The sequence below is a fragment of the Myxococcales bacterium genome, assembly GCA_016712525.1.
In the GTDB taxonomy this organism is placed as follows: Bacteria; Myxococcota_A; Polyangia; order Polyangiales; family Polyangiaceae; genus JAAFHV01.
Genome location: JADJQX010000007.1, coordinates 1,374,358 through 1,605,043, shown reverse-complemented (window position 1 = coordinate 1,605,043; position 230,686 = coordinate 1,374,358). Strand labels below are relative to the sequence as shown.

At 69.7% G+C, this 230,686-nt stretch carries 180 protein-coding genes, 4 tRNA genes, 1 other RNA gene and 3 pseudogenes (1 of these 188 cut by a window edge); 83 read left to right on the top strand and 105 right to left on the bottom strand.

The window, feature by feature from the left end:
- The first annotated feature begins 79 nt into the window (after nucleotides 1–79).
- The 14 genes and pseudogenes from gspD (at nucleotide 80) to IPK71_23805 (ending at nucleotide 14,437) form a co-directional block, all read left to right on the top strand.
- Nucleotides 80–2,659, top strand: coding sequence for a type II secretion system secretin GspD (gene gspD / locus IPK71_23870; protein MBK8216776.1), 2,580 nt, complete (start codon nucleotides 80–82; stop codon nucleotides 2,657–2,659).
- A 1-nt stretch (nucleotide 2,660) separates the two neighbouring features.
- Nucleotides 2,661–4,481 (top strand): type II secretion system ATPase GspE, encoded by a 1,821-nt coding sequence (gene gspE, locus IPK71_23865; GenBank protein MBK8216775.1) that lies wholly within the window; start codon nucleotides 2,661–2,663, stop codon nucleotides 4,479–4,481.
- A 4-nt stretch (nucleotides 4,482–4,485) separates the two neighbouring features.
- Nucleotides 4,486–5,199, top strand: a pseudogene (locus IPK71_23860) (type II secretion system F family protein).
- Between the two features lie 258 nt (nucleotides 5,200–5,457).
- Nucleotides 5,458–5,874 carry a type II secretion system F family protein gene (locus IPK71_23855; protein ID MBK8216774.1) on the top strand — a complete coding sequence of 139 codons (417 nt, stop codon included), beginning with the start codon at nucleotides 5,458–5,460 and terminating at the stop codon, nucleotides 5,872–5,874.
- Between the two features lie 10 nt (nucleotides 5,875–5,884).
- Nucleotides 5,885–6,298, top strand: coding sequence for a type II secretion system protein GspG (locus IPK71_23850; protein ID MBK8216773.1), 414 nt, complete (start codon nucleotides 5,885–5,887; stop codon nucleotides 6,296–6,298).
- Between the two features lie 55 nt (nucleotides 6,299–6,353).
- Nucleotides 6,354–6,797: a type II secretion system protein gene (locus IPK71_23845; protein ID MBK8216772.1), complete on the top strand. Its 444-nt coding sequence runs from the start codon at nucleotides 6,354–6,356 to the stop codon at nucleotides 6,795–6,797.
- Between the two features lie 2 nt (nucleotides 6,798–6,799).
- Nucleotides 6,800–7,612 (top strand): prepilin-type N-terminal cleavage/methylation domain-containing protein, encoded by an 813-nt coding sequence (locus IPK71_23840; GenBank protein ID MBK8216771.1) that lies wholly within the window; start codon nucleotides 6,800–6,802, stop codon nucleotides 7,610–7,612.
- Nucleotides 7,613–7,656: 44 nt separating this feature from the next.
- Nucleotides 7,657–8,349: a general secretion pathway protein GspI gene (locus IPK71_23835; protein ID MBK8216770.1), complete on the top strand. Its 693-nt coding sequence runs from the start codon at nucleotides 7,657–7,659 to the stop codon at nucleotides 8,347–8,349.
- A gap of 23 nt (nucleotides 8,350–8,372) precedes the next feature.
- Nucleotides 8,373–9,038 carry a general secretion pathway protein GspJ gene (locus tag IPK71_23830; GenBank protein MBK8216769.1) on the top strand — a complete coding sequence of 222 codons (666 nt, stop codon included), beginning with the start codon at nucleotides 8,373–8,375 and terminating at the stop codon, nucleotides 9,036–9,038.
- Complete coding sequence (locus tag IPK71_23825) at nucleotides 9,035–10,498, top strand: general secretion pathway protein GspK (GenBank protein ID MBK8216768.1); 1,464 nt, start codon at nucleotides 9,035–9,037, stop codon at nucleotides 10,496–10,498. Before IPK71_23830 ends, IPK71_23825 begins: the two co-directional genes overlap by 4 nt.
- A gap of 12 nt (nucleotides 10,499–10,510) precedes the next feature.
- Nucleotides 10,511–12,052: a pilus assembly protein PilM gene (pilM, locus tag IPK71_23820; protein ID MBK8216767.1), complete on the top strand. Its 1,542-nt coding sequence runs from the start codon at nucleotides 10,511–10,513 to the stop codon at nucleotides 12,050–12,052.
- Nucleotides 12,049–12,618: a type II secretion system protein M gene (locus IPK71_23815; GenBank protein MBK8216766.1), complete on the top strand. Its 570-nt coding sequence runs from the start codon at nucleotides 12,049–12,051 to the stop codon at nucleotides 12,616–12,618. Before pilM ends, IPK71_23815 begins: the two co-directional genes overlap by 4 nt.
- Entirely contained in the window at nucleotides 12,615–13,625 is a 1,011-nt protein-coding gene (gspN, locus tag IPK71_23810; GenBank protein MBK8216765.1) for a type II secretion system protein GspN, read from the top strand. The genes IPK71_23815 and gspN overlap by 4 nt, the downstream gene beginning before the upstream one ends.
- Nucleotides 13,622–14,437: a BtpA/SgcQ family protein gene (locus IPK71_23805; protein MBK8216764.1), complete on the top strand. Its 816-nt coding sequence runs from the start codon at nucleotides 13,622–13,624 to the stop codon at nucleotides 14,435–14,437. Before gspN ends, IPK71_23805 begins: the two co-directional genes overlap by 4 nt.
- A gap of 84 nt (nucleotides 14,438–14,521) precedes the next feature.
- On the opposite strand, the gene IPK71_23800 is transcribed toward IPK71_23805, so the two are convergent.
- The gene (locus tag IPK71_23800) at nucleotides 14,522–16,099 is read right to left on the bottom strand and encodes a serine/threonine protein kinase (protein MBK8216763.1); all 1,578 of its coding nucleotides are present in this window, start codon (nucleotides 16,097–16,099) and stop codon (nucleotides 14,522–14,524) included.
- 202 nt (nucleotides 16,100–16,301) lie between these two features.
- On the opposite strand from IPK71_23800, the gene IPK71_23795 reads away from it, so the two are divergent.
- Nucleotides 16,302–16,964: a hypothetical protein gene (locus IPK71_23795; GenBank protein MBK8216762.1), complete on the top strand. Its 663-nt coding sequence runs from the start codon at nucleotides 16,302–16,304 to the stop codon at nucleotides 16,962–16,964.
- A gap of 21 nt (nucleotides 16,965–16,985) precedes the next feature.
- Here the strand turns inward: IPK71_23795 and IPK71_23790 are convergent, their stop codons facing one another.
- From IPK71_23790 to IPK71_23765, 6 genes are all read right to left on the bottom strand, one after another.
- A complete protein-coding gene (locus IPK71_23790; protein MBK8216761.1) occupies nucleotides 16,986–17,735 on the bottom strand; it encodes an NUDIX hydrolase in 750 nt (249 codons plus the stop codon).
- 71 nt (nucleotides 17,736–17,806) lie between these two features.
- A complete protein-coding gene (locus tag IPK71_23785) occupies nucleotides 17,807–18,550 on the bottom strand; it encodes a VWA domain-containing protein (protein MBK8216760.1) in 744 nt (247 codons plus the stop codon).
- A 16-nt stretch (nucleotides 18,551–18,566) separates the two neighbouring features.
- On the bottom strand, nucleotides 18,567–19,535 hold the full coding sequence (locus tag IPK71_23780) for a nicotinamidase (protein ID MBK8216759.1): 969 nt from the start codon (nucleotides 19,533–19,535) through the stop codon (nucleotides 18,567–18,569).
- An 18-nt stretch (nucleotides 19,536–19,553) separates the two neighbouring features.
- Nucleotides 19,554–21,371, bottom strand: a complete 1,818-nt coding sequence (locus tag IPK71_23775; protein MBK8216758.1) for a hypothetical protein — start codon at nucleotides 21,369–21,371, stop codon at nucleotides 19,554–19,556.
- Nucleotides 21,368–22,129 (bottom strand): protein phosphatase 2C domain-containing protein, encoded by a 762-nt coding sequence (locus IPK71_23770; protein MBK8216757.1) that lies wholly within the window; start codon nucleotides 22,127–22,129, stop codon nucleotides 21,368–21,370. Before IPK71_23770 ends, IPK71_23775 begins: the two co-directional genes overlap by 4 nt.
- 109 nt (nucleotides 22,130–22,238) lie before the next feature.
- Entirely contained in the window at nucleotides 22,239–22,508 is a 270-nt protein-coding gene (locus IPK71_23765; protein ID MBK8216756.1) for a hypothetical protein, read from the bottom strand.
- A gap of 87 nt (nucleotides 22,509–22,595) precedes the next feature.
- Here IPK71_23765 and IPK71_23760 point away from each other — a divergent pair, with 87 nt between their 5' ends.
- Both IPK71_23760 and IPK71_23755 read left to right on the top strand, forming a co-directional pair.
- Nucleotides 22,596–23,336, top strand: coding sequence for an SDR family oxidoreductase (locus tag IPK71_23760; GenBank protein MBK8216755.1), 741 nt, complete (start codon nucleotides 22,596–22,598; stop codon nucleotides 23,334–23,336).
- Between the two features lie 54 nt (nucleotides 23,337–23,390).
- On the top strand, nucleotides 23,391–23,942 hold the full coding sequence (locus tag IPK71_23755; protein ID MBK8216754.1) for a hypothetical protein: 552 nt from the start codon (nucleotides 23,391–23,393) through the stop codon (nucleotides 23,940–23,942).
- Nucleotides 23,943–23,990: 48 nt separating this feature from the next.
- Here IPK71_23755 and IPK71_23750 read toward each other — a convergent pair whose 3' ends face one another.
- The 4 genes from IPK71_23750 to IPK71_23735 form a co-directional block, all read right to left on the bottom strand.
- On the bottom strand, nucleotides 23,991–25,517 hold the full coding sequence (locus IPK71_23750; protein ID MBK8216753.1) for a hypothetical protein: 1,527 nt from the start codon (nucleotides 25,515–25,517) through the stop codon (nucleotides 23,991–23,993).
- The gene (locus tag IPK71_23745) at nucleotides 25,514–27,124 is read right to left on the bottom strand and encodes a hypothetical protein (protein MBK8216752.1); all 1,611 of its coding nucleotides are present in this window, start codon (nucleotides 27,122–27,124) and stop codon (nucleotides 25,514–25,516) included. Before IPK71_23745 ends, IPK71_23750 begins: the two co-directional genes overlap by 4 nt.
- A gap of 64 nt (nucleotides 27,125–27,188) precedes the next feature.
- Nucleotides 27,189–29,072 carry a glycosyltransferase family 39 protein gene (locus IPK71_23740; GenBank protein ID MBK8216751.1) on the bottom strand — a complete coding sequence of 628 codons (1,884 nt, stop codon included), beginning with the start codon at nucleotides 29,070–29,072 and terminating at the stop codon, nucleotides 27,189–27,191.
- 235 nt (nucleotides 29,073–29,307) lie between these two features.
- Nucleotides 29,308–30,477 (bottom strand): hypothetical protein, encoded by a 1,170-nt coding sequence (locus IPK71_23735; GenBank protein MBK8216750.1) that lies wholly within the window; start codon nucleotides 30,475–30,477, stop codon nucleotides 29,308–29,310.
- A gap of 210 nt (nucleotides 30,478–30,687) precedes the next feature.
- On the opposite strand from IPK71_23735, the gene IPK71_23730 reads away from it, so the two are divergent.
- Entirely contained in the window at nucleotides 30,688–31,932 is a 1,245-nt protein-coding gene (locus IPK71_23730) for an SPFH domain-containing protein (GenBank protein MBK8216749.1), read from the top strand.
- Between the two features lie 194 nt (nucleotides 31,933–32,126).
- On the top strand, nucleotides 32,127–34,430 hold the full coding sequence (locus IPK71_23725) for a response regulator (protein MBK8216748.1): 2,304 nt from the start codon (nucleotides 32,127–32,129) through the stop codon (nucleotides 34,428–34,430).
- Between the two features lie 17 nt (nucleotides 34,431–34,447).
- Here the strand turns inward: IPK71_23725 and IPK71_23720 are convergent, their stop codons facing one another.
- From IPK71_23720 to IPK71_23705, 4 genes are read right to left on the bottom strand one after another with little or no spacing between them, the layout of a single operon-like run.
- Complete coding sequence (locus tag IPK71_23720; GenBank protein ID MBK8216747.1) at nucleotides 34,448–35,449, bottom strand: ABC transporter permease; 1,002 nt, start codon at nucleotides 35,447–35,449, stop codon at nucleotides 34,448–34,450.
- A complete protein-coding gene (locus tag IPK71_23715) occupies nucleotides 35,446–37,209 on the bottom strand; it encodes an ABC transporter substrate-binding protein (protein MBK8216746.1) in 1,764 nt (587 codons plus the stop codon). Before IPK71_23715 ends, IPK71_23720 begins: the two co-directional genes overlap by 4 nt.
- Entirely contained in the window at nucleotides 37,206–38,243 is a 1,038-nt protein-coding gene (locus IPK71_23710) for an ABC transporter permease (protein MBK8216745.1), read from the bottom strand. The genes IPK71_23715 and IPK71_23710 overlap by 4 nt, the downstream gene beginning before the upstream one ends.
- Entirely contained in the window at nucleotides 38,240–39,169 is a 930-nt protein-coding gene (locus tag IPK71_23705) for an alpha/beta hydrolase (protein ID MBK8216744.1), read from the bottom strand. The genes IPK71_23710 and IPK71_23705 overlap by 4 nt, the downstream gene beginning before the upstream one ends.
- Nucleotides 39,170–40,001: 832 nt before the next feature.
- Here IPK71_23705 and IPK71_23700 point away from each other — a divergent pair.
- The 3 genes from IPK71_23700 to IPK71_23690 all read left to right on the top strand — a co-directional run bounded on the left by IPK71_23700 (nucleotide 40,002) and on the right by IPK71_23690 (nucleotide 43,220).
- On the top strand, nucleotides 40,002–40,691 hold the full coding sequence (locus IPK71_23700; protein MBK8216743.1) for a hypothetical protein: 690 nt from the start codon (nucleotides 40,002–40,004) through the stop codon (nucleotides 40,689–40,691).
- Nucleotides 40,692–41,818: 1,127 nt separating this feature from the next.
- Nucleotides 41,819–42,865 carry a ParA family protein gene (locus IPK71_23695; GenBank protein ID MBK8216742.1) on the top strand — a complete coding sequence of 349 codons (1,047 nt, stop codon included), beginning with the start codon at nucleotides 41,819–41,821 and terminating at the stop codon, nucleotides 42,863–42,865.
- Nucleotides 42,866–42,902: 37 nt separating this feature from the next.
- Nucleotides 42,903–43,220 carry a hypothetical protein gene (locus IPK71_23690; protein MBK8216741.1) on the top strand — a complete coding sequence of 106 codons (318 nt, stop codon included), beginning with the start codon at nucleotides 42,903–42,905 and terminating at the stop codon, nucleotides 43,218–43,220.
- Between the two features lie 3 nt (nucleotides 43,221–43,223).
- Here IPK71_23690 and IPK71_23685 read toward each other — a convergent pair whose 3' ends face one another.
- A complete protein-coding gene (locus IPK71_23685; protein ID MBK8216740.1) occupies nucleotides 43,224–44,273 on the bottom strand; it encodes an RluA family pseudouridine synthase in 1,050 nt (349 codons plus the stop codon).
- Nucleotides 44,274–44,329: 56 nt separating this feature from the next.
- On the opposite strand from IPK71_23685, the gene IPK71_23680 reads away from it, so the two are divergent.
- Entirely contained in the window at nucleotides 44,330–45,784 is a 1,455-nt protein-coding gene (locus IPK71_23680; protein ID MBK8216739.1) for a glycogen synthase, read from the top strand.
- An 80-nt stretch (nucleotides 45,785–45,864) separates the two neighbouring features.
- On the opposite strand, the gene IPK71_23675 is transcribed toward IPK71_23680, so the two are convergent.
- The 5 genes from IPK71_23675 to IPK71_23655 all read right to left on the bottom strand — a co-directional run bounded on the left by IPK71_23675 (nucleotide 45,865) and on the right by IPK71_23655 (nucleotide 52,639).
- Entirely contained in the window at nucleotides 45,865–46,836 is a 972-nt protein-coding gene (locus IPK71_23675) for a hypothetical protein (protein ID MBK8216738.1), read from the bottom strand.
- Nucleotides 46,833–48,782 (bottom strand): M1 family metallopeptidase, encoded by a 1,950-nt coding sequence (locus tag IPK71_23670; protein MBK8216737.1) that lies wholly within the window; start codon nucleotides 48,780–48,782, stop codon nucleotides 46,833–46,835. The genes IPK71_23675 and IPK71_23670 overlap by 4 nt, the downstream gene beginning before the upstream one ends.
- Nucleotides 48,783–48,879: 97 nt before the next feature.
- Nucleotides 48,880–49,950 (bottom strand): PA0069 family radical SAM protein, encoded by a 1,071-nt coding sequence (locus IPK71_23665; GenBank protein MBK8216736.1) that lies wholly within the window; start codon nucleotides 49,948–49,950, stop codon nucleotides 48,880–48,882.
- Between the two features lie 87 nt (nucleotides 49,951–50,037).
- Nucleotides 50,038–52,305, bottom strand: coding sequence for an ATP-dependent Clp protease ATP-binding subunit ClpA (gene clpA, locus IPK71_23660; protein MBK8216735.1), 2,268 nt, complete (start codon nucleotides 52,303–52,305; stop codon nucleotides 50,038–50,040).
- Between the two features lie 4 nt (nucleotides 52,306–52,309).
- Nucleotides 52,310–52,639, bottom strand: coding sequence for an ATP-dependent Clp protease adaptor ClpS (locus IPK71_23655; protein MBK8216734.1), 330 nt, complete (start codon nucleotides 52,637–52,639; stop codon nucleotides 52,310–52,312).
- A gap of 108 nt (nucleotides 52,640–52,747) precedes the next feature.
- Between IPK71_23655 and IPK71_23650 the strand changes: the two genes are divergently transcribed.
- Nucleotides 52,748–53,563, top strand: a complete 816-nt coding sequence (locus IPK71_23650; protein ID MBK8216733.1) for a hypothetical protein — start codon at nucleotides 52,748–52,750, stop codon at nucleotides 53,561–53,563.
- Nucleotides 53,564–53,598: 35 nt separating this feature from the next.
- Here the strand turns inward: IPK71_23650 and IPK71_23645 are convergent, their stop codons facing one another.
- The 4 genes from IPK71_23645 to IPK71_23630 all read right to left on the bottom strand — a co-directional run bounded on the left by IPK71_23645 (nucleotide 53,599) and on the right by IPK71_23630 (nucleotide 56,839).
- On the bottom strand, nucleotides 53,599–53,850 hold the full coding sequence (locus IPK71_23645; GenBank protein MBK8216732.1) for a hypothetical protein: 252 nt from the start codon (nucleotides 53,848–53,850) through the stop codon (nucleotides 53,599–53,601).
- 70 nt (nucleotides 53,851–53,920) lie between these two features.
- Complete coding sequence (locus IPK71_23640; GenBank protein MBK8216731.1) at nucleotides 53,921–54,385, bottom strand: hypothetical protein; 465 nt, start codon at nucleotides 54,383–54,385, stop codon at nucleotides 53,921–53,923.
- 24 nt (nucleotides 54,386–54,409) lie between these two features.
- Nucleotides 54,410–55,120 carry a serine/threonine-protein phosphatase gene (locus IPK71_23635; GenBank protein ID MBK8216730.1) on the bottom strand — a complete coding sequence of 237 codons (711 nt, stop codon included), beginning with the start codon at nucleotides 55,118–55,120 and terminating at the stop codon, nucleotides 54,410–54,412.
- A gap of 60 nt (nucleotides 55,121–55,180) precedes the next feature.
- Entirely contained in the window at nucleotides 55,181–56,839 is a 1,659-nt protein-coding gene (locus IPK71_23630; protein ID MBK8216729.1) for an FHA domain-containing protein, read from the bottom strand.
- Nucleotides 56,840–57,067: 228 nt separating this feature from the next.
- Between IPK71_23630 and IPK71_23625 the strand changes: the two genes are divergently transcribed.
- Nucleotides 57,068–57,481, top strand: a complete 414-nt coding sequence (locus IPK71_23625) for a hypothetical protein (GenBank protein MBK8216728.1) — start codon at nucleotides 57,068–57,070, stop codon at nucleotides 57,479–57,481.
- An 86-nt stretch (nucleotides 57,482–57,567) separates the two neighbouring features.
- On the opposite strand, the gene IPK71_23620 is transcribed toward IPK71_23625, so the two are convergent.
- Both IPK71_23620 and IPK71_23615 read right to left on the bottom strand, forming a co-directional pair.
- Nucleotides 57,568–58,683 (bottom strand): tetratricopeptide repeat protein, encoded by a 1,116-nt coding sequence (locus IPK71_23620; GenBank protein ID MBK8216727.1) that lies wholly within the window; start codon nucleotides 58,681–58,683, stop codon nucleotides 57,568–57,570.
- Nucleotides 58,680–59,720 (bottom strand): DegT/DnrJ/EryC1/StrS family aminotransferase, encoded by a 1,041-nt coding sequence (locus IPK71_23615; protein MBK8216726.1) that lies wholly within the window; start codon nucleotides 59,718–59,720, stop codon nucleotides 58,680–58,682. Before IPK71_23615 ends, IPK71_23620 begins: the two co-directional genes overlap by 4 nt.
- A 174-nt stretch (nucleotides 59,721–59,894) precedes the next feature.
- On the opposite strand from IPK71_23615, the gene IPK71_23610 reads away from it, so the two are divergent.
- The 6 genes from IPK71_23610 (at nucleotide 59,895) to IPK71_23585 (ending at nucleotide 65,987) form a co-directional block, all read left to right on the top strand.
- On the top strand, nucleotides 59,895–60,788 hold the full coding sequence (locus tag IPK71_23610) for a FadR family transcriptional regulator (protein MBK8216725.1): 894 nt from the start codon (nucleotides 59,895–59,897) through the stop codon (nucleotides 60,786–60,788).
- On the top strand, nucleotides 60,785–61,279 hold the full coding sequence (locus IPK71_23605; GenBank protein ID MBK8216724.1) for a hypothetical protein: 495 nt from the start codon (nucleotides 60,785–60,787) through the stop codon (nucleotides 61,277–61,279). Before IPK71_23610 ends, IPK71_23605 begins: the two co-directional genes overlap by 4 nt.
- Nucleotides 61,263–62,822, top strand: coding sequence for a GMC family oxidoreductase (locus IPK71_23600; protein MBK8216723.1), 1,560 nt, complete (start codon nucleotides 61,263–61,265; stop codon nucleotides 62,820–62,822). The genes IPK71_23605 and IPK71_23600 overlap by 17 nt, the downstream gene beginning before the upstream one ends.
- A gap of 86 nt (nucleotides 62,823–62,908) precedes the next feature.
- Nucleotides 62,909–62,983: transfer RNA gene (locus IPK71_23595), tRNA-Thr, on the top strand.
- Nucleotides 62,984–63,172: 189 nt separating this feature from the next.
- Nucleotides 63,173–64,765 (top strand): protein kinase, encoded by a 1,593-nt coding sequence (locus IPK71_23590; protein ID MBK8216722.1) that lies wholly within the window; start codon nucleotides 63,173–63,175, stop codon nucleotides 64,763–64,765.
- Between the two features lie 154 nt (nucleotides 64,766–64,919).
- Nucleotides 64,920–65,987: a hypothetical protein gene (locus tag IPK71_23585; GenBank protein ID MBK8216721.1), complete on the top strand. Its 1,068-nt coding sequence runs from the start codon at nucleotides 64,920–64,922 to the stop codon at nucleotides 65,985–65,987.
- Between the two features lie 133 nt (nucleotides 65,988–66,120).
- Here the strand turns inward: IPK71_23585 and IPK71_23580 are convergent, their stop codons facing one another.
- On the bottom strand, nucleotides 66,121–67,365 hold the full coding sequence (locus IPK71_23580) for an aminotransferase class I/II-fold pyridoxal phosphate-dependent enzyme (GenBank protein MBK8216720.1): 1,245 nt from the start codon (nucleotides 67,363–67,365) through the stop codon (nucleotides 66,121–66,123).
- 208 nt (nucleotides 67,366–67,573) lie between these two features.
- Here IPK71_23580 and IPK71_23575 point away from each other — a divergent pair, with 208 nt between their 5' ends.
- The 5 genes from IPK71_23575 (at nucleotide 67,574) to IPK71_23555 (ending at nucleotide 72,766) form a co-directional block, all read left to right on the top strand.
- The gene (locus IPK71_23575) at nucleotides 67,574–68,083 is read left to right on the top strand and encodes a hypothetical protein (protein ID MBK8216719.1); all 510 of its coding nucleotides are present in this window, start codon (nucleotides 67,574–67,576) and stop codon (nucleotides 68,081–68,083) included.
- Nucleotides 68,084–68,110: 27 nt separating this feature from the next.
- Nucleotides 68,111–69,001: a hypothetical protein gene (locus IPK71_23570; GenBank protein MBK8216718.1), complete on the top strand. Its 891-nt coding sequence runs from the start codon at nucleotides 68,111–68,113 to the stop codon at nucleotides 68,999–69,001.
- Nucleotides 68,998–70,101, top strand: coding sequence for an isopenicillin N synthase family oxygenase (locus tag IPK71_23565; GenBank protein MBK8216717.1), 1,104 nt, complete (start codon nucleotides 68,998–69,000; stop codon nucleotides 70,099–70,101). The genes IPK71_23570 and IPK71_23565 overlap by 4 nt, the downstream gene beginning before the upstream one ends.
- Nucleotides 70,102–70,170: 69 nt before the next feature.
- The gene (locus IPK71_23560) at nucleotides 70,171–70,947 is read left to right on the top strand and encodes a hypothetical protein (protein ID MBK8216716.1); all 777 of its coding nucleotides are present in this window, start codon (nucleotides 70,171–70,173) and stop codon (nucleotides 70,945–70,947) included.
- A 76-nt stretch (nucleotides 70,948–71,023) separates the two neighbouring features.
- Nucleotides 71,024–72,766, top strand: a complete 1,743-nt coding sequence (locus tag IPK71_23555; GenBank protein MBK8216715.1) for a rhomboid family intramembrane serine protease — start codon at nucleotides 71,024–71,026, stop codon at nucleotides 72,764–72,766.
- Nucleotides 72,767–72,778: 12 nt separating this feature from the next.
- Here IPK71_23555 and IPK71_23550 read toward each other — a convergent pair whose 3' ends face one another.
- From IPK71_23550 to rpsO, 3 genes and pseudogenes are all read right to left on the bottom strand, one after another.
- A complete protein-coding gene (locus IPK71_23550) occupies nucleotides 72,779–73,843 on the bottom strand; it encodes a hypothetical protein (GenBank protein MBK8216714.1) in 1,065 nt (354 codons plus the stop codon).
- A 183-nt stretch (nucleotides 73,844–74,026) separates the two neighbouring features.
- A pseudogene (pnp, locus tag IPK71_23545) lies at nucleotides 74,027–76,260 on the bottom strand (polyribonucleotide nucleotidyltransferase).
- Nucleotides 76,261–76,458: 198 nt separating this feature from the next.
- A complete protein-coding gene (rpsO, locus tag IPK71_23540; GenBank protein MBK8216713.1) occupies nucleotides 76,459–76,728 on the bottom strand; it encodes a 30S ribosomal protein S15 in 270 nt (89 codons plus the stop codon).
- A gap of 687 nt (nucleotides 76,729–77,415) precedes the next feature.
- On the opposite strand from rpsO, the gene IPK71_23535 reads away from it, so the two are divergent.
- A complete protein-coding gene (locus IPK71_23535; GenBank protein ID MBK8216712.1) occupies nucleotides 77,416–78,960 on the top strand; it encodes a serine/threonine protein kinase in 1,545 nt (514 codons plus the stop codon).
- A 6-nt stretch (nucleotides 78,961–78,966) separates the two neighbouring features.
- On the opposite strand, the gene IPK71_23530 is transcribed toward IPK71_23535, so the two are convergent.
- From IPK71_23530 to IPK71_23460, 15 genes are all read right to left on the bottom strand, one after another.
- On the bottom strand, nucleotides 78,967–79,500 hold the full coding sequence (locus IPK71_23530) for a hypothetical protein (GenBank protein ID MBK8216711.1): 534 nt from the start codon (nucleotides 79,498–79,500) through the stop codon (nucleotides 78,967–78,969).
- 280 nt (nucleotides 79,501–79,780) lie between these two features.
- On the bottom strand, nucleotides 79,781–81,595 hold the full coding sequence (locus IPK71_23525; GenBank protein MBK8216710.1) for a hypothetical protein: 1,815 nt from the start codon (nucleotides 81,593–81,595) through the stop codon (nucleotides 79,781–79,783).
- A gap of 56 nt (nucleotides 81,596–81,651) precedes the next feature.
- Entirely contained in the window at nucleotides 81,652–83,223 is a 1,572-nt protein-coding gene (locus IPK71_23520) for a hypothetical protein (GenBank protein ID MBK8216709.1), read from the bottom strand.
- Complete coding sequence (locus IPK71_23515) at nucleotides 83,220–85,619, bottom strand: bifunctional metallophosphatase/5'-nucleotidase (GenBank protein ID MBK8216708.1); 2,400 nt, start codon at nucleotides 85,617–85,619, stop codon at nucleotides 83,220–83,222. The genes IPK71_23520 and IPK71_23515 overlap by 4 nt, the downstream gene beginning before the upstream one ends.
- Before the next feature lie 158 nt (nucleotides 85,620–85,777).
- On the bottom strand, nucleotides 85,778–87,631 hold the full coding sequence (gene ptsP / locus IPK71_23510) for a phosphoenolpyruvate--protein phosphotransferase (GenBank protein MBK8216707.1): 1,854 nt from the start codon (nucleotides 87,629–87,631) through the stop codon (nucleotides 85,778–85,780).
- 1 nt (nucleotide 87,632) lies between these two features.
- On the bottom strand, nucleotides 87,633–87,914 hold the full coding sequence (locus IPK71_23505) for an HPr family phosphocarrier protein (GenBank protein ID MBK8216706.1): 282 nt from the start codon (nucleotides 87,912–87,914) through the stop codon (nucleotides 87,633–87,635).
- A 7-nt stretch (nucleotides 87,915–87,921) separates the two neighbouring features.
- Nucleotides 87,922–88,875, bottom strand: coding sequence for an RNase adapter RapZ (rapZ, locus tag IPK71_23500; GenBank protein MBK8216705.1), 954 nt, complete (start codon nucleotides 88,873–88,875; stop codon nucleotides 87,922–87,924).
- Entirely contained in the window at nucleotides 88,872–89,987 is a 1,116-nt protein-coding gene (gene hprK / locus IPK71_23495; GenBank protein ID MBK8216704.1) for an HPr(Ser) kinase/phosphatase, read from the bottom strand. The genes rapZ and hprK overlap by 4 nt, the downstream gene beginning before the upstream one ends.
- Before the next feature lie 61 nt (nucleotides 89,988–90,048).
- The gene (locus IPK71_23490; protein MBK8216703.1) at nucleotides 90,049–90,513 is read right to left on the bottom strand and encodes a PTS sugar transporter subunit IIA; all 465 of its coding nucleotides are present in this window, start codon (nucleotides 90,511–90,513) and stop codon (nucleotides 90,049–90,051) included.
- 158 nt (nucleotides 90,514–90,671) lie between these two features.
- Nucleotides 90,672–91,013: a ribosome-associated translation inhibitor RaiA gene (gene raiA, locus IPK71_23485; protein ID MBK8216702.1), complete on the bottom strand. Its 342-nt coding sequence runs from the start codon at nucleotides 91,011–91,013 to the stop codon at nucleotides 90,672–90,674.
- Nucleotides 91,014–91,241: 228 nt separating this feature from the next.
- Entirely contained in the window at nucleotides 91,242–92,750 is a 1,509-nt protein-coding gene (gene rpoN, locus IPK71_23480; GenBank protein MBK8216701.1) for an RNA polymerase factor sigma-54, read from the bottom strand.
- A 115-nt stretch (nucleotides 92,751–92,865) separates the two neighbouring features.
- The gene (locus tag IPK71_23475; GenBank protein MBK8216700.1) at nucleotides 92,866–93,636 is read right to left on the bottom strand and encodes an ATP-binding cassette domain-containing protein; all 771 of its coding nucleotides are present in this window, start codon (nucleotides 93,634–93,636) and stop codon (nucleotides 92,866–92,868) included.
- Nucleotides 93,633–94,124, bottom strand: a complete 492-nt coding sequence (locus IPK71_23470) for a hypothetical protein (protein ID MBK8216699.1) — start codon at nucleotides 94,122–94,124, stop codon at nucleotides 93,633–93,635. Before IPK71_23470 ends, IPK71_23475 begins: the two co-directional genes overlap by 4 nt.
- Nucleotides 94,125–94,192: 68 nt before the next feature.
- Nucleotides 94,193–96,739: a dynamin family protein gene (locus tag IPK71_23465; protein MBK8216698.1), complete on the bottom strand. Its 2,547-nt coding sequence runs from the start codon at nucleotides 96,737–96,739 to the stop codon at nucleotides 94,193–94,195.
- Nucleotides 96,740–96,818: 79 nt separating this feature from the next.
- Nucleotides 96,819–98,132 (bottom strand): DUF814 domain-containing protein, encoded by a 1,314-nt coding sequence (locus IPK71_23460; protein ID MBK8216697.1) that lies wholly within the window; start codon nucleotides 98,130–98,132, stop codon nucleotides 96,819–96,821.
- A gap of 141 nt (nucleotides 98,133–98,273) precedes the next feature.
- On the opposite strand from IPK71_23460, the gene IPK71_23455 reads away from it, so the two are divergent.
- Entirely contained in the window at nucleotides 98,274–100,049 is a 1,776-nt protein-coding gene (locus IPK71_23455) for a serine/threonine protein kinase (GenBank protein ID MBK8216696.1), read from the top strand.
- Nucleotides 100,050–100,143: 94 nt separating this feature from the next.
- Nucleotides 100,144–101,142 carry a hypothetical protein gene (locus tag IPK71_23450; protein MBK8216695.1) on the top strand — a complete coding sequence of 333 codons (999 nt, stop codon included), beginning with the start codon at nucleotides 100,144–100,146 and terminating at the stop codon, nucleotides 101,140–101,142.
- Nucleotides 101,143–101,247: 105 nt separating this feature from the next.
- On the opposite strand, the gene IPK71_23445 is transcribed toward IPK71_23450, so the two are convergent.
- The 4 genes from IPK71_23445 to IPK71_23430 all read right to left on the bottom strand — a co-directional run bounded on the left by IPK71_23445 (nucleotide 101,248) and on the right by IPK71_23430 (nucleotide 111,798).
- Nucleotides 101,248–103,440 carry a hypothetical protein gene (locus IPK71_23445; protein ID MBK8216694.1) on the bottom strand — a complete coding sequence of 731 codons (2,193 nt, stop codon included), beginning with the start codon at nucleotides 103,438–103,440 and terminating at the stop codon, nucleotides 101,248–101,250.
- 190 nt (nucleotides 103,441–103,630) lie between these two features.
- A complete protein-coding gene (locus IPK71_23440) occupies nucleotides 103,631–109,168 on the bottom strand; it encodes a hypothetical protein (protein MBK8216693.1) in 5,538 nt (1,845 codons plus the stop codon).
- A gap of 138 nt (nucleotides 109,169–109,306) precedes the next feature.
- Nucleotides 109,307–110,737: a protein kinase gene (locus IPK71_23435; protein ID MBK8216692.1), complete on the bottom strand. Its 1,431-nt coding sequence runs from the start codon at nucleotides 110,735–110,737 to the stop codon at nucleotides 109,307–109,309.
- A gap of 203 nt (nucleotides 110,738–110,940) precedes the next feature.
- A complete protein-coding gene (locus tag IPK71_23430; GenBank protein ID MBK8216691.1) occupies nucleotides 110,941–111,798 on the bottom strand; it encodes a M23 family metallopeptidase in 858 nt (285 codons plus the stop codon).
- 34 nt (nucleotides 111,799–111,832) lie between these two features.
- Between IPK71_23430 and IPK71_23425 the strand changes: the two genes are divergently transcribed.
- Nucleotides 111,833–112,492: a HEAT repeat domain-containing protein gene (locus IPK71_23425; GenBank protein ID MBK8216690.1), complete on the top strand. Its 660-nt coding sequence runs from the start codon at nucleotides 111,833–111,835 to the stop codon at nucleotides 112,490–112,492.
- Nucleotides 112,493–112,587: 95 nt separating this feature from the next.
- On the opposite strand, the gene IPK71_23420 is transcribed toward IPK71_23425, so the two are convergent.
- Complete coding sequence (locus tag IPK71_23420; protein ID MBK8216689.1) at nucleotides 112,588–113,643, bottom strand: hypothetical protein; 1,056 nt, start codon at nucleotides 113,641–113,643, stop codon at nucleotides 112,588–112,590.
- 308 nt (nucleotides 113,644–113,951) lie between these two features.
- Here IPK71_23420 and IPK71_23415 point away from each other — a divergent pair, with 308 nt between their 5' ends.
- From IPK71_23415 to IPK71_23390, 6 genes are read left to right on the top strand one after another with little or no spacing between them, the layout of a single operon-like run.
- On the top strand, nucleotides 113,952–116,216 hold the full coding sequence (locus tag IPK71_23415) for a zinc-ribbon domain-containing protein (GenBank protein ID MBK8216688.1): 2,265 nt from the start codon (nucleotides 113,952–113,954) through the stop codon (nucleotides 116,214–116,216).
- Nucleotides 116,217–116,233: 17 nt separating this feature from the next.
- On the top strand, nucleotides 116,234–118,045 hold the full coding sequence (locus IPK71_23410) for a S49 family peptidase (protein MBK8216687.1): 1,812 nt from the start codon (nucleotides 116,234–116,236) through the stop codon (nucleotides 118,043–118,045).
- Between the two features lie 9 nt (nucleotides 118,046–118,054).
- Nucleotides 118,055–125,056, top strand: a complete 7,002-nt coding sequence (locus tag IPK71_23405) for a hypothetical protein (protein ID MBK8216686.1) — start codon at nucleotides 118,055–118,057, stop codon at nucleotides 125,054–125,056.
- A gap of 35 nt (nucleotides 125,057–125,091) precedes the next feature.
- Nucleotides 125,092–125,637 carry a hypothetical protein gene (locus IPK71_23400; protein MBK8216685.1) on the top strand — a complete coding sequence of 182 codons (546 nt, stop codon included), beginning with the start codon at nucleotides 125,092–125,094 and terminating at the stop codon, nucleotides 125,635–125,637.
- Entirely contained in the window at nucleotides 125,634–127,406 is a 1,773-nt protein-coding gene (locus IPK71_23395) for a carboxypeptidase regulatory-like domain-containing protein (GenBank protein MBK8216684.1), read from the top strand. Before IPK71_23400 ends, IPK71_23395 begins: the two co-directional genes overlap by 4 nt.
- Nucleotides 127,407–127,420: 14 nt before the next feature.
- Nucleotides 127,421–127,996 carry a tellurite resistance TerB family protein gene (locus tag IPK71_23390; GenBank protein ID MBK8216683.1) on the top strand — a complete coding sequence of 192 codons (576 nt, stop codon included), beginning with the start codon at nucleotides 127,421–127,423 and terminating at the stop codon, nucleotides 127,994–127,996.
- Between the two features lie 33 nt (nucleotides 127,997–128,029).
- On the opposite strand, the gene IPK71_23385 is transcribed toward IPK71_23390, so the two are convergent.
- The gene (locus tag IPK71_23385; GenBank protein MBK8216682.1) at nucleotides 128,030–130,339 is read right to left on the bottom strand and encodes a hypothetical protein; all 2,310 of its coding nucleotides are present in this window, start codon (nucleotides 130,337–130,339) and stop codon (nucleotides 128,030–128,032) included.
- A gap of 115 nt (nucleotides 130,340–130,454) precedes the next feature.
- On the opposite strand from IPK71_23385, the gene IPK71_23380 reads away from it, so the two are divergent.
- A complete protein-coding gene (locus IPK71_23380; GenBank protein MBK8216681.1) occupies nucleotides 130,455–132,500 on the top strand; it encodes an ATP-dependent DNA helicase in 2,046 nt (681 codons plus the stop codon).
- A gap of 167 nt (nucleotides 132,501–132,667) precedes the next feature.
- Nucleotides 132,668–133,945, top strand: a complete 1,278-nt coding sequence (gene eno, locus IPK71_23375) for a phosphopyruvate hydratase (GenBank protein ID MBK8216680.1) — start codon at nucleotides 132,668–132,670, stop codon at nucleotides 133,943–133,945.
- A gap of 58 nt (nucleotides 133,946–134,003) precedes the next feature.
- On the opposite strand, the gene IPK71_23370 is transcribed toward eno, so the two are convergent.
- From IPK71_23370 to IPK71_23355, 4 genes are read right to left on the bottom strand one after another with little or no spacing between them, the layout of a single operon-like run.
- A complete protein-coding gene (locus tag IPK71_23370; protein ID MBK8216679.1) occupies nucleotides 134,004–134,741 on the bottom strand; it encodes a DUF3025 domain-containing protein in 738 nt (245 codons plus the stop codon).
- Nucleotides 134,742–134,791: 50 nt separating this feature from the next.
- A complete protein-coding gene (locus tag IPK71_23365; GenBank protein ID MBK8216678.1) occupies nucleotides 134,792–135,406 on the bottom strand; it encodes a hypothetical protein in 615 nt (204 codons plus the stop codon).
- Nucleotides 135,403–135,630 (bottom strand): hypothetical protein, encoded by a 228-nt coding sequence (locus tag IPK71_23360; protein ID MBK8216677.1) that lies wholly within the window; start codon nucleotides 135,628–135,630, stop codon nucleotides 135,403–135,405. The genes IPK71_23365 and IPK71_23360 overlap by 4 nt, the downstream gene beginning before the upstream one ends.
- 40 nt (nucleotides 135,631–135,670) lie before the next feature.
- Nucleotides 135,671–136,978, bottom strand: coding sequence for a hypothetical protein (locus IPK71_23355; protein MBK8216676.1), 1,308 nt, complete (start codon nucleotides 136,976–136,978; stop codon nucleotides 135,671–135,673).
- A gap of 159 nt (nucleotides 136,979–137,137) precedes the next feature.
- Here IPK71_23355 and IPK71_23350 point away from each other — a divergent pair, with 159 nt between their 5' ends.
- Entirely contained in the window at nucleotides 137,138–138,094 is a 957-nt protein-coding gene (locus tag IPK71_23350) for a serine acetyltransferase (GenBank protein ID MBK8216675.1), read from the top strand.
- 36 nt (nucleotides 138,095–138,130) lie between these two features.
- Here the strand turns inward: IPK71_23350 and IPK71_23345 are convergent, their stop codons facing one another.
- Both IPK71_23345 and IPK71_23340 read right to left on the bottom strand, forming a co-directional pair.
- Nucleotides 138,131–139,012, bottom strand: coding sequence for a ParB/RepB/Spo0J family partition protein (locus tag IPK71_23345; protein MBK8216674.1), 882 nt, complete (start codon nucleotides 139,010–139,012; stop codon nucleotides 138,131–138,133).
- Nucleotides 139,009–139,842: a ParA family protein gene (locus IPK71_23340; protein MBK8216673.1), complete on the bottom strand. Its 834-nt coding sequence runs from the start codon at nucleotides 139,840–139,842 to the stop codon at nucleotides 139,009–139,011. The genes IPK71_23345 and IPK71_23340 overlap by 4 nt, the downstream gene beginning before the upstream one ends.
- A gap of 227 nt (nucleotides 139,843–140,069) precedes the next feature.
- Between IPK71_23340 and IPK71_23335 the strand changes: the two genes are divergently transcribed.
- The 6 genes from IPK71_23335 to IPK71_23310 all read left to right on the top strand — a co-directional run bounded on the left by IPK71_23335 (nucleotide 140,070) and on the right by IPK71_23310 (nucleotide 143,746).
- Complete coding sequence (locus IPK71_23335) at nucleotides 140,070–140,234, top strand: hypothetical protein (protein ID MBK8216672.1); 165 nt, start codon at nucleotides 140,070–140,072, stop codon at nucleotides 140,232–140,234.
- Between the two features lie 84 nt (nucleotides 140,235–140,318).
- Nucleotides 140,319–140,504, top strand: a complete 186-nt coding sequence (locus tag IPK71_23330) for a transcriptional regulator (protein ID MBK8216671.1) — start codon at nucleotides 140,319–140,321, stop codon at nucleotides 140,502–140,504.
- Between the two features lie 128 nt (nucleotides 140,505–140,632).
- Nucleotides 140,633–140,860 (top strand): hypothetical protein, encoded by a 228-nt coding sequence (locus IPK71_23325; protein MBK8216670.1) that lies wholly within the window; start codon nucleotides 140,633–140,635, stop codon nucleotides 140,858–140,860.
- A gap of 9 nt (nucleotides 140,861–140,869) precedes the next feature.
- A complete protein-coding gene (locus tag IPK71_23320; GenBank protein MBK8216669.1) occupies nucleotides 140,870–141,559 on the top strand; it encodes a hypothetical protein in 690 nt (229 codons plus the stop codon).
- Between the two features lie 60 nt (nucleotides 141,560–141,619).
- Nucleotides 141,620–142,951: a trigger factor gene (tig, locus tag IPK71_23315; protein ID MBK8216668.1), complete on the top strand. Its 1,332-nt coding sequence runs from the start codon at nucleotides 141,620–141,622 to the stop codon at nucleotides 142,949–142,951.
- Nucleotides 142,952–143,059: 108 nt separating this feature from the next.
- Nucleotides 143,060–143,746 (top strand): ATP-dependent Clp protease proteolytic subunit, encoded by a 687-nt coding sequence (locus tag IPK71_23310; protein ID MBK8216667.1) that lies wholly within the window; start codon nucleotides 143,060–143,062, stop codon nucleotides 143,744–143,746.
- A 91-nt stretch (nucleotides 143,747–143,837) separates the two neighbouring features.
- Here the strand turns inward: IPK71_23310 and IPK71_23305 are convergent, their stop codons facing one another.
- Nucleotides 143,838–144,821 (bottom strand): GNAT family N-acetyltransferase, encoded by a 984-nt coding sequence (locus tag IPK71_23305; protein ID MBK8216666.1) that lies wholly within the window; start codon nucleotides 144,819–144,821, stop codon nucleotides 143,838–143,840.
- Between the two features lie 115 nt (nucleotides 144,822–144,936).
- Between IPK71_23305 and IPK71_23300 the strand changes: the two genes are divergently transcribed.
- Nucleotides 144,937–146,175 (top strand): glycosyltransferase, encoded by a 1,239-nt coding sequence (locus IPK71_23300; protein ID MBK8216665.1) that lies wholly within the window; start codon nucleotides 144,937–144,939, stop codon nucleotides 146,173–146,175.
- A 21-nt stretch (nucleotides 146,176–146,196) separates the two neighbouring features.
- Here the strand turns inward: IPK71_23300 and IPK71_23295 are convergent, their stop codons facing one another.
- A complete protein-coding gene (locus tag IPK71_23295; protein MBK8216664.1) occupies nucleotides 146,197–148,119 on the bottom strand; it encodes an acyltransferase in 1,923 nt (640 codons plus the stop codon).
- A 197-nt stretch (nucleotides 148,120–148,316) separates the two neighbouring features.
- Here IPK71_23295 and IPK71_23290 point away from each other — a divergent pair, with 197 nt between their 5' ends.
- Entirely contained in the window at nucleotides 148,317–151,250 is a 2,934-nt protein-coding gene (locus IPK71_23290; GenBank protein MBK8216663.1) for an alpha/beta fold hydrolase, read from the top strand.
- A gap of 3 nt (nucleotides 151,251–151,253) precedes the next feature.
- Here the strand turns inward: IPK71_23290 and IPK71_23285 are convergent, their stop codons facing one another.
- The 3 genes from IPK71_23285 to IPK71_23275 are packed head-to-tail and all read right to left on the bottom strand — an operon-like array spanning nucleotide 151,254 to nucleotide 154,366.
- The gene (locus tag IPK71_23285) at nucleotides 151,254–152,003 is read right to left on the bottom strand and encodes a DUF2334 domain-containing protein (GenBank protein MBK8216662.1); all 750 of its coding nucleotides are present in this window, start codon (nucleotides 152,001–152,003) and stop codon (nucleotides 151,254–151,256) included.
- Between the two features lie 5 nt (nucleotides 152,004–152,008).
- Complete coding sequence (locus tag IPK71_23280) at nucleotides 152,009–153,112, bottom strand: hypothetical protein (GenBank protein MBK8216661.1); 1,104 nt, start codon at nucleotides 153,110–153,112, stop codon at nucleotides 152,009–152,011.
- A 30-nt stretch (nucleotides 153,113–153,142) separates the two neighbouring features.
- Nucleotides 153,143–154,366: a glycosyltransferase gene (locus IPK71_23275; GenBank protein MBK8216660.1), complete on the bottom strand. Its 1,224-nt coding sequence runs from the start codon at nucleotides 154,364–154,366 to the stop codon at nucleotides 153,143–153,145.
- Between the two features lie 132 nt (nucleotides 154,367–154,498).
- Here IPK71_23275 and IPK71_23270 point away from each other — a divergent pair, with 132 nt between their 5' ends.
- A complete protein-coding gene (locus IPK71_23270) occupies nucleotides 154,499–155,956 on the top strand; it encodes a glycosyltransferase (GenBank protein ID MBK8216659.1) in 1,458 nt (485 codons plus the stop codon).
- A 36-nt stretch (nucleotides 155,957–155,992) separates the two neighbouring features.
- On the opposite strand, the gene IPK71_23265 is transcribed toward IPK71_23270, so the two are convergent.
- The gene (locus IPK71_23265) at nucleotides 155,993–157,435 is read right to left on the bottom strand and encodes a hypothetical protein (GenBank protein ID MBK8216658.1); all 1,443 of its coding nucleotides are present in this window, start codon (nucleotides 157,433–157,435) and stop codon (nucleotides 155,993–155,995) included.
- Nucleotides 157,436–157,591: 156 nt separating this feature from the next.
- Between IPK71_23265 and clpX the strand changes: the two are divergent.
- From clpX to IPK71_23240, 5 genes and pseudogenes are all read left to right on the top strand, one after another.
- Nucleotides 157,592–158,850, top strand: a pseudogene (gene clpX, locus IPK71_23260) (ATP-dependent Clp protease ATP-binding subunit ClpX).
- A 113-nt stretch (nucleotides 158,851–158,963) separates the two neighbouring features.
- Nucleotides 158,964–159,416, top strand: coding sequence for a winged helix-turn-helix transcriptional regulator (locus tag IPK71_23255; protein ID MBK8216657.1), 453 nt, complete (start codon nucleotides 158,964–158,966; stop codon nucleotides 159,414–159,416).
- An 89-nt stretch (nucleotides 159,417–159,505) separates the two neighbouring features.
- Complete coding sequence (locus tag IPK71_23250) at nucleotides 159,506–160,735, top strand: hypothetical protein (protein MBK8216656.1); 1,230 nt, start codon at nucleotides 159,506–159,508, stop codon at nucleotides 160,733–160,735.
- A 167-nt stretch (nucleotides 160,736–160,902) separates the two neighbouring features.
- Complete coding sequence (lon, locus tag IPK71_23245; protein MBK8216655.1) at nucleotides 160,903–163,389, top strand: endopeptidase La; 2,487 nt, start codon at nucleotides 160,903–160,905, stop codon at nucleotides 163,387–163,389.
- Between the two features lie 155 nt (nucleotides 163,390–163,544).
- Nucleotides 163,545–163,760, top strand: coding sequence for a (2Fe-2S)-binding protein (locus tag IPK71_23240; GenBank protein ID MBK8216654.1), 216 nt, complete (start codon nucleotides 163,545–163,547; stop codon nucleotides 163,758–163,760).
- 75 nt (nucleotides 163,761–163,835) lie between these two features.
- On the opposite strand, the gene IPK71_23235 is transcribed toward IPK71_23240, so the two are convergent.
- From IPK71_23235 to IPK71_23210, 6 genes are all read right to left on the bottom strand, one after another.
- Nucleotides 163,836–164,600 (bottom strand): cobalamin-dependent protein, encoded by a 765-nt coding sequence (locus tag IPK71_23235; protein MBK8216653.1) that lies wholly within the window; start codon nucleotides 164,598–164,600, stop codon nucleotides 163,836–163,838.
- A 2-nt stretch (nucleotides 164,601–164,602) separates the two neighbouring features.
- Entirely contained in the window at nucleotides 164,603–166,153 is a 1,551-nt protein-coding gene (locus IPK71_23230; protein ID MBK8216652.1) for a D-lysine 5,6-aminomutase subunit alpha, read from the bottom strand.
- 75 nt (nucleotides 166,154–166,228) lie between these two features.
- Nucleotides 166,229–166,891, bottom strand: coding sequence for a hypothetical protein (locus tag IPK71_23225; GenBank protein ID MBK8216651.1), 663 nt, complete (start codon nucleotides 166,889–166,891; stop codon nucleotides 166,229–166,231).
- Nucleotides 166,888–167,820, bottom strand: coding sequence for a hypothetical protein (locus tag IPK71_23220; protein MBK8216650.1), 933 nt, complete (start codon nucleotides 167,818–167,820; stop codon nucleotides 166,888–166,890). Before IPK71_23220 ends, IPK71_23225 begins: the two co-directional genes overlap by 4 nt.
- Nucleotides 167,821–167,823: 3 nt before the next feature.
- The gene (locus tag IPK71_23215; protein MBK8216649.1) at nucleotides 167,824–168,483 is read right to left on the bottom strand and encodes a hypothetical protein; all 660 of its coding nucleotides are present in this window, start codon (nucleotides 168,481–168,483) and stop codon (nucleotides 167,824–167,826) included.
- A 63-nt stretch (nucleotides 168,484–168,546) separates the two neighbouring features.
- The gene (locus tag IPK71_23210; protein ID MBK8216648.1) at nucleotides 168,547–169,494 is read right to left on the bottom strand and encodes a sphingosine kinase; all 948 of its coding nucleotides are present in this window, start codon (nucleotides 169,492–169,494) and stop codon (nucleotides 168,547–168,549) included.
- Between the two features lie 93 nt (nucleotides 169,495–169,587).
- Between IPK71_23210 and IPK71_23205 the strand changes: the two genes are divergently transcribed.
- The gene (locus IPK71_23205) at nucleotides 169,588–170,493 is read left to right on the top strand and encodes a hypothetical protein (GenBank protein ID MBK8216647.1); all 906 of its coding nucleotides are present in this window, start codon (nucleotides 169,588–169,590) and stop codon (nucleotides 170,491–170,493) included.
- Between the two features lie 30 nt (nucleotides 170,494–170,523).
- Here the strand turns inward: IPK71_23205 and IPK71_23200 are convergent, their stop codons facing one another.
- Both IPK71_23200 and IPK71_23195 read right to left on the bottom strand, forming a co-directional pair.
- Nucleotides 170,524–171,246, bottom strand: coding sequence for a hypothetical protein (locus IPK71_23200; GenBank protein MBK8216646.1), 723 nt, complete (start codon nucleotides 171,244–171,246; stop codon nucleotides 170,524–170,526).
- On the bottom strand, nucleotides 171,243–172,418 hold the full coding sequence (locus IPK71_23195) for a hypothetical protein (GenBank protein ID MBK8216645.1): 1,176 nt from the start codon (nucleotides 172,416–172,418) through the stop codon (nucleotides 171,243–171,245). The genes IPK71_23200 and IPK71_23195 overlap by 4 nt, the downstream gene beginning before the upstream one ends.
- A gap of 131 nt (nucleotides 172,419–172,549) precedes the next feature.
- Between IPK71_23195 and maf the strand changes: the two genes are divergently transcribed.
- Both maf and IPK71_23185 read left to right on the top strand, forming a co-directional pair.
- Nucleotides 172,550–173,173 carry a septum formation protein Maf gene (gene maf, locus IPK71_23190; protein MBK8216644.1) on the top strand — a complete coding sequence of 208 codons (624 nt, stop codon included), beginning with the start codon at nucleotides 172,550–172,552 and terminating at the stop codon, nucleotides 173,171–173,173.
- Between the two features lie 101 nt (nucleotides 173,174–173,274).
- Nucleotides 173,275–174,588 (top strand): glycosyltransferase family 39 protein, encoded by a 1,314-nt coding sequence (locus IPK71_23185; GenBank protein ID MBK8216643.1) that lies wholly within the window; start codon nucleotides 173,275–173,277, stop codon nucleotides 174,586–174,588.
- Nucleotides 174,589–174,801: 213 nt separating this feature from the next.
- On the opposite strand, the gene rnpB is transcribed toward IPK71_23185, so the two are convergent.
- An RNA gene (rnpB, locus tag IPK71_23180) (RNase P RNA component class A) lies at nucleotides 174,802–175,237 on the bottom strand.
- Nucleotides 175,238–175,291: 54 nt separating this feature from the next.
- Nucleotides 175,292–175,831, bottom strand: coding sequence for a hypothetical protein (locus tag IPK71_23175; GenBank protein ID MBK8216642.1), 540 nt, complete (start codon nucleotides 175,829–175,831; stop codon nucleotides 175,292–175,294).
- A gap of 131 nt (nucleotides 175,832–175,962) precedes the next feature.
- Between IPK71_23175 and IPK71_23170 the strand changes: the two genes are divergently transcribed.
- Together IPK71_23170 and IPK71_23165 are read left to right on the top strand one after the other, a co-directional pair.
- Nucleotides 175,963–176,688, top strand: coding sequence for a lysophospholipid acyltransferase family protein (locus IPK71_23170; protein MBK8216641.1), 726 nt, complete (start codon nucleotides 175,963–175,965; stop codon nucleotides 176,686–176,688).
- 37 nt (nucleotides 176,689–176,725) lie between these two features.
- Nucleotides 176,726–177,700 (top strand): hypothetical protein, encoded by a 975-nt coding sequence (locus IPK71_23165; protein MBK8216640.1) that lies wholly within the window; start codon nucleotides 176,726–176,728, stop codon nucleotides 177,698–177,700.
- A 96-nt stretch (nucleotides 177,701–177,796) separates the two neighbouring features.
- On the opposite strand, the gene IPK71_23160 is transcribed toward IPK71_23165, so the two are convergent.
- From IPK71_23160 to IPK71_23145, 4 genes are all read right to left on the bottom strand, one after another.
- The gene (locus tag IPK71_23160; GenBank protein ID MBK8216639.1) at nucleotides 177,797–178,120 is read right to left on the bottom strand and encodes an iron-sulfur cluster assembly accessory protein; all 324 of its coding nucleotides are present in this window, start codon (nucleotides 178,118–178,120) and stop codon (nucleotides 177,797–177,799) included.
- 101 nt (nucleotides 178,121–178,221) lie between these two features.
- On the bottom strand, nucleotides 178,222–179,469 hold the full coding sequence (locus IPK71_23155) for a hypothetical protein (protein ID MBK8216638.1): 1,248 nt from the start codon (nucleotides 179,467–179,469) through the stop codon (nucleotides 178,222–178,224).
- Complete coding sequence (locus IPK71_23150) at nucleotides 179,466–181,334, bottom strand: zinc-ribbon domain-containing protein (GenBank protein MBK8216637.1); 1,869 nt, start codon at nucleotides 181,332–181,334, stop codon at nucleotides 179,466–179,468. The genes IPK71_23155 and IPK71_23150 overlap by 4 nt, the downstream gene beginning before the upstream one ends.
- Nucleotides 181,335–181,449: 115 nt before the next feature.
- Complete coding sequence (locus IPK71_23145; protein MBK8216636.1) at nucleotides 181,450–182,937, bottom strand: outer membrane protein transport protein; 1,488 nt, start codon at nucleotides 182,935–182,937, stop codon at nucleotides 181,450–181,452.
- 45 nt (nucleotides 182,938–182,982) lie between these two features.
- Here IPK71_23145 and IPK71_23140 point away from each other — a divergent pair, with 45 nt between their 5' ends.
- Nucleotides 182,983–183,813, top strand: coding sequence for a hypothetical protein (locus IPK71_23140; GenBank protein ID MBK8216635.1), 831 nt, complete (start codon nucleotides 182,983–182,985; stop codon nucleotides 183,811–183,813).
- A gap of 507 nt (nucleotides 183,814–184,320) precedes the next feature.
- On the opposite strand, the gene IPK71_23135 is transcribed toward IPK71_23140, so the two are convergent.
- Nucleotides 184,321–185,580 carry a hypothetical protein gene (locus IPK71_23135; GenBank protein MBK8216634.1) on the bottom strand — a complete coding sequence of 420 codons (1,260 nt, stop codon included), beginning with the start codon at nucleotides 185,578–185,580 and terminating at the stop codon, nucleotides 184,321–184,323.
- A gap of 191 nt (nucleotides 185,581–185,771) precedes the next feature.
- Between IPK71_23135 and IPK71_23130 the strand changes: the two genes are divergently transcribed.
- On the top strand, nucleotides 185,772–187,121 hold the full coding sequence (locus IPK71_23130; GenBank protein MBK8216633.1) for a sulfatase: 1,350 nt from the start codon (nucleotides 185,772–185,774) through the stop codon (nucleotides 187,119–187,121).
- A gap of 12 nt (nucleotides 187,122–187,133) precedes the next feature.
- Here the strand turns inward: IPK71_23130 and gloB are convergent, their stop codons facing one another.
- Genes gloB through IPK71_23110 form a run of 4 tightly spaced genes read right to left on the bottom strand, consistent with a single transcriptional unit; the run spans nucleotide 187,134 to nucleotide 190,924 of the window.
- On the bottom strand, nucleotides 187,134–187,922 hold the full coding sequence (gloB, locus tag IPK71_23125) for a hydroxyacylglutathione hydrolase (protein ID MBK8216632.1): 789 nt from the start codon (nucleotides 187,920–187,922) through the stop codon (nucleotides 187,134–187,136).
- A gap of 42 nt (nucleotides 187,923–187,964) precedes the next feature.
- Nucleotides 187,965–189,128, bottom strand: a complete 1,164-nt coding sequence (locus tag IPK71_23120; GenBank protein ID MBK8216631.1) for a GNAT family N-acetyltransferase — start codon at nucleotides 189,126–189,128, stop codon at nucleotides 187,965–187,967.
- Nucleotides 189,129–189,143: 15 nt separating this feature from the next.
- A complete protein-coding gene (locus tag IPK71_23115; GenBank protein ID MBK8216630.1) occupies nucleotides 189,144–190,340 on the bottom strand; it encodes a hypothetical protein in 1,197 nt (398 codons plus the stop codon).
- Nucleotides 190,340–190,924, bottom strand: a complete 585-nt coding sequence (locus IPK71_23110; GenBank protein MBK8216629.1) for a hypothetical protein — start codon at nucleotides 190,922–190,924, stop codon at nucleotides 190,340–190,342. Before IPK71_23110 ends, IPK71_23115 begins: the two co-directional genes overlap by 1 nt.
- A gap of 86 nt (nucleotides 190,925–191,010) precedes the next feature.
- Here IPK71_23110 and IPK71_23105 point away from each other — a divergent pair, with 86 nt between their 5' ends.
- On the top strand, nucleotides 191,011–191,586 hold the full coding sequence (locus tag IPK71_23105; GenBank protein MBK8216628.1) for a DNA-3-methyladenine glycosylase: 576 nt from the start codon (nucleotides 191,011–191,013) through the stop codon (nucleotides 191,584–191,586).
- Nucleotides 191,587–191,658: 72 nt separating this feature from the next.
- Nucleotides 191,659–192,423, top strand: a complete 765-nt coding sequence (locus IPK71_23100) for a lytic polysaccharide monooxygenase (protein ID MBK8216627.1) — start codon at nucleotides 191,659–191,661, stop codon at nucleotides 192,421–192,423.
- 12 nt (nucleotides 192,424–192,435) lie between these two features.
- Here the strand turns inward: IPK71_23100 and IPK71_23095 are convergent, their stop codons facing one another.
- The 7 genes from IPK71_23095 to IPK71_23065 form a co-directional block, all read right to left on the bottom strand.
- The gene (locus IPK71_23095; GenBank protein MBK8216626.1) at nucleotides 192,436–193,242 is read right to left on the bottom strand and encodes a 1-acyl-sn-glycerol-3-phosphate acyltransferase; all 807 of its coding nucleotides are present in this window, start codon (nucleotides 193,240–193,242) and stop codon (nucleotides 192,436–192,438) included.
- Nucleotides 193,239–193,610: a hypothetical protein gene (locus IPK71_23090; protein ID MBK8216625.1), complete on the bottom strand. Its 372-nt coding sequence runs from the start codon at nucleotides 193,608–193,610 to the stop codon at nucleotides 193,239–193,241. The genes IPK71_23095 and IPK71_23090 overlap by 4 nt, the downstream gene beginning before the upstream one ends.
- Nucleotides 193,586–194,398, bottom strand: coding sequence for a hypothetical protein (locus tag IPK71_23085; protein MBK8216624.1), 813 nt, complete (start codon nucleotides 194,396–194,398; stop codon nucleotides 193,586–193,588). The genes IPK71_23090 and IPK71_23085 overlap by 25 nt, the downstream gene beginning before the upstream one ends.
- On the bottom strand, nucleotides 194,395–196,653 hold the full coding sequence (locus tag IPK71_23080) for a hypothetical protein (GenBank protein MBK8216623.1): 2,259 nt from the start codon (nucleotides 196,651–196,653) through the stop codon (nucleotides 194,395–194,397). Before IPK71_23080 ends, IPK71_23085 begins: the two co-directional genes overlap by 4 nt.
- A 15-nt stretch (nucleotides 196,654–196,668) precedes the next feature.
- Nucleotides 196,669–197,454, bottom strand: a complete 786-nt coding sequence (locus tag IPK71_23075) for a hypothetical protein (protein MBK8216622.1) — start codon at nucleotides 197,452–197,454, stop codon at nucleotides 196,669–196,671.
- A gap of 89 nt (nucleotides 197,455–197,543) precedes the next feature.
- Nucleotides 197,544–198,542, bottom strand: coding sequence for an NAD-dependent epimerase/dehydratase family protein (locus tag IPK71_23070; protein MBK8216621.1), 999 nt, complete (start codon nucleotides 198,540–198,542; stop codon nucleotides 197,544–197,546).
- Nucleotides 198,539–199,360 (bottom strand): acyltransferase family protein, encoded by an 822-nt coding sequence (locus IPK71_23065; GenBank protein ID MBK8216620.1) that lies wholly within the window; start codon nucleotides 199,358–199,360, stop codon nucleotides 198,539–198,541. Before IPK71_23065 ends, IPK71_23070 begins: the two co-directional genes overlap by 4 nt.
- Nucleotides 199,361–199,551: 191 nt before the next feature.
- Between IPK71_23065 and IPK71_23060 the strand changes: the two genes are divergently transcribed.
- Nucleotides 199,552–200,445: an LD-carboxypeptidase gene (locus IPK71_23060; protein MBK8216619.1), complete on the top strand. Its 894-nt coding sequence runs from the start codon at nucleotides 199,552–199,554 to the stop codon at nucleotides 200,443–200,445.
- A gap of 12 nt (nucleotides 200,446–200,457) precedes the next feature.
- Here the strand turns inward: IPK71_23060 and IPK71_23055 are convergent, their stop codons facing one another.
- The 6 genes from IPK71_23055 to IPK71_23030 all read right to left on the bottom strand — a co-directional run bounded on the left by IPK71_23055 (nucleotide 200,458) and on the right by IPK71_23030 (nucleotide 206,390).
- The gene (locus IPK71_23055) at nucleotides 200,458–201,150 is read right to left on the bottom strand and encodes a metallophosphoesterase family protein (GenBank protein MBK8216618.1); all 693 of its coding nucleotides are present in this window, start codon (nucleotides 201,148–201,150) and stop codon (nucleotides 200,458–200,460) included.
- A gap of 17 nt (nucleotides 201,151–201,167) precedes the next feature.
- Entirely contained in the window at nucleotides 201,168–202,031 is an 864-nt protein-coding gene (locus tag IPK71_23050) for a tryptophan synthase subunit alpha (GenBank protein MBK8216617.1), read from the bottom strand.
- Nucleotides 202,028–203,245, bottom strand: coding sequence for a tryptophan synthase subunit beta (trpB, locus tag IPK71_23045; protein MBK8216616.1), 1,218 nt, complete (start codon nucleotides 203,243–203,245; stop codon nucleotides 202,028–202,030). Before trpB ends, IPK71_23050 begins: the two co-directional genes overlap by 4 nt.
- 8 nt (nucleotides 203,246–203,253) lie before the next feature.
- Entirely contained in the window at nucleotides 203,254–204,555 is a 1,302-nt protein-coding gene (locus tag IPK71_23040) for a hypothetical protein (GenBank protein ID MBK8216615.1), read from the bottom strand.
- A 78-nt stretch (nucleotides 204,556–204,633) separates the two neighbouring features.
- Complete coding sequence (locus tag IPK71_23035; GenBank protein MBK8216614.1) at nucleotides 204,634–205,398, bottom strand: enoyl-CoA hydratase/isomerase family protein; 765 nt, start codon at nucleotides 205,396–205,398, stop codon at nucleotides 204,634–204,636.
- Complete coding sequence (locus IPK71_23030) at nucleotides 205,395–206,390, bottom strand: RimK family alpha-L-glutamate ligase (protein MBK8216613.1); 996 nt, start codon at nucleotides 206,388–206,390, stop codon at nucleotides 205,395–205,397. Before IPK71_23030 ends, IPK71_23035 begins: the two co-directional genes overlap by 4 nt.
- A gap of 143 nt (nucleotides 206,391–206,533) precedes the next feature.
- Here IPK71_23030 and IPK71_23025 point away from each other — a divergent pair, with 143 nt between their 5' ends.
- From IPK71_23025 to bfr, 5 genes are all read left to right on the top strand, one after another.
- Nucleotides 206,534–207,955 (top strand): hypothetical protein, encoded by a 1,422-nt coding sequence (locus IPK71_23025; protein ID MBK8216612.1) that lies wholly within the window; start codon nucleotides 206,534–206,536, stop codon nucleotides 207,953–207,955.
- An 89-nt stretch (nucleotides 207,956–208,044) separates the two neighbouring features.
- Nucleotides 208,045–209,247: an aspartate kinase gene (locus IPK71_23020; GenBank protein ID MBK8216611.1), complete on the top strand. Its 1,203-nt coding sequence runs from the start codon at nucleotides 208,045–208,047 to the stop codon at nucleotides 209,245–209,247.
- A gap of 148 nt (nucleotides 209,248–209,395) precedes the next feature.
- Nucleotides 209,396–211,171 carry a hypothetical protein gene (locus tag IPK71_23015; GenBank protein MBK8216610.1) on the top strand — a complete coding sequence of 592 codons (1,776 nt, stop codon included), beginning with the start codon at nucleotides 209,396–209,398 and terminating at the stop codon, nucleotides 211,169–211,171.
- Between the two features lie 259 nt (nucleotides 211,172–211,430).
- Nucleotides 211,431–213,164: a hypothetical protein gene (locus IPK71_23010; GenBank protein MBK8216609.1), complete on the top strand. Its 1,734-nt coding sequence runs from the start codon at nucleotides 211,431–211,433 to the stop codon at nucleotides 213,162–213,164.
- Nucleotides 213,165–213,350: 186 nt separating this feature from the next.
- Nucleotides 213,351–213,821, top strand: a complete 471-nt coding sequence (bfr, locus tag IPK71_23005) for a bacterioferritin (GenBank protein ID MBK8216608.1) — start codon at nucleotides 213,351–213,353, stop codon at nucleotides 213,819–213,821.
- A 48-nt stretch (nucleotides 213,822–213,869) separates the two neighbouring features.
- Here bfr and IPK71_23000 read toward each other — a convergent pair whose 3' ends face one another.
- Both IPK71_23000 and IPK71_22995 read right to left on the bottom strand, forming a co-directional pair.
- Nucleotides 213,870–215,267, bottom strand: a complete 1,398-nt coding sequence (locus tag IPK71_23000) for an amidase (GenBank protein MBK8216607.1) — start codon at nucleotides 215,265–215,267, stop codon at nucleotides 213,870–213,872.
- A 45-nt stretch (nucleotides 215,268–215,312) separates the two neighbouring features.
- Nucleotides 215,313–215,612, bottom strand: coding sequence for a hypothetical protein (locus tag IPK71_22995; protein ID MBK8216606.1), 300 nt, complete (start codon nucleotides 215,610–215,612; stop codon nucleotides 215,313–215,315).
- Nucleotides 215,613–215,748: 136 nt separating this feature from the next.
- Here IPK71_22995 and IPK71_22990 point away from each other — a divergent pair.
- The 3 genes from IPK71_22990 to IPK71_22980 all read left to right on the top strand — a co-directional run bounded on the left by IPK71_22990 (nucleotide 215,749) and on the right by IPK71_22980 (nucleotide 216,129).
- Nucleotides 215,749–215,823, top strand: a tRNA-Val gene (locus tag IPK71_22990).
- 50 nt (nucleotides 215,824–215,873) lie between these two features.
- A tRNA-Asp gene (locus tag IPK71_22985) sits at nucleotides 215,874–215,947 on the top strand.
- A gap of 108 nt (nucleotides 215,948–216,055) precedes the next feature.
- Nucleotides 216,056–216,129: transfer RNA gene (locus IPK71_22980), tRNA-Asp, on the top strand.
- A gap of 223 nt (nucleotides 216,130–216,352) precedes the next feature.
- Here IPK71_22980 and IPK71_22975 read toward each other — a convergent pair.
- Entirely contained in the window at nucleotides 216,353–218,278 is a 1,926-nt protein-coding gene (locus IPK71_22975; protein ID MBK8216605.1) for an FHA domain-containing protein, read from the bottom strand.
- Nucleotides 218,279–218,531: 253 nt separating this feature from the next.
- On the opposite strand from IPK71_22975, the gene IPK71_22970 reads away from it, so the two are divergent.
- Together IPK71_22970 and IPK71_22965 are read left to right on the top strand one after the other, a co-directional pair.
- Nucleotides 218,532–221,150 (top strand): AAA family ATPase, encoded by a 2,619-nt coding sequence (locus IPK71_22970; protein MBK8216604.1) that lies wholly within the window; start codon nucleotides 218,532–218,534, stop codon nucleotides 221,148–221,150.
- Entirely contained in the window at nucleotides 221,147–222,880 is a 1,734-nt protein-coding gene (locus tag IPK71_22965; GenBank protein MBK8216603.1) for a hypothetical protein, read from the top strand. Before IPK71_22970 ends, IPK71_22965 begins: the two co-directional genes overlap by 4 nt.
- A gap of 109 nt (nucleotides 222,881–222,989) precedes the next feature.
- Here the strand turns inward: IPK71_22965 and IPK71_22960 are convergent, their stop codons facing one another.
- From IPK71_22960 to IPK71_22935, 6 genes are all read right to left on the bottom strand, one after another.
- A complete protein-coding gene (locus tag IPK71_22960; protein MBK8216602.1) occupies nucleotides 222,990–223,925 on the bottom strand; it encodes a carboxypeptidase regulatory-like domain-containing protein in 936 nt (311 codons plus the stop codon).
- Complete coding sequence (locus IPK71_22955) at nucleotides 223,922–225,400, bottom strand: NADH-quinone oxidoreductase subunit N (GenBank protein MBK8216601.1); 1,479 nt, start codon at nucleotides 225,398–225,400, stop codon at nucleotides 223,922–223,924. Before IPK71_22955 ends, IPK71_22960 begins: the two co-directional genes overlap by 4 nt.
- Before the next feature lie 4 nt (nucleotides 225,401–225,404).
- Nucleotides 225,405–227,342, bottom strand: coding sequence for an NADH-quinone oxidoreductase subunit M (locus IPK71_22950; GenBank protein ID MBK8216600.1), 1,938 nt, complete (start codon nucleotides 227,340–227,342; stop codon nucleotides 225,405–225,407).
- Nucleotides 227,342–229,924: an NADH-quinone oxidoreductase subunit L gene (nuoL, locus tag IPK71_22945; GenBank protein MBK8216599.1), complete on the bottom strand. Its 2,583-nt coding sequence runs from the start codon at nucleotides 229,922–229,924 to the stop codon at nucleotides 227,342–227,344. Before nuoL ends, IPK71_22950 begins: the two co-directional genes overlap by 1 nt.
- A 70-nt stretch (nucleotides 229,925–229,994) precedes the next feature.
- Entirely contained in the window at nucleotides 229,995–230,297 is a 303-nt protein-coding gene (gene nuoK / locus IPK71_22940) for an NADH-quinone oxidoreductase subunit NuoK (GenBank protein MBK8216598.1), read from the bottom strand.
- Nucleotides 230,297–230,686, bottom strand: partial view of an NADH-quinone oxidoreductase subunit J gene (locus IPK71_22935; GenBank protein MBK8216597.1) — the 3' portion only. 201 nt of this gene lie beyond the right edge of the window; 390 of the gene's 591 nt are visible here — the last part of the coding sequence; its start codon lies beyond the right edge, outside the window — the gene reads right to left on this strand; its stop codon occupies nucleotides 230,297–230,299. The genes nuoK and IPK71_22935 overlap by 1 nt, the downstream gene beginning before the upstream one ends.

Sequence of the window (230,686 nt, the reverse complement as noted above, 5' to 3'; positions counted from 1 at the left end):
CGGTTCTCCCGCGACTCTCCCGCCGCATCGCCCGCGAAGTCTGCGGGACGCCGACCATCGACGCCTCTTTTAGCGAGCCATGAAGCGATCTTTCCTCGTCACGTTCTCCATCGTCACCCTGTCGTTGCCGGCCCTCGCGCAGGTGATCGACAAGACCCCGCGCGCCATCCCACCGAAGATGACCACTGTGCTCGCGGGTGGCTCGGCCACGGCAGCCCCGGCGGCCACTCCTGCTGCGGCGGGGAGCGCTCCGCCCGCGGCGGCGGGCCCCAAAGCGCCGACCGGCACTCCGCTCTCGAACGGCAAGGTCGCGGGTGACACGAACGGCCTCGCGGCGTTCGAACAAGGCGTCCAGTACGAGCCACGCAACCCGAACTACCTGGTGTCGTTCTCTCTCGAGGACGCCGATCTCTCGGAGCTCGTGAGGGTCATCGCGCAGCTCACGGGCAAGCGCTTCATCTTCGCCCCCAAGGTGAAGAGCGTGAAGGCGACGATCTACTCGCCGCAGAAGGTCACCGTGGCCGAGGCGTACCAAGCCTTCCTCTCCATCCTGGAGACGAACGGCCTCACGGTGGTGCCTCACGGGCGCTTCTACAAAATCATCGAGACGCAGAACGCGGCGGCGCAGGGCACGCCCGTCTACGGCTCGGCGCAAGGCGCCACCGCGGAAGATCGCTACATCACCCGGATCCATCGGCTCGCCCACGTGAGCGCCGACGACGCGGCCAACGTGCTCGGCAAGTTCAAGTCCCCGAACGCCGACATCACCGTACATGCGCCCGGGAACCTCCTCATCATCACGGACTCCGGCGCCAACATCCGGCGCATGATGCACATCCTCGAGGAGATCGACGTCGGCGGCGCCGGCGAGCAGGTCTTCATCGAGCCCATCCACTACGCCGCCGCGGGCGACATCGCGACCCGCGTCAACGAGCTCTTCGACGTGCGGTCCAGTGGCTCGAGCGCCCCGACGCCGCCTCCCGGGGGCGCGAAGGGGGCGCCTGCTGGGGCTTCTGCTGCATCGGGTGGTGGGGCCGATCGCATCGCGAAGATCGTCGCCGACGATCGCACGAACTCGCTCGTGATCGTCGCGACCGAGAAGGCCTACCTTCGCATCCTCGAGCTCGTGAAGCGCCTCGACGTTCCTCAGAGCGGCGAGGGGGAGATCCACGTCCTCCCGCTCCAGCACGCCGACGCCGTGGAGCTCTCGAAGACCCTCTCCGACATCATCTCCGGCGCGAAGGCCGCGGGCGGTGAGGCGCCGGGCGGTCGGCGCGGCGCACAGGGCGGCGGCGGTGCGGCCCCCACGGGTGTGTTCGAGGGTGGAATCAAGGTCTCGGCGGACAAGGCCACGAACTCGCTCGTCATCACCTCGTCGCTCCGCGACTACGCGTCGCTGCGCGCCGTCATCGACAGGCTCGACCAGCCGCGCCGTCAGGTGTTCATCGAGGCGGTCATCATGGACCTCCAGCTGAAGCGCTCCGACTCGCTCGGCGTGAGCTTCCACGGCGGCAGCGATTTTTCGACCGGCGCGGGCGACGGGCTCGTGTACGGCGGCAACAAAATCATCAACACGATCTCGCCGCTCCCCACCGATCCCGACGCGCTCCAAGGGTTCGCCCTCGGCGTGCGCGGCCCGGGCATCTCCGGCACGTCGAGCTTCCTCGGTACGGGCATCTCGATCCCGGCGTTCGGCTCGTTCATCCAGGCGCTCGCGCGCACCGGCGACTCCGATCTCCTCTCGACGCCCCACATCCTCGCCCTCGACAACGAGAAGGCGGAGATCTCGGTCGGCGACAACATCCCGCTCCAGACGAACGCCGTCTCCGCTTTCCCGGGGCTCGGGGCCGCGGGCGGGGCCGGCGCGGCGGGAGCGCTCGGGGCGCTCGGTGGGCTCGGTGGGCTCGGTTCGTTCGGTGCGCCTCGCCAAGACGTCGGCACGAAGATCACCATCACGCCGCACCTGAACGAGTCGAACGACGTTCGCCTCGACGTCGTCGAGGACATCAGCGAGCAGGGCGCTCCGCTCGGCGGAACGCTCGGCGCCATCCCGATCTCCAAGCGCACGGCGAACACGAAGCTCGTGGTGCGCGATCAGCAGACCGTGGTCATCGGCGGTCTCCTCCGCAGCGTCGTGTCACGCGCCGAGGAGAAGATCCCGGTGCTCGGAGACATCCCGGTGCTCGGCGCGCTCTTCCGCAAGCGCCAGAACACCATGGAGAAGCGCAACCTGGTGCTCATCTTGACGCCCTACATCATCCGCAGCCAAGACGATCTCCGCGGTGTGTTCGAGCGTAAGATGCAGGAACGACAGGAGTTTTTGGACAGGTACTTCGTCTTCAGCGACAACGAGTACTCGGCCCCCCGGGACTACGGGCGCCTCAACGGGCTCGTCGAGGACATTCGCCAGTCGTACTTCGCGGTCGAGGAGCGCAAGCGCCTCGACGAGATCACGCGACCGAAGGAGCTGAAGAGCCACGAGCCGCAGCGCCCCATCGAGATGCCGACGGGCCCGGTGCGAAGCGGAGGCGGTGCCTCGTCGTCGGCCCCCTCGGGAGCGGCTCCGGCCCAGCCCGCCGCTGCGCCCGCGCAGCCCGCGCCTGCGGCCCCCACGTTCGCGCCGCCTCGGGTCCGCAACTTCGACAAGGTCGAGCGCTGACATGCACGAGCAGCGGTTCCTCGGAGAGATCCTCACGCGGCGCGCGAACATCGCGCCCGAGAAGCTCGAGCCGCTCTACGCGCTCCAGCGCGAGAAGGGCCTCGACCTCGTCGACTTGCTCGTGAAGCAGAACGTGGTCGACGAGGGCACGATCGCCGCCGCGCTCGCCGCCGAGGCGGAGCTCCCGTACGTGCCCAAGGTCGATCCGGAGCGGGTGGGCACGGCGCTCGCCATGAAGCTGCCGATCGGATTCGCGAAGACCCACAAAATCCTCGTCGTGAACGAGGACGAGCACGCCGTGTACGCGCTGTGCGCCGACCCGTTCGACACGACCGCCTTCGACGCGGTCCGGGTCGTCTTCGGAAAGCCCGTCGAGCTCTCCGTCGCGCAGGGCGAGAAGATCGTGGACGCCATCAACCGCGTGTACGAGCGCGAGGCGGGCGGCGGCGAGCTCGAGGGCGACCAACAGCACAACGACGGCGACGACGAGGTCGGTGGCGACATCCTCGACTCGGACGACGAAGCTCCGGTCATCCGCTGGGTAAACTCCCTCTTTTTGCAGGCGATGAAGGAGCGCGCGAGCGACATCCACATCGAGCCCGAGGAGAAAGAGGTCCTCGTCCGCTACCGCATCGACGGCGAGCTCTACGTCGCTCGCCGCGCGCCGCGCGCCTTCATGAACAGCATCGTGTCGCGCGTGAAGATCGAGAGCGCGCTCAACATCGCCGAGAAGCGCCTCCCTCAGGACGGCCGCATCTCGAAGAAGATCGCGGGAAAGTCGTTCGACATCCGCGTGTCGACCATCCCGACGAGCCGCGGGTACGAGCGCATCGTCATGCGCCTCTTGAACAAATCCTCGGTCCTCCTCGACCTGCCGGACCTCGGGTTCTCTCCGCGCGACTACGCGCTCATGGACGGGCTCATCCACCGCCCGGACGGGATCATCTTGGTCACGGGCCCCACGGGCTCGGGCAAGACGACCACGCTCTACGCGTGCCTCAATCGAATCAACCAGCCGAACATCAACATCCTCACCGCCGAGGATCCGGTCGAGTACGAGCTCTCGGGTATCCACCAGGTGCACGTGCAGGCGAAGATCGGCCTCACGTTCGCGAGCGCCCTCCGCGCGTTCCTTCGCCAAGATCCAGACGTCGTCATGGTCGGCGAGATCCGTGACAAGGAGACCGTCGAGATCGCCGTCAACGCCTCGCTCACCGGTCACCTCGTGCTGTCGACGATCCACACGAACGACGCCGCCGGCGCCATCACGCGTATGGTCGACATGGGGGTCGAGCCGTTCCTCCTTCGCTCGAGCATCATCGGGATCCTCGCCCAGCGCCTCGTGCGCGTGCTGTGCCCCGCGTGCAAGGAGCCGTACGTGGCGTCGGCCTCGGATCTCGCCGAGCTCGGCCTCACGCGGGAGCGCGTCGAGGCTCGCCTCCGCCGCAAAGAACGTGAAAATAGCCGGTACTTTCCGAAGGTTACCGAGGTCGACGTGCTCGACGTCGTCCCCGTGGGGGACGTGACGTTCTATCGGCCGAGGGGCTGCGACAAATGCGCGCAGACCGGGTTCTCGGGTCGCCGCGGCATCTACGAGCTCTTGCTCATGGACGACGCCGTGGGGCCGCTCGTGCTGAAGAACGCCGACGCGCAGACGATCAAGCGCGCGGCGATGGACCTCGGCATGGATAGCCTCCGCGACGACGGCGCGCGCAAGGTGCTCCGCGGTCTCACGAGCCTCGAAGAGGTGCTGCTCGCCACCCAAGAAGACACGGTCGCGGCCGAGGTCGCGCCGGTCTCCATTCGAAACGTGAGGGTGTAGCGCCATGGCCGTCTTCGAGTACCGAGGCTTGCTCGTCGCGTCCGGGAAGACGGTCCACGACGTCCGCGACGCCGACAACCCGAAGGCGCTCCGCGCGATGCTCAAGCGCGAGGGCATCCTCCTCACCGAGGCGAACGAGGTGAACCGCGCCAAGAACGCGTCCTCGGGCGGGGGAGGGCTCTTCGCGTTCTTCCGGCGTGTCTCGGTGACCGACGTGGCCATGATGACCCGTCAGCTCGCGACGCTCGTCGGCGCGGGCATCCCGCTCGTCGAGGCCGTGACGGCCCTCACCGAGCAGGTCGAAAAAGAGGAGATGAAGCGGGTGCTTGCGCTCGTCCGCGATCGGCTGAACGAGGGCAGCTCGCTCGCCAAGGCGCTCGAGGCCCACCCGAAGGTGTTCCCTCCGCTCTACGTGAACATGGTCGCGGCCGGCGAGGCCTCGGGCACGCTCGAGGTCGTGCTCGACCGCCTCTCGGACTTCATGGAGAACCAGGCGCGCCTCAAGGGGAAGGTGTCGGCCGCGCTGGCCTACCCGATCCTCATGCTCATCATCGGCACGGTGCTCATCACCGTCATGATGATCGTCGTCGTCCCCAAGGTGACGAGCATCTTCGCGAGCCTCGATCGTGCGCTGCCTTGGTACACGGCGGTGCTCATCTTCATCTCGAACGCCGTGTCGTCGAACGTGACGCTCGGGACCGTGCTCTCGCTCGTCGGTACGACGTTCGTCCGCCGCGCGATCGCCCCGGGACCGAGCCGCAATGGCTTCGTCGTGGCTGCCCTCGTCGCCTTCGGCGTCCTCTTCCTCTCGGCCTTCGCGGTCGAGTCGGTGAGCCTGCTCGGGCTCGGCGTCTTCTTCGGCCTCGTGCTCGGCGTGGCGCTCGGGCAATTCTTGACGTTCGTTGCGACTCCTCAAGGCCAGCTCTGGAAGGATGGCGTCGCCCTGCGCGCGCCCATCTTCGGGGTGGTCGTACGCATGCTCGCCGTCTCTCGATTCTCGAAGACTCTCGCGACGTTGCTGAAGAGCGGGGTCCCCCTCCTGAAGGCGATGGACATCGTCAAGAACGTGCTCGACAACGCGAAGCTCTCGAAGGTGGTCGAAGAGGCGATCGGCAGCATCCGCGAGGGCGAGTCGATCGCGGGCCCGCTCCGGAAGAGCGGCCAGTTCCCGCCCATCGTGACTCACATGATCGCCGTCGGCGAGAAGAGCGGGCAGCTCGAGCAGATGCTCGAGAACGTGTCGAAGGCGTACGACTCTCAAGTGGAGACGCGCATCCAGGCGATGACGTCCCTGCTCGAGCCGCTCATCATCGTGTTCATGGGTGGCGGCGTCGGCTTCATCGCCTTCTCCATCCTCATGCCGCTCATCCAAATGAACGACTTCGTCCAATAGGTGCACCCCGATGGTCCGCAGGCGTCGACAACCCCCGCGTGTCTTCTTCCCTTGGGAGAGGCGCGGCGGTGTGCTCGGAGCTCTCGGGAGATCGCGCCTTCGGCTCGCGGTGGGCGTCGTGGTGTTCGTCGCGCTCGCCTTGGGCCTCCGCTCGCGCGAAGAGCACGCAGCGAGCGTTCGCGCGACCCGGGCGTCGATCACGAACGCCACGCGACAGGTGTCGAGCTACCGCGCCGACCACGGCGGGAAGTGCCCGGATTTGCTGGCCGATTTGGTGCGCCAGGGGTACGCGAGGGAGGTCCCGGTCGACGCGTGGGGGCGGCCTCTCCGCCTCGCGTGCCCGGGGCGACGCGATCCTAGGGGCTTCGACGTGTCGAGCGACGGCCCCGACGGAGTTCCTGGTGGGCTCGATCGCGTGGAGTGAGGAAGGAACGAGCCGCGACGCGGTTCTCAACGAAGTGGATAGGCAAGGAGAAGAGATGATGGGTACTCGAGGCAATCGGTTCGGTGGTGGTCGTCCTCTGGGGCTCGCGGGGCTGCGCAGGCTCGCGAAGAGCCGTGGCGTCACGCTCATCGAGATCCTGATCGTGCTCGCGATCGTCGGTCTCATCGCCGGTGGTATCGCCGTCTTCGCCATCCCGAAGTTCAAGGACGCGCAGATCCAGACGACCAAACAGAGCGCGCAGCAGCTCCACACGATCGCCGAGGGTTGGCACGCGACCCACACGCAGGAGTGCCCGACCGCCGAGCTTCTCAAGAAGGAGAAGGAGATCGCCACCACGTCGAACATCAACGACGCGTGGGGCAAGCCCTTCAAGATCGAGTGCCTCGACGACGGCGACATCGTCGTGACGAGCTTCGGACCCGACGGAAAAGAGAACACGGCCGACGACATTCGTGTCCCCGAGGCTGCGAAGAACTGATCATGAGCTGCCGCCGCGCGCACGACCCGGTCCGGAAGGGAGCCCCCTGGGGGCGCTCTCCGGCCCTTCGCGCGCGCCGCGTCGTTCGTGGCATGACGCTCATCGAGATCCTCATCGTGATGGCGATCATCGCCGTCGTCCTGGGTGGGGTGCTCGCGGGCTCGGGGCAGCTCGCCTCGTCGCGGATGCGTCACACCGGCACGACGCTCGCGGGCGCCATTCGTGTAGGATACACGCACGCGACGGCCTCCGCGAAGAGCGTTCGCCTCGTGATGGATCTCGACGAGCAGACCATCTGGCTCGAAGAGGCCGACAAGCCGATGCTCGTCCAGTCGAAGGACACGTCCCCCGCGGGCGGGGCCGAGGCGGCGACGGTGGTCGAGCAGCAGGCGGCCGCCGACACGGAGCGTATCGTCAAAGGGCCGGTCGTCCCGAAGCCGGCGTTCAAGGCCATCGAGCCGCTCGGCGTCGCGACCTCCGCCAAGAAGAAGGGGCCGAAGCCGCTCGACCGAGGCATCGCGTTCCGTATGGTGCAGACCTCCCACGACGCGGAGCCACGCACACAAGGGCGGGCGTACCTCTACTTCTGGCCGGGGGGGCAGACCGAGCGCGCCGTGATCCAGCTCTTCCCGTGCGGTGTGAAGGCCCCCGAGGATCGGGCACGCTGCGTGCGCGACGGCGCCGATACGATCACGGTCGAGGTGTCTCCGCTCACGGGCAAGGTCACCGTGAAGGACGGCGCCGTCGATCTCCCGAAGGCTCCGGGCTCCGACGAGGAGGCCTCCGAGCGCCAAGACACCGGGAGCTCCCCATGAGGCGTAACCTCTCGAATCGAAGGGGGTTTTCGCTCCTCGAAGTCATGGTGGCGGTGGCCATCTTGGGGCTCCTCCTCAGCGTCATCCTCTCGGCGCAGGGCGGGCTCGCGGCGAGCAACCGGAGCGCGGCGAACATGGGAATGGCCGCCGATCTCGGGCGCTGCAAGATGACCGAGATCGAGGAGAAGCTCCTCCGGGACGGCTACCCCGAGATCGACGCCATCGACACCGACGTATCGTGCTGCGTGGACGCCGATCGCGAGGGGTACTCGTGCACGACACGCGTCGAGAAGGTGGAGCTCCCGCAGCCTCCGCAGAATACGCTCGACGACGGCGGCGGCCTCCTCTCGAGCGCGGGGGGAGGGGACGGTGGCGCGCTCTCTCTCCTCCAGAACCCCGCGGGCACGGGCGAGCTCAACCTCGATGGCGGTGTCCAGATGCTGCAGCAGCAGCTCGGGCCCGGCGCCGCGCAGGGCATGCTGAGCACCGTCATGGCGATGGTGTACCCGAGCCTGAAGCTCTCCATGGAGGCGTCGATCCGGCGCGTCACGGTGAGCGTGAAGTGGAAGGAGGGGCCCCGAGAGAAGACCCTCGAGCTCACGCAGTTCGTCACGAACCCTCAGCGCGGTGGCCTCGGGTTCGGGGTAGACGCCGGGGCCGTGCCGCCGACGGGCGCGGGCGGCACGACCACCGCCCCCGGGCTGAAGGGCGACTCGACGAAGGCGGGGTTCCCATGAAGGCTCGTCACGCGGCGCGCGGCATGACGCTGCTCGAGATCCTCGTCTCGCTCGGGATCCTCGGCATGATCTCGATCCTCATCTACGGGGCCTTCGATTCGATGGCCCGCGGGAAGCGTGGCGAGTCCATGAGAGTCGACCGTGCCCGCCAAGGCCGGGAGGCCGTCGACAGGATCGCTCGTGAGGTCCAGAGCGCGTACCTCTCCCTTCATCAGCCCCAGAACCTGTCGCTCGTTACCCGGACGACGGCGTTCGTGGGCCAGTCCAGCCGAGACTTCGATCGCCTCGATTTTGCGGCCTTCGCGCATCGTCGGATCGACAAGGACGCGAAGGAGTCCGATCAGTGCGAGGTCGGGTTCTTCGTCGTGAAGGACCCGAACGTCCCGGACAAGCTCGATCTCGTACGACGCGAGCAGTCGCCCATCGACATGGACCCGCTTCGCGGCGGCGTCGTGAACCTTCTCGCCGAGAACGTCGAGTCCTTCGACATTCGCTACCTCGATCCGATGACCGGGCAGTGGGTCGAGACGTGGGACACGACCCAGCTCTCCGGGCAACCGGGCCGGCTCCCGCTCGCGGTGCGCATCGAGCTCAAGATGAAGGAGGTCAAGAACGACCCGCCCTACGTCTACACCACCAAGGTGATGATCCCGACCCGCTCACCTCTCACCTTCGGGATGCCGCAATGAGCGCCCGCGCCGACACCTCGCAGCGCGTTCGCGCCGCTCTCCGCAAGAAGCGCGCGCGCGCCCGCGCAGCCGATCGGGGGATCGCGCTCGTCATGGTGCTGGGCGCCATCGCGGTGCTCACCGTCATGCTCGCCGAGTTCCAAGACGAGACGAGCGCCGAGGCCGCCAGCGCCACCGCCGAGCGCGACGCGGTCCAAGCCGAGTACGTGGCACGGAGCGCAGTCAACCTGTCGCGCCTCCTCATCGCGACCGAGCCGACCATCCGCGGCGCGGTCGCGCCTCTCTTCATGCTGATGAAGAAGACCCCACCTCAGCTCCCGGTGTGGGAGTTCTCGGATCGGCTCCTCGGGGCCTTCAACGACGACACGGGCAGCGAGGATTTCAGCGCCACGATCGGGGTCGACACGAAGACCGGCAAGAACCTCGGGATCAAGGACGGGCGCTTCGAGCTGTCGATCGTCGACGAGGACGCGAAGATCAACACGAACCTCGGCGCGGCGAACGAGATCGCGCACATTCGCCTGGCCCAGGAGCTCATGGGGCTCATGGCCCCGCCCCAGTACAACACCCTCTTCGAGCAGAAAGACGGGACCGGCACCTTCCACGACCGGCTCTCGATCTGCGCGGCCATCATCGACTGGGGCGATCAAGACGAGCAGCTCTTCAACTGCGACATGTCGAAGCTCACGGGCGCCTCGAGCTCGGGCGTCGAGGACGCGTACTACCAGCTCCTCTCGCGGCCCTACCGCCGCAAGAACGCGCCGTACGACTCGCTCGACGAGCTGCACATGGTCCGCGGCGTCGGCGAGGACTACTGGGCGACCTTCGTCGACCCCGATCCGACCAACCCGAAGAAGCGCCCGGTGACGGTGTGGGGCACGGGCCGCGTCAACGTGAACACCGCGAACGCGCAGACCTTGCTCGGCGTCGTGTGCGCCGGCGCTCCCCAAGCCGACATCTGCCTCGACACGACGCAAGCGCAGACGTTCCTCATGGGGGTCACGATGGCGCGAGGCCTCACGATGGGCGCGCCGCTCTTCGGTTCGCCCCAAGATTTCGTCCAGACGATGACCGGCAAGGGCCAGCTCGGGCCCGTGCTCGCGGGGTTCGGCATGAAGCCCGTCGCGTTCAAGAGCGAGAGCGAGTTCCAGAAGTCGATCGCGACCGAGAGCAAGGTCTTCTCGATCTATGCGGTCGGCGTGAAGAAGAGCGGGCAGAAGCGCGAGACCCGCGTGGCGATCCACGCCGTGGTCGACTTTCAGAAGACCCCCTCGCTCTCGCAGGCGGGGTTGGGCGGGCTCCCTGGAGCCGTGCCGAGCGCGGTCTCTCCTACGGGGGCGACCCTGCCTCCCACCGCGCAGACGGGCACCTTGGGCGCCCAGGCCGTCGCCGCGCAGCACGCAGCCTATCCGCAAATGCCCGTAACTGCTGGGCAAGTTGTGTACTATCGAATCGACTGAGCCGGAGCCAAGATGAGCGTCTACGTAGGCATCGACATCGAAGCGAGCACCGTGAAGGTGGCGGCGATCCGCGCGTCGTACCGCAAGACCACCCTCGTGGGCTTCGGTGCTCGGGAGGTCCCCGAGGGGGCGACCGACGCGCAGCGCGCCGAGCTCGTGAAAGAGGCCGTTCGTGCCGTGCTCGGCGAGAAGGGCGGTCTCGGGGACGCGCTCGCCATCGCCGCCGAGGGGGCGAAGTCCGCGGTCGTCACCGTCGATCTCCCCGCGAACGCGCAGAAGGCGATCGGCGACGTGCTCCCGTTCGAGCTCGAGCCGGTGATCCCTTTCGACATGAGCGAGGCGGTGTTCGACTACCGCATGCTCGCGGCGCCGGTGAGCGGCGAGAAGGGCGTGACGTTCCCCGTGCTCGCCGCCGTGGCCCGCACCGCCGACGTCCGCGCTCGCATCGACTTCGTGAAGGCGGCGCTCGGGAGCGAGCCCGAGCGGGTGGGGGTCGGCGCTTTCCCGCTCGCGAACCTCGTCTCGGTGACCCCCACGCTCGCCGGAGAGGCGCCCATCCTGCTCCTCGATCTCGGCCCGCGCTCGACCGACCTCGTCGTTCTCGAGAAGGGCGAGCCCGTGTTCGCGCGGACCCTCTCGTACGGCACGCAGGGCCTCCCGCAGACGGCGCCCAAGATGGCGCGGGAGGTTCGAGCGTCGCTCTTGGCTCACCGGGCCGCCGGCGGCAAGGCACCGACACGAACGTTCCTCTCGGGCGCTCCCGTGGGTGGTGCGGATGTCTTCTTCTCGGGCGAGCTCGGCCTCCCGATCGAGCGGCTCCCCGCGTCGACCCTCGAGCCGGAGGTCCCGAACCACCCGGAGGCCGCGGACCCGGCGAAGTACGCGAAGGCGCTCGGCCTCGCCATCGGCCTCGGACCGAAGCCGATGGGCCTGAACCTCCGCAAGGGGCCGCTCGCGTACGAGCGCGGCTTCGCGTGGGTGAAGGAGAAGGTGCCGCTCCTCGCGGGCCTCGGGGCGGCGATCTTCGTGACGTCGATCCTCTCCGTGAGCGCCGACCTCTACTCGATTTCTCGTGAACGAAAGGCGCTCGAGGGCGCGCTCGGGGTGGTCACCAAGGACGTCTTGGGCGAGAGCACCGAGAGCGCCGAGCGCGCCCAGGAGCTGCTCGGAAAGCTGACGACCGTGGCCGACGAGGATCCGATGCCCCACGCCGACGCCTTCGACGTGATGCTGAAGCTCGCGGAGAACATCCCACAGAGCATGGTCCACGACATCGAGGAGCTCGACGTTCAGAAGGGGCACGTGATCGTGCACGGCGTGGTGGGCTCGATCCCCGACGCCCAGGGCATCATGACCGCGCTCAAGAACGAGCATTGTTTCTCGGACGTGAAGATTTCGCGCACGAACCAGGTCGTCGGTGGCGAGCGCCAAAAGTACGTCATGGAGTTCGACCTGAAGTGCCCCGAGGACCAGAAGTCCGTAGCCGGGAAGAAGCCGTCGGGGGCGTCGTCGGCGTCCCCCGCGGGCAGCGCGAGCGCCGGAGGTGGCAAATGAACTTCTTCGAAGGGACCCGCCTCAGCCCGCGGGATCAGCGCTCGGCGACGATCGGTCTCGTGGTGCTGGGCGTGCTCTTGGTCTTGGGGTTGCCCATCGGGCTCTCCGTGCTCGCGGGCGGAAAGAAGGCCGAGGTCGAGGCGCTGCGGACGGCCCTCTCCGACGTGCAGGGCGCCCGCGCGAAGGTGCGCGATCGCAAGTCCCGCGAGGACGCGGTGGCGTCCCGGTATGCCAAACGCGCGCCCGCGCTGGCCGGCTTCTTGGAGCAGTCGGCGCGCTCGCAGAAGCTCGAGGTGAGCGACTCGGTCGATCGCGCCGAGGTGCCTCACGGGAAGCGCTACTCCGAACGCAACACCGTGATTCACTTCAAGAAAGCGGGCATGCGCCCGATCGTGAAATTCATCGAGGGGCTCGAGCAGGGCGGGCAGGCCGTGACGGTCTCGCGCCTGAACGTGCGCAAGCGCAGCGGTGAGCCCGACTCGTACGACGTGGAGCTCGGCGTCTCGGCGTTCGACAGGAACGAGGCCCCCAAGGCGGCGGCGCCGGACAAGAAGGACGGCAAGTGAAAGAGCGGCTCAAGACGATCGGGAAGAAGGTCGGGTACTTCGCCTTCTTCTTCTTCGCGTTCCTCGTGTCGGTGACGTGGACGTTCCCCTACGACAAGCTGAAGGAGCGGCTCGTCTCGTCGTTCAACGCGCAGCAGCGGGCCTCGAGCTCTCAGCAAGAGCTGCACGTGGACGAGCTCGACTCGTCGTTCCTCACCGGCGTCAAGGCGACCGGCGTGCGGCTCGCGATGCCGCCCCTCGAACCCGGCAAGCCGCCTGTCGAGCTCAAGCTCGACGAGGTGCGCGCGCGGGTCTCGGTCCTCTCGCTGCTCGTGGGCAACAAGGACGTCACGTTCAAGATCAAGGGCTTCGACGGCACGATCGAGGGGGAGTTCGTCGAGAAGTCCAAGGAGCGCCTCATCAAGGTGGAGCTCGACGGGGTCGACGTCGGCAAGATCGAGATGCTCTCTCAGGCGCTCGGCGTCCCGATGGAAGGGCGCCTCTTCGGTCAGGTCGACCTCCGGCTCCCCGAAGGCAAGGCCTCGAAGGGCTCCGGTACCGTCAACCTCGAGATCCGCGACCTCGCGGTGGGCGACGGAAAGGCGAAAATCAAAGGGCTGCTCGAGCTCCCGAAGCTCACCGTCGGCGCGCTCAAGTTCGACGCCGAGGCCAAAGAAGGCATCCTCAAGGTGAGCAAGCTCGCTGCTGGCGGCAAGGACGTGGAGCTGTCCGGAGAGGGGCGGATCCAGATGCGCGAGCTCGCGAACGATTCGAACCTGGACATGTCCGTCAAGTTCAAGGTGAACGACGGGTACCGCGGGAAGAACGACAAGACCAAGAGCCTCTTCGGCGCGCCGGGCTCGTCGATCCCGCCCCTGTTCGAGCTCGATCCGACGGTGAAGCGGGCGAAGACGCCCGACGGTCTCTATGCGTTTCAAGTGCGGGGTCAGCTCGGAAAGCCTCAATTTTTGCCGGCGGCGGGCATCTCGAGCCCCGCGATGGCCGCCCCGAAAGGTCTCGGACAATGACGTCGCCTTCGCTCCGCCGTCTCGTGGGTGTCGTGCACCTCCCAGCGCTGCCGGGGAGCCCCTGCAGCGAGCTCGGCCTCGACGCGATCGTGGAGGGAGCCGTCCAGGGGGCCAAGGTGCTCGCCGAAGCGGGCTACGACCTCTGCATGATCGAGAACTACGGGGACGTGCCCTTTCACCGGGGCGCCGTCCCAGCCATCACCGTCGCGACCATGGCGATCGTCGCGCGCGAGGTCGCTCGTGCGACGTCGATCCCGCTCGGCGTCAACGTCCTCCGCAACGACGGCCTCTCGGCCCTCGCCATCGCGCACGCGGTGGGCGCGAAGGCCGTGCGCGTGAACGTGCTCTCGGGCGCGCGTGTGACCGACCAAGGCGTGGTCGAGGGCGATGCGGCGGTGCTCCTCCGTGAGCGCGCGTCGCTGGGGGCGAAACGTGTGGAGGTGTGGGCAGACGTGGACGTCAAACACTCGTCGCCGCTTGGTCCTCAAGCGCCGATCGAGCACGAGACGGCCGATCTCGTCGTTCGTGCGCTCGCCGACGCCGTGCTCGTCACCGGCGAAGGCACCGGCCACGCGGTCGACGGCGAGAAGCTCGCGCGCGTTCGCGCTGCGGTGGAGGCCTCGGGGCGGAAGGTTCCGGTGATCGTCGCGAGCGGGGCGACGATCGCCGCGCTCCCCGCGCTCGCCGCTCACGCTCACGGCGTGGTGGTGGGCAGCGCGCTCCGCGCGAACGGCAAGGCGGGTGGCCCCATCGATCCGCGTGCCGCCGCCGCCTTCGCCGATGCATTCCGTATGGCATTCGCTTCGGTGTGAGGGATAGCTAGGGAGGCGTTCGAGCGGCCTCGCGTGACCTCGGAAGGGCGCGCGTCGGTCGGTTCGGCGCTCGCGCGCGGTGACTCAGACGCGACCCGAAAACCGCAGGGCGGCCAGCGCGGCCGCCGCGGCGAGCACGAGGACGACGAGGACGAGCGCGATCTTCGCGCCGGCGCCCCGTTTCGGTGCCGGCGCGGTGGCCAACTGGCTCGGAGTCGATGGATCGGCGGCCGGGCTGGGCGCAAGCGCGCGGCTCGGGTCGGCGCCGACGAGGGGCGCCGAAGGGCCGAGCATCGGACCGACGGTGAGGGGACCTCCGAACGCTCCCCCGGACGGCGGTGGCGGAAGGGTGCCTGTCGGCCCGAAACCCGAGCTCAGCACGTCCGAGATCGATTGCGCGATGTTCGCGGCCGGGGGCCGGCTCGACAGCGCGGGCGGGGGAGGGGGCGCCGTGCTCGGGACCGCGAAATCCGGGACTCCGAACCCCTCGATCGCGGGCGGCGCCTTCGGTGCGTTCCCGCGGCCGAAATCGAGGTCGCGAGGATCGTCCGGGAGCTCGTCGACGGAGAAGCGGTAGTTGATCTGGGTCGCCTCGTCCGCCTCGTCGACGGAGAGCGCGACGTATCCACCGGAGGCCGTGGCGTGGAGCACGGGCGCGCGGCTCCCTGCGCGAGCGTCGAGCGTGACCATCGCGTCTCGCGCGGCGGCGTAGCGCGCCTGCGAACGCTCCCGCATGAAAGGCGCCGCGAACGCCGCGACGTCGGCCGGCGACGCGGGGACTCCGAGCGCGGCGATCGTCTCGACGAGGGCCCTCTCCAGGTCCTGCGCCGTGGCGAAGCGGAGATCGCGGTTCGGCTCGAGGGCACGGGCCACCACCGACCTCACCGGCTCGGGGACCGTCGCCGGCAGCTCGGCGGGCTTCTGCCCCTTGACGAGGCGTTGGAGCGCGGCGATTTCGCTCCCGCCGTCGTACGGGCCTTTCCCCGCGAAAATCTCGAACAGCATGGCGCCGAGAGCCCACACGTCGACGCGCCGGTCCACGGCCTTCCCGAGGGCTTGCTCGGGCGCCATGTACCGCACCTTGCCCTTGAGATTTCCGGCACGCGTCTCTTCCGCGAGGCGCTCCCGGGCCTTCGCGATGCCGAAGTCGATCAACGCCGCAGAGCCCACGTTTCGCACGAGCACGTTCTGGGGCGACACGTCCCTGTGGACGACGTTCAGCAGGGCTCCGTCCCGCCCGCGGAGCTCGTGGGCGGCGTGAAGCCCCGAGGCCGCGTCGGCGATGAGCCGCAGCGCGATGCCCACCGGAATGGGCGTCCCTGCTTTTTTCGCCGTCTCCGAGAGCCTCGCGATCGACTCGCCGTCGATGTACTCCATCACGAGGTACGGGGTGTGGTTCGCCTCGCCGGCGTCGAGGATGCGGGCGACGTTCGGGTGGGAAATGCCCGAGGCGATGTTCGCTTCGTCGACGAACATCTGTTGGAACTGCTCGTCCGAGGCGTACTGCGGGAGCAGCATCTTCACGACGACCAAGCGACCGTTCGCGAGCGTCGCGCGCGCGAGCCAGACCACGGCCATCCCACCTTGCGCGATCGGGCACAAAAGCTCGTAGCCATCGAGCTTCGTTCCCGCTTGGGGCGTCTGCGGTGACAGTCGGTCCACCAAAGCCAGTATCGCGCGCTTTTTTCGGGCCGTGCGACAAATCGGTGGGACCGAAGGCCCGCGGGGCCTCCCGAGGTCGGGGCCGAGGGCGTGGGGCGTCGAAATCGGCCAGTTCCGCGGAAAATTGGGGCGTTCGCGGAAATGGAACGGCGGAGGTCGAACGACCGTCTCCATTCTGGCGCGGGTGCATTACTCTCGGGGTGTGTCGGACGAATCGCCGAAGCCCATCGTCGCGTTGCGGGTCGTGCGCCCCTACGACAGCGAGGACCAGTTCCTTCGGGAAGAGGCCTTCGCCCTTACGCGGACGTCGCTCGTCCTCGTCGGCGCGAACCCTCGCCCCGAAGGCGTGATCTTGCGGTTCGAGCTCGTGCTCCGGAGCGGCGCCATTCTCCTGCGCGGCGAGGGACGTGTGCTCGGGCACGGCCCCACCGAGCTCGGTGAGCCAGGGCTCACCTTGAAGTTCACGCGCCTCGACCCGCGCTCGAAGGCGCTGGTCGATCGCGCCGCGGCAGCCAAGGTCGCCGAGGCTCCCGCGCCCAGCGAGACACCTCCGATCGTGCGGTCGGCTCCGGCGGCGCTCCCGGAGGAGGTCCCCGCGTACGCGCGCGCTACCGTGCCGAACTTGAAGGCGGTGCGCATTCCCGTGAAGGAGCCGGTCGACGAGGGGCCCGAGGTGCTTCGCGCCGAGGTCGTCGGTCCGGAGCCCAGCGAGCCGGAGATCGAGGTCGGTCCCCCGAGCGTCGCCCCGGTGGACCGAACCAGTGTGCCGGTCCCGCCCCCACCCCCTACCTCGTCGGCGATCGTGGCCTCGGAGCGTGATGCGGCCCTCGAGCGGCTCCGCGCCCGCCTTCGTGGGCGTGCGTGAGCGGACGACGGCGCTCGTCCTCTACCCGTGGTCGCGATCGCGGAACCGGTAGACCTGCGCGGGCTTCGACGCCGTCAGGCGCTTGCCCCGCGCCTGCTCTAGAATGCCGTCGTCGATCATGCGCAAGAATCGCTTTCGGAAGTTTCCCGGGTCGATCGCGGCGCCGCGAATGACCTCATGGACGGCGCGGAGCTGTTGGATGGTGAACGTCTCCGGGACCAGCTCGAACGCGAGGTGAGAGCGATCGAGGTCGGCCCGGATACGGTCGATGGCGCACGAGACGATGCCGTCGTGGTCGAACGCGAGTCCGTGCGCCGAGCCAGGAACGACGGACTGCCACCGAACCTTGTGAACGTCGCCGCCGGGCCGCACGAGGGGCGCGAGCGTCGGGCGGACGAGCGCGAAGTAGGCCACGCTGACGACCCGCATGCGGGGATCCCGACCCGGCGCCCCGAACGTGCGGAGCTGCTCGAGGAAGACCGAGCCCTCGGGTAGGCCCGTCTCTTCGTGGAGCTCGCGCGCCGCGGCCTCGTCCAGCCCCTCTCCCTGGTCGGTGCGGGAGGGCCCGACTCTCAGGAAGCCTCCGGGCAGGGCCCACTTGCCCTTGAAGGGGTGCTCGTTGCGGAGCACCGTGAGGAGGCGAAGATCGCAGTCCTCGATGGTGAGAATGACGAGGTCGACGGCCACGGACGGGCGAGGGAAGTCCGCGGGCCGGTAGTCGTCGAGGAACGCCGCTTCGTCGTCTGGCAGTTTGGTTCTGCGGTCCGCCATGCGCGCCTCACCCTAGTTCAGCGCGGGCCGTTCGCGAGCCCTTTCGACGGAGCGCCGAGCCCTGCCGCGGCTCACGGGCCGAAGAATCCACCCCGTCCGCCGCCCGGGGAGGCCATGGAGGCGGCGAGCGTGGCCTGGCTCACCATGCGGAAGAGCGCGCGCAACGACGTCGGGGTGGCGTGCTCGCAGACGGCGACGGACGAGGCCGGAAATCCCATTTGTTTCGCTACGTTACGGAAGTCCACGTCGGTCCCTACCCCGACGAACGCGGCTTGCCACGCCTCCGTGGCGAGAGCCTTGCGGAGCAGATCGCGGCAGTCCGAGGCGGTTCGGCGCGAGCCCGCGTCCTCGCCGTCCGTCACGACGATGACGATGCTCTCCGTCGGAGCTCCGGCCGCGCGGAGGCGGTCGGCGTAGGCGACGTTGGCGGTGAGCGCGTCGCAGAAGGTGTCGTAGAGGCGTGTGCAGCCGACGGGGGTGTAGGTCGATCGATCGAGGCGCGTGGCGTCGTCGACCGGGACGTAGGCGTGGACGACGCGGGCCTCGTCGTTGAAGGTCCAGAGCGCGACCAACATCCCTTCTTTCTCGCGGGCGTTCGAGAAGGCCGCGAGCAGCTCGCCGTATCCGTGCACGACGGCGTCCGTGAGACCGCGGGACGCGATGCTGCTCGAGGCGTCGACGAGGATCGTGACGAGGGTGACCTCCGACGCCGTGAGGTCTTCGGCGTCGACCCCCGCGGCGCCGGCGATCACGATCTCGTCCAAGTGTCCGCCGATGACGGAGGTGGAGAACGCGGTGAAAGACGATGAGCTCATGGGCACTCCCTTCGGTTCAAATGACGATGGCATCCTTGGTGGTCACGATGTGCATCCCGGCGCGCTCGAGCTCGGCGAACGCCCGCTCGGCGACCCGGGGGAAATCGAGCTCCGGAGGGAGCGGCGACATGGAGGGCGCCGGCACGGGGCTCATCGCGTCCTCGAGCACGTAGATCTTGTCGACGAGCTCCGGGTCGGTCCGCTCGAGGTGGGCCTGCATGTCGCGGAGGGTCGAGAGGACGCAGTGGCTCTTCGCCTGACCGAAGACGTACACGCGGTCGTATTCCATGAGCATCTTGAAGAAGGCCGCGTTGAACGTGCCGACCGGGCGCCCGCCGAGCTCGAGCACCTCGGGGGACAGCACCGAGTAGTTCTCCGTGAGAGCGTGCGTGCCCTTCGTCTCGAAGTGGGTCTGCTGCTGCCTCGCGACGGCGTGGAAGATCGCCGCCTCCATGAGCGCCGGGACGAGCGCGTGCGAGAGGCCTCCGAGGAGGGTGTGGTAGGGCCAAATCGTGAGCACGTACTTGCCCTGCGCGGCGAGCCGCTTCGTGTACTCGAGCGACTCGGCGGGGTGGGCGACGGGGCGCAGGGCCCCGGAGCGTACGTCGTCGTAGGTGACGACCGAGAACGGCTCGGGGTGCGTGCCGTCCTCTCGGAGCCACCACGAGGGGTGGAAGATCTGGAAGATCCGATGGGTGTCGAGCGAGAAGTGGAGGCCGGTGATGCGGTCCATGTTCCCGTACAAAAAGGCGAGGATCCTGCGTGTGTCCTCGACGGCTCCGGGGACGAAGAGGCTCGCGCCGGGGGTGCAGAACCCGACCTGGCAGTCGATGCCGAAGGCCGCGATGCGCTTCGTGTCTTTGGACGACGGGGTGATGCGATGGGTGCGTGCGAAGCTCGTGGCTTCGTTCGCGACGAGCGCGGCGCGCTCCATGTAGAGCTCGGGGACGGACTTCGGGTCGTAGAACGAGGGCAGGGGAAGCATCGATGGCTCCTTTGTGGGTCAGGGTGTGAGAACGAGACGAACGATACGCTCGCCCGAGGCCACGAGGACGTCTCCCGTGGAGGTCGCGTGGAGCTCGGCCAAGGCGGGGAGGTGCGGGGCGGCTTCGGGGATGTCCCGGAGGTGCGAGAAGGCCCCGCGGGACGCCCCGTAGAGTACGAGGCCGCCGTCGGCCGGCACGAGGAGGCGACCTGCAGAGAGCGCCCCTTGCTCGGCTCTGGCGAGGGGCGAGGGCGCGTCCATGGGGACGGTCGTGGTGGCGCAGAGGTGCCCGAGGTCGTCGACGAGGTCCAAGTGCATGACGTCGCGCGTCCCGTCGTCGGTGAGCTCCCCGAGCAGCGCGTGACGGTCGTCGAACAGCGCGAAGGTGCGGCGGGTCTTGCCCGTACGGGCGGCGAGGCGCACTTGGCGGAGCGGACCCCGCGCCGCGCTCGCGACGAACGCGAAGCGGGTCGAGCCGACGCGGTAGGTCGCGAGCACGAGGCCTCGCCCCGCGAAGAGGGTCGTGAGCCCATCGAGCACGGCGCCGGCGCGTGTCCCCGCACGGAGGCGCTCGACGATGCCCTCCCGGACACGCAGGATCTCGCCGTTCGTGCTCGCGAGCGCCGCGCGGCCTCGCTTCGGTGTCGCGATCTCGTGGGCCTTGCCGGTCCCGTGGTCGAAGGAGATGGCGCGGTCGTCCGACACGACGAGCGTCGTGTGCGGCTCGAGGTCGAATCGCAGGCCCGCGTCCTCCGGGAAGTATGGCGCAAGATCGACCGTGGCCCCCGACTCGCGCGACAATCGCCGACCGTCGAGGGTCGCGAAGAGCGCCGCTCTACCCTCGGCGCGCACCGCGACGAACGGTGACGCGCGCTCGGCGATCGTCTCGGCGCGGAGACCCGACGAGGGCGCCCTCGCGGGCACGAGCCGAATCGGGGCGATCCCACAGGTCGGACACGCCTTGTGCGCGTGCTCGATGCCGCAGGTCGGGCAGCGACGGAAGCGCCTCCCGAGCGCGAGCCGCGCGGGGAGGGGCGAGACCACCCCGCGCGCGAAGGTCTCTTCGAAGTAGGCGCGGAGCTCGTCGTCGAGGACCGACGGGCGAGAGGCGACCTTCGGGAGCACGACGTCATCCGAGAAGACGGACACACGCGCGGCGGCGCGGGCGCGGAGGGTCGTGTACGTCGGATGGACCCCTCCGTAGGGGTGGACGTGGAGCAAGCTCTCGAAGAGGAGCACCGCGAGCGCAAAGTGATCGGTCTCTTCCGTGAAACATCCCCCTTTGGCGAGGTCCCGCCCATAGAGCGCCGGGTGCACCGTACGGAGGTGACCGACGACGCACGGGAAGCCGGGAAGCTCCATGGAGTCGGCGTCGATGAGGTGAGGCGAGAGCGCTCCCGGACGGCGCGTGACGAGCAGATTGCCCGCGTTGAGATCGCCGAACCTGAGCCCCCTCGCGTGGAGAGCGGCGAGGACCCGACCGACGTGCTCGAAGAGGCCCGTGACCGCGTCGGCGTCGATGTGCTCTCGAGCACGGAACCCGCGCTCGGCGAGCCTGCCCACGTCGAAGGCTCCGTCCACGCGGCGCATGACGTACCCGACGACCTCGCCGCGGTTCGGATCGCGAACGAGCCCGAGGGGCGCGAGGACCTCCGGCGGGAGCCCCGCAGGGAACGCCTCGAGCTTCTTGGCACGCCCCGCGAGCTGCGCGGGGTTCGAGAAGACCTTGATGGCCGCGTCGGGGCCGTACCGAAATACTCGCCCCTCGCCCCCTTCGCCGAGGAGGTCCGCGTCGTCCAGCGTGACGGTGCGTCCGTCGACGGCGACGCGAGTCACGACGCGCCCTCCTCGCGCCGGGCCGGGACGAGCGAGATGGCGGCGACGTCGTCCCGCACGGGGCCACGGTCGGTGAGCTGCCCGAGCGCACGCGCGAGCCAAGCGGGGGTCTTCGCGCCCTTCGCGCGGTCGACGAGAGACACGAGGGCGAGAGGGTCGGACGCGAGCGGGAGGAGCCCGTCGGTCGCGAGGAGGAGCGAGGTCGCCGCGTGGGTCCTTGCGTCGACGATCACACGGGTCCGGTCCTCTCGGGAGGCCTCGTCGGTCGAGAGCTCGTAGGCGACGTAGGACGGGGAGTTCCCCGGCCCCGGGTCGAGGACGTGGAGCGTGCCGTCGTGGACCACGAGGCCGTCCCCGCGCCCGACGACCACGACACGCTCGTCCGTGACGACGGCACAGACGAAGGAGAAGAGCAGGAGGTCGTGCACGATCGCGGCGCGCCGACGTGGGTCGCCGGTGATGCCCGTCGCGATGGCGCCGAGATAGGTGACGAGCCCACGCTCGAGCGTCAGCGCGCCCTCCTCTCCGGTGCGGGAGCCCGCGAGGTAGGTGGGCGCGTTTTCGGCGAGCCAGGCGGCGCCGAGCCGCGCACCCACCTCGGAGTGGCGCGCCGAACCGCATCCGTCGGTCACGGCGAGCCCGAGCCCGACCTGCGAGACGGCGACGGCCGCTCCGTCTTGCCCGTCACGATGGAGGCGACGGTGATCGCGCCCCTGCGCGACGGCTCGGCTGATGGCGAAGCGCTCCTCAAGAGTCATATGTTACTAGATAGAGTCAATTTGACTCTTGTCAAGGCGCAAGGGTGGATGGTCGCTCCTCGGGCCTTCGCGTGTGCCCACGAGGAACCGACCCGCGCGCGCGGTCACCTCATTCGCGGCCCGGGGATCGTTCGGCGACCTCGCACGCGTCGATCGCGCGGAACGTGACGCCGTCTTGTGAAGCGGAGAACCAGGGCGAGGCTTGGCCACAGTGCGTGCACACGAGCCGGTACGACTTGCCGCTCCCGTCGATCGAGAGGGCGAGGTTGCGGTCGTCCTTGGGGCATCGCACGACGTCTCCTTTTCGGTAGGCGGCCCAGAGCCGCTCGACGTCGTCGCGCGAGAGCCCCTTCGTGCCTTCGGATGCAGGAGATTCCATGGCCCTAAGCTACCCTCTTATGGCGGTGCGGTCATCCTCGAAGGGCCACTCTTCCAGGAGCGCCCGGCGCTCCTGTATATGTTCGTCATGGACGGAAGCTCGGGAGGGGAGCGCAAGCTCGGGAGGAAGGTCCTCGTCGTCGGCGCGACGGGCAGGCTCGGGGTCGCGATCGCGACGGCGCTCGCGCGGCGCGGTGACGTCCCGGTCCTCACGGCGAGGGACCCGAACAAGCTCGTTTCGACCGCCGAGGCCATCGCGGCCCAGGCCGGTGTCCGAGCTCCCGAGACGGTGTGCGCCGACCTCGCGAGGCCCGCGGCCATCGACGAAATCGTCGACGGCGTCCGCCTTCGATGCGGCACCATCGACGACGTCGTCCTCGCGTGTGGTCCTTTCCCGCGTACGCCGTTCGAGGAGCTGCGGCGCGAGGATCTCGAGCGCACCCTCGCCGTGCACGCCGTAGCCCCGCTTCTGCTCGTCCATGCGTTCGCGCGGGATCTCGCGGCTCGGGCCGGGGCCGTGGTCGCGCTCGGTGACGCCGGCACCACACGCCCGTACACGAACCACGTCGCCTATCTCACCGCGAAGGGCGCGGTGCGCGCGGGGCTCATGGCTCTCGCCGCGGAGCTCGCCCCGGACGTTCGCGTGAACGTGGTCGAGCTCGGCATCGTCGCCGACCCGGAGGCCGACTCCGACCCGACGCGGCATCATCGCCTCGCGACCCGCTCGCAGCTCGGGCGCTTCGGCACGCCCGAGGAGGTCGTCCACGCTGTGCTCGCGCTCCTCGACGCGACCTGGGCCACCGGCGAGGTGTGGGGCATCGGCCGGTAGGGACCTTCCAGCGCGGCCCTTCTCCTCGTGCGGCGCTCTGCTATGGTCGGCGGCGTGGCACGTTCGACGTTCTCGGTAGCCCTCCGGGTCTTGGCCCTCCCGTTCGTTTGTGGGGGGATCCTCGTCGGGACGCTCCTCGCGAACGAGGGCTGCCTCACGGACGCCTGCAAGGGTGGTGTCACGTCGTTCGGAGACGCGCCCGGCCAGGGCAGCTTCATCGACGAGAACACGTGGCAGTCGGTCGCCGTGGACGCCGACTGGCTTCCGTTTCCGCACCAGACGCGCATCGACTTCAAGCATCCCCTCGGCCGCGCGCCCTACGAGGTGCTGGTCTGGATCAGCGCCGAGCAGCGCCCCGTCGAGAGGCCCGGCGCGAACTTCACGCTCGCCGGCGGCGACGTCGCGACGATCTCGGCGCAGCGAGCCGACACGGTCTCCGTCTACAACGGGACGTGCGCCGACTATTACGTCCGCATTCTGGCCAGGGCGCCCGCATGGCCGAAAGCCGATGCGTCGCCGGAGCCTTCGGAGGGTGGAGTCGATGGTGGCCTCCTCGAGGGCGGCCTCCCCGACGCTTCCGCCCCCTCGGACGCGTCCTCCGACTGAGGGGCGGTCCCCGCGTCCGTCCGGAGCCTCGAGCTCGCCGATGCTCGTCTACCTCCGTTCGAGGACGACGTAGTGCTCGGTGCGGAGCACCGGCGCGTACCCGAGCGGTGTGAAGGTCCCCTCGGCGTCGGGGCCAGGGGTGGCGACGATCGCGACCACCACCTTCGGTCGGGCATCGGCGATCACTCTTTGGTCTTCGGTGAGCCACTCTCGGCGGCGGTACGCGCACCCGGGCCACACGAGGGGCGTCGTCACGAAGAACCTACCTTTTCGCAGGCTGCGCCCCGCGGCGAGATAGATCTCCGGCTCGTATCCCCGGACGAGCACGGCGTCGTCGGCCGAGGTCCGGTCGTGGACGAAGCGGGCGACGGCGAGGCTCTCTTCGACGTAGAAGCCGATCTCCGGCCGATCGAACGTGGCGAGCCAGGTCGTGTCGCTCGTTTTGCCCGTGAGCCTCTGGAGCGCGTCGTGGACGCGCGCCGGATAGGCCGAAGGCGTGAGCCCCTGGACGAAGCCCCACGCCCCCAGCAGCAGGACGATCTGGAGCGCGACGATCGCGACGGCGCGGTGGGCGCGTCCTCGCAGCGCCGTGACCGCCGCGTCGGAGATCGACGCGAGCACGAGCGCGACGAAGGCCGTCATGACCTCGAAATCGAAGAAGTACCTTCGCAGGAGGAGAACACTCACGAGCGAGCCGACACCGACTCCGATCGTCGACGCGAGGCTCCCTAGCTTCGCGCGATCGGCGCGGGCGAAGGCCAAGCCGACCCCGAGCCCGAACACGACGAGCGCGGAGGTGGCGTGCGGCTCGTACGCGGCGACCGCGTCGTGGAGGGTGAAGAAGAGGGCCCCACGGTCGTGGCGCGACGGGCCGAGATAGAGACAGCGCGCGTCCCACAAAAGGTCGTAGCCGTCGGCGATCGCGTGCGGGCCGAGTGCGAGGGCGAACGCGAGGGTCACCGCGGCCGCACCGGCGAGGAAGGCGACGAGCCGCCTCACCGAAGCTCCCCTGACGAGGATCACGAGCGCGACGAACGCGACGACGGGGAAGCCCGCGGGGCGAAGGGCCAGGGCGAACGCCGCGAGCGCACCGGCCCCGAGAGCCGCCGCGCTGGAGCTCTTCGGCCTCGTGTTGCCGAGCGCGAGCGCCCCCACGATGGCGACGGAGAAGAACGTCCCGCCGCGGGCGGCGTCCCACGCGCCGAAGAAGACGTGCGCGAAGACGCTCGCCCCGAGCGCCGCGAGCCCCGCCGCGGGTGCACGGGCCCGGGATCGCTCGTCGCCTACCGCGCGGGCCGCGAGGACGCCCGTCGCGACGGCGGCGATCACGGAGAACAGGCGGAGCACGACCCCGCTCCCGCCTCCGAGCACGCTCGCGACACCCGCGACGAGCACGAGGCCAGGGCCATCTTGGACGAAGGTGCCGTTGTAGGGGGATGTACCCGCGGTCAACCATTCGCGCCCCGCGTACGCGAGCGCGGCGTGCTCCCGCCCGAGCGGGTAGCCGAGGTGCACGAGGCCGACGCAGAGCGCGAGCGCGACGAGCACGGCGTCCGAGCGTCGCACAGTGCTCACCACGGGACCTCTTCGGGGAGACGGAGGTCCTCACCGCGCTCCAGGATGGTGAACACGGAGACGCGAGCCCTTGGGACGTACCCGATCCCGACGTAGCTCTTCGCGGCTTCCACGCCGCTCTCGAGGTGCGTGAAGGCGACCACCCAACGCGGTGGGGACTTGCGGAAGTACGCCCAGTCTTCGGCCGTGTTCTCTTTCGTGCGGGGCGAGAAGCGCTCCTCGGTGAGCCACGGGGTCTCGAAGAATCGGCCCCCGTAGCGCATGTCGCAGAGCATGTAGATTTGCGGCTCGAAGCCGCGCACGACCAGGGTGTCGCCCGGGGCCGCGTGCTCCTTCACCCAGAGCGCGGTCTCGCGCGAGTCCCAGTAGCTGTAGAAGCCCTCGAGGCCGAAGGAACGCGCGAGGGGCTCGTCGTCACCGTGCCGAGCGGCGTAGATCGCGGTCTTGGCCGTGTAGAAGAGCCGCGCCGACTGCTTCCCCGACGCGAGCAAGAGCGAGATCGCGAGCGAGGCCACGAGCCACTCGCCGCGCGCTCGGCGGACGCGCACGTGCTGGAGATCGACGATGCCGACGAGGAGCGTGAGCGCCACGAAGCCGACGGCGGAGAGCCAGTGGTAGTTGAAGAACTTGAGCTGAACGACGACGGACGTGATCGACGTGACGAGGCCGATCCCCGCAGCGACGAACGGGAGGCCTCGCTCCGGTCTTGCGCGGAGGAGCACCGGCACTCCACGGAAGAGGAGCACGTTCGCCGCGAGCACGAGGAGGGCTTGCCATCCCAGGACTCCGAACACGAGCGCCCGCAGGGTCTGCGTGGTGCCGTGCACGTACTTTCCCGCCGTGAGGTAGTGCCGAATCGTGACGACGAGGGCCTCGTGCATGGCGCCGAGTCCGTCGACCTTCGCGAAGTAGCCGAAGATCGCGACGATCGGGAGCGCTACGCCCACCGTCAACGTGACCGCGGCCCGCAGGTAGTCCGACAGCGGGGCGTGGCGCGCGCGCATGGCCAGCGCGAGCACCGCCACGTTGCCTGCCGCCACGATCCCGACCGTGGGCTTGAACAGCACGGCGAGCGCCGACGCGAGCCCGACGACGAAGCCGGAGACCCGCGCGTCTCTCGATCGGAGCGCCGCCGCCGCCGCGATCACCGACAGCGCGGAGGTGAAGCTCTCGCACTGGGCCGTGTTCCAGAAGTCGAACGGAAGATAGTAAACGAGGCTTACGATCGCGAGCGACAGGCCGATACGCCCGCGTGGGACCGGGCGATCGGCGGGCGTCGCGGCGTAGGCACACGCGATCCCCGCGGGGACGAGGGCGAAGAGATAGTCGAACACCCGAATCGCCCACGGGGTGTCCCCGAAGATACGGAAGGCGACGAGGTACGTGAGGTAGATGCTCGGGGGCTTGATCTCGAACGCGGCCTTGTACGGCACGTTGCCCATCCCCCACTCCCGGGCGATGTACGCGAACGACGCCTGATCTCGCCCATAGGGGTACGTGAACGAGATGGCCGCGAGGCCGAGCGACACGAGGACGCCGAGCGCATCGGAGAAACCGACCCGCGGCCACGTGCGGGCCTTCGGGCCTCCGGCGAACCGCTCGTTCATGCCGAGAGCCTTACTCTCGCCGGGCTCGCCGAATCAAGCGGCCCGAGCGCCGAAGCCTCGCCGCTCACTCGACCGGGCGAGCCTTCTGCTCGGTGTACTTCGGGATATGGAAGCCGTCGCGCTCGGCCTCGCGCTCCTCTTTCTCGGCGGTCTTGTCTCGCGCCACCTCGAAGACCACGTCCGGAGGCCTCGGCCCTTCGGAGAACCAAATGGGCTTCATGAAGTTGCCGTACGGCAGGTGACGCTCGTTCGTGCGGTCGTACGACCGAGGCACGGGGATGCCCATCGGCGTGCCGTTCCAGTTCACCGCCTCGTACGCGAGCGGCAGGTAGGGCTGCGGGCACGCATCGCCTTTCTGCGCCTTGCGGCGGTAGAGATCGAACGCGGCGATGCGCATCTCGAAGCAGTAGTTCTCGACGAGCCACTTCCCGGGCTTCTCGTACGTCCGCATGGGCCGCGCCATCATCACGCTGCCCGCGTCGACCACGATCGCCGGCTTCTCCCGGTCGAGGTCGTCGAGTAGAGCCTCGACGCTACCAGGGACGATGCGCGCCTTCTCGAGGTCGAGGCGGTCCCAGAACCAGGGGACGAATCCCGTGACGTACGTCTCGAAGACGAAGCGCCCCGCAGGCTTTCGGTGGGCATACTGATAGATCCAAGGCGAGAAGCCCCAGACGAAGATGCGGTCCTCGGGCTTCGTGGTCGCGGCGATGACCTGCCCGCAGAGCTGCGGCGTGCGATCGTGGGTGACCCGCCCGTCGACACGTTCGCCGAACACCGTCCCGAGCGTGGCGCACAGAAGGAGCATGACCAGCGCACCCACCGTGAGGTGACGGAACGCCCGAGCGTAGCGCTGGCGTGAGAACAGGGGGGAGAGGAGGGCCCCGGCCGAGAGCGCGAGGAACGGGAGCGATTGCACGAAGTAGTGCGGGAAGAACCGGTAGAGCGCGGAAGCCGACGCGACGGCGAGCGCTAGGTTCAGCACGAGGTACGCGCGGAGGCCGAAGCCCCGGAGGAGGGGGGAGAGGCTCCGCAGCACGACGCTCCGCCGGAGTCGCCGCGCGGCCGCTGGGAGCACGACCGCCGCGACGCCCGCGAGCGTCGCGAAGTACCCGGTCTGCTCGGTGAGGCGGAGGAAGAAGGGGGTGAGGAGCGGGAAGAGCTTCTTCGTCGGACGGAGGTGGACGTCGCGGTTGTAGACGACCGTGTAGTAGTAAAACTCCTTGAGCGTCCCCTGCGCCGCCGAGTGCACGAGGAACCCCAGCGGGAGGAGCAGCACGCCGGCGAAGAGGATCGCCGTGTCGGTGATCCAGCGGCGATGGGGTACGCGGTTTCGTCGCGCGTCGGCGTAGATCCAGACCGCGAGGGCCGCAGGATGCAGCGCGGCGCTCTGCTTGATCGCGACGGCGATCCCGAACAGGATCCCTGAGCCGAAGAGGAGGCGCCGCCTCGTCTCCGGGGAGCTTCGGAGGGCCATGGCCCCGACGAGGCAGCCGAACGTGAGCGCCGGGAGCTGCAGGAGCTCTCCGTGGAGCGCGAGCCCGTCGAACGGCGGCACCCCGAACGACAGCGCGTAGGCCATGAGGAGCGTCGCGACGACGACCCCCGCCTTCGGGAGCATGGCCTTCGCGAGGACGTACACCGCGTAGAGGTTCAGCAGCGCGACCGCGAGGGCCCAGAGCCGGAGCGCGACGATGTTGTCCCAGCCGTGGAGCCACGCGATCGCCGCGTACACGTAGTACATGAGCGGGCCGCGCTGGCTCACCGCGCCCACGTAGAGCTTGTGCCCGTCGAGGATGCGGCTCGCGAGGGCGCCGGCGTAGGCTTCGTCGACGTTCGCGAAGGTTCGGTACCCGATGAGCGGCCCGTGTACCGCGGCGATCGAGGCGATGCCGATCCACAGAGCGATCTGCGGCAAGAATCGGGAGCGACCTTCGAACGATTTCACGCCATTCCTCGGGTGCGCCTGCCACGGAGACGGCGCGAACCGGGACTTACGAGAGGAGGGGTGAGGAGGTCAACCGATGATTTGCGCCCTTCGCGCGTTCGACGGCCCCGAAATGCGGGAAAATTCGCGAGCGAGCAGGACCTGCCCGCGAGCCCGACGAAGCACCGGGCGCACCCGCTTCGAGACCGGCCGGGCAGCGCGCCGTCCCCGAAGCGCCGATGTGGGCGTGTATCCCCTATTTCCCCTTGCGCATCAGCTGGTTCTTGGCGGCCGTTTGGACGGCCCCGGCGACGTCTTTGCTCTTCGCGAGGTGACGTAGGTCGGTCTCGCGGAGGTGGAGCACCCACTGCGAGGCGAAGGCGAACGGGGTACGTGGGTTCGCCGTGAGCGCGAGCTTGATCGTGTACGAGCGGGTGTAGTCGCGGTTCATGGCGATCACGCGGAGCACGTCCTCGCTCACGTTTCGCATGGTGGCGATGCGACCGATCTCGCTCTCGGTGATCCCTGGGGACTTCACGGCCGCCACGGCGACGAGCGGGTTCGGGTCGCGGACCCCGAGCATGCGCACGGCAGACGAATCGGCCGAGCCCTCGAGCTCGATGTTGTCGCGTTTCAAGGAGTCGATGCCGAGCTGGAGGAGGCGGATCTTGGCCGGCGGCCGGAGATCGGCCCAGATCGCGCTGAGGGTGCGCGCCTTCTCCGTGACCACCTCTTTTCCGGTGGCTTCGTCGACGACGTGCGTGTCCTCGTCGCCCTCGAGCTTCGTCTCCTTGGCGACCTTCGCCGCGTCGTCGAACTGGACGTCGTCGAACGTGCGCTCGGTCGTGGGCTCGGGGATGAGCTCCTGCGCGATGGCGGCTGCGGCCTCCTTGAACGCGGCGATCCCGTGGAGCTCGAGCTTGTGGCGGACGGCGAGCTCGAGGATGCGGTCGGACGTCGACATGCGCGTCGACTTGTTCAAGTAGAGCTTCTCGATGATCGCCGGGCACTCGAGCATGCGCTCTTCGTTCGTCGCGATGAGCTCGGTCACGGCCTCGTTCGCGACCGCGGCGAGCGCCACGACCGTCTCGAGCGAGAGCGACTTGTGCTGGAGGAACTGGCCGACGAACGCGAAGTCGTCCGCGTAGGTGGTGACGAGGCGATCGAGCACCCACGGGTGGAGATCACCGCCGATGGCGCCCGCGACGAGCGGCTTCGGCAGCTTGCCGAAGGTCTCGCGCGCCGTCTTCGCCACGGTCGCGTCCGCGCTCTCCGCGAGCAAGGCCACCACCGTGACCACGTCGCCCGGCTTGAGGCCGGGCACGACGCCCTTGGCCGCCATTTGTTTGAGCGGCGCGGGACCTTGCGGGTCGAGGATCTTCTGGGCAGGGCCGGGGAGGGTCGCGACGTCGACGGGTTCGATCACCCCGCCGAATCTATCTCGGAAAGGGCCCGAAGCGAGAAGGACCCCACGTCGACCCACCGCGCCGAGGTCGTGCCCCGGCCGGCTCTCGTCGAGGGGTGGTTGTGTAAGTATTCGAAAGTCATTGGTTTTGTGCCAAATGTCGGGCACGCGTCGATCCGGGATGCGATGCGGTAGCGGAGTTCGTCGGACCGCTTTATCTTGGGGAGGCTCGTGGCGAACGGCCTGAGCGAGGAGGCAAAAGACACGATGGGAGTGTTCGATTTCGTCCAGAAGAACGTGAGCCAGATGATGATCGCGCGCCCCGATCATCTGAAGCATCTCATCGTCTACAAGCACCCCGATCAGAACTTCCCCATGTACTCGCAGCTGACGATCGACAGCGACGAGTGCGCGGTGTTCTTCAAAGACGGGCGAGTCGTCGGCGTGCTCCCTCCCGGGCGCCACACGATGCACACGCAGAACATCCCGTTCCTCGGCAGCATCGTGAACCAGTTCACGGGCGGCAACGTGTTCATCAGCGAGATCTTCTTCGTGAAGACCGTGCCGGTGCGCAGCATCCCGTTCGGCGGTCCCGCCGGCGAGATCGTCGACCCGGGCACGGGCCTGCAGGTCCCCATCCGCATCTTCGGCGAGTTCTCCGTCGTCGTGACGGACCCGGTGCGGTTCATCGTGGGGTACTCGGGTCAGGCCGCCGCCGGAGACAACGACCAGATCCTCCAGTGGGTGAAGGGCAAGTTCATCAACTCGGTGGGCACGGTCCTCTGCGAGCTGGCCGAGGCCGAGCAGAAGAGCATCCTCTCGGTCATCAACAACAAGGAGCGCCTCGCGCAAGCGTTCGTCACGCGCGCGCCCGCCCTCAACGACATCGGCATCCGCATCACGGAGATGGGGAAGATCGACCCCAACATCCCCGAAGAGCACATGGTGGAGCTCCGCGCCGCCGTGAAGGAGCTCGCCGACGCGCAGCGCGAGGTCCGCAAGAAGCAGATCGCGATCGCGGGTGCCGCGGCCGATGCGCAGGCCAACCAGTTCTCGCTCGACCAGAAGTTCAACCAGGACGCCCGCTACGTGAACCAGCTCGCGGGCGGGAACTTCGGCGCGTACGCCGCCGGCCAAGCCATGATCGGTGCGGGGCAGGGTATGGCGGCGCACGGCATGGGCGATGGTCTCGCCGGCGCAGGCGCTGGCATGGCGGTCGGCGTCGGTATGGGCAACATGATGGCGGGCCAGTTCAACCAGGGCATGATGGGGGCGCCTCCGCCTCCGCCTGCGTCGATCAGCGCCGGTGGGGTGCTCGTGACCTGTGGCGCGTGCCAATTCAAACAGGCGGCCGGCAAGTTCTGCTCGAACTGCGGAACCGGGCTCCCGCAAGCTCCCAAGAACTGCACGGGCTGCGGCACCCTCCTCGCCGCGGGCGCGAAGTTCTGCGCGAACTGCGGGACGAAGGCGGGCTGAGGGCGAGCGAGGACGAGGTCCGCCGTCGGGCCTCGTGCCCGTTCACGAAGCACTTCGTGAAGTGCACCGAAGCGGAGGGGGTGGCCGAGCGCCGCTCCCTCCGCGCCTTTTTGTTCGCGGAGCCTCTGGTGCTCGGCGAGGGAGCGCCGGTTCCTTGACCGGGCGCGCGCACATCCGCATCCTACGCGCGACCCATGGCCAAGGAACAGCTCCTCCTCGTCGACGCCGACGCACGCAGCCTTCGCGTGCTCGAGGTGAGCCTCCGTAAGGCGGGCTACAACGTCACCGTCGCGAACGACGGCGAGGAGGCGCTTCGTCACGTCGAGAGCTCGCCTCCGGATCTCGTGCTCTCGGACACCAAGCTCCCCAAGCTGGACGGGTATGCGTTCGTCCGTCGCCTGAAGGAGCGCCCCGAGTGGGCGCGCATCCCCGTGGTGTTCCTCACGAGCCAGCGCTCGGTCGAGGACAAGATTCGGGGCCTCGAGCTCGGCGTCGAGGACTACCTCACGAAGCCCATCTTCGTGCGCGAGCTGCTCGCGCGGGTCCAGCTCCTCCTCGCGCGGCGCGAGAAGGACACGATGGCGATGCAGAGGCCCGCGCAAACCTCCGCAAAGACTCACTTTTCGGGATCCATCGCGGACATGACCGTGGTCGATCTGCTCCAGACCTTCGAGGTCTCGCGGAAGACCGGCATCGTCCACCTTCGAGCGGGGCTCCGGGCGGCGCACATCTACTTCCGAGAGGGCAAGGTGGTCGACGCCGAGCTCGGAAGCCTCTCCGGAGAGGAGGCGATCTACCGCGCGCTGACCTGGAACGAGGCGTCGTTCGAGGTGAGCTTCGAGCCCGTGGCCCGGCCCGACGTGATCGAGTCGTCGACGCAAGGCATCCTCATGGAGGGCATGCGGCGCCTCGACGAGTGGAGCCGGATCACCGAGCAGCTCCCTCCGCTCGATCGCGCGCTCGAGGTCGATCACGAGGAGCTCGCGGCGCGCATCGGCGAGATCCCCGACGAGGTGAACGGAATCCTGCGGCTCGTCGACGGGAAGCGCACGACCCTCGAGGTCATCGAGGAGTCCCCGTTCGAGGACCTCTCCACCATTTCGACGCTCTCGAAGCTCTACTTCGAGGGGCTCCTCGTGCTCGCGAAAGGTACGCGAAATACCGAGCCGTTCGTCCCCGGAACTCCTGGGCCGCCGGCCGTGGTCGACGAGCCGAGCCGCCTGCCCGAGGTGAGGACCAACCCTCCTCCCCATCACGAGCCCGACGTGGTCGTGCCGCAGGCGGCGCCTTCTTCTCCCGACACGCTCTCTTCGCCATCTCACGAGCCCTCGTCCGAGCCCCTCGTCTCGGACGAGCGCGACGCGTCGACGTTGCGTGGCCTCGCGGCGAGCGTCCCCGTGTCGGCGTCGCCAGAGGACGTTTCGACCGTGCGCGCGATCGTCGACCCGGATCCGTCGTCCCCTCCGTCGGGCGACGAGACGCGCGAGGTCCCCCGGGTCACGCCGAGCATTCCGGCTCCTCCTCCCGTGCTGCTCGCCATTCCGCCCTCCGAGCCCGTCGAGGCGGTGGAGGTGCCGATCGAGGTGACCCCCGTGCCGGGGCTCGACGACCGCGTGCTCCCGGCCGTGAGGGCCGTCGAGCCCCCGAGCGAGCCTCCGCAGCGCCTCGACGCGAAGGCTCACCCACCGCCGTCACGTCGCTCCGAGGCGTTCGAGCCGAAGGTGCTCGTGGCGGGTGAAGAGGCGATCTCCGAGCCTGTCTCCTCCGGGGCGTTGCGTGGGGAGGACGACACGGCCCCGTCGCGTCGGAAGATGCTCGCCGAAGAAGACACGGCGCCGTCGCGTCGGAGGGCCGCGTCCACGTTCCCTCCGCCCGCTCCCAACGACGCCGACGACGACGAGGAGATCTCGCCGCCCGTGTCCCGAATCGAAGGCCCGGCGGTCGTGAAGGCGCTCGTCGGTGTCATCGTGACCGTGCTCGTGCTCGCCGTCGGAGCGAGGAAATGCGTGCGAGGGTCCCACGACACGGCCGAGGGGCTCTCGGTGACGGCGGATGCGTCCAGCGCCGACGTCTCGCGGTCCACGTCCGTCCCCGTGACGACGGGCGCCTCCCCGTCGGCCCCGACGCCGCCGACCCCCTCTACGGCCGCCATCGAACCTTCGGCCACGGCCCCTCGGGTCTCGCCGGGTCTCGACGGCTCCACGCACGAGCCCAGCGCGGTGGGGCGCGTCGACGCCTCCGCGCCGAGCCTGCCACCCGAGACGACCGAGCTCGGGAAGGCCCAGCGGCTCCTCGAGCTACGTCAGCCTGGAAAGGCGGCTGCGGTCGCGCATCGCATCACGGTGCGCGAGCCTGGGAACGCCGAGGCGTGGCTCACGCTCGCCGCCTCCTACGAGGCGCTCGGCCAACCCAAGGACGCGAAGGACGCGTACCGCTCGTGCGTGGCGAAGGCCGCGGGCGCGGGCGCCGCCGAGTGCAAGGCATTGCTCGGCGAGTAAGGCCTCGTCGGGCCTCGTCAGCCTTTGCCTCCGCGGGTGCGCGGGTCGAGGTGGCCTATGGCCAAGTCTGCGAAAATATTCGATAAAACGACGCCGACGCAGGTGACGAGCACGGTGCCCATGAGGACCGGTCCGTCGCGGTCGACGAGCGCGGAGACGGCGAGCTGACCGAGGCCAGGCCAGCGGAAGAGCGTCTCGGTCACCGCAGCTCCGGACACGAGCGCGCCGGTGTCGAGCGCGACGATCGTCGCGAGCGGGACGAGGACGTTGCGGAACGCGTGCCTGAGCACCCCGAGGTTACCGAGGCCTTTCGCGCGTGCCGTCCGGACGTAGTCGTGGCCGAGCGCCGTGACCATCTCGTCTCGGGTGATGCGTGTGTAGACCGCAGCGCCGTAGAGGCCGAGGGTGAGCGCCGGCAGCACGACGCTCACGGCGTGCTCGAGCGGCGATGTCCCGAACCCGTCGAGGGGGAGCACCCTCGCCCACTTGGCGAGCACGGCCTGGAGCACGAGCCCCGTCATGAACGTCGGCGCGCTCGTCGCGAGCAACGTCGACGCCACGGTCACGCGGTCCTTCGCCGTTCGCGCGTACCTCGCCGCATAGACGCCGAGCGCGGCGCCCACCGTGGCTTGGAGGAGCACGGCGGCGAGCGCGAGCATCAGCGTACGCGGGAGCCGCTCGGCCACGATGGCGACCACCGGGCGGCGCTGCTGGTAGCTCTTCCCGAGATCGAGGTGGACCGGCCCGATGGCCCCGCACGTCTCGTGGGAGCCTGCGTCGCGCGGGAGCGTGACGTGCACGAGGCGCCGCAGAAAACGCGCGTAGCGCACGCCGATGGGGGCGTCGAGGCCGAGCTCGCGCCGCACCTTCTCGACCTCGGCGGGTCGCGCCTGCGCGCCCGCGACCATGCGCGCCGGGTCGGTCGGGAGCACGTCGTTCACGACGAACGTGAGGGTCACCGTGGCGAGGAGCACCACGAGCCCGTGGGCGATCCTCGCGGAGGCCGAGGGGCGGCTCATGGGCCGACGAGGCTCCCGAGCGGCGACACGAGCCGCGGCTCCCGACCCGAAAGCGACGTCCTCGCCTTGCGATCGAGCCACGCGAAGGCGACGTTGCGCGGCCACACGGCGTGGGGGGTGTATCCGCGGAGGTAGGGTTGCCTCACGTCGACGAACCGCACCGAGTACGCGAAGGCGAAGGGGGCGTCGTCGTAGACTTGGCGGACCGCACGCCCCACGAGCTCGCGTCGTCGCGAAGGATCGAGCTCCCGCTTGGCGCGGTCGACGAGACCATCGAACGTGGGGCTCGAATAGAACGACACGTTGCTCGCGTCCTCGTCGGCGATGCCCTTCGAGTGGAACAAGGACTCGAGGAAGTCGATGGCGTCCGGGTAGTCTTCGGACCACCCCCACGGGCCCACCGCCACCTTCTTCCGCCTCCCGATTTGTGCGAGGTAGGCCGGGTAGCTGACGAGCCGAATGTCGACACGAATCCCGATCTTCGCGACCTCTTGGGCGAACACTTGGGCCGTGTACTCGCTCACGCCTTGGCGGTACGTCGTGTACGGGACGACGTGCGGATATCCTCCCGTTTTTGTAATGGGATCATAGGGATAGCCCGCTCGCCGCATGTGCTCGAGGGCCTCTGTGAGGCTCGTCGGCTGGCCGGGATCGGTTTCGTCGTAGCCGGGGGTGCCCGGGGGGATCGCACGCGGCGCGGCGCGGAGCGTGACGGGCTTCACGAGCTCGTAGTGGGAGCGATCGAGCACACACGCGACGGCGCGCCTCACCTCGACGTCGTCGAACGGGGCAAGCTCGGTGTTCATCGCTTCGCCCATGATTTGGCGCTCCCGCTCGTAGGTCGTGAGCGGCGCCCACGCGGGGTCCCGGGTGAAGGCGAGGATGTCGCCCGGGGTCATGTCGCGAAGGGTGTCGAGCTCGCCCGTGAGGAACTTGTGCTTGGCCGAGGACGGGCTCACCCCGAACTGGAAGACCACCCCGTCGAGGTAGGGCTTGCCGGGCTCGTAGTACGCGTCGTGACGCTCGAGGGTGACGCTCTGCCCTCTCACGTACCCGCCCTTCGCGAGCTTGAACGGCCCGGCGCCGCATGCCGGCGCGCCGTCGCGGTAGCGTGCGCCCGTGCTCTTGCAGACCGGGCGGAGGACCTGCATCGCCAGGAGGGGGAGGAAGGTCGAGTCGGGGGCGTCGAGCGTGATCGACACGACGAGATCGCCGAGCACACGGACCCCCTCGAGCGAATCGGCTTTGCCCTCGGAGAACGCCTTGTAGCCTCGAATCGAGCCGAAGAACGAGGCGTACGGGTTCGGCGCGGAGGGGTGGAGGGCGCGCTCGATCGAGCGCTTGACGTCGTCGGCGTGGAGGAGCTCCCCGTCGTGGAAGACGACGCCCTTGCGGAGGAAGAACGTGTAGACGGTGCCGTCGTCCGAGCGCTCGAAGCGCTCGGCGAGGCGGGGCACGATCTCCCCTCGTTCGTCGAAGTCGACGAGCCCCGCGAAGAGGAGCTGGTGCAGCGTCGACACGAGGCCGTCGGCGATGTTCGCCGGGTCGAGGCCTCGGATGTCCCCGAAGCTCGAGAGACGCAGCACGCCGCCTCGCCGCGGTGAGCCCTCCTCGTTGCCCGCGCCCTCGATCGGCTTCGGCAGCCCCCCTCGGCAGCCCACGCTCGGGAGGGCGAGCGTCGCGAGGAGCGAAATGCTCGCGCCTGCCGTGACCTTCGCGGCCCACCCGAGGGCTCGGCGTCGTGGCGTGGGCGTGCTCAACGTTTGGCCTTTCGTGGATCGAGCGCCTCGCGGAGCCCTTCACCGAGAACGTTGAAGCCGAGCACCGCGAGCAGGATCGTGGCGAATGGAGCGGCGACGAGCCACGGTGCGTGCTGGAGCACGTCTTGCCCCTCGAAGAGCATGTATCCCCACGTCGGGGTCGGAGGTGAGATGCCGACCCCGAGGAAGCCGAGGGCGCTCTCGGCGACGATCATCTGCGCGACCGAGAGCGTCGACAACACGACGACGGGGCCCGACACGTTCGGCAGGATATGCAGGGCCAAGATCCTCGGGGTGCTCTGGCCGAGGGCGCGCGCGGCGTGGACGAACTCCTCGCCTTTCACGGCGATGGTTTTCGCGCGGACGACGCGCGCGATCCCGAGCCAGCCCGAGAGGCCGAGCGTCAAGAGGATGGTGGTCGCGCTCGTCCTCTCGAAGACGGAGCCGATCGCGAGCACGAGCAAGAGGAAAGGGAAGGCGAGCCCCACGTCGACGACGCGCATGAGGACCGTGTCGAGCCCGACGTCGAAACCGGGCCGCCCTCGGAGCCCGTACACGAGCGCGGCGAGGGCCGTGAGCCCGAGGACGAGGGGGAGGCCGTGGTGCGAGGACATGAGCCTCGAAAAGCCCTCCGGCCCGTACACGAACGTCGCGCTGAAGCCGAGCGCGACGACGGCGACTCCGTAGGGAATACGAGCGCCCCGCGAGCCCTCGAAGTACCCGGAGACGACGCCCACGACCGTGCCGAGGACCGTCGCGATGGCCGTCGCCGCGACGCCGATGCCGAGCGAGATCCGTCCTCCGATGGCGAGCCGCACGAGCACGTCGCGGTAGAGGCGATCGGCGCCGAGGGGGAAGGCGAGGCAGGGACCGACCGGCCCGTCGGGCCCGACGGCGCGCTCGAACTCGGAGGTCGTGGCGTCGTGGGGGGAGAGCCACGGCGCGACGACGGAGAAGACGACGAGCGCGAGGACCATGCCGAGACCGAGCCGAAACGGGCCGCTCTTCTTCAAGGTCTCGAGCCGCGGGCTCAAGGGAGCTCGCCTTTCTTCGTCGACGCGGGGGCGCGCCGCACGGACACGCGCGGGGGACGCGAGGACCTCGGCCCAGCCTCGAGATCGCGGCGATCGGTGCGGAGGAAGTCGAGGACGTGACGCGCGAGATCGTCCGGCCGATCCTCGGCGGGGGAGTGCCCGCTCTCGACCACCTCGAGGCGCGCGCGCCGGAGCTCGCGTGTGAGCTTCCTCCCGAGCTCCACGGGCGCTCGCGGGTCGTCTCGCCCCCACACGACGAGGCAGGGGGCTTGCACACGCGGCACCTTGGCCACGATCGGGCGTGTGTCGAGCATCGCGAGGAGGGTCTCGTAGGCGGCCTGCCTCGTGGAGGGGGCGTCGAACCGACCGAGGTGCGTCTCGAGGCGCGCCGCCGCAGCCGCTGCGTGGGGGCCTCGGCTACCCCCGAGGTAGGCTCGCAGGAAACCTCGCCCGTAGACCTGCTTGAAGAGGAGCGGGCCGAGGAACGGCACCTCGGCGAGGCGCTCGAAGAAGCGCACCCTCGACGGGTACACGTGCGGCGCGACGAGCACGACACGCTCGACGAGATCCGGGTGGCTCGCGGCGAACGTGAGCGCCACGGCGCCGCCCATGCCGCGCCCGCAGATGGTCACGGGGCCGAGCTCGAGGGCCGACACGAGGTCGGTGATCGACTCGGCGAAGCCGTCGAACGTGTACCGGTACTTCGCGCGGTCGGGGGCCTCACTCGCGCCGAAACCCGGCAGATCGACGGCGATCACACGCGCGTGCGACACGAGCAGCGGGCGCACGTGATCCCACTCGAGGTGGCTCGAGAGGAAGTCGTGCACGAGCAGGAGGGGCGCGCCCTCGCCCTCGTCGACGAAGCGCACCCTCGCGCCGCGTGCGAGCACGTCGCGCAGCGTGGCCGCAGGAGCCGCGGCGCTCACCGAGGCCCCCCGGCACGAAAGCTCCTAGGGAAAAAACCCGAGAAACACGGGCGAAGTCGCGCTCGCATGACCACGGACGCTACCACAGGTTCGAGGGCTTCCCCGGAAGGGGCTGCGGTAAGTTTGCATCCTACAGGTGGGTCGGACTACCCTTTCGGGAGGGGAAAAACGCCGCAGGGTCGTGGACTTCCGCGAACGCGTGCCTTTTCGAATTCCATGCTTGGCTTCCATAGGGGTTCATGGAAGCCCCGAGGTGTGACATTGTTTGTCATGCCCATGGTCCAACCCATGGTTTTCAGTTCCATTATGGAATCGCTCAAGTTTTTGCGACTCGATGGATTGACCCCGTGATCCGCCGCGGTTTACAGTCCGGGCCGTTCGATAGTCGCCGGCGTGTCTCCCTCTGCGAAACGCATCGCGAGACACCGCCAGGCCCGCTGTACCCCCGTCGACCGAACCCCGCGCGAGCGGTGCCTAGGCCCTCGGGATCATAACGAAGACTGGGAGAGGCCTCGAGGGGTCCGACCTGCGATGGGGCCACGGCCTCCTCGTTCTTCGTGTGCACGAGTGCTCATCGCGGCCGTTTCGGGGCCTCGAGGCTTTGCGGCGACGCAGGGCCCGGAGGGACGAGACGCGCAGCGGTAGGGCGGGCGTAGGGGTGCGTCCTCGGCGAGAGCACGAGGTCGCGCAACGAAGGGTCACGGGTGACGAGGTGGCGGAGTGTAGGCGAGGCGGCCTGCACGACGTCGGGGGGATACGTGCGCGTGCGGGGTCCGAGCCCGCGCGCCACCTGGTTTTTTCTTTTCGGGAGGACGAGACGATGGACGCGAAGATGGACAGCGAGCTCGACACGACGGGCACCGACGACAACGAGCTTTCGACCGAGGGAGCTCTGGCGCTCGCCCCCGTCGCCGTGGCGCAAGACGCCGAGGTCGTGACGCGCGAGCAGCGGCGGTCGCGTCGCAAGCGTGACGTGCGCGCGCGCACCATCAGCGTGAAGCGCATGACCAAGCGCGAGCTCGAGCTCGGGCGAATGATGTACCCCGACGCCGACGTCGAGCGGCCGAGGACGCGGGCGGAGTGCGCGAACGGCGAGCGCCCGTGCCCCTTCGTGTCGTGCAAGCACCACCTCTACCTCGACGTGTCGGCCAAGACCGGCGCCATCAAGCTGAACTTCCCCGACCTCGAGGTCTGGGAGATGACCGAGACGTGCGCGCTCGACGTCGCCGATCGCGGCGGCACCACCCTCGAAGAGGTGGGCGCCATCATGAACCTCACCCGCGAGCGCATCCGCCAGGTCGAAGTGAAGGGCCTCGCCAAGCTCGAGGCGCTCAAGGACATGTCGGCCCTCCGCGACTACGTCGACGAGGGGCCCGTCGGAAAGCGCCGCCTTCCGGTGCTCACCAAGAGCGAGGACGAGGACGACGAGGAAGAGTCGTCCGAGGACTCGGACGACCTCGACGGCGACAGCGACAGCGACGGCGACACCACGTCCGAGGCCTTCGAGGCCGACGCGGACTGAGCGCGCCTGCCGGAAGGCGCCTATCCCTTCCGAACCGAGACCGACGCGACGAGCCCTCCCGCTCGTCGCGTTTCGTCATTTCGGGGGTCGACCTCGCTTCGTCGGGTCCGAGGCTCGACGTCGCGACGCTCGCGCGGGAAGCGGGTGGCATCGTGACGGGCTCACGTCCGCCGCCACCCCTCGCCTCGAGCCCGTGGCCTCGCGAGCCCGGGATCTCTCGCGTGCCCGTGCCCGGACACTTCCGATTTCTCGCCCGCGTCCGCGCCCGGACACTTCCGCTCTCTCGCCCGTGCCCGTGCCCGTGCCCGTGCCCGAACACTTCCGATTTCTCGCCCGCGTCCGCGCCCGGACACTTCCGCTCTCTCGCCCGTGCCCGTGCCCGTGCCCGTGCCCGTGCCCGGACACTTCCGCTCTCTCGCCCGCGCCCGCGCCGCCCAAAATCTTCGCCGGCACTTCCACGATCTCCCGATCCGTCGACCAACCCGTGCGCAGCAAGAGCCCTCCGGCGAGGCGGTGCGTGGCCGGGCGATGGCGCGACGGCGCTCTCTCTCCTCGCGACGTGCGCCGCCGAAACGCCCTCGAACGAATCTCTAAGGTTGTTCGTAAGTATTCGTTATTAATATGCAAATTGTGACTCATTGCGCGTGGTCGAGATTTATTCGTCGCCGAATACTTGGCCCGGATCCGTCGACTCTGGCACCTGGGATGGGCGGGCCAGGCGTGTGCGTGATGCACGTATCGCCGGGCGAGCGCGGGACGACTCCACGAGGAAAGAGACCTTCATGGCCGGCATGAACGAAACGTGCAGCGTGTGCAGCAAGCGATTCGACGTCCAGTTCCGCTACCAGATGGAGGAGCGTGACGGAGGGTTCCTCTTTTACTGCTCGCAGGCATGCCACGGGCGCTCGGTGCGCGGGGAGCTCGCGGGCGGCGTGACGTGCGACGCCTGCGCGAAGCGCTTCCAACCCGAGCTCGTGTCCCAGGTCGTACGCGCCGCCGGCGGCGCCCGAAAGTACGCGTGCACCGCCGAGTGCCGCGCGCAGATCCTCGCCGAGGCCGATGGGCTCAGGCTCGCGCAGCTCCTCGCTCCGGACGCTCGTGTGCCCGAGACCGTCCCGGTTCCGGCCATGCGTCCGCCGACGTTCGCGCCCGAGCCTTCGGTCGTGGCCTCGGCCCACGTGAGCATCCCCAAGCTTGCGCCGGTGCGCGGTCTTTCGTCGACCCTCGTGCCGACCCCCGCGGCGCCTCCCGTCGCGCCCTCGGTCACACCGCCCCAGGCGCCCGCGACGGCTTCGCCGGCCCAGCCCTCGGCGTCCGGGGTCGTCCCCGCGGCGGCGACCGTGCCCGCGCGGCCCCTCGCGCCCTTCGCCGGGCCCCGCAGGCTCGCGATCTTCAACCACAAGGGCGGCACCGGTAAGACCACGACGACCGTGAGCATCGCGGCGGGCCTCGCCGAGAAGGGCCTCAAGGTCCTCCTCGTCGACACCGACTCGCAGGGCAACGTGGCGGTCTCCTTCGGCGTGAAGCCCGAGAAGACCCTCTACCACGTGCTCGTGATGGGGCTTCGCGCCGAGGACGCCGCCGTGACCGTGCGTCCGAACCTCGATCTCATCGCGTCGAACGAGACCCTCGCGGCCGCCGAGCTCTACCTCGCGGGGCGCCAGAACCGTGACAGGGTCCTCCGGGATCGCCTCGCGGCGGCCACGGCCGGGTACGACGTCGTCGTCATCGACTGCTCGCCTTCGCTCTCGCTCATGAACCAGAACGCCCTCGTGCTCGCCGACGGGATCCTCGTGCCCGTCGCGTGCGACTACCTCTCGCTCGTCGGCGTCCGCCAGGTGATCAAGACGGTGAAGAACGTGAACGGCCTCCTCCGTCACCCCGTGCAAATCTACGGGGTCCTCCCGACGTTCTACGACGCGCGCGCGCGTATCTGCCGCGACGCCGTCGACACGCTGAAGCAGCACTTCGGCGACAAGTGCCTGCTCCCGATCCGCGCCGCCACCCGCGTGAAAGAGGCGCCGGCGCAGGGAAAGACGATCTTCGAGCTCGCGCCCGAGTCGAACGCCTCGGAAGACTACCGCGCGGTGGTCGAGCGGCTCGTCACGGGCAAGGGGGCCGAGCTCCCCGCCGACTTCTCGCCCGCGAGCCAGCCCATGGCCGCGAACGCCTGAGGCGCCCCCAGAACTTTTCGCAGAGTGGAGCTTTCCAATGACCCGTGACGAATCGAATGGCCTGACGGCGAGCGTCCTCGACGGCGACGAGGTGCAAGGTGTGCTCTCCGGGGCGTTCTACGCCGCGGACGCGCGTAGCGAGGCCGCCCCCCAGGCGCGCGCGACCCGCGAGCCGCAAGAGAAGCCTCAGCACTACAAGGTCATCTGCATCTCGATGTACACGAAGGACCTCACCCAGCTCGACGCCCTCGTCGACGAGCTGAAGGCCCGAGGTGTCACCAAGGCGTCGCGGAGCGCGCTCATCCGCGCTGCCCTCGAGCAGGTCGATCTCGATCGCATCCCCCGCGGGATGTGACCGTCACCGCGCGAGCCCGTCCCAGAAGTCGGCGAGATCGTCCGGGAGCGGGGCACGAATGGTGAGCCGCTCGCCCGTGACCGGGTGGTCGAGGGCGAGGGCGTGGGCGTGGAGGGCGTGGCGGGGCAGCTCGAGGAGCCGCTCGTCGTCGTCCGTGAGCTCGCCGTCGGCCCCGCGCGGGAAGCACCCGTCGTCGGGGCCGTAGAGCTTGTCGCCCACGATGGGGCTGCCGAGCGTCGCGAGGTGGAGCCTTATCTGGTGCTGCCTGCCGCTCTCGAGCTCGCAGCGGACCATCGCGTAGCGCGCGCCGTCCCGGGCCCGCGTGCGCACCTCGTTCACGGCGAAGCGCGTCGCCGACGCGAGCGCGGTCTCGGCGTCGGAGACCTCCATCTTGACGCCGAACTTGGCGCGCGGGGGGAGCTCCATCCCGCACGAAAAACGGAACAAATTCGATATTTTGGCTTCTTGCCCGCCCGGGCTCTCGCTTGGCACGCCCCACGTGATCGCGAGGTAGGTCTTGTCGATGTCGGAGCGCTCCTCGAAGGCCTTCTTGAGGAGCCGGTCGCACTCGGCGGTCTTCGTGACGAGCAGCACGCCGCTCGTCTCGCGATCGATGCGGTGCCCGAGGGAGAGGAACGCGCCCGGGCGCTCGGCCTTGAGCATCACGATGAGCGTGTTCTTGTGGTAGCGCGCCGTCGGATGCACGGGGAGGCCGGCGGGCTTCGAGACGGCGAGGAGGTGATCGTCCTCGTAGAGCACCGGCACCTCGCGCGGGACGGGGGTCTCGTCCCACGCCGGTCGCCAGAGGAGCACCTTCTGTTCGGCGAACACGCGGTCGTTCGGCCGGAGCTTGCGGCCGCGGTCGTCCCATGCAGACACTCGGATGATTTCTTGAGCGCGTGTCCGGCTCGTGCGCCGAAGCTCCTGGGTGAGGAAGACGTCGAGCCGCTGCCCGGCGAGCTCGGGGGGCACCCGAAACACGCTCACGACCGAGCCTTCCTCGACCTCGGGGGGGCGGACGAGCTCGGTCTCGCTGGCGCGTAGGCGCGTCATTTCGCCCGAAACTTACGCGACCTCCTCGCCCGGAGCACGTGGTAAGACGGCTCCCGATGGATATCCTCTTCGCGACGACCGAGCTCGCCCCCTACGTCAAAGTCGGCGGTCTTGCCGACGTGGCCTCGTCCCTCCCGAAGGCCCTCCGCGGCCTCGGCCACAAGGTCACGATCGTCGTGCCCCGGTTCCCGGGGTTCGAGGCCGGTGGGCTCCTCGTCGCGCGGAGGCTCACGCCCCTCAAGCTCGCGCACGGCGATGCTTCGGTGGAGGTCACCCTCTACGACGGGCGGCTCTCGTCGCAGGTCGATCTCCTCTTGGTCGACGTCGCGGGGCTCTTCGCGCGCGCGGACGTGTACGGCCCCGCCGGCGCCGAGGATCCGGAGAACGCCAAGCGGTTCTCCATCTTCTCGCGCGTCGTGGCCGAGGTGGCGAAGCAGCGGGCCGAGGAGGGGACGCCGTACGACGTCGTGCACCTCAACGACTGGCCCACGGCGCTCGCCGCCAAATACATGGCCGACGCGAAGGTGAAGGCCTCGCGCACCGTCTTGACCCTCCACAACGCCGCCCACCAGGGCGTCTTCCCGAAGGAGGCCATGGCCGACATCGGCCTCCCGTGGAGCGACTTCACCGTGGCGGGGCTCGAGTTCTATGGGAGCCTCAGCCTGCTCAAGCAGGGCATCGTCTCGGCCGACGCCGTGACGACCGTGAGCGCGCGCCACGCCGTCGAGCTCCAGACCGCCGAGGGGGGCTTCAAGCTCGACGGGGTCCTCCGGGCGAAGGGGCGCGTCACCGGGATCGTCAACGGCGTCGATTACTCGGTGTGGAACCCCGCGACCGACCCGCACCTCCCGGCGCGCTACGACGCCGAAGATCCGAGCGCGAAGGCCCGCTGCAAGGGCGCCCTCCAGAAAGAGCTCGGCCTCCCGCTCTCGCCCGAAGCGCCGCTGCTCGTCAGCGTGGGGCGCCTCGTCGAGCAGAAGGGCGTGGACCTCCTCCTCGCCGCGCTCCCCAAGATCCTTCGCTCGAGCGAGGCGCAGGTCGTCATCTGCGGGGACGGCGACGACGCCATGGTCGAGGCCGTCACGGCCCAAGTGGCGAAGTCGCGTGGGCGCGCGGTGTTCGTCCGCGCGGCGCCGGAGGCCGTGGTGCACCGCGCCTTCGCCGCGGCGGATTTTGTCGTAGTTCCGAGCCGTTATGAGCCGTGTGGCCTCGTCCAGCTCTACGCCCAGCGGTACGGCGCGCTGCCGGTCGTGCACGCGGTCGGAGGCCTCGTCGACACGGTGGTCGACTGCGACGCCAAGCTCGAGACCGGCACGGGCTTCTCGTTCGACGCACCGACCGAAGAGGCGCTCGTCGGCTGCGTGCTCCGCGCCCTCGCGGCCCGCGAGCACCGCGCGTTCCCTCAGCTCGTTCGCCGCGTCATGCGGGCCGACCGCGGGTGGGAGCGCTCGGCGCGGCAGTACGAAGCGCTCTACCGCAAGCTCTCGCGGCCGGCCACCTCGGCAGCTTAGCGCAGCTTAGCGCAGCCCGAGCCCAAGGCGCTGCGGGGCGCGCCGCCTCGTGCGATGGCGCGCCGCCCGCACGAGGCGTGTCACTCGAGGTCTTTGGCGACCTCGTCGTGCTCCGTCTCTTCGCCGCGGGCGTCCTTCTTGGTCTCGGCCTCCTCGGCGGCGAGCTCCTCGGCGGTCATGGAGAGGGGCTCGTCGTCGGCCACGGGCGAGGGCATCACCGGGCGAATCGCGCGCGCGAGCCACCCGGCCCGTGCCACGAGCTTCACGAGGAGGGCCGCCTGGTGCGACAGGAAGAGGACCGCCGGAGGCGCCGCGATCGCGAAGAGGCCGACCACCGAAGCGACGAGCGCGGTCGCCCCGATGCCGACGACGTAGGACACGAACGCGGGGACGAGCACCGCCTTTCCCCGCTTTTTCAAGGCTCGAACGCCGATCACGATCGCCCGGGGGAGCGAGTCGTCGTGGGCGACGACCCCTACGTAGGCGAGATCGGTCACGACGTAGACGAGGAAGAGGAGCACCGCGAACGGGACGAGGACCCCGAGGCCGACGTAGTCCGCCGCTCGGTCGTCCAGGTGGCCACGCGCCGCCGACGAGGCGCCCTCCGCCGCGAGGCCCGCGAGCACCACGACCACGGCGCGCGCGGCGAGCGAGAGCACCGTCGCGGAGCCGAGCACGAAGAAGCGTTTGGCCGCGTGGGCGTAGGCCTCGCGCAGCGTCCCCCGTTCGTGCTGGCGGGACAGGTGAGTGACGAGCGCCCCGAAGGGGAGGTGGGCTCCGATCGCGACCAGCACCACGAGCACGAGCGACGTCGGGAGCGCCGCCGAGAGGGCGGCCGCCCCTTTGCCGAGGAGCAGATCGCCCAAGGCGAGCGCGCCCGGCGCGGCGAGCGGGGAGTCGCCGCGAGGGTGCCCTCCGTAGTAGAGCCTCGTGACCTCGGCGAGGGGGACGCCCGCGAGCACCGCCCCGAGCACGCCGTACGCGTAGAGGAGCACGAGGGCCACGAGGCTCTTCACGAGCCGCGGCGGGCGAGGGGGGGTGGCTTCGGTCACGGGGAGAGCCATGAGACGAGGTGGGAGGTGAGCGTCGTCACGAGGGCGAAGACGTGGTTCTGCGGGGCCTCGCGCGTGCCTCGTATCATGGCGTGATTGTTCGTGAAATCGTCGTCCAAGAGGAGCTTCTGCTCGGGATCGAGCACGACGCCGCGCAGGGCCTTCGTACCCGTGTAGGGTACACGGATCATGCGCCCGTGTGGCTCGATGGTGCCGCCGACGCGGGTGCGCACCTCGGCGCCGTCCTCGGTGACGAAGGCGACGTCGAGCGGGAGCTGGAGGGTGCCGCGTGCCTCGACGAGCGCGTACCCCTCGTAGTCGTCCTCGCTCGCGCCGCTCTCGGTCTCGCGCTTGCCGTTGCGGTCGAAGAGGCCCGCGGGCTTCGTGCGGCGCTGGGAGCCCACCTCGACGACGGCGTAGTCGATCGTGGCTTGGTCGAAGAGCGCTGCCCTCGTGAGCGCGCGGGCTTCGTCGCCGAGGTGCTCTCCGATGGCGGCCAACAGGTCCTCGGGGACGGGGTTTCGCATGCGGTGGCGCGACGTGTAGGCCCCGAGCGCGGCCGTGAGCTTGTCTTCCCCGTAGACGCGGGCGAGGGTCTCGAGGAGCGTCGCCGTGCGTCCGTACACGAGGCCGCCGTACGCGCGCCCCGACGCGAACGCCGCCGCGGGCTGCGCGATGGGCTGGACCTTCGCGTGCATGCGCCCGGTGAAGAGCTGGATCGTCGTGCCCGACACCGAGAGCCCCGAGAGCTTGGCGACGCTCGCGGGCCCGAGCCAGGTGCGGAGCGCGCGTGCCTCCGCGTAGGAGTTCAGGCCCTCGTCGAGGAAGGGCCACTTGGCCTCGTTGGACGCGAGCAGGCCGTAAAAATACTGGTGGCCGAACTCGTGGATGGTGACGAGCTCGAGCTCGCGCACGAACGGAGGCCCGTGCCAGGGCCCGCCCGTCGTGATGAGCGTCGGGTACTCCATGCCCCCCGCTTCGCGGTCTTTGTTGGGCGGGTGCACGACCGAGAGCGTCTCGTAGGGGTACTTCCCGTAGAGGCTCCGAAAATGGGGGATCGCGAAGGCGAGGGCGTCGCGTTCGCGCGCGGCCGCCCCGGCGTATCCGCGTGGGTAGAAGAAGCTCACCTTGACGCCGTCGAGCGTCTCGTCCGCGCGCTCGAAGGTGTCGAACGCACCGAAGGCGAAGTCGTGCACCTCGGCCTGAACGTGCCTCTCGACGTGGCGTCCGCCCTCGTCCTTCGTCGACACCGACGGGCCCGTCGCCGCGACAAGGTACCCCGAGGGCACGTCGACCGTGACGTCGTAGGTGCCGAAGTCGGAGTAGAACTCGGCGAGGTGGTGGAAGGGGAAGTGGGCGAAGGTGCCGTCGGGCTCGAGCTTCGCGAGCTTCGGGAACCATTGCCCCACGAAGTGGAACGTCCCGTCGAACCCGGTGCGCTCGACGATCGAAGGTAGGGTGTCGTCCCACACGACGTCGAGGACGAGGGACTTTCCAGGCTCGAGCGGCTCGCGAAGGGGCACCCTGGCGTCGGTCTCGTCGTCGTCGCCGGGGCGGCTCTTTTCGAGCGCGGGGAGGAGATCCTCGGGGCCCTTGGCCGTGCGCTGGGTGAGCTTGCGGAGGTCGATGGCGCCCCACGTGGCGGGCTTCTGACTGCCGCGGAAGCCCCCGACCGGATCCCTCATGAACGCGGAGCGCTGGTTCTTGAACGCGTTCAAGTAGAGGTGGAGCCACACCTCCGAGAGCGTCGCCGACGTCGTGTTCTTGAGCGTGATCGTCCCCTCGCCGTGCACGGTGTGCGCGACCGGATCGAGCTTCGCCGTCATCGTGTAGCTGGCGACGTCGAGCGCCGGGGCCTGGGCGTTCGTGTCTGCCCATGCCGCGGCGGGGGCGCTCGCACCGAGGAGCGTGGCCGCCGCGAGGGTGAGCCTCATCACGTGACGCATGGCCCGGTTTTACCCCGAAACACGTCCCTTGGGCGCACCTTCCGGCGCCCGCGCCGATTTCGACCCGCGCGCCGCGGCGTCGCGGAGCGGGTGGCTCTCAACGCGCCCGTGTCGGAGAGCCGCTCGGCGGCGAGGAGCCGAAGAGCGAGAGCTGCGGGCCACGATCCTTCGCGAGCGGGCGCGTGAACGTCGAGGCAGGCTCGTCCTCCATGCGGGTCGTGAGCCCCGCTCGGCGGGCGGCCGACTCGAACGTCGCGAGGAGCGCCTCGGCGTAGGGGCCGGAGCCGCGCTGTCGGTGACCGAAGCGCGGGTCGTAGAGCCGCTCGCCGTGCATCTCCCGCAGCCTCGTGAGGACCTTCTCGGCGCGGAGCGGCAGGGCCTCGCGAAGGCGCTCCTCGAAGACCTCGCGCACGGCGCCCGGGAGGCGGAGCATCACGGCGAACGTGTGGGTGGCGCCGGCCCGTCCCGCTGCGGCGAGGAGCTCCGCGAGCCCCGCGTCCCCGAGGCCAGGCACGAGCGGCGAGACGCTTATCCCCACGGGAATCCCCGCGTCGGCGAGGGTCGCGATCGTCCGGAGGCGCCGCTCGGGGGAGACCACGCCCGGCTCGAGCGCACGCGCGACGGCCGGATCCGCGAACGGGATGCTCACCGTCACGCGGACGTGGGCCGCCCCTCGGAGCTCACGGAGGACGTCGAGATCGCGCTCGACCAGCGGGGACTTCGTGATGATGCCGACCGGGTTCTTGTAAAGTGCACATACCTCGAGGCACCCCCGCGTGAGGCGAAGCTCGCGCTCGACGGGCTGATACGGGTCGGTGACCCCCGAGAAGACGACGCGCTCGCCGGTCCACGTTCGCTTCTCGAAGGCCTCACGGAGGAGCTCCGGGGCCGCGCGTTTCACGACCACGATGCGATCGAAGTCCGTTCCGGCGCCGTAGCCGAGGTGCTCGTGGGTCGGCCGCGCGTAGCAGTACGCGCACGCGTGCAGGCAGCCGCGGTAGGGGTTCACCGAGTATCGGAAGCCGATGTCGGGGCTGTCGTTCGAGGAGACGATGGTCCTCGAGGCGTCGTCGACGAGCGTGACGGGGACCGTGGGGCTCTCCCCGTCGTCGTGCTCGACGTGCCGAACGTAGAAGCGGTTCGGCGGGTTTTTTTCGGTGGGGCGCACGTCAGGTGTGCCCCGCCGCGTCGGGATGCGCGGCGCTCCGAGAGAAGACGTGACGAACCGTCATCGCCCGGAGCGTAGCGCTGTTCGTTAGTTCAGTACAGCGCCGGGGAAGCGGAAGACGAGGGCGGGGGAGGCCTCGGGATCGTCGGCACGATCGACCTCGACGTGGCCGCCGTTCTCGAGCCGCCCGAAGAGCAGCTCTTCGCCGAGCGGGCGCTTCAGCTCCTCCTGGATCACACGGCCGAGCGGCCTCGCGCCGTTCTCTTCGTCGTAGCCCTTCTCGCGGAGGTACTCGCGGGCACGCTCGGTCACCTCGAGGGTGACCTTCTTCTCGGCGAGGAGCGCCGCGAGCTCGCGCACGAACTTTCCGACGATGCTCCCCATCGTGTGCGGGGAGAGGGGCGCGAACGCGACGCGTGCGTCGAGGCGGTTCCGGAACTCCGGGCTGAACATCAGCTTGTACTCGCGCTCGGCGTCGCCGCTGACCCGCGAGTCGCCGAAGCCGACGGCGCGCTTCGCGAGATCACGCGCGCCGACGTTGCTCGTCATGAGCAGCACGACGTGGCGGAAATCGGTCGATTTTCCGTTGTTGTCGGTGAGCTTGCCGTGGTCCATCACCTGGAGCAGCACGTTGAAGATTTGCGGGTGCGCCTTCTCGATCTCGTCGAGGAGGAGCACGGCGTGAGGGGTCTTGGCGATGGCGTCGGTGAGGAGGCCACCCTGATCGAACCCGACGTAGCCCGGCGGGGCGCCGATGAGCCGCGACACGGTGTGAGGCTCCATGTACTCGCTCATGTCGAAGCGCACGAACGCGATGCCGAGTGTCTTCGCGAGCTGCTTCGCGACCTCGGTCTTGCCGACGCCCGTCGGCCCGGTGAGGAGGAAGCTCCCGATGGGCTTCTCCGGCGCGCGGAGCCCGGCCCTCGAGAGGCGGATCGCGCTCGCGAGCTGGTCGACGGCGTGGTCCTGCCCGAAGATCGCTTTTTTGAGATCTTCCGCGAGGTTACGGAGCTTCTCTTTGTCGTTCGAGGAGACCTCGCGCGGCGGGATCTGGGCCATGCGCGAGAGCACGGTCTCCACCTCGGAGACGCCGACGACCGCGCCCTTGCCCTTCTCGAGCTTCATGGCCGCGCCGGCCTCGTCGAGCAGATCGATCGCCTTGTCCGGGAGCTTGCGGTCGTGGAGATACCGCGCCGAGAGGCTCGCCGCGGCCTCGATGGCCTCGTCGGTGTAGCTCACGCCGTGGAACTCTTCGTACTGGCTCCGGAGGCCCTTCAAGATGGCGACGCAGTCCTCGACCGAAGGCTCATTGACCTCGACCTTCTGGAAGCGACGCGCGAGGGCGCGGTCCTTCTCGAAGTGCTGTCGGAGCTCCTCGAACGTGGTCGAGCCGATGCAACGGAGGCGGCCCGAGGCGAGCGCCGGCTTCAGGAGGTTCGACGCGTCCATGCTGCCGCCGGAGGTGGCGCCCGCGCCGACGATGGTGTGGATCTCGTCGACGAAGAGGATGGCGCCCTCCTTGTCCTGGAGGGACTTCACGACGCCCTTGAGGCGCTCCTCGAACTCGCCGCGGTAGCGCGTGCCGGCGATGAGCGCGCCCATGTCGAGCGCGTACACCGTGGACTCTTTCAGGGCCGGGGGCACGTCGCCGTCGACGATCTTCTTGGCGAGCCCCTCGACGATGGCCGTCTTTCCGACGCCGGAGTCGCCCACGAGGAGGGGGTTGTTCTTTTTGCGGCGCGCGAGCACCTGGACGATGCGCATGACCTCGTTCGTTCGGCCGACGAGCGGGTCGATCCGGGACTTTTTGGCCTCTTCGTTGAGGTTCGTGGTGTAGGCCGCGAGGGGGTCTCGCGCGGGCTTCGGGCCGTCGCCGTCGTCTTGGCCGGGACCGACCGACGCGGGGGACTCTTCACGGTCGATCTTGGACCGCCCGTGCGAGATGTAGCTCACGACGTCGAGGCGCGTGACCCCGTGCTGCTCGAGCAGCGAGACCGCGTGGCTGTCGGGCTCGGCGAAGATGGCCACGAGCACGTTGTGCCCTTTGATCTCGTCTTTGCCGGACGAGCGCACGTGCGCGTCGGCGCGCCGAATGACGCGCTGGACCCCGAGGGACGCCGTCGGGGCCTCGAAGTCGTCCTCGGGGACGGCCGTGAGCTCGGCGTCGAGGAAGCTCTCGAGGGCCTTCTTGAGCGCCGCCACGTCGCCTCCGGCGTGCTTGACCACGAGGGCCGTGGCGTCGTCGAAGAGGAGCGCGAAGAGAAGGTGCTCGAGCGTGACGAGCTCGTTGCGCCGCCGCGCGGCCTCGTTGGCGGCGAGCGAAAGGGCGATCTCGACTTCGGGGCTGATGCGCATCGGTTCACTCCGGCTCGCTCGTGACGAGGAGCGGCATTCCATTTTCTTGTGCATAATCCATGACTTGCGACGTCTTGGTCTCGGCGACGTCACGGGTGGTCACGCACGCCACGGCGGCCCCTTTTTTGTGGACCGTCAACATGATGTGCATCGCCTCGGTCGCGGTCTTGTGGAAAAACCGCTGGAGCACCTCGATCACGAACTCCATCGTCGTGTAGTCGTCGTTGTGGAAGATGACCTTGTATCGCCGGGGCACCTGCGACACGGGCACGGTCTCGACGTCGAGCTCTTCGCCGAGGTCGGGGTTCGGTGGCTTGGGATCGTTGGCGCTCATGGAGGGGAGAGGGGCGGGGCGTTTTTCGGGGCTCTCGGCCGAGCAAGGTTTGGCTTGGAGGGGCTTCTCGCAAGGCTCACCGTTCCGTCTGCTACAGTCTAGGGCGAAATGAGTGGGAAAAAGCTCGTCCGTTCGTTCCTCGCCCTCGGTGACGCCGAGCTTCGGCAGGCGTACGCCGAGGAGCTCCTCTTGACGTCGCAGCCGGGTTTCCTCGCCGACTCTCTCGACGAGCTCGGCGGGCTCGCCGAGACGTTCGATGCCGGGGCGCGCGAGGCGCTCGTCCCGCTCGTCACCGCCATGAACCAGCCTCGATGCGAGGCGGCCGTGCAGCGCCTCCGCGAAGAGGCCGCCGGTCGAAATTTGCTCTGCCTCGAGCGCCTCCTCAGGTCGCGGCCGCGCGCCCCCGTGTCGCGCGACCCACGCCTCCCCGGCGCCGACGACGAGGACGAGGCTCGAGTGCCGGACTACGGGCGAGGCCGTGTGCTCACGCTCGGCGAGCGAAAGAGCCTCGCCAGGCGCCCCGATCGGGACACGCTCGAGAAGGTGCTCTCCGATCCTCACCCGGAGGTCATTCGGAGGCTCCTCGTGAACCCTCGGCTCACGGAGGAGCACGTCGTGCGCCTCGCCACGCGGCGCCCCGGATCGCGCGCGGTCCTCTCGGAGATCGCGTGCTCGGCCCGGTGGTCCACGCGCTCGCGGGTGCGCCTCGCGCTGGTGCTGAACCCGAGCCTGCCCGAGGACATGGCCGTCCGGCTCGTGAGCCTGCTCCTACGCCAGGAGCTCGCCCTCGTGGTCTCTCGTGTGCCCCTCGACTCGCCCGTCTACGCGCTCTGCAACGAACGCCTCCGCGCGGCTCCGCCCAAAGCGAGCCCGTTCGCCGACGGGGCGCGGGTCCCCTCGATCGACCCCAAGCTCGTCAACTGACGTCGAATCGCGCCGCGGCCCCCGGGGCGACCGTGTCAGCCCTCGTCCTCTTCGCTCGCCCAGCGCGAGAGGGCCGTCATGCCGATCGCAGCGGCGCAGGACGGGCAAAGGGGCCGTTTCTCTTCTCGGAACGCGCCGTCACGGAACCAGAGCAGGGCGCCCTCGCCGCGAGGTGGGCCGTCTTCGTCCGGGGCGGCCGCGAGGCTCTCCCCGCACGCGTCGCACGACGGCTCGTCGTCGACGAAGAGCTGCGAAGTGGATCCGACGCGAACCGAAGGTTGTGTCATTTCGCCGCACCGTAGCGCATCGGGCGCGCGTGACAAGCGCCTCGGCGCCCGCACGCAGGCCTCGTCTGCGTCACTTGAGGAGGAGGACCGCCGAGACGAAGAGCGCCCCGACGACCCCGAGCACGATGAGCGCCACGATCCAGGCCGGGACGTGGGTTCCGGGGATGTCGATCTTGTCGTCGTCGACGTGCGGCGCACGCTCTTGCCATCCGCCCGGGGGGACGCTCAGCGGTCGAATTCCGGCGGAGGCTTGGCTCGGGTCGTCGGGCCGAAAAAGCGCACCCGGCGGGGCGTCGTCGTTTTGGCCGTACGACGCGCCCTGGCCGTCGTTTTCGAGAATGTATTTGCGGTACTGAAGCTCGGTGATCCCGGCTTCGTCGAGCTCGCGGAGGCCCTCGCCGTCGAACTGGACGATGATGACGGTGATGTTGTCGTGACCGCCGGCGGCGTTGGCGCGCTCGGTGAGCTGTTTGCAGAGGTCGAGCGGCTCGGTCGACGAGCGCAGGATGTCGCGCATGTCGTCGAAGCGGATCATGCCCGAGAGGCCGTCGGAGCAGAGCTAGAGCGTGTCGCCCTTGCGAAGCTGCACGTACGTGAGGTCCACCTGCACCGTGTCGGACGTGCCGAGGGCCTGGAGGATGATGTTGTTGTGCTCGAAGGTCTCGGCTTCTTCCTCGGTGAGCTGGCCGGCCTCGATGAGCTGATTGACGAGCGATTGGTCGCGCGTCACCTGGACGAGCCGGTTGCCGCGCAGAATGTACCCGCGCGAGTCTCCGACCTGGCCGAGGAAGAGGTGGTCGTCGACGAGGGCCGCGCCGGTGACCGTCGTGCCCATGCCGCGGCGCGAGCGGTCGCTCTTGGCCTCGGAGAAGATCCGGAAGCCGGCCATCTCGATCGCGCGGACGAGGCGCCTCGCTACGTCGTCGCGCTCGATGCCCGCCGGGAACCCGTCGAGGCCGTCGACCATGCGCTCGTAGATGATGTCGACGGCCATCTGGCTCGCGACCTCCCCCGCCGCGGCGCCGCCCATTCCGTCGCATACGGCGAAGAGCGCGCCGTGCGGGCCGATGCCCGTGGGACGGTTCGCCTCGAGCAGGCCGCGCGACTTTCGGCTGAGGTCCGCGACGAGGAAATTGTCCTCGTTGTGCTCACGCACCTGACCGACGTCGGTGCGCGCGAAGAGGCGTACGCGAATCGGTGACGTGGCCGCGGTGGCCTCGGCCTCCGTCGCATCCGCGAGGTTCTCGACGCTGGGGGGCGGCTGGGTCACGCGCGACCTTCTTCGATCGGGCAAACACCCGAGTGTGGGACGGATCGACAGGGAACGAGATCAACCATGACCACCCCCGATGTCGATGCGAAAGAGCTGCTGGCCCATCCGCACGAGGTCGCCGGTGCGCACTTCGGTCTCGCCTCGGAGGCCAAGGAACGTGCCGTTGGACGAGCCGAGGTCGACGAGATGAACGGCAGCTCGCTTACGCAACGCCGCGGATTTCGGCGCTTTTTCGGAGCGACCGTCGCCGGCAGGCAGCACGAGAAAGGCCGCGTGCCGCCGCGAGAGAAACGGATCGTCCGTGAACACTACGTCTCCCGACTCTCGCCCGAGCACGGTCTCCACCTTCCGAATGTAGTAGACGTCGCGCGTAACCCCTTCGACGGTGCGCTGGCTCAGTCGAGCGTAGCGTGGTGCCGTGGGCGTGCCGAATAGCAGCGTCCCGTGCTCCGAGGCTGGACCGAGACCGGCCTCGCCGTCTTTGAGAGCCTCGAACCTTAGCACCTGTTGCCCAATCAGGATCAAGTCTTGATCCTGGAGCTCCATGGCCACATTCGAGTCGACGTCGGCCACGGCGGAGGCCGGGCTCCCGGGGGGCAGGGGCGCCCGCTCGATGTCCCCCATCTTTTTGCCGCGGAGCGACGAGACCCGCAAAAAGAGGCCGTTCACGCTGTCCAGGTCGCGGAGGTAGAGGCGGTCCTCGCGGAACACGAGCCGGGCGTGACGCGGCGAGAGGTAGCGGTCGTCGCCGAGGATCACGTCCCCCTCGGAGCGCCCGATGTCGACCTGGTCGTAGATGGGGTAGCTCGGTCCGGGCGTGCCGTCCTTCGTGATCACCACGAGCTGGCCGCGCGACGGACGAGGCTTCGTGTTGAGCCACGTCCCCTTGCGCGGGCTCGAGTCTCGTTCGGTCGAGGGCTCCTTCGGGCGGGACGGCTCGATCGAGAGCTCGGCCGAGGGCTTCGGGAGCTCGAAGGGGCGATCGTCGACCGTGGGTGGCCGGTCGTCGACGGTGGTCTTGGCGAAGACGTGCCCGGGCCGAGGTCCCTCGGCGTGTGGCGGAGGGGGAGCCGGGGCGGGAGGGGGAGCCGCGGCGGGAGCGGGAGGCGGGGCCACCGGTGCAGGTGCCGGTGGAGCCTCGGGGGTGACCGGGGCCGCCGCGCCGGCGTTGGCGAGCGACGCGCCACAATAGCGGCAGAACAGGGACGAGGGCTGGTTCGCGCCCTGGCATCGCCCGCACACGCGGGCCCCGAGCGCCTCCGGTTGGGGGGCGACGTCGATCACGGGCTGAGGCTGGAGCCTCGGAGCCGAGCCCGCCGCGGGGGGGGCCGCAGGCGAAGGGTAGGCGGCCGCGACCGGGACGGGTTGGACGTTCTGCACGGGCGCGACGAGGACCGGTTGGGGGGCCGGGGCGACGGGCAGCGGCGCCGGAGTGTGCGCGACGGGCACGGGCTGCGGGACGTGCACGGCGGGCTGTGGCACCGGGACCGGCGGCGCGGCCTGAGGTTGGGGCAGCGCTTGACCGCAGGCCATGCAGTACCGCTCACCCAGAGGGTTCGAGGTTCCACACATGCCACAGCGCACCTCGGCGCCCGGGCGCGGGGGAGCCTCGACGAGGGGCGTGGGTGGGGCCACGCGCGGGGCGAGGCGATTGCCACACTCCTCGCAGAACACGAGGTGGGACGCGTTGTTACGGCCGCAGAGAGAGCAGATCACGCAACCAAGATGGGACAATAGGGCGCGCCTCATCGTCAAGCGCGGTCGACGTCACGATGTCGATTCGCGCGAAGCGCTGTCGTTCCGCGAGGAAATGTGGTTGGCCAGCGGCTCTCGTCGTGCGCCGCGCCCCGTCACGCGAAAATGGCTCTTTCGTCCTGTTGACATGCGTAGCGGCCTTTGCGTAATGGTCGCCGCAGCTCTCACGGAGCCCGGAGAAAAAAGGGAATGGAGATCGTCCTCGACAAGCGTGCGGTTCGGCAGATTCGGCTCTCGGCGCAGGATGCGATCGAGGAGGGCGACACCGAGACGTTGCGGGAAGACATCCTCGAGGCCTTCACGGAGGAGCAGGTCGAAGAGATCGAGCGTCGGCTCGACAGCGGCGACTTCTTCGAGTTCCTCACGGACATGCTCGACGAATGGTCCGGCGACGACGTCGACGAGCTCTTCGAGCTGATCGACGCGCAGCGCGGTGACGTCGGCATCGACATCAAGTTCGACAAAAAAGCCTCGACCCCCGATCCCGACGAGGAGAAGGACGAAGAAGAGGAAGAGGACGACGAGTTCGACGACGAGGACGACGACGACCTCGACGACGAGGACGGCGACGAGGAAGAAGAAGAGGAAGAGACCGAAGGCTGACCCGCGCGCGCGGGACTTCGGATCGTCTCGAGGGGCCTTCGGGCCCCTTCTTCGTTCCTGGCCCGATGTCGCCGAGAACCCGGGGGTCAGGGCTTCGGCGCGGCCGCGTCCGTCGCGCTCTCGCGGAGGAGGTACCCTCGGCAGGTCGTGGGCGCACGGCTCTTCGCCGGCCTCGCGACGCGCGGGCACACCGCCGACGCGCACGGCACGTAGCGCGAGTCCGGGAACGTCCCGACGAGCGTCTCGAGCGCCGCGCAGGCCTCGTCTTCGTGTTTGTCCTCGCGGTGGAGCTTGGCGATCTCCCAGAGCGCGTCGTCTCGCTCGAGGGACGTGGTGTAGCTCGCGTAGAGCTCGTGGAGCGTCTTTCGAGCCGCGTCCCGGTCGTGGAGCTTCTCGGCCTGGATGCGCGCGATGAGGCGCATCGCCGGCGTGAGCTTGGGCCTCTGGTAGCTCCCGACCACGTCCGACGTCTCCCGCTCGGCGACGATACGCCGCAGCAGCACGATGGCCTCGCTCGGGTGGCCGGCCTCGTCCTCCAGCGTCGCCGCGGTGAAGAGGGCGTCGTCCCAGTAGGACCCGCGGGGGTAGGGGAACGCGTCGGCGAGGGCCACGTACGCCTTCACGCGAGCCTCGCGAGGCTCGGTGCGTGCGGCGCGCTCGTAGGCGATCTTCTGACCGACCTCGGTCTCGGGGGGGACCTTCGCCGCGAGCTCGCCGAGTAAGGCGTAGCCTTTGGCGCGACCGGCGGGGCTCTCGTCGCCGCCTTCGTGGGCGCGCAGCACGTGGCCCAGCGCCGGACGGGCGAGTGGGCTCCTCGGGTGCGCCTCGACGAAGGCGCGGAGGTCGGCGAGCCCGCGCGCTTCGGACCCCGATTTCCTTCGTAGATCCGCGGCTTTGTAGAGGGCCTCCTCGCGTGTCCCGTTCGTCGGGGTGCGGGCCCCGAGCGCGTCGAGCTCGCGCAGGGCCGCGGCGACGTCACCCGCGCGGGCCTTCTCGACCGCGGCCAAAAGCTCGGCGTGGTCCCGATCGCGCTCCTTCTCGGCGAGCTTGGCCGACCGCGCGAACGCCTCGGCCGCCTCGGAGAACCTCCCCGCGGACGACGCGCGCCGACCTTCGGCGAACGACCGCTGGTACTCGGTCGTGGAGTGGCCGCAGGCGACCAAGGCGGCCGCCGTCACGAGCGCGTGAGCGAGGCGTTTCATCGTGCCTCCGCGACGAGCCGGGCGTGCGCGTCGGCGATGGCGTCCGCCGCGACGCGCATCATGTCGGCCGAGACGTCGAGGTGGGTGACGGCCCGGAGGCGAAAGGGCCCCGAGGCGGACACGCGAACCCCCGCTTCTTCGACGAGCCGCGCCACGGCGTCGGCCGGCGCGCGGGTGTCGATCGCCACGAGGTTCGTCTCGGGGGCCGTCACGCGGAGGCCCGTCGATTCCCCTCGAGCGACGAGGCGCTCGGCGAGGCTCCTCGCGTTCGCGTGATCCTCGGCGAGCCGAGCCCGATGATTCGCGAGCGCGTACCTCGCGGCCGCCGCCAAGATCCCTGCCTGGCGCATGCCGCCGCCCCAGCGTTTTCGTGTGCGACGGGCCTCGGCGACGATGGCCTTCGGGCCGACCAGCGCGCTCCCCGCCGGAGCGCCGAGGCCCTTCGAGAAACACACGCTGATCGTATCGAAGGGGCGCGCGAGCTCGGCGACCGTCGTCTCGGTCGCGACCGCCGCGTTCCAGAGGCGTGCCCCGTCGAGGTGGAGCCCCAGCCCGAGCGCGCGCGCGGCCTCGGCGATCCGGCCGATTTGAGCTTCGGGGAAGACGCGCCCGCCCGCCCGGTTGTGGGTGTTCTCGACACACACGAGCGAGGTGCGGGGGCAGTAGTAGGCGTCGGTCGGGTGCGCCTTTTCGCGGACGTCGTCGCCGTCGAAGAGCCCTCCGCGCCCGGCGATGGCGAACTGCACGCCGGAGAGGGCGGGGCCCGCGCCGCTCTCGTAGAACACGACGTGCGCCCCCTCGCCGACGATGACCTCGTCGCCGGGTCGTGTGTGCGCGGCGATCGCGAGCTGGTTGCCCATGGTCCCCGAGCTCACGAAGAGCGCGGCCTCTTTGCCGAGCAGGTCCGCGACCTCGGCCTCGAGGGCGTTCACGCTCGGATCCTCTCCGAAGACGTCGTCCCCGACCTCGGCGTTCGCCATGGCCGCGCGCATCGCGGCTCCGGGGCGCGTGACCGTGTCACTCCTCAAGTCGATCATCGGCGAACGAAGGTACACCAATCGCCCAGGGGCCGTCCGCTCGTCCTCTGCGAAAGGCGTTACGCGTTCTCCCCGCGCGGATATCCCGGAATCCAGCGCGGCTTGGCCGTCGTGTGCGAAATGGGTTGCGCGCCCGCCCAGCCATGGCTAAGTGATTGAACCACTCAGGAACCCATGGCCCGCCCCCCCTCCTCCCCCAAACCGCCGCCCTCCCTCTCCAGCCCCATCGCCGAGGCTTCCGCCAAGGCCTCCGCGGACGACGCCTCGAAGGTCATGTCGCTCGTGCCCATCGCGCGGTCGAGCGTGGTCGACGCGGTCGCCGAGCGGCTCCAGGCCGAGATCCTCGCGGGGCGCTTGGCCCCCGGGTCGCGCCTGCCCTCGGAGCGGGAGCTCTCGCTCGCCCTCGGCGTGAACCGGCTCACGTTGCGCGCGGCGCTCGCGCGGCTCGAGGCGCTCGGCCTCATCACCACGCGCCACGGGGCCGGTACGTTGGTCGCGTCGTGGCGCGAGCGTGCGGGGCTCGACACGCTCCCGACGCTCGTGGCCTCCCTCGCGCCCGGCGAGCCGACCTGGCGCAAGCTCATGGCCGACATCCTCGAGGTGCGGCGCGCGCTGTCGGCCGAGACCATGGCCCTCGCGGCCGTGCGCCACACCGAGGAAGACGTGCGCGTGCTCGAGCAGCTCAGGGACGAGCAGAAGGGCCGCCTCCACGACGCCGTGCTCTACGCACGAGGGGACATGGCCTTCCAGCGCGCGCTCGTCCGCGCGGCGGGCAACGTCGGGTTCGAGCTCGTGTTGAACTCGTTCGCTCGTTTCCCCGACGAGTACCCCGAGCTCGTCGCTCGCCTCTACGACCGGCGCGAGCAAGCGCTCGTGCTCTACGACGCGATCCTCGCGCTCCTCGCGACCCGTGACGCGGACCTCGCGCGCACGCAGGTGCGCTCCGCGCTCGAGGCCCACGACGCCGAGTGGCTCGAGCGCAACGCCCCGACGACCGACGACGGCCCGAAGCCGCGCGCCGAAGCGCCGAAGAAGCCGAGCGCCCCGAAGCCGAGGAAGAAGCCGTGAGCGCCGAGTCTCGGGCCGCCCACGCGCCCCTCTCGCCCCTCGAGGCCGGGTGGGTGCCCCTGGTGTTCGCAGCCATCTTCCCGGAGCCCCCGCGAGGCGACGGCGAGGTCGCGATCACGTCGCTCGGTCCGGCCGCCTTTTACGCGCGCCTCTGCCGCACCTCCCGCTTCGATCACGCGCTCACGCTCCGGGCGGCGCTCTGGATCGTGGCCGTGGTCGCGCCGGTCGTCGTGCTCCGTCGGTTCCCGGCGTTCGGGTCGCTCTCGGTCGCCGATCGCGAGGCGCTCCTCGTCGGCATGGCGTCGAGCCCCATCTATCTCTTCCGGCAGATCGTCTTCCTGCTCAAGGCCCAGGCCGCGCAGCTCTACGCGGCGCACCCCGCCGTGGCGAAGCGTGTCACGAGCCCGCCCGCTCGCGACGCCCTCGTGCCCCTCCGCAAGGGCGAAAAACGCGTTGAAAAACAAGGAGATCGCCATGACGACGCCGCATGATGGCCGCGCCTTCGCGGACGACGGGCACGAGGCCTCCGTGGTCGCCGGAGAGTCCCTCCGCGTGCGCCCCGTGACCGACGACGTCGACTTCGTGGTCGTCGGGTCGGGCGCGTCGGGGGCCGTCGCCGCGCACACGCTCGCGAGCCACGGCTACAGCGTTGCCATCGTCGAAGAGGGGCCATGGATTCGAACGCGGGACACGAGCCCTTCGGTCGACGGGATCTTCTCCGCGGCCATCCGTGACCGTGGCATGCAGGTCGCGCAGGGCCGCGCTTTCATCCCGATCTTGCAGGGGTCCGCCGTCGGCGGGAGCACGTTCGTGAACTCGGCGATCGCGTGGCGTATCCCTGGGGACGTCCTCGTGGAGTGGAAGGAGCGCTTCGGCGTCGACCTCCCGGAGCGAGACCTCGAGCCGCACTTCGACGCCCTCGAGCGCGATCTGTCGGTGCGCAGCGTGGCCCCGGACGTGCTCGGCGAGAACAGCCGTCTCTTCCTCGAACAGTGCAAGAAACGCGGCTACGACGCCGCTCCGATGCGCCGCTACGACGCCGGCTGCGAAGGGAGCGCGCGGTGCCTCCAAGGGTGCCCGAACGCGCGCAAGCAGAGCATGTCGGTCACCTACGTGCCTTGGGCGCTGCGGCTCGGGGCGCGGATCTACACGTCGTGCAAGGTGTCGCACGTGGAGGTGAGGGGGAGCCGCGCCGTCGGCGTCGTTGGGCGGGCCAAAGGCGGTGCCCCGGTGCACCTTCGCGCGCGCCTCGGCGTCTTGGTCGCCGCGAGCACCATCCAGACCCCGAACCTCCTCCGTCGCTCGGGGGTCCGCGCGAAGGCCCTCGGCAAGCATTTCCAGGTCCACCCTGGCGTGGGCATGGGGGCGCTCTTCGACCGCACGGTGCACATGACCTTCGGCGCCACGCAGGGGGCCGAGAGCACGCACTTTCGTGCCACCGAGCGCTTCAAGCTCGAGACGATCGGCATGCCTCCCGAGCTCGCGGCGGCGCGTCTCCCCGGTGTCGGGCACGACCTCCTCTCGCGTATGGCGCACCTCGACGACGTCGGTGTTTGGGTGGCGCAGCTCCGGGCGCGCGCCGAGGGAGAGATCTCCCGCGACGTCTTCGGAAACGACGTCATCCGATACTCTCCCACAGAGGACGACATGCGCATCGCGCGGAAGGCGCTGGCGACGATCGCCGAGCTCTTCTTCGACGCCGGCGCTCGTGAGGTGTGGCCCGGCGTCTTCGGATTGCCGACCGTCCTCCGCTCTCCCGACGAGATCCGGCTCCTTCGCGAGGGGCCGCTCGATCCGCGCGCGTACGGGCTCGTCTCGAGCCACTTGTTCGGGGCCGCGCGCATGGGGCCGAACGCGGGCACGTCGGTGGTCGACCCCTCGTTCGCGGTCCACGGCACCGACCGGCTCTGGGTCGTCGACTCGTCCGTCTTCCCGACGAACCTCGGCGTCAACCCGCAGCACTCCATCATGGCGCTCGCGCGCTACGCGTCCACGGCGATCGCCTCGGGCTCGAGGCGCGTCGCGGCGGCATGAGCCCTCGGAAAACCCGCGGTCTCGGTGAGGTAAGCCGAATCTGCTTGACGGATCTCGCGAGGCCGCGTACTTCCGCGGCCGTCATCGCCGCTTTAGCTCAGTGGTAGAGCAACGGTTTCGTAAACCGTAGGTCTGGGGTTCAAGTCCCCAAAGCGGCTCCAGGTTCTCGCGAAGGCCCGTCTCCCGGGCCTTTTTCGTTTCGGGGCCTCGCGCGCGGCGGCCTCGGCCCTCGGCCGCGGGGATCGCCCTCTTTCGAGCCCGCGAGCTTGTCCCCGGGTGGGCGATTCGGTACCTTTCTGTCGGAGGGGGAGGCTCTTTTCGCCTCGCGCTCGACTCGCCCGAGCTTCGCTATGAACAAACCAGCCGAATTACCCGTGCCCGGGGACCTCTTCCAGGGGAAGTACCGCATCGAGAGGCTCCTCGGAAAGGGCGGCATGGGCGCCGTTTTTTCGGCCCAGCACGAGGGGCTCGGGCAGCGTGTGGCCGTCAAGTTCCTCCTCGCCGAGGCCGCCGCGAACGAAGAAGCGAACGCGCGGTTCCGCCAAGAGGCGCGCGCCGCCGCGAACATTTTGAACGAGCACGTCGCCCGCGTGGTCGACGTGGACGTGTCGGGGTCGAACGGGCTCCAGTACATGGTGATGGAGTACCTCGAGGGGCAAGACCTCTCGCAGCTCCTCGAGACCCGCGCCTCGCTCCCGCCCGACGAGGCGTGTAGCTACCTGCTCCAGGCCGCCGACGCCATCCACGCGGCGCACAAGCTCGGCATCATCCACCGCGATCTCAAGCCGTCGAACCTCTTCCTCGCCACGAAGCCCGACGGCTCGAAGATCGTCAAGGTCCTCGATTTCGGCATCTCGAAGGCCCAAAACAGCCTCGGGCCGATGAGCGGCGCGCTCACGTCGACCAAGGCCATGCTGGGCTCTCCGCTCTACATGTCGCCCGAGCAGCTCCGCAGCTCGAAGAGCGTCGATGTGCGCGCCGACATCTGGGCCCTCGGGGTCATCCTCTACGAGCTTCTCACCGGCGCCGTGCCCTACAACGGCGAGAACCTCGGTGAGCTCTTCGCGGCGATCCTCGAGCAGGATCCGCTCCCGGTTCGGCAGCGCGCGCCGCACGTGAGCCCCGAGCTCGAGGCCGTCGTCATGCGATGCCTCCAGCGGCAGCCGCAGCATCGGTTCGCGACCGTGGCCGAGCTCGCGGCGCACCTCGCGCCGTTCGCGCCGGCGTACGCGCACCTCCCGGTCGTCGCGGTCGGGCGCGCCCAAGCCCCGAGCGGGGCCCTCGCGATCCCTCAAGGTGCAGGGTACACGCAACCCATCTCCCAGGCCGGGTACCTGCCTCAAACGCCCATGCGCCCGTCGCACGCGTCGGTGCCGGCGTTCGGCGCCAACACGGGCAACCCGGTCAACGTGCCCGTCGCGGCCACCGCGGCGCTCGGCTCGGGCGGGTTCGTCGCGCAACCCCAAGGCCACTCGGGCGCCGAGCTGATGCCCGAGGGCTCGTCGGTCGCGGGCGTGCCCTCGCGCGGCTCGAACACCGGCATTTTCGTGGGCATCGGCGCCTTCCTCCTCCTCGTGACGGTCGGCATCGGCGCGTACACCGTCGTGGGCAAGAAGTCCTCGGGCGGCTCGGGCACCGCCGGGAGCGCGAGCGCATCGGCCGAGGTGCCGGTGACGACCGCTCCGACGGCCCCTCCGAGCCACTCGGCGGCTCCGACGGCCGAGGTCCCGAGCGCCACCGTCGCGGCGACCGCGGCCCCGCCTCCTTCGGCGACGGCAGTGGCGGTGGTGCCGAAGGTGCCCGCGACCCCGCCTCAGGGCGGAAAGAAGCCTCCGGTGAGCCCCCCGGCGACGCCCCCCGCGACTCCGCCTGCGACCCCGCCGACACCGGCGACGGCCGCACCGACGCCCAAACCGACGAGCACGCTCCAGACCTCGCGCTGAAGGCGAGCGGCAGCATGGAAAGGCTGGCGACGAATCGTCGGCCGCCCCGCGTTTCGTGGGCCTTCCCTCGGAGCTCGTTCGTCGGGCGCTGCCTCGGGCGACGATGACGGTTTCGCACGGTACCCTCGCCGCGATCCGCTGTATAACGGCGGGTATGTCGACCCTCGGCCCTTCCGCGAGCCTCCTCTCCCACGCATCGACTCGGCCCTACACGCGCCCGGCGCGTCCGGCGCGGGCCTTCGTCGCCGCCGCGGCGATGGCCGTGGCCATGGCGTTCGCCCCGAGCGCGTCCGCCAACGACATCGCCCTCGCCGAGAAGCTCTTCAACGATGGTCTGAAGGCCATGGAGACGAACGACTACGTGAGCGCGTGCAGGGCCTTCGCCGGAAGCAACGAGGCCGACCCTTCGCCCGGAACCCTCATGAATCTCGCTACCTGCCAAGAGAAGCAGGGCAAGGTCGCGAGCGCCTGGGGCAGCTACCAGACGGCCGCGGGCATGGCGGATCAGCGTGGCCAAAAAGAGCGCGCCGCCACCGCGCGCGCCGCGGCGTCGAAGCTCGAGCCTCAGCTCCACAAGCTCGTCATCGGGTTCAAGGCGGCGATCCCGGACGAGGTCACCGTGACGCGCAACGGGGTCTCCGTCCCCAAGGCGGCGCTCGGCAGCGACATCCCCGTCGACCCGGGCGAGCACGCCATCGAGGTCGTCGCCAAGGGCAAGAAGAAGTGGACGGGCCGGATCACGGTCAAGGCAGGGCCCGGCACCGACCGCATCGAGGTGCCTGCGCTCGAGGACGAGCCCGTGGGCGCCACCACGCCGCCCCCGGGGGGCACGATCCTCCCACCGCCGGCCGAGGCGGGCACGTCGTCGCGCGGCTCGACCCAGCGCATCATCGGTGGTGTCGTCACCGGCACGGGTGTCGCCGTCGGGGCGACCGCTCTCGTCTTCCAGATCCTCGCGCTCAGCCAAGACTCCAAGTCGAAGACGACCTGCGCCCTCCCGCGCGAACAAGACATCAACGACGCGTGCACGAGCCAGAAAGACGCCGCCAAATCGAACCAGGCGGTCGCCATCGGCCTCGGCATCGGCGGCGCGCTCGCCATCGGCGTCGGCCTCACCTTGATCTTCACGGCGCCGAGCGGCCCCGCCAAGACGGCCAAGATCCGCATCCTCCCCGACCTCGGCCCGAACGGCGGCTCGCTCTCGCTGGGCGGCTCGTTCTGAGGTCGAGCCGGCCTCCGACAGGGCCGTTTTCGAGGAACGAAACGCCCGCCTTCGGGCGTTCGATCGGACGAAACAGAAGAGGGCGCTCCCCGAGTCTCGGGAGAGCGCCCTCGTCGTACGGGCACGTCTCGTCTCAGGAGGCGGCGTCGTCGTCTTCCATCGGGCCGAGATCCTCGCCCGACAGCACGAAGAACGCCTCGCCGTAGCTCTCGAGCAGCGAGAGCGCGAGGTCCATGTCCTCTTGGCTGTGGCCGCGGGTGACGTTCACGCGGAGCCGCTCCTCGCCGAGCTTCACCCCGGGGTAGGTGATGGGCACCATCAGCACGCCGCACTCGAGCAGCGCCACGTGCATGAAGAGCGTCTTGCGCTCGTCCTTGCACATGACCGGCATGATGTGGGTGTTGCTCGCGCCGAGGTCGAAGCCGATGCCGGTGAGCTTCCGGCGCATGTAGTCGGACTTCTGGTGGAGCTCCCGCACGAGGGCGGGGCCGTCGGCCTCGAGCATGTCCAAGATCGTGCTCGCCGCCGCCACGATGGGGACGGGGAGGGACGCCGAGAAGAGGAAGCTCCGGGCGTTGTGCTTCACGAGGTCGATGATGTCGTCGTCGGCGAGGAGGATGCCGCCGATGCCGCCGAACGTCTTCGAGAAGGTGGAGACGACGATGGGCACCTTGCCGACGAGCCCGTCGGCCTCGAGGATGCCCGTGCCGCGCTCGCCGAGCGTGCCCGTGCCGTGCGCGTCGTCGACCACGAGCACCGCGTCGTACTTCGCGCAGATCTCGACGAACTCCTTGAGGTGCGCGCGATCGCCGTCGAGCGAGTAGACGCCCTCGACGAGCACGAGCGCGTTCTTGCGCTCGCGGGTCTTCAAGATGCGCTCGAGGCTCTTCGCCGAGTTGTGGTTGAAGAAGCGAACCTCGGGGCTCTTGCCGGGGATGCCAGCGGCGAGGAACGTCCCGTCGAGGATGCACGCGTGGCTGAAGCTGTCGAGGACGAGGGTCGTGTCCTTGTCGGCGAGGGCCATGATGAGGCCGACCATCGCCTGGTAGCCCGTCGTGAAGAGCAGGCACGAGGGGAAGCCGAACCACTTCGCGAGGCGGCGCTCGAGCTCGACGTGCTCCACCGTGGTCGCCTGGACGCGGGAGCTCGAGAGCCCGCAGGCGTACTTCTCGACGGCCTTGACCGCGGCCTCTTTGACCTTCGGGTGGTTCGTGAGGCCGAGGTAGTCGTTCGAGCTGAAATTCACGATAGGTTTGCCGCCGATCGTGGTGTGGAGCCCGCCGGTCTCGAAGGGGCGGAAGTACGGGTAGACCTGCTTCTTTCGGGCGAGGTTGACGCGCTCGAGCTCGGTCTTGGCCTTGTCGTGGATCCAGCTCACGGTGCTTCCCTTTCGCCGCCCCGCGGGCCCCTCGGCCTTGGGCGGACGGCGGCTATTTACACGAATCGTGCCGAGCGCGAGGCGAATTCCAAGCGTGCTTTCGCGCGAAGAATTCGCACATTGTGGCCTGCCCGTGGTGCGCCTCGTTGTAAAAGACGGTGCGCGGCGCCGCGTAGGTGACGCGTCTTCCCCTCGAAAAGGAACGATCATGCCGAAGCTCGTCACTCGCGTCTTTCCCGCGCCCCTCGCGCTCGCGCTCGTCGCTACGACGGGCTGCTCCAAGGACGCCCCCCAGTTCGCCGACGCGGCGGCCGCCGCCGAGAAGAAGCTCGAAGAGAAGAAGGCCCTCGGGGACAACGCGCCGAAGCAGGTCGAGGGCAAGAAGCTCAACGCGTTCTTCCCCGAGGAGCTCGAGGGAGGAAAGCGCACCTTCACCACCGAGAAGGACGGCTACTCCGAGGCCAAGTACGTGAAGGACGGCAAGGACGTCCTCGTCCTCACGATCGCCGACATCGTCGACAACGCGGACTCGAAGGACAAGTACGCGAAATCTACCGAAAAGATTGGCGATTTTCCCGTCGCCACCTTCGGCAAGAAACAGACGATGGTGCTCGTGAAGGACCGCTACCAGGCCAAGATCATCAGCGACACGCTGTCGCACGATCAGCGAAAAGCCATCCTCGAGAAGCTCGACCTCAAGAAGCTCGCGACGCTCTGAACGACGAAGGAACCGAAGGAGCCCACCATGACCACGAACAACCTCGAAGAGCTGCTCGCGTCCCTCCCCGAGTCGAACATGACGGTTCGGCTCCTCAACATGCTCGACTACCTCGTGCCCGGCGAGTGGAACAACGTGAACTCGCTGCACCTCGCCATCCGTGAGGCCACGGGCGAGGGCGAAGAGGACGTGATCGGCGCCATCGCCGGCCGCGCGATCGAGCTCTACATGGACCCCGACAACGGGTACCAGCGCGCGGTGTCGCTCTACTCGATGGTCGACTCGGCCTCGACGTTCGCAGGGTTCACCTCGTTCGCGGCCAAGCTCGGCGAGGACGTCGAGTGGCTCGGGTTCCTCCAGAACGTCACCCCCAAGCTCGAGACCACGCAGTCGATCGACGCGGGGCTGAAGCTCGCGTGCGAGCTCGGCGCGTTCTGCATGACGAACGGCCTCCCGGGCGACAGCATCGGGGATTTCATGGGCGCCCTCGCGAATTCGGCCAAAGAGGACAAGATGCGCCTCGCGGCCTGGGTCGCGTGCGACTGCTTCCTCCCGCTCGGGCCGGACTTCATGCAGAAGATCATCTCGACGGTCGAGAACGCGGCCGAGAGCGATTTCATGCAGTCGGGCCTCTTCCAGCGGGTGTCGGAGTTTCTCCCGGGCGGAGGGTTCGGCGAGAAGAAGGACCTCGTCACGAACAACCTGAAGTCGGCCGAGGGGTACGTGCAGGGCTTCGTCGCGGAGCGCGGCATGACCCACGACGGCGTGCTCGCCAAGATCAAGGAGCTCATCGACGTGAACGAGGACCGGCTCGACTACGCCGCGGCCATCATCGACATGTCGACGAACTACTTCCAGCACACGGGCACCCAGTCGGTCGCCCGCCGCGTCATCACGCGCGCGTACGGGGAGATCTGACCGTGAGCGACCTCGACATCCCCACGATCGACCTCGCCGACCTGCGCGGCGGCCCGAACGAAGCGAAGGCCCTCGAGGACATTCGCAAAGGCTTCGGCGTGTACGGCCTCGTCTACGTGAAGAACCACGGCGTCGGCCCCATGGGAGACTCGTACGACAGGTTCACGCGCTTCTGCGCGCGCCCGACCCGCGAGAAGGAGAAGTACAACCGCGCGGACCTCTTCTACCAGCGCGGGTGGACCCCTCCGAACACCGAGAAGGCCGTGGTCGCCGGCGGCCAGCCCGACTTCAAGGAGTGCTGGTTCGCGACGCCGACCGAGATCCCCAAAGATCTCCAGGTCCAGTTCCCCGAGATCTTCGCCGACAACGTCTGGCCCGACGGGGAAGAGAATGCGGGCGGCAAGCTCGCCGAGGACTACACCGCGCGTGGGCGCGAGCTCCACGAGGCGGGCCTCGCGCTCCTCCGAGGCGCGGCGAAGGCGCTCGACCTGCCGCACGACACGTTCGACACGATCTGTGCGGGCGGCCCGCACATCTTCCGCATGCTGCGGTACCTCCCCCTCGACGCCGACCAGGCCCGCGAGAAGAAGGTGCTCTGGGGCGAGGAGCACACGGACTTCAACCTGCTCACGCTGCTCCCGGGCGGAAGATTCCACGATCCGGAGGGCAAGGTCGCGAAGGCCCCCGACAGCGAGAGCGGCCTCTACCTCCGCACGCGCCCGTCCAAGGAGCACCCCGAGGGCCAGATGGTCCGCGGGACCGCGCCCGAGGGCTGCATCGTCGCGCAGGTCGGCCAGATGCTCGAGATGCTCACGGGGGGCACGTTCCTCGCCACGCCGCACGTCATCACGGCGCCGGGCGTGCCGGGGTGGTCGCGCCTCTCGGCCGCCCACTTCGTCCACGTGCACCCGCACACGATGCTCTTCCCGCTCCCGAAGTTCCGGACGAGCCAGGACGTGCTCAAGAGCTACAGCCCGCCGGTGCTCGCGGGCACCTACGCGCTGAAGACCCTCGTCGACATCGGGCTCGCCCCCGAGTCGACGCTCGGTCAGCTCGGATACCGCCACTACGACCGCCTCGCGACCATACGTCACGGCTGAAAAGTGTAGTTGTTACGGAAGGTTGAGTGGGCCGTGTCACGGAACGCCTCGCGAGTGCGACGATCCGGGATGCGGCCCTTCGTCCGTTCCGTCTCCTGCGCGGTGCTCGTGCTCGTGCTCGTCCTCTCCGCTCGGGGGAGCCGCGCCGCCGAGGCCGACCCTCCCGAGGCCGTGCTCGCGGTCACGCCCGTCGCGCAGGCGCCCGAATCCCCGAAGGAGGGATGGTGCGGCGAGGCGGCCATCCAAGAGGGGCTCTTGGCGCTGGGCGCGTACGTGTCGCAGGCGCGCGTGAACCGGGCCGGGAAGCCCTCGCACCCGGACCTCTACGCGAGCGAGCTCCCGGCCGCGCTGCTCGCGCTCGGCGTAGAAGGCGCATGGATGAAGGCGCGCGGCTTCGACGCCGTCCGCACCTTCACCGCCGAGGCCGTTTCCCGCGGGAGGCCGGTCGTCGCCGGCGTGAAGCTCTTGCCCACCGCGCACCCGTCGTGGGGGCTCGATCATTTCGTCGTGCTCGTGGGCGTCCGCGGCCCGGACGTCCTCGTCGACACCACGTGGGGCACGAGGGTCTCCGTCACGAGCGCGCCCCCGCGGGGGATATCGCTCGCCGGGGCCTTCTTCGCGGTTCGCCTCGAGCGCGTCTCCGGGCTGCCCGAAGGGGAGGGCGCCGTGCTCTCGGTCGTCTCGGACGCTGCCGCCGGCGTGGTCGTGCGGGCCGTGTGCCCGAGGAGCGCGGGTCGGGTGCGGGTCGACGACGTGGCACCTCCGCGCGACGTCCCGCTCGTCTCCGGCGAGGCGCGCGTCACGGTGAAGCGCGACGCGTTCGTCCGGTTTCGCTGCATGCCGTGAAGGACGCGCCGCGTGACCCTGCGTGGATTTCGTGCGACATCGAGCGGGAGCCGCCTCTCCCCCTCGAGCGAATCGCATGACCCTCGTCGTCCATTTCCCGCGCCCAGGCTTCTTCATGGCGGACATGCCCGTCACCGTGACCGTCGACGGAGAGGTCGTCTACCGAGGCTCGTTCGTCTCGGGCTTCACCGTGCCGGTCGAGGTCGGGGCAGGGGAGCACGTCGTGGAGACGGCCATCGGCTTGGGCTTCCTCGTGCGTCGTCGCCGCCTCGTGGTCCTTACGGAGGAACGCGACGAGGTCGTCACGGCGACCCTCTCCTACAGCCGTATGTGGGGGAATTTCGAGGAGAAATGCGCCCTCGCGGCGGGAGCGCCCGAGGCCCGCGTCGCCTTCGGCCAGCCCGAGGCGGAGGAGCTGCCCGCGCCACGTGAGCCCGTCCGCGCCACGTGGGGCCTCCTCGCCGTGCTCGCAGCGTTCTTCGTGCTCGAGTACGCGGCCGCCGTGGGGCCACGCGAGGGGGCATCTCCGAGCCTCGACACCCTCGACGCGCTCGGTGGTCTCGGGCCGACCGCGCTCCGGGAGGGCGAAGCCTTCCGCCTCGTGACGTGCACGTTCTTGCACGTCGATCCGGTGCACCTCTTCATGAACGGCATCGCGCTCGTCATGGCGGGCGTGCTCGTCGAGCGCACGCTCGGGGCGGCGCGCTTCCTGGTCCTCTATTTTCTCGGAGGCGTCGGGGGCTCGCTCGTGTCGCTCGCCCTGAACCGCGGCGACATGATCTCGGTCGGTGCCTCGGGCGCCGTGCTCGGTGTCTTCGGTGCCGGGCTCGTCCTCGCCGAGCTCTACCCTGCGGCCCAGCGGCCTCAGCTCCGGATCCAGCTCGCGCGCGTGCTCGTCCCGTCCCTCTTGCCGATGCTCGGCGGTCGCGGTGAGCACGTGGACTTCGGCGCGCACCTCGGCGGGGCCGTGACGGGGGCGCTCGTGGGAGCCGCCATGCTCTCGGAGATTCGCGGTGCGCTCGCGCGAGGGGACAAACCCAGGGTCGCGTGGCCGCGGGCCGCCGCAGCCGTGGGGGGGCTCGGTGTCGTCCTCGCGTTCGCCCTCGTCGCGACGCGAAGCTACCCGCGCGTCGCGGCCCTCGCGTCGATCCTGCGGACCGTCGTGCCGAACGCGGAGCTGCCCGTCCAAGGACAACCGAGCGAGGAGACGTACGCCCGGTGGGCCAAGGAGTATCCGGACGATCCGCGGGTCCTCGCGTGGCAGGCAGGGAAGGCGCTCGATCGCTCCGACCCGGAGGCGTTCGAGACCGCGGTGACGAAAGGGCGCGCGGCTGTCGTGCGCACCGGCTCGGCCTTCTCGGAGGAGACACGGGCCCACTTCACGAAGACGTTCGACGGCCTCGAGGCCGACCGCGCGATGCTCTTGCTCGTCCCACGGGACGAGCTGCCGAAGGGCACCTCGAAAGAAATCTCGGCCGGGTGGGATGCGAAGATCGCCACGTTCGCGGCGAAATACCCAAAAGATCCGAGGGTTCAGCTCGAGCTCACGATGCGGGCCTACTTCGACGCCCACGATCCGAAGGCCGCGCTCGAGCACGTCAAGGCGACCCGCGACGCCGTGCCCGCGGTGCGCTCGTTCTTCCCGAAGGGGCTCGACGTGGACGCCGTGTCGGCGGTCGAGGTCTTCGCGCTCACGGACCTCGGTCGCCGCGACGAAGCGAAGGCGCTCGAGCTCCGCGTCTGCAGGGAAGACGGGCACGAGATCGCGCGCCGCATGCTCACGTCGAACGGTCTCTGCCGAGGTACGGCCGCGCCGTGACGTACGGCTCGCTTAGCCGCGGAGCTCGGCCGCGCGGCGCTTCTCGGCGCGCGTGAGGAAATAGACGGCCACGAAGATGAGGGCGAGGGCGCCCCAATCGTGCCCCTTCGGAGGCTTGCCGCCCAAGAAGGCCCAGACGACCAGCGTCGACGTCGTGCCCGCGACGAGGGACGTGAGGCGGTTCACGAGGCCGGCGAACGTGGCCGTGCGCCCCTTGAACATGAAGATGAAGACCGAGAAAAACGCCACGATGCCGAAGGACGTGCCCGAGAGGAACGCCCAGAACCAGTCGGGGCGCGGGGCGCGGATGGCCGCGACGAAGTGGAGAACCTGCGGCGCCGTGGCTCCGAACCACGTGGGCGCGTTGAAGATCACGAGACCCGCGAGCGCCATCGTGATCGACGCCGAGATCTGCTCGAGCCCCAAGAAGCCTTGGTTGTCGAGCCGAACACCCGGGGGCCGGGTGTTCTTGAAGTAGTTCATGATGTAGATGCGAATGGCGTACGCGGTGACGTACGAGCCGAGGATCGTCATGGCCGCGACCGACTTGTAGAAGGGCGTGTCGCTCTCGCCGTTCTTCGAGAAAAAGAGGGTGAGCGCGACGGCGGAGACCGCGACGACCACGCCGACGTTCTCCTCGGCGTAGACGCGCTTCTTCAGGATCCCTTGGCGGATCTGGACCTCGTCCACGAGGCGGCTCAATACGATGACGGCGCCGCGCATGATCACCATGGCGACCATCACGCTCACGCCCTTCAGGGAGTACATGAGCGTCGTCGTGGGGATGACGACCGCCGTGCAGATGCCGGACGGCACGATGTAGAGGAGCTCTCCGGGCACGGTCCGCCCGAGGAAGGGGCGCGGGTCGGAGCTCTCGAGGCGGTACCAGCCCTTCACGAACACGACGAGGAGCGCGATGCTCGTGCCGGCCGCGGTCGAGTACACGTTGTACTCGATGTCGCCCATGCCCCGACCTTGGAAGTACTTCACCGCTACGCCGGTCACGACGTAGAAGAAGAAGTATCCGATACAGAGCTGGACGAGGCGGCCCGTGCTGCCTTCTTCGGTTTTCCACATAGGGGGAGGGCGGCCCGCGAGGGCTCGTCGATCCGTCGTATCAAAAGGGGTCGGCGGCCGCACGGAATCGGTGACGAGCGCGTGTCGTTCTTGCGAAGCTGCCGTGACGCAGCGCGTGCTCTTCGACAAAAGGAGAAGCGGCGCCCTCCGGAGAGAGCGCCGCGTCATGGTCGACGGCGTCGTTCAGCGGCCGCGAGGCGGGCCACCACGGCCACGGTCGCCGCGCGGGGGACCGTCACGGCGGGGGCCACGATCGCCGCGCGGCGGGCCGGCCTCACGCGACGCGAGCATACGCTCCTTGGCGCGCTCGCCCTCCTCGCCCTCGGGGAGCGGGAGGAGCTCGCGGCGGGAGAGGCGGATCTTTCCGTCGCGGCCGACCTCGATGACCTTCACCTCGACCACGTCGCCCTCTTTCATGACGTCCGTGACGCGCTCGACGCGCGTGTGGGCCATCTCGGAGACGTGGAGGAGCCCGTCGGTGCCCGGGAGCACCTCGATGAAGGCGCCGAAGTCCGCGATGCGGGTGACGGTGCCCTTGTAGATCGCGCCGACCTCGGGCTCGGCGGTGAGCCCCTTGATGATGTCGAGGGCCTTCTTCACGGCCTCGGGATCGCTCGAGGCGATGTTGACCGTGCCGTCGTCCTCGACGTCGATCGCGACGCCGGTCTGGTCGATGATGCCCTTGATCGTCTTGCCGCCGGGGCCGATGACGAGGCGGATCTGGTCGGGCTTCACCTTGAGGGTGGTGATGCGCGGGGCCCACTTCGAGAGGTCGGCGCGCGGCTGCGAGAGCGTCTCGAGCATCTTGCCGAGGATGTGGAGGCGGCCTTCGCGGGCCTGCTCGAGCGCGTCGCGAGGATCTCCCGCGAGAGGCCCGCGATCTTGATGTCCATCTGGATGGCGGTCACGCCCTTGGACGTGCCGCACACCTTGAAGTCCATGTCGCCGAGGTGGTCCTCGTCGCCGAGGATGTCGCTGAGGATCGCGGTGCGCTGGCCATCCGAGATGAGGCCCATCGCGATGCCGGCGACGGGCGCCTTCAGCGGGACGCCCGCGTCCATGAGGGACATGGTGCCGCCGCAGACCGCCGCCATCGACGACGAGCCGTTCGACTCGAGCGTCTCGGAGACGATGCGGATGGTGTAGGGAAACTGCGCCGCGTCGGGGATTTGGCGGAGGAGCGCGCGCTCGGCGAGCGCACCGTGACCGACCTCACGACGGCCAGGGCCGCGCAGGGGCTTGGTCTCGCCGGTGGAGAAGGGCGGGAAGTTGTAGTGGAGGTAGAAGCGCTTCCACGTCTCGCCCATGAGGCCGTCGATCTTCTGCTCGTCGGTCGAGGTGCCGAGCGTCGCCGTGACGATCGCCTGGGTCTCGCCGCGCTGGAAGAGGGCCGAGCCGTGGACGCGCGGGAGGAGGCCGACCTCGGTCATGATCGGGCGGATGGTCGCCATGTCGCGGCCGTCGATGCGCCGGTTCTGGCCGAGCACGTACTCGCGGACCACGTTGTACTTGCGCTCGTCGAACTCGGCCTTGATGAGCTTCTCGTTCGCGGCGAACGTCTCTTGGCCGAGCTCTTGGGTGAGCGTGCTCACCATCTTCTCTTTGGCGGCCTTGTAGCCGGCGTAACGCTGGGCCTTGTCGCGGATGAGCGACGACTCGAGGATCGCCGCGTCGACGATGGCCGGGATGCGGGCCGCGATCGCGTCGGGGAGCTTCGGGGGCGTGAACTCGCGCTTCGGGCGGCCGATCGCCGCGCGCATGCGCTCGATGAGCTGCAGGATGGGCTGCGCCTGCTCGTGCGCGAACATGAGGGCGTCGATGACGTCCTTCTCGGTCGCCTCGGCGGCGCCGCCTTCGACCATGACGATCGCGGTCTTGCTGCACGCGACGACCATGTCGAGGTCCGACTCGGCCTGCTGCTCGAACGTCGGGAAGATCACGAGCTCGCCGTTCACGCGCGCGACGCGCATGCCCGCGAGGGGGCCGTCCCAGGGGATGTCGCTGATGTGGAGCGCGGCGCTCGCGCCGGTGAGGGCGAGCACGTCGGTCGGGTTGACCTTGTCGCTCGAGAGCACCGTCGCGATGATCTGCGTGTCCTTCTTGAAGCCCTCGGGGAAGAGCGGGCGGCACGGGCGGTCGATGATGCGGGCGACGAGGATCTCGTCGTCGCGGAGGCGACCCTCGCGCTTGAAGAAGCCGCCCGGGATTTTGCCCGCCGCGAACGTCTTCTCGACGTACTCGCAGGTGAGGGGGAAAAAGTCCAAGCCGGGGCGCTCGTCGCCGCAGACGGCGGTGACGAGGACGACGCTCTCGCCGTACGTGACGAGGACGGAGCCGTGGGCTTGTTTGGCGAGACGACCGGTTTCGAAGGTCAGCGGCTTGCCGTTGACCATGACGGATTCGCGAACGAACGACATATGGACCTCGAACGACCCCCTTCGTGGGGGTTGACGCCCGGCTTCGTGTGGCGCCTTTGGTCCTCGGTTCCTAGGCCCGACGGTGTCGGACGCACGAATCGAAGAGCAATAAGCGGGACGCGAGGACGCGGGAGGGTTGTGGCGAAAAATGCGACGAGGCGGGAGGGCCACTTGGGCCTTCCCGCCTCGGAGAAACGTCTACTTGCGGAGGTTCAGGGCCGCGACGGTCTTGCGGTACCTGTCGAGGCTCGTGTTCTTGAGGTAGCTCAAGAGCCGGCGGCGCTTCGAGACGAGCTTGAGGAGACCGCGGCGCGAGTGGTGATCCTTCGCGTGGGTCTTGAAGTGCTCGGTCAGGTAACCGATGCGCTCGGTGAGGAGCGCGATTTGCACCTCGGGGGAGCCGGTGTCGGTCTCGTGGGTGCGGAACTTGGCGACGAGCTCGCTCGTCTTCTCGGAGTGAAGCGGCATTTCGATGATTCCAGGGGAAAGGGCCAGACGCAGTCGGAACCGCAGCGGGCCGCGCCCTCACGCGATGTCGACACAGCGCGTGGGGGCCAGAAAAGACCGTACTTACGAGAAGATACGGCCTGAGGTGCCTTTCGGACCGGCGCAGTATAGGCGAGTTCACGCTTGGGTCAACCGGATCGTCCGCTGTGGCTCGAGGTGCGACTTCGGGCCACCTTGTGAGCGGGGCGGCTCACGAATGTTGCGGCCGAGCACGCGAAGAGAACGCGATCCGTGCGCTCGGGTGATGCTAGCGTGTGAAACGGCATGTCTTCGGCACCGCGCAGGGGGGAACGTCCCCTCGAATCCGGGGGAGTCCCCGCGGACGCTCGCGCGACGATTCCGCACTCTCCTGGGCGGGCGGCGTTCGGGCGTTCCCCGGCCGACTCGGAAGAGGTGACGGCCATGCTGCAGGCGCCTCCGCCCCGCATCGTTCGACCGTCGAGCCCGCCTCAAGCTCCTCCACTTCCGCCCGCCGCAGGTCGTGCGCCGCTTCCGCCGTCGAGGCCGCCCGCGCCCTCCCGCCCGGAGCTCGCGCCGACCGTCACCGTCGCCGTCGCCCATCCGCAGAACCCCGCCGCGCTGCCTCGGGTTTGCCCGACGTGTGGGTCGCGCTACCCCGTGGAGATCTTCCTGTGCCCGAGGGACTCCATGCCCCTCGTCCTCGACGGCGCGCTCCCCGAGGTGGTCGATCCGCTCATCGGCCAGATCCTGAACGACACGTTCCAGGTCCTTCGGCTCGTCGGCGAAGGCGGCATGGGCAAAGTCTACGAGGCTCGCCACCTCCGCCTGAAGGACCGGCGCTTCGCGATCAAGGTGCTCTTGCCCGAGTTCGCGCAGAACCCCGAGATCGTCGCGCGGTTCAAGCGTGAGGCCGAGAGCGCGAGCAGCATCTCCCACCCCAACGTCGTCGAGGTGATCGACGTCTTCTACTCGAGGGACGGCGCGCCCTGCATCGCGGCCGAGTTCCTCGAGGGCGAAGAGCTCGGCGCGTTCGTCGAGAAGGTCGGCAGGCTCGGCGTGCCGTTCGCCATCGGGATCGCGCGACAGATGTGCCGCGCGCTCGGGGCGGCCCATGCTCAGGGCGTGGTCCACCGCGACGTGAAGCCCGAGAACGTCTTCCTCTTGAAGCAGAAGGCGGGCGAGTCGGGCGTCCCCCGCATCAAGGTGATCGACTTCGGCGTGAGCCGCGTGAAGGACCACGACATCCACCTCACGCAGGCCGGCGTCATCCTCGGGACGCCGAGCTTCATGGCGCCCGAGCAGGCGCGGGCCGAGGTGGTCGACGAGCGGGCCGACGTCTACGCGGTGGGTGCGGTGCTCTACAACCTCCTCACGGGTCAACGCCCCTTCGACTCCGACGACCCGACCCGCACGCTCATCATGCTCCTGACCGAGGAGCTCCCGCCCGTCCGGGCCTCGAACCCGCTCGTCCCTCCGCAGCTCGACGCCGTCATCCGGCGCTGCCTCTCGAAGACGAAAGAGGAGCGCTTCGCGTCGATGGCGGAGCTCGAGGCGGCCCTCGCCCCGTTCGACATGGACGCGGCCGTGCGTCCACCCGCGCCGTCGCACTCGCAGATGCCACCCGCGCCGGTCTTCGCGCCGCGGCCCTCGGTGCCCGAGCACGACGTGTCGGCCACCCTGCCCGTCGAAGCGTCCACCCCGCTCCAGGTCGTGGCTTTGGTGCTCGGGTCCGGTCAGGTCGGGCCGCTTACGGCGCGAAGACTGACGCGTCCGCAGGTGGTCGCGTTCGGCCTCGTCTCGACGTGGCTCGCGTACGTGACCCTCGTCCACTTGCTGCTCGGCCTCGCCCGGCTCGTCTCCGGAGACGGCGCCTTCGACACGATCGGCTCGATCGTCTTTCTGCACATCTTCGCCGTCGGCCTCACGGTCGTCGGGGCGGCGCTCGTCGGCCAGCACGTGCGCGAGAAGCTCTGGGACGATGCGCCTCGGCTCGAGATGCTCGCCCAGGATCTCCGCGCCTTCGCGCTCGTTTCGCTGGTCGGCCTCTCGTCCGTGCTCGGGCTCGCGCGATGGATCGGCGTCGGCCTCCTCGGCGACAAAGAGGTCACCTTCTCTCCGGGGTGGGACGTGCTCATCGCCCTCGGGGGTGCGCTCGGTGTGCTCGGGTTCGTCGTCCGTCGGATCGCGTTCCCGGCCGGTGCGCCATCCGACCCGTCGCGAAGGCCCTTCTGACCGGTCCTACGAGCCCAAGAGCCACCTCAAGACACGCCCCACCGTGGACGTGCCCGTCGGCTCGGCGACCTTTGGCTCGGGCGAGCGCGAGGCGTGCGCCTCGAGAACCACGCGTTCCGGCGGTGCGCTCCCGGAAGCGACGACCCGGAGGGCCGCCGCGAGCTCCGTCGGATCGAACCATGTTCCGTGGCGACCACAGACGTCGACCACGAGGCCGCTCCTTCCGCCGAACGCGCGCCGCGCCATGAGCTCGTGGCATTGGGGGCACGCGACGTACGCGGCTTCGCTCACCGAGCGCGTCGCCTCGGCCCTCGCGAACGGGGGGGCCGTCGCGTTCGTGTCGCACAGCTCCGCGAGCCCGGCGTGGGTGACGAACGTCCCCCCGCACCCGTCGCAGCCGAGGACGCCGTCGCTGCCACCGCCGCTGCCTTGGAGTGGGGTCGAGCATCGAGGGCACGGCCCGTCCATGGGGTCGTCGAGCGCCTCGAGCGCGCGTGGGTGACCGCACGCCGAGCACGACCGAACGTTCGGTCCGTCCACGTGGCCACACGCGGCGCACGCGAACGCACGCAAGGAGACGCCGCAGATGCCGCAGGGCTCCGGGCCGTCGAGCCGCCTGGTGCCACAGAAAAGGCACGTAATTTCAACAACATCTGCGCGGTGTGAGCCCGCGCGGTACGGGCCGTCCTCGGGCCCCTTCGGGCTCGATCGACCCTCGTACGGGAGCTCCGTGGACCGCCCACACGCACAATGCGCGACGCCGCCCGGAAAGACGCCGGCGAGGGCTCTTCCGCAGGCGGCGCAGCGCACGAAACCGCCGTTAGAAGCGGGCCTGGAGGGCCGTTCCGATACCGAGGCGGTCGGGGCTCTGGAAGACGCGCAGCGAGGCGGTGCCCTCGGAGGGATCACGAACGACGAGCGTGCCGTTGTTGTCGCGGACGTACTGGACCCAGAGGACCATGGCCATGATGTCGGAGATGTCCCAGCGCACGCTGAGGCGCGTCTGGAGGACGGCCGTGCGGTCCTTGTTGTACGGGAGGATCGACTCGTCGCCCTGTTGACGCACGACGATGGTACGGGACGCGGGCACGCCGCCGTCGTTGAACTGGCTGCGGAACGTCGAGGGGAGCTGGAAGCCTCCGCCGATGCCCGGCGTGAGGTGGAGCTCCTTGATGTGGTAGTCGGCCGTCACGGCGCCGAAGAGCTCGGGATCCGTCTCGGCGTCCTTCGGGAGGGTCTCGAAGGGGATGAACCCGGGCACGTTACGCACGACGAAGTTCAGGTTGCGGTAGATGCCGGTGGCGCTGAGGCGGAGGTAGCCGGCCTTGAGCACGCCTTGAATGGCGGCGGCCATCGCGACCTGATCCTTCAGCGAGCCCGCCTGATCGAAGTCCTTCAGGCGCTGCCCCAAGGCGGCCGCCTCGCCGCTCACGCTCCACGCGATCTGGCCCGGGGTGTACTGCTCGGGCGCGAACAGCACCATCGGCTTGTTCGGATCGTTCTTGTAGAGGAGGAAGTCGACCGAGCGAGGGACCGGCATGTTGTCGTGCACGACGAGGCGCGCCGACGAGCCGTACGTGTACACGGGGCGACCGCGCACGTCCTCGAGGTCGAAGCGACCCTGCTGGAAGTAGCCGGCGCCAGCGTCGAGGCGGACGTTCTTCGTGAAGTCGACGCCGAGCCCGCCGAGCACGCCGTAGTTGGTCTCGGCCACGCGGACGGTCTCGACGTCGCTCTCGCCGCCCGGGCGGAGCACCTGCTGCGGCTGCACGATGCTGGCGGTCTTGAAGCCGACGAAGGCGTAGAAACCCTCACGGTCGTACTGGAGCTTGAGACCGGGCGACGCGCCCTGGAGACGCGGGAAGATCGACTGGTTGATCGAGGCCGCCGTACCACCCCACGAGATGTCGTAGAGGTAGCCGAGGCGCATACGGTCGGTGTCGAGGGGGAAAAAGACGGCGCTCACGCCCTCTTTGTCGGTCTTGCCCGTCTGGTAGAAGAGGCGAAGGTACGAGCCCGAGTCGTAGAACGCCGAGTTCAAGTTGCCGGTGTTCGCCGAGAGGGCCGACAAGTCGAAGCGGAGGACGAGCGAGGCCTCCGTCGTGAGCTTGTCGATGAAGGCCGGCATCTTCTTGTACATCACGAGGTGCGTGAGGTTTTCGCGGCCGGTGAAGCGCGAGTTCAGGTTGTCGAAGAAGAGGCGGTACTGCGAGCGCTCGCCGACGCTGAAGGTGGGCGACAGCGGGATGAGCTCGCCCGTCTTGTGGAGGAAGTCGTCGTCACCGAACGTCCAGGTGAGGCGGGTATCCATGAAGTTGCCGCTCGGCGAGAGCGCCGGGGTCCCCGCCGCGCGCGCGCCCGCGGAGCCCGCGATGTCGGGCACCTTCACGTCGTCTTTCTTCTCGTCCTTCTTGTCGTCCTTCGGGGGATCGGCGGGCTTCGTGTCGGTCGAGGCTGCGGCGGTCCCGGTCTGCGCCCCGAGGCTCAGGTCGGCCTTCGGGAGGGCAGGCGCGGTCGGGTCGGCGGGGGCGGCTCCGCTCGGGGCCGGGGCTGCCGGCTGCGCATCGGCTTTGCTCGCGAAGAGCACGAGGGACAGAGCGGGTGCAGCGAGCAAGAGAGACGAACGAAGACGCATCGAGGAGTGCTCCAGGGACAGGCGGGGTCGGAGGGAAAGAGGGGGGCGGGCGAGGCTCACTGCGGGTTTTCCTCGGCGAACGTTCGCGGGAACACGCAGGCCTTGTCGGAGGGGAGGGGTTGTTGGGCGAGGTCGAGCACCACGTCGTCTACGCAGCGGGCCTCGATGGTGAACTGCGCCCCACCCGAGAAGTAGGTGAGTGTTCCCGTAAATGCGCGAATCTTTTTGCCTTTTTGCTCGAGAGGGCGGAACTCGGATGCCGTGCTCCCGTTGGCCTGGATGTTGGCGGTGCGGACACCGTCGGACACGATGAGCCGGAAGGTGCTGCGCGCCTCGAAGTTCGAGTACTCCGTGCACTCGGGGTTGCTCGTGCAGATCTGGGAGCAGGCGCCTTCGGCGGGATCCTCGAAGGTGAGGCGGCCGTCCTCGTTGATGTCGCAGTTCGTCTCGTTCTCTCCGAGGACGTAGCGGGGCAGGGCCGGGTTGTCCTTCCAGAGCGGGTTCTCTTTCGGGTGCCCGGGCCCGAAGAGCTTGGTGATGCGCACCTCGAGCTTGTCCTTCGACTCGGCGCGAACGAGCGAGGCCGAGAGGGAGAGCAGGTTCGAGATTTGCGTCGTCCCGGTGGCATCGGCGATGTCGGTCGGGTCGAGCACCTTCGGCTCGGGGACGCCGCACGGGCGCACCTTCGGGTTCCACTCCTCGAGCGTCCACGTGGGGAAGCTCACCTGGGTGAACCCGAAGAACTCGGTGGCGGTGCCGCCGAGCGACTTGATGCGGTCGCACACGCGCATGCGCGGCGGCGAGTTGAAGTTGAACGCGAACACGTTATTGAAGCCGCGCCGATCGCGGACGTCGCTCACGTAGAAGCCGTTCGCCGCGATGCGCGTGACGACCGTGTCGAAGTCGAACACCTCGCGGCCGTCTTCTTTGAGGTGGAAGCCCGTGTCGATGCGGATGGGCTGCTTCGGGTACGCGGTGGTGCCGCCGCTCGTGTTGACCCCGCGCACGTCGGCGACGCGAGGGAGCGCGAAGAAGATGGTCTCGGACGCGCCCTCGGCGTAGCTGCCGCCGTTCTCGTTGTCGTCGTTGGCGAACGCGCAGCCCGGATCGGCGGGGAAGTCGATGAGGCCGTCGCCGTCGTCGTCGAGGCCGTTCGCGCAGCGCGGCGGGGGCTGCGAGAGCGGGTCGACCGGCTCGTATCCGGCGTCTTGCGCGAGGATGTAGGTCTCGCCGTACGCGTTCTCGAGGAGCACGTTGATGTTCTCGGCGACGCCGTTCGTGAGCTTGACGCTCCGGCCGCTCACCCCTTCACCCGAGAGCGACTGGACGTTGCCGGGTTTGGCGGACACGCGCAGCCACCCGTTGAACGCGGTGTCGACCGAGCCATCCTCCTTGAGGGCCGCGAGGTTCACGGTGAACGGGACCGGCCCGTCGAACTTCAGGGGCAGGAGTGCGAAGCGGCTCCCGGCCTTGCTCGTGTCGACGAGGCGCACGCGGACGCGCGCTTGGGTGTCGAGCGATCCGAAGGCCCCGTGGCAGTCGATCGCGCCGAGCCCGATGGCGGCGACGGCGAGCACGCTCGCTCGCGAGGCCAGGGTGCGGAAGAGGGTTGTGCGCGTGTTGCTCATCGGCCGATCATCTCCACGCGGCCGTCCGAGAAGCTGCCGAGCTTCGCGTCGACGCACGAAAGGAACTTGCACTCTTCACCCGCGAGAGAGCACGCGTTGAGCTTCGTCTTGCAGCCCTCTCGCTCCTCGGCGCGTGTCCCCTGGCAAACCTTCTGGTGGAACTCGGCCACGCTCGATCGGCAGGCGGCGCGGACGCATCGACCGGCGCCGGGCTCGCACGCGAAGCCGGGCTTCGTGCGGCAGTACGTCTCCGGGTTCGGGCTCCCGGACTCTTCGGAGGAGCCGGGGCACGCGCACACCGAGCGAGGTCCGCACTCGGCGTCCGTCGAGCACGCCTTCAGGCCATCGGGGCCGTTGTTCGTGTCGAAGTCGCAGGGTTTGCCGGCGCGGATGAAGTCGGTCAGCGAGTCGCGCTGTTGGATCTTCGTGTCGATCTGGGTGGTGTTGCGCTGGAGCACCCGGAAGCCCGAGCCGCCCTGCGCGAGGTACGTGCTCGTCGCGAGCTCGTAGAGGTTCGTCTTGGAGATGCGCGAGAGGCAGAGGCCCTGCGCGCCGCCGCCCGAGCGATCGCACTGCCCGGGGTGCACGATGCCGTCGTCGCCTTTGCAGTCGATGTCGGTCGTGCAGCGCACGTACTGGTCTTTCTGGTCCTTGCGGTGGCCGATGTAGACCTCTTCTGCACACGCGCCCACTTTGCAGAGCTTCTTGGCCTGGTCGCACTCGCCGCGGACGTTCGCGCAGTCCTCGTCGGTGTTGCAGACGATGTCCGTGTCGGTCTGGCAGCCGGCGCAGTTCAAGCGGATACGCGCTCCCGCGATCTGCACCTGCGTCGTGCAACCACGCGAGGCGGCGCGGCGCGCGGTGAAGTCGAACATCTCTTGGACCTCACCGCCCGAGAGCTGCATCTTCGTGATCGAGTTGTCGAACGGGAAGACGTTGTACATCTGCTCGATCGTGATGGGGCCCGGGTTGATGTCGGCGCGGACGCCCGTCGAGTTCGACATGGCGAAGTCCGTCTGCACGCCGAGGCGGAGCCACATCCCGGTCGCCACCAGGTTGCCGAGCGGTGAGTCGCCGCCGTTGCCCGAGATACGCCGCGAGCCCTCGGGGCTGTAGCCGACGAGGATGTCGAGGTCGGCCGCCGCGTCGAGCCCGCGCTGGTAGGGCTGGAGCAGATCGACGAGGATCGGATCCTCGGGCACGCTCGCGTCGATGGGGAAGGCCTGGTACCGGTTCGAGAGGACCTCGTACCCGTTGACCGGATCGTAGTCCTCGGCGTTGCCGGTGGGGCTCGCCGCGGTCGGCTCGTTCGACAGCACGAGGTCGAGCCGCCCGACGTACTTCGCGAACGCGCCCGAGTGCGCGATGATCACGCGCCGCGGACGGCACGTTCGCTTCGTTTGGAAAGGGTGATTCTCGGGGTCGTACGCGCCTGCGGGCCCCTTGAGGGCAGGGTCGTCGTCGTCCTTCGGGATCGCGTCGACGTCGACCTTCTGCGTCGGGTCGGGCGTCCACACGAAGCCCGGGTTCTGCGGGTCGGACGAGCAGTCCGAGATCTGCTGCGGCGGGTTGATGACCACGTGGTTGTGGCCGCCGAGCACGACGTCGATGCCCGTGGTGTTGCGCACCATCCGCTGGTCGACGTCGAGGCCGAGGTGCGTGAGCATCACCACGAGGTCGACGTGCGGGCGGAGGAGGTCCACGTAGAACTGAGCGACCTCGGCCGTGTTGAGCGGCGCGAGGCCGAGGCGGTTCGGCTGGTCGAACACCGACGAGAGGCTCGAGAGGTTGGCCATGCCGATGACGGCGATCTTGAGGCCGCCCTGGTTGAAGACCTGGAACGGGCGGGTCACCGTGCCCATGAACGCGCTGTTCGGCACCTCGGGCGTCTCGAATCGGTAGTTCGCCGCGAGCACGCCGAAGTTCGCCCAGCGACGAAACTGGGTGGCCGCGTTGAGCGCGCCGCGATCGAACTCGTGGTTGCCGACCACCGCCGCGTCGATGCCGAGGGCGGCGAGCGACCGGACCTCGGGCTCGCCCGCGTAGAAGTTGAAGATCGGCGCGCCCTGGAAGCAATCGCCCGAGTCGAGGTGGAGGACTCGCTCGCTCCGCGCGCGCTCGCGGCCGATGACGTAGGCCATGCGAGCGACGCCGCCGACGTTGGCGACCGAGTTCAGCGATCCGAGGCCGAGGTCGGCGTCGACCTGCGTTATCACCTGCTCGAACGGGATGAGCCGAGAGTGGATGTCGGAGGTGTGGATGAGCGTGAGGTTGACCTGGCACGCCTGTCCCTCGGCCTTGCCGCACGGGCTTGCCTGCGTGGGGCCGTCGCCCGCACAGCCGGGCGCACCGACGGCGCCGGCGACGATCCCGGTGGCCAAAAGGAGAGAGCTCACGAAACGACGAAAGCGACCCATGTAGCTCGCCACCCTAGGAAAGAAACGGCCGGTTCGCAGCAAAGATCCGCGCAACTTTCCGTGTCGGGCTTGCGCCTCTCGGGGTGGTGACGTCGGGGTCGCCGTCGAGACGGGCTCTCGAATGCGCCGCGTCAGGGCTACGCGTCGTCCCGGACGGCGTCGAGGTCGAGCAAGCGTGGGCCGAGCGACGAAGAGACGGCCTCTCGCACGCGCGCCTCGGTCTCGGCTTCGAGGCAGAGCTCGGCGATTCGGGCGAGCTCTGCCATCGAGGCACGGGAGATCGCCTCGCGCACCACGGGAATGGCCGAGGCCTCCATCGAGAGCTCGCGGACCCCCAGGCCGACGAGGAGGAGGGCGTGGAGCGGCTCGGAGGCCATCGTGCCGCACACCGCCACGGGGATTTTCGCCGCGTTTGCCGCGCGAATGGCCATCGCACATAGGCGCAGGATGGCGGGCGACAGGGGTGAGGCGAGGTGGGCGAGGGTGCGGCTCGTCCGGTCGACCGCGAGCGCGTACTGCACGAGGTCGTTGGTGCCTATGCTGAAGAAGTCGGCGTGCCGCGCGAGCACGTCCGCCATCACCGCGGCCGCGGGGACCTCGATCATCGCGCCGAGCGGGATCGGGTCGACCCGTTTTCCGAACGATCGCGCGACGTCGGCCTCGGCCCGAGCGAGCAGGGCGCGGGCGGCTGCGATCTCGTCGGTCGTGGAGATCATCGGGAGCATGATCCGCACGTTCCCGTGGCGGGCGGCGCGGACCATGGCTCGGAGCTGCGTCGAGAACACCTCGGGCTGAGCGAGCGCGAGGCGGATCGCGCGGAGCCCGAGGGCCGGGTTCATCTCGGGAGGGAGCTCGAACGACGAGGCGAACTTGTCGCCGCCGATGTCGAACGTTCGCAGCGTCACCGTCGCGCCTCCGAAGGCTTGAACGATGCTGGCATATGCCTCGTATTGTTCGTTCTCGGAGGGGAGGTCGGCGCGGTCGACGAAGAGAAACTCCGTGCGGTAGAGCCCTACGGTCTCGGCGCCGGCTTTTCGGGCGAACGCGGCCTCCTCGGGGAGCTCGAGGTTCGCCGAGAGGTGCACGCGTTCGCCGGAGATCGTCCGCGCGAGACGGCTCGCGTCGGCGAAGAGGCGGTCTTGGCGCGCGCGATGGCGCAGGCGCTTCGCTTCGGCGTGAGAGACGTCCTCTGGCGTCGGGTGGATCGTGACGGTGCCCGTGAGGCCGCACACGACGACCCGATCGCCGGTCCTCACGAAACGGGTCGCGTCTTTCACGCCGACGACGCTCGGGATCTCGAGCGCCCGCGCCATGATCGACGTGTGGCTCGTGCGTGAGCCCACCTCGGTCACGAAGGCGAGGACCGGCTCTTTGGCCATGCCCGCCGTGTCGGCCGGAGAGAGATCGCGCGCGAAGACGATCATCGGCTCGGCGAGGCGGCCCGCGTCGGCGCTCGAGAGCAGCGTGTGGGCGTCGTCGACCAGGGCCCGCAGGAGCCGGTCGCACACGAACTCGACGTCGTGGACACGCTCGGCGATGTACGCGTCTTTGGTCGGGGGGTCCGTGCTCGCGAAGAGCCTCCCGAGATCGTCGCGCGCCTCCTGGACGGCCCACTCGGCACACTTTCGGTCGCGCCGAATTTTGCGCTCCACGCGCTCGTGGAGCATCGGATCCTCGAGCATGAGCAGGTACGCCTCGAGGACGGGGAGGGCGGTGCGCGAGCTCTGTGGCATGCCGTGGGCGGCTTCGCGGATCCCGCGCTGAGCGCGGCTCGCGGCATCGCGTACGCGGGCGAGCTCCGTCTCGATCTCGCTCGCTTCGATCGTTCGCCGCAAGAAGGTCGTCCGGCGCCCTTGGACGACCAGCGCTCGCCCGATCGCGACCCCCTCCGAGCCCGCGATGCCCTCGAGCACGGTCCGCTCGACGCCGAGCTCCGTCTGGCTCAGCGGCGCCGAGGGGGGCACCGTCGATTCCGGGGCGCCGTCCCTCACCTCAGCTCGCCTCCCCGAACCGGTCCGCGATGAGCTCTCCGATCGCCTTGACGCACTCGTCGGCGCGCGCGCCCGTCGCCTTGACGTCGATGTGGGTGCCCTTGGAGCCGCAGAGCAGCAAGACCCCCATGACCGACTTCGCGTTGGCCACTTGGCCGTGGTGCGCGACGGTCACTTCGCACGGAAAACGGGACGCGAGCTGCACGAGCTTCGTGGCCGCGCGGGCGTGCAAGCCGAGGTCGTTGACGATGGTGAAGGTGGCCTCGTGGGTCTCGTCGCTCAAGGGAGCCTCACTTTCGTTCGTCGTGCGGGTCGCCCACTGCGGCCCCCAGTGAAATCCCGGGATCGCTCGTCCTCGGAGGGGCGTTGCCGCGGAGCACGTCGCGGTGGAACACACGAACCTGAGGGCCGAGCGCCGCAGCGAGCTCCTCGGCGAGCACGACGGAGCGGTGGCGGCCTCCCGTGCACCCGATGCCCACCGTGAGGTAGCTCTTTCCCTCGCGCTCGTACTTCGGAAGCACGAAGTCGAGGAGGTCCTTCGTCTTCGCCACGAGCTCGCGCGCCTCGTCCTGGCGCAACACGAAGTCCCGCACGCGGACGTCGGTGCCTGGGAGAGACTTGAGCTCGGGGACGAAGTAGGGGTTTTCGAGGACCCGCACGTCGAAGACGAGATCCGCATCGACGGGCGGGCCGTACTTGAAGCCGAACGAGACCACGCGGACCACCATGCGGCTCGCCGTCGCCTCCGGGCTGGATTGCGTCGTGATCGCGCGCCGGAGCTCGTGCACGGAGAGGCGCGTCGTGTCGATCACGCGTGTCGCCCTCGCGCGGAGCGGTGCGAGGCGCTCCCGTTCGAGCGTCACGCCCTCGAGCACGCTCGCCACACCGACCCCGGGGTTCGCCGGGTCGGCGAGGGTATGCGGCCGTCGCGACTCCGAGAAGCGGCGCACGAGCGTCTCGTCGGAGGCGTCGAGGAAGAGCACGTCGAGGTCGCCGGTGTGCTCGATTTTTGAAAGAGTTTCGGCTACTTCGCCGAGAAAGACGCGAACGCGTACGTCGATCCCGAGGGCGATCTTGAGGATGCCACCCCGTTCGCACAGGGCCACGGCCTGGGGCGCGAGGGCCGTCGGCAGGTTGTCGATGCAAAAGAAGCCAAGGTCTTCGAGGGCGTGGAGGGCCGTCGTGCGACCCGCGCCCGAGAGACCGGTGACCACCACCACGAGTGGGCGTCGCGGCGAGCTCATTCTTCCTCCTTCGAGCCGCTGAGATCGGGGATGAGCGCGCTGCTCTCCGAGGCCTCGGGGCACGGGCGGGGCGCATACGGAAAGGGGCGCCTCACCCCGGGCCTGGGCTCGCCGGGGCGGGTGATGGCCACGGGGGGCGGTGCGACCGACTCGCCTTCGGCGGCCGGCCTATCGGGGCCACCGCTTCGTTCACGGGCCGTGCGCAGACGCTCCAGGAAGTTTCGGGCGCTGTAGGTTCCGGCGCGTCGGAGGAGCTCGTCCCGCGCGGCCATCTCGAGGATCGTTCCCATGTCACGACCCGGGCGCACGGGGACGGTGAGCATGCGGATGGGGGTCGACAATATCTCGTGGTGGGCGTCCTCCACTCCGAGCCGGTCGTAGTCGCGGGTCTCGCTCCACTCCTCGAGGCGAACGACGACGTCGATGCGCTTTCGAGCGCGCACCGCCGTCACCCCGAACATGTCTTTGATGTTGAGGATTCCGAGGCCCCGCACCTCGACGTGGTGGCGGAGGAGGTCGTCGGCGGCGCCGAACACCGTGCCCGGTGGCCGCCAGTCGCAGCGGACGACGTCGTCGGCGACGAGGCGATGCCCGCGCAGCACGAGCTCGAGCGCGCACTCGCTCTTGCCGATGCCGCTCTTGCCGAGCAAGAGGAGCCCGACGCCAAAGACGTCGACGAGGACCCCGTGGAGCTGAGTCGTCGGTGCCAAAAGCTCGTCGAGGACGGCGTGGAGGGCGTTGATCGTTCGGCTCGTCGCGGCGTCGACCACGTAGAGCGCCGTGCCGCTCGCCTCGGCGGCCCTTACGAGCTGCTCGTCGGGTGAGACACCCCGCGTGATCACGACGACCGAGAGCCCTAGGCCGAAGAACGCGCGGCACGCCTCGCCTCGTTGGTCCTCGCGGAGGGTCTCGAGGTACGAGAGCTCGGTCTCTCCCAGCACTTGGACCCGCGTGGGCACGACGCCACGAAAGTGACCCGCGAGGGCGAGGCCGCTCTTCTGGATGCGTGGATGATGCACGGGTCTATCGAGCCCGCCGCCCCCCGACACGAGCTCGACGGGCACGGCGAGCCGCCGATCCGAGAGGACCTCTCGGACCGTCACGTCCCGCAGGCGCGGGGTTCCGCCCGCCGCGCTGTCGTTGTCTCTCGCGGTCATCGGTCGTCCGAGGCGCTCACGGTCGTGCCTCTTCTTCCGAGGCCACGAGATCGAGCGCCGCGGCCGGCCCCTCGGCCGAGAGGAGCTTCGCGCGAAGCTCCGCGTTGCGAAGGAGCTTCGAGATTCGGGCGAGCGTGCGCAAGTGCTCGCCGGCCTCGCGCTTCGGACCGACGACGGCGAACACGTGGTGCACCTTCTCGCGATCGATCGCGCCGAACTCGAGCCCGTCGCGCACGAGCAAGAGCGCCGCGACGGGCTTCGTCAGATCGGCGATCGACGCATGCGGGATGGCCACGCCGTCTCCGATGCCGGTCGACTGGAGCTCTTCGCGCTCTCGGAGCACCCGCGCGAGCACGGCCTCGGAGACGTCGCACCCCGTCGCGAGGAGATGCGCGACCTTGGCGATGGCGTCTGGCTTGGCGAGCCCGGTGCCTTCCACGAAGGCGACTCGGCTCTGGGCGAGCATTTCGGATAGTCGCATGGGTCCTTCCCTCGATCCTCGGCGTTGGCGTCGCTCACCGTCCGCCCCGCGGTGCGCTGCGCCACGTTCGCCGGCTCTCTAGCGGCCGCCCTCGTGCACCGCGCCACGCCCGGTCGGTTGGCGCGCGGAGCACGGGGAGGCCGCCTCGAAGCGCGGAATCAGTCCTCGGCCGGGTCGGGGAGGAGACGTTCGGACGCGCGCTCGGCGCCCTTCTTCGCGCTTCGCGCAGCGCCGTTCGTCTCGCGAATCTGTCGCTCGAGCTTGTCGACGACCTTGTCGACCGACGCGTACATGTCGTCGCTCTTCTCGTGCGCGATGAAGTGCTCGCTGCCCGAGTGGACCTCCACCTCGGCGAGGTGAACGGCCTTTTGGCAGCTCAGCGTCACTTGGGCCTTCATGGGCTGTCGAAGGAATTTCTGGAGCTTGGCGACCTTGTCGGTCGTGTAGCCCTTGAGCGAGTCGAGCGCTTCCATCTGACGGAACGTGATGGCGATGTTCATTCGAGCCGACCTCCTGCCGATCGCCGCACGTGGCGCCGGCGCCATTTGGAGAACCCGAGGAGCACCTCGGGCATTCCAAAATCATAGAGGCCTTTTCGCGAGGCGTGCCCGAAAAAGGCCGAGCTCCGAGACGTTTTTTCCCGCCGGTGAGCCCCGTGTGGCGGGCTCGGGCCTCGCCTCCGCGCGACCTCACGGACCACCCGCCCGTGCCGGTCGAGAGCCCCCGGGTCAGAAGTGCTTCTTCCGACGGCTCGACGCCAAAATGCCGAGCATTTCTCGGTACTTGGCAACGGTGCGACGCGCGATCTGGATGCCTTCGCTCTTCGTGAGGAGCTCGACGATCGCCTGGTCCGAGAGAGGGTTCTGTTTGTCCTCGTCGTCGATGATCTTCTTGATGGCCTGCTTGACGCTCTCGGAGGCGATGTCCTCTTCGGCCACGCGGCGGATCGACGAGTTAAAAAAGTACTTCAGCTCGAAGAGGCCTTGCGGCGTGTGGACGTATTTGTTCGTCGTCACGCGGCTGATGGTCGACTCGTGCATGCCCACCGTCTCGGCGATGTCGCGGAGGATCATCGGCTTCAAGTGGGCGACGCCCTTCTCGAAGAAGTCGCGCTGCTTGTCCACGATGCACTCTGTGACCCGGATGATGGTCTTTCGGCGCTGCTCGATCGCGCGGATGAGCCACTGCGCGTTGCGGAGCTTCTCGCCGATGAACTCTTTCGCGTTCGGGTCTTTGAGGAGCTGCTTCGTGAGGTTCTCGTTGATGTAGAGGCGCTGGACGCCGCGATCGTTGTCCGTCACGACGAACTTGCCGCCGTCCTTCACGATGTAGACGTCGGGCGTGATGGCGATGCTCTTGTCGTCCATCTCGGTGAAGTTCCGAGCGGGCCGGCTCTCGAGCTTCTGGATCTCCTTGACCGCCTCGTACACCTCTTCGACCGGAACCTTCAGGTCCCGCGCGATCGCCTGGTAGTTGTGCTTCTCGAGGTTGTGGAGGTGCTTCTCGATGATCTGGAGCTCGAGGTCGTCGCAGCCGTACATCTCGGCTTGGACACGGAGGCACTCTTGGAGATCGCGCGAGCAGGCCCCGACCGGATCCCACTCCTGCATGATCCGGAGGACCTCGGGCGCGTCCTCCGGGTCGAGGCCGGCCTCCTCCGCGAGCTCCTCGATCGTGAGGTCGGGGGTGCGGCCTTCGGGGCGATCGATGCCCTTCAAATCGAGGAAGCCGTTGTCGTCCAGGTTGCCGAGGACGAGCTCCGCGAACCGCCGCTCGGCCTCCGTGAAGTCGCTCATTTGGAGCTGCCACTTCAGGTGGTCGACGAGCGAGGTCTGCTTCGTGAGGTTCTGATCGATGGGGGGGAGCTCGTCGAAGCCGCCCCGGCTCGAGGGGAGGGCTTGTTGGAGCGTGCGGTTTTCGAGGAACTGCTCCCAGTCGATCTCTTGGACGCGCTTCTCGTCGGTCTTGTTGGTCTCGCCCGAGGCGCGCATCCGCTCTTCCATGCGGTCGACGAGCCTCTCCCCCTCGGCATTCCCGGTGCCGGAGTCGGCCTGGGCGTCGCGGGCTCGTGCGCGCGGGTCGATCTCGTCGTCCGCGAGGACGGGGTTGCCGTCGAGCTCTTTCCGGATCTCGTCGATGAGCTCGAGGCGTGACAGCTGCAAGAGGCGGATCGCCTGCTGGAGCTGCGGTGTCATCACCAGCTGCTGGCTCAGTCGGAGTTGCTGTTTGATCTCCATCGGCGTGTCCTTCGAGCGAGGGCGAGAAGAGGCTCCTCACCCCAAAGATACACACCCCGGCGAGACGTGAAGCGATATTTGTGCCAACGGTCGTTTTGCGTTGACAAGCGCGGACTTACGCGACGTGCGAGGGCGAGAGCGTGCCGAGGTAGCGCCCACGCACCACGGGGTGCTCACGGAACGCTTGCGGGGTGCCCGAGGTCACGATCGCGCCGTCGAGGAGGAGGCTCGCCGAGGTGCAGATGCGCAGGGCCTCTTCGACATGGTGATCGGCGAGGACCACGGCCACTCCGTCGACGGTGAGGTCGGCGAGGAGATCTCCGAGGTGCGCGGCCTGCGCGGGATCGACCCCGGCGAAGGGCTCGTCGCAGACGACGACCCGAGGCCGCCCCGAGAGGACCCGCGCGAGCTCGAGGCGCCGACGTTCTCCACCGGAGAGGAGCCCCGCGCGCGTGGCACGGGCCTCGTCGAGGCGGGTCGCCTCGAGGATGCCGCGAAGCGCAGGCGAGTCGGCCGAGCCGCGCGCGATCTCCAGGAACGTGCGGACGTTCTCCTCGACCGAGAGGTCCCAGAGCACGCTCGGCCCCTGGGGCATGTAGCCGAGGCCGAGGCGCGCTCGCGCGTGGAGCGGCTTCTTCGTGACGTCGGCGCCGTCGAGGAGGACCTGTCCGTCGTGGTCCCGATCCTCGCCGACGAGCACTCGAAAAAGCGTGGATTTGCCCGCCCCCGAAGGCCCTAGGACGCCCGTCACGGTGCCCGGAGAGAGGGTCAGGTCGACGCCGCGCAGCAAGCGCTTCCCGGCGCGCTGCACGACGATGCCGCGCGCACTCAGGGCGGCTCGAGGCTCTTCGTTCGCCTCGTCGGGCGGGACCGAGTCGGTGCTCACTTCGGGACGGGGACTTGGCCCTTCACCTGCGTGGCGGTGACCTTGGCGGTGAGGAGGTGGATGGTGGCGCTCTCGGCCTGGAGGAACCCCTGCCCGCGGGTGAGCTTCACGCCGCCCCGGAGCTCGAGCACCTGCTTCGTGAGATCGAGCTCCACCTCGGGCGCCTCGGCGTGGACGCCGCGTACGTCTGCGGCGACGCCTCCGGAGCCCTTGGCCCACGAGAGGTGAGGGGCGTGATCGAACCTGAGGTCGAGGCGAGGGCACTTGACCGAAAGGTCGCCCTTGGCGAGGAGCACGTTGCCCGTGAGGACGGCCGTCTGGGCCGCTACGTCGACCTCGAGCTTCTCGGCCTCGACCCGCACGTCACCGCCTCCGACCTGGAGGATGGGGTCGGCTTCGGCGGGGCGCGGTGCCAAGACGGGGGACAGCGCGAGCGCGCCGAGCGCCGCGACGACGAGGTGCGCCCTGCGAGTTCGGGTCCGTGCCATGCTCGAAGCTTACCGGAGGATCGTGAGGGCGTCGACGCGGTTCGCCTCGGGGCCGCGACGGGGACGGGTCACGCGCGTGGCCGTGGGCCGAGGCTTTGCTCGAGCACGCGAAGCTCGTCGACGAGGCCGCTCGCCGGGGCGGGGTCGGAGGGCGCCGTCGCGAGGGAAAACAGCCTCTCGACGAGGGTGACGACCGCGACTCGGGCGAGCGGGTAGAGCGCGTCGGCCTGTCCGCCGGTCGCCGCGAACGCCCGCACGAGGGCCTTCGCGACCGGCAAACCCTCGGCCTCGGCCTTCGTGACCTCGTCGGCCCCGTCGTGGCCGAGGGTCGCGAGCACCTTCGAGAGCGACCCCGCGAGGTGGTGGCACGCCCGGTCGACCCTGTAGCGGTAGAGCACGGGATCGCGCTCCACCGAGCCCTCGTCGCGCCCGGTGGCGATGACCTCGAGATCGCGCTTCCACGCTTGCGCGTCCCGAGCGAGCGCTCCCATGATCCGCGCCGCCACTTCTTCGAGATCGCGCTCGAGCCGAGCGGCCCTCTGAGAGTACGCGAGCGCGCGGCGCTGCCGCTCCTCTTCCCGTTCGCGCTCGGCGCGAGAGGCCTGGACCGCGACCTCCGCGAGGGCCGAAACGATGCGGCGTGCCCGATGCCGGAGGGCACGCTCCTTGAGCTCGTCGCTCTTGCCGAGGAGCGTGGCGTCGAGGAGCTCTTGGATCTTCGGCCACCCCGACGACTCCAGCGCCGAGGCGTCGCCGAGCCGCCCCGCGAGGGCCAAGCGCGCCGAGAGGGCCAAAGGCTCGCGCCACGACGTGAGCCCCGCCGTCGCCAGAGAGCCGCGCACCATGTCCATGACCTTCTCGAGATCCTCGGGCCTCAGGCGATCCGCCTTGTTGAGCAAGATCTGGATCGGGAGGTCGTGCGAGCGCGCCTCGGCGAGGACGGATTCCTCACTCTTTTTCATGGGTTGCGAGGCATCGAGCAGCCAAATCGCGAAATCCGCCTCTTCGAACGCGGAGCGCGCGGCCTCCGCGTGGCGTGGGTCGGGCGCGTTGAACCCGGGGGTGTCGAGGATCTCGATTTGGGTGAGCGACGAGATCGGCAAGAGGATCTCGACGCGCTTCACCTCGCCGGCGTCGACGGCCTTCAACGTCGCGCGGAGCTCGTTCACCGGCACGATGCGATCGCGTGCCTCGGGCGCCCCGGGCGACGACGGCGGGAAGAAGAAGATCTTCGCGAGCGGGTCGGGCGCATACCGGAGGTGATGGAGCGTCGCCGTCGTCGGGAGGACCCCCGTGGGGGCGACGTCGGCCCCCATGAAGGCGTTGATGAACGTGCTCTTCCCCGCGTTGAACTCGCCCACGATGGCGACCCGCACCGGCCTCGTTCGCAGCACCGAGAGCTCCGCGACCCTCGTCGTCGAGGCGAGATCGTGAAGGGCGCGCGCGTGGGTCTGCAGGCGGTCGAGCAGCGCGGGCCAGTCGCCCGTCCCGTCAGGGATCCAATGGCGGAGCACGGTCGTCCGGGCCTCGTCGGCCCACGGCCGGAGCTTCGGGCTCGTGAGGGTCGCGAGCGTGTCGAGCACCTCGGCCGCCCGCCCCGGATCGGCGAGGGCCTCTCGTCGTGGGAAGCGACGGGCCTCGGCGAGCACGAGGTCGGGCGCCTGGGCGGCGAGGGCGTCGAGGGCGAGCTCGAGTGACGCGGAGTCGCGTTCGTCGATCGCCGCATCCAAGAGCGCGCGTGCGGCCTTCGTGTCTCCGGCCTCCACCGCCTCGCGGAGAGCGGCGCGGGCCTCTTCGAGGCGGCCTTCGGCGCGGGCGAAGGCGGCGCGCCAGCGGGCCTCGGACTCGGCGGGTTGGCCCGCGATCACCGTACGGATCCGCGCGCGGGCTTCGTCGGTCGAAGGGAGAGTCGCGAGGGCGAGCGCGAGCGCTTCGGTCGCGCCACGCGTCTCGAGGACCACGGCGCGGAGCAGCTGGGTGAAGGCCTCCGCGCGGCCTTCGAGCGCCAAAGCGCGACCGCGGACGAGGGCCGCGCGACCGTCGGTGGGGGGGCTCTCGAACGTACCGAGCCACTGGAGCGCCCCCGCGAGATCTCCCCCCGCGAGCCTCGCCTCGGCGCGCCGAAGCGCGACGTCGGGTGCGGCATCGTCGGCGATGCGCTCCAGCCAGAGCTCGGCTCGGGCCCCGTCACCCTCCGCCAAATCGAGGTCGGCGAGGGCGAGCAGCGCCTCTCGCCTCGCGTCGCTGCCGCCCTCGGCCACGGTCAGCGCGCGCACGTAGGCCTCGCGCGCATCGGTGGTCGCCTCGTCGACGGCTTCGCGCACCCTCCCGAGCCGCACCCAGACGTCCGCTCGGGACGGGACGCGGCCGGCGAGCTCCTCGAGGGTGAGCGCGAGCTCGGCGTCGAGCCTCCCGAGCTCGCACGCGTCGGCGAGGAGCGCGAGACCGATCGGGGAGCCGGGGACCTTGGCGAGGAGCGCGTGAGCCTGAGCGCGCGCGCGCATGGCCTCTCCGGCGGCGAGGGCGGCTTGCCCCTCCTTGAGGTGGACCTCTGCCCCCGCGAGGGCGACCTCCACCCGTCCCATCACGCGTTCGATCGTCTCGGCGAGCTTCACCTGGGCGACGATAGCAGGCCCCACGACTCGCGGACGCCCCGCCGAGGGGCCCCCTGCGTTCTCGCGCTCCTGGCCTAGGTCATGCTTCTTCTTCGCCGTCCAGGAGCTCGGCTACTTTGCCCTTGTCGACGCGGAGCACGAGCACCTTCTCTCGCTCCACGACGACGGCGCCGGCGGCCCCGCCCTTCATTTTTCGGACGTACTTTCGGGACGTGTATTGCACGTCGACGAGCGCTTCGTCGCGCGCGTCGGAGAAATGAGCGGCGAGGGTCGCCGCGTCGACCAGCGCGCCGTCCGGGAGGGCCTCGGATTTTCGCAGGGGGACGATCACGTGGGCACCCCGTCGATCCTTCGCGTGCAGCCAGAGGTCGTGCGGGCTCGCGATCCGAAACGTGAGCTCGTCGTTGTCGGTCGAGCCCTTTCCGACGAGCACGAGCAAACCTCGTGGCGTCCGGAACCGTCGGAAAGCATTGTGTTTTTGTGGGGCGCCGCGCGAGCTGTTCGCGGTCCCCTCCGCCCCGAAGGACACGTCCTTGGGGGCCACGGCCTTGGCCCGGTTCCGCAGGTCCGCGATCTGCTCCGCGTCGAGCGACGGAGCTTCGGCGAGCGTGGCTCGGATCGCGCGGAGGGCCTCCAAGGCGCGTCGGGTCTCGGAGAGCCGCGCCTCGGCCGCCTCCCGTCCGGCCTTCATGCGCTTGGCCCGCGCGAAGAGGGACTCGAGCTGCGCCTGCGGCGCCTTGCCGGGGTCGAGGGGAAGGACGATCTCGCCGCCGTTCTCGTAGTCGGGCCCGCGGAGCTCGGTCTCGCCGCGCTTCGCCTTCCGAGCCGCGGGGACGAGATTCACGGCGCGCGCCGCGAGCGCCGTCACCGCGGACATCTTGGTGATGTCGCCCGCGATCGCCATGGCCCGCCGCTCGAGCCGCGCCTCGGCCTTTCGGAGCGCGCGGTCGACGAGCAAGGCGTCGGCCCGTGCCACCGCCGCGGAGACCCCCGCGAGCGCGTGCTCGGCCTCGACCTGCCATTCCCTCCGGGTGGCCTCGCTGGCGGTCGCTACGGGCTCTCCGCGTTCCCTCGGCGGTCCGAGCCTGACGAGCCCGCCGCGCGCCTCGAGCGAACGGAGCTCCCCCGAGGGGAGCTCGAGGTCGACGTGCGTTCGCCCTTTGCCGAGGACCTTCGCCCCCACGAGCGACTCCGACGCCCTTCGATCGAAGCGAACCCCCGCCGGCACACGACCACCGAACGCTCGTCGCCGTGTCTCCGTGTCGGTGACCGAGGCTGTCTCCGGCCGGCCCGTCACGACGATCACGAGCGTCCGACCCGGCGCCCGAGCCTTTAGGATCGCCACGGCGTCGGCGACGTCGGCCTCTTGGACCATGGCGAAGGCCTCGTTCATGGTCGAACCATAGCCGAGCGCGCGGCCCCGCCGATGACCTCCGTCGCGCCCGTCGTGCCGCGGTGACGAGCGCGTCGACCGCCTCTGGCGTGTTCCGCGCGCTCGGGTATGCTCTCGGGGCTCGGAGGCCCTGGAAACGGCGTGGAAAAACGAGGATACCCACGCGGCCAAACGACGGCGTCGCGCTTCAAGGTGCTGTTCGCTCACGTCGAGCGGGTGCGGGATCGCCGCGCCGCCGAGGCGTGGCTCGGGATCGCGCGCATTCGCCCGGAAGAGCTCGACGACGAGACCCGCCTTTTTCCGCTCGTCGCGCTCGCTCGTGCCGTCGACGCGTTCGTTGCCGACCTCGGGCAAGACGCGCTCGCGGCCGCGGCCGTCGGGTTCGCCGAGCGCGAGTGCCTCGGGTTGTGGTCGAAGCTCCTGCGCGGCACGAGCGCGCCCGAGGACGCCTTCGTGCGGCTCGACGGCACCGAGAGCGAGTATGGACGGACTACATTGTGGGAGACGACCCTCTCCTCGCCCGGTCGGTGGCGCGGGAGGGTCCGCATCGCCCACGATCCCGAGCTCGAGGCCAGCGGCAACTTGGCTCGGCTCCGCGCGGCCGAGCTGTCCATGATCCCCTGCCTCTTCGGGTTCCCGCGCGCCAAGGTGCGTGCGCTCCCTCGGGCCGACGGCGCGGGGCCCGAGGAGTACGAGGTCACCTGGAGCGTCCCGGTGGAGCAGGCGAGGCTCGCCGCGTATGGAGGCGTCGTGGCGTCCCTCGTCGGGGGGATCCCCGGCGCGTGGGCCGGGGCCGCGTACGGGGTCGCCTCGGCGCTGGTGTCGGCCGCGTTCGGAGCGGCGGTCGGGGCGCTCGTCGCACGCGAGCGGCGCACCAGGGTGGAGCGGCTTGCCCAGGCCCTTCGTGTGGCGGCCCTCGAGCGCAGCCTCTCGCTCCGCGAGCTCCGCGAGACCGCGACGGCGGGAGACCTCGTAGGCACCGTGGTCGCAGGCCAGTACCGGCTCGGGCGGAGCATGGGCTCCGGGGCGACGGGAGTCATCTACGAGGCCGTGCGCCTCGCCGACGACGTCCCCGTGGCGGTGAAGTTGCTCCGCGCCGGCGCCGCCCACGATACGGTGGCGTCCGATCGTCTCCGTCGAGAGTCCGAAGCGCTCGGCCTCGCGTGGCACCCCAACGTGGTCGAGGTCCTGGACCACGGCCACCTCCCGGACGGCTCCGCGTACCTCGTCATGGAGCTTCTCCGCGGGGAGTCGCTCGCCGATCACCTCGTGCGCCGCGGCGGGCGGCTCGCGCCGGACGAGCTGCTCGTGTGGGCCGTCCCCGTCACCGAGGCGCTCGCCGCCGTCCACGCCGCGGGAGTCATCCACCGCGATCTCAAGCCGTCCAACCTGTTCCTCGCGCGCGACGACGACGGCCACGAGACGATCAAAATCATCGACTTCGGGATCGCGCGCGTGGAGTGGGAGGAGATGCGCATCACGAACCTCGGGGCGCCCATGGGCACTCCCGGGTACATGGCTCCGGAGCAAGAGGCCGGCGCCGACGTGGACGCGCGCGCCGATCTCTATTCGCTCGGCGCGACCTTCTACGAGTGCTTGGTCGGGGAGCCCCCGAACGCCGACGCGACCGGAAAGCTTCAGGCCGTGACCCCCGAACGAAGCGCCGCCGCCGTCGGGAGCGGCGTCCACAAAAGCGCCCAGTCGCTCCCTCCGGAGTGGCACGAGGTGCTCGGTCGCTGCCTCGCGCGGTCCCCCGACGACCGCTTTCAAGACGCGAGGAGCCTCGCGCGCGCTCCGCGCCCTGCGTGCCGTTCCGGCGGCATCTCTCTCTTCGTAGGCTCGCAGATGCGCATCGACGGCCGCGCAAAGACGCGTCGATTGCTCGGCCCGCGCGCGCGCGTTACGTTGCGATCCTGAACGGCCCGTAGGGTCGCTTACCGGTCGCGTCGCTCGGTCGAGGGCGCGCCGTTCTCCGAGGGTACTTATGCGAAAAGCGGCGATCTTTCTCTCGATGACCCTGGCACTCGCGGCCTGCGACCTGCAGCGCTCGTCGACGGCGCGAACGCCCCAGCCACAGCCGCAGCCGTACCCGCAGCAGCCGCAGCCGTACCCGCAGCAGCCGCAGCCGTACCCGCAGCAGCCGCAGCCGTACCCGCAGCAGCCGCAGCCGTACCCGCAGCAGCCGCAGCCCGCGCCGACGGCTCGCCCGCTTCTTCCGCCGCTCGTCGGATCCCAGGCGATGCAGGCGGAGCTTCGGACGATCCTCGCCGAGCTCATCGCGGCGTTGCCCGCCGACAGGCAGGCCAAGGTGCGCGGCATTCCGCTCGTCTTCGACGCCTCGTTCGACGTGAACGCGTTCGCGGGGTGCGACGAGCGAGGCGCGCCCTTCATGGCGGCCACCGAGGGCATCATGGAGGCGGTCGACGCGATCGCGCAGACCCGCTCGACCGACGAGCTCTTCGGAACACGCACGTACGAAACGTACTGCGCGCAGGTCATCCCTCAGCTCGTGAAGAGCGAGAGCGCGCGTGCGGGCCTTCCGCCGGGCATCATCCCCGCGCAGTACGGGGGCGACGCGCGACGATGGTCTCGGGCGCGCGAAATCTTCGGCGACATTCTCTCGTTCACGTTCGCCCACGAGCTCGCGCACCACTACCTCGGGCACACGGGGTGCGCGAACGGTCAGCCCATGGGCACGGGCCCGAGCCCCGCGCTGCTCGGGAGGCTCGTCACGCGCGTCCTGCCCGGCCTCAACCAGGCCAACGAGGTCGCATCCGACACGGAGGGCACCGTCAACACCCTCCAAGCGGGGCGCGCGCGCAGGCCGCAGTTCTCGTGGAGCGAACAGGGCGGAGTCATGCTGTTCGACTACTTCGGCCGCATGGATCGTGCGGCGGGAGGTAACCCATTGAATCCTATCGGGTTTTTGCGCACTCACCCGAACCCCGCGTTCCGCGGCCCCATCGTTCAGAGCGTCGCGCAGAGCTGGTACGCGCGGAACGGGCGCTGAAGGTCGGGCCGTCGGCCTCCGAGGCCCGAGCCGCGCGGTGTGTTCGTGAAAGGCCGACGGCCGGGGCCCGAATCGAGCCCCGGCCGTAGCTTCGTGGCGCCGACCTCACCTCGGAACGGGAGGCACCGGCGGGGGCGGGGGCGGGGGCGGAGACGGCGGGGGCGGGGGCGGCTGGTCCGACACGATCTTCTGCGTCCACTGGCCGATGTGGTTCGAGGTCTGGAGATCTTGGAAGGGCAGGTAGAAGCCGGTGAAGCTTCCGTCTTGCCCTGCGAGCACCTTCGCGGGATCGATCGCGAACATCCAGAGGAGCTGCTGACCTGCGCCCGTGCGCTTTCTGAGCCCCGGCTCACGGCGCGAGGCCACCGTGTACCAAAAGAGCTTGCCCGAGCCCTGTTTCGTCTGGAACGGGGAGGTCTTCGGGAGGGTGTCGGCGAGGGACGTGGCGCCGTTGTCGGCCACACCCGCCTGCGCGGCCTTCGCGAGCAGGATCGGCGTGGCGTTGCGATCGGGCTTCGTCGCCCAGGTCTTGGCCGTCGGGTCGGCGTTCGCGTCGCACTCGATCGACTGGAGGTCTCCGCCGGGGCACGTCGCCTCGGTGTAGAGCAAGAAGGTCGAGTCGGGGACGAAGCTCGGCGCGAACCGATTCGCGCCTCCGCCGGGCGCGACCACGGTCTCGGAGGGTAGCCAGCCGCCGGCCCCGTCGGACTTGATGACCTCGATGCCGGTGTTCGCGGGCTCCTGCGAGGTCGTGGCCTCGTCGTTCACGCGCGTGACCGCGATGCTCTTCCCGTCGGGAGACCAGTCGGGGTGATCGGGCTTGTAGGGCAGGTCGATCGTCCCGTTTCGAATGCCCGTCGAGCCATCCATGAGGAAGAGCTTTCGAAAGCCGAGGTCGGTCGGAACCACCGAGCCGACCGGGAGGAGCGCGTCCTCGGTGGGTCGGAAGGCGTCCCGTCCGACGTTCCCTCGGTCGCCGTAGACGGCCACGATGCGGGTGCCATCGGGGTTGAACGACGCGAACTGGATGCGATTTTGCGCGGGTGCGCCCGTCGTGCCACCTCCCTGGGTGAGCCAACCCGAAGAGCCCACCGGGCGCGAGAGATCGTTGATGAGCACTTGGCGCCCGTCCCACCGGCCACCGACCGAGGCGACGAGCTTCTTACCGTCCCGCGAGAGGGCGTGGCACCCGACGCATTGGTCTTGCGCGAGCCCGTTTTGCCCGGGCACCAAGAAGGGCTCGGGGGCCGACGCGGTGCCGCCGAAGTCGAAGCGCAAGACCTCGCCGCTCCCGTTCGACAGCTCGGGGTTCGTCGGTGGGATGACCTTCCAGTAGTAGAGCCCGCCCTCGACGTTCGCTTCGGCGAACGATACGTCGAACGTCGCCGATTCTCCGACTCCCGTGCCGGTGTCGTCGGTCGCGCGGATACGGAGCTTCGCGGTCTCACCCCGATTCGAGTCGGACAGGTACCGGTAGCCCGTCTCGTCGAGCTCGAACGCGCACGAGTCCGGCTTCCACGTGGCTCCGAGCGCGCCGCAGCGCGAGTAGTAGGTGATCTCGGCCGACGGGCTCTTGAAAGAGACCTCGTAGAGGGTGTTCGTGGCGGATCCCGGCTGCCAGTGCACCTCGAGCCTACGAAGGTTCGGTGGGAGCATGGTGCCGTTGTTCGGATAGGCGAGCGTGGGGGCGCGGGCGGCATCGACCGCACCGCCGAAGAGCGCTCCGGGGGTCGCGGGCAGGGCCGGCGTCGCGTTGGGAGACGTGATCGGCGGGACGGTGAGCTTGAGCGTGAGCGACGTCGTCACCGTGACGAGGCTGTCGTCCGTGTTGCGCGCCTGGGCCCGCACGGTGACCTTCCCGCCGCGCTGCGGAGGATCGGTCGGCGCCGTGGGCAGGCGGCTCGTGAACGTGGCGCTCCCGTCGAGCGGAAAACCGCCGACCAAGTAGTTGTCGGGGACGTAGAAGACGAACCGCGACGTGAGGTCGAGCTCCTCGTCGCGGTCCTTGATCTTCCCGAGCACCCGGTAGGCCTGCGTCACCTTCTGACCCGCGACCACGGGGCGCACGGCGTCCGGTGGATCGATGCGAAGCGACGAGACCACGAGCTCGCCGCCCGCGACGCCTCCCTCCGAGCCCCCGCCATCGGTCACGGGGAGGGGTGGGGTGGTGGGGCCGGTGGGCGGGGTGGGGGGCGTCCCCGCGTCGAAGGTGCTCTCCGGCTCGGTGCTCCCACAGGCCACGAAGGGGACGACCGCGGCGAGCGCGAGCGACGTACCAAAGACAAAATGAGCGCGCATGATAGTGAGCGTACCCGTCGCGTACGAACCCTCCACCCAGGAACGTGGAAGGTCCGCTTTTCAGTGCGATAGCGGACGCCGATCTGCGGCCTCATCCCACACGGGCCCTTGGGCATTTTCGCGACAAACGACGACGGGCGCCTTCGACCGTGAGGGGTCGGGGGCGCCCGCCGAGGCCCGGGGCTCGCGTTCAGCGCCTCGGGCGGTCCTCGTCGTCGACCATCTCCACGTCGTCGAAATCGTCGGCGATGATGACGTCGTCCTCGCTCGGATCGGTGGCCATCGGCGAACGTCCGATCGACGTGACCAGGTCGGCCTCGTCGAGGTCCATCACGTCGCCGTCGAGGAGCTCCTCGACCTTCGGAGCCCGGTCGGCGATCAGGGCGTCGAGGTCGTCCAGCGCGGAGGGCCTTGCCGGTGGGACGCTCGGCGGGAGCGCAGGGGGGCCGCTCCGGCGTTTGCTCTCGGGTGGAGTGGGCACGGAGAGCGCGTCCCCGACGCCATCGTGGGTCACCTCGTCGAGGCCCCCGATGAGCTTCGTCGACGGCCCGTCGAGGTCAGCGGGCTCCGAGAGACCGCGCGCCGCGAAGGGCTCCGGGGCGGGCCCGGCAGCGCCGACGAGGGCGTCCAGGGCGAGGTCGGCCTCGGGGTCGTCCTCGAGCGCGATCGGGCTCCGCGGGGGCGGGGCCAGATCGACCAACCCTGCGGCCCGACGGCTCGCTTCCTTGAGAGCGAGCGCCGTCATCTGGGGCGACGCGATCGCGGTCGAGTCGTGCGCGTCGGCCTCGTGCGGAGGAGGCTCCACGGTGGGAGCGCCGAGCCCGCCGGGCATCTCGGTCGGGAGCGGCCGCTCCGCGGTCTCGTACTCGGGGGCATCGCTCGGCACGAGCCGATCGAACGAGGCGTCGATGTCGGCGTCGGCAGACGCGACGGTGACCGGAGGAGGCGGCGTGGGGGGAGGTTCCTCGACCCTCGGCTCCTCGACCTTGACGGGCTCGGGCTTGGGCTCGGGCTTGGGCTCGACCTTGGCGATCGCCGGCGGCGCGGGCCGCACGAGCGGCTTCGGCGGCTCGATGCTCTTGGGCGCCGAAGGCTTGACCGGCTCGGGCGGCCTCACGGGCTCGGGAGCTCGCTTCGGCTCGACCCGCGCGGGCACCGACAGGGCGGCGCGTGGCTCGGCTTTTTTCGCCTCGGGGGCCGGCGGGGGTGCCGGCAGACGCGGCGGCGCGTACGCCTCGTGGAGCTTCGTCGGGTCGGCCTTCTTGAGGCTCTGCGTCTTCGCGCGCTCGAGCCCTGCCGTGGCCTCTTCGTCTCCGGCTTTCATGCGCAGCACGCGGCGCCATGCGTCGGCGGCCTCGCGTGCATCTTGCAGCTGTTCCTCCCACATCCGGGCGACCTTGCGGGCGAGCTCGGCGCGGGCGTTCATGTCCTTGCCACGAAGGATCTGGTCCTCGTAGAGCTGGACGAGCCCACGGAAGTCACCGAGCTCGATGAAGAGCGCAGCGAGCTCGTCGAGCACGGCTTGGTCGTTCGGGGAGAGGTCGTGGAGCTTCTTGAGGTCTGCGGCGGCCTGTGCCGGCTCGACGAGCAGCTCTCGACGGATCTTCGCGCGGCGAGCGAGGAGCTGCCGAACGAGCGGACCGTCGAACACCTCCGAGAGCGCGTGGGACAAGCCGTTCTCGGCGCGGCGAGGATCTCCGACCTCGACCGCGAGGCCTTCGAGGGCGTCGAGCGTGAGCGGCTCCACGTGCGCGACGAGGCTGTCGGCGAGCCACGTGAAGGCCTGGTCGACGTCGTTCAGGTCCTTGTGGGCGATGTGGGCGGCCCGTCGCAGGAGGCTCCCCCGCGTGCGACCGCCGTCGCGTGCGCCGTGACCTCCGGCCGCCATGGCCTGGCAGAGTGCACGCCGGAGGCGATCTCCGCCGCTCATGCGGTCACCGTCCCGGGCCGTGGTCTCGACGAGCTGGAGGGTCTCCTCTGTCGGCGTCCCCGCGAGCGCGAGCTCCAGGAAGCCACGCGCACGATCGGCCTGCCCGCGAGCGGCGGCGACCTGGGCGGCACGCGCGAGCGCACGAACGCGGTCGTTCGGAGCCTTGGATCGCGACACCTGACGCTCGTAGAGATCGACGACGTCACCGGGCTTCGCGGCCAGCGCGGCGAGGCGCTCGAGCAGGGGCTCGACGTCCGACGGAGCGATGCCCGTGAGGCCCGCCTCGCCGTGCGAGATCGCGTCGCTCCGGCCCATGCCCGCGAGCACGCGGACCTCGGCCTGGCGCACGAGCTCGTGTGCGCGATCCGGCCCTTGGACCTCTCGCGCGAGGAGGTCGTGGGCGACGCCGAGCGCGTCGTGGTCACCGGTCTTGACCGCGAGGTCCTCGAGCCTCTTCGCGAGCTCGTGGTCGGCGCCCTTCGTGCGAAGGAGCTCGATCGCGACGGAGACCGCGTCCTGGTCGCGACCGACCTCGGCGAAGCGGTCGAACGCGCCACGCAGCGCGGACGTGCGCTCGGCGCCATGACGGGCGTCGAACCACCACTCCTTCAGCTTGGTGGCGACGATGCCCTTCCAGCCCAGACGGTCGCCGAGCTCGATGTAGGCTACACGCACCTCGAAATCGCCCTGATCGGCGAGGTCCGTGAGCGCGCCGAGCGCCTCGTCGCCCCGGTCGAGCTTGTCGGCGAGGATCTGCGCGAGCTTCATGGTGAGCTTGCTCACCTCGGCCTCGTCGGCCTCGATCTCGATGCGCTCGACGAGGAGCTCCGCGACACGACCCCACTGCTCCGTCTGCTCGCAGAGCTCGCAAAGACGGGTGAGCGCGTCGAAGTCCTCGAGGTCGGCCTTGCGGACCAGATCGAGCGCGCGGATCGCGCTCCGCGGATCGTTCAGCTGTTCGTACAAACGCGCCAAACGACTAGCGATTTGACCACGTTCGACCACGTCCGCGACGAGCTTCAGCTCCCGTTCGAGTGCGTCCGCGGCGGAGCCGTAGTCGTTTCGCTGCTCCTGGATGTTGGCGATCGCTTGGAGCGCGGGGCGGCAGGTCGGGTCGAGCTCGGAGAGGATGACCTCGTAGCGTGAGACCGCCGTGTCGACGTCGCCCACGCCTTCGGCGAGGAGCTCTGCCTCGCGGAGGGCGACGCGCGCGCGCTCGGACTTGTCGACTGTGTTCGCCCCGAGGCGCCTCAGCAGCGTCGCGGCCTCGGTGTGGTCTTGCCGTTCGATGGCGTCGTCGATGAGGCGCTCGAGCGCTTCGCGATCGTCGCCGTCCTCGAGGAGCTTGAGCCACAGCTCGCGTGCGAGCTCCTTGTCCTTCAGCTTGGCCGTCGCGAGGCTCGCGGCCTCGCGCCGGAGCGCCACGCGCTTGACGCGATCGTTCAGGCGATCGCCGCGCCGCGAGAGGAACGTGACGAGCCGGTCGATCTGCTCGCTCGTGGTGTACCGAGAGACGATCGCCGCGGCGTAGTCGTCGTTGAGGGGGTCGAGGTTGTTCGCCTCTTCGAGGCGCTCGAGCGCACCGTCCTCGTCGCCGACCTTGGTGAGGTAGTCGGCGGCGCGCGCGTGGTATTGCGCCTGGACCTTGAGGTCTCCGGTGAGGAGACCACGCTGGTAGGCCGCGTTCGCCGCCTTCTCCCAGGCCTCGACCGTCGTGTAGAGGCGCTCGGCCTCTTCCCAGAGCTTGCCGTTTCGCAGGCAGTCGGCGGCCTCGGCGAACGAGTCGCCGGCCGCGGCAGTCTCGCCGAGCTGCTCGCGGAGCTCCGCGAGCCTCTGGAGGAGGTTGCCCTTGGCGATCGGGTCGTCGAGGTACGGGGTGCTCTCGGCGAGCGTGCGAGCGGCCAAATCGAGGCGCTCGGCCTTCTCGAAGAGCTTGGCGGCGGTCTGGATCGCGAACTCGTCGTCCGGCACGAGCTGGACGATCCGGCCCCAGGCCTCGCCGGCGGCGACGAGGTCCTTGCGCTTGTCCTCTTGGAGCTTCGCGAGCTTCTTCTCGAGGGAGACCTTGGTCTCGACGTCGCTCTCGATGTTCGCCTCTTGCTCGAGCAAGTTGGCGAGATCGTCCCACCGCTGCGACTTCTCGAGGAGCCGCATCAACGCGTTGCGTGCGCTCTCGTCGGCGCGGTCGACCGCGAGCAGCTGACGCCACGCGCTGATCGCACCGTCGACGTCACGGAGGTTGCCCTCGCACAGGCCCGCCACCTCGCGGAGGCGCTCTTTCCTCGAGTCGCGGTCGACGCCGGCCGCGCGCACGCTCGAGAGGAGCACGTCGCGGAGCTGGGCGTAGTCGCGCTTCGATCGGAGGTAGTCCTCCACCCACGCGAGCGCCTCCGGGTGCGCCGCGTCTTGCTCGAGGACTTCCTTGTACTTTGCAAGTGCCTCGGGCTTCTTCCCTTTGCCCGCGAGCATCTGCGCGGCGTCGAGCACGCCTTGGAGCTTCTCGGCCGAGATCGGGCCCGCCTTCTTCGGGGCGTCGGACAGGAGGCTGTCGAGGTCGCTCGCGGCTTCGGCGGCCTTGTCTTTCGTGGCCGTGCGGGTCGTCGTCGTGCCCTTCGCAGGAGCAGGAGGCTTCGACGAGGGGGGGGCGGGCTCGAGTGGGCCGCTCTGAGCCGCGAGCTCGAGCTTCGGCCGGACGACCGGGCTCGGCTTTTCGGCGGGCTTCTCGGCGGGCTTTTCGGGGATGCCGCCCTCTCTCGCGTCGGCGGCGACCGCGCCGCGGGCGTCCGGAGCCATGGCGCCGTTCGGGTTCGCGTCGAGGTAGGCTTTGAAGCGGCGGAGCAGCTCGGGCCGCGCGGCTTCGTCTTGCGAGTAGTGGGCGAAGAGCTGCATCGCCCGGTCGTGGCCCGGGTCGACGTCGAGCGCCATCGACGTGTAGGCGATGCCGTGCTCGCCCTGGTAGGTCTCGGCGAGCCCGACGAGAAGCTCGACGGCGTACGACCGGTCTTCTTCCGGAACCTGTTCGCCGGCGACCACCCGGTCGACGATCGACGCGGCGTGCTCGTGTTGGAGGGCCGGGTCGTCGGGATCGATCTCCCTCGCGCCGGCGAGGGCCGAGCTCGCGCCGGCGAGGTCGCCCGCGAGCTTGCGCGTCGCCGCCTCGTCACGGAAGAGGCCCGAGCGTCGCTGCGGATCCTCCTCGATGTCGAGCTCGGCTTGGTAGAGCGGGATCGCCTCGGCGTACTGGCCCTGCTGCTTCAAGAGCTCGCGCGCGCTGTAGATCGCGTAGGCGCTCCTCGGGTCGAGCTCGATGGCGCGCCGGAAGGCGTCGATGGCCTTTTTGGGCTGCGAGAGCGGCGCCTCGGCCCAGAGCCTGCCCATCTCTTCGTGCATCCCGGCGAGCTCGTCACGGAGCTCGGGCTGTTGCGCGAGGAGCGGAGCGAGCGCCTTGGCTCGGCGATCGAGCAACGCCACGAGCGCCTTCGTGTCACCCTTCTCTCGGTAGAGGGCGGCGAGGCGTTCGGCCGCGACTTGCTGCGTGGGGTCCTTGTCGACCGCCATCATGAGCAAGCGCGCGGCGCGGTGTACGTCGTTCAGCGTCGTCGACCACACGTTGGCCGCTTCGCTCAGCCAATGGCTCGCGTAGGCGGGATCACGTGTATCCGAGCCCACACGCTCGAGGAGCTGGGCATAGGACTTGGGGTCTGCTTCACCCTCACGATGCGCGTAAGCGAGCGCTTCTTCATCGTGGGGATCCGCGACGAGACGCTCGACGAGGTCGTCGATTTCGGACCGATCCATGGGGCCGCGACGCTACATGGAAGTTCCCTCTTCGGCAACGCTCCGAAAAGGTTCGATTTGTGCGGGTCACGGGCGATCCACCCGGACTACGTACACCTACCTCGTCCACCTGGTGCGGAGCGCCGGGTTTCGGACCGATCAGGGGTCGAGCGTGCCGTACTTCGAGGTCGCCGACGGGGCAGGTGCGGCCGAGGGTTTGCTCGGAGGCGTCGGAGCGGGCTTTTTCGCCGTCGTCGAGGGGGCGGCCGCGGGGGTCATGGTCGGTGGGGGCGCCACGGTCGCGGAAGTGGTCGCCGGAGCCGACGCCGTTGGTTTCTGACCGACCAGCGGCAGAGAATCGACCGAGATGGTGGGGGCTCCCGAGTGCGAGGCCGCGGGCGCGGTCTTGACCGTCGTGGGGGCCTTGGCCGATGCCGAAGGGACAGGAGGCACCACGGTCGCCTTCGGGGAGCTCGAAGCGATGAGGTAGGCTGCGACGCCGATCCCCACGACTCCGAGGCCGATGGCGACGAACCACGCCGTCCCGCGACCGTCGCGCGACGAAGCGGACGCCGCGACGGCGGGCGCCACCGGGGGAGGGGGCACGGACATCGCCGGAGGCCGCATCGAGTCCGGAACGGGGATTCCTGCGGCGTTCGTGAGCATCGCACGCACCCCGCTCGTCCCCGCGAGGGTCGCTTCGGCGGCCGCGAGCAGCTCGGCCGCCATGGCCTCGGCGTTCTCGGGCCGGTCCGAAGGGTCCTTGGCGAGCGCGCGCATGACGGCGGCCTCGACCTCCTTCGGGATGTCCGCCTCCGGGCACACCTCCGTCGGGAGCTTGGGCGGCGTCTTGATGTGCCGCGCCATGACCACGATGGCGTCGTCGTCCGTGAAGGGCGGACGGCCGGTGAGCATTTGGTAGAGGATCACGCCGAGCGAGTAGAGGTCGCTGCGCGCGTCGAGCGGCTTGCCCTGCGCCTGCTCCGGCGACATGTACCGGGGCGTCCCGAAGACCGTGCCGGCCTGGGTCTCGACCACGTTCATGGGGCCGTCCCCCTCGCGGAGCATCTTCGCGATCCCGAAGTCCACGACCTTGACGATCTCCTCGTGACGGGTCGTCGTCCGGGAGTCGTCGCCGATGAGCGCGCCCGAGAGCACCTTGGCGAAGAACAGGTTGTCGGGCTTCAGATCGCGGTGGACGATGCCTTTGGCGTGGGCCTCGCCGAGCGAGCGGAGCGCTTGCCGAGCCGTGTCGATGGCGGCGTCGACGGCCAGGCGACCGACGCGCGTGAGCCGTTGCCCGAGCGACTCGCCGTCGAGGAGCTCCATCGCGAGGTAGAGCTCGCCGGTCTTGCTCTGGCCGAAGTCGAAGACGGTGACCGTGTTGGGCGAGGCGAGGAGGCTGTTCGCCCGGGCTTCCCGCAGAAAACGCGCCTTCGCCGACTCGTCGAGGGCCCTGTCGCTGCGCAAGATCTTGATCGCGACCTCGCGACCCATCGTGTGCTGCTTGGCTCGGTAGACGGTGCCCATCGAGCCCGCGCCGAGCTTCGACACGATGGTGTACCGCCCCTCCAGGCTGCGGCCGATCATCGGGTCGTGCTCGTTCACGACCACCGAGGATGGAGAAGCGGCGTCCTGCCGGGCGGCCTCCTGGCCATCCGGGCGCGATCCGCCCCCATCTCTCCGTACCGCGGTCTGTTGAGACACGTTTTCTTTACTCTCGCGCGGCTTTCGAGCGGGTGCAAGCTCCACGTGTTGCCCAGCACCGACAGGGGTGGGCTCGACGCGCCCGGTCACTGCAACGGAAGGACGTTTCTGGGGTCGCAGACCACGCTCACGCTCTCGGCGATGAGCGCCCCCCCACCGGCGATCTTGGTCAGATCGACGCCCTCGCGTACCCGCCGGACCTCGAGGTGGAGGTGCACGAGCTGGGGCGAGCCGGTGTCACCGACCCCTCCCACCGGAGCGCCCTCGGGGAGGCGGACGCCCGGCGAGACGGAAGGGGCGATCGAGTCGAGGTGACCGAAGAGCACGAGGTACTCTCGCGTCCTGCCGCCCTCGCGCACCGTGTGCCGCGTGATCACCGTCGTGCCGAAGAGGCGCCCGGTGAAGAGGACCTCGGCGTCTCCCTGTTGGTGCTCGAGCGCCACGAGCACGACCGGCGCCCCTTTCGTCTGCGGCAAATCGAGGCCTCCGTGCCCGACATGGCTCAGGGTTCGACCTCTTCGCTGCCGCTCGTCCGGTTGGTCGAGATCGTATCCGCTCACGACGTACTTGCCCCCGGGCAGCCCCGGTTGGACGGGGTAGCGGTAGGCCTCGTAGGCCGCCGGTCTCTCTGGAAGTTTTGGAATTTGTTCGTAAATCGCCCATCGACCCGAGCGATCGTGGTGGCCATTCGGTGCCGCCTCTTTCTCGGCGCCCTCACTCGTGTCGAGGGCCTCCGCTCGGACGCACGCGCCCTCGTCGGGCAGCGTTCCTTGCGGGCAAGGCGACGCCTCGGGAGCCCCCTCCGAAGCTTCGGGCGCGCGGGGGGGAGTCCGTCCCGTGTGCGCGCGCCCGTACCCCCCGGATGCCAGCACGAGCAGGGCTGCGGCAGCGACGAGCCATGCTCGGAACCCGGACGTCTTCGGAGGAGAATGCGAAGGGGGCATGACGAACGCCTCGAAATGGGACTATAGCGCGCTCATGGCGACGAAACTCGACGAGCTCTTCCTGGCCGAACGCACCGTGAGGCGACTTCATGCCGAGCTGGCCTCGCAAGGCAAGAAGCTGGTCCCCGAAATCGCGAAGCGGACGCGCGCCGCGCTCGAAGAGGGCGACACGGACGACGCGGCCGCCACTCTCGTCCGTCTCTCCGTGTTGCTCGGCGAAATCGAGGGGCCCGAGGCCGTCGATCTCCTCGTCGACATCCTGGGCGGCGAGAGCGCCGAAGCCCGAGCCGTCGCCGGGGAGGAGCTCGAGAACATCGCCTTCGAGAGGTTCAAAGAGGTGGCTCTCGGCATCGAGCGCGCGCTCGCACGGCTCCCGAAGGACAGCCCCGCCTTGACCGAGCTGCCCTACCTCCTCGCCGAGGTCGCCGAGCCGGGCTGCGTGAAGCTGCTCGGCAAGTTCCTCGCTCACTCGGAGGGCGAGGTCGTGGCCTCGGCCATCGAGGCTCTTGCGGAGCTCGGCGACCCCACGGCCGCCCCCCTCCTCGCGCCGCTCGTCCGTGACGGTCGCCAGGTCGAGGTCGACGACGAAGCCGAGGGGCTCCTCGTCACGATCGGCGAGCTCGCCCACGAGGCCCGCGAGCTGCTCGGCGAGGTCGAGACGAAACAGTCGGGCGGCAAGCCCCCGCGCCGCTGACCGGCGACGCCGATCCGGGCGCTTCGTGGCTAAAATAGGCAGAAGCCCTCTCGGGAAGGACGAGAGGGCTTCTTCGGTTCGGGGCGTTCGGAGGGTCAGCGGCAGAAGCCGTCGATGCACACGAGGGGGCTATTGCACGCGCGGCCCTGGGCCACGTCGCACTCGGTGCCGAGGTTCGAGTCCGAGCCGCACACCGAGTAGGTGCCCGACCCGGTCGTCACGCTCTTGCACACGTTGAAGCGATCGCTCGCGCGGCAGGCGTCGGAGGCGTCCGAGTCGCACGCGATGTAGCAGCTATGGCGCAGGCAGATGCTGCCCGCGGCGCACGCGTCGCGGAGGCCCTCCTTGTCGCACGTGAAGACCGGTCGCTGGTTCGGGATGCAGCCCCCGTCGACGCAGACGAGACCGGAGGGGCAGGTGTTTCCCGTGCCGCATGGGCTCACGCAGCGCTCCTGGACGCAGGTCGTGCCGCCCTGGCACTGGTTTCCACCTTCCGTGCAAGGGGTCGGGTTCTGGGTGCAGACGCCCTTGGAGAGGTCGCAGCCGAACCCGGTCGGGCAAGGCTTCGACGCCGAGCAGGAGGGCGTGCAGACGCCTTGAACGCACTGTTGGCCACCCGGGCATTGGGTCGCGTCCGAGCACTGATCCGCCGGGGCGGTGCACTGACCGGAGAGGCATTTGGCGCCGGCCGTCGAGGCGCAGTCGGCGTCCTTGTAGCAACCCGGCCCGGGGCCGGCGTCGTTGGGGGACGTCGGGGTGGTGCAGCGGAGCGCGCCGTTCTGGAGCTTGCAGACCTGAGGAGAAGGGCACCCCCAGTCGCCGCACGTCCCCGTGTGGCAGAGGGAATCGGAGCCGCACACCTCTCCCGCGCGGCAGTCGGCCGCCGAGGAGCAGCGGGTGCCGGTGCTCGGGGGCGTCGTCGTCCCGGGCACGCAGCGGCTCGACGAGTCGCAGCGGTAACCCGAGGGACACTCGGAGGCGCTGTCGCATCTCCAGTCGACGCAGCGGTCGTCGAGGGTCGAGTCCGGGCAGAGGTAGCAGGCCGTGCCGTCGCAGACGCGTGTGTTGTTGCGGCTGTCGGGGTAGATCGGACATCCGGCGAGGACGGCCGCGAGAGCGCCGAAAATTCCGACCGAAAGAGCTCGCTTCATGGCGTGGATCCTGGGAGAGGAGTTCGCGAAGGCGGCGACGCCGCGGGAGTCTGGCGCTGCCAAAGGCGGAGGCCTGCGGTGCGCACCCCCTGACTCTAGCAACGCCCGTGCCCCCGACCAAGGCTCGGAAAAACGGCGCGCTGAACGCCCGACGCGCCAAGTGGCCGGGTCGAGCGTATCCTGCGGTTCACGCGTGCTGTGGACCGTGCGTCATGTCGCCCCCGACTCGGACGGTCCGACGCGGCTTTCCTCGGAAAAGGGCTGGTAGGACGCGCGCTTGTGGTACCGTTCCAGCCCCCAGGCACCCCATGCACGTCCAGTGTGAGAGCTGCGCCACCCAGTACGAGTTCGACGACGCGCTCGTGAGCGGGAGAGGCACGACCGTCAAGTGCTCGAACTGCGGATACCAGTTCAAGGTGCGCAAGGCCGGGACCGACGATCAATGGCTCGTGACCACCGCCGACGGATCGACGTTCGTCTACGGCTCGTTGCGAGAGCTCCAGCGCGCCATTCTCTCGCGTCAGATCGACGTCAGCGACCTCCTCGAGCGGGGTGGGGTCGCTCCTCGCCCCATCGGGCAAATTGCCGAGCTTGCTCCCTTTTTCGACGAAAAGCGTCGGCTGTCGAGTGTCGCCCCCGAGGCCGACGGCCCGGCCACCGAGCGATCGGTGACGCCTCCTCCCGAGCGCCCCGTCGCGGTCGATCCCGACCGCACGGCCGCCACCCCGGCGCGCCTGCTCGAAGAGCACCTCGCCGCCACGCGGACCCCGGTGCCGCCCCCGCCGGTCGCGGTTCCCCCGATCTTCGCGACCCCTGGAGTGCCTACGCTTCCGGGCGCCGGCGCTTCGCCGCTGGCGTCCACGCTCGCGATGGCGCCGATCCGCCCCCGCGTGGGGACCGAGCCCGACTTTCTCGCCCACGTGCCGTCTCCTCGAAGCCTCGAGGATCTCGACGGCGACGACCTCCCCACGCGGCTCGCCGATGCCCCAGAGCCCCCGGGGCAGGCCTCCGCGCCGGCGCGCATCGACACGCCGTACGAGCCGAAGGTGGAGCTCGCCCCGGAGGTCTCGGCGCTCCCCGCTCCGCGTGACGCGTGGCGATCGTCGGTGGATTCCGCGGCGCCGATGGACCGCCCGATCGAGGTGACCTCGCCGCTCCCCCCGCCGGCTCGTCGCATCGAGGCGGGCCCCGAAGAGTGGACGGACTCGGGCGTGCCTCGCGCCTCCAAGCCGCGACGCTCGGTCGGCGGCCTCGTCGTCGCGGCGGTCGTGGTGCTCGGCATCGGCGGTCTCGCGGCGTACTACGTCCGCACGCACCCGTCCGAGAAGGTCGCCGTCGCGCTCGACCCCAAGGCCGAAGCGTTCCTCGCGGCGGGCGAAAAGGCCCTCACGGACGGCGAGCTCGATCGCGCGAAAGAGAACCTCGACAAAGCGAGCGTGCTCGCCGAAAAACATCCTCGGCTCCTCCTCGGGTACGCGAAGCTCGCCACCGCCCGGGCGGACGTCGCATGGATCCAGGTGCTCGTCGCGCCCGACCCGGGGGCGGTGCAACCGAAGGCGCGCGAGCTCGCAGCTGCAGCGCTCGAGTCGACGGACGCCGCGCTCGCCACGGCCCCCGACGACCCGTCGGTGCTCCGCGCGAGAATCGACGCCCTCCGCGCGAGCGGTCAGGTCGACAAAGCCCGCGCGCTCGTCGCGAAGATCACCTCGCAAGGGAACCAAGCCGAGACGGCCTACGTGCTCGCGACGCTCGACATGGCGAGCCCCGATCCCGTCTGGAGCACGGTTCTCCAGCGCCTTCGCCTCGCCGCTTCGTCGGAGGGAGCAGGGGGGCGCGCTCGTGCCGCGCTCGTGGTCGCCCTCGTCCGCGCAGGCGATCTCGAGGGTGCTCGCGGAGAGGTCGCGCGCCTCGAGGCCGGGGCCGCCGGTCACCCGCTCGTCGCGCCCCTCCGTGCCTACGTCGATCGTTCCAAGGGAGCTCCTGCCGCTTCCGTCGCGAGCGCCGAGGACGGCGGCGTCGCGGGGGTCGACGTGAGCAGCCTCAAGGCGCTCGGCGCGGGCGCACCTACCGATCCGCGTGTGCTCGTGTCGCAGGCCGAGATCGCGCGGAGCCACGGCAAGCTCGACGTGGCGAAGCGCCTCTACGAGCTGGCTCTCCAGAAGAACCCCACCGACTCCGAGGCCCTCACGGGGCTCGCGCACGTGGCTCACGCGCAGCGCGACGTCGGCACCGCGAAGGACGCCTACAAGCGCGCCCTTTCGCAGAACCCAAGCTACGTCCCCGCGCTCGTCGGTCTCGCCGACGTCGAGTGGGAGTCCGGGGATCGCGCGGCCGCGCAGAAGAGCTACCGAGAGATCGTCGAACGCTTCCCGGAGAGCGCCTACCCGATGCGCGTGAAGGTCCGCGCGGATGGTCAAGGCCCTGCGGCTCCGCAAGCGAGCGCGGCACCCACGGCGTCTGCGCCCACCACGCCGGCCGCATCCACCCCACCTTCCGACCCGCCCCCCCAAGCCCCCTCGGCAGCGCCGGTTCCCCCCGCCCCGTCACCCAAACCGGAGGAGCCAAATCCTTGAAACTAAAGGAAAATGGCATGGCGTCTCGGCTCGTCTCGGCGGCGCTCGTCGCCGGGCTCGCGGTCTCCATCGTCGGGTGCGAGGGGCGGCCCCGGGAGGTGCGAAAGTCCGACGCCCCCGCGCCGAAATCGGCCCCCCACGTCGCCGTCCTCGACGTCACCTCGGGCCTCCCGGAGCACGAGGACGCAGGGTTCCTCGGTCTCTCGGCCCCGAAGCGCCGCACGTTCTGGGACTTCCTCCAGGCCGTCGAAGGCATTCGAACCGACGCCCACGTGAAGGGGATCTTCGTCCGCTTCGGCGGCACCACGCTGCCTGCGGCTCACGCCGAAGAGGCTGGCGACGTGCTCTTCGAGCTCCGCAAGAAGGGGCTGCCCATCCACTGTCACGCCGACGGCCTCGGCAACACGGCCATGATCATGGCGGCCCGGGGCTGCACGAAGATCACCGTGTCGCCCGCCGGTGACGTCGACACCGTGGGGCTCGCGGCGCAGGTCGTCTACCTCCGCAAGCTCCTCGTCGAGGAGCTGAAGGTGTCCGTCGACATCCTTCAGGTGGGGAAATTCAAAGGCGCCGAAGAGCCGCTCACCCGGGACGGCCCGAGCGACGAGGCGCGCGCCTCCCTCGAGGGGGTGCTCGCCGATCTCCGCACCACCTGGCGCGACACCATCCGCGAGGGGCGGGCGAAGGAGGGCGTGGCGGACGCCATCGAGGACGGCCCCTATTCGCCCAAGGCCGCGATCGCTCGCGGAATCATCGACGAGGTCGGATACTCCGACGACGCTCTTCGCGGCCTCGAGAAGCTCGTCGGTGTCGAGCGTCACCGCGCCCGCTTCGGTGGCCCGGGGGTCTCGGCGGACGACGACGCGCTCGGCGAGCTCGTCGAGGCGATCGCGGGAGACGGCCCCTCGGCGGGCCCTGTCGCTCTCGTACGCGCGACGGGGAGCATCTCGATGGGCGGCGGAGGCGGGCCCTTCGGAGGTCGCGACGGGATCACGCAGAAAGAGCTGTCGCGCGAGCTCGCGGAAATCGAGAAGAACGACGATATCAAGGCCGTCGTCCTCCGCATCGATTCGCCCGGCGGCAGCGCCCTCGCGAGCGATCTTCTCTGGCACGACCTCATGCGGATTCGTGCCAAAAAGCCGATCGTCGTCAGCGTCGGCGAGATGGCCGCGAGCGGTGGCTACTACCTCGCGTCCACGGCCAACGTGATCTTCGCCGATCCGATGAGTATCGTCGGTTCGATCGGCGTCGTCGGCGGCAAGGTCGGGATCGGTGGGGCGCTCGAGCGGTTCGGCGTGCACGCGGAGACGTTCCCGGCCGCGAAAGAGAAGCCCGGGGCGGCCGCGCGCGCCGCCTACCTCTCCATGCTCTCGTCGTGGGACGACCCCACGAAAGCTCGTGTGCTCGAGACGATGAGCGGCATCTACGACCTCTTCCTCGCGCGCGTCGCGGAGGGGAGGAAGACCACCCCGCAGGCGATAGCTCCCCACGCGGAGGGGCGGATTTTCTCGGGCCGGGAGGGCAAACGCCTCGGCCTGGTCGACGAGCTCGGCGGTCTCCGAGACGCGATCGCGAAGGCGCGCGAGCTCGCGAAGCTGCCCGCCGACGCGCACGTGTCCGTATCGTTCGGTCGCCCGACCCTCCTCGACAAGCTCGAGGGCGGCGGCGGCTCCGAAGAGCGTGCGGCGATGCGCGCGCTCGGGCTCGATCTCGAGCGGCTCGTGTCGCGCGCGATGCCCGAGGTCGTCCCCTTCGCGACGAGCTTCTTGCCCTTCGTGGAGAACGAGCGCGTCGTGCTCGCGACGCCGTTTGCCGTGTGGATTCGCTGAGGGGGAGCCATGAGTGAGCCGTCGGTGTCGCGGGCGAACCAACCACCTATGTCGCAGGGTGTAGGACACGCAAAGCGGTTCTCGGCCGCCGTTCCGTCGCTCCAGCGGCGCAAGGGGCGTGGTGCGGACGAGGTCGCGATCGCGACGCGCCTTGCCGCGGCCAAGACCGACGAGAACCCCGAGGCCGAGCGGGCCGCCTGCCTCGAGCTGGCGCGCCTCCTCGACGCGCGTGGTCTCGGGCTGGGGAGCGCCGCGGAGCTGCTCGCTCGCGCGTCCGAGATCCTCGCGGACGCCGACACGTTCCGAAAGCTCTCGGCGCTCGAAGAACGCCTCGGACGTCCGGCGCGCGCCGCGGACGCGCTCGCTCGCTCTCTCGATCTCGATCCTCAACCGGGCGCGCGTGTTCGGCTCGGCTGGTTGCTCCTTCGGGCGGGCGAGCCAGGTCGCGCCGCTTCGGCGTTCGTGCGCGCCGCGAGCGAGAGCCCCGAGGCCTTGGCGATGGAGCTTCACGGCTCCCTGTCGTTCGGTGGCGCCCGCGAGGTGTCGAAGGAAGAGGGGGCAGGGGCCTACCTCGACGCGGCGGCGCGGCGGGCCACGGCGGGGCAGCTCGACGCCGAGCTCGACGACCTCGCGCGCGCGCTCGCGCTCTCGCCCTCTCCGGAGGGAGCCGAGCGGATGGCTCGCGCGCTCGAGCGCCGCGACCGCGCTGCCAGCGCAGATGCCTTTCTCGAGTCTTTCGTGCTCGCCATGCCGCGTTCGCCGGAGCGAGCCGAAGCGGCTCGGGCGCTCCGAGAAGCCCGGCTCTCCCGAGGGGACGTCCCTGGCGCGTTGGTGATGGCCCTCGCGGAGGGCCGCAGCGCTGGCTTCGACGAGTCCTTCGACGAGCTTCTGCTGCGCGCGGGGCTCCCGGAGCTGCTCGCCGAGCACCTCGGGATGTGCGCGCGGCGTTCGCCGACCGAAGAGGAGCGCGTTCGGTACCTCACGGAGCGCATGCGGCTCTACGCGGGGGTGCTCGCGAGCCCGGAGCGCGCGCTCGCGGCCACGGCGGAGCTCCTCGCCCTCGTCCCCCATCACGCCGAGGCCCTCGCCCGTCTGTCGGCGTACGCCGAAGAAGGAGTCGTTAGCCCCGGCGGCGTCGCGGTGCTCGTCGAGCGGCTCGCGCGCGGAGAGGGGCTCCCTGCGGCCTTCGGAGCGGCGGTCGCTCGCCTCGGAGAGACGACCGACAACCCCGCGCTCGTGGCCGTCGCCCTCCGCGCGAGCCTGAGGTCTTCGGACGATGCCTTCGCGCGGACCGCCCTCGCGTCGGCCGAGGCGGCGGCCGACGCACGCATCGCGGTCTCCCCGAGCGGCGCGACCGTCGCGCAGCGCCAGAGGCGAGCCTGGGTCATGGGCGTACGGCAGAGCGCCGACGACGCGGAGATCGGCGCCGAGTCGCCCGAGGCGGCCATCCTGCTCGTCGAAAGGGCTCTCTCCGCCGGGAGGTCCGAGCGTGCAGCGTCGCTCGTCGCTCGAGCGCTCGATCAAGCAGCGGCTCCCGAACGCCCTGTGCTCTCGGCCCTCGCGCTGCGCGCCGCGCTCTCGGCGGGTGGCCGCGCCGGGGTGCTGGTGGCCCTCGCCGAGCTCGGTGATCCGCCCCCGGAGGTCGCGCCGCTTTCGCTGCTCGCCGCCCTCGAAGCGGGCGACGACGCGTCCGTGGCTCGCGCGGCGGACGTGCTCCGGCGCGCGGTTCCACCTGCGACGGGCGCAGCTTTGGCGCGTGTGGCTGCGCGGGCCTATCTGGCCGCGGGAGACGGCGATCGCGCGCGCGCCGTCGTTCTCGACGCGCCCTCCCCGGGGCTCGTAGGCCACGCGCTGCTCGTCGAGGTGCTCGGTCTCGTCCACGGGGACGACGCGTCGGCCGAGAATCTCGCCGCGATCGAGCGAGCTGCGGCCGACCTTTGGCCGTCGGCCGAGCGAACCGAGCGCCTCATGGGCCTCGCGTACGCGTGCCGTGACGCCCCGTCCGGGCTCGCGTTCGGGCGACGGCTGCTCGGTCTTCGGCCGGGCGACACCGCGGCGCTCGGCGCGTTCCTCGAGTGCCTCGTGTCTCACAACGGCCCGTCGGAGATCGCCGAGACGATCGCGTGGATCCTCTCGCTCCCCTACGACGCGAGCACGCTCGCGAACGTGGTGACACGTGGCCTCGGCGCCCTCGAGAGCTCGGGCACCGCCGAGCTTCGTATGCGCGTCGCGCGCCGCGCGTTCGACGTCGTCGGAGCGATGGACGCGGCCGTCCGTGGGCTGCTCGTTCATACGGGGAAGTCATCGAAAGAATTCGCGTTTTCTGCCATGGTCCTTGAGCGTGCGCTCTCGTGCGGGGAGGGGCGGGGAGAGGCCGGCTCGGGGTACCTCGCCCTCGCGGATCTCTACGCCCTCGCCCTCGACGCCGACGGCGAGGTCCGAGCGCTCGCGACCGCCATCCGAGATGGCGCCGAGGTTCCTTCCCTCGAGGATCGTCTCGATCGCCTCTCGGCACAGAAGCTCGGGGGGGACGCCGAAATCGCCCTCCTCGACGTGCTCGCCTCCCGCGCGCCGGAGGCAGGCCCTCGCGAGGCCGCGCTCGCTCTCCGTCGCCTCGGGGCTGCGCTCTGGGATCTCGCGGGCGACCGCGCCGGGGCGGTCGCGGCATGGGTGGACGCGGCCCGGCGCGCGCCTTTCCGTGCGTCGACGACGCTCCGTCGGGATCTCGTCGACTTTGCGGGCCACGAGGACGCGCTCGAGTGTCTCTTGGCTCTCGCCGAGCACGAGCCAGACCCTGCGCGTTCCGGCAGCTTGCTCGCCGAGGCCGCGCACGTCGCCGTCGCCCTCCGCGACGACGACCGCACCTTCGATCTCGCGAGCCGCGCGCTTCGCCGGAATCCAGCGCACACCGACGCGCTCGCGAGCGCCGAAGCGGGGACGCGGGACGATAGGAAGGAAGGCGCTCTCTCGTCCCTCTATTCGCTCGTCGCCTCTCGCGCGCTCGGGAGGTTCGGTCGTCGCGCGGCCCACTACAGGGCCGCGCGTTTCTTCGAGGCCCGCGGCGCGTTTCCCCTCGCCGTGGAGCACGCGACGTCCGCGTTCTTGGCGGTGCCCTCCGAAGGGTCGGCCTTTCAGCTCCTCGCTCGCGCCGGCGAGCGAGCCGGGGACCCGAGCGCGGTTTTCCAGGCGGTCGACAGGCTCGCGGGGGTGACGAAGAGCCCGCAGGCGAGGGCGGCGTGGCTCGTTCGCGCGGCCGAGACGGGCGAGCCGACGTCCGGTGTCTCCGAGAGGGCCGACGCCCTCCTGCGTGCCTTCGTCCTGCTTCCGGATCCGGTGACGCTCGACAAGCTCGCCCGCGCGATCGATCGCCAGCTCACCCTCCTCCCTCAAGAGGCCGATCTCGTCGTCCTTCGCTTCGGCCGTGCCGCGCGCGCCGCCCTCTCCAAGGGGGAAGGTCCCGACGCCGCGCGCGTCGCCGTAAGGCTCGCATCTCTCGCGGTGGACCTCGCGCAAGACCTCGCGCTCGCGTGGGACTGTGTGGAGCGTGCGTTCTCGTGCGACGGCGACATCGACGAGTACCGGAGCCTCTCGCGGGTCGCTCCGCAGCTCGCCGAAGCCGAAGGGGGGAGGGCGGCGTTCGGACGCGCCGTGGCGCTCTCGGAGCAGCCTTATTCGAGCCTCGGTGCCGCAGCCTTCGCCTTCCTCGGTCGGGTCGCTTCGGCCTACGGAGAGGGCCCCACGGCCCGAAAGCTGCTCGTCACGTCCGCCGTCCGCGACTCGGACGACGACGAGAGCGTGGTGCTCGCCGACGAGGCCATCACGGCCCTCCCGGACGCTGCCGACGAGAAGCGCTTCGTGCGGGCGGTGGGCCCCGAGCGACTCGCGGAGGCCCACGGTCGGGTTGCCGACGCCGATCGGCAGCGAGGCGACAAGGTCGCGGAGCATCGTCGACTGGAGCGTGCCGCGGCCTTGCTCGGGGACGCCGCTCCGCCCGAGATGCTCGCGCGCCTCGCAGAGCTCACGAAGCTCGTCCCGCAGGCTCCCGTCCGTACCGACGACCTCTTCGCGTCGGCGCGTGCGTCGGCCGCGGCCGGGGATCGACGCGCGGCGACGGCTACTCTCGAGAGGATCCTAGCGACCGAGTGCCCGGTGGACGTTCGTGTCGAGGCGCTGCGCGAGCTCGGTCTCGTGAACGACGACGACCCGTCGCGTGCCGAAGGATACCTCGTCGCCGCCTTCGCTCTCGCGCCGTCGAACGACGATCTCGACGCAGCGATCGAGTCCGCGCTCTCTCTCCGAGGCGACTTCGCAGCCCTCGCGGAGCACCTCGGTCGTCGCGTCCGGCGCTTCGCGGGCGACGCCACGCGCGCCGAATCGCTGCGCATCTTGAGGCTGCGTCGCGCGGCGCTCCTCGAGCAGAGGCTCGGGTTGCTCGCCGAGGCGAAGGCCGAGCTCGAGGCGCTGCTCGAAGCCCACCCCGGTCACGCGAGCGCTCTGCGCTATCTCGCGGATCTGTTGGAAAAGACTGGCGATCTGGCCGGGGCACTCCGGGCCCTCGAGAGGCTCTCGGCGCTCGTCGCCGAGGACGTCGAAGCGCGCACGGAGGTCGACGTGCGGATCGCTCGGGTGCTCCTCGCCGAGGGGAAAGAGCAGGAAGCCAGGACCCGCGTCGAGGCGGTGCTCACGCGTGCCGAGAGCCTCGAGGCGACGGAGCTGCTGGTCGAGCTCGCTCGCCGGGGGGACGATCCTCGTCGCCTCGGGGACGCGCTCGCGAGGCTCGCGAGGCTCTCACCGGCCGACGCCGAGGGGAGGAGCGAGATCTTGGTGGAGTCGGCGCAGGCCGCCGCGCGCGCGGGGGACGTCGACGGGTCGATTCGTCGGGCGCAAGAGGCCGCGCGTGTGGCCCCGCACGCCGGCTCCGTTCAGCTCTTCGCTCGTGGGCTCGAGTACCGCACGCGCGGCGCCGGAGCACCCGACGAGGCGAGGGCCACGCTCTCGTCTCTCCAACACGTTCGCCCGAGCCTCATGCCAGCCGACGTCGCGCTCCGCGCGTTCCTCATGGCGGAGGCGCAGCGAGCCATTCCGAACGGACCGAACGGGCTCGAGCTCTTGCTCGAGGCGCGCGTCGAGTCGGGCCCGCACCCCCTGCTCTCGCTCGGGATCGCCGAACGGCTCGCCGCCCAAGGGCGCCATGACGACGCGCTCGTCGCGTTCGACGAGGCCATCGTCGGCCCTCTTCTCGGTATGCGTCGAACCGCCGAGGTGCGCCTCGCGGCCTCCGTGTCCGCCGAACGAATCGGGGACCTGTCGCGTGCGCTCTCCTACGCAGAGGGTGCGGTCGAAGAGCCCGAGCTCCGCCTGGCCGCCCTCGAGCGGGTCCGTCGGCTCGCGCTCGCCTTCGGCGACGTCGAGAAGCAGCGCCAGGCTCTCCGGCAGCTCGTGGCGCACCAGTCGGGAGATCTGCGCCTCGAAGCCTCGAAGGACCTCGCGGGATCGCTGCTCGCGTCGCCGGAGCCGGCGCATCGCGACGAGGGGCGACGCGTGCTCGAGGCGGCCCTGGCCGACGCTCCGCGGGGTCGCGCGGTGACGGACGAGATTCGGGCGTGGCTCGAGCGTCTCGACGCCGACGCCGCCTCCGAGAGCCCTCCTCCCACCGAGATCGCGTCCGAGCCCGAGCCCCTGCCCGAGGCCCCGCCGTCCCGCGCGACCATGCCTCAAGGGCTCCTCGTCGGGATCGCGGCGCCGCCCGAAGCTCGAACCGAGGGCACGGCGCTCGGTCTCGAATCGTCCGATCCTTTCCCCGAGGGCGCCTACACGGCGCGCGATCCTTTCCCCTCCGCGCCGCCGCCGCCGGTCGAGCCGGGGAGGGCTTCGACCGATGGCGTGGCCCCCGTCGCCCCGTCCGAGATCGACGTCGATGCCGAGCTCGCGGGGGCGGAGGCGTCCGGATCGATCCTTCGCGCCGAGCGAATCGCCGAGGTCTTCGCGAAAGGGAGACCCGACGTCGCGATCCGGGCACGCAGGCTCGCGGCGGAGCTCGCGCCCGGGGATACGGGCCGTCTCGACCTGCTCGCCCGCGCGGCCGCCGCCGACAACAACGCTTCGTACGTTCGTGCGCTCGAGCACCTCTCGGCGGCGATGCTCGGGGCCTCGGGCGCGGAGCCTCCGCCCCTCGCGAATCAAATCGAACAGCCCGGCGTGCTCGCCCTCCTCACCCGGCCGGGGCGCCATCCTGTCGTGGAAGCGTTCGGAATCGTTTGGGAATATTCGGCGAGCACGCTGACGCGAGGTGCTCCGCCGCTCGAGGGAGCGTCGCGCATCGTGGTCGGGGGAGACGCGCTCGAGAGCGGGCTCGTCGAGGCCTCGGCTCGGTTGCTCGGCCTCGGCGCGCCGCGTCTCCTTCGTCGGATCGACGAGGCTCGCGCCGTCTCGGGCGCCCGCGCCGTGCTCGGCACGCCACCTCAAGGTCTCGTGCTCGCGAGGCCCACGTGCGCGGCCGGGGAGCTCGCGTTCGCGGTCGGGTGCGCTCTCGCCGCGTCGCTCCCGCAGTACGTCGTGCTCCTCGGCCACGAGGCCTCCGAGCTGCGCACCGTTTTCCGCGCGATGCTGGGCGCCTTCGGGCCTCCCGAGGCAGCGCGGGACCTGGACCGCCCCGCGGCCATGCTGGGCGAGGCTCTGTGGCAGACGCTCCCCGCGCGGGCGCAGCGCAGGCTCTCGGAGCTGCTCGGAGCGGCCGACCTCTCCCAGCTCGACGCGGCGCTCGCCGAGGCGCGGCTCGCGACGTACCGCGTGGGCCTCTTCGTGTCGGGAGATTTCCGGGAGGCGGCGCGCGCGGTGCTCGCCGACTCGGGCATGGACCCGCGGATCGTCGAGCAACCGGCGCCGTTCGTCGAAGCGGTGAACCGCCTCGCGAGCCTCACGGACCTCTACCGGCTCGCCATGTCACCGACGATGGCCGATGCGCGGTTCGCCGTGCCCGCGCGCACGGGGCGGCCGGGGGCGAGGCTCTAGTGGCGAGGACGGCGCTCGCTCGGCGGGGAGTGGCCGTGCTCGCCGGTGTCGCTTCGGCCTCCCTTTTTGCGTGCATCATCGCCGAGCCGGTCTCCGATCTGCCGGAGCTCCCCGCGTTTCGTCCGGTGATCGTCCGCAGCTCCACCGTCCCCCAACCGAGCGCGGTTCTGGGCGTTTTCCCCGACAAGTTCGTCGTTCCGGTCGAGCTCGTCGACCCTGGGGTTGCCCTCTCGTGGCGGCTCTATATCGACTACAACCCCATCACGGGTGAAGGGCTCGACTCGTTCGCGGACGACCTCCCGGCGGTCAGCGCCGATCGGACTCGTGTGCTCGAGGTCCAGACGCGCCCGCCGGCGGACCTGTCGCGGTGTCACGTCATCGAGTTCATCGTCGCGCAGCAGTTTCAGGTGAAAGGGTTGGGCGGTGGCAAGAACGCCCACACCCCCATCGATCCGCCCGGCGGCGACGCGGTGACGTGGATCTACAGTCCGGGCGGCGATCTCCGAGGATGCCCCGTCGCGGACGCGGGGGTGCCCGACGCGAGGCTGCCCGACGCGAGCGATGCCGAGGGAGGCTCGTGAGACGCGCTTTGGCCGCGTTGCTCGCGACCGGAGGAGCCGCCGTGCTCGCGTGTGGGCCCATCGTCGGTCAGGCTGGCTCGGGCGCTCCGAAGAACGCCTGCGACGTGTCGGCGTGCGAGCTCTACGATCAGGAGGGCGCGCGACCGACCTGCACGAGCAGCGCCCGGTGCGAGGTCGCGGGGAAGCCGGAGTACCCGTACGTGCTCTCGATTTCGGTTCCCGACGGCTCGTTCTTCGCGCCGGGGCGGACCTTCCTGCTCCGCAGCCAAGACCTGCGCGGCGACGGCCTGACGTGCCTCTCGCCGACGTGCTTCACGCTGCCACCGATCGTCGAGGTGTCCGGCGAGTACAGGGTTTCGCCGACCGTGCCTCCGCTCGTCGGGTTCCCGCTCTCGGGGGTCGATGTGCTGCCCGCCCGCGTGACGTACTACCCCGAGATCGTGCTCGACGACGGTGTCCGGCGCGAAGCAAGCTCGGTCGGTCTGCCGTCGTCCGCGATCTTCGCCGACGTGCTCGGACCGGAGGCGACAGGGTCGGTGATCCGGTTTTTGGCCTTTGCTCCGGCCGGGGCCTACCGAAGGGTCGCCGCCCCGACGAGCCCCTTCGACGCCGCCTTTCCGCCCCTCTCGACCGACGTGCGTGTCGTTACGGAGGGCAGCCGTGAGGGCATCATTCCGTACTTCGGCGACCGGTTCGTCGTAGGCGCCGCTCCGAACACCCTGGACGACCCGACGGGAGAGGCGCACACGGCGCAGGTGAAGAGGAGCGCGGGGCTCGACGGATTCTTCGTCCACCTCCGCGACCGTCGCACCGAGCGGCGCCTCTCGTCGCTGCGGGCTCTTGGAGGCACCGAGGCGGCCGTTCGCCTCGACACGGTGGGGGAGAACGGTCCTGATGGTGCGCTCCGTGACGGGATCGACATCGTCGTGTCGCCCGACGAGCGCTGGGTCGGCGTCCCATCGCTCGTGGATCGCATCCTCGCCGGTGCAGGGTTCCGTCTCGAGTATCCCGAGGTCCCGGAGCCGTCGATCGTCCTCGGTCGAGTCGAGGGTGCGGACGCTACGGCGGCGAACGTCACGTTCGTGAGCTCGGGGATCGAGGTCCGCCCGTTCGGTTTCTCTCCGCAGCTCGTCTATCGCACCTCTCTTCGGACGGATGCGCTCGGTCGATTCGCGACGGTGCTCCCACGCGGGACCTACGAGGCCTTCGTCGAGCCCGAGGACGGGGCGCGGGCCCTCGGGAAGACTCGCCTCAGCGTCGTCGTCGCGCGCCCCCGCGAAGACGTCGTCTTGCGCGTCCGTCCACGGGGGACGGTGTCTGGAAAGGTGCGACTCGCCGATGGGCGTCCGATGGCGGCGGCCGAGGTGATGTGGGGGCCGTCCACCCGCAACCTTCGCGTCTCTCCCGCTCCATGGGAGAGCCCCCGCGCCGCTCGCACGCGCACCGCTTCCGACGGATCGTTCACGGTGTCCCTCGACGAGGGGGAGTACGACGTGACCATCGTCCCCGAGCCTGGCTCCGGCTTCCCTCGGTTCGTCGCGCCACGTCGCCCCGTGGGCCCCGACGCGACCACGATCGAGGACTTCGTCGTCGGCGCGCCCACGCGGGTCGCGTGGACGATGAAGGCGCTGGGCGGTCAGCCCATCGTTCGAGCGGTCGTGCGTGCGTTCGCCTTCGTCTCGGCCGATGTCGGCTACGTCGAAGTCGGTCAGGCCCTCTCCGACACGTCGGGGCAGTTCGAGCTTTTGCTCGGCCCACTTCCGAAATAGCCTTCGAGGAGCCCATGACACTTTCCGAAGAGCGCATCCCCTTCCTCGCCCGGCTCGTCGGAACGTCCGACGCGGAAGCCGGCAGGCAGTCGGCCTCGATCCTCGCGCTCGCAGGAGCGGCGTTCGGTGCGCGCCACGACCCCGACGCCACGGTGCCCACCGGCTTCGACCCGGCGGCCGTCGCGCTCTTCGAAGGGCTCGTCGAGTGCGCCTTTCTCGTCGCGCACGCCGATGGTGTGTTCGACGAGCGCGAGCGCGCCGCCTTCGAGCGCCTCGTCGTCGTCGCGTGCGACGGCGCCGTTTCGCGGGGCCAGATCGCGTCCCTCCTCGGGGACCTCGAGGCTCAGCTCGAAGAAGACGGCGAGGACACCCGAATTCGCGAGGCGGCGCGGTCCTTTCGAAGGCCCGCGCACGCCGAAGAAGCCCTGCGGGTGGCCGTGGTCATGGCGAGGTCGTCGGACGACGTGAGCGCGGAGGAGCGTCGAACGATCGAGCGGATCGCGTCGGCGTGTGGGCTACCCGCGGGCGCCGTCGACGAGGCCTTTCGCGAGGTCGATCACGTCCTCGCCGCGGTCACCAAAGCGCCCTGAGCCGGGCGAGGTGCGTCGCAGCCGCATCCGCCCTCAACGGGAGCCGTAGTCGAGAGCCTCACGCGACATCGCGTAGAGGCTCGCCTCCTCGTTCCGTCCCGCGTCGCGAGCGTCGGCCTCGAGGCGGGCGAGCACGGCGCGTTGATGAACGGCGAGCGCGTCGCGTCGGTCCGGGGGCGCATCCTCGAGGCGCGCCGAGAGCAACGCGAGCAGCTCGAGGCCTCGCCCGAGCAGCGTGAGGGCGGAGACGAGCTCGTCGACCACGTCGTCCCGCGTCGGATCGGCGCGGAGGAGCGCCGTCAGCACCTCGACGCGCTCGGAGAGCTCGGCCTCGTCGAGGCCTTCGAGGGACGGCGGCGGGGCGTCGACCACGGCGTGAGCGATCTCGGGGGCAGAGGCGACCTCGGGGGCAGAGGCGACCTCGACGAGCCCGGGCGTGTCCCGAGCGGGCCCCGCCGTTTCGGGTCGAGGGGCGAGTGACCTCTCGAGCTCGAGCAGCGCCGGGTCCATCGGCGAGATCGCGAGACCCCGCCGCACGGTGCGCAGCGCCCCGCCTCGATCGCCGAGCCGGTCGCGCTCGAGCGCTGCCGCGGCGACGAGGAGCGGGACGTGTTCGATCGTGCGCACCTCCTCCCGCAAGCGGGCGAACGCGAGCCGCGCGCCCTCCAGGTCGGAAGCGAGCGCCCTCACACGGCCCTCGAGGAGCCTCGCCTCGGGTGCGGCCGTCGTGCCCGCCTCGACGTCGCGCGCGCGCGCAGCCGCCGCGGGAAGGTCCCCGAGAGGATCCGCAAGACATCGGGCGAGCGCGAGGGTCGCTCGCGCGCGGTCCTCGGTCGAGGTCGAAAGCGCCGCCGCTCTCTCGAGCAACATCGCGCCGCGGCTCGCCTTTCCGACGCGCACGAGCGCGAGCCCCAGGCCCCCGAGGGAGCTCGGGTCGTCCGGCGTGTAGCGAACGGCCCGCTCGAGCGGCTCGATGCCTTGGGTCGGCTGACCGAGCGCGAGGTAGAGCTCCCCGATCTCGCGAAGGCAGGCGCTCTTCTCTTCGTGGGTCTCCGCGAGCGCTTCGAGCATGCCAGCGTGTGCCCGCGCTTCGTCGAGCCTGCCGACGGTGATCGCCTGGGCGAGCGCGGCGCGGTGCGCGAACCCGTACGCTCGAGCGTCTTGGGTCGCTTCGTCGAGCTCGCGAAGTGCCGCCCAGGGGTCCCCCGCGAGTCGCGCGGCGAGCTCTCGGAGCGTCGCTCTCAGGATCGCCGAGGGCTCACGGTCGGCGTCCCGCACGGCGCGCGCGAAGGCCCCGGCTCGATCTCCTGCCCGCTCCAGCAAACGCGCGGGGACGTCTCCCATCCTCAAGGGAGCGCCCTTTTCGGCCTCCCGCAGCGTCGCGAGGGCCGCCTCGGCGTGATCGGCGAGCGCGTCGACCTCGACGAGTCGGCGCGCGAGCTCGGGGTGGTGTGGCGCCACCGTGAGCGCGTCGAGCAGGGCGGCCCGATCGCCGACGTGCTCGTCGCTCGCCGCGGCCTCGTCGACCTCCCTCGAGAGGCGGGCGCTCTCCGCGGCGCGCACGGCGTTCGCTCCGCCGACGAAGCCGCGACCCTCCGAGAAGCTCAGCAGGATCCCTTCGTCGTCGAGCACGAGCTCGACGCTGCCCATGACCCCCGCCCGCGGAGCGCGGGCTCCGGCTTCCGGGAACAGCGAGGAAGCGATGGCCGCGGCGACGTCGGTAGCTCGGAAGACCGCGCCCTCGGCCGCGAGCCATCCTTGGGCGAGCGCGCGCATGGCCGAGAGCGCGAGCGGGGTCGCCGGTGTGCCGAGACCGGACCCACGAGCCTCGGTCACCGTCAGGCGCACGTCGCCGTCGTGGGAGGCGACCGTCACCTCGAAAACGAGGACAGCAGGGGTTCTCCAAATGCCCGAATGTACATGGGTTTTCGTCGAACGGCGTGGATCTTCGGCGATCTCGACCGTGACCTTGGACGCTGGGCCGTCCGCGTCGGCGCGGGCCCGGGAGAGCCGCACGCGCGGCGTGCCTTGGTGCACCACGTCGCGGAGCTTGACGGTGCACCAATCGGTGAGAGCCCTCCACGTGGCTGCGAGCCGAACGCGCCGGAGCTCGCCCCGACGGTGCCGGAACTTGGCGACGCCCCCCGAGACGTCGAGCGGGAAGCCGAGCCCGGGGAGGGCGACGTCGATCTCATCGACGACGAGCGGCCCGAGCCCGACCTGCCGCCCCAGGGTCAACCCGACACGGCCCGCTCCGAGGGCCAGGGCGAGCTCGACCCGCGCGGGGGCGCTCGGCGGCTTCTTCGCCGCTTTCTGCGCCTTTTTCGCCCGAGACGACCGCATCCGTCGGATCGTAGCCCGGTCGCGCCGTCGAGGTCGACTTTGCAGCCGCCCGACGGGGCGTCGTTCGTGCGCGCGGGGGTGCGTGGCGTGCCGGACGCTGCTAAGAGCCGGGCGCATGTTCGAGGACGACGACGAGACCGCGCCTCGGGGCCCGGTCGGGGTCGCGCGCCGGCTCCTCGAGTCGAGCGAGGCGCTCTCGGGCCGGCTCTCGTACGAGCGCCGCGACGGGCAGCTCGCGATGATGGACGCGGTCGAGCGCGCCCTCCGAGAGGACCGCCACCTCTTCGTCGAGGCCGGAACCGGCACCGGCAAGACGCTCGCGTACCTCCTGCCGGCGCTGCTCTCGGGGAAGAAGGTCGTGGTGTCGACGGCCACCATCGCCCTCCAGGAGCAGATCTTCTCGAAGGACCTCCCGATGGCGGCCGCGATCGCCGAGGCCGAGGGGATCCCCGTCCGCTTCGCCCTCATGAAGGGCCTCTCGAACTACGTGTGCAAGCGTCGCCTCGCGGAGGCGCTCGGCATGTCCCAAGGTCCCATGCTCCTCCGCCTCGCCGAGTGGGAGCGCGGCAGCGAGTCCGGCGATCGCGCGGAGGCCGCGTTCCTCCCCGAGGACGATCCTACGTTCGCCCAGATCGCGTCGTCGACGGAGACTCGGATAGGTGTGGAGTGCAAGTACTACGACGCGTGCCATGTGACACGCATGCGCCGCGAGGCCGAGCGCGCGAACCTCGTCGTCGTGAGCCACCACCTCTTCTTGGCCGATCTCGCGCTCCGATCGGGGCCGCGGGGCGACTTCGCGAGCGCTCTCCCCGCTTACGATGCGGTGATCTTCGACGAGGCCCAGCGCCTCGAGGCGGTCGCCACGGACTTCTTCGGAGTGAGGGTGACGAGCGCTCGCGTCGACGCGCTCCTACGGGACGCCGAGGGCACGCTCTCGGCGAGAGCGACCAAGTCGCCCGAGCTGCTCAAGGACGTCGAGGAGACGCACCGGACCGTCGAGCAGGCGCGGGTGGCCTCGACCGCCTTCTTTTCCCGTCTCGCATCCCTCGTCTCGACGGGGACCGAGCGCCGCCCTCTCGCCGAGGGAGACGTCTCGCACGAGCTCGTCGACGCCGCCGCCCGCCTCGATCTCGCGGTCTCCCTCGTGGGAGGGCTCGGTACGGGGCCGCGCTCCGACGAGGCCACCGAGCTCGTCGCCCGTCGCGCGGAGGACCTCCGCGCCGATCTCCGTGAGGTGCTGCTCGGCTCGTCCCGCGCGCGCTACGGCGGCCCACGCGAGCACGCGCCCGACCGCGTCGCGTGGGTCGAATCACGCGAGCGGAGCGTCGCGGTCGGCGCGAGCCCGATCGAGCTCGGGCAGATCCTGCGTGGTGCGCTCTTCGATCGCATCTCGACGGTCGTCTGCACGAGCGCCACGCTGTCGACCGCGCACCCCGACGGGAGCATCGGCTTCGAGTTCGCGCGTGCTCGCCTCGGGGCGCCGGCCGACACCCTCGAGCTCCGCGTCGATTCCCCGTTCGACTACGAGCGCAACGCGGCCTTCTTCGTCCCCTCGGATCTCCCCGAGCCCAAGGATCCGTCCTTCGAGGAGCGCTCGACGCAGGTCATCGTCGCCCTCGTCGAGGCCTCCCGCGGCGGGGCGTTCGTTTTGTGCACGTCGGTGCGCATGATGCGTTCCTACGCTCGATCCCTCCGAGACCGCGTCGCGTACCCCGTCATGGTCCAAGGCGAGGCCCCCAAGAAGCTCCTCCTCGCGCGCTTCCGGGCCTCGCGGGAGGCCGTGCTCGTCGCCACGTCGAGCTTCTGGGAGGGGGTCGACGTGCCCGGGGAGGCTCTCCGCCTCGTCGTGCTCGACAAAATCCCCTTCGCCGTTCCCACGGACCCCGTCGTCGTGGCGCGGTCGAGGCGTATCGAGGCGGAGGGGGGAAACGCGTTCGTCGAGTACTCCGTTCCGCAGGCCGCCATGACCTTGAAGCAGGGGTTCGGCCGCCTCATTCGCACCGAGCAGGATCGTGGGGTCGTCGCCTTGCTCGACGCGAGGGCACGCAACAAGGGCTACGGTCCGAGGTTGCTCGCGGGGCTCCCGCGGGCGCGCGCGTGCGCCACCGTCGACGACGTGCGCGCGTTCTTTGCCGAGAGCCTCGACGACGACCAGGCCTGAAGCGAAGCGACGAAACGTCCCGGTCGCGCCCGCGTGACGCTCGTGTGAACCGGGCGGGATCGCGCCGTCCCCCCCACACAGGGACCAAAGGTAGGAGCTTCCGTGCTATTCGGCAGGCTCGACAACGCCCCGGGCGAACCCGCCCGAGCGCACCCGAAGGAGCCGTCATGACCGAGATCAACGCCGTCATCGCCCGTGAAATCCTCGACTCGCGAGGAAACCCCACCGTCGAAGTCGAGGTCCAGACCGACAGCGGTCGCGGTCGCGCGGCGGTGCCGAGCGGCGCCTCGACGGGCGAGCACGAGGCCATCGAGCTCCGCGACGGGGACAAGAAGCGCTTCTTCGGCAAGGGCGTCCAGAAGGCCGTGGCCAACGTGAACCAGTCGCTCGGTCCGGCCATCCTCGGCCTCGACGCGCTCGACCAGGCCGAGGTCGACGGGATCCTCATCGAGGCCGACGGCACGCCCAACAAGGCGAACATGGGGGCGAACGCGATCCTCGGCGTGTCCATGGCCGTCGCGCGCGCCGCGGCCGACGCCGTCGGGCTCCCGCTCTGGCGCTACCTCGGCGGCGCGAACGCGCGCGTCCTTCCGACGCCCCTCATGAACATCCTCAACGGCGGCGCTCACGCCGACAACGGCCTCGAGATCCAAGAGTTCATGATCGCCCCCGTCGGCGCCGAGAGCTTCGCCGAGGCGGTCCGTATGGGCGCCGAGGTGTTCGCCGCGCTCAAGACCTTCCTGAAGGAGAAGGGGCAGACGACCGCCGTGGGCGACGAGGGCGGCTTCGCCCCGCGCCTCGGCACGAACGGCGAGGCCCTCGACGCGGTCCTCAAGGCCATCGAGGCGGCCGGCTACCGCCCCGGCGAGGACATCGCGCTCGCGCTCGACTGCGCCGCGAGCGAGTTCTACGACAAAGAGAAGAAGAGCTACACGTTCGACAAGAAGGTCCTCTCGCCCGACGAGCTCGTCGCCACGTACGCGGCCTGGGCCGAGAAATACCCGCTCGTCTCGATCGAGGACGGCTGCGCCGAGGACGACTGGGACACCTGGAAGAAGCTCACCGACAAGCTCGGCAAGAAGGTGCAGCTCGTGGGCGACGACCTCTTCGTCACGAACGTCGAGCGCCTCTCGCGCGGCATCGAGGCGGGCGTCGGCAACGCGATCCTCGTCAAGGTGAACCAGATCGGCACCCTCACCGAGACCCTCGACTCCATCCGCATGGCCACCGAGGCCGGCTACCGCAGCATCATCAGCCACCGCTCGGGCGAGACCGAGGACACGTTCATCGCCGACCTCGCCGTCGGCACCAACGCCGGCCAGATCAAGACGGGCAGCCTCTCGCGCTCGGATCGTGTCGCCAAGTACAACCAGCTCGTGCGTATCGCGTTCGAGCTCGGACGTGGCGCGGTCTACGCGGGTAAGAAGCCCTTCGTTCGCCGCTGAGCTCGGGGAGCACACCCCTCGAACGCCCCGCGTCGGCCCGCGCCGACCGGGGCGTTCGTCATGCCAGGCAAAAGAGCTCACCGAGCCGTTGGCCCGGGGCCGAGGACGTGGTCGACAGCGCGTTCGCGACGGCCGTGAGCGCGACGTCGAGCCTGGGCGTGAGGATCGCCTCGTCGTCGTGGGGGCTCGTGTCGGCGACGACGACGGCGAACGCGCGCGGCAGGGGAGCGCCTAGGACGGCGTGCTCGAGCACGGCGTGACCGAAGACGAGCGCGCGGCTGTTCGTCTCGGCGATCGCGCGCCCGAGCTTCGCCGGATCTCCGCGGACGACGAGGTCTTCGAGCACGCTCACCGTGGCCTCGCGTGCCACGATCACGAGGCCGCCTTCGTCGAAGAGGGCGAGCACGTCCTGGAGCCTCGAACGCGCGTTCGGCAGCCCGCCGTGCTCGCGAAAGTGGGCCTCGAGCTCTCCGCGATGTCGGCGGTGAATGGCATCCTTGGTGGCCGGATAGGTGGCGACGACCAGCGCGTTCATCGCGTCGTGCCAGGAGCCCTCGCGCGTGGGGACGCGTCGCGCCGACGCGATCCGTACGTCGTAGAGGTCCTCGAGCTTGCGGGGGCCACGCCTGCGCGCTTCGGGTTGGACCTCGAGCGCGAGATCGGTGCGCCCCGAGGCCCGGAGCGGAGCGAGCCACGCGGCGTCGAGCGCGGCGACCGAGGGGAGGACCTCGTTCGGCGGAAGCGCACCGCAGAGCCCACGGTATCCGTCGAACAACCCATGGGCCCCGAGACCCACCGGCACCCTCGGGCCCGCCGTCCGGACGAGCCGCGATGCGCCCTTCGTCCTCACCGGAGCTTCGCGACCGGGCCCTTGACGACGGACCCGTCCGTGAAACGTACCGCCACCCGAAGCCCCTCCGGGACGCGGCCGTCGAGCTTCCCCAAGTAGACGACGAGGTCGTGTTTGCCCGGTGGCAACGGGCGGAGGGCCCCGTCTTTCGTATTGAGGAGCCGTCCGCCTTCGAGCACGGCGAGCGTAGGGGTGTGCTTGCCGAGCGCAAAACCGCCGACGGTCTCCGGGAGGGCCTCGAGCCCGACGATGGTGTCGGCCGTCTGCTCTCCGTTGGGCTCGCCGCGCGCGTCGGTCGACGACACGAAGATGGCGTCCGCCGGACCCTCGAGCCCGAGCGCCAGAGCGACGTCGGGTGCCCCGTCGGCGAGCGCCGGACCGTCGGCGAGGCCCGCGTGGTCGGCCTTCAGGCTCTCGGGTGAAACTTCGAAATATCGAATGGTTCCGGACATTTTGGGGGGCGGCGTGGGCGCGGGCTCTTCGGGCGCCGGGGCCCCCTCCGCGGCGGGGCTCGACGGCGCGGACGAACGCGCTGCACCCCCGCAGGCGACGAGGGCGAAGACGGTGAGGCCGAGGACGACCTGCCTCGTGCCCAAGGCCGCGCGCGTCACGATGTGCCAGCGTCCGGGGGCGGCGGCGCGCTCGGCAAGCGAGGCATCGGCTCCTCGGCGGCAGGGGCTTGGGCGGGGACCTGACCGCCCGGTCCCGCGTCGGCGGCCGGCTCGACGTACTCGGGCGGTGGCCCCTCGACCGTAGGGGCCCGGAGCGACGGAGAGCACGCGGCGAAGGCGAAGGCGCCTGCGGCGGCGAGGAGAAATCGGGGCGACGAGCTCACGCCCCTCGCTTACTCGGAGGTGGCCGTCGGGCGCAAGCCGTCACGCCTGCTCGCGCGAAAGGGCTGCGATGGGCTTCGGTCGACCCGAGGGCCGAGGTCGCTCCGTGGGCGCCGGGCCCTTCGCGGCCGCGAGCCTGCGCTTCTTGGCTTCTTGGGCCCGGGCGACGTCGTCGCGGGTGGGCCAGCTCAGGGTCGCGACGAGCGCCACCATGACCACGATCGGGAGGCGTTGGCGGAGCATGAGCCCCATGTTCGCCATCGTGAACGCGTACGCGATGGTGCAAGGGATGATGAACGCCAGGAGCGAAAGGAGCGTCGCGCGGTCGGTCTTGACGAGCTTTCGGGACGCGACCACGGCGCGCACCATGAAGTAGTAGAACATGATGGTGTCGATCTTCCCGAGCTGAAGACCGAGCGTGCCACCCATCCAGGGAAACGGCGAAAAGAGCGTGTAGACGAGGCGTATCGGGAGCGACCCGATGCCCTGGTCGAGCATGACCGCCGAGCCTCCGAGCGCGTTGCCCTCGAGGGTGGCCTTGTCGGTCGCCATGGTGAACGTCCCGTCGATCGTGGTCTTGATGTTCGCCCCCTGTTGGCTTTGGAGGACGAACGCGAACACGACGGTCACGGCAAGAACGGACACGATCGGCCGCAAGTACCCCCGCGAGCCGAAGCCCATGTAGCCGATGAGGATCGGGAGCGTGGCGAGGAAGACGAGGTAGAAGCGGACGAACCAGAGCGCCGCGAGGCACACCACGCCGATGAGGACGTCGGTCAGCGAGAACTTGCGTGATACACGGATCGCGCTCCCGACGGCCCCGAGCACGAACATGAGGACGAGGCCGTCCTTGTACATGTCGGACGTGTAGAAGAGCAGCGCCGGCGAGGTGAAGAGCACCATGGTCATGCCGGTCGCCACGTTCCTCCGCGCGCCGAGCTCCATGGCCAGCTTGAAGAAATTGAGGGCGGTGACGCAGAGCGCGAGCGCCACGAGCGCCGTGCAGGCGAGGGGGGCCTTCTGACCTCCGTTCATGTAGATGAGGAGGCCGAAGAGGTTCGGTGGGAGCGACGTCGCGCCGATGAGCTCGTTGTCGGCCGCGGTCATGAACTTGATCCCGTGCATCGTCCATTGCTCGGAGATCCACTGGGCGAAATACTCGTACGTCATCGCGTCGCCGCCGAGGCCGTGGCTGAAGAACGCGACGTTGCGGGCGACCCAGTGCAGCATGAGCCGCAGCACGAAGCTCGCGATGAGGTACGAGCCGATGGTCGTCCCGAGCTCCTTCGCCGACGAGACGACGGCGATCAGGATGCCGAAGAAGACGAGGATAAAGAGGATTCCAATCACGTGAGGGGGCTCTCGCTTCGGTGCTCGACGGGTAGGCCTTAGCAGAACCCGGGGCCTACGGCACGCGAGCCTTCGGCGCTCTCGTCGGGTGCTTCGGAACGTCGGTTCGTTCACCTCGGCCCCCTTGGGTCCGGGGACCGATCGCGGTATACGCGCGTCATGTCGAGCCCCGAGCTGTCCTCGCTCGTCCAGTCCCTCGTCGTAAGCTACAGGAGCGATCCTCGTGGGCACCGCATCGGGCGCCGGTTCCTCCCGTCGAAGACGCAAATCGTCGAGATCCTCGAGCTCTCCCTCACGGTGCTCTTCCCGGGGTACTACGGGCCGCTCGAGGTCACCGAGGAGAACGTGTCATTTTACGTGGGAGAGAAGCTCGTGCGGCTCCGCGAGAAGCTCGCGCACGAGATCGAGCAGTGCCTCTGCCACGCCGCCGAGGCCGAGACGGCAGGGGCTCCGGGAGGCCAGGGCGAAATCGACGACTGCTCGAGCCACGCGAAGAAGCTCGCCACCATGCTCGTCGAGCGTTTGCCCGTGCTGCGAGGCATGCTGCTCGACGATATGCAGGCCGCGTACGACGGCGACCCCGCGGCGCAGAGCCTCGACGAGATCGTGCTTTCGTACCCGGGGTTCCTCGCGGTCGTCGTCTACCGCATCGCCCACGAGCTCTTCGAGATGGGCGTCCCGCTCATGCCACGCATCATGTCCGAGTGGGCGCACGAGCGGACGGGCTGCGACATCCACCCGGGAGCGCGCATCGGTCGGCGCTTCTTCATCGACCACGCGACGGGCACGGTCGTCGGCGAGACGAGCGTCATCGGCGACGGCGTGAAGCTCTATCAGGGCGTCACGCTCGGCGCGCTCTCCCACCCGCGCGACGAGCTCGGGAGGGTCATCCGAAACGTGAAGCGCCACCAGACCGTGGAGGACGAGGTCACGATCTACGCGAACGCGACGGTCCTCGGCGGCGCCACGGTCGTCGGCCGAGGCGCGCTCGTCGGCGGCTCGGTGTTCGTCACACGTTCGGTGCCCGCAGGGTCGCGCATCGCCCTGAAGGCTCCGGAGCTCTCGGTCCGCCAGGTGCGCGAGGCCGCGGAGTGGGTGCTCGACTTCGAGATCTAGCCTCGCCGCCACCCCGCGCGAGGTGCTCCTCGCGCGCTACGTGAGCTTCTCGAGCAGGCGGTCGAGCGCGTCCAAGTCCGCGTAAGGAATGACGATTTCGCCCTTGTTGCCCTGGTCCTTCACGAGCACCTTGGCGCCGAGGCTCTGCGTCAGGCGGCTCTCGAGATCTCGCACCGAGGCCGACTTTTCGGGGGCCTTCGCCGCGCCGCCCTTCTCTTTCTTCTCGCGGGCGAGCCGGACCATCGCCTCGGTCGCGCGCACGTTGAGCTTCCCCCGAATGACCTTCTGCGCGAGCTCACCGAGCAGCTTCGGATCGTCGCAGCCGAGGAGCGCGCGGCCGTGGCCTTCGGAGAGCTCGCCGGTGACGATCTTCTCGCGCACGTCGACGGGCAGCTTGAGGAGCCGCATCGAGTTGGCGATGGTCGTACGGTTCTTCCCGAGCCGCTCCCCGAGGCTCTCTTGGGTGTACCCGTGCTCCTTCACGAGGCGCTCGAGGGCCTCGGCGAGCTCCACCGGGTTCAGGTCCTCGCGCTGCACGTTCTCGATGATCGCGAGCTCGAACGCCGCCTTCGGAGACACGTCCTTGACGACGACCAGCACCTCTTTCAGGCCGGCGCGCTGGCTCGCTCGGAAGCGGCGCTCTCCCGCGATGATCTCGAAGACGCCCTCTTGGCCGGGGGCCCTCCGGACGGCGATGGGCTCGATGAGCCCGTGCTCGCGGATCGACGCGGCGAGCTCGTCGAGCTTCTCGCCGTCGAAGTGGCGGCGAGGCTGGCCCTTCTGGGGGACGAGCTTGTCGATCGCGCACGAGAAGACGCTCTTGTCGCCGTAGGCCGAGGTGACCTTGGCGGGGGCTTGCGCCGCGGGGAGGAGCGCGTCGAGCCCACGCCCGAGCGCGCGGCGTTTGTCTTGGCTCACGAGGTGGCTCCTTCGGTGCGCGCCGCGTGGCGATCGACGATCTCGCGCGCGAGGGCGAGATACCCCTGCGAGCCCTTCGACGCGGCGTCGTAGAGGAGGACCGGCTTGCCGTGCGACGGGGCCTCCGAGAGGCGGATGTTGCGCGGGATGACCGACTCGAACACGAAGAAGTGCTTCTTCACCTCTTCGGCGACCTGGTGGGCGAGGTTGTTCCGCGGGTCGAACATGGTGAGCACGATGCCCTCGACCGTGAGATCGGGGTTGATGCCGTTCTTCAGGCGGTCGAGCGTCGCCATGAGGTGCGTGAGCCCCTCGAGCGCGTAGTACTCGCACTGGAGCGGGACGAGCACCGACGTGGCCGCCGCGAGCGCGTTCACCGTGAGCAGCCCGAGCGACGGCGGGCAGTCGACGAGCACGTAGTCGAAGTCGGCGAGGGCAGGGGCCAGGGCCTCTCGAAGCTTCTGCGCGCGGCCCGGGTCGTCGACGAGCTCGATCTCGGCGGCGACGAGGTCTTGCGTGGCGGGCGCGACGAAGAGGTTCGGCACGTCGGTCGCGACGATCACGTCCGAGAGCGGGGAGCGCCCGATGATCGCGTCGTACACGGTGTGCTCTCGCGTGCCCGCGCGCACCCCCACGCCGGAGCTCGCGTTCCCCTGCGGGTCCATGTCGAGGAGGAGCGTCTTCACCTCGGCCGCCGCGAGGCTCGCCGCGAGGTTGACCGACGTGGTCGTCTTGCCGACGCCGCCCTTCTGGTTCACCACCGCGACGACCCGCGCGGGTCCTCGCGGGGCGCTCTCGCGTGCCTTGGTCTTTTTTGCGGTCGCCGCCATGAATGAGGCGGCCCTTCTAGCATGGGCGCGGCCCCGTGGTGCGAGTCCGCGGAGAATCGGAAACGCGGCGTCCTTCCGTGTGGCCCCTCGCTCTTCGAGCCCGGCGCTAGTTTCGGCCAGAGAAAATGCAACCCCTTTTTTTGGCGTGGCCCGGGCTCGGGTGTACGGTGTGAGCAGATGTAGGGAAACGTGAGGGAACGCTCTCACGGACCGAACGCGAACGCCCCATGCTCCCGTCCCTCTCCCACGCCCTCCTCCCTCACGACGAGCCCGCGAACGACCGGATCCTCCGGCCTTTCTACCTGGGCGCGAAGGCCCGCGAGTCTGCCGCGGACGTCGTGTCTCTCGAGGACGTGCGGAAGGCGAGAGCCCGGGCGAACGCGCCGCGCTGACCCCTCGTCCCGCTCCCCACCCCCGTGCTCGCGGCGTGCACCGCGAGCGCGAGTCGCCGTCCGTCACCCATCCCGGAGATCCCCATGGCCGTTCCGAAGCACTACCGAACCATCGAAGAGTTTCACCGCGAAGAGCTCCGCCCGAGCTTCCGCGTCGGCCTCACGTACGAGGATCTCATGCAGGAGACCACCTTCGAGAGCTCCGACATGCTCTTCGACGACACGCACGACGAGTACGACCCCGACCTCATGGACGTGGAAGACGACTGACGCGCGTCCCCAAGATTTCGGTCCTCCCGGACCTCCCGCCCTCGACCGACGCCTCTCGGTCGGGGGCACTTTTTTTGGCCCAGGGCCGGCTTGCGCATCGCCCCACGGACGGGCATGGTGTGCCCTCGATGGGCCTCTCCGACGACGACGCCAAGGCGAGGCTCACGGTCGCTCGCCCGAGCGGGCAAGACCGCCGCGAGGCGCTCATCGTCGCCGCGGTGATCTTCGCGTTCGGCTTCCTCGGCATGTACGTGTTCCTCCACGAGCCGCTGCAGAAATCGCTGGTCGTCGGGCTCATGGGCTCGGCCGTGGGGTCCTTCCGCTTCGCCCTGCGAAAGATCGCTCGGCCGAGGTAGTCACTCCGCGTGGACCTCCTCCTCGACGAGTCGGCCGTCGACCGGCTCCGCACCCTCCGCCCTCGCGACTGCGACTATGTCGCCCTCGACGTGACCTCGTCGCGCGCGCTCTTCGCGGCGCTCGCGGCCGTCTCGCCCGTGGCCTGCCTGCTCGGCGCGAGCGTGTCGGGGCCCGAGCTCCGCGAGGCCTTGGTCGCGAGGCTCGGTGGTGGCCACGAGGTGTCGGCGTGCTGCGACTTCCTCTCGGGCGGGTGGCTCCCCGAAGGGCCCGTGCCTCACGTGGGCGAGCCCCTCACGGGCTGGCTTGGCGAAATTTCTCAAGGATTTCCGGGAGATCCGGTCGCGTTTGGCAAGACGCCGGCCCGGGTCGTCAAGCTCGCGCGGCTCCTCATGGCCCGGGCGGGGGCCTACCCTCGGAGGCGCCTCGTCGAGGCCGCGCGCGCCGCGTACGAGGGGCCCTACAACGCCCACGACGCCGTCGCCGCGCTCTTCGTCACGCAGCCCGACGAGGCGCTCCGGATCGCGGGAGAGCTCGTCGCGAGCCGCCAAAAGAGCTCGAGCATCCGCCGGCACACGGCGGACGTGGTCCAGTGGGCGGCGCGGGCCGGGTACGCGTCGGTCGGCTCGGGCGAGGTCACGGTCCTCCCCACGATGCCGCCCCCGAGGCCGCCCCCGAGGCAAGGCGCGCGGGAAAAATAGCGCCGGGCGCTGCTCGCCACTTGACGGGGAGGCCCGAGCCCGTATGGTGCCGGCCTCCTCATGCAAGTCACAGTCTCGCGCATCTCCCAGGTCGTCCTCGAGCTCCAAATCGACGTCCCCGCCGACGCGGTCAAGGCCGAGGTCGAACGTCAGTACTCGACCCTCGCCAAGAAGGCCCACGTCAAGGGCTACCGCCCCGGCAAAGCCCCGCGGCCCGTCCTCCGGACCCTCTTCGGGCCCCAGGTCGAGAACGACGTGGCGCAGAGCCTCGTGAACACGACGCTCCCGCAGGCGCTCTCGAAAGAGAACGTGACGCCGATCAGCCAGCCCACGGTGGTCGACGCGAGCCGCGTCTCGCAGGACGCCCCGTTCACCTTCAAGGCGCGCATGGAAGTGCAGCCCGAGCTCGCCACGGTGAAGTTCGAAGGCTTCACGCTCTACCGCCCCAAGGTCGAGGTGACCGACGCGCAGGTCGACGAGCAAATCGAGGGCCTCCGCCAGCGCCACGCGACCCTCAAGTCGCCCGAGCCCGCGCGCCCCGTGAAGGCCGGCGACGTGGTCACGATCGACTTCACCCTCAAGGTCGACGGCAAAGAGATCAAGGACGGCGGCGGCGAGGGCATCCAGCTCGAGGTCGGCGCGGGCCAGGCGCTCCCCGAGCTCGACGCGGCCCTCCTCGGCAAGAACGTGGGCGACACCTTCGAGGCCGAGTCCACCTTCGCCGACAACCACCCCCGGAAGGACTTCCAGGGCAAGAAGGGCACCTTCGGCGTCAAGCTGACCGACGTGAAGGAGCGCGAGCTCCCCAAGGTCGACGACGAATTCGCCAAAGACGTCGGCAACTTCGGCACCTTGGTCGAGCTCCGCGCCGACATCCACACCCGCCTCGAGAAGATGGCGAAGGAGCGCTCGGAGACCGCGGTCGCCGAGCAGATCGTCGTGAAGCTCAACGAGGAGAACCCGTGCGAGGTTCCCCCGTCGCTCGTCCTCCAGCAGGCGCAGATGCTCCAGCAAGAGCTCGCGATGCAGGCGCGCCGCTCGGGTCAGCGCTTCTCGCAGGCTCAGGCCGAAGAGCTCGGTCGCGCCGTCCTGGCGGACGCGGAGCGCAAGGTCCGCGCGGGCCTCGTCATGGCGGGCATCGCCAAGGCGAACCAGTTCATGGTGAACGACGACGACATCGAGAAGGGCCTCGCCGAGCTCGCCGCCGAGACCGGGAAGAACGTCGCCAAGCTGCGTGTCGAGTACCGCGAGAAGTCGAAGCGCGACATCCTCGTCGGCATGATCCTCGAGGACAAAATCTTGGACTTCATCGAGAGCAAGTCCACCATCGTCGACGGGGATCCGCCGGCGCCCGAGGCCAAGGCCGAGGAAAAGGCGGCCGAAGCGAAGTAAGCTTCGGACGCGGCATCGAAGCACACGAACGAACGGGCCCGGAGACACAGACCTTCGGGCCCTTTTTTCACGACGACCCGACATAGGCGTACAGAAAGGCCTCATTTCATGGTGAAGCGCCCCGAGAACCGCACCCAGGCGATCCAGTACCTCGAAGCGAACCGCGAGCGCCTCTCGGCGCAGGTCTACGCCACGCCGTACGTGGTCGAGACGACCCACCGCGGCGAGCGCACGTGGGACATCTTCAGCCGCCTCCTCAAGGACCGGATAGTGTTCCTCGGAACGCCGGTCGACGACATGGTCGCCAACGAGATCGTCGCGCAGCTCCTCTTCCTGGAGAGCGAAGATCCCGACAAGGAGATCATGATCTACATCAACTCGCCGGGCGGCGTCGTCTACAGCGGCCTCGCGATCTTCGACACCATGCAGTACGTCCGCTGCCCCGTGGCGACGGCGTGCATCGGCATGGCCGCGTCGATGGCGGCGGTGCTGCTCGCGGCCGGTCACAAGGGCAGCCGCTCGGCCCTCCCGAACTCGCGCATCATGATCCACCAGCCGCACGGCGGCGCGCGTGGCCAAGTGACCGACATCGAGATCCAGGCCCGTGAGGTCCGCCTCTTGAAGGACACCCTCACCGACATCCTCGCCGACGCCACCGGCAAGTCGCGCGATCAGATCCTGAAGGACATCGACCGCGACTTCTACATGAGCGCGACGGCCGCCAAAGAGTACGGCCTCATCGACAACGTGTTCTTCCCCAAGAAGAAGACGGGCGACGAGAAAGACAAGAAGTAGCCTCGGCCTTCTTCCTACGATCGGGCCCCGGCTCTCCGCCGCGGGCCCGTCGTGCGTTTGTCGTCTGCTAAGTGTCCGAAACTATAAGGGATCAGAGCCAGCGCACGTGCTCGCGGCAGAGCCTCACGCGCGTCTTCGAGAAGCCGTGTTTGAAGGCCGCGATGGCGTTGCGTTTGGGGTCGGTGTCGTCCTCGTGGGGGACGCCGCCGAGATCGAGCTCGCGCGCTCCGAAGCTTCGCGCCCACGTGATGGCCGCGGCGAGGGGAGGGCTCATCTTGCTGTACGGGCGCTTCGCCACGGAGGTCGCGCCGTGCGCGAGGTGGAGGCGTGTGTCCGTGCGCACGACCACGACCCCTCCGAGGTCGCGCTCGTCGTCCCGAGAGACGAAACACGCGACGCGCTCGCTGTACCCCGTCACCTCGCCGAGGGCCGCCGCGAAGGCTGGCTTCGGGCTCGGTTTGCCTTGCGCCGAGAGGGTCTCGTCCATGAGCGCGAAGAACGCGCGGCACCCGTCGCCGCGCACACGGTCGGTGCGAACCCCGAGTTTTTTGGCTTGTTTGAGCTCGTAGCGCAGCGTCTTTCGTTCGCTGCCCGCGAAGACGTCGGCCTCGTTCGGGGCGTCGATGGGCATGCGTAGGGTGCGCACGTGGGCGCCCGCCGGATCGTCGATGGGGTGGTAACCGAGGTCGGCCAACGTGCGCTCCGCGGGGCCCACGGCGTCGTCCGCGAGGTACGGCATGACCGAGAGGCGCACGACGCCACGCACGAGGAGCGCGCGACGCAGGTGCACGAGCACCTCGGAAAGACGCTCCGGCGCGGCCACCACGGGCCCTCGCTCCACCTGCGCGAACGGAAGACCGAGCGGGCCGAGCGTCGACCGAAGCACGAGGGCCGCGCCCACGATCTCGCCACGCTCGCGCGCGAGGAACACGTACGGCGAGAACGGCCGGCTCGCCGCGGCCAAGGTCCCGTAGTCGCGGAGCTGCGCGAAGCTCGCCGTGGGCCCTCGGGCGACGAACGCGTCGAATGCGCGCCCGTCGTCGGGTTCCGGACGTGCCGTCAGGACGATGTCCACGGGGGCTCTCTAGTGCACCGCGCTCGGGATGGCACCCTCTTCGTCGAGGGATGCCTCGCCGGCGCGGTCGAAGGGGGCGCGGCGCGCTCCGCCTTTTGGTAGAAACCGCCGTCGTATGGAAAAGCTTCGCGTCCTTTTCTTGAACGACACCTCGCGGAACGGGGGCCCCCCGCGGAGCCTCTTCTACATCCTCAAGTTCTTGGACCCGGAGCGCATCCATCGCGCCGTGCTCCTGCCAAGAAGAGGAGTGGTTTCGGAGCTTTACGAACGCGAGAAGGTCGCCGACGAGCTCTTCGTCGACGAGTCCCTCGTGGAGAACCCGGTCGAGCCGTGGACGCGCGCCATGGAGCGCCGGGACTTCGACGCGGGCCCGCTCACGAAGGGCAGGAGGCTCGTCGGCAACCTCGGTCGCGGGGCGTACTCGGTCGTCTCCCTCGCTCGGCGCCTCCGCGAGGGAAAGTACGATCTCCTCTATTGCAACGGCACCAACGCCGACTTCTTCGGCGGCATCGCGTCGAAGCTGTCGGGTGTGCCGTGCCTCTGGCACGTGCGGTACACGTCGGTTCCGAAGGGGCTCGTGAAGGTCCACGACGAGCTCGCGCGCTCGGCCGGTGTGCGCCGCATCGTCTGCGTCTCGAAGGCCTCGGCGAGCCTGTTCCCCGACTGCCCGGACAAGGTCCGCGTGGTGCACAACGCGCTCGATCCCGACGACTTCGGCGGCGCCGCCCCGAGCCCCGTGCTCCGCGCCGAGCTCGGCCTCCCCGAGGGCACGGTGGTCTTCGGGAGCCAAGGGCGCATCTTGCCGCGCAAGGGCTACATGGAGCTCGTCGACGCCGCGAAGATCGCCCTCTCGCGCATGACCGCGTCGGAGCGTGAGCGCGTGCGCTTCGTCGTGCTCGGCGACACCCCGGAGGACATCTTCCCCGATCACCTCGCCGAGTGCCGCGCCCGCGTGACGGCGCTGAACCTCGAGAAATACGTGCAGTTTCTCGGCTTCCGCGTCGACGTTCGCCCCTACGTGGCCGACTTCGACGTCGCCGTGGTCCCGAGCGTGTACCCCGACCCGCTCCCGCGCGCCGTCATCGAGTCGATGGCCATGGAGAAGCCCGTGGTCGCGTTCGACGTGGGCGGCGTCGCCGAGATGCTCGTGGGTGGACGCACGGGGACGCTCGTGCACGGCGCCCCGCCGGACGTGAACGGCATGGCCGAGGCGTTCCTCCGCTACTTCCGCGATCCCGCCCTGCGCGAGGCCCACGGCCGCGCCGGACGCGAGCGCATCCTCAGCGATTTCTCGGCCGAACGTCAGGCCAAGATCATCCAGGGCGAGATCGAGCGCGCGGCCGCCAAAGGGTGAGCGGAGGTCTCCTTCGGCGCGCTACCGTCCCGCGTCGGGGAGGCCCGAAAAGCCCGCGATTCGCCGGATCTCGCGCCACGTGAAGGCCGCCGTCTCCTCGGCGCCGACGCCGTCGAAGTGGAGCCCGTCGGGGCGAATGGGCTCGCCCTTGCTGAGCAGGTTGCACTCCTTCGTGGGGCAGACGAACGCCATGAGGTCGATCGTCGGCAGACCGCGCGACCTCGCGAAGTCGTCGAGGATGGTGTTCAAACACACGACTCTCTCGGGGACGTCGCCGTAGCGCCATCGGCCGACCGGGTAGGGGACCTTGGCCACGACGACGCGCCCCGCGCGCTCCCCCATGCCGTCGACGAGCACGCCGAGCCGCTTTTTGTAGGCTTCGGCGAACGTGGGCTCGCACGTCTTGGGCGTGAGGAAGGCGCCGCCCATCACGATGAGCGTGACGTCCGGGCGGAGCGCCTCGGTGTCCTTGACCCAGTCGCGTGAGCAGCTCGTACCCTCGATGCGCTTGCCGTCGACGACGCGCACCTCGGCCTCGAACAGGGTGCACGAGCCGACGCCGCGCTCGGCCACGAAGACCTCGCGATCGTCTTGGCCGTGGCGCATCGCGATGCCGAGGAACGACGCGACCGAGTCGCCGAGGGTGAGCACGCGGAGCTGCCCGGGACGGAGGTCCTTCGCGGCCGGGAGCGTCTGCATCGTGACCGAGTACTTCGTGGGGTACGCACCCGCCGTGACGACCTCGAGGGGCCGAGGGGGAGGGGCCTTGCGCAGCGTTTTTGCCAAGAAGATCGGAAGGATGGACGCGACGAAGGCGAGCGGCACGACGAGCGCGGGGCGGCCCCCGGGGAGGCCGTTCTTGCGGATCGGCGTCTCGAGGAAGCGGTACGAGACGAGCGCGATCACGGCGGTGACGGCGAAGCGCAACACCGTGAGCACGAGGGGTCCCACGTGCACACGCTCCGGTGTCATGACCACGAAGACCGGCCAGTGCCACAGGTACACGCCGTACGAGACGTTGCCCAAAGCGCGCAGCGGGCGGAGCGAGAAGAGGCGCGCGACGAGGCACGACGGGCGCGCGACGGCCGCCGCGACGAGCACGAGGCACGCGAGCTCGGTGACGAAGAAGCCCCCGCGGTAGAGCCACGGGCTCTCTCCGGGGAGCCGCGCCCAGGCCACGGCGAGCAGGCCGAGCGCGACGAGCGCGAACGCACCGAGGGCCCGCCCCGCACGGCCCTCGAGGCGCGAGGTCGGAGGGAGCTTCACGGCGAGGGCGGCCCCGAGCAGCATGCCCGACGCGCGGGTGTCCGTGCCGAGGTAGACGCGCCCGCTGCGCTCGGGGTGGTAGAGGCCGATCATGAGCGCCGACGAGACGAGCCCGAGGGCGAGCACGACGCGAAAGAGGCGCTTTTTTCCCCGCTCGTGGGCCCCCTCGCCGCGGCCCAAGGCGAACGCGGCGAGCAGCGGATAGAGCACGTAGAACTGCTCCTCGATGGCGAGGCTCCACGTGTGCTCGAGCGGCGAGGGCGCGGCGAAGAGATCCCAGTAGCTCTTGTTCGAGAGGATCGCGCGGAGGTTCGCGACGTACCCGAGCGTGGCGAGCGCGTCGCCGAGGATCCTGGCGAGCTCGCCGTGCTTCGCCCACACGAACGCGTAGAGGCCCACCCCGGGCAGGAGCGCTAGGAGGGCAGGGAGGAGCCGCCGCGCGCGCCTCACCCAGAACGCGCCGAGCGCGATCCTTGCGCTCTTCTGGTGCTCGGCCACGAGCAGGCTCGTGATGAGGTACCCCGAGAGGACGAAGAAGAGATCGACGCCGAGGTAGCCGCCGCGCAGCATGCCCTCCGCGTGAAAAAAGAGCACGCCGAGCACGGCCGCGCCCCGCAGGCCGTCGAGGGCCGGGACGTGGGGGACGAGGCCGTGGGGGCGAGGGCTCTCTTCGGCCACGGCGCGTGCCCTAGCGCACTTCGCCGACGGGGCGCACAAAATTGAAGAATCACGAATGGGATCCCATGGTTAGCCGAGTCGTTCGTGGGGCCCCAGGGCGGGGCCGCGAGCCGCCGCCGAGCCGCGTCCCCGGGAGCCTCGTGGATCGAGGTCGGATCGTTCACGAACCGGGATCCGAGGGGGTAGGATGCGCCTCGATGTCGCTCCTCGGAAAGCTCGCTCGTCGCGCCGTGCACTCGACTCGCAACGCGCTCGAGCTCGTACGCCTAGGGCGCCTCGGCCCCGAGTACGCCGCCCCGTACGACGTGGTCGACGAGGGGCGCCACCACAAGCTCCGGCGCTACTCCACGAACACCCACGAGGACGCGACGTTCGCCCGCGGGGGCTACCCGGTCGTCCTCTTGGTGCCACCGCTCATGGTCGCGTCCGAGGTGTACGACATCGAGTCGGAGCTGTCGGCCGTGGCGGCCCTCGGCCGGGCCGGTGTCACGCCCTATCTCGTCGATTTCGGCGCGCCCGAGAAGTCCGAGCATGGTCACACGCGGAACCTCGCCGACCACGTGAAGGCCGTCGCGGAGAGCCTCCGCCGCGCGCGCGAGCTCGAGGGCCGCGACGTGCACCTCGTCGGATACTCGCAGGGCGGCATGTTCGCCTACCAAGCGGCCGCCTACGTGCGAGGCGAAGGCATCGCGAGCATCGTGACCTTCGGGAGCCCGGTCGACATCCACAAGAACGTCCCCGCTCAGGTCCGAGGCGACGCGATGGCCGCGTTCGCGCAGACGATCGAGCCCGTCCTCACCGAGGTCGTCGATCGCATCGGCGGCCTCCCCGGGAAGCTCACGAGCACCGGGTTCAAGCTGCTCTCGACACGAAAAGAGATCCAGCAGCGCGTCGAGTTCTTGGCGAAGCTCCATGACCGCGGCGCGCTCGTGCGGCGCGAGGCTCGACGGAGGTTCCTCGGCGGGGAGGGGTTCGTCGCGTGGCCCGGGCCCGCGCTCCGCGATTTCGTCGACGAGTTCATCGTTCATAACCGCATGATCTCGGGCGGTTTTCTGATCGACGGGCGGACGGTCACCCTCGCCGACATCGGCTGCCCCATCTTGTGTTTCATCGGCACGAGCGACGAGATCGCCCGCGCTGGCGCCGTCCGCGCGATCGTGAAGGCCGCCCCCGAGGCGAGCGTCACGTTCGTGAACGTCGAGGCCGGGCACTTCGGCCTCGTCGTGGGCTCGCGCGCCATGGACGTGTCGTGGCCGACGGTCGCCGAGTGGGTGCACTACCGCGAGGGCCTCGGGCCGGAGCCGCGCGCCATCGCCGAGAAACGCGAGCGACGGCGCGAGCCCGCGGGCCTCGACACCGACCTCGATCTCCTCGCCCAAGCCCTCGGGAAGACGGCGCGCGCCGTGTGGCGCAGGCTCGGCGACGTGTCGTCGAGCGCGGCCGACGCCCTCGACGGCGTGAGGTACCAGGAGCCCCACCTCCGCGCGCTCGCCGAGGTCTCCGGCGACACGGTCACCTCGGCTTCGGCGTGGCTCGCGCGGGCCGCCGAAGAGCGCCCGACCGACACGTTCTTCCTCTTCAAGGGCCGCGCGTTCACCTACGCCGAGTCCGACGCGCGGGTCACGAACGTCGTCAAGGGGCTTTACCATGTGGGCGTACGCCCGGGCGATCGTGTGCTCGTGCTCATGGACTCGCGGCCGAGCTACCTCTCGATGGCGACGGCCCTCGTTCGCCTCGGCGCCTGCCCGGTGCTCGCCCCGACGGACGCGTCGGAGGGGGAGCTCGCGCGCGCGGCCACACGCTGCGACTGCCGCTTCGTCGCGACCGATCCCTCGTCGGTCGGCGTCGCCAAAGAGGTCGCGTTGCTCGCCTCGGCCGAGGGCGCGGGTCGCCTCGGCGTGCTCGTGCTCGGCGGCGCGGGCGAAGGGCCCCGGCATTTCTCGGACGACGTCGTCGACATGGAAGCGATCGACCCGATGCGGGTGCGCCTCCCGCCCGACCTCGCCCTCGACGCGGGCCGCGCCCGGGACATCGGGGCCATTTTGCTCCGGCCGTCCGACTCGGGCGAGCTCCGCACGGCGCCCGTGACGTTCCACAGGTGGGCGCTCTCCGCCCACGGGGCCGCGGCCGCCTGCACCCTCAAGCCTCACGACACCGTGTACTCGTGCATCCCGCTCCATCACCCCGCCGCGATCCTGGTCGCGGTCGGGGCGGCGCTCGTGGCCGGCGCGCGCCTCGCGCTCGGCTCGGCGTTCTCGGTGGAGACGTTCTTCCCCGAGGTGCGTCGCTACGGCGCGACCGTCGTGTTCTACGCGGGCGAGATGCTCCGCCCGCTCGTCCACGAGCGCCCGAGGCGCGGCGATCGCACGCACCCCATTCGGCTCGTCGCGGGCAGCGGCATGCGCCAAGACCTCTGGAAAAAGCTCGAAGAGCGCTTCAACGTCGGCGTGCTCGAGTTCTACGCGAGCACCACCCAGCGGGCCGTGCTCGCGAACGCGTCGGGCGAGAAGGTGGGCTCGGTGGGGAGGCCGCTCCCCGGGAGCGCCGAGCTCGCCGTCGTGAAGGCCGACCTCGCGACGGGGGAGCTCCTCCGCGACGTCGACGGTCACCTCGTGCGCGCGCTCCCAGGGGAGCCGGGGCTCCTCGCCGTCCGGCACCCTCCAGAGGACGGTGGCGAGCTCGGGGCCAACGTCGTGCGCGCGGCCTTCGGAAAAGAGCCGTGGGTCGTCTCGTCCGACGTCGTCCGCGAGGATGCCGCGGGCGACGTCTTCTTCATCGACGCACGCTCCGGCTTCGTCCCGACCTCGGGCGGGCCCGTGTCGCTCCGTGCGGTCGAAGACGCGCTCTACGCGTTGCCCGAGATCGCCATGGCGTGTGCGTTCGTGTCGGATGGAGCTCGCGGAGAGCCCGGGATTTCTGCGGCGTTCGTAGCGTACGACGAGGTCACGCCGGCGCGCCTCGACGCGGCGATGTCGCGCCTCGAGGCTCACGCGCGCCCGCGGCGCATCGTCGCGCTCGCCGACATGCCCCTCACGGACGGCTACCGGCCCAAGCGTCGCGCCGTCTCCGAGCGTGCGTCGGCCGAAGGGCGCGAGCTGCGCCTCGTCGATGGCAAGTACGTCGCGGGGTGAGGCTCAGCCGAAGAGCTCGCGCGCGGGCACGACGTCGTGCCGGGCAGCCCACGCGAGCAGATCGCGCACCTCGTGGCGGAGGGCGGCCTTCGTCATGTCGCCCGGGTGGAGCGCGACCCGGGTCGGCGCGAGCGCGGCAAGAGGGCGCGCGGCCCTGCAAAACCCGATGGTCGAGAGCATGCGAGCCCGCGTGCGGCTCGCGAAGTTCAAGACGAGGCTCGGGCGGCGAACGCGCGCGACAGGATCCGTGATCGAGAGGTGATCTTCGGTGTAGCGGAGGCCTCGTGCGCCGAGCTCGTCGACGAGCCACGCCGGGCTCGACCACGCCGGAGGCACGAACCCGTCGAGCGAGAGACCTGCGCCCTCGAGCACGCGGATGCCCTCGTCGAGGCGCTCGCGGGCCTCGGCGCGGGTCACGTCGGAGAACTCGGCCTCGCCGGCGGAGACGACCTTCTGCGCGAAGGCGTGCGCCACCCCGCCCGGACGGCCATCGCCCTTCGGCCCCTCTTCTGCCCCGCGCGCGCGGTGAAAAAAGCCGTGAAGGAACACCTCGTGGCCCTGGGCCTGGAGGGCCCGAAGCCGCGCCGCGTACCGTGGGCTCTCGGCGAGGGGCGCGCGCCCGTGAAAGTTCGGCACGACCAGGAGCCCCGGCTTGATACCTACATCGGCGCACATACGGAGCGCGTGCTCCACCTCGGCGTCCCACGCGGGGGACACGTCGTGGATGCTGACGTGGACACGCGCCCTCGCCACGTCGCTCAGTGCTTCGCTTGCGCCTGCGCCTTGCCGACCTCTTCGTACTCGCTCTCGAAGAGCGAGAGCTGCGAGACGACGATGTCGAGGTTCTTCTCGTTCATCTCGTTCTGCTCGGCGCGCGAGAGATCGCGCATCTGGCGCTTCACCTCGCCGAGGCGATCGCAGATCTGACCGAGCTTGGCGTAGTCGACCTGCGCGCGGGACTTGTCGGCGTAGCCCTTGCGGTACTCCTCGAAGATCTCGTTCGCGGCGTTCCCGAGGTTGCCCATGATGTCGGGGAGCGCGGTGCCTTGGCGGGCCTTGCGGATCTCACCGAGCTCGGTCTCGTAGACCGCGAGGCGCTCCTGCACGATGCCGATGTTCTTGTCGTGGTAGTCGGCCGAGAACCCGCCGAGCTTGAGGGCCTCCATGCGCGACTTGATGTTCTTGAGCGAGTCGATGACGCGCATGAGAAGGGCGGGGCGGCGGCTGATGCGCGCCTGTCCGGCGAAGTGCGTCTGGTAGACGGCGAACTGCTCGTTCGCGAGCGTGGCCAAGAGGCCGGCCTGCTCCTCGGCGGAGCCCGACTTCTGGGCCTTGTCGATCTCTTTGAGCTCGTTCGTGTACTGGGTGACCGCCGCCTTCACGACGTCGAGGTCGCTGCCGAAGTCGGCCACGTTCTTCTCTTCGAGGAGCGCCGACATGCGCTTCTGCACGCCCTTCAGCTCCTCGAGCATCTCGGCGAGGAGGGCCACGTCGCGCGTCGAGCGGTTCTGGCCGGCGAAATGCCGGGCGTAGCGGGCGAAGACGAAGTTCGCGTCGGTCGCCTCGACGGCGAACTCGTCGAAAATGGGGCCGGCCTCTTTGGCCTTCACGATGGCGACCCGCTCGGTCTCGTAGAGCGAGAGGGCCGACTGAGCGTCGTCGCGGAGGGCGATGAGCTCGGGGCCCTGCACCGCGGCGGGAATGCCGTTCGCGCGGCTCACGAGGTCGCGGAGGCGCTTGATGAGGCCATCGATCTGGGCGACGTCGCGCGTCGCGCGGGACTGGCCGGAGAAGTCGGCTTCGTAGGTGCTCGTGATGAGGTCGAGGTCACGCCGGAGATTGTCGATGAGGTTCGTCGCCATGGCGCGATTACTTAGCACCGGTTTCGCGCATCACATGCGCGGATTTCTCGAGGCCAGGCGCGGGGCGGGGCGGGCCCCGAGGAGGTCCGTGTAGAGGGCGCGGAGGGCGTCGATCTCGCCCTCGTGGGAGGGGAGCGCGCCCGCGAACGCCCTCGCGGCACGGCCGAGCTCTTCCCGATCCCTCCCGAGGAGCCTCCGAACGGCCGCCGCGCACGCCGAAGCGTCCAAGGGCTCGTACGTCTCGGACACGGTCGGGTCGGCGAGGTCGAAGGCCCCCCCGGCTCGCGGCACGACCACGGGCAGCCCCGCCGCGAGCGCCTCCGCGATCGACAGGCCGAACGTCTCGCAGGGGCACCCGTGCACGAGCGCGTCGCCCGCCGCGAGCCCCGAAAAGAGCCGCTCACGGTCCTTCTCGAAGCCGAGGAACCTCACGTGGGACCCCGCCGCCCGCTCGAGCTTCGTGCGCTCCGGGCCGTCGCCGAAAAGGGCAAGCGTGTGAGGTAATGTAGGCAAGAGCTGCCGGGAGGCCTCGAGGACCACGTCCCAGCGCTTCTCTACGGCGAACCTGCCGACCCCCACGAGCAGCGGCCCCGGCCTGCCCATGGTGAGCTCGGCACGCCGCGCGACCCTAGTGATTTCATCGATTTGGGTGACGTCGACCCCGAACGGAACGTGGTGGACCCGCGCCACCCCGTGCCCCTCGAGCTTGGTCCGCTGTGATCGCGATGCCACGAGGGTCGCGTCCATGCCCTGGGCGAGGCGTCGGACGAGCCCCCACGCGGGCCTCACCACCCGCAAAGGACTGGGTAAAAGCTTAGCCAGGCGGGGGAATCTGCCCTCGACCGCCCACCCGAAAACCTGGGCGTAGGTATCGAGAAAATCGGAGTGCCAGCGAAACGTCCGGACACCAAAGTCATGGTCCGAGGCCCCGAGGGCCGCGATAGCTCCCATGTAGGGAGAGTGCACCTCGAGGACGTCGGGCCTCTCCTTGGCGATCACGGCCCGGATTTTCGCGACCCCCGGGAAGGCGTGGTAGGTGGGGTCGTACGGCATGTTTGGCCCTGCAATACGAATGATTCGTGCGCTCCCCGGGCCCCGTGCTACAGCTCCGCGCGTCTCCGAATCGGTCGCCCCAGGGGCCACGATGACGTGCTCGTCACCCCTCTGGCACAGAACCTGACTCTTCCCCTCCAGATGGCTTCGAACCCCGCCACCCCTTTCGGAATAGAACTCCGTCAAATCCAGAACCTTCACGAGGCGCCTCCGGCCGAGGGGCGGGCTGCCCACGGGCCCGACGGGCAGGGGGCCCGCCTCGTCGCCGCTGCGATTCGTGGGCAAGGAGCCCGCTCCGGCTTCTCCGCCGAGCACGTGGCCTCGGGCCACGGCATGGATGTGCGCAAGATCGCGCCGTTCGCGGCCCTCGCCGCCCGGCAGGGTCGCCCACTCCGCGTCGCCATTCTGAGTGATTTCACGAGGATTCCTTACGCCAACGGGGCCGCGTTCCAGACGCGCTTCCTATACCAGGAGCTCACCCGGTGCGGCCACGAGGTGACCGTCATCGGGCCCCATGATCCGGATGCCACCCCCGACGAGCTGGCCCCGGGCACCATCGAGCTGCCGAGCTTGCCCCTCAAGACGTACCCCGGCGTTTACATCCCGCTCCCGCTCGAGTCGTGGGTGTACAAAATCGGCCGGTTCGACTTCGACATCGTCTTCGCCCAGACGACCACGCTCCTCCTCGAGTTCGGGGTTTGGCTGCGGAAGATGCGCGGCATCCCGCTCTTGTGCGTCAACACGACGCACCTCGCGGCCGCCTACGACGTGCTCCTTCCCGAGAAGCTCGCCAAGATCCCCGCCCTCCACGCGGGGCTCGAGATCACCCTGAAGCGCCCGTACGAGCGCCTCTTCGCCAAGGTCTACAACGACTCGGACGGCCTCGTCGTCTTGAGCGAAGGTCTCCGGAGCTACTGGCGCGAGCGCGGTGTCACGGCGCCGATCCACGTCGTTCCTCGCGCGGTGCAGCCCGAGATCTTCGACAAGCCCCTCGGCGACGACCCGTACCAAGATTTCCTCGGCGACACGCCGCACTTCGGAGGCGCGCGCCTCTTGTGCGCCGGGCGCCACACCCGCGAAAAATCGCAGGATCGCGTCATCCGCATCTTCGCGCGCCACGTCGCCTCGAAAGACCCCCACGCGACGCTCACCATGCTCGGCGATGGCCCCGACAGCGCCTACTACAAGCGCGTCGCGGTCGAAGAGGGCGTCGGCTCTCGGGTGTTTTTCCCTGGCGAGGTGCCCTTCACGCGCATGGTCGACTTCTACGGCTACGCCGACGTGTTCGTGCACGGGTCCCTCAGCGAGACGTACGGCAACGTCATGGGCGAGGCCCTCTGGTGCGGAACCCCCACGGTCGCCTACGCCGACGGCATGGGTGTCTCGTCGCAAATCCGCGACGGCGTGAACGGCGTGCTGCTCGCGCCCGGCTCCGGGACCCAAGCCGAGGCCCAGGCCGACGAGGCCTTCGGTCGAGCGGTGCTCCGCCTCCTCGGCGATCCCGAGGGTCGCGCGCGCCTCGGCACGATGGCCAGCAAGCTCGCCCGTGAGCGCTGCTCGCCGCTCGCCGTGCAGGAGCGCATCGCCGACACCTTCCGCGCGGCGCAGGATCACGCGGGCGCGTGCGGTCTCCGGCCCGACGTGCGTCGCCCCCTCGCGATGCAGTGGCTCACGACCTTCCACCACTTCCGCTCGTGGGCCACGATCAACGCGGGCGTCTACCTCGCGGGGCACATTCGCCCGGCCGGCGAGAAGAAGCGCGAGCGCATCCACCCGCAAATCGGCCGCTGAGCCGCGGGACAGACCCTCTCGAAACGCCCGAATCTCTTAGGGATTCGGGCGTTTTTCGTTTTCGCACCCGAGGCTCGGGGCGTCGTGCACGGCGCCCTCGAGGCCACGATGGAGGGCCGTGAGCACGCGCCTTCCCATGACGAAGCTGCCGTCGTCCGTGAAGTGGATGAGATCGGCCTGCGCCCACTTTTTGTCGCGGAAGGCGACGATGGAGAGGTCGCCTCCCATGGCGGCGTGGAAGTCCCAGAAGGCGGCGCCGTGCTCCTTCGCGATGTCGTGGAGCTGCTCGGCGACCTTGTGGATGCGCGGGTCGGTCTTCTTCCCGTGGTTGCCGAGCGTGATGTCCGGCGGGGCGAGGAAGAGCACGGGGAGGCCGGGTTTGGCGGCGCGGAGGTGGCGCATCACGCGGCCCATCCACTCGTGGTGCTTCTCGAGCGCGTACATGTTCGTGCCCACGAGGAACATGACGAGGTCGTGGTCGCGGTGCGTGAGCATCTCGCGGTTCACGGACGTGTCGAGGCGGGCGAGGGCCCACGCGTTGAGGGAGCCCACGCCGAACGAGTCGACCGTGACGCTCGGGTGGGGCTTTCCGTCGGGGCCTTTGGGCTCGCGCTCGAGCGTGGCACCGAGGAGCCGCACCCCGCCGGTGCGGGCCATGAACGCGACCTTGTGGGGCCCGTCCTCCGCGGTGATCGCCTCGTAGCCGAGCTCGGGTTTCGCCGCGCTCGACCGCGTGTCGACCTCTTTCACGACCTTGCCGTCGAGGCGGATCTCGAACGTGCCGGCTTGCGGTCGCTTCAGGAAGTAGACACCGAAGTGGCTGGCCGTCTTCCCGATGGGGGCGTCCCCTTCGGCGGTGGCGACCCACGTGAGGGCGCCTCCTTGGAGGCTCTCGGCGGCGATCCCGGAGAACCCCATGTGGTTGTCCATCGCGGGCGCGGTGGTGGTGGCGTACGCCTTCCACATCGGCTCGTAGAAGCCGTGGACGACGTCGTGGTGGTGGTACCAACCCCACGGCTTCGCGAGGGCGACGAACCCGTGGCCCGCGTCTCCGTAGCGCTTCTGGAAGGCCCGGCGCAGGAGCGCCGTCAGGCCGTCCATGGTGAGGTTCGAGTCTCCGTAGACGGCGATGCGGAGCGGTTTCTTCGCCGTGCCGCGCTCGACCTCGGCCCACCTCGCGTAGAACGGCGCGAGAGTTTTCTGGGGATCGTCGATCGTGGGCAGCTCGGGGCCGCCCTCGTCCGCGCCGATCCAGGAGGTCTCGAGGGCGAGGGGAGGGCAGCTCGTGCTCGGCGCGACGTCGGCGCGCGGGGCCGCGTCGATGGCCGTGTCGGCGCCGCTGTCGCCGCTCGCGAGGCCCGAGCCGCTCGAAGGCGCGGGCGCCGGGGACTCGTGCGCTGTGGCTCGCCGGCACGCCGCCGCGGTCGCGCCGAGCGAGAGGAGTGCGGCGAACGCCGTGATTTTCGAGGCCACGCGCATGGAGCGAAGGTACCAGCGTGGCGTCGTGGTGGACAATTCGCTCGCACCCCACGCGGCATCCATCGTGAACGACTTCGCCCCGAAGCTTGCCGTTTGCGGCCCGTGCGCCTATCTTGCTCGTTCACAGGCGAAGCTAGATTCGCGGGAGAACGAGCCTTGGAGCGTAGGCGGGACGACCACCACAGCGGCAACCTCAACTGCTCTTTCTGCGGCAAATCGCAGAAGGAAGTGAAAAAGCTCATTGCGGGCCCCACCGTCTACATCTGCGACGAGTGCATCGGCCTCTGCAACGACATCATCGCGGAAGAGGTCGAGAAGGACGAGCCCCAGGGGGGCTCTGCGCCTATTCCTAAGCCTGCGGAAATCAAGGCTATTTTGGATGAGTACGTGATCGGCCAAGACCGCGCCAAGAAGGTGCTCTCGGTCGCCGTGCACAACCACTACAAGCGCATCGACTCGCGCGTCGCGACCGAAGACGTCGAGCTCCAGAAGAGCAACATCTTGCTCCTCGGCCCCACCGGCAGCGGCAAGACGCTCCTCGCGCAGACCCTCGCGCGCATCCTGAACGTGCCCTTCGCCATCGCGGATGCGACCACGCTCACCGAGGCCGGCTACGTCGGCGAGGACGTCGAGAACATTATCGTCCAGCTGCTTCAGAACGCCGACCAAGACATCGAGCGCGCGCAGCGGGCATCGTCTACATCGACGAGATCGACAAAATCTCGCGCAAGAGCGACAACCCGAGCATCACGCGCGACGTGTCGGGCGAGGGTGTGCAGCAGGCGCTCCTCAAGATCATCGAGGGCACGGTCGCGAACGTCCCGCCGAAGGGCGGCCGCAAGCACCCTCAGCAAGACTTCTTGCAGGTCGACACGACCAACATCCTCTTCATCTGCGGCGGCGCGTTCGTCGGTCTCGATCAGATCGTGCAGCGGCGCATCGGTCAGCAGAACTTGGGCTTCGGCGCCGACGTGAAGTCCAAGAAGGACTTCAAGCTCGGCGATCTCTTCGCCAAGGCGCAGCCCGAGGACCTCCTCAAGTTCGGCCTCATCCCCGAGTTCATCGGCCGCTTGCCCATCATGGCCACGCTGCACGAGCTCACCGAAGAGACCCTCATCGACATCCTCACGAAGCCCAAGAACTCGCTCGTGAAGCAGTTCCAAAAGCTCTTCGAGATGGACGGCGTGAAGCTCAAGTTCACGAAGCAGGCGCTCTCGGCCGTGGCCAAAGAGGCCCTCGCTCGGAACGCCGGCGCCCGTGGCCTCCGCGCCATCCTCGAGGGCGCGATGCTCGACATCATGTACGACATCCCGAGCCGCTCCGGTGGCATCAAGGAGGTCGTCATCAACGAAGAGGTCATCACGAAGGGCGACGCTCCGCTCATCGTCTACGCGAAAGAAGCCGAGCTTGCCTGAAGGTGAGCGGTGACGAAACCCGAGGGCCCTTCCGTCGTACGTACGGGAGGGTCTTTTTGGTTCGAGAGCACACGGATGGGCAAGCGGTCGTCGAGGGACGCGGCGAGGCAAACATGAGCGGTCGAAGCCCCGAGGGATACGACTACCGCGAGGTCGCGAGCTGCGCGTGCTTCCACGTGCGTCGCGCGGCGCGGGTCGTCACCCAAGACTTCGACGACGCGCTCCAGCCGGTCGGGCTGAAGGCCACGCAGTACACGGTCCTGTGCGCGCTCGCGGGGCCGTGGCGCACTCCGCCGCCGATCGCGGCGCTCGCGGAGCACCTCCTCGTCGAGCCGTCGGCCCTGTCACGCAACGTGGCGGGGCTCGTGAAGCGTGGGCTCGTGAAGCTCTCTCCGGGCAAGGATCGTCGCGAGCGTGGTGTGTCTCTCACGCCCGCCGGGAGGGACCTGTTCGAGGCGGGTTTTCCCCATTGGAAGCGGGCACAAGACGCCCTCCGCGCCCGCCTCGGGGACGAGGCCTTCCGAGGGGCGCTCGGCACGCTCAAGGTGCTGAGCGAGAAGCCCTGAGCCGGCAAACGAACGTCGAAAATAGCTCCTCCTTTCCAAGCGATACGAATTTGCATGCATATGCATGCATCTGGCTCTACCGTGGTCGGATGAGGCTCTCCTGGGTGCTCCCTGCGTTCGCCGTCTCCGTGGTGGTCGCCTGCTCGACGTTCGGGTCGGACGACGACGATCCGTCTCCGGTCGCCGATGGGGGGGCCGCGGACGCGGACGCGGCGGACGCAGCGCAATCGCTCCCCGACGGCGCCCCACCGCCGCTGCCTGACGCCTCGCCTGACGCTGACGCGGGCACACCCTGCCGACCTCCGCTCGCGCGGCTCGGCGCGTCGACCACCGTCCCTGTGAGCTCCTCGTCGGTGGCAGCGCTTCCGGACGGGGACCTCGTCGTGGCGGGTCAAGAGGCGTGCGCGGGTGGGACGTTCGGGGTCTATCGCGTGACCGTCGGGAAGGCGACCACGCGCGCCGCGTGTTTGGGAGAGCCCGCCGAGTTCGTCGTGGGCATCGCCGCGGACGCGACCGGCGTGGCTGTGCTCACGCGCCATCCGGGCGCGGGCTTCCCGGGGTCGAGGCTCTACCGTCTCAAGCTCGATTTGACCGAGCGAGCGCCACCTGTCAGCACGACCACGCCGGCGAAGACCACGTTTCCAACGGCCGTCGCGAGGGTGAACGGTCTCGATCTCTACGCTACGTTCGACAGCACGGACAGCGTGCTTCGACTCGGAAGTGACGCACGAACGATGCCCTTCGCCGGGCAGGTGATCGCGTCGCTCGTGCCCGACGGCCAGGGCGTGCTCGCGGTCGTCACGCCGTCGAACACGACCGGGGCGACCGAGGTGTGGCTCCACCGATGGAACGTCGCCCAGAACCTGACGCTCATCGACGACTCGAATTTCGGCCCGCAGGGGAGAGTCCGCGTGCCCGTCGCGGCGGCGTCGTCGTCGTACGTGCTCTACACGAGCACCTCGATCGCGAGTCGGGACGGCGTGACCTCGCTCGGGATCCCGGTCTCGGGCTCCGCGACCGCGTACGTCCACCCTGCGAAGCACACCGTGGGGCCCGTCGGGAGCGGGGTCGGGCTCGTCTCCGTCGCGCACGTGTGTGATGGGTCCCTGCTCGTCGCGCACGGGGGCTCAGGGCAGGGGGGGGCCGTCTCTCGGTTCGCGAAGCCCGCGACCGAGCCCACGGCCGACGCGACGTGGCAGCTCATGACCGAGGGGCGCCTCCGCGGTCTCGTCACGCTGCCCGCGGGGGACTTCGCGGTCACCGCCGAGGCGAACGGCGACGCGGGCCTCGAGACGCGCATCACCAAGCTTGCCCGCTGACGTCCGGGTCTCGACCCAGAATCGGCGGACTCTCGCGAGCTGCCACCGGGGAACCTGCCGTCGCCGAGGCGGCCCTCGCGCGCGGCTCACGATGACGCGGCGGGCCGAGCGGGGGTGACCTCCCGGGCCTTGGGTTTTGCCGCCGCACGCGGTAAACCTCGGTCCCGATGTTCTTCAAGAACGACTCCGAGAAAAACGCCGCCCTCGCCCAGAAGCGCCGGGTCGTTCCGCTCCTCCCGCTCCGCGACATCATCGTGTTCCCGCACATGGGCAGTCAGCTCTTCGTGGGGCGTGAGCGGTCGATCGCCGCCCTCGACGCGGCCATGTCGCGCGACAAGGACATTTTCCTCGCGGCGCAGAAGAACGCGAAGACGAACGATCCCACGCCCGAGGACATCTACGCCGTCGGCACTGTGGGTACGGTGAAGGAGCTCCTGCGCCTGCCCGATGGCACGGTGCGTGTGCTCGTCGAGGGGAAAAAGCGGGCGAAGGTGCGCAAGTTCGTCCACACCGACGAGTTCTTCCTCGTCGAGGTCGACGAGATCGTCGAGGCCCCGCAGACGGGCGTCGAGGTCGAGGCGCTCATGCGCTCGGTGCACGCGGCCTTCGAGATGTACGTGAAGCTGAACAAGAAGGTTCAGCCCGAAGTGCTCATGCACGTCCAGACCCTCGACGACGCGGCGAAGCTCTCGGACGCCATCGTCGCGAACCTGCCCACCGTGAAGCTCCAGGATCGCCAAGCGCTCCTCGAGAACGACGACGCCATGAAGCGCCTCGAGCGCCTCCACGAGCTCATGCAGGCCGAGATCGAGATCCTCCAGGTGGAGAAGAAGATCCGCTCTCGCGTCAAGAAGCAGATGGAGAAGACGCAGAAGGAATACTACCTGAACGAGCAAATGCAGGCGATCCAGAAGGAGCTGGGTGGCGGCGAGCGCGACGAGTTCAAGAACGAGATCGCGGAGATCGAAGAGCAGCTCAAGACGAAGGCCATGAGCAAAGAGGCTCAGGCCAAGGTCAAAAAAGAGCTCAAGAAGCTCAAGATGATGCACCCCACGAGCGCCGAGGCGACCGTGGTGAGAAACTACATCGATTGGATCCTCACGCTCCCGTGGGAGGAGCGCAGCGAGGACGCCCACGACCTCGCCGCGGCCGAAGAGGTGCTCGACGCCGATCACTACGGCCTCAAAAAGATCAAAGAGCGCATCCTCGAGTACCTCGCCGTGCAGGCGCTCACGCAGAAGCTCCGCGGCCCCGTGCTCTGCCTCGTGGGCCCGCCCGGCGTCGGCAAGACGAGCCTCGCGCGCAGCATCGCGCGCTCCACGAACCGCAAGTTCGTGAGGCTCGCGCTCGGAGGCGTCCGCGACGAGGCCGAGATCCGCGGCCACCGAAGGACGTACATCGGCGCGATGCCCGGCAAGCTCATTCAGAGCATGAAAAAGGCCGGCACGAACAACCCGGTCTTCTTGCTCGACGAGGTCGACAAGATGTCGGCCGACTTCCGCGGCGATCCGGCCGCGGCCCTGCTCGAGGTGCTCGACCCGGAGCAGAACAGCGCCTTCAACGACCACTACCTCGATCTCGACTACGACCTCAGCGACGTCATGTTCATCACGACGGCGAACACGCTGTCGGGCATCCCCGTGCCGCTCCAGGACCGCATGGAGATCATCTCGCTCTCCGGGTACACGGAGTTCGAGAAGATGAACATCGCGGTGAAGTACCTCGTCCCGCGCCAGAAGAAGGAGAACGGCCTCGAGGGCGTCGATCTCACGATCACCGACGGGGCGCTCCGCACGACCATCCACCACTACACGCGCGAGGCCGGCGTGCGCTCGCTCGAGCGCGAGATCGCGAGCCTCTGCCGCAAGGTGGCCCGCAAGGTCGTCGCCGAGGGCAAAGACCAGAAGATCGTGGTCGACGTGGCGGACGTGCCGAAGCTGCTCGGCGTGCCGAAATTCCCGCCGTCTCGGAAGAAGGAGCACGACGAGGTCGGCGTCACGAACGGGCTCGCCGTGACGTTCGCCGGGGGTGAGATGCTCCAATGCGAGGTCTCGTGTGTGCCCGGCAAGGGCAAGCTCGCCGTCACGGGCATGCTCCAGAAGATGATGGAGGAGAGCGCCCAAGCGGCCATGAGCTACATCCGCTCGCGCGCGGCGGCCCTCGGCCTCGACCCCGATTTCTACCAAAAGGTCGACGTGCACGTTCACTTCCCCGGCGCGGATCCGAAAGACGGCAACAGCGCCGGCGTCACGATCGCGACCACGATCGCGAGCGCGCTCACGAAGATCCCGGTTCGCCACGACATCGCCATGACCGGCGAGGTCACGCTGCGCGGGCGCGTGCAGGTGATCGGCGGCGTCAAAGAGAAGCTCTTGGCTGCGCACCGCGCCGGCATCAAGACGGTGCTGATGCCGCGCGAGAACCGCAAGGACCTCCGTGACGTGCCTCGGCGCGTGCTGAAGTCGATGCGCGTCGTGCTCGTCGACCACGCCGACGACGTGCTGCGCGAGGCCCTCCGCTTCGCCGACGCCGACGCCGTGTTCGGCCCGCGCCGCGACGGCATGGAATACGTGGACGGTGAGCTCAAGGTCTTTGGCCCGGGCCCCGTCACCCCGCGTCCCGCCGAGCCTCCGCCCATTCCCGGCCACGCCTGAGCGCGGTCGAATCGGGCCGACCCGGCTTCCCTGCGGGAGCGGCCGGGTCGTGCTTTTTCGGCAACCGCCTCGGGAGATTTTGCGGGCGAAAAGTCAAAAAAAGCGCGTCGACGCCTTGAAGTTGATAACGGGTTTCAGTATCATCTTTTTCCACGATGTACGTGTGCTCGTGTTTCGCCGTCACGGACTCCGAAATCGAAGGCCTCATCGGGGAGGGCGTGACCTCCGTCGAGGGGATCACCAAGGCGTGCCGCGCCGGCGGAGACTGCGGGTCGTGCCTCGGCCAGATCGCCGACATGGTGGCCGACCGCGACGACGGCCCGGGCCTCGTGCCAGCGGGCGCCCTCGCGCGGAAGTCGTGCGCGGCGTAGCGCGGAGCGCATGAGGCGGCGAGCCGCACCCGCGGAGGCGCGGCGCGGCTCGTCAGGGGGTGGAGACCGTGCCTGTCAGGGCTCGGGGCTCGCGTGGGGCGCCGCGAGGTGCTCGACGAGGTACGAGGCGACGTCGCTCGGTTTGGTGCCGGGGCCGAAGCCCGCGTCGAAGCCGAGCTCGAGGGCGAGCTTGTGGTCGATGCGAGGCCCGCCGAGGAGCACGAGCACCTTGTCGCGGTACCCTTGTTTTTTCAGCAGATCGATGAGCGCGAGCGCGTTCTCTTTGTGGCAGTTCCGCTGCGTGATGATCTGGCTCACGAGGATGGCGTCGGCCTTGAGGGCCCGCGCGCGCTCCGCGAGCTGCTCGTTCTCGACCTGCGCGCCCAGGTTGAAGGCCTCGAAGCCCTTGTAGCTCTCGAGGCCTTTGTCGCCCGCGTAGCCCTTGTAGTTGAGGATCGCGTCGATGCCGACGGTGTGCGCGTCGGAGCCCGTGCACGCGCCCACGACGACGATCTTTCGGCCGAGGCGCGCCTTGATGCGGTGCTCGACCTCCTCGCGCGTGAGGGGCTCGGTGCGGATCTCGGGGACGTCGATCTGGGCCACGTCGACCGAGTGGACGGAGTGCCCGTAGACGACGAAGTACGAGAACCCCTTTGCGCACTCTTCCATCGTCGAGACGAGCGGCTCGCGGAGGCCGTGCTCGGCGGCGAAGCGCTTCGCGGCCTCGCGCGCCTTGGCCGAAGGGGGAAGGGGGAGCACGAACGACATTTGGACCATGCCGTCGCCCTCGCGGTCGCCGTACGCGCGAATGGGGGCGCTGGGAGCGTCGGGTGGGTGCATCGTCAGGTTCCTTTCTCGAGCAGATCGAGCACGGGGTTCACGTAGTCGGCGTGGCGCTCGGCGACGCCATGGAAGCCCTTTCCGCCTTCGCGTGTGCGCTTCACGTCGGCGAAGGCCCCCTTCGAGATGGCCTCCCAGATGCCCTCCTTGGCGACGCTCTCGAGCAGCTCGAGAGACTCGTCGAGCACCTGGACGGCGCGCTTCGCGACGATCCCGTCGGGCTTCCAGGAGATCTCGTCGCCCAGGTGTTTGCATGTGGTATACATGTATTTCGTGGCCTTCAGGGAGAGGTAGCGGTCCATCAGCATGGGGTTGTGGATCGCCTCGCTGAACATGCCGAGGAGCTCGATACTCTGGTTCGTCGTGATGCCGACCAGGTTGAAGAGCGCGTCGTGCACGTGGCTCTGGAAGATGTCGCCCGTCTTGTGCTTCGTCGGCGGCATCCACTTGATGGGGTGGTTCGGGAACACCTGCCGCACGAGCTGCGCTTGGGCGATCTCGAAGAGGAACGAGTCTTCCTTCCACGGGTCGATCTCGTACGCGTGCCCGAGGCCCATCTGCTCCTCGCGGACACCGGCGTGCTTCGCGAAGGCCTCGTTGATGAACTGGCTCGCGAGCACCGTATGGGCCTTCTCCACGGCGTCGGCCGTGGTGAGGTAGTTGTCCTCGCCCGTGTTGATGACGATGCCCGCTCGCGCGATGAAGCGGCGCGACACGTACTGGTCGACGAAGTTTCGGCACATGTTGATGTCGCGGAAGAGGATCCCGTACATGGCGTCGTTGAGGAGCATGTCGAGCCCCTCGACCGCGGCCATCCAGGCGATCTCGCTCATGCAGAGGCCCGACGAGTAGTTCGTCTGGTGGATGTACCTGCCGTACTCCTCGGAGGCCTCGTTCGTCGCGCGGCGGATGATCTTGAAGTTCTCCTGCGTGGCGAACGTGCCGCCGTAGCCCTCGGTCGTGGCGCCGTGGGGCACGTAGTCGAGCAGGGACTGCGCCGTGGCGCGAATGACCGCGACGACGTCCGCGCCCGCGTGGGCGGCGGCCTTGGCTTGCACGGCGTCGTCGTAGATGTTCCCCGTCGCGACGATCACGTACTTGTGCGGCGTCGGACCGGGAGAAATCGCGGCCTTTCGTGCCTCGCGCTGCGCCTTCGCGGCGTCGACGCGGGCGAGGGCGGCCTTCGCGTGGGGCTCGAGCGCCGCGCGCACCGCGGCCACGTCCGGTCCACCCTCTCCGCGATCGACCTCGGGCCCGAACGCGAGCCGCTCGGCGGCGTCCTGCACGTCGTCCGCGCCAGAGAGCAGCGCGCGCCCGAGAAAATAGCTTATCCCACGGCCGAGGAGGCCTTCGCGCTGGTAGCGCTCCACCGCGACGTTGACGAGCGGGGCGCCGCGGTCGTCGAGGCCATCGACGCCGTACGAGCGCAAGATCGTGCGCTCGGCCCCGACGCTCGTGTGGCGATCGATGTAGCCTTGGACGTCGTCGGCGACGGCGCCCGCGAGCTCGCGGCAGCGGGCGACTTTCTGCGTGTCCATGGGGACGTTTGCCATCCCCGCTGTTTGCCATAAACGGCCGAAAAACCCCAGAACCCTGCGGGCTTGCCGCGATGCGGCGAACGGCGGCCGTCAACGCGCGAGCGCGAACGCGGCCCCAGCGACGGAGACCCCGACGACCGCAGCCGCGATCCAGGAGGGCCGGCCTCGGAGCCCGAACCCTCGTCGCGCGAGGGCGCCGCTCGCCGTCGCGAAGGCCACGGCGGCTGCTCCGAGCACCAAGAAGGTGAAGGGCGCCGGTGTGGGATCGCGCCCGTGCCGCTTCGCGAGCTCGCCCTCGTCGAACCTCACGAAGCCGGGCGATTTGGCGCCCAAGATGAGCATGCGGCGGGCGTCGATGCGGGCGATCGCGGCTTCGGCGTGTTTTCTACGAGCCGCGTCCCCGGAGAAGGGGCTCTTGGTCGCCACCTCGGCCGCTCGGATCGCGCGCCACGCCGTGAGGGCGAGCTCGTCGTCGCCGCGGTTCTCGGCGTCTTCGGCGATCTGGCGGAGCCTCGCGTGACCTTCGCGTGCGTAGGGCGAAAATGGCGCGACGTGCGTGGCCGCCGAGAACGCCTCGGCGATGGCCAAATCGGGGTTCTTCGCGGCGAGCGCGACGTCGCTCGCGAGCATCGCGTTCGCCCCCTCGCGGGTCTCGTGGACCGTGGCCAAGGCGAGGGTCGCGAGCGCCGCGAACCCTACGGCGAGCCCCTTCGCCCGAACCGAGCCCGACGTGCTCGGCGCCGCGTCACTCACTGAAGGTCCCGCTTTCGGAACACGGCGCACGCGAGCACGACCAAGAGGGCCGAATAAAAGGCCGCGTTGAGCCCCGCCTTCGCGACGTACGGCCCGATGGGCACCCCGTCGACCTCGCCGAGCAGCAGGGCGCGCTCGGGAACGTACAGATGGAGGTTCGGCACGACCTTCGACACGACGTACCCGATCTGCTTCGCGAGCACACCGACGGTCTTGGCGGGGAGGTTCCCGAGGGTCTCGGCCGAGCGCCCGAACACGAAGATCGCGAGCGTGAAGATCGCTGTGAGGAAAGGTGTGGAGAAGGACGAGAAGAAGACGGTGATCGCCGTGACGATCGCGACCTCGAACAGCGCGAGCCCACACTGGGCGACGACGAGGGTGCGCTCCCCGCCCGCCGGCGCCGCGAGCACCACCATCGCCGCGAAATAGGCGATCGCGAAGGGGATGAGCACGAACACGCGGATCCGCTCGAAGCGGTAGAGCGCGAGCCCGAGGGTGACACCGAACCCCGCCACCGTGCCGAGCACCACACCCGGCGAGCGCCCGGCCTCGTTCGCCAGGAGGGCGAGGGCCGTCCCGCCGTCGAGCAGCACGAACACCGCCATCGTGAGCCCGATGCCGAAGAACTTCCCGAGGACGAACTCGTGGCGAACGAGCCGTCGCGTGAGGATGGGGAAGAGCGTCTTCAGCTCGATTTCGCGGTGGAGCGAGGTGGCCCCCAAGACGATGGCGACGAGCACCGAGTAGAGCGAGATGGAGGCCGCGCTCACGTCGGCGATGACGCGCTTCTCTTGGTGGAGGGACATCGCCCCGAGCACGACCGAGTACGCGGTGGTCGCGAGGGCCAAGGCGAGCAGCCCGTAGAGAACACGCGCGCGCACCGCTTCGCGGTACGTGTTGAGCGCGATGGAGAGGATGCGCATCGGCATGGGTCAGCCGTGGGTCGGCGCGCGCCTTCGCGATGCGACGTACCGCGAGAGGATGTCGGGGGTCGAGAGGAGCACGGCGCGGAGGCGCTCTTCGAAGAGCTCGCGGACGATGCCGGGGCCGACGTCGACGAGCACGGCGTACGTGACCAGGGACCGCGGCCCCTCGGCGTCGTCCGGGAGGGGGTCGACGTGGAAGTAACCCCACGCGTCGCGGATGTCGTGCGGGCGGCGCGCGTCGAGCCAGAAGCGAACGTCCCTCCTCCAGGCCTCGTGCCTCACGCGGAGCGTGTATTTGGCGTCGATGAGGGCGTTGCCTTGGCGGAGCTCGACGAGCTGGTCGAGGCCCTCTTCGGCGACGAGCGACGCCTTCTTCGTGCGAGGCAGCACGTTCGCGTAGGAGCTCACGTCCTCGAAGAGGGCCTGCAGGTCGGACACCGAGGCCCGCACGACCGCGTAGGTGATGCCGCCCACGTAGCGCCGGTCGTCGTTGTCGATCGTGACGGGGCGGGCGACCGTCTCGCCGCGGGCGAGCCGCTCGTTCTCGGCGGAGGTCAGCGTGTCGGCGTGCGCACTGCCTCCGCTCGTGAGGCAGGCGCCGACCACCATGGCCGCGACCACGAAGAGTGGGCGACGAGTGGCTCTCGAGACGGCAGGTTCACGCACGGCCCGAAAGGTAGCCGCCCGAAAGGGCCGAGCGCAAGGCTTCGGGCCCCGAAGAGCGACGCCTCAGCCTACGAGGATGCGGACGCGAGGCCCCGTCTCGATGCGGAGCTCGGCGCCGGACTCGTGGAGGTCTCCGTCGATCATGTAGGCGATGCGCTCCCCGCGCCGCGCCTCGATCGTGGCCGCCGGCACGACGGCCTCGAACGTCGCCCCTTCGGCCATGGGGCGACCCTGCAGGATTCGCGGCAGGTTTCGGACGAACCGCGCAGGGCTCGCGGTGATCCCGAGCATGTGAAAACACCCGGGCTTTTCGGCATAGCGGTAGAACGGCTTAAAATTTAGGCCGATTTGGTCGATGGTGCCACCGGCCGTCGACAGGTAGTCGCGGTCCTCCCAGCTCGAGCCGTCGTCGAACACGACGCGCCCGCGGAACGGCGCGCACATGCGCTTCACCATCTCGCCGCCGACGAGCGTGCTGCCGACGCCCCGGAGCAGGGTCTTCGCGGCGATCACGGGATCGGGGGGGCCGCCGGCGTAGTACTCCGCGAGGAAGCCTCGGACCGCGCCCGTGCCGAACAGAAACCCGTAGTGCTCGCCGATCCGGGCGACGTGCCGCTCGACGTTCTCGAGGGGGCGCGCGCCGCGGACCACGTAGCGGCGAAGGAGCTTGGAGAGGAGCCCCTCGGGTTTGCCCCGCGAGACGCCGCAGGAGTTCGCCACGGTGTTCATGGTGCCGCCGCGGAGGAAGGCGATCTGCGGGAGCGCGTTGCCCCCGTAGACGTCGATGAACCCGGTCAGCGTGACGTGGTTCGTGCCGTCGCCCCCGCTGATGCCGAGCACGTCGATGTCGAGGCGCTTGAAGTCTTCGGCGATGCGGTAGAGGTCGTCGAGGGAGCGCGCCTCGCGGACGACCCCGTGGTCCCCCAACGTCGACGCGAGGCGCCGGGCGGCCTTCGGGTCTTTCAGGTTCTTCCGACTGCGGGGGTTCAGGACGATGCCGATGCCTGCCATGCGAGCCATGGTTTCCCCCGAAGGGATCGATTGGTCAAGGAAGGGGCGCCGGCGAGGGTTCCCTTTCTCGGGCTCGTGCGTATGGTCATGCCCGTGAAACCCACGACCCGCGAAGAAGCCGAGCGCCTCGTCGAGACCCACGCCATCATGGCCCGCGCCGACGATTTGGCCGTGCTCTCGCTCCGCGGGAAAGACCGCCTCACGTGGCTCGGGGGGCTCGTCACCCAGGACGTGAGCAAGCTCGCCGCGGGGGCGTCGGCTTTTACCTTTCTATGCGAAAAGAAAGGGAAAATCGTCGCCGACATGCACGTGCTCGTGCGCCCCGAAGAGACGCTCCTCGTGCTCGCGGCCGAAGCCCGGGACAAGGTGCACGAGACCCTCGAGCACCACCTCATCATGGAGGACGTCGAGATCGCCCACGACGTCCGGCCCGTCTTCCGGGTGTACGGTCCGAAGGCGGCCGAGGTCGCGTCGGGGCTCGGGGGAGGCGTATGGCCCAAGGCGCCGGCGCGGGTGCCGGTCGCCCACGTGCTCGGCCTCGAGGACGTCGATACGTTCGCCGAGCGCGTGGCCGAGGTCATGCGAGAGACGGGGGCCGCCATGGTCGACCCCACCATCGAGGCCGAGCTCCGCGTCACGCTCGGTGTCCCGCGGTTCGGGCTCGACTTCGGCCCGACCGACTACCCCCAGGAGACCGGCCTCCACGGGTCGGGCGTCTCGTTCTCGAAGGGCTGCTACCTCGGCCAAGAGGTGCTCTACATGCTCGAGCACCGCGGCCACGCGAAGCGCTCGCTCGTGAGGCTGGAGGGGCAGGGGGACATGACCCGCGGGGACAAGGTGAGCGACGCAGGCGTCGAGGTCGGCGAGGTCACCTCGGTGGCGCGAAAGGGCGACCGTGTGCACGCGCTCGCATCGATCAAGACGTCGGCCTTCGGCGAAGGAAAGCGGCTCACCGCGGGCTCGGGCGAGGTCGTGGCGCACGCGCTCTACGAGAGTTGATGCTCTCTAAAGCTGAACGATTACCGATGGTTAGGTTCGCCGTTCGAGCTTGAAGCGGCGGCCCGGGGCCCCGTCGTCGGGGAGCTCTGAGACCTTGAGCATCGCCAGCGCGAGCTCCTTGATGCGGCCGTCCTTGCCGAGGCGGACGTGGAGGCGGTCGCCGTCGCTCTGGACGACCTCGCACGCGCCGAACGCGAAGTGCTCGACCCTGTCGCCGGCGTCGGGGAAGACCGCGTCGACCTCGTCGACCCGCGCGCGGGCAGGGCGAGGGGGAATGGCGGCGCCGAGGCTCGGGGCCGAGCCGCGCGCGGGGGGAACGTCGCGGGTGAGCTCGGCGATGACGGGCGCGGACGACGGGCTCGAAGGGGGGAGGGCGGGCTCGGAGTGGTGCGACGGCACCCGCGGGGCGAGCGAAGGCTCGGGCACGAGGGCGAGCGCTTCGGCCTCTTCGGTCAGCACGCAGACGATGGTGGTCGTGGACGTGAGCGCCGCGATGACCTCGCCCGCGACGAGGCGTGTTCCGAGGGCGTCGGCGTGGCTCACGAGGCCGACCAGCGGGCCCTCGCACGGGCCCTCGAGCGACACGAGGAGCGCGTCGCCGTCGAGCGTGAGGGCCTCGTGCCCGGAGCGGCGGACCTCGACCGCCGAGAGGTTCCCCGAGGCGCGAAACCAGGAGCGCCCGGCCTTTCCGAGGTCGCGCGCCGCCGCGACGAGATCGGAGCCCGCGGCGATCGTGACGAGGCGCACGCTCACGGCCGCGCCTCGTTGCCCTTCTCGTGGTCGCAGCCGTCGCGAGGCTCACCGCGCGCGGGCTCGTGGGGGCATGGGTCGAGCCGGTCGAGGATGCCGTCGCCGTCGGAGTCGCGGCCACGCGGGGCGTACGTGACACCCAGGACGAAGCGGAACCGAGGAACGGTGGCCGTGTCTTGGGTGAGCCCGCCGCCGCCGCCGAAGAAGAGGGTGAAATCGCCGGAAGGGAGCGGCGCCGAGCGGGCGGAGAGCATCCACTCGGCGGGGAAAATGTAGCGGCCGTTCGGCGTGGAGACGAGCCCGGAAGCCGAGCGGGTCACGTCGGCCTGTTCGGCCAGGTTCGCGAGCGCGCGCGCTTCGAGACCGAACGACAAGAGCTCCCGCGGGAGCACGTCGACGCCGACGCCGACGGCCGTGAGGAGCTGCGTGCCGATGCGGGCCCCGAGCATGTCGGTCGTCGGCCGGATACGTGCGCCCACCTCCGCCCCGACCACGACGCGACCTATGCGGTAGTCTCCGGCGAGCGAAGGGAGGAAGACCGCCGTGCGCTCGCTCGCGAGCTCGGCCTTGTCGCCGATGGGGGCGCTCGTCCCGAGGCGCAGCGTGAGGGCGTAGGCGTTCCCGGGCCCGCCGCGCTTCTGGGAGGTCTCGAGGTCCGTGCGCTCACGGGGCACGATGGCGAGGGCCAGCCCGAAACGAAAATCGCGGATCGCTGTAAACTTTAAGCCGGACCCGCCCGAGAGGGCCGAGAGCCCGTCGCCGCTCTGGCCGAGCGTGATCGGCAAGGCCGCGTCGAACGCGAGGCGCTGGGTGATGCCGTACTGCCAGAGGAAGTTCGCGGTGACCTGGTTGTCGACGGCGTAGCTGTCGGTCCCGGTGGCGCCGGGGCCCGGGGAGGCCGTGCGGAGCACCAACGGGCGCGACTGGTAGCTCGTGACGACGCCGATCGCGAGATCTCCGGGGTTCGTCGTCTCGGTGGCGGAGACGTGCGCGAAGCGGGACGGCCCAGGGGAAGACCAGAGCGCGTCGCTGTTCACGCACGGGCTCGCCGAGCCGGTGCAGGTCGCTTGGGCCCGCGCGCTCCCGGCGTACGCGGCGACGAGGAGGCCGGCGGTGAGCGCGGCGAGCGAAGGCGTGGAGGTCAGCCGCGATCGAGCGGCCGGGCCGAAACTCATGATTCCGTACCCTAATTCAGGCCCACGCTTTCGGGAACAGGAACGTCGGCGGCGCCTTCGCGGGGCGCGCCCGAGCTCGACCGTCGCGTGCCCGTTGACACCGCGCCGGCATTCCGCGCATACCGGCGGCCATGCGCTCCCCGGCCGAGGGTTTTCCATGTTCCGTCGAGCATCCGCTCGTCCTCGGGAGCGGCTCGCCGCGCCGTCGTGAGCTGCTCGACGCGGCCCGCGTGCCGCACGTCGTGCACAAGGCCGAGGTCGACGAGTCTCTGCTCGAAGGGGAGGACGCCGACGCGTATCTGGAGAGGATCGCGCGGGCCAAGCTGCTCGCCGTGGCCGCCGCGCTCCCCGCCGAGCTCCGCGCGCGAGCGTCGTGCCTGCTCGTCGCCGACACGTCGGTCGTGCTCGACGGCGCGGTGCTCGGCAAACCTTCCGACGTCGCCGACGCCGAGCGCCTCGTCGGTCGGCTCGCGGGGCGCGGGCACGAGGTGCGCACCCGGTTCGTGCTCGGGGCGCCATCCGGCGCGGTCCTCCACGAGGAGACCGTGACGACCGAGGTCCGCTTCCGGGACCTCCGGCCCGCCGAGGTCCGCGCGTACGCCGCGACCGGAGAGGGCCTCGATAAGGCAGGCGCTTACGCCATCCAGGGCCAAGGTGCGGCGCTGGTCACGGCGATCCGAGGGTCGTACACGAACGTGGTCGGGCTGCCGGTCGCCGAGGTGATCGAGGCGCTCGGTCGGCTCGGGCTGCTCTAGTGCGAAGGCGTCGCGGCGTTGCGGGGGGCGCGGAGTGACGTCGCGACGGCGCTCCCTCGGGGGGTACGCGCCCGCCCTCGCGGTGGCCGCTCTCGCTCGTCGTGAGGCTCGTCGTCCTCGTGTGGGCGCGAGGCCACTTCCCCGCGGCGGCCGACGGCGTCTACTACCACACCTTCGCGGGGAGGCTCGCGCGCGGCCTCGGCTACACGTGGGCGTGGCCTGACGGCGTCGTGACCTACGCCGCGCACTACCCGGTGGGTTACCCCGCGCTGCTCGCGCCCGCCTACGCGCTCTTCGGAGAGAGCGTCGACGTGGCCATCGGGGTGAACGTCGTGCTCGGCGTCGTGATGTCCGTCGCGATGCACACGCTGCTCGCGCAGGCCGTGTCCCGTCGTCGCGCGCTCGTCGGAGGTCTGCTCGTCGCCGCACATCCGGCCCTCGTGCCGTACGCCGTCGCGCTCATGACCGAGGGGGCGACGGTCGCGCTCGTGACCCTCGCGTTCGCCCTCGGCGTGTCGGCGGCCGCGCCTCGGGGCCCGCTCGGACGACGTGGGCTCGCGGCTCCGGCCTACGTGCTCGCGGGGCTCGTGCTGGGCGTGGCGGTGCTCGTGAGGCCCCAGTGCCTCGTCCTCGCGCCGGTGTGCGGGGCGCTCTTCGTCGGCAGGCGAGCGGGGCTCGCGCGGCGGCTCGGCTCGGCGGTCGCGATCACGGCCCTCGTGTTTGGCACCGTCGCCCCGTGGACGGCGCGGAACTGCGCGCGCATGAAGAGCTGCGCCCTCGTGAGCGTGAACGGCGGGTGGAACCTGCTCATCGGCGAGCAGACCCAGACCGGCGCGTGGGAGGCCGTGAAGGTCCCCGAGCCGTGCCTCACCGTGTGGGACGAGGCGAAAAAAGACAAATGTTTCGGGGATGTAGCTCGCGCCAACATCGCGTCTGCGCCGGGCTCGTGGCTGGCGCGTACCCCCCAAAAGCTGGCGGTCACCTTCGACTATTTCGGCGGCGCGCCGTGGTACCTCCACCAATCGAGCCCGGCGCGCTTTCCCTACGACGCGAAGGTCGCGCTCGGCACGGTCGAGACCGTGTTCTCCCGCCTCGCGTTGGTCGGGGCGCTCGTCGCGCTCGGCCTCCGCCGTGGCCCTCGTCGCCGCGCGCGGGGGCTGCTCGCCGCGGTGCTCGTCGCGGTCGCGCTCTCGCGTCACGCGTGGCCCGCGTACCTCGGTCTCGTGGTCATGGGGCTCCTGCTCGGGCCGCGCGCGCTCGCGCGAGGGCCTTTGCTCGTGCCGCTCTCGCTCGCCATGGTGGCGTCGACGGCGCTCCTTCATGCGGTCTTTTTCGGGGCCGGGCGTTACGGGCTCGTCGTCGCGCCGTTCGTGTGCGCGCTCTCCGTCCTGCCTCGGCGCTCGGCGCCTCGCTAGCAGCCCGTTGATTTTCTCCCATCGGCCGCTCGCCGCCGCATCCCGACCGCCTTCGTTGCGATCCTGCGGTGCGTCCTCACCTACAAAAGTAGGCTCCGGGCGCTCCTCGGATCGCGCCTCGGCGGGTCGGGCGCGGACGTCAAACGGCCTCGGTCCGAAAATCAACGGGCTGCTAAGACACGAAAGGCCTCCTTTTTAGGGGAGGCCTCTCGCGGTTCGGGTTCGACGTAAGCCGAGTTCTGTTCCCGAGTCAGGTCGCCCCGACCCGGGTGACGATCATTCTTCTAGGCCGACCGTTGCCGGCCGGCTCGAGCAGCCTACCCACGGGCTCGGGCGAGTCACCCTTATCGTGAGGCTCGCGCCACACGAATGCCCGCCTATGCGGCCTTGCTCCCGATGGGGTCTGCCATGCCGAGCGCGTTGCCGTGCTCGCGGTGGGCTCTTACCCCGCCGTTTCACCCTTACCTACGGGCACTTACGTGCGCGCGGGCGGTCTCTTCTCTGTTGCACTCTCCTTGGCGTCTCCGCCACCGGGCGTTACCCGGCATCGTACTCTGTGGAGCTCGGACTTTCCTCCCGCGAGGCTCGATCGCCCCGGACCTTTCGGCCGAGGGATATCGAGGTCGCCGGCGATCGTCCGTCGCGCCCGAACGCGCGAACCATGGGTCCTCGAGGGGCGGTTTCGCAAGGGAAAAAGCGCGCCTCAGCCGCCGACCTCGTTCCGGAGCGCGTCGACCAGCGCCTTTCGTCGCTCGGCGTCGAGCGGGCCGTCGGCCGAGAGCAGGACCTTGCCCGAGCGCCCCACGAGCACGACGGTGCTCCGCCCGGGTCGAACGCCGAGCGCGCGCCCTGCGCTGCCGTCCCAGTCGCAGTAGATCGTCGTGCCCGCCTTCTTCGACTCGGAGCGGATGGCGTCGCGGACGAACCCCTTCGCGGGCCAGAACGAATAACTCGCGACGTCGGCGATGGGGACGAGCGCGACCTTGTTCCGGTACGCATCGCCGCGGGCGAGGCGCGAGAGCTCGTCCTTGAGGGCCTGGTTCTGCGTGTTCGTCTCTTTGGATTCGTAGATGACGAGCGTGGGGCGACCGTTGATCGAGCGCAGGTCGAACGGCTTGTCGTCGGCGTCGTGCACGACGAGCGCAGGCCGCGCCTCGCCCATCGAAGGGAGCGCGACCGCGTTGCTGGACAAGGCGGCGATGACGGTCAGGGCGAGACCCGTTGTGGCAAGACGATGGCGCATGACGACCTCCTGCGACCTTTCGATGCCGCAAGCCCAGCCTCGTCGCGCTACGCTCCGGCTCTCGGATCATCGGAGAGCTACGTGGAACGAACGACGGCGCGAGCCCGAACCCTCGAAGAGCCTCGCCGGTCATGATCGCGGCGCAGAAATGGCCCCTCTTCGAGCGTTGGTTCGTCGGTCACGCACGGAAGCGCCTCGAGGCGACGTTCCACGCGATGAACGTGCGAGGGCTCGCGGAGACACGTGAGCTCGCCGCGCGCCACCCGATCTTGGTCGTCTCGAACCACACGGCGTGGCCCGATCCGCTCGTCGTGCTCGTGCTCGGGAGGCTCCTCTCGGTCGACGCCTACGCCATGATGGATGCGAAGAACCTCGCGCGGCTCGCTTTCTTCAAGAGGGTGGGGGCGTTCGGTGTGGATCGAACGGATCCTCGCGACGGGGCCGCGGCCGTGCGCTACGCGCGAGGTCTGCTCGACCGGCCTGGCCGCGCCGTGTGGATATTTCCCCAAGGGGAGACAAGACCCGTGACCGAGCCGCTCGTGCTCCTCGGAGGCGCTGCGCGTGTCGCGCGGCTCGTACCGGAGGCGCGGGTCGTGCCGATGGGGGTCCGGTACGAGCACGCGGACGACGAGCGACCCTCGATCTGGGTGTCGCTCGGCGGCGCCATTCCGACGGTGCGCACGAGCTTCGCCGACGTCACCGAGTCGCATCGCGCGGGCATCGCTCACGAGCTCGGCGTGATCGAAGAGCGTGTTCGGGCGCGCGCGCGCGGCGCGGATTTCGACGCGGTGTTCGAGCGGGCCCCCTCGAGGCTCGGAGGTCTCGCCGAACGCGCGCTTTCTTGGCTGGCCGGGTGAGCGCGCGCCCGGGTCGCGTGCTAAGCCGAGCGGCCTCGTGAAGCTCCCCGACGTTCGCTCCCTCCGCTCCATCCTGCGGCTCGCCGCACCCCTCGCGTTCACCACGTGGGCGTGTAGCTCGGTCGACGCGCCGGCTCCGGCCGCCGACGCGGGCGCGACGGACGTCGACGCCGAGGTGCCGGTCGACGCCGAGGTGCCGGTCGACGCGCCCCCCGACGTCGATCCCCTCGCCGACGCGACGGCCCCCGAGGGTGGCAGCGAGGGGTGCCTCAAGCCCGCGAAGGCCGGGGTGTTCGAGGGCCTCGCGATCGACGTGCTCGGTGCATCTCGCACGTACACGCTCAGCGTGCCGGTCGGATACGACCCTCGAAAGGCCTACCGCCTGGTCTTCGGGTTCCACTCGGGGGGGCGCACCGGCGCATCGGCCCGGCCCTACTTCGACCTCGAGGGGCGCTCGGGCGGCGCGGCGATCTTCGTCTACCCCGATGGCGTCCGCGGCAACTGGGACCTCAACACGGCCTACGCCGACAACCGCGACGTCGCCCTCTTCGACGCCCTCGTGGCCTCGCTCCGCGGCGCCTACTGCCTCGACAAGGCCCGGACGTTCGCGATGGGGACGAGCAACGGCGCTTATTTCGTCAATCAGCTCGCGTGCGCGCGAGGTAACGTGCTGAAGGGGATCGCCTCCCACGCCGGAGGCGGCCCCTACATGCTGAACGGCGGCACCTACGACGAGAAGGGCCAGCTCCGGTGCCCCACGCCCCCGGTCGCGGCGGCCATTTTTCACGGCCTCGCGGACACGAACGTGAGCCCGACCGAGGGCGACAAGGCCATCGCCCATTGGTCGCACTGGAACGGTTGCCAGGCGGCGCGGAGCCCGGTGTCGCCCGCTCCGTGCGAGGCGCCGAGCGGGTGTGCGAGCCCCGTGCTCGTCTGCAAAGTGCCCGACCAGGGCCACGCGATTTGGGGCCCCGGCCGCCAAGCGACCTGGGACTTTTTCGCGAAGCTCTGACGCTCGCCGGAGTCGCCAAGCGCGATCGGACGCCGCCACAAAACGAAAGAAGGAGCCGTTCGAGGCTCCCTCTTCGAGTGACGGCGGGGCGTCGGCTCAGAACGAGACGGACGAGCCGCAGCCGCAGCTGCCCTTGACGTTGGGGTTGTTGAACTTGAAGCCGGCCCCGTGCGCACCTTCGACGTAGTCGATCTCGGTCTCGTCGAGGTACTGGTAGCTGAGCGGGTCGACGTAGAGCTTCACCCCGAGGCTCTCGAACGACTCGTCCATGTCGGTGATCGCGTCCTCGAAGTAGAGGTCGTACGAGAAGCCCGCACACCCGCCGCCCACGACACGCAGGCGCAGGCCTTGGCCCTCGAGGTTCTCGGCCTTGGCGATTTCGCGGACCTTGTCGGCCGCACGTTCGGTCACGGTGATCATGCACGCATCATAGCGCCCGACGCCGCCGTTTCAATGGGGGAAGTGGCAACATGCACGACGTCGGCACGGACGAGCTCGCCTTCGATGCACGAGGCTCGTCCTTATTCGCCCGCGACCTTCACCACCGTACCGCTCTCACAGGCGACGTAGAACGCGCCGGCCTCGGCGGGAGAGAGCCCCGGGTGCGACGCGACCCGCGCTCCGCCGCGCGCGCAGGCCGACTCGCCCAGCGTGGAGACGCCGGAGTCGCGTGAGGCCACTCCGACGACGCCCTCGGGGGTCACGAACGCCACGGTGCCTTGCGCGTCGATCAACACCCCGGCGTGGGGAGGGATCACGACCGGAGGCGTGCCGCCATCCGGGAGGAGGGTCGGGGTCGTGGGGGGAGCCGTTCCGATCGCGATGCGTGTCTCGGTCGAGGAGCGATCCAAGAGCACGAGGTACGACACCCCGAACGTCGAGCCGAGGAGCGCCGTGCCCGTGGGCCCGAGCGCGACGGGGCCGAGATAGAGGCTCCCGGGGGCCGCGGACGCCCGCGTGCTCACCGCGGATCTCCCGAGCTCGACCTCGGTGATCTGGTTCTGGTCGGTGACGGCGACGAGGCGCCCTCCGTCGTCGAGGGCCATCGGTCCGTCGATAGGGGCACGGAAGCTCCCGACGCGCACGACCTCGCCGCCCGGCGACCACGCGAGCACCGCACCACTGCGCCCGGCTCCGACCACGCGGCCACCGTGGCTCAAGAGCGCGCCCACGAGCGGCTCGGGGGCCTGAGCGCGCGCCCGAATGCCTCCGTCGGCGTCGAAGAGGGCGAGGTCCGCGCCTGCGGCCGCCACGAAGCCCCCGTCGGCGAGAGGGAGAGGGGAGACCTTGCCCGCGCCGGACGGGCCGAGGCGCACCCCGAAGCGCTTGGATTTGCCCTGGGCGCCGACGACCTCCCCGGCCGCGGAGACGAACACGGTGGTGCCGTCGGCCAAGAGCGCCGCGGGGCCCGGCGCGGAGACGCCCGTGGCCGCGCGTGTGCGCTCGTCGCCGTCGGGCCCGAGGGTGACCACGTCGCCGCGGGCTCCGACGACGACGACCCGGCCGTCCTCGACGAGCACCGGGCCCTCGACGGGGGCGCCGGTCGCCTTCTTCCAGGCGACGTGGATGCGCCTTTTTGGTAGTGAATTCGGAGATTTACCGTTTCGGCGAGGGCCGACCCTGCCCACCGGGGAGGGCCCGCCCGGCGATCCGACGACGACCGATTTCGGGGCCCTCGGATCGAACCCATCCGCGAGGGCGAGCACGCTCACGCCGAGCCCCGCGGCGACGAGCCCCCCGATGACGAGCGCCGACGACCGGCGGCTCACTTCGGTTTCCTTTCGACGAACGCGGCGTCGACCTCGGGCACGGTCTTGCCGTCGGCGGTGACCGTCTTCGTGACGACACCGAACGCCTTCACGACCTGCCCCTTCGCGAGCGTCTCGGGGCCGCCGTAGAGGACGCGGACGAGACACGCCTGAGCCTTGCAGCTCCGCCGATTGTCGACCACGGCGATGGTGAGCCCGTTGACGATGCGCGCGTCCACGATCTCGCCTTCGACGATGGTGGGCTTTCCTACGCTCTCGGGTCGCGTGAGGGCCTCCATCGGGACCGTCGGCTTGGCCTCCCACGCTCGGCCCTCGGCCTCGAGGGACGCGACGCGCGTGACCACCACGACGGCCCTTCGCGACGCGAAGCCCGCGATGCTCGCGACCACCGGGACCTCGTTTTTTCCGGTCTCCGCGCACGGGCTCTCGGCCGAGAACTCTCCGCGCGACCCGAGCGTCACGTCGCGACCCGACACCGTGATCTTGCCGCCGACGACCGTTTGCCCCGTGAGCTTGCAGGGGCCGGAGGCGATGACCGCGTTCGCCCCGGGCGCGTCGAGGTGGAGGGGAACGATGCGGACGCGGACCGGCAGCGAGCCGCTCTCGGCGGCGCTACCTCCGGGCAACGTGACCTTGAAGGGCACCGTACGCTCGATCACCTTGGACTCGTCGGCCGTGCCGATCGCCGCGTCGCCGATCGGGAAGGGCACGTCGGCTTTGCCGCCCGCGAGCGCGACCGCCTTCCCGTCGATCTCCACGGTCGCGCCGGGCACGGCCTCGACCTTGACCGAGAACGCGGGCGCCTCGGCCGAGAGCGCCGAGAGGTCGGCACGCACGCGGTACGAGACGGGCACCGAGAGCTTCACGGTCTCGTCTCGACCGCCGGCGGGCCTGTCGATGGCGACCTGGAACTCGTTCGCGCCGAGCGCGAGCGGCTCCGCGAGGGGGACGACGGCCTCTCCGCCCTTCACCTCGACCGACGCGGCGCGCAGGGTGAGCTTGGTGCCGTCGGGACACGAGGGGCACTTCACGGCGAGCGCTTCTTTGCCGGCCTCGTCGACGCGCCCCTGCGCGGTGAGCGGGGCCGCGGACTTCATCGTGAAGAAGAGCACGCCGCCACCCACCGCGAGGACGAACGCGACCGCGCCGACGACGGGCGCCATCGGGATCCCGCGCTTTTTCTGGAGCTCCGGTGCCTCGGGGAGGGCCTCGCGCGGGGGTGGGGCCGGCGCCGGGAGAATGTCGGGCACCCGGAATTGCGCCGTGAGCACGCCGGGCGCGAGCATGTCCGGCGGGAGCGCGGCGTTCGGCGGCGCGACGTTCGGCGGGCCGGAGACGCCGAGCAGCGTGCGGCCGCTGCTGCGTGCCGCGACAGCTGGGCTCGCGGCTTGCTGTGGCGCCGCGCCCGCGGGGGAGGGGGCCACGCCGGGCATCGCCACTCCGAGCAGCGTCCCCATGGGCTTTTTCTCGGGGGTCGGGGCCGGGCCTTCGGGGGCGATCCCCGGCATCGCGACACCCAACATCGTCCGCTGCCGCGGGGGCTCTTGGGCCTGTGCAGGCGCGGTTCCCGAAGGCGCGGGCATGGGCGCGGCTCCGAGCCCCGACGGCGCGGGCATGCCGAGCGCCGTCTTCATGGCGGGCTTTCGCTCGGCGGGCTCGGACATCGCCGCGAGCACGTCCGGGTCGGGGCTCCAGTCCGTGCGCGTGGGCGCCTCGTTGAGGAACCCCTCGGCGAGCGGAGACGGCGCGGGCGCGGCCGGCGCTGCGGCGACGGTCGCGGGCTCGGAGCTCTGTCCGCACCTACCGCAGAACCGAGCTACGTCGGGGATGATGTGCCCGCAGTGGGGGCAGCTTCGCGTCGCCATGCGCGGGACTAGCGTACCTTCATCTGCCGGAAGCCCCAAGATCTCTCGCGAGGTCGCGCGAGAAGGCGAACGCGAGCCCGTGCGGGAGGACCGAACGGGCCCGGGCGTGCTCCCTTCAGAACTTGAGGGTCGCGTTCACGTTGAGCATGCCGATCTGCGAGTTGTACTTTCCGTCGGCGCCTGGCGAGCGCGAGGGGACGACGTTCTTCGCGTAGGCGCTCTCGCCGATGTTGTTCACCGGCATGAAGAAGATGTGGTTGTAGCTTGCAGCGATCGCGAGGCTCTTGGACACGTCGTACTTCGCGCCGAGGGCGGCGTAGATGCGGAACGAGTCGATGGTGCTCGCGTCGATCGTGGCCTTGGGCACGGCGGGCGTCGTGAAGCCGAGGCTGCCGAAGACCTCGATGTCGGGGTTCACGAAGTACGAGGGCCCGAGGCGCGCGCCGATCGCGTCTTGCCAGTCGCGCTTCAAGTTGAGGACGATGTCGGAGCTGTCTTGCGTCGTCGGCGCGCCGCCGGTGCGCGCGTCGATGTTGCAGTTGCGGCCCTCGAGCACGACGCACTGGCGATCGAAGACGCTCCAGCGCACGTACTCGAAGTCGCCCTTGACCTCCCACTTCTCGTTGATGCGGTAGGCCGCGCCGAAGCGGATGATGTCGGGGTAGCTCTGGAGAAAGTCGATCTTCTGCGTGTCGCCGCCGGCGCTCGCGGCCGTGCCGAGCTGCTGGGTGAGCTCGCCGTTCATGCGCGTCTGGCCGAAGCCGGGAGGCGCGGTGTACGAGAGGCCGAGCTTCAGCTTGCGGTGGAGCGCGCGGGGCTCGAAGTAGATGCCGCCCGAGGCCGTCATGTTGAGGGTGTTGGCGGTGAGGTAGCTGCGGCCCTCGGCGATGCGGCCCGTGGCGTCGACCGTCTTGTCGCTGTCGTCGACGTTGCGGGCGCGGACCGTGGAGACCGTGTGGTACACGCCGGACACGTTGGCGCCGATCGAGAGGTCGAGGGGCTCGATCGTGTACGAGGCCGCGAGCGTTGCGTGCATCGCGAGGATGGTGCCCGAGATGTTGTGCCAGCGCTGCGGGCCGTTCACGGAGCCGGGAACGCCCGGGGTCTCGTCCTTCTTGTCCCACACGGCCATGCCGCCGTACGGGATGTAGAACGCGCCGCCGAGGCGGAAGCTCTTGGTGCCGAGGTCGCTCGTGGCGCCGATGTAGGGGAGCGCGAGCAGGTTGAGGAGCGTGCCCTTGCCGGTGTTCGACTGGACGTAGGCGCCGTTCTGCAGGGCCTGGCCGCTCGGATCTTGCGGGGAGAGGGCCGTCGTGTCGCGGAGGTAGCTCGCCTGGCGGAGCACGATCGAGAGATCGACCGTGACGTTCGTGCCCTTGGTGCCGCCCATGGCGGCCGGGTTGAAGTACACCGCGTAGGTGTTGGGCGACGCGGGCGTGCCGTGATCGCCGCCGAAGCGGGCCGTCAGGTAGCCGGAGGCCGACGCGTCGCCCTCGGCGGCGAGGAGACCGAGCACGGCGGCCGTGGCGGCGAGCGAGCCGCGGGCGAGGCGCGAGCGAGAGAAGCCAGTGGAAATGCGGCGCGCGATTTGACCCAAAACCATGTTCGGAACCTAACACGAAACAAATTCGTGCTACATGAAACCGTCATGAAACCGAGGGCGATCGGGCTTGGGCTTTTGCTTGTGGGCATCGGCGTGGGCGTGGCGTGTATCCCGCACCCCAAGGAAGACTTCGAAGACTTCCTCGCGCGCACCGAGGACGCTCGAGCTCCGCTCCCGAAGGAAGACTCGGGTCCGATCGACTCGTCGGCCCCGACCGAGGTCATCGAAGGGCTTTATTTCGGCTCTTGCCTCTCGGGGCTCTCGCTCGGCGATCTCGCCAAGGTGCTGCGTTTCTACACCGAGGTGAAGTTCACGCCGGACCCTTCGGGTGGCAAGCTCAACATCAAGTTCTCGCCGATGAAGGGCGTCGACCTCTCGAGCGGTAATCCTGTTCCCACGCCGCCCTCGGGCATGAACAAGGACCAGCTCTTCGGCGCGCCGTTCGGCGCCGACAACGCGCCGGTCTCGCCTGCGGGGCGGTTCAAGGTGGTGTTCCCCGAGGTCACGCTCGATCCGAACACGAACCCGATCTCGGGTCGCCCCATCAAGATCCAGAACGTGACGTTCGAGGGCGTCTTCTCGGCCTCGGCGCCGGCCCCGGTCGACGCAGGCCCGACGCCCACGCCCGACGCGGGCGCAGGCGACGACGGCGGCGACGGCGGCGACTCGGGGGTGACGCCCACGCCGGTCGACGCCAGCACCCCCACCGCGCCCGGCGGCCGCCCGCGCTTCTGCGCGACGCTCGGTGGCTTCGTCGTCGAGCCCATCCGTCAGCCGCTCGACTCGAGCACCGACTTCTGTGTCTTCGTGCCGGTGAAGCCGGGCGACGCGATCCCCGAGATCAAGCGCGAAGAGTACAAGTGCGCGCTGCCGTGAGGTAGCTTTCGCGAGGCGAGGGGAAGCCCGGCGGCCCGGAGGGGCGCCGGGCTTTTTCGTGGGTGAAACGGGTCCGTGCACTCTGCACGCGATAGCGTGCAGAGTGCACGTAGTGGGGTGATGTGGGTGCGTGTACTGCGCACGCGATAGCGTGCGGAGTGCACGGAGTGGGGCATCGCCGGCGATGGCCGGAGGCATCGCCGGTGATGGCTTTCGTGGGTGACGTGGGTGCGTGTACTGCGCACGCGATAGCGTGCGGAGTACACGTAGTGGGGTGACGTGGGGAGTGGGTGACGTGGGTGCGTGTACTGCGCACGCGATAGCGTGCGGAGTACACGGAGTGGGGCATTGCCGGCGATGGCCGGAGGCATCGCCGGTAATGGTTTTCGTGGGTGACGTGGGGAGTGGGTGACGTGGGGAGTGGGTGACGTGGGGAATGGGTGACCGGACAAAAAGGCGAACGGCGCGCCCCGTGAGGGGTGCGCCGTTCGACGGGTCAGCCGCGTGTCACTGGGTGAGCGGCGGGACGACCGGGTTGGTCGGGAACGCGAGGAAGTGGAGCTTCCGGTTCGCGGGGGCGGCCGGGTCCGTGAGGACGGCGAGAGAGCCTTCGCCAACGAGGACGAAGACGTTCCCCTTGCCGAGCGCGACGGGCTCTTTGCCCGCCGTCGCCGCGATCGCCGAGGCGAAGCTGTAGGGCGGAATCGGCGCCTGCGGGTTGACCGTGAGCGCGTCGGCCGTGAGGCTGACGCCTGCGAGCTTGACGAGGGGCGTGATGGGGGCGTCGTACGCGACAGGGGCAGCCGTCGAGAAGGCCTTGAAGGCCGCCGCGTCCGCGCCGCCGTCCACCGCGCCACCCGGGAGCACACCCGGATTGGCCGGCGCCGCGCCGGTCGTGGCATGGATGAACTGGGCGCCGAGCTCCGTTGCGCCGACCGCACCGCGGTCGACCTTTTGGACCTTGAGCTTGAGGTTGCCCGTCGCGCTCGCGTAGGTGGCGCCGCACTTGTCCGCCACCATCTGGGCGGTAACACCAGCCTGTTCGGCGTAGCCAGGCGCGCATCCTTGGACCGTCACGACAAACGTTGCGTCGGGCGTGAACGTTCCGGGCTCGATAACGCCCACGCGGAGGAAGTCGACGCCCTCGACGAGGTTGGTCCCGCCATCGGTCGGGACCGCAGCATCGCCGTCGAGACCCTTGCCAAAAAGATCACCGCAGGGGGTGTTGTTGAACTTGGTGCGCGCCGCGTCGTCGGGAAGGCTCGCGGCCTTGGCCGCGAGTCGCTGAACGCTGAGCGCGAAGCCTTCGAGACGCGTGGTCGAGAAGTCCGTGCGCGCGGGGAGGACGCCGCCGGTGCCGGGAAGAAGCGCGGGAACTGGCACCGGTGCTGCTGCAACGTTCGGGAGAGCGGGGACGGGAAGGAACGGGTTGTTTCCGACCGGCCCAGCCTTCAGACAGAGTCGGACACCGCCCGCAAGCGGAGCGAGCGGACCAGGGCCGTTTTCGAAGCTCGCCCCCATCCAGTTGCCCGCGTGCACGAAGATGATCTTCTGCGACTCCGGCACCGGGGGAACGAACGTGTCCGGAACGGACGAGTCCGGGACCGAGCCCGTCGAGGTGGGGATGGTGGTCGTCGTCGCCGTGTCCGTGCCCGCGTCGAGCGGGGTCACGTCGTCGTCGCCGCAGCCCTGCAGGACCGTGCCGGCGCCGAGGCCCGAAAGGATGATTCCGGCCATTCCGAGTCGAAGCCAATTGTTCTTTTGCATCGCGGTTTTCTCCTCAAGTCTTCGAAGAGCCATTTCCGCGCCGCGCGCGGCTCCCCAAGTGCGCCTCACTCTATGCGGCCTGCACGAATCCCGCAATACGACACCCTGATCGCGACGTGCGCAAAACGTTGTGACGCGCCGCGCAAGTGCCACGATTTTGCCGAGATCCGCCGGATACGGCAGAAGGGGGCATGCGCCTTTCGACGCGTCTTCTCATTTCTGTGGGGTTCCTCGGCGGCATGCTCGCATGCTCCAAAGGTGGCTCCTCCGCCTCGAACAGCCCCGACCAGGTCCCCGATGTGGCCGCCCCGGCCTCCTCGTCGCCCGACGCGTCTTTCGATGGGGCGTCCGCCACCTCGCCGTCCTCGCGCCCGAGCGAAGGGCCGCGCAACGTCCTCCTGCTCTCGATCGACTCGCTCCGCGCCGACATGCCCTGGGCCGGCTACCCCCGCGCCATCGCCCCGCGCCTCACGGCGTTCGAGAAACAAAGTGTAAGTTACACTCATGCGTACGCCATCTCGTCGTACACCTCGATGAGCCTCGGCGGCCTCCTCGCCGGGCGCTACCCTCACGAGCTCCAGCGCGACGGCTTCTTTTTCGGGAAATACGCGGCCCAGAACGACATGTTCCCCGAGCGCCTCGCGGCGGCCGGCGTCGCCACCGTCGGGGCCCACGCGCACGGCTACTTCCAGAACGCCGGCTTCGAACAGGGCTTCGCCGACTGGCGCATCGTCCCGAACCTGAAGTGGAACGCGCAGCAGGACGACAACGTCACGAGCCCCGAGCTCGAGGCGCTCTTCGAGGAGGGGCTCTCCGCGGCCGCCAAGAAGGGCCGCTTCTTCGCCTGGGTGCACTTCCTCGATCCGCACGATCTCTACATCGGCCACGAGAAGGACGGCATCGAGCCCTTCGGCAAGACCCTCCGCGACAAGTACGACGCCGAGGTGCTCTTTACCGACAAATACGTGGGAAAATTGCTCGATTTCGTCGACGCGCAGCCCTTCGGCAAGGACACGATCGTCATCGTCACCGCCGACCACGGCGAGGCGTTCGGCGAGCACAAGCAGTTTCGCCACGGCTTCGAGATCTGGGAGAACCTCGTGCGCGTCCCGCTCATGGTGCGTATCCCGGGCAACGCCCCGCGGCACGTCGACACCCCGCGCGGCGCCATCGATCTCGCGCCCACCATCCTCGAGGCGCTCGGCGTCGAGGGCCCGAAGGGGCTCCCGGGGCAGAGCCTCCTCCCCGAGGTGAAGGGAAAAGATGCCCCTCCGCGCCCCGTGGTCGTGGACCTGCCCGCGACGAGCAACAACGACCGCCGCCGCGCCGTCGTGAGCGGCAAGTGGAAGATGACCTCGTACGGCCAGGGCCAGCTCTACTTCAAGCTCTTCGATCTCGATGCCGATCCGGGCGAAGAGCGCCCCATCACCAAGGGGGAGGACTTCGAGCGGATGCGTGCGGTCTACAAGGAAGTGACCTCGAGCATCAAGGACGTCATGCCCACCTCGTGTGGCCAAGGGTGCCTCGAGGGGACGAAGTAGGCGGCCGCGCGCTCAGGGAGCCACGAACACGTCTTTTCGCTTCCGCGCCAGCGCGAGCACCGAGACAGGATCGGACCCCACGGGCAACCCGACCGCTTCGCGGAGAGAGGCCTCGTGCGCCCGGACGAAAGGGTTCGTCCTCCGCTCGTCGTCGATGGTCGTGGGGATGGTCGGCTCCCCTCGCGCGCGAAGGCCACGGGCACGCTCGAGCGCGGTCGCGACGTCGCCCGACGCGGGCTCGAGCGTGGCCGCGAAGACGAGGTTCGACACCGTGTACTCGTGTCCGGGATACACGCGCGTCTCGGGGGGCAGCGCCGCGAGCTTGGTCAGCGACGCGTGCATGTCCGCGGGGGTCCCCTCGAAGAGGCGGCCGCATCCCCCCGCGAACATCGTGTCGCCCGTGAGCACGCACGGCGCCTCTCCGTCGGCTTCGCAGAAGAAGGCGAGGGCCGACCGGGTGTGCCCGGGGACGTGCATCGCCGTCACGCGAATCGCGCCGAGCGTGAAGACGTCTCGGTCGGCGAGCGGATGGGTGACCCCTTCGATCCGCGGATCCGCGAAGGCACGCACGCACGGCACGGCGAAGGTGTCCCTCACGCCCTCGAGGCCTCCGACGTGGTCGCCGTGGTGATGGGTCGCCCAGATCTCCACGAGCCGTCGGCCCGCCGGGGCGAGCGCCTCGATCGCCGCGCGTGTGTCGTCGAGCGTCGACGGATCGACGATGGCCGCCTGGCCGGTGACCTCACAAATCACGAGATAGGCGTAGTTGTCGGACAGACACGGGACGGGGAGGACACGCATGGACGCAGAGTACCCGAGTGGGGAGCCGCGTCACCCCGAGGTTCATCGCTCGGGCCCGGCGCCGCTTCGGGCCTCGTCGACGTGCTCTTGCACCGCCCTCCGCTCGCGCTCGAAGAAGGGGCGTACGATCGCTCGGAGCCTCGGGTCGACGAAGGTATGCGCCGACCTCGTCACCGTGGGCGCGAAGCCGCGGACGCGTTTGTGCTCTCCTCCGGCGCCGGGCTCGAAGACGCGGAGACCCTCACGCACGACCTCGTCGATGCCGTGGTAAAAACACACGTTGAAGTGCAAGAACGGGAGGTCGACGTGGGTGCCCCAATAGCGACCGTAGAGGACGCCCCCTCCCTTGACGTTGAAGGCGCTCGCGACGACGCGGTCGCGGCCGTCCTCGCGTCGCGTCGCCACGACCCACGCCAGATGGTCCGCGAACCGCTCGGCCACGAGCTCGAAGAAGCGGACGTTCAAGTACCTTCGCCCGTACACGAACTTGTCGACCGTCGTCAGGTAGAGGGCGTGCATCTCCCGTGCGAGCGCGCGGTCGATGCGCTCACGAGGCACGGTCTCGATGCGGACGCCGTCCCGGGCGGGCTGCGCGCGCTCGCGGCGAATCTGCGTGCGCTTCTTCGACGGCAGGGTGGCGAGCACGTCGTCGAACGAACGGTACCCTCGGTTCTCGAAGTGGAACTGCACGCCGAGGCGCTCGTCGTAGCCGGCGTCGAGGAGCGAGGGCATCTCGCTCTCGCGGGGGAAGAGCACGTGCGCGCCCGACATCCCGATCTCGCGGGCGAGCTCCGAAGCCGCCGAGGCCACGACACGGGTCGCCTCCTCCCGGGAGAACCCCGGACGCACGAGGACGCGCTCCCCGGTGGCCGGAGTGAAGGGCACCGCGAGGACGAGCTTCGGGTAGTAGTCGAGCCCCATGCGGTGGGCCACGTCGGCGATGCTCCAGTCGAAGACGAACTCGCCCTCGCTGTGGAGCTTCACGTACGCCGGGGCGGCGGCCACGAGCTCGGGACCGCGGTAGAGCGCGAGCGGGCGGGGGACCCACCCCGAGCTCTCACGCACCGCGCCGCTCTCTTCGAGGCACGCGAGCCAGTCCCAGGCCATGAAAGGCGACGATGTGGGAGAGAGTAACCCGTTCCAGTCGGCGCCCGTCACGTCCGTCACGGACTCGAGGACCTTGAGCGTGAGCGGCGTGTCGGACATCGGTAGGGCGATCCCTTACCGAGCGTGAGATGTCATGGCGAGGGCGAGGGTTGCCGAGGCGATCGCCACGACCACGACCGCCGCCACCATGAGCCAACGTGGGACGGAGCCGTCGGAGCGCGGAGGGGCGGCCGCGACCTTCCCGATGTCGGCCCACGCTTGGAGCTCGGCCGCGTCGATCCCGCCCGCCTCGGTCGCGTCGACGAGGCTCGCCGCGCGCCTTCGCGCCACGGGGATGTCGACCTGTCCGGCGACGGCGACCCGCGCGACCTCGCCTTGCGAGAGCCGCTCTTTGAACGCCACGAGGCTGTCCGACGGGAGCACGGCCGTGAAGCGCGCGTCGCCCCTCGGGAGGAGCCGCGCGTGGGACTCTTCCGCCGCACGCAGGACGACGTCGGTGTGCGTGCCCGCGTCGATCGCCATGACGACCACCGAGTGCTGGGCCGTCTCTCCTTCGGCGACCCGCGCGCGGCAATCGACACAACGCGCGACGTGCCCGAGCGCGTCGCCGAGGTCGTCGCTGAGGTCGCCGCCCCGAAGCAGCGCGAGCACCGGCTCGTCGGCGTGGTGGTCTTTGACCTCGGGGTCCTTGGCGATCCGGGCGAGCTCCACGAGGAGCTCTCGCAGCCGCTCGTCCGACGTGGACGGAGACCCCGAGCTCACCGTCCGCAGCTCGCGCGCCACGGCGAGCCCCCGGTCGAAGCTCGCCCTCGCCTCGTCGGCCGCGCGGGTGATGGCGAGCCCTGCGCCCTCGACCCCTCGGTCGTCTTCGACGACGAGCGCGAAGATCAAGGCGTCGTGCGGCCGCAGCCCCGCGAGCACGGCGTCGAGGCGCGCACGCGCGTCGATGGCTTCCGCGGTGGGGGCCTCTGGCGGGAACGGGAGCTCGGCGTCGACCCGCTTGATGTCGCTCGAGACGGCGTCGAGGTCGTCCCCCGCGGTGACCTGTGCGAGCAGGGTTCGGCGCCTGCGAGCGCGCGAGAGCGCCACGGGGACACACTTCCGGAGGTACGCGTTCGGCGACGCGATGCTCCCGAGCTCCACGCCGGAGGACTCGAGGTCCTCGAGGAGACGCACGAGCTCGGCGGTCACGTCCTCCGCGGGGAGGGGCGGCCCCCGATCGTCGGTCGCGAGCTTGGTGCTCGCGCGCGCGTGTTTGACGAGGAGCGCCTGGTGCAGCTCGACGAACTCGGAGGCGGAGAGGTGCCCCATCAGGAGACCGTTGGCCTGTCGTCCCGGACGAGGACGAAATAAGCGTCCATCATTTTTCCGCCCTTTTCGGCGCGACCGATCGACACGTGACTCGAGATCCCGCGCATGTAGTCGACCATGCCCTCGTAGACGAGGAAGCCGAGCTTCTTCGAGTTGGGGATGATCTCCGGCCACGTCGAGACCTTGGCCTTCGGCGTCTTCCGGTAGTCGATCACGAGCTCGCCGTCCTTCTCGTAGGCGACGTAGTAGCCCGGGCCGGTGAGGCCTCGCGTCGAGCCCTCGTTGTACCCGTAGAGAACGCCCTCTTCGTCCTCCGGGCGGCAGAAGCGCTTCTGAAAGTCGTTGAAGAGCGGAAGAGTGTTGCGGCCGTCGTGGATGACCTCGGTGAGGTTCGGGACCCCGTCGGGGACGAAGTCCGCCAACGTGAGCGGCTTGTGGCCCTTGACCGCTTCGAAGAGCTCGGCCTGACGCGCGAGGCCCCAGCCGCGCACGGTGTGCAAACGGCCCTCGTGCCCCATTCCGTCGAGGATTTCGGCGAGTCGAGGGAGGTCGATCTTGGGCTCGAGCAGCACGGTGAGATCCATTCCCGTCGCATAGCACAGGGCACGCGTGGAGGGGCGTAGGCGGCCGATTTCCCGCGATGCCGCGCAGGTGTAAAGTTCCGTGCACGGTGGAACGCTTCGATCGATCGTTCTTCGCGCGTGACGCGCGTCGTGTGGCCCGGGGCCTTCTCGGCGCTCGCCTCGTCCACACGACAGCCGACGGAGACCTCGTCGGGATCGTGGTCGAGACCGAGGCGTACCGTGGCCCCGACGACCGCGCCTGCCACGCGCGTTTCGGCCGCACCGAAGCGCGAAAGCACCTCTTTGCTCGCCCCGGCACGGCGTATCTGTTCCGTGTGTACGGCATGCACCTCTGCTTCAACGTGACGTGCCTCGCGGAGGGGGCCGGGCACGCCGTGCTCATCCGCGGGGTGGAGGTTTCGGGAGGGCGCGGGAGCGGCCCCGGGCTCGTGACGCGCGCGCTCCGACTCGAGGCGGAGCACGGGGGCACCGACCTCGTCTCGGACGAAGCGCTCCACTTCGGCAGGGGAAAGAGGCCAGAAGGCCGCGTGGTCGTCACCCCGAGGGTGGGGGTTGCTTACGCCGGAGAGGACGCCGACGCCCCGCTTCGTTTCTTCGTCGAAGGGAGCCCGGGGGTGTCGCGTCCCCCCAGAGCGTCCCTGGGGAGGGGCCGTGGGGCGTGAAGCGCGGGCGGAATCGTCCGCTCGGGACGGTGTTTTTGGCGCGTTCCGCCCGGCGCGGGTAAGCTCCGCCGCATGAAGCGTCTCTCCGCCTCCGCCGTCGCGCTCGTCTTCCTCGCTTCCGCCCATGTGGCGAGCGCCCATACCGTGATGTCGAGCCCGCCAGCGCGCGATTTCGGCAAGGCGGGCGCCGACGCTCACAAGACGGGGCCCTGCGGGGGCGTGGCACGCACCGCCAACTACACGCAGTACCAAGCGGGTCAGCAGGTCACCGTCGAGTTCACCGAGACCATCGACCACCGCGGCTGTTTCCAGGTCCTCTTCTCCGAGGCGAACGATCAGAACTTCCAGATCCTCGCGCAGGTCGACGACCCCTCGGGTGACGTGACCCCGAAGAAGCGCACGATGACGGTCACCCTGCCGGCCGGGAAGACGTGCACGGCCTGCACGCTCTCGGTGCGTCAGCTCATGATCAACCGCGCGTGCGGGGCGAACCAGCAGTCGATCAACGCGGGTGACACGTACTTCACCTGCGCCGACATCTGCGTGGGCACGAACTGCCCGCCTCAGTCGGACGCCGGCGCGCCCACGGACGCTTCGGTCCCCCCGAGCGACGCCGGTCACTCCCATGACGCCGCGCCGCAGCCGACACCGTCGCCCACGCCGTCCGCGACGGGCACGCCCTCCGGCACGCCGACTCCGTCGCCCACGCCGCTCGAGCCGACCGACGAGAGCGGTGGCTGTTCGGTCGGTGTCGGGGCGGCGGGCTCCTCCGGGCTCGCGATCGTGGCCCTCGGAGCCGCGCTCCTGGGCGCCCGCCGCAGGCGCCGCGCGTCGTAAAAAGTCGATAGATTACGAAGAGATAGATGGCTTCGGGCCTTCGCTCGTGCGGGGGCCGAACGAGGCGCGTGCGCGCGTGACGGCCCGCTCGACCGCGGCGTGCGAGAGCTCGGCGAGGGCCGCGGCCTTCGTGGCCTTCTCCGTTCGAATGGCCTCCCCGATCGCGAGGCGGACGCGCGTGGGGTTGGGCGACGCTGCCATGCGCGCCAGGTGCTGCGGGAAGGTCTCGCCGACGAACGCCGCGTCCGAGCCCTCTTCGTAGGCGAGGCCGATTGGGAGGACCTCGGCGCCGGTGTTCGTGGCGGAGAGGAACGAGCCAGGTTGGAACGGGCGAACCTCGTCGCCGGCGAAGGTCGTCCCTTCGGGGAAGATCACGATGGTCTGGCCCGCGCGGAGGAGATCTCGGATCGCTCGGATGGTCTGGGCGCCGCTCTTCGCGTCACCGCGCTCGACGAAGACCGTCCCGACGCTCCGGGCGGCTGCGCCGACCACGGGCCAACCGGAGAGATCGGCCTTGCTCACCATGCGGCCCCCGAAGGTCTGGAGGAGCACGCCGATGTCGATGGCCGAACGGTGGTTCGACACGATGAGACGCCCGACTCCGTCCGGCGGCGGCGTGACGGGATCGATGGGCTCGACGCGGACGTCGAAGAGGGACAAGAGACCCGAGGCCCAGCGCTTCACCCATCGATCGCGGACGGCGTCGCGGTCGTGGGGCTTCGTCAGGGTGTCTCGCCCCACGTAGAGCGGGATCATGACGGCGGTGAGGCCGAGAAAGCCGGCGGCGCGCGCCGCTTGCCGTGCTCGAGTGACGATCAAAGGAGCCTCCGAAACAGATGGGCGAAGGCCTGGGCGCCTCGCCGGACCACACTACGACGTTGCCACGAGCCAGGGGTGAGCCGCACGGAACGCTGGAGGTCGCTCTCGAACACCTCGCTCACGTGCTCGGCGAACGCCGCGTCCTCGATGGCGAGGTTCAGCTCGAAGTTCTTCACCCGGGAGCGTTCGTCGAGGTTGTAGCTGCCGGTGGTGACGAAGTGACGATCGACGATCGCGGTCTTCGAGTGGAGCACGGCATCGTGCAGGAGGTAGACCTCGATCCCAGCGGCGAGGTAGTCCTCGTAGAAGGACTCCTGGGCGAGCTGCACCGCCGTGATGTCGCTCACCTCGGGCAAGAGGAGACGCACCCGAACGCCACGGCGGCGAGCGCCGTAGAGCGCGTGTCGGAACGAGCTTCGAGGTACGAAATACGCGTTCGCGAAGTCGAGCGAGCGCTTCGCACGGTGGATGCGGAAGAGGTACTCCCTGAGGACACTTCGGCGAGCCCTCCGCGACGTGGGGCTCGCGAGCGCCCAGACACGCCCCAACCGTCGCTCACCGAACGCGGCAACGGCGGGCCCCGCGCGGGTACCGGAGACGTGGCTCCACGTTTTGAAGAAGAGCGCGCGCAGGTCTTCGAGGCTAGGGCCGGTGATCTCGATCGCGTCGTCGCGGAAGGCCTCTCCCCGCACTCGCGTGGGAGCCAGGGGAGCGCGAGGTTGATGCCGCCGAGGAAGCCCGTGGTCCCGTCGACCACGAGGAGCTTGCGATGGTCGCGTCGCTCGAGGAAATCGAGCCGAAACCTGCGGGCGAACGGGGAGAGCGCGTGGAACGCGTACACGATCCCGCCCTCGCGCTCGACCGGCGCCCAGAAGTCCCCGGGGAGGCCGAGGCTGCCGAAGGCGTCGAACACGATGCGCACCATCACGCCACGCCGAGCGGCCGCGGCGAGCTCCGCCCGAAAGCGGGTACCGACCGGGTCGTCGCCGACCCAGTACATCTCGAGGAGGACCTCGCGGCGGGCGCTGCGGATGGCCGAGAGCATCGCGCGGAACGCCATGCTCCCGTCGACGAGCAGTCGCACACGATCGCCGTCGACGTCGAAGAAGGGGACATCGAGCGCCTCGTCCCACCCGAACGTCGACACCGCGCTCACGGGGCCCCGAGGACGGCGACGATTCCTCCAGAGGGGAACACGTCGCGCGCGGTGGCACGAACGTCGTCGATGCGCGGTGGGGCGGCCGACGGTTTCACCTCCAGCCATGGGGGAGTCACCTCACGGGTCGCGGCGCCTGCGTCGAGCGCCGCGCGGATCACGGCTTCGGGCGCGGCGTCGCCGAGCCGTGCGAGCTGTTTGCGTAGTAAGTTTATGATTTCATTGGACGATTCTCGGGCTGTCGAGAAGTGGACGACGAGCACGGCTCCCGCCCCGAGCGGCGCGACCTCTGCCCGCAGGTCGCGCGTCTTGGCCACGAGCTCCGGACCGAGAGCGTCACGGTGCGACGCGAGCCGCGCGACCGCGTGGAGGGTCGCGAGGGGGCGCGGTGCGCGGTCGACGAAGGCGAGCGCGACGTAGTCATCGCCTCCGCGCGGTGCGATGGCGCGCACCTCGGTGCGAACCGAAGGTGGGATCTTGGGCTCGAAGGCGCGGCACGCACCACCGCCTCCGAGCGCGAAACGGTCCGCCACGTCCATCGCGAGCGCCTCGAGCTCTCCGCGGGGCTCTCCTGCTCGCACGTGGACGACGAGCGGGCCCTCGGCGAGCGCGACGTGACGCGCCACGAGCGCCTCGTCGGTCACTTCGCCGAGCGACCGGAGGGATCCTCGAGGGGAGAGCATCGACGTCCGACCCGGGGCGACGATCTCGGCCAGGGTGCCGAGGAGGCGCTCCCGATCCTTCGTTGCGGCAGCGAGGCTCCGCGCCCGCTCCGCGCGGCGTGTCGCGGCGTCGGCCGGCATCGAGAGCGCCGACGCCGCGGTCTCGAGGAGCCTCGTCACGTGAGCGCGCGAGGTCTCGCCCTCTCTCCTCGGCGCGCGAGCGAGGAGCCCTATCCCTCGCGACGTGACGATGGGGGACAGGACGTCGGGCGCTCGCCTCGCCGCGCTCGTCATCGCGAGGGCCGCGAGCCCCGCGTCGCGAGAGGTCTCGTCGAGCGCCGCGCACGGGGCCACGATCGCGATCCAGGGGGCGTCGGCGTCCGCGGGCGCGACGCTCACGGTGACGCGGGGCTCGCCCGCACCTCCGCCCGTTCGCGAAGCGCTCGTGGGCACCGCGCGGGGCTCGAGCTCGGCGCCCGCGAGGACCGTCCGTGTCGTCCTGTGCTCGGCGTTCGCGGGGCTCAAGGCCAGGTAGGCAGCGTCGAGCGCGCGCGCGGCCGGCGCGGTGCCGTCGACGAAGCGTCCATCGGCCACGGCGAGGGCGCTCCCGATGGCCCGCTCAGCGTTCTCGGTGAGGGCTACGAGCCTCGGGGCGAACGGCCGCCCCTCCGGGAGCGTGATCACCACCCCGAGGCACGAGCCTCCCGACGTAGGCGTCGCCGAGACACGCGCCACGACGCCGCCCTCGCGGCCCACGACGCTGGCGAGCGCGCCGTCCGTTTTTTGCAGCGCCCGTGCCGCGTTTTCGGTGCGCGCCCCGAGCGGAGCCTCCACCGACAGATGGAGCTCGCGCGGCGCTGGACCCTGCGCCATCGCGGGAAATGATGGCCCCATGCCCTGCACGGGCCGCTCGTGCCGTGCCCAAGGCCCCGCGCCTACGAGCGCACGCTCCACGAGCTCCGCGGTTTCCCGGGGGCCCGCGACGCCCATCGAGAGGGGACCTTGCGCGACGGCCGCGTCCCTGACCGATTCGAGGGCACGGGCGAACGCGGCGCCGTCGTTCGCGTCGGAGGCTTTCCCGAGCGCTCCCCGTGCGGACGGACGTACGGCCTCGCCGCGGCAGCGTGCGTGGGTCTCTCCGGCCGGGCTTGCGGGCAGAGAAGCGACACGACGACGCGCCGCCTCGAGCGCGTCCGCATGTGCGTCCGACACCCTCTCGCGGAGAACGACGAGGAGGGCAGGGATGTCGGCCCGTACGTCTTTTGGCGTGAGCTCGATGTCGACGGTGTCGAACCGAGGCCGCACGACGACCTTCCCGGCGAGACCGCCCTTCGCGAGGCGTGCCTCGAGGTACGCGCCGAGCCCCGCCGACTCTTCGGGCCCCGCCGCGGAGAGCACGGCGACCACGGACGAAAGACCACCCGGCGGAGCCACACCCAGCGCGGGAGCACCTTCGGGGCGCACGACACGCGCCACGGAATGCCCCGCGCTCGGGGCCGAAGTCCTCTCGGGCGGAGGTCCACAGGCCGCGAGGCCGAGCGCCGCCGCGAGCCCGAGCGCGCGCCCTCGACGAGCTGCTGCCTTCAGCGCCAACCCATTGGATTTACGTTACTTTTTGACCACGTCGGCCGCGGAGCGCGGGGCCACGTGCAGGTTGAAGAAGTAGGTGACGACGCCCGTGATCGACGCGAACTGCTGGTTCTCGGCGGCGTCGCCGGCCTTGAGATCGTAGAGCTCGTTCGTGACCGTCGGCCGGTTTCGATCGTCGGCTGCGGTGCCCTTCGCGGTGAGGAACCCGGTGACGCGCCCGTTGTTCTCGCTGAGGCGACCGTCGAGGGTGACGTCCTTCACCTTCACGAGCATGCCGATCCACCGCCGACCCTTCGAGTAGTCGAGGAGATCCTTGACGTCGATCTCGACCGGGGGCGGCGGGGTGAAGTCGTAGCGGAACTGCGCGACGGGCCGCGCGAGCTGAGGCAGGACCTGGCCCTCGGGGAAGATGGCGGTGCCGATGTTCTTGTTCTCTTGGTACTCGCCACGAAGGTCGAGCACGTCGCCGGCCGCCACGCGGAGATCGCCCGGGACGAAGGCGGGAGCAAAGAGCCCGATCCCCGAGTAGGGCTCGGTCGAGCCGAGGTCTTGGACGTAGATCGTGCCTCGGCTCCGACCGTTCTTGGTCTCGTCGAAGTTGTCGACGGCGACCACCGTGACGCCCGTGACCGTCACCTCGGAGCCCGGCCCCGGGCGGTCTTTGATGTCCGGGTTCGCGACCTCGCGAATGCGCTTGCCGTCACCGACCGGCGGCCCGAGCACCTTGACGCTCGGCGGATCTCCCGTGCCCCCGGAGCAGGACGCGAGGAAGAGGAGGCTTGCCGCAAGGTGGCGAGAACGCATGAAGCACGAGACTAGCAGCTTTTCCCCCCGTGGGGGGCTCAACGTCGCCTCGTCGGCGCATGGTCTCGGCTCTCGAAAGGGCGGGCGCCTCAGCGGAAGCGGTCGGCGTCGACGGAACGTATCGTGTCCTCGATCGAGACCCTCGGGCGGAAGCCGAGCCGCGTCCGCGCGTGGGTGTCGTCGACCATGCAGACGTACCGAATATGGTCGAGCTCGGGAGTCGGGAAGCTCGAGAGCCGGAGGGCGAAGAGTCGCCGGAGCACGGCCTTTCCGAGCGTGTAGGGGACGGGCAAGCTCGTTTTTCCGAGTGTCCGCACGACACGCGACAGCGGGAGCGGCTCCTCGCCGGCCACGTTGAAGATGCCGCGCATGCCCGGCGCAAGGGCGCACGTGACCGCGTGGACGACGTCCGACTCGTGGATGACCTGCACCATCGGGTCGAACCCCATGAGCGTCGGAATCGTCGGCAGCCGCAGGAAGTTCGACGCCGCGTTCCGCACCTGACCGAGGATGTGCACGGGGCGGAGGATGACGGTCTCGGTCGAAGGGTGACGCCAGAAGAAGCCCTGGGCGAGCATGTCGACCTCGATGAGGTCGCGGATCTCGCTGAACCGGGCTCCCCCGAGGAGCGGCGCGTCCTCGGGGAGAAACTGCGCGTTGTCGGGCTGAGGGCCGTACACGTTGGCGCTCGAGAGCACGACCACCTTCGGCACGCGGAACTGCACCGCGTACTCGAGGAGCTTCTGGAAGCCGGCCACGTTCCACGAGTGGTGATCGGCGTCGGAGGCGCGGGGGTCGTGCATGACGCCGAGGTGGACCACCGCTTCGACGTGACCGGAACGAAAGACGTCCTTGAGCTTCTTTCGTCGGATGTCGACCTGCGCGTGCTCGACGTCCTTGGGGCGATCGGGGAACGGACGGCGGTCCACGGCGATGACCCGACGGTCGCGGTGGAGCGCCCGCACGAGGCTCTTTCCGAGGCGACCACACGCCCCCGTGACGAGCACCGTGCCCTCGCCGCGCGGGAGCGACTCGTGAGGCTCGTCGATGGCGATCTCGAGTTCGGGCTCTCCGATGGTGCCGCTCATCCGAAAAATACGCTCTTTCGCTGACGGACGCCCCGGGTCACCATGGCCTGGACCGTGTCCCGGACGAGCTGCACCTTCTCGTCGATCACGGCGTCGTCATCGTCGGGATCCCCCTCGAAGAACATCGGCTCGCCGAACGTGATGCGGTACTTCGTCGGCAAAGGGAGCGCTCCGCCCGGCAGGAGCAGCTGAGGGATGATCGGGAACGACGGCATGCGGAGGAGCCGCGCGAGCGTGTCGACGTTCTTCACGTTCACGTACTGCTCTTCGCCTCCGACCACGCTCACGGGCACGATGGGCGTGCCGGTCTCGAGGGCGAGGCGCATGAAACCGAGGCCGAAGTCGGCGAGCTTGTAGCGTTGGTCGTACGTCTTCGAGATGCCCTTGGCGCCTTCGGGGAACACGAGCAAGACCTCGTCGCGCTCGAGCAGCCGCTTCGCGTTCTCCGGGACGCCGACCACCTGGCCGACGCGCGAGAAGAACACCGACACGAAGGGCAGGGTCTGCGACCACTTCTCGACCATGGCGCGCATGAAGCGCGGTGGCTCGGCGTCCATGAAGAGCGAGGCCCCGATGAGCGCGCCGTCGATGGGAATTTGCCCGGAGTGGTTCGCGATGAGCAGGCATCGCCCAGGGGGAATGTTCTCGGTCCCTACGACGTCCGTGCGGAAGTAGTGGCGATGCAGGAGCGCGACCGAGGCGAGCGCGTACTTCGTCCACTCCGGGTCCATCCCGAAGGGGTCGACGCCCGACGACATGAGGCTCACGGGCACACGCGCGAGGCGCTCGTTGAACTCCTCGCCGAGCCGCGCGGTCATGAAATCGTCGAGCGCGGAGGCCGCGTCCGACACGAGCTTTCGAGCGAGTGGGGCGACGCCGAAGAGCTTTCCCCCGAGGCGAGCGAGCGAACGTTCCACGGTCCCTAGGCTACACGAGGCCCGCCCGCTCGTGGACCCCCGGCGCGCTTCGTCTTGCTCCGAGAGGCGAAATACGTGCAAAAGTGCGGCGGATGCGAGCTCCGCCCGCCCTACGCCCGAAGAGTCGCGTCGCCGTCGTCGCGCCCGCGAGCGGCTTCCCGCGAGAGGAGCTCGTGCGCGGTCTCGCCGTCCTCGCCGATCGGTACACGGTGACGATGCGCTCCGGGGCCTTCTCGCGAGAGGGCTACCTCGCTGGCTCGGACGCCCGTCGCGCCGAGGAGCTCGCGTGGGCCATGACCGCCGACGGCATCGAGGCCATCGTGTGCGCCCGCGGCGGCTACGGGATCACCCGAATCGTCGATCGGCTCCCTTGGGACGCGTTCGTCACGCGCCCCCGGTGGATCGTGGGCTTCTCCGACGTGACGGCCCTCCACCTCGAGGCCCAGGCGAGGGGGATCGCCAGCGTGCACGCGGCGAACGTCACGGGGCTCTCGCGCACGACGCCGCGCGAGCGCCTGGCCCTCGTCCGGATCCTCGAGCACCACGAGGGACCCGTCCTTCGAGACCTCGAGGTCGTGCACGACGGGCCGGCCGCGACCGGAGTCGTGGTCGGTGGAAATCTGACCCTGGTCGAGTGCCAGTCGGCCGCAGGCGCCCTCGTGGTGCCCGAAGGGGGCGTGCTCGTCCTCGAGGACGTGACCGAGCGGCCCTACCGCCTCGACCGCATGCTCACCTCGCTCGCTCGCGCAGGGCACCTCGGTCGCGTGTCGGCCATCGTGCTCGGCGACCTGACGGACTGCACCCCCGGCCCCGATGGCGTCACGGCGGAGGCCGTCCTACGCGAGCGAACGGCCTGCCTTGGGGTGCCCGTCCTCGCTGGGGCACCGTTCGGTCATGGTCGGCGTAATATGCCGATTCCTTTGGGTTTTACGGCGACGGTTCGGCCCCTCGCGGGCACCTGTACGTTCGCCCCGCCCACGGGGTGAGCGCCTCGATCGTCACCCGTCGAGGGGGACGGCGATGTGCTCGATGGCGAGCCCGGCAGGAGTGGTCTCGATCCAGGCGGCGTGTGCGACCCTCGGGCGCTTCTTGCCGTTCGGGAGGTCGGCGGCGCCATCGGGGGCCTCGCCCACGCTCCCGACGTTCACGATCTTGAGGTCGCCCAGCTCTCGCGTGAAGGGAACGTGGCTCATTCCGCACACGACGACGTCGGCCGGGTCCGTGCCCATGAGCGCGCTGACCTCTTCGTCGTCGAGATCGTGGGTGATGGCTTCACCTGGATCGGCCGGCGAGCCATGAACGAGCACGAGCTCACCGCCATCCTCGAGGGGGACACGCTGGTGGGTGGGGAGGCGCCGCATCCGCTCGAGCACGAGATCCCCGAGCTCGCGGCGGACGTCGAGGACCCGCGAGAGCATCGCCTTCTCGTGGTCCGTCTTGGCCACGACCGCCGACGCGTCGAGCGTGACGAGCGCCCGGTCGGTCACCCCTTGCACGAGGATGGCGTTCGCCGCGAGGAGGCGCCTCCACGTCTCGAGGGCGGTGCCCGGGACGTACTCGGCGGTGGGCCCCGGGAACACGAGATCGCCGGCCACGAGCAGCTTGTGGAAGCTTCGCTTCTCGGCGGTCGCGAGCACGGCCCGGAGGGCGTCGAGGTTGCCGTGGACGTCGGAAATGCAGAGGAGGAGCATCGCGGGCTTTCGTGAGCTTACGTTCGTGGCGCGGACGGAGGGGGGGCGGAGGGCTCGTTTCGCGTGTGCACGGCGTGGGCGAGCGGTGAGGTGGCTTCCCTGACGAGCTTCGCCGTCTCGGACGGGGAGAGCCCGCGTGCGGTGGCGTCCTCGACGACCTGCACGAGCGCGCTGCCGACCACGACTCCATCGGCGTGGAGGCCGGCCTCGCGCGCGGACGACGGGCCGGTCACCCCGAACCCGACCACCGCCGGGGCGCCCACGCGATCACCGATCTCCCGCGCGCGGCGCGAGGCCACGGCGAGGCCGTCGGCGGCGCGCCCGGTCACCCCGGTGACCGACACGCAGTACACGAAGGGCGGGAGGGGGCGCGCGCCGGCGAGGCGGGCGATGCGTGACTCGCGGGTCGTCGGCGCGACGAGCGGTACCACCCCGAGCCCGAGCTCGCTCGCCGCAGGGCCGAGCTCTTGCTCTTCTTCGGGCGGCAGATCGACGACGAGGAACGCGTCCACGCCGGCGGCGAGCGCGCGCTGTGCCGTCTCGCGCTCCCCGGCGACGAAGATGGGGTTGTAGTAGCCGAAAAGCACCAACGGGACGTCGCTCACGGCCCGCACGCGAGCCGCTACCTCGAGCGCGGTCGAGAGGCCTCCGCCTCGGCGAAGAGCGGCGGTCGAGGCTCGGGCGATGACCTCGCCGTCGGCGGTGGGATCACTGAAAGGACACCCGATCTCCAGCACGTCGGCGCCGCCTTCGACGCACGCGAGCGCGACCGCGACGGACGTCTCGAGATCTGGGAAACCTGCGCACAGGTAGGTGACGAGCACACCTTGACCCGCCGCGCGTCGGCGCTCGAAGGCGCCCGCGATCCGAGCGGTGCTCATGGGGTCTCCGCGGCTTCGAGGGCAGGCAGGGTCGTCGCGAGGTCCTTGTCGCCGCGCCCCGAGAGGCACACGAGGAGCGTGACGGGTCTCCCTCGCGTGCGCGCCTCGCGTCGGGAGATCTCCTCGACCCGAGCGAACGCGTGGGCGGTCTCGAGGGCGACGAGCAGGCCCTCGGTCCGAGCGAGCCGACGCGTCTCGGCGAGCGCCTCGCCGTCGGTCGTGGTCAGGTACGTGGCGCGCCCCGTGTCCCGAAGGTGCGCGTGCTCCGGGCCGACGCCCGGGTAGTCGAGGCCGGCGCTCACGCTGTGCGCCTCGAGGATCTGGCCGCCGTCGTCAGCGAGCACGAGGGTCTTCGCGCCGTGGAGGACGCCCTTGCGCCCGCGCGTGAGCGTGGCCGCGTGCCGCTCCGTGTCGAGCCCGGCCCCTGCGGCTTCGACGCCGTAGAGCGCGACCGACGGGTCGGCGAGGAAGCCGCGAAAGAGCCCGATCGCGTTCGAGCCGCCCCCGACGCACGCGATCGCCGCGTCGGGGAGCGCGCCTTCGACCTCGAGCATCTGCGCGCGCGCCTCTTCGCCGATGACCGTCTGGAACTGCGCGACGAGCTCGGGGTAGGGGTGAGGCCCCGCGGCGCTGCCGACGCAGTAGTGGGTGGTCCGTACGTGTGTCACCCAGTCGCGGAGCGCCTCGTTCATCGCGTCCTTCAGCGTCCGCGAGCCCGACGTCACGGGCCTCACGGCGGCGCCGAGGAGCCTCATCCTGCCTACGTTCGGGGCCTGCCGCGCGATGTCCTCGGCGCCCATGAACACCTCGCACGGCAGACCGAAGAGCGCCGCGGCGGTGGCCGTGGCGACACCATGTTGGCCCGCGCCCGTCTCCGCGATGATGCGCGTCTTGCCCATCGTGCGCGCGAGGAGCACCTGCGCGATCGCGTTGTTGATTTTGTGCGCGCCGGTGTGAGCGAGGTCCTCTCGCTTGAGGTAAAGTGCTGAAATGGTTTCGTTTTTCGGATCGATGGCGCGCGCGAGACGGTCGGCCCGGAAGAGCGGCGTCGGGCGACCGACGTACGTCCGCAGCAGCCGATCGAGCTCGGTCCGGAACGCCTCGGAAGGGACGATGGTCACGAACGCCGCCTCGAGCTCGTCGAGGGCCTCGTGGAGCGTCTCTGCGACGTAGCGACCGCCGTAGTCCCCGAAGCGCCTGCGGAGGCCAGGCATCGCGTCGCTCACGGCGCCTTCTTCGTGACCACGATGTGGCCGTGCGAGCGGTTGTCGGGGTAGCCGTAGCGGAACGGGATCGGATCTTTGCCCTTGAAGAGCTCCTTGAAATCGCTCGCGTCGCGGTTGTTGACGCTCCCGAAGGGCTCGGGCCACTCGTACATGCCGTAGACCTCGTGCACGAAGCCGCGCCCCTTGATGCGCCGCGGGGGGATGCCCGTCGTGTCCGAGATCATCCACTCCATGTGCGTGAGGAGATACTCGCGCATCGTCGAGAAGCCGTCGTCCCAGAGGAGGTGGCTCGCGGCCTTCGTCATGGCCGAGACCTTGCCCTTCGACTCGAGGTGCTTCATGACCTGCGGGCGCAGCTTCAGGTTCGCGTCCGACAGGTCGTAGCCGACGTGGCGGAGGGTGCGCACCTTCGCCTCCCCGGGCCGCTTGAAGCGGAGCTCCGCGTTCTGGAAGAGGCTCTTCTGCGCCTTCTTGTCGCCTGCGGCCTTGAGGTCGTCGTCGGTCACGTAGACGATTTTTCCGTCGTCCGCGAAGCGGAAATAGCGGAGCGACACGGGCTCGAAACCGTGCACGACGAGCGCCGCCATGGAGAACACGATCTCGCCGGGGAGCACGCCCTTCGACTCGAGATCGAGGTTGTCGGTGCGGCTGTGCGCCTTGAGAAAGAGCTTGCCGAGGTGGGCGCGAATGTCGCGAAGCGCCCGCGTGAGCTGCGTCGCGTTCGCCCCGTCGATGCCTCGTGGGTCGGCGGCGGGCTCGAGCGAGATCGTGGTGATCTCGCGCAGGTCGGGGTACGTGGCGAGCGCCGATACCAGATCTCCCCCACCGAACGGGTAGACGACCGTCTCCGGTAGGTTCGCGGGTCGAAGCTTCGCGAGGAAGGGACCTGCGACGTCGAGCCACGTCTTCTTGTATTCTGCATAGGATGCCGAGAGCTCCTTGCAGTGGGCGTCGGTGAGGGTCGCCGGCAGGGACGCGGGCGGGGCGTGGTCCCCGCCGCACGCGGCCGCCTTGAAGATCGCGAGCGCCTGCGGGGTGAAGTCGGCGCCTCCGGGCGCGGGCTCGACCGGAGCGGTCTCGGTCGTCTTCGCGGCGTCGGTCGCGGCGTCGGCCGACGCGTCGACCGGACTGGCGGCGTCAGTGGCTCGAGGCGCCGGTTCGGCCGCGTCCGAGCCGCTCGAGGCGACAGGTGGGGCATGTCCGCTCGGCGCGGGTGGGTTCGCGCACGCCTCTTGGGAGGCGAGGGCGGCGAGGGCGACGAGAGCGACGAGGGCGGGCAGGGACGGCGTACGCGACACGGTGGCCCTCGTATACGCGAAATCCGCGCCCTATACGAGCCCACGGGACGCGCGGCCGTTCGGTGCGCGACGCCGACGTCAGGGGGCGAAGCGGGGCGCGCGCTTCTCGAGGAACGCCGCCACGGCCTCGCGGTGGTCGGCGGAGAGCCACGTCTCGACGAAGCGGCGGCGCTCGAGGTCGCGCAGCTCGGCCGAGCGCTTGGCACGCGTGGCGAGCTCCTTGGTCCCGGCGAGGGCGGCCCGCGCACCCCGCGAAAGCTCGTCGGCCATCGCGATGGCCGTGGCGCGCGCCTCTCCGGTCGCCGTCACGTGCTCGACGAGCCCCAGCGCCCGCGCTTCGAGCCCGGACAAGGCGTGCGCGCGGTAGAGGAGGTCGGTCGCGCGGCCTACTCCGACGTACGCCACGAGGCGGGCGAAGGTCCCCCACGCGGTCGTCACGGCCATCTTGGCCTGGAAGAACCCGAGCGTCGCGTCGCTCGCGACGACGCGCAGATCGCAGGCGCACGCGAGCTCCGCGCCCCCTCCCAGGGCGAAACCTTCGATGGCCGCGAGCACCGGGACCCTCGCGTCCTCGATCGCGTCGCACATCTGCCTACCGAGGTCGCAGAACGCCTCGGTCGACGCCAGATCGGAGACCTCGGAGAGCTCTCGCAGATCGCCACCCGAGACGAACGTGCCCGACGCGCCGGTGAGGACCACGGCGCGTACGTCGTCCGGGAGCGCGCCGAACCTCGCGGAGAGCTCGCGAATGGTCGTGCCGTCGAGCGCGTTTCGAGACGCGGGGCGGTCGATCGTGAGGACGAGCACGCGCCCGCCCGTGCCCTCCCGTTGCTCGCGGATCACCCTGCCTTTTTCCGTGTGCGCGAGGTTCGGAGCTGGGCCTTCGAGTCGCCGTCGGTGCGGCGAATGCGCCGCTTGCGCCGCTCCCCGTCGAGCCCCGAGTCGTGCGCCTTGTGCCTTCGTCGAGCGACCTTCTCGGCGTGCGCGACGATCGTGCTCGCGACGTCGATCCCGCTCGTGCGCTCGATGCCCTCGAGCCCCGGCGAGCTGTTGATCTCCAGGATCTTGGGACCGTCGCGGCCTTCGAGCATGTCGACGCCCGCGACCTCGAGTCCCATCACGCGGGCGGCGTCGATCGCGGCGCGTCGGTAGGCGTCCGGCAGATCGACACGAACGCCCGCGCCTCCGCGGTGGAGGTTCGAGCGAAATTCGCCCTTCTTCGCCTGCCGGCGCATCGCGGCGACGACCTTCCCGCCGACGACGATAGCGCGGTAGTCGCGCCCCTTCGACTCGGCGATGTACTCCTGCAAGATGATGTCTTGTCCCATGGCCCACAGCGTCTCGAGGAGAGACGTGACCGCGGCCGGGGTCTCGGCGATCATGGTGCCGATGCCCTGCGCGCCTTGTTGGAGCTTCACGATCGCGGGTGCCCCGCCGATGAATTGGAGGGCGCGCTCCACGGACTCGGGCGAACGCGCGCAGACCGTCTTCGGGACGTCGATGTCCTTTCGGGTCAAGAGCTGCATGCTCCGGAGCTTGTCGCGCGACCGCGCGATCGCGACGGCCGTGTTGAGGACGGGGATGCCCATCATGTCGAACTGCCGCACGACGGCGAGGCCATAGTTCGTGATCGAGGCTCCGATGCGCGGGATGACCATGTCGGCGTCGGGGATGGGCCTCTTGCCGAGGAACATCTCGGGCTTGCCGCGCGAGATGGCGATCTGGAAGTCGAGCGGGTCGGCCACGCTCACATGATGGCCGCGGGCGCGGGCCGCGAGCACGAGGCGGCTCGTGGAGTAGAGCGCCGAGTTGCGCGAGAGGACGAGGAGTCGCATCTCCGCCCAACGTACCTTCGGCCGGGCGGGCCTGGGAAGGTGTTTGGAAGTGTATGAAAGTACGTGTATTTTCGAGGTCGAGGTGTTTCGGGCGGTCGGGCTTCGGTCGGGGGCGGTTTCGGGCGTAAGCTGCACGCCGTTCCATGGCCGAGCCACGCATCGACGACGATCCCCTCCATGTCCCTCCGCCCGTCGAAGACGACGGTGAGCCCACAGACGACGGGCACGACCACTCCGACCTCGTCGGGGCCGACGACGGCGACCCCTTCGACGACTCCGCCGGTGCGTCGTCCGACGACGGCTTCGAGCTCGACGAGGTCGAGGACGCGGGGGTTCTGCCGGACGACGCGGCTCTGGGGGCCGACGACGCGCTCGAGGCAGCGGTCGACGTGACGTTCGCGAGCGTCATCCTCGGTGGAGATCTCGAAGAGCCCGGGATCGCTCTCGACGGGCTCGACGTGGACGCGGGGGCGCACGTCGACCTCGCGGGCGACCGCGGCGAGGAGGGGCCCTCGGAGGGAGACGCCGAGCTCCGAGTCGAAGACCTCCCGTCGCTCGACGCGGACGAGGACGGCGACATGTCCGAAGCCGTCCTCTTCGACACCACGGCCCTCGTGGCTGCGCGCGAGAGCGAGGTTGCCTGGGCCGACGATGCCTGGACCGTGTCCCGGATCGTGGACGGGGCGTTCCGCCTGGTCGGCGGGGAAGAGGACACCGTCGTCGCCCTCGGGACCTCCGGTCTCGCCGAGGTCACCTTCGCGCCGTCCGGTCGTCCCGTCGTGAAGCGGCGCGCGAGCGCGGGTGACGCGACGTCGATCGCCTCGTCGCCGGGCGAAGGTGGAGCCCGGATCGCGCTCGGAGGCGCCGAGCCGCGCATCGTCGAGCCCGACGGTCGCGTGGTGCCCATCGAGCTCGGGCCGGCGCGCATCGTCGGGACGTCGCGAGGCGTGCTCGCCCTCGGTCGTCGAGGGGCGCTCTTCGTCCTCAAGGGGCAGATGTGGGTTCCCGTCGAGGCCGAACGCGTGAGCCGCCGCCATCTTCCCCTCGACGAAGGCCGCGTATGGGTACACGCCGCGGGCGCGGGGCCGACGGGAGAGGCGTGCCTCGTCACGCTCGACGAGGGCAGCGGCGGACCCCTCCTCGAGGTAGGGGCGCGGCCCGCGCGTGCGCTCGAAGGGCTCCCCGACGACGCTCCGCCCACAGACGTGCAGGCTACCGGGGAGCTCGTGCTCGTCGCCTGCGGCGCGACGTACCTCGTCTCGTTCGAGGGCGAGCCGCTCGCGCCCCTCGCGCCCCGAGGCTCCCTCCTCGCCGCGGTCGTCGTCGCACCGCAGGGCCCCGAGGCCCCCTTCGTCATGACCGCCCACGTCGAAGAGGACGAGCTCGTCCTCGTGCGGCGCGCGGGTGGCGTCGCTCCTCGCATCGTCGCCGCGATCGAGCTCCACGGCGCGCCGTCGGGAGACGTCGAGGTCGACCTCCATGCTCGCGGTTCGTCCGTCGTCGTGGCTTCCCCGTCCGGCCTCTACGACGTGCGCCCCCCGCGGCGTTCCGGTCGGGTTGCGTGAAGGACGACGCGGCTCGTCGAGGCCGCGCTCGTTCGATCGTGCCGCGTGTGGCTTGTCGAGGCCCATCCGGGCCGCCTAGGAGGTGTCGGATGCCCGTGTTGGTTCAGAAGTACGGTGGTTCCTCGGTCGCTGACGTCGACAAGATCGGGAAGGTCGCCGACCGTGTGGTCGCGGCGCGCCGCGAAGGGTGGGACGTCGTCGTCGTCGTGAGCGCGATGGGGAAGGCGACGGACGAGCTCCTCGCCCTCGCCGCGAACGTGGCCGAGGCCGCCCGAATCGCGTCCGGGAGGCCCTCCGCGAGCGCTCCTCGCCGCGAGCTCGACATGCTCGTGTCCACCGGTGAGCGCGTGACCATGTCGCTCCTCTCGATCGCGATCGCAGGCCGAGGAGAGGAGGCCATCAGCTTCACCGGGAGTCAGTCGGGGATCCTCACGAACGACCGGCACTTCGACGCGCGCATCATCGAGGTTCGCCCCCATCGCATCGAAGACGAGCTTTCGCGCGGCAAGATCGTGATCGTCGCCGGCTACCAAGGCATGAGCTACCGCCGCGAGATCACGACGCTCGGGCGAGGGGGGTCCGACACGACGGCGGTCGCGCTCGCGGCGGCGTTATCGGCCGAACGGTGCGAAATCTACAGCGACGTCGACGGTGTCTACACGGCCGATCCGAGGACGGTCCCGGGAGCGCTCCACTTGCCGGAGATCGACTTCGCGACGCTCTCCGAGATGAGCGAAGCCGGGGCGAAGGTCTTGAACGCGCAGGCGGTGGAGTGGGCGCGTCGCAGCAAGATCGCGCTCCACGCGAGGCGCACGAGCGATCCCATCGCGAGCGCAGGGCAGGCCGTCCGAGAGACCGTCGCCACCGCCGAGACACGCACCGCCGCGCGCGCCGTGGTCGGCCTCGATCGCGTCGCCCTCGTCACGGGGGCGGCCTTCGACGGGGTGCTCTCACGAGCTGCGGAGATCGAGCTGCCGCTGCTCGATGTGACCCTCGGACCGGGGGGCGGGCTCGCTACGGTCCCGCTCCTCAACGTGCCCGACTGGGCGGCGCGGCGGGCGGAGCTCGCGACCTTCCCCGCGACCTCGATCGTCGAGGATCTCGCGCTCGTCTCGGTCGTCGGAGACGGCCTCCTCGGCACGTCGGGCCTCGTCAAGCTCCGCGCTTGCCTGGCGTCCGCGGGGGTCGAGTCGCTGGCGTCGTCGGGGCACGCCCTGCGCATGTCGGCCCTCGTCCGGCGTGAAAAGCGCGCGAACGCCGAGCGGGCGCTCCATGCGGCGTTTCTCGAGTGAAGGACTGGCGGGCGTATCCGAGCGAGAATGTGGTCGGGTGTGGTTGCCTGAAGGTGGGCACGGCCTCGAAAAAAAGAGGGGTTGGACCGCTCGGAAGGGGTGGAGAGCTACAAAAAATGTGAGACGCTCGAAAGATTGGAGGTCGTGCATGAAACGGCTCGCCTGGCTCCTCGGCTCTTCGGTGGTGCTTCCCTTCGTGTTCGCGGCGTGCGGAGGCGGCGAAGAGCCGCCAGGGACCGACGCGGGCTCTCCCGACGGCGCGACCACCACGACCCCGACCGGCTCGACGACCGTGCCGCCCGTCGACGGAGCCGTCCCGGACGGAGCGGCTCGGGATGGCGCGGCGCCCGACGCTGCGACGCCTGACGGCGCGACATCCGACGGCGCGACACCCGATGGTGGCCCGACCGACGCGGGTGTGGACGCCACGGTCGACGCGGGACCGACCTGCGGGGTGGGGTTCCCGATGCTCTGCATGCCGGGCCAGGCGTGCATGACCGACGACGACTGCGAAGGCAAGTGCACGGCGAATGTCTGCGATGCGCCGTCGCACACGGACGGCAAGCTCTCTCCTTCGCTCGGCGAGACCGACATCGACTGCGGTGGCCCCGACGCGCTCGTCGATCCCGCGGTGCGGTGCGAGAACGCTCTGCTCTGCATGGTCGACGCCGACTGCAAGAGCTCGGCCTGCAGCGCAAAGTCGGGCCGGTGTGTCGCGGGCGCGTCCTGCGCCGTCGCGGCAGGCGACTCCGTGTCCGGTATCGAGACGTGCGGCGGTGGCGAGACGGGCACACCCGGAGCGATGGGGGATAGCTGCTGCGCGTCCCTCCCGCTCCCCACCACGACGACCCGCCGGCTCGACAAGTACGAGATCACGGCGGGCCGAATCCGCCGGTTCGTCAACGCGGTCACGGCCACCTACGGGACCGCCGACCTCCGGGCCTGGACCAAGGCCTACGCGGCTGCCAACCCGGGCTCGCAGCTCGAGTACGTCGATACGAATTTCCCCGGACTGCTCGACCTGCTCCCGCAGACGGCCACGCCAGCCGCGCGTCTCTCCCTCGTCACGGCGCTCGGTCTCTTCGCGGTCGATCCCATCAACACCCTCGACGGCTGCTACGTGGGGACGGGCTCCGAAGGTCACTCTACCTACTACTGGGACGCGGCGACTCGTGGGGTGTTCCGCCTCCCGGCGCGAACGCACTCTCAGGCGACGCTCGACGAGAAGCCCATCAACTGCACCATGTCGCTCGTGTACATGGCCTTCTGCGCGTGGGACGGCGGCGAGCTCGCTCGCATGACCGACTACCGGGAGGTGTGGGGTACGAACCCGCAGCCCATCGCGGCCGGCAACGTGTACGTGCCTTGGGCCGCGATGCTCGACCTCGGCCAGTTCAACTGGCGCAACGGGCAGCACGGTGGGTTCAACTGCGTGAACGGCTGGCCCGGGTGTGTCGCGAACCAGCCCATCTTCTACCGCTACCCGCTCCGCAACGCCGACAACTCGCTCATCAACCTCGCGAACGACTCGTCTCCGCTCATCTCGGCCCCGGGCCGCTTCCAGATGGACGTGACCCAGGCCGTCTCGGCCAACGGCGAAGGCTGGTACGACATCGGCGGATTGAACCTCGAGACGGGGTGGGTCGACGCGCCGCCCACGAACCCCTCGGGCGCGATCCAGGACTTCTGCGACACGTCCGCCTCGCCCGGGCCCGGAGAGACGGCCTGCACGCGCGGCGACAACAACGGCGTGCTTCGGTACTCGGGGCCACTGCCGCACCTCCCGCTCGTCGGATACTCGTGGGAGGGCCACGCCCGGTACAACGAGAACTACCTCGCGGGGCGCGCGGCGAACCCCGGCAACTGGAAGCCCGTCACGTGGCAGTACGGCAAGGGCGGCGGACGCTGCGCTCGTACGTACTGACAGACCCTCGCGCTCGTCCTCGGGCGCCTGATTGTCGAGTGGTTTCAGGTGGTTGTGCCTGGACGGAGCGCCTTCCCCCGAGGCCGCGTCTCTCGTGTTGGCGAGGACGGCCCCGGGCGTGACCTGGTAGAGTGCTGGCCGTTTGCGTCGGCCTCTACGAACGATTCTCGCCCGAACGTGGGCACTCGCGGCCGCGCTCACGGCCTGGGCGCCCGCGCGTGTCGTCCACGCCGCGGACGCAGAGGTCCACGCGTCGCAAGTGAGCTTCGACGGCGAGCGGCAAGAGGTCGTGCTCGACGGAGACGTCCGCGTCGACTCTCCGCCGTTCCACCTGCGAAGCTCCCACGTTCGCCTGAGGCGACGCTCCGGAGGCCCCCTCGAGCTCGAAGGCGAAGGGACCCTCGGCTTCTGCCCGTGCCTCGGCGCGCCGCTTGGCGTGCGTTTCTCGGGAGCGAAGGTCGCGCCTCCCGGCGACCTCCTGCTCGATCGGCCGGTCCTCACGACCTTCGGTGTCCCCGTGTTTTGGTTGCCGGTGTTTTGGCTCCGCGCGCCGACGAAACCAGGGCTCCTTCCTCCGGACGTGGCCTACCGCGCGAGCGACGGTCTCTATATGGGGCTCGGGGCGCATCTGCCGTGGAGGCTCGGCGAGAACGCCCTCGACCTCCGTGGGGGCGCCTACGTTCGAGGGGGTGCCGTGGCCGACGTCCGGCTCTCGTCGCGGGAGAGCCGCGCGCACGTGCGGATCGACCACCTCCGCGAGACCGGGGTGGTCGTGGACGTCCGGGGCCACACGGTCCGCTCGGGCCTCGAGCTCACGTGGGACGTCGACGCCCTCCGCGGACGGCGCGCGCTCCGCGCGACCACGAGGCTCGACGAGGCCTCCAAACCATGGGATCGCGCCGCGGCCGACGCGACCTTCGCTCGTGGGCCGCTCGCGGTCTCCATGGGGGCACGCGCCACGTCGTTCCGCGGCGGAGACCTCGGCGCGTTCGACGCGGCGGGCCCGACGGTCTCGACCGTGCTCCGCGCGGCGAGCCGTGACGGGAGGCTCGCGGCCCGCGCGGACGCCTTCGGCGCGGCCCTCGGGACGGCCGGGGGGGCGCAGTCGTTCGGGAGGGCACGCCTCGGCACCGCCGCCGTCGGAGAGGTCGGCCCGCTCGTCGCGCGCTCACGCGCCGAGGCCGAGGCCGGAGCCGCCTCGGTGGCCGACGGCGCCGACGGGATGGTCTCGGGCCTCGTCCGCACGACGCTCGCGCTCCCCCTCGCGCGTGATCTCTCGGGCGACGGATCGCTCGTGCACGTGGTGGAGCCCGTCGTGACGGGGACCGTGGGCACACGCTCTTCGGGCCCGCCTCCGCTCGGCCTACCGCCCCTGTCGGGCGACGTTCCTCACCGTGGGGCGCTCGCCGGCTCGGTGGGGGCACGGTCTCTGCTCGGTGTCCCGGCGACCTCCACGTCCCTCGAGCTCACCTTGGCGCTCGGTGTCGCGACGACCGAGCCCACGCGCGCGGTGGCGGGAGCGCACGCGAGGCTCGGCGCGCGTCATCCCCTCGTCGCAGCCGCGGGCGAGGGGGCGTGGGTCGACCGCGACACGGGCGAAGGTGGAGCGCTCTACGCGGGCGTACGAGGGCGCCTCGGGCGTGAGGAGGGCGCTCGGTTCCACGTGCACGCCGTGTTCGCGACGGCGTCCGACGCGTTCGCGGCGAGGCGCCTCGGGGAGGGCGGGGCGGACGTCCCGGCGCCCTACCTCGCCGCCCGAACGTCGTGGGTCGGCGGGCGTGGTGTGCTCCCCGTCGCGCGTCGCGTGAGCCTCATGGCCGGCGCCGACGCCGACCTCGAGGCCGTCTCCCTCCTTGGAGCGTTCGGCGGAGTGGAGCTCCGGGATGCGTGCCAGTGTTTCGTGCTCCGCGCGCTCGGGTCGCGTCGCATCGGTCGCGACGGCGTCGACGTCTGGCTCTCGCTCGACATCCTCGGCGACGCCCCGCACCGCTGATCGAGCGTGCGACGAACCTGCGCCCGAGGACCTTCGTCCAGCGCACGAGCTGCGGCCCCGAAGCGCACGGAATCGCGAGGGAAGTCCGGCTCGAACCCCGCCGCTGAAAGTGAAAGTCAAGACAATTATCGTGTTATTTCAACGCTTTACGTTGCTTCGTGCCGTCGGGTCTGGCACCTTCGGGGCATGAAAGGCGACGCCAAGGTCATCGACCTCCTGAACGAGATCCTCACCGGGGAGCTCACGGCCATCAACCAGTACTTCTTGCACGGCAAGATGCTGAAAAACTGGGGCTACGCGCGCCTCGCGCACAAGCTCCACCACGAGTCGATCGACGAGATGAAGCACGCCGACGCGCTCATCGAGCGCATCCTCTACCTCGAGGGATTGCCCAACGTGCAGCGCCTCGGCAAGGTGAACATCGGCCAGACCGTGCACGAGATGCTCAAGAACGACTACGCCGTCGAGCTCGTGGCGGTGCCGCTCTTGAACCGCGCCATCGCCGTGTGCCGTGACGTCGGCGATCACGGCACCCAAGACATGCTCCGGAGCATCCTCGAGTCCGAGGAAGAGCACGTCGACTGGATCGAAGCTCAGTTCGAGCTCATCAAGCAGGTGGGCGAAGCGCACTACCTGGCTCAGCAAATCCGCGAGTAGTCCGCCACGTGCGGGGCGAGGGGCCGTCGCCGCTCGCCCCGATCACGCTCAGGCGATGGCGACGGGCGCGCGCCGCTTTCGGTACGGGAGCGCCTCTTCGAGCACGCGGGAGATGGCGAGCACCTCCGCATCGGCGAACCTGCGCCCCACGATCTGGAGGCCGATGGGGAGCCCTTGCTCGGTGAGCCCGATGGGGAGGGACGCCGCGGGCTGGCCCGTGATGTTCGACGCGGCCGTGTAGGCGCCGAGCTCCGCGGCGCGCCGGAAGATCTCGGCCGGGCCGTCGGGGGAACGCGCGAGCCCGAGCCGTGGAGGGGGGAGGGCCACGGTGGGCGTCAGCACGATGTCCGTCTCGCCGAGCCACGCGAGGATGCGCCGTTCGAGCTCCTTGCGGATGCCCTCGACCTCGGCGTGCGAGTACCGCGCTCCACCTTCGGCCACCCAGCGCGTCACGGGTTGTGTGTCCTTCCACCGCACGAGCGGCACGTCGGCGGCGAGCTTCTGCCAGAGCGGGAGGAAGTCCTCGAGGGAGAGCCCCGGGGTGGTGGTGAGCTCCTCGACGTCGTGCCCGAGGTCAGCGAGCACCTTGGCCGCGCGGACGACGTGCGCACGAATCTCCGGGGGTGTCGCCACGAGATCGTTCGTGGTGGTGAATCGGACGAGGAGGCGCCCTGGAGGTCGCTTGGCGAGCTCGGCGAAAGGCCTCGGCGGAGGGGGAGCCCAGTGGGGTTTGCCGACCGTGATCCCGGCGAGCGCGTCGAGCATGGCCGCCGCGTCGTCGACCGAGTGGGCGAGCGGGCCGTCCGTGTAGAGGAGCGTCTCGTCCGGGAGCATGAACGCGTTGCGGATGCGCCCCCGCGACGGCTTCAACCCGAACACGTGGCAGAACGCGCTCGGAATACGGACCGACCCGGCCCCGTCGCTGCCCTGCGCGATGGGAACGAGGTCCGCCGCGAGCGCGGCGCCCGACCCGCCGCTCGAGCCCCCCGCGGTGTGCTCGAGGTTCCAGGGGTTCGCCGTGGGCGGGTGGATGTCGGGCTCGGTGATCGGCATGATGCCGTACTCGGACGTCGCGAGCTTGCCCAGGAAGACGAACCCCGCGTCGCGGAGCCGGCCCGTCGTGCGGCAATCGACCGGCGACCAGGTGACCTTCGCCCCGCGGGAGCCGAACTGCATGCGCTTGCCAGCGACGAGGTTCAGGTCCTTGACGGCCGTCGGCACGCCGAAGAACGGCGGAAGATCGCCAGGGCGCTTCGCGAGCTCCTTGTCCTTCGCGCGCGCTTCTCGGCGCGCGTCCTCGTCGAACACGGTCGTGAACGCGGAGAGGATCGGGTTCTTCGCCGCGATTCGCGCGAGGAACGCGCCCACGACCTCCTCGCTCGACACCTCGCGCCGGCGGAGCAACGCGGCGAGCTCGACGGCGCCCTTCGTGACGATCTCGTCCATGGCGAAGGGTTACCACAGCGCGCACGCACGAGCTTCCCTATGGGCCTATTCGAGGATCGCCTGGGCCCACGCCGGGGGGAGCGACGACTGCGGGATCTCGAGCACGCGCACGATTTCCTTGAGCCGCTTCCGCTCCTTGTCGGAGATCTCGCTGTCGGCCACCGTGACCCGCCACGTCGTCTGGACGAAGTCCATGATCACCTGGGACACCTCGTCCGGGGACAGCTCGCCGGAGCCGAGGAAGCCGCGGATCTCGTCGGCCTCCGACGCGTCGACCTCCGCGTCCGAAAATACGCGCGCGAGCATCCCCTTGAACCGGCGCTTCGAGGTGTCTTTGTCGAGCATGATCCAGTGATAGCCGCTCGGCCGTGGCCCGAGAAGCCCACGGGCATTCCGCGGGCTCCGGTGCGGAATCGGGACCTCCGTTCGTTTTGTGTTGACCCGAGGGCCGAAGAGTCTTAAAAGCCGCGGTGTCCGGTTCGGGCGGGTAGCTCAGTGGTAGAGCGCTGGCCTTACAAGCCGGATGTCGCAGGTTCGAGACCTGTCCCGCCCACCACGAATTTCGGGCAAAAGCAGTTCTCGAGCGTAGGTTGTACGGCCATCTTAGGGGCGGTAGTTAAGTCGGTTATAACGCCGGCCTGTCACGCCGGAGGCCGCGGGTTCGAGTCCCGTCCGCCCCGCAACCACGGAAGAAGGAGCACTCTCACGGGATGCTCCTTTTTTCTTCTCTCCTTCGCCTTCCTCTTCTCTTTTTCTTTGTTCGCTTGTCTTGCTGATTGGTCCGTTTAGGGGCGGTAGTTAAGTCGGTTATAACGCCGGCCTGTCACGCCGGAGGCCGCGGGTTCGAGTCCCGTCCGCCCCGCAACAAACGACGAAGGGAGCCTCCGAAAGGGGCTCCCTTTTTCGTTTCCGGGCGCGTGCGGGCAGGCCTCACGGTCGAGCCCGCACGTGGCGCGCAGCCTCGTGGGATGCCCGAGCGTGCCCTCTTGCCCAACCGCGCGAGCACGGGCGAGCTCCGGAGAGGGAAGGTTCCACGAAGCACGAGCCCCCGTCGTGGGCGCCACCGGCCGCGGGATCAGACCGAGTCAGTGCCGACGTTCGCGCTTGATGTTGAAGATGCGGAGGGGCTTCTCTTTGCCCTTGAGCTGCGCGGGAGGAAGCTCGTCGACCTCGAAACGAGAGCCGAGCTTGGCGAGGGTGCTCTCGCTCACGATGATCTGGCCGGCCGCCGCGATCCCGCAGAGGCGCGCGCTCGTGTTCGCGGTGTCGCCGATGACCGTGTAGCTGAGCGCCTTCGAGCTGCCGACGTAGCCGGCGACGAGCGGACCCGTGTGGATACCGATGCCCACGGCGAGCGGCGGGTGATCCTGTTCGACCAGCTTTCGGTTGAAGCGGCCGAGCGCCTCCATCTGGTCGAGGGCGCACTGGACGCTGCGGACGGCGTCGTCTTGCTGAGCGACCGGAGCGCCCCAGAAGGCCATGATCCCGTCGCCCATGAACTTGTCGAGCGTGCCCTCGTAGCGGAAGATCTGCTCGACCATCTGCTCGAAGTACTCGTTCAAGAGGTCGAGGATGGCGCCGGCGGGTGCCCCCTCGCTCATGCTCGTGAACCCGCGGATGTCGCTGTTGAACACGGAGCACTCGGGGATCGAGATGCCGCCCTTTTTGATCTCGAGCTTGCCCGAGAGCACGCGCTCGGCCACGTTCGGCGAGAGGAGCCGCGAGAACCGCTCTCGGTTCACGATCTCTTGCTCGATCTTCTTCGCGAGCAGCGTGTTCTCGATGAACATCGCCGCCTGGTTGCCCACGGCGGTGATGAGCTCGAGGTCCTTCTGTTGGAACTGCGCGAGCATCTCCGAGTCGAGCCAGAGCGCGCCGAGGACGTCGTCGTCGTGCAGCAGCGGGACCACGATCGCGCTCGAAATACGGTTCAAGATCATGGACTTGCCTTTGGCGCCGGCGAAGTCCATGGAGGCGTCGTGGGTGAGCACACCCGCGCGCTCGGAGATGACGTGGTTCAGGATCGTGGACGAGACCTCGATGGGTTTGTCGGTCCCGTCTCGGCGGTGGGCGGCGCGTGCCTGCAGCGAGCCGTCGCTCTCCTTGAGGAGAATGACGCCGCGGTCGGCCTTCACGAACTTGAAGAGAGAGAGCAGGATCTTCTGGAGGAGCTTCTCCAGGTCGCGCTCGAGCCCGATGTCTCGGGTGAGCTCCCACGTGAGGCGAAGGCGCTCGTAGTCGACGCGCAGCTGACCCGGGTCGTGCGAGACCTGGTCGAACGGGAGAAAGCCCTTCTGGAGGGCGGCGATCTGCGTTCCGATTTGGCGCGCCGACGAGTCGAGCACGTCGACCCGTGTCTTGAAGGCGGGACGATTCGGAGGAGGGGGAGGGGCGTACCCGAACGCCTGCGCCCCCTGCGCCTGCGACGGCGGACCGACGGGACCCGGAGGGCCCATCGGGCTCGTTCCGCCGGGGCCTTGGGGGTGGTGCTGCATGGGCATGCCCGGCTGCCCGGGGTAAGGAGGCCTCCCCTGAGGCATCGGCGGAGGCTGTTGGGCTTGCCAGGGGCCGGACTTGCCCGACACCGCGCCCGGGTTCGGCTGCGACGGCATCGGGGGACGCGGCGGCGGCGCGCCATAGCCTTGGGGCGCCGTCTGTTGAGGGGCGACGCCGGGGTGGAGCACCGCACCCGGGCCCACCGCCTGCGGAGAAATTTCGAGGGGCGAGGAGCCGTCGTCGTACCGCGCGCGGGTCATTCCGAGCGAGATCTCGTCGCCGTGTTTGAGGAGCTGCTCGCCACGGACGCGCTCGCCGTTGATGTACGTGCCGTTCAAGCTGCCGAGGTCGCGCAGGACGAAGCGCCCGTCCCGCTCCTCGACGATGCAGTGCTCTTTCGAGACGATCTTGTCGAGCAGCTGGATGGAGTTGTTCGGGTGTCGGCCGAGGCTGTTCGTGCCTCGAAGCTCGATCGCCTGCTGGCCCTCGGGTGTGGCAAGGATCAATCGAGCCATTCCCCGGGGATGCTACCGCGAAGTGTGCTCCGCGAAAGAGCCTTTTTGGGGTGGGGGCCGAAGGCCGCGAGATCGCGCCTGGGCGCCGCGCTCCCGCGTTTCGCTCGTCCGGCCGCGCCGCGCTCTGGTACGGTCGGAGGTCCGCGATGACCGAGCCCAAATCCCCGAAGAAACCCCAAGGCACACGGTCGGCAACGAAGGGGCGGGGCGGCGCGACGAAAGAGCGGCCGCGCGAGAGCTTGCCCCCGCGCTCGTGGACCGACTCGTTCGTGGTCGCCGAAGGGCACGGAAAAAACGCGTTCGTGGTTCGCCCCGAGGAGCTCACCTTCCACACCCCGATGGAGCTTTTGCCCGAGGAGCCGCGCTCGAGCGATGGCCTCTTCGAGATCGTCGGGAGCGTCGCTCGTCGCGCCCTCGCCCTCGGAATGGCGGCGCGCGAGCCGAGCTTCCACGTGTTCGTCGCGGCCGAGCCCGAGGTGATGATCGAGGACGACGTCGTGCGCTTCGCCGAGCGCTTCGCCGAGGCCATGCCCGTCCCCCCGACATCGTCTACGTGCACGACTTCGATCGCCCGGAGGCGCCGCGCTCGCTCGCGCTCCCTGCGGGGCTCGGGCCGGCGCTCGTCGAGGCGGTGAGCGGGCTCGTCGAGAAGCTCCGCTCCGACATCCCCGAGATCACCGACTCTCAGGAGGTGCGCGACGCGCAGACGGTGCTCGGGCGCGAGCTCGATTCGAAGAACCGCGAGGTCTTGACGAGCCTCGAGACGCGGGCAAAAACGCTGGGCTTCGGCATCAAGGCCGTCCCCGGCGGGGTGCAGACGTTCCCGATCTTGCACGGGAAGCCCGTGAGCCCGGAGCAGTTCGGGGCGTTCGACGAGACCACCAAGCGCGCCCTCGCGGACGCCGAGGAGCGGCTCACGGCCGAGGTCGCGAAGGCTGCACAGCGGGTGAGGAACGAGAGCGCGCGCTTCGACGCGGCCCGCGCCGAGGCGATCGGCGCCGCGGTCGAGACGTTGGTGGCCGAGCGGATGAAGCCGATCCACAAGGCGTTCGCCTCGGCCGGCGAGGACGTCAAGAAGTACCTCCGCGCGGTCGAAGAGGCGCTCGCGGCCGACTGGGAAGACCTCGTCGAGGACGACGAAAGCCCGGCCGAAGAGGAGCCGGTCTCGGCGAAGGAGGCCCGGGATCACGATCCGGAGCACGCCACGCGCCTGAACCGCTTCCACGTGAACTTGCTCGTCCAGTCGGACCCGGAGGGGCACGCCCCGGTCTTCTACGAGACGAACCCTACCTATCCGAATTTGTTCGGTTATTTGGAGCGTCGTGCCCGGTTCGGCGCGCTCCTCACCGACTTCACGCGCATCCGCCCCGGGACCCTCCACAAGGCCTCGGGAGGCGTGCTCGTCGTGCGCGCGGTCGACCTCATGACCGACCCGATCATCTGGGAGCGGATGAAGCGGGTGCTGCGCGAGCGTCGGCTCGGCGCCGAGGATCCGCTCGGGCCGCTCGGCCTCTACGCGACGACGCTGCGTCCCGAGCCCGTCCCGATCTCGGTCCGTGTCGTGCTCGTGGGGCCCCCGGCGCTCTACGCGGCGCTCCTCGACGCCGATCCGGATTTTGCTGCTCTCTTTCGCGTGAAGGTCGAGGTCGAGCCGTCGATCCCTCGTACGGAGGAGGCCCTCCTTCGGCTCGACGCGTACTTGATGGCGATGGCGCACGAGCGGTCGTGGGGGAAGTTCGATCGTGCGGCTCGAGCGAGGTTGCTCGACCTCGCGGCGCGACTCTCGGGGGATCGCGAGCGCCTGAGCCTCACCTTGTCGCCGCTCGAGGAGACCGCGGCCTTCGCGAGCGCGATTGCTCACGCGAGGGCCCTCGGTCTCGACGGCGGGGACGACGTCGGCCCTGCGTCGCTCGCCCCGCTGCGCGCCAAGGCGGCCTCGAGGGGCGCGCCTCCGGTCGAGGCGGTGACGACGGTCGAGGACGTCGACGCGGCCTGGAGAGAGCGGCGCGAGCGGCTCGGCTCGGCGGAGCGCCACATCCGCGAGCTCACCTTGCGGGGTGAAATCGCGCTCGAGACCGACGGCTATCGGGTCGGCGTCGTCAACGGGCTCTCGGTCTTCACGGCGGGCGACGTCGAGTTCGGGCAGCCCATGCGGATCACGTCGGTCGTCGCGCTTGGTCGCGAGGGCATCATCGACGTCGAGCGCGAGGCGCAGCTCGGCGGGGCCATTCACACGAAGGGCGTGGCCATCCTTCGCGGGTACCTCGGCAAGATGTTCGGGCAAGAGCGGCCGCTCAGCTTGCGCGCGCAGCTCGCTTTCGAGCAAAGCTACGGCGAGATCGACGGAGACAGCGCCTCGTCGACCGAGCTCTACAGCTTGCTGTCGACGCTCGCGGAGATCCCCGTCGACCAAGGCATCGCCGTGACTGGCAGCGTGAACCAGCTCGGTGAGGTGCAAGCCATCGGCGGCGTTTGCGCCAAAATTGAGGGATTTTTCGACCTTTGTGTGGCTCGAGGCCTCACCGGCCGCCAAGGTGTCATGTTGCCGAAGGCGAACCTCCCGCACCTCGTGCTTCGCGACGACGTGACCCGGGCGGTCTTGGAGGGGAAGTTCCATCTCCACGCGATCGAGACGGTGAGCCAGGGCATCGAGGTCCTCACGGGCGTGCCCGCGGGCGCGAGGGATCCCCACGGGCGGTTCCCTGCGGGGAGCGTGTTCGGACGCGTCGAGAGGCGCGTCATCGAGATCGCCGAGCGGCTCCGGGAGGCGGAGGGAGGGCGTGTCCCCGCGTCGCCCGCGTCGATGGAGGACGTGAGCGCGGTGGACCTCGGCGGCGACGAGGTCGACTTTCGCGGAGGACGCGGAGGATGAAGGCGGCGCGAGCCGCGGTCCTCGGAGACGTGTGGGGTCGCGCCACGACGATGGCGATCGTCGTGGGGTCGCTCTCCGGGTGCCTCGGGCCGAGTGACGTGACGAGGCTCGCCGGGGGGGAGCTCCGCGTCGGACCGGCGGTGTCGATGCGCGCGTACGAGGCGTTTTTGCAGGGCGCCATCGCGGAAGAACAAGGCGATTTTGCGAGGGCGGAGCGTGGCTACCTCGCGGCGATCGCCGCAGGACCGAAGGAGGCCGAGCCATGGGCGAGGCTCGGCACGGTGACGTGCACGCGGAGCCCCAAGCGCGCGGACGACGCGTTCGAGCGTGCGCTCGGGTTCGATCCCGAGCTGGAGAGCGCGCTCGAGCGGAGGGCCGCGTGCATGAAGCTCCGCGGGCTCCCGGCCGATTTTGGGCCTGCATTTCGGCAGAAACCGCACCGCGTAGAGACGGCCGCGCGTGCCCTCGTCGAGGGAGGTGGCTCCTCCGCCGGCGACGCGGCGCTCGCGCTCACGGTCGCGTACGCGGAGGTGCCGGCGGCGTGGGACGCGCTCGCGGCCTACGCCGCGGCACGCGGGGACACGCGCACCGAGGTGCGCGCGCTCGTCGAGCGCGCGCAAAAAGACGCCCCCGGCCGCACACGCGCGCTCGCGCGCGTGTGCGGCCTCGCGGACGCGGGGTTCGTCGCGTACGCCCGCGAGCTCGCGGCCGCCGCGGTCGACGCGCGCCCCGCGGTCGGCCCCGCGTCCGGCTCCGCCGGACGCGAGGCCGACTGCCGCGACGCCCGCGTGCTCGCCCTCGACGAGGCGCTCGCGCGCGGCGACGTCGCCGCCGCGCGGCGACGCGCCGTGCGCACCCACGTGGGCCTCGAAGAAGCCGCGTCGCGCGCGCTCGCCATGGGCGAGCGCGCGCTCGCCCGTGAGGTCGCGCGCGCCGTGGCCGAGTCCTCGCCGGACTCGGCCGCGGCGCACCTCGTGCTCGCCATGACCGACCCCGGGCCCGAGGTCGCGGCGCGGCTCCATGGGCTCCCGCGCGCCTCGCGGCCGCTCCCCGCGGCGCTCGCCGTGGTCGTCGCCGAGGCGCTCCTCGCGCACGCCGGGCGCGACGCGGCGCGCGCCTGGCTCACCGCCGTGCCCGTCGAGCCCGTGTCGGGGCGCGACTCGCTGCTCCTGTCGCGGGTGGTCGAGCTCGTCGTCGCGCGGATCGCGAGCGAAGGCATGTTGCCCCCCGAAGGGCGCGCCGAGCTCGCCGTCCGCGAGGGGCGGCGAGGGGAGTGTGGCGTGGGCGGCGGGGGCACTGCGGGCGGCTCGGGTTCTGCGGGGGCCCGCCGAGCGGAGCCGGAGGCTCCGCTCGACGGGCCTCACGCGTACCTCTGCGCGGCGTGGGTGGCGCCGCGCTCGGGCGCGACCCGCGCGCTCCGCGCTCGGCTCGCGCCCGAGCACCCCGTCGTTGTCGTCGCGGACGTGCTCGTGGGGCTCGCCGAGGCGAGCCCCGCGAGCACGGGCCCGGGGGCCGCGGTGGTCGTGGGGCCCGCGGGCGCGCCCGGCGACGCGGCCCTCTCGGGCCGCGTCGCCGAGGCGGGCCATGGGGCGCTCGTCCTCGCCGCGCGTGTCCAACTGGCCCGCGCTCGAAGAGACGCGGACGGCGCAGCACGCGCGGCTCGCCTCCTCGCGTCGGCGCCGCGCGCGCTCACCGACCACGAGAAATTGCTCTCGCAGGACAAGCTGTAGGCGCAAGGGTTAAGTCGCGTGGCTCGTCTCGTGCGCCATGCTCGGTCGGCGAGGAGGACGAGCGGCACGCCTCTCCGTTGGCCGCCTCACGCCACGCGGAACGTCTCGCTCACCGCAGCGGGTCGGGCTTGATCTTCCCGGCGTCGCCCTTCGCGCCCGCGTCGCCCTTCGCGCCCGCGTCCTCGCCGTACGAGAGCACGAGGTCGACGCGTGTCACGACGTTCGGCGCCACCGTCACGTCCTTCGCCGCGTCGCCCGTGAACGCCGGGTGCGCGACGTTGACCGTCGCCTTGCCGGCCGGGATGCCGTCGATGCGGTACGTGCCCTCGATCGAGGTCGTCGCGTGCAGGGGGTGCATGAGCACGTACACGTCGACGTCGACGTACCCGAGGACGCCCCGATCGATGAGGTGGAACCGACCAGGGTTCGGTGGGAAGAGGTGGACAGGCGAGACCGAGTGCGGCGCCGCGATGCGGAGCGCCAACACCGGCTGTCCGTCGATGTCGGGCGTGACGATCTGCTTCTTGGAGCGGTTGTAGACGTCGAGGCGCTGACCGAACGTGAGGAGAACGGTCCGGCGATCGTACGCACAGGCATCGAACGACGTCTCGACGTGATCGGTCTTCGCAGGCACGAACCCCTCGTACCCGGTCACCGCCACGACTGCGTCCGCGAGCGTGCGCCCCTCCCCGACGGTCGCCCCCACGCGAAAGGAAGAGCCGTACACGGCCGCTGCCTCGGGGCACTTGGAGAAGTCGGCGCGCTTGCCGGTCGTCGCCGGTGGCGGCGCACCTCTCACGACGATCGTTCCTTCGACGCTCCCCGTAGGCCCTTGGTAGGTCGGGAGCTTCGACGGGTTGATGATCTCGTTCACCTTGGCCGCGTCGTAGTACGTGGCCGCGGGAGCGGCGGTCGGCGTGGGCGTGGCCGCCTCGGCTTGCGGCGCGCTCGGCGGAGGTTTCGGGCCGTCGTCCTTCGGAGCGTCGCGGCAGCCGACCAGCAGCGCCGCGACCACGACCGAACGAAGAAGACCCGAGGAGCTCATCCCGCCCCGAACGCAGCGGCCGCCTTCATGGCGACGTCGATCGAGAGGGACGGCGAGACGCCCAAGACGACGACGAGGAACGCGCTGAGGAGGAGGGCGGCGTTCACGTAGCCCGAGCGCATCGGCGTCGCGACGGGGGCGCCCGCCGCGGGCTCGCGCATGTACATGAACACGAGGACGCGCAGGTAGTAGTAGGCGCCGATGACGCTGTTCAAGAACGCCACGATGGTGAGCCACGTGAAGCCCCCGTCCATGGCGGCCCGGAACACGAACCACTTGCCGAAGAAGCCGGCCGTGGGAGGGAACCCGGCGAGGGAGACCAAGAAGAGCGAGAAGGGCAGGGCCGCGGCCGGGTGTCGGCGACCGATGCCGGCGAGGTCCTCGTAGCTCACGGCCTCGGCGCCGAAGCGGCCGCAGAGGATGAGCGTCCCGAACGCGCCTGCGGTGGAGACCGTGTAGGTGAGTAGGTAGAAAAGTACGCTCGCGCTTCCTTGCGCGGGGCTCTTCATCGTGGCGACCACGCCGACGAGGAGGTAGCCGGCGTGGGCGATGCTCGAGTACGCGAGCATGCGCTTCACCGACTCTTGGCGACCGGCGATCAGGTTCGCCACGGTCATCGTGAGGACCGCGATCCAGGCGAGCACCGGGGGCCACCCGCTCGACCAGGACATCGAGCGCGCGTCACCGAAGCACGTCAGCAAGACGCGGAGGAGCATCGCGAACGCGCCGCTCTTGACCGCGACCGCCATATAGGTCGTCGCGGGCGTGGGCGCGCCTTCGTACGCGTCCGGCGTCCACATGTGGAAGGGCACCGCGCTCACCTTGAAGACGAGGCCCGCGAGCACGAGCACCATGGCGACCAGCACCATCGGGGCGTTCTCGCCCGTCTTGATGCTCGCGCCGACCCCGGTGAGGTCGGTGTGGCCGGTCGCGCCGTAGAGGAGCGCGAAGCCGTAGAGCAAGAGCGCGGCGGCGAACGACCCGAGGAGGAAGTACTTAAGGGCCCCCTCGGCCGAGCGGGGCGAGGTGCGACGGAACGCGGTCATCGCGTACGCGCCGATCGACATCGTCTCGAGACCGATGAAGAGGGTGAGGAAGTCTCCGGAGGCGGCGAGCATCATCGCGCCGAACGTCGCGAAGAGGAGGAGCGAGTAGAACTCGCCACGCTCGATTTTGTGCTCCGGGAGGTAGCCGCCCGCGAGGAGCGCGGCGAGGCCGCCTCCGAGGCAGAGCAGCGCGTTCATGAACATCGAGAACTTGTCGATGACGAGCCACGGGGCGAGCACCTCGACCCCCGGGATCGCCTCGATGCCGTACAGCCACACCGAAGCGGAGAACGCGAGCCCGGCGAAGAACACGATGGCCGTGCCGAGGGCGAGCCCCGCGCGGACCTTCGAGAAGGCCTCGGCCAACATGAGCAGGAGGGCGCCGACGGCGACCACCAAGAGGGGAGACAGTGCAAAGGCGAGGAGCATGGCGTCAGTGGCCTTCGGCCGCGGGGGCCTTCTCGGGTTCGGGCGCCGAGGCCTTCTTAGGGGCCTCCGGGCGGCGGGCCTGGAGCTTGATCGGCCCTTGGTAGAACTTCGGGCCGGGGTTCTGCTCGATGCGGCTCGAGTAGTCGTCGTGGATGCGCGCGACCGCCCCGGCCATCGGCTCGAGCAGGAGCTGCGGGAAGAAGCCGATGATGAAGATCATCCCGATGAGCGGGGTCACCGCGATGAGCTCGCGGCCGTTGAGGTCCGTGAGCTTCTTGTTCTCGGGCTTCGTGATCTTGCCGAAGAACATCTTCTGGACGGCCGTGAGCATGTAGAGCGCGGCCAAGATGACGCCGATCGCCGCGCCGACGGCCTGGATGCCGTTCACGTGGTTCAGGCGGATCGAGGTGAACGTGCCCGTGATGATCATGAACTCGCCGACGAAGCCGTTGGTCCCCGGGAGGCCCACGCTCGACATCGACACGATGATGAAGAGCGTCGCGTAGACCGGCATGACCTTCGCGAGGCCGCCGAACTCGTCGAGCATGCGCGTGTGACGGCGGTCGTAGATCGCGCCGACCAAGAGGAAGAGCGCGCCGGTCGAGATGCCGTGGTTGATCATCTGGAGCACGGAGCCCTCGATCGACGCGGGCGTGGCCGCGAAGATGCCGAGCATCACGTACCCGAGGTGGGCGACCGACGAGTACGCGACGAGGCGCTTCACGTCGTCTTGCTTCCAGGCGCAGAGCGCACCGTAGAGGATCCCTCCGAGGACGGCGATGCCGCCGAGCGTCGGAGCGGCCCACCCGCAGGCCTCGGGGAAGAGACCCATGCAGAAGCGCAGGTAGCCGTAGGTACCCATCTTCAGCATCACGGCGGCGAGGATGATCGAGCCCCCCGTGGGCGCCTCGGTGTGGGCATCGGGCAGCCACGTGTGCACCGGGAACATCGGCACCTTGATGCAGAAGCTCAGGGCGAACGCGGCGAAGAGCCAGATCTGGACGTTGTGCGGGATCGCGAGGCGCTGGAGCTCGAAGTAGTCGAAGCTCACCTGCCCACCCGACGCGCGCGAGTACGTGTACGCGAGGTAGAAGATCGCGACGAGCATCAGCACGGAGCCGGCCATCGTGTAGAGGAAGAACTTGATGGCGGCCTTGATCCGGTTCGCGCCGCCCCACACCCCGATCATCACGTACATCGGGATGAGCATGAGCTCCCAGAAGACGTAGAAGAGGAAGAGGTCCATCGCGACGAGCGCGCCGATCATGGCGCCCTGGAGCACGAGCAGCGAGAAGCACCAGTCCTTGATGCGGGTGTCGATCGACCCGAACGACACGTACGCCGCGATCGGCATCGTGAAGACCGTGAGCATCACGAGCCAGAGCGAGATGCCGTCGAGCGCGACGTGGTAGTGGATGCCGAAGCGCTCCACCCACACGACGTCCTGCACGAAGTGGAAGTCTCGCCCCATCGAGACGCGGAGCAGCGGAATGCTCGCGAAGAGCGACACGATCATGACGCCGAGCGTGATCGCTTTGAGCGTCCGCGGCGCTTGGCGCGGCGCGAAGAGGATGGCCACCGCGCCGAGGAAGGGGAGCGCGATGAGCCAGCTCAGGATGGTGTGGGACTCGGCGGGGAGCTCCGCCGGGTCGGTGGCCTCCGCGGCTGCGGGCCACATGCGCTGGACGAAGAGGGCGAGCAGGGCCGCGATGAGCCCCATCGTGATGCGCACCCCCCACGAGCGGTTCCGCGGGATCGCGCCGACGACGAGGGCAGGGACGAGCAAGGGGAGGAGCCCCCCGAGCCGACCGAGCACCTTCGCGAGGAAGTCGGGTACGACAATGTAAGACGCGCTCGCGAGAACGAGGAGCATCGCCCCGACCACGAGGACGGAGTACGGCGCGTTCTTCTGTGCGGGCTCGGGTGATTGGACGGCGGACATCAGTTCTTACCCAGGTTGTCGGAGGGGAGATCGACCGAGCCGAGCTTCTCGGGTTTCTCGCTCGTGGGACCTTTCAGCGTGACCTCGCGCGAGGCCTGGAAGCCGAAGGCGTTCTTGACCTCGAGCTTGACCGTCTGGGTCTTGTCGGCGTCGAGGTGCACTTTGAGCTGCGTGCTCGCGGGCGAGAACTTGTCGTCCTGCGGCTTGCCGGAGGCTTCGGGCGTCCACCGGTAGCCGTAGCCCATGCCGGGCGCGGCCTCGAGGACGTAGTCGCCGTTGCCCGTGGCGCGGGTCGAGACGTCGGCCCGGGGGACGACGACGAACCAGCCGATGAGCACGATGCCTAGGGCCATCGCCCCGGCGTAAACGTGAACGACGCCGTTCTGGAAGACCCGGAGGACCGTGCCGAGCGCCGCGACCACGAGGGCCGTGAGGCGGGCGATGATCGCGTCGAAGAAGCTCTGATCGACCGAGATGGCCGTGTCGGCGAGCGCGTCGACGCCGTTCCACACGGTCGCGTCGTAGAGCTCGTCCACCCGCCACTTGTCGACGAGCAGCTTGTGGAGCCCCGGCGCCTTCTCGGCCATGTCCTTCGCGGGCTGGCCCTTCTTGGCGATGTAGAACTGGTAGGCCACGAAGGTGCCCACCGCGAAGGCCGCGAAGGCCGCCGCCGTGAGCGGGTATTCCTTGTGGTGAGCCGCCTCGGCGTTCGGCAGGACCTGAATCGCCTTCTCGGCCTCTTCGAACACCGGCTCGAGCCAGTGCTCCATCGGCGGCTTGTGATCCTTGAAGAGCCCGGCGAAGAGGCCGGGGTTCAAGAAACCACCCGCGAGAGACAACGTCGCCAGGATCATGAGGGGGACGGTCATCTGCCAAGGCGACTCGTGCGGAGCCGCACCCGGCACCTTCAGGTCTTCCTCGTGGTGATGATCGTCGTCGTCACCGTGGTCGCCGTGGTCGTCGTGATCGTGGTGCTCGCTCGCCGGCGCCTTGCCGATCGTCCACCCCTTGAAGTCACCGAAGAAGGTGAGGATGAAGGCGCGCGACATGTAGAACGCCGTGAGCACGGCCGTCGCGAGGCCCATGGCCCAGAGGACCGGGCCAATCCACGTCGGCTGCTGCCAGAGCTTCTCCGCGGCCTTGGCGCCCATGTGGGCGGCGGCGGGGTTGACCGGATGGTTCACGAAGGCCTTGAAGAGGATCTCGTCCTTCGAGAAGAAGCCGGATGTGAGCGGGAAGCCGATGATGGCGAGCGTGGCCGCGCCGAACGTCCAGAACGTGTACGGCATGTACTTGCGCAGGCCGCCCATGTTCCGCATGTCCTGCGACTTCACGTCGTCGTGGATGCGCGCGTGCATCGCGTGGATGACGCTGCCGGCGCCGAGGAAGAGGCAGGCCTTGAAGAACGCGTGCGTGAACACGTGGAAGAAGCCCGCGGTGAACGCGCCGACGCCGACGCCGAGGAACATGTACCCGAGCTGGCTCACCGTGGAGTAGGCGAGCACCTTCTTCAGATCGTTCTGCACGAGCGCGATCGTGGCCGCGAAGAGCGCCGTGAACGCGCCCGTGAAGGCGATGACCGCCATCGTGAAGGGCGAGAGCACGAACACGAACGAGAGGCGGCAGACGAGGTAGATGCCGGCCGTGACCATCGTGGCCGCGTGGATGAGCGCCGAGACCGGGGTTGGGCCCGCCATGGCGTCGGGGAGCCACACGTAGAGCGGGATTTGCGCGCTCTTGCCGGTGCACCCGAGGAAGAGCATGAGCCCGACCGCCGTCGCGCCCGTGATGACGAGGGGAGTCTTCGGCTGGAGGAAGGCCAAGAACCCTTGGAACTGACCGCCGCCGATGGGCCAGAGGTGAACCTGCATCTGATCGGCCTGGCTCACGAGCGAGCCCGACCCTTGCTCGATGCCGCTCCAGTCGAGCGCGCCGGTGTAGTGCACCAGCAGGAACATGCCGCAGAGCAGGCCGAAGTCGCCGATGCGGTTGGCGACGAACGCCTTCTTGCCCGCCTGGGCGTTCGGTCCGTGCTGGTACCAGAAGCCGATGAGGAGGTAGCTGCAGAGGCCCACGCCCTCCCACCCGACGAAGAGCACCGGGAGGTTGTCGCCCAACACGAGGACGAGCATCGAGAAGACGAAGAGGTTCAGGTAGGCGAAGAACCTCCAGTACGCCTTGTCGTTCTCCATGTAGGACGACGCGTAGAGGTGGATGAGGAAGCCGACCCCCGTGATGACGAGCATCATCACGCCGGAGAGCGCGTCGACGCTGAACTTCAGCTCGATCGGCACGGTCATCTCGCGTGCCCCGGTCGTGCGCATCCACTGCCACGCGAGCCACGAGAGCTTCACGTGGTGGCCGGGGTGCTGCGACGACTCACGGTCGAGCACGAGGAACGTCACGACCGCACCGGCGAACGCGATGCCCATGGCCGAGAGCGCCATGGTCTTGACGGCTTTTTTGCCGAGGCGCTGGCCCCAGATGCCATTCACGATGGCGCCGAGGAGCGGCATGCCCAGGACGAGCGCGAGCAGCGCGAAGTCGCCGGTGGGGAAGAGCGTGGTCAGAAACTTGAGCATCGGACGTGGTGTCCTTGGTGGAAGATATCGAAAAGGTTCGACATTTTGGCCCGTCTGCGAGACGGGGGCGCTAGTTCTTGAGGAGGTCGGCCTCGTCCGTGCGCACCGAGCGGCGAAGACGGAAGATCGAGATGACGATGGCCAAACCGACGGCGACCTCGGCCGCCTCGGCGGCGATGAGGAAGAACGCGAAGAGCTGGCCGGTGTGGGCCTTGGGCATCGACCGGTTGAACGCGACGAGCGCCACGTTCACCGCGTTGAGCATCACCTCGATGCTCATCAGGGTGACGAGCACGTTGCGGCGCACGAGGAACCCGATGCCGCCGATGGTGAACAGGATGGCGGAGAGCAACACGTAGCTGTTCGTGGTGATCACGAGGCGATCTCCTTCGTCTTGGCCTTGGCCGCGACCTTCGTGTCGACGGCGGGGGCGGGCTGCTTGCCGCGCGCGACGGCGACGGCCCCGATGATGGCGACCATGAGCAGCGCGCTCGAGAGCTCGAAAGGTACGAGCCCCTGGGTGAAGAGGAGGCGGCCGAGGGTGTCGATCGTGCCGAAGTCGTTCGGAGGGAGCGGAGGCTCCGTGCCCGCGCCCGGATTCGCTTCGGCGGCCGCGAGGCCCGCGCGGACGAGCAGGCCCATCGCCGCGATGCCCGACAGCCCGAAGGCTGCCGCGCCCACCACGCGGCTCGGGAGGCCGCGTTTGTCCGACGGCGTGCTCGCCGACGGACCGATGAGCATGATCACGAACAGGAAGAGGAC

What these genes read in the sequence shown, in the direction of transcription:
- gspD (MBK8216776.1), top strand. Translation starts at nt 80, where the DNA reads ATGAAGCGATCTTTCCTCGTCACGTTCTCCATCGTCACCCTGTCGTTG.
- gspE (MBK8216775.1), top strand. Translation starts at nt 2,661, where the DNA reads ATGCACGAGCAGCGGTTCCTCGGAGAGATCCTCACGCGGCGCGCGAAC.
- IPK71_23855 (MBK8216774.1), top strand. Translation starts at nt 5,458, where the DNA reads ATGCTCGCCGTCTCTCGATTCTCGAAGACTCTCGCGACGTTGCTGAAG.
- IPK71_23850 (MBK8216773.1), top strand. Translation starts at nt 5,885, where the DNA reads ATGGTCCGCAGGCGTCGACAACCCCCGCGTGTCTTCTTCCCTTGGGAG.
- IPK71_23845 (MBK8216772.1), top strand. Translation starts at nt 6,354, where the DNA reads ATGATGGGTACTCGAGGCAATCGGTTCGGTGGTGGTCGTCCTCTGGGG.
- IPK71_23840 (MBK8216771.1), top strand. Translation starts at nt 6,800, where the DNA reads ATGAGCTGCCGCCGCGCGCACGACCCGGTCCGGAAGGGAGCCCCCTGG.
- IPK71_23835 (MBK8216770.1), top strand. Translation starts at nt 7,657, where the DNA reads ATGGTGGCGGTGGCCATCTTGGGGCTCCTCCTCAGCGTCATCCTCTCG.
- IPK71_23830 (MBK8216769.1), top strand. Translation starts at nt 8,373, where the DNA reads ATGACGCTGCTCGAGATCCTCGTCTCGCTCGGGATCCTCGGCATGATC.
- IPK71_23825 (MBK8216768.1), top strand. Translation starts at nt 9,035, where the DNA reads ATGAGCGCCCGCGCCGACACCTCGCAGCGCGTTCGCGCCGCTCTCCGC.
- pilM (MBK8216767.1), top strand. Translation starts at nt 10,511, where the DNA reads ATGAGCGTCTACGTAGGCATCGACATCGAAGCGAGCACCGTGAAGGTG.
- IPK71_23815 (MBK8216766.1), top strand. Translation starts at nt 12,049, where the DNA reads ATGAACTTCTTCGAAGGGACCCGCCTCAGCCCGCGGGATCAGCGCTCG.
- IPK71_23805 (MBK8216764.1), top strand. Translation starts at nt 13,622, where the DNA reads ATGACGTCGCCTTCGCTCCGCCGTCTCGTGGGTGTCGTGCACCTCCCA.
- IPK71_23790 (MBK8216761.1), bottom strand. Translation starts at nt 17,735, where the DNA reads ATGGCGGACCGCAGAACCAAACTGCCAGACGACGAAGCGGCGTTCCTC.
- IPK71_23785 (MBK8216760.1), bottom strand. Translation starts at nt 18,550, where the DNA reads ATGAGCTCATCGTCTTTCACCGCGTTCTCCACCTCCGTCATCGGCGGA.
- IPK71_23780 (MBK8216759.1), bottom strand. Translation starts at nt 19,535, where the DNA reads ATGCTTCCCCTGCCCTCGTTCTACGACCCGAAGTCCGTCCCCGAGCTC.
- IPK71_23770 (MBK8216757.1), bottom strand. Translation starts at nt 22,129, where the DNA reads ATGACTCTTGAGGAGCGCTTCGCCATCAGCCGAGCCGTCGCGCAGGGG.
- IPK71_23765 (MBK8216756.1), bottom strand. Translation starts at nt 22,508, where the DNA reads ATGGAATCTCCTGCATCCGAAGGCACGAAGGGGCTCTCGCGCGACGAC.
- IPK71_23760 (MBK8216755.1), top strand. Translation starts at nt 22,596, where the DNA reads ATGGACGGAAGCTCGGGAGGGGAGCGCAAGCTCGGGAGGAAGGTCCTC.
- IPK71_23745 (MBK8216752.1), bottom strand. Translation starts at nt 27,124, where the DNA reads ATGAACGAGCGGTTCGCCGGAGGCCCGAAGGCCCGCACGTGGCCGCGG.
- IPK71_23725 (MBK8216748.1), top strand. Translation starts at nt 32,127, where the DNA reads ATGGCCAAGGAACAGCTCCTCCTCGTCGACGCCGACGCACGCAGCCTT.
- IPK71_23720 (MBK8216747.1), bottom strand. Translation starts at nt 35,449, where the DNA reads ATGAGCCGCCCCTCGGCCTCCGCGAGGATCGCCCACGGGCTCGTGGTG.
- IPK71_23700 (MBK8216743.1), top strand. Translation starts at nt 40,002, where the DNA reads ATGGACAGCGAGCTCGACACGACGGGCACCGACGACAACGAGCTTTCG.
- IPK71_23695 (MBK8216742.1), top strand. Translation starts at nt 41,819, where the DNA reads ATGCGTCCGCCGACGTTCGCGCCCGAGCCTTCGGTCGTGGCCTCGGCC.
- IPK71_23690 (MBK8216741.1), top strand. Translation starts at nt 42,903, where the DNA reads ATGACCCGTGACGAATCGAATGGCCTGACGGCGAGCGTCCTCGACGGC.
- IPK71_23685 (MBK8216740.1), bottom strand. Translation starts at nt 44,273, where the DNA reads ATGACGCGCCTACGCGCCAGCGAGACCGAGCTCGTCCGCCCCCCCGAG.
- IPK71_23680 (MBK8216739.1), top strand. Translation starts at nt 44,330, where the DNA reads ATGGATATCCTCTTCGCGACGACCGAGCTCGCCCCCTACGTCAAAGTC.
- IPK71_23670 (MBK8216737.1), bottom strand. Translation starts at nt 48,782, where the DNA reads ATGCGTCACGTGATGAGGCTCACCCTCGCGGCGGCCACGCTCCTCGGT.
- clpA (MBK8216735.1), bottom strand. Translation starts at nt 52,305, where the DNA reads ATGCGCATCAGCCCCGAAGTCGAGATCGCCCTTTCGCTCGCCGCCAAC.
- IPK71_23655 (MBK8216734.1), bottom strand. Translation starts at nt 52,639, where the DNA reads ATGAGCGCCAACGATCCCAAGCCACCGAACCCCGACCTCGGCGAAGAG.
- IPK71_23650 (MBK8216733.1), top strand. Translation starts at nt 52,748, where the DNA reads ATGAGTGGGAAAAAGCTCGTCCGTTCGTTCCTCGCCCTCGGTGACGCC.
- IPK71_23645 (MBK8216732.1), bottom strand. Translation starts at nt 53,850, where the DNA reads ATGACACAACCTTCGGTTCGCGTCGGATCCACTTCGCAGCTCTTCGTC.
- IPK71_23640 (MBK8216731.1), bottom strand. Translation starts at nt 54,385, where the DNA reads ATGATCCGCTTCGACGACATGCGCGACATCCTGCGCTCGTCGACCGAG.
- IPK71_23625 (MBK8216728.1), top strand. Translation starts at nt 57,068, where the DNA reads ATGGAGATCGTCCTCGACAAGCGTGCGGTTCGGCAGATTCGGCTCTCG.
- IPK71_23620 (MBK8216727.1), bottom strand. Translation starts at nt 58,683, where the DNA reads ATGAAACGCCTCGCTCACGCGCTCGTGACGGCGGCCGCCTTGGTCGCC.
- IPK71_23615 (MBK8216726.1), bottom strand. Translation starts at nt 59,720, where the DNA reads ATGATCGACTTGAGGAGTGACACGGTCACGCGCCCCGGAGCCGCGATG.
- IPK71_23610 (MBK8216725.1), top strand. Translation starts at nt 59,895, where the DNA reads ATGGCCCGCCCCCCCTCCTCCCCCAAACCGCCGCCCTCCCTCTCCAGC.
- IPK71_23600 (MBK8216723.1), top strand. Translation starts at nt 61,263, where the DNA reads ATGACGACGCCGCATGATGGCCGCGCCTTCGCGGACGACGGGCACGAG.
- IPK71_23590 (MBK8216722.1), top strand. Translation starts at nt 63,173, where the DNA reads ATGAACAAACCAGCCGAATTACCCGTGCCCGGGGACCTCTTCCAGGGG.
- IPK71_23585 (MBK8216721.1), top strand. Translation starts at nt 64,920, where the DNA reads ATGTCGACCCTCGGCCCTTCCGCGAGCCTCCTCTCCCACGCATCGACT.
- IPK71_23575 (MBK8216719.1), top strand. Translation starts at nt 67,574, where the DNA reads ATGCCGAAGCTCGTCACTCGCGTCTTTCCCGCGCCCCTCGCGCTCGCG.
- IPK71_23570 (MBK8216718.1), top strand. Translation starts at nt 68,111, where the DNA reads ATGACCACGAACAACCTCGAAGAGCTGCTCGCGTCCCTCCCCGAGTCG.
- IPK71_23560 (MBK8216716.1), top strand. Translation starts at nt 70,171, where the DNA reads ATGCGGCCCTTCGTCCGTTCCGTCTCCTGCGCGGTGCTCGTGCTCGTG.
- IPK71_23555 (MBK8216715.1), top strand. Translation starts at nt 71,024, where the DNA reads ATGACCCTCGTCGTCCATTTCCCGCGCCCAGGCTTCTTCATGGCGGAC.
- IPK71_23550 (MBK8216714.1), bottom strand. Translation starts at nt 73,843, where the DNA reads ATGTGGAAAACCGAAGAAGGCAGCACGGGCCGCCTCGTCCAGCTCTGT.
- rpsO (MBK8216713.1), bottom strand. Translation starts at nt 76,728, where the DNA reads ATGCCGCTTCACTCCGAGAAGACGAGCGAGCTCGTCGCCAAGTTCCGC.
- IPK71_23535 (MBK8216712.1), top strand. Translation starts at nt 77,416, where the DNA reads ATGCCCCTCGTCCTCGACGGCGCGCTCCCCGAGGTGGTCGATCCGCTC.
- IPK71_23525 (MBK8216710.1), bottom strand. Translation starts at nt 81,595, where the DNA reads ATGCGTCTTCGTTCGTCTCTCTTGCTCGCTGCACCCGCTCTGTCCCTC.
- IPK71_23520 (MBK8216709.1), bottom strand. Translation starts at nt 83,223, where the DNA reads ATGAGCAACACGCGCACAACCCTCTTCCGCACCCTGGCCTCGCGAGCG.
- rapZ (MBK8216705.1), bottom strand. Translation starts at nt 88,875, where the DNA reads ATGAGCTCGCCGCGACGCCCACTCGTGGTGGTGGTCACCGGTCTCTCG.
- IPK71_23490 (MBK8216703.1), bottom strand. Translation starts at nt 90,513, where the DNA reads ATGCGACTATCCGAAATGCTCGCCCAGAGCCGAGTCGCCTTCGTGGAA.
- raiA (MBK8216702.1), bottom strand. Translation starts at nt 91,013, where the DNA reads ATGAACATCGCCATCACGTTCCGTCAGATGGAAGCGCTCGACTCGCTC.
- rpoN (MBK8216701.1), bottom strand. Translation starts at nt 92,750, where the DNA reads ATGGAGATCAAACAGCAACTCCGACTGAGCCAGCAGCTGGTGATGACA.
- IPK71_23470 (MBK8216699.1), bottom strand. Translation starts at nt 94,124, where the DNA reads ATGGCACGGACCCGAACTCGCAGGGCGCACCTCGTCGTCGCGGCGCTC.
- IPK71_23460 (MBK8216697.1), bottom strand. Translation starts at nt 98,132, where the DNA reads ATGAACGAGGCCTTCGCCATGGTCCAAGAGGCCGACGTCGCCGACGCC.
- IPK71_23450 (MBK8216695.1), top strand. Translation starts at nt 100,144, where the DNA reads ATGACCCTGGCACTCGCGGCCTGCGACCTGCAGCGCTCGTCGACGGCG.
- IPK71_23445 (MBK8216694.1), bottom strand. Translation starts at nt 103,440, where the DNA reads ATGCGCGCTCATTTTGTCTTTGGTACGTCGCTCGCGCTCGCCGCGGTC.
- IPK71_23440 (MBK8216693.1), bottom strand. Translation starts at nt 109,168, where the DNA reads ATGGATCGGTCCGAAATCGACGACCTCGTCGAGCGTCTCGTCGCGGAT.
- IPK71_23435 (MBK8216692.1), bottom strand. Translation starts at nt 110,737, where the DNA reads ATGATCGGCCGCAGCCTGGAGGGGCGGTACACCATCGTGTCGAAGCTC.
- IPK71_23430 (MBK8216691.1), bottom strand. Translation starts at nt 111,798, where the DNA reads ATGCCCCCTTCGCATTCTCCTCCGAAGACGTCCGGGTTCCGAGCATGG.
- IPK71_23425 (MBK8216690.1), top strand. Translation starts at nt 111,833, where the DNA reads ATGGCGACGAAACTCGACGAGCTCTTCCTGGCCGAACGCACCGTGAGG.
- IPK71_23420 (MBK8216689.1), bottom strand. Translation starts at nt 113,643, where the DNA reads ATGAAGCGAGCTCTTTCGGTCGGAATTTTCGGCGCTCTCGCGGCCGTC.
- IPK71_23415 (MBK8216688.1), top strand. Translation starts at nt 113,952, where the DNA reads ATGCACGTCCAGTGTGAGAGCTGCGCCACCCAGTACGAGTTCGACGAC.
- IPK71_23410 (MBK8216687.1), top strand. Translation starts at nt 116,234, where the DNA reads ATGGCGTCTCGGCTCGTCTCGGCGGCGCTCGTCGCCGGGCTCGCGGTC.
- IPK71_23405 (MBK8216686.1), top strand. Translation starts at nt 118,055, where the DNA reads ATGAGTGAGCCGTCGGTGTCGCGGGCGAACCAACCACCTATGTCGCAG.
- IPK71_23390 (MBK8216683.1), top strand. Translation starts at nt 127,421, where the DNA reads ATGACACTTTCCGAAGAGCGCATCCCCTTCCTCGCCCGGCTCGTCGGA.
- IPK71_23385 (MBK8216682.1), bottom strand. Translation starts at nt 130,339, where the DNA reads ATGCGGTCGTCTCGGGCGAAAAAGGCGCAGAAAGCGGCGAAGAAGCCG.
- IPK71_23380 (MBK8216681.1), top strand. Translation starts at nt 130,455, where the DNA reads ATGTTCGAGGACGACGACGAGACCGCGCCTCGGGGCCCGGTCGGGGTC.
- eno (MBK8216680.1), top strand. Translation starts at nt 132,668, where the DNA reads ATGACCGAGATCAACGCCGTCATCGCCCGTGAAATCCTCGACTCGCGA.
- IPK71_23350 (MBK8216675.1), top strand. Translation starts at nt 137,138, where the DNA reads ATGTCGAGCCCCGAGCTGTCCTCGCTCGTCCAGTCCCTCGTCGTAAGC.
- IPK71_23340 (MBK8216673.1), bottom strand. Translation starts at nt 139,842, where the DNA reads ATGGCGGCGACCGCAAAAAAGACCAAGGCACGCGAGAGCGCCCCGCGA.
- IPK71_23335 (MBK8216672.1), top strand. Translation starts at nt 140,070, where the DNA reads ATGCTCCCGTCCCTCTCCCACGCCCTCCTCCCTCACGACGAGCCCGCG.
- IPK71_23330 (MBK8216671.1), top strand. Translation starts at nt 140,319, where the DNA reads ATGGCCGTTCCGAAGCACTACCGAACCATCGAAGAGTTTCACCGCGAA.
- IPK71_23325 (MBK8216670.1), top strand. Translation starts at nt 140,633, where the DNA reads ATGGGCCTCTCCGACGACGACGCCAAGGCGAGGCTCACGGTCGCTCGC.
- tig (MBK8216668.1), top strand. Translation starts at nt 141,620, where the DNA reads ATGCAAGTCACAGTCTCGCGCATCTCCCAGGTCGTCCTCGAGCTCCAA.
- IPK71_23310 (MBK8216667.1), top strand. Translation starts at nt 143,060, where the DNA reads ATGGTGAAGCGCCCCGAGAACCGCACCCAGGCGATCCAGTACCTCGAA.
- IPK71_23300 (MBK8216665.1), top strand. Translation starts at nt 144,937, where the DNA reads ATGGAAAAGCTTCGCGTCCTTTTCTTGAACGACACCTCGCGGAACGGG.
- IPK71_23290 (MBK8216663.1), top strand. Translation starts at nt 148,317, where the DNA reads ATGTCGCTCCTCGGAAAGCTCGCTCGTCGCGCCGTGCACTCGACTCGC.
- IPK71_23280 (MBK8216661.1), bottom strand. Translation starts at nt 153,112, where the DNA reads ATGGCGACGAACCTCATCGACAATCTCCGGCGTGACCTCGACCTCATC.
- IPK71_23270 (MBK8216659.1), top strand. Translation starts at nt 154,499, where the DNA reads ATGGATGTGCGCAAGATCGCGCCGTTCGCGGCCCTCGCCGCCCGGCAG.
- IPK71_23265 (MBK8216658.1), bottom strand. Translation starts at nt 157,435, where the DNA reads ATGCGCGTGGCCTCGAAAATCACGGCGTTCGCCGCACTCCTCTCGCTC.
- IPK71_23255 (MBK8216657.1), top strand. Translation starts at nt 158,964, where the DNA reads ATGAGCGGTCGAAGCCCCGAGGGATACGACTACCGCGAGGTCGCGAGC.
- IPK71_23250 (MBK8216656.1), top strand. Translation starts at nt 159,506, where the DNA reads ATGAGGCTCTCCTGGGTGCTCCCTGCGTTCGCCGTCTCCGTGGTGGTC.
- lon (MBK8216655.1), top strand. Translation starts at nt 160,903, where the DNA reads ATGTTCTTCAAGAACGACTCCGAGAAAAACGCCGCCCTCGCCCAGAAG.
- IPK71_23240 (MBK8216654.1), top strand. Translation starts at nt 163,545, where the DNA reads ATGTACGTGTGCTCGTGTTTCGCCGTCACGGACTCCGAAATCGAAGGC.
- IPK71_23235 (MBK8216653.1), bottom strand. Translation starts at nt 164,600, where the DNA reads ATGCACCCACCCGACGCTCCCAGCGCCCCCATTCGCGCGTACGGCGAC.
- IPK71_23230 (MBK8216652.1), bottom strand. Translation starts at nt 166,153, where the DNA reads ATGGCAAACGTCCCCATGGACACGCAGAAAGTCGCCCGCTGCCGCGAG.
- IPK71_23220 (MBK8216650.1), bottom strand. Translation starts at nt 167,820, where the DNA reads ATGCCGATGCGCATCCTCTCCATCGCGCTCAACACGTACCGCGAAGCG.
- IPK71_23210 (MBK8216648.1), bottom strand. Translation starts at nt 169,494, where the DNA reads ATGGCAGGCATCGGCATCGTCCTGAACCCCCGCAGTCGGAAGAACCTG.
- IPK71_23195 (MBK8216645.1), bottom strand. Translation starts at nt 172,418, where the DNA reads ATGAGTTTCGGCCCGGCCGCTCGATCGCGGCTGACCTCCACGCCTTCG.
- maf (MBK8216644.1), top strand. Translation starts at nt 172,550, where the DNA reads ATGCGCTCCCCGGCCGAGGGTTTTCCATGTTCCGTCGAGCATCCGCTC.
- IPK71_23175 (MBK8216642.1), bottom strand. Translation starts at nt 175,831, where the DNA reads ATGCGCCATCGTCTTGCCACAACGGGTCTCGCCCTGACCGTCATCGCC.
- IPK71_23170 (MBK8216641.1), top strand. Translation starts at nt 175,963, where the DNA reads ATGATCGCGGCGCAGAAATGGCCCCTCTTCGAGCGTTGGTTCGTCGGT.
- IPK71_23160 (MBK8216639.1), bottom strand. Translation starts at nt 178,120, where the DNA reads ATGATCACCGTGACCGAACGTGCGGCCGACAAGGTCCGCGAAATCGCC.
- IPK71_23150 (MBK8216637.1), bottom strand. Translation starts at nt 181,334, where the DNA reads ATGGCGACGCGAAGCTGCCCCCACTGCGGGCACATCATCCCCGACGTA.
- IPK71_23145 (MBK8216636.1), bottom strand. Translation starts at nt 182,937, where the DNA reads ATGGTTTTGGGTCAAATCGCGCGCCGCATTTCCACTGGCTTCTCTCGC.
- IPK71_23140 (MBK8216635.1), top strand. Translation starts at nt 182,983, where the DNA reads ATGAAACCGAGGGCGATCGGGCTTGGGCTTTTGCTTGTGGGCATCGGC.
- IPK71_23135 (MBK8216634.1), bottom strand. Translation starts at nt 185,580, where the DNA reads ATGCAAAAGAACAATTGGCTTCGACTCGGAATGGCCGGAATCATCCTT.
- IPK71_23130 (MBK8216633.1), top strand. Translation starts at nt 185,772, where the DNA reads ATGCGCCTTTCGACGCGTCTTCTCATTTCTGTGGGGTTCCTCGGCGGC.
- gloB (MBK8216632.1), bottom strand. Translation starts at nt 187,922, where the DNA reads ATGCGTGTCCTCCCCGTCCCGTGTCTGTCCGACAACTACGCCTATCTC.
- IPK71_23120 (MBK8216631.1), bottom strand. Translation starts at nt 189,128, where the DNA reads ATGTCCGACACGCCGCTCACGCTCAAGGTCCTCGAGTCCGTGACGGAC.
- IPK71_23115 (MBK8216630.1), bottom strand. Translation starts at nt 190,340, where the DNA reads ATGGGGCACCTCTCCGCCTCCGAGTTCGTCGAGCTGCACCAGGCGCTC.
- IPK71_23110 (MBK8216629.1), bottom strand. Translation starts at nt 190,924, where the DNA reads ATGGATCTCACCGTGCTGCTCGAGCCCAAGATCGACCTCCCTCGACTC.
- IPK71_23100 (MBK8216627.1), top strand. Translation starts at nt 191,659, where the DNA reads ATGAAGCGTCTCTCCGCCTCCGCCGTCGCGCTCGTCTTCCTCGCTTCC.
- IPK71_23075 (MBK8216622.1), bottom strand. Translation starts at nt 197,454, where the DNA reads ATGCGTTCTCGCCACCTTGCGGCAAGCCTCCTCTTCCTCGCGTCCTGC.
- IPK71_23070 (MBK8216621.1), bottom strand. Translation starts at nt 198,542, where the DNA reads ATGAGCGGCACCATCGGAGAGCCCGAACTCGAGATCGCCATCGACGAG.
- IPK71_23065 (MBK8216620.1), bottom strand. Translation starts at nt 199,360, where the DNA reads ATGACCGCGCGGCTCGGCGAGGAGTTCAACGAGCGCCTCGCGCGTGTG.
- IPK71_23060 (MBK8216619.1), top strand. Translation starts at nt 199,552, where the DNA reads ATGCGAGCTCCGCCCGCCCTACGCCCGAAGAGTCGCGTCGCCGTCGTC.
- IPK71_23055 (MBK8216618.1), bottom strand. Translation starts at nt 201,150, where the DNA reads ATGCTCCTCCTCTGCATTTCCGACGTCCACGGCAACCTCGACGCCCTC.
- IPK71_23050 (MBK8216617.1), bottom strand. Translation starts at nt 202,031, where the DNA reads ATGAGCACCGCTCGGATCGCGGGCGCCTTCGAGCGCCGACGCGCGGCG.
- trpB (MBK8216616.1), bottom strand. Translation starts at nt 203,245, where the DNA reads ATGCCTGGCCTCCGCAGGCGCTTCGGGGACTACGGCGGTCGCTACGTC.
- IPK71_23030 (MBK8216613.1), bottom strand. Translation starts at nt 206,390, where the DNA reads ATGCGACTCCTCGTCCTCTCGCGCAACTCGGCGCTCTACTCCACGAGC.
- IPK71_23025 (MBK8216612.1), top strand. Translation starts at nt 206,534, where the DNA reads ATGGCCGAGCCACGCATCGACGACGATCCCCTCCATGTCCCTCCGCCC.
- IPK71_23020 (MBK8216611.1), top strand. Translation starts at nt 208,045, where the DNA reads ATGCCCGTGTTGGTTCAGAAGTACGGTGGTTCCTCGGTCGCTGACGTC.
- IPK71_23015 (MBK8216610.1), top strand. Translation starts at nt 209,396, where the DNA reads ATGAAACGGCTCGCCTGGCTCCTCGGCTCTTCGGTGGTGCTTCCCTTC.
- bfr (MBK8216608.1), top strand. Translation starts at nt 213,351, where the DNA reads ATGAAAGGCGACGCCAAGGTCATCGACCTCCTGAACGAGATCCTCACC.
- IPK71_23000 (MBK8216607.1), bottom strand. Translation starts at nt 215,267, where the DNA reads ATGGACGAGATCGTCACGAAGGGCGCCGTCGAGCTCGCCGCGTTGCTC.
- IPK71_22995 (MBK8216606.1), bottom strand. Translation starts at nt 215,612, where the DNA reads ATGCTCGACAAAGACACCTCGAAGCGCCGGTTCAAGGGGATGCTCGCG.
- IPK71_22975 (MBK8216605.1), bottom strand. Translation starts at nt 218,278, where the DNA reads ATGGCTCGATTGATCCTTGCCACACCCGAGGGCCAGCAGGCGATCGAG.
- IPK71_22965 (MBK8216603.1), top strand. Translation starts at nt 221,147, where the DNA reads ATGAAGGCGGCGCGAGCCGCGGTCCTCGGAGACGTGTGGGGTCGCGCC.
- IPK71_22960 (MBK8216602.1), bottom strand. Translation starts at nt 223,925, where the DNA reads ATGAGCTCCTCGGGTCTTCTTCGTTCGGTCGTGGTCGCGGCGCTGCTG.
- IPK71_22955 (MBK8216601.1), bottom strand. Translation starts at nt 225,400, where the DNA reads ATGCTCCTCGCCTTTGCACTGTCTCCCCTCTTGGTGGTCGCCGTCGGC.
- IPK71_22950 (MBK8216600.1), bottom strand. Translation starts at nt 227,342, where the DNA reads ATGTCCGCCGTCCAATCACCCGAGCCCGCACAGAAGAACGCGCCGTAC.
- nuoL (MBK8216599.1), bottom strand. Translation starts at nt 229,924, where the DNA reads ATGCTCAAGTTTCTGACCACGCTCTTCCCCACCGGCGACTTCGCGCTG.